The 229806-nt window shown below is 70.5% G+C and carries 224 protein-coding genes, 1 tRNA gene and 1 riboswitch (2 of these 226 cut by a window edge); of the genes, 75 read left to right on the top strand and 150 right to left on the bottom strand.

The window, feature by feature from the left end; translation table 11 throughout:
- On the bottom strand, positions 1–1010 hold the 5' end (the start) of the coding sequence (locus EDF47_RS06680) for a DUF6531 domain-containing protein (RefSeq protein WP_133937244.1). Its footprint begins 4384 nt before the window's first position; 1010 of the gene's 5394 nt are visible here — the first part of the coding sequence; the start codon lies at positions 1008–1010; its stop codon lies off the left edge, out of view.
- 106 nt (positions 1011–1116) lie between these two features.
- On the bottom strand, positions 1117–1398 hold the full coding sequence (locus tag EDF47_RS06675) for a hypothetical protein (protein ID WP_027466625.1): 282 nt from the start codon (positions 1396–1398) through the stop codon (positions 1117–1119).
- 207 nt (positions 1399–1605) lie between these two features.
- Between EDF47_RS06675 and EDF47_RS06670 the strand changes: the two genes are divergently transcribed.
- The 6 genes from EDF47_RS06670 to pstB all read left to right on the top strand — a co-directional run bounded on the left by EDF47_RS06670 (position 1606) and on the right by pstB (position 9065).
- On the top strand, positions 1606–3771 hold the full coding sequence (locus tag EDF47_RS06670; RefSeq protein WP_123293277.1) for an RNA degradosome polyphosphate kinase: 2166 nt from the start codon (positions 1606–1608) through the stop codon (positions 3769–3771).
- A complete protein-coding gene (locus EDF47_RS06665) occupies positions 3768–4715 on the top strand; it encodes an NUDIX domain-containing protein (protein WP_131877511.1) in 948 nt (315 codons plus the stop codon). Before EDF47_RS06670 ends, EDF47_RS06665 begins: the two co-directional genes overlap by 4 nt.
- 210 nt (positions 4716–4925) lie before the next feature.
- The gene (gene pstS, locus EDF47_RS06660; RefSeq protein WP_123293275.1) at positions 4926–6029 is read left to right on the top strand and encodes a phosphate ABC transporter substrate-binding protein PstS; all 1104 of its coding nucleotides are present in this window, start codon (positions 4926–4928) and stop codon (positions 6027–6029) included.
- A gap of 172 nt (positions 6030–6201) precedes the next feature.
- Positions 6202–7152 (top strand): phosphate ABC transporter permease subunit PstC, encoded by a 951-nt coding sequence (gene pstC / locus EDF47_RS06655; protein WP_111085280.1) that lies wholly within the window; start codon positions 6202–6204, stop codon positions 7150–7152.
- Between the two features lie 13 nt (positions 7153–7165).
- On the top strand, positions 7166–8251 hold the full coding sequence (gene pstA, locus EDF47_RS06650) for a phosphate ABC transporter permease PstA (protein WP_131877513.1): 1086 nt from the start codon (positions 7166–7168) through the stop codon (positions 8249–8251).
- Positions 8252–8285: 34 nt separating this feature from the next.
- Positions 8286–9065, top strand: coding sequence for a phosphate ABC transporter ATP-binding protein PstB (pstB, locus tag EDF47_RS06645; RefSeq protein WP_111085283.1), 780 nt, complete (start codon positions 8286–8288; stop codon positions 9063–9065).
- Between the two features lie 278 nt (positions 9066–9343).
- Here the strand turns inward: pstB and EDF47_RS06640 are convergent, their stop codons facing one another.
- The 3 genes from EDF47_RS06640 to EDF47_RS06630 form a co-directional block, all read right to left on the bottom strand.
- Positions 9344–10213: an anti-sigma factor gene (locus EDF47_RS06640; RefSeq protein ID WP_133937246.1), complete on the bottom strand. Its 870-nt coding sequence runs from the start codon at positions 10211–10213 to the stop codon at positions 9344–9346.
- Entirely contained in the window at positions 10210–10809 is a 600-nt protein-coding gene (gene sigK, locus EDF47_RS06635) for an ECF RNA polymerase sigma factor SigK (protein WP_123293272.1), read from the bottom strand. Before sigK ends, EDF47_RS06640 begins: the two co-directional genes overlap by 4 nt.
- Before the next feature lie 603 nt (positions 10810–11412).
- Positions 11413–12042, bottom strand: a complete 630-nt coding sequence (locus tag EDF47_RS06630; RefSeq protein WP_131921932.1) for a DNA-directed RNA polymerase subunit beta — start codon at positions 12040–12042, stop codon at positions 11413–11415.
- A gap of 126 nt (positions 12043–12168) precedes the next feature.
- Between EDF47_RS06630 and EDF47_RS19750 the strand changes: the two genes are divergently transcribed.
- From EDF47_RS19750 to EDF47_RS06615, 4 genes are all read left to right on the top strand, one after another.
- Positions 12169–12330, top strand: coding sequence for a DUF2207 domain-containing protein (locus tag EDF47_RS19750; RefSeq protein WP_146249745.1), 162 nt, complete (start codon positions 12169–12171; stop codon positions 12328–12330).
- A gap of 53 nt (positions 12331–12383) precedes the next feature.
- Positions 12384–12456 (top strand) — tRNA-Lys (locus EDF47_RS06625).
- Between the two features lie 29 nt (positions 12457–12485).
- Positions 12486–13235, top strand: a complete 750-nt coding sequence (locus tag EDF47_RS06620) for an SGNH/GDSL hydrolase family protein (RefSeq protein WP_166673195.1) — start codon at positions 12486–12488, stop codon at positions 13233–13235.
- A gap of 170 nt (positions 13236–13405) precedes the next feature.
- Positions 13406–13726 carry a hypothetical protein gene (locus tag EDF47_RS06615; RefSeq protein WP_111085292.1) on the top strand — a complete coding sequence of 107 codons (321 nt, stop codon included), beginning with the start codon at positions 13406–13408 and terminating at the stop codon, positions 13724–13726.
- 189 nt (positions 13727–13915) lie between these two features.
- On the opposite strand, the gene EDF47_RS06610 is transcribed toward EDF47_RS06615, so the two are convergent.
- Positions 13916–14848 carry an aldose 1-epimerase family protein gene (locus EDF47_RS06610; protein WP_133937250.1) on the bottom strand — a complete coding sequence of 311 codons (933 nt, stop codon included), beginning with the start codon at positions 14846–14848 and terminating at the stop codon, positions 13916–13918.
- A complete protein-coding gene (locus EDF47_RS06605; RefSeq protein ID WP_173168871.1) occupies positions 14845–15690 on the bottom strand; it encodes a DeoR/GlpR family DNA-binding transcription regulator in 846 nt (281 codons plus the stop codon). The genes EDF47_RS06610 and EDF47_RS06605 overlap by 4 nt, the downstream gene beginning before the upstream one ends.
- Before the next feature lie 64 nt (positions 15691–15754).
- Here EDF47_RS06605 and galT point away from each other — a divergent pair, with 64 nt between their 5' ends.
- Together galT and galK are read left to right on the top strand one after the other, a co-directional pair.
- Positions 15755–16852: a galactose-1-phosphate uridylyltransferase gene (gene galT / locus EDF47_RS06600; RefSeq protein ID WP_123293267.1), complete on the top strand. Its 1098-nt coding sequence runs from the start codon at positions 15755–15757 to the stop codon at positions 16850–16852.
- On the top strand, positions 16849–17985 hold the full coding sequence (galK, locus tag EDF47_RS06595; protein ID WP_133937252.1) for a galactokinase: 1137 nt from the start codon (positions 16849–16851) through the stop codon (positions 17983–17985). Before galT ends, galK begins: the two co-directional genes overlap by 4 nt.
- Positions 17986–18091: 106 nt before the next feature.
- Here galK and EDF47_RS06590 read toward each other — a convergent pair whose 3' ends face one another.
- The 3 genes from EDF47_RS06590 to glyA all read right to left on the bottom strand — a co-directional run bounded on the left by EDF47_RS06590 (position 18092) and on the right by glyA (position 21043).
- Positions 18092–18595, bottom strand: a complete 504-nt coding sequence (locus EDF47_RS06590; RefSeq protein WP_133937254.1) for a hypothetical protein — start codon at positions 18593–18595, stop codon at positions 18092–18094.
- 229 nt (positions 18596–18824) lie between these two features.
- On the bottom strand, positions 18825–19757 hold the full coding sequence (locus EDF47_RS06585) for a tetrahydrofolate dehydrogenase/cyclohydrolase catalytic domain-containing protein (protein WP_243834019.1): 933 nt from the start codon (positions 19755–19757) through the stop codon (positions 18825–18827).
- Entirely contained in the window at positions 19754–21043 is a 1290-nt protein-coding gene (gene glyA, locus EDF47_RS06580; RefSeq protein ID WP_123937599.1) for a serine hydroxymethyltransferase, read from the bottom strand. Before glyA ends, EDF47_RS06585 begins: the two co-directional genes overlap by 4 nt.
- A gap of 68 nt (positions 21044–21111) precedes the next feature.
- Positions 21112–21197: riboswitch (ZMP/ZTP riboswitch) on the bottom strand.
- A 37-nt stretch (positions 21198–21234) separates the two neighbouring features.
- Here glyA and clpS point away from each other — a divergent pair.
- The 8 genes from clpS (at position 21235) to nagA (ending at position 27403) form a co-directional block, all read left to right on the top strand.
- Complete coding sequence (clpS, locus tag EDF47_RS06575; RefSeq protein ID WP_185003162.1) at positions 21235–21540, top strand: ATP-dependent Clp protease adapter ClpS; 306 nt, start codon at positions 21235–21237, stop codon at positions 21538–21540.
- Positions 21537–22013, top strand: a complete 477-nt coding sequence (locus EDF47_RS06570; protein ID WP_133937256.1) for a DUF2017 family protein — start codon at positions 21537–21539, stop codon at positions 22011–22013. Before clpS ends, EDF47_RS06570 begins: the two co-directional genes overlap by 4 nt.
- Positions 22010–22936, top strand: a complete 927-nt coding sequence (locus EDF47_RS06565) for a GNAT family N-acetyltransferase (RefSeq protein ID WP_133937258.1) — start codon at positions 22010–22012, stop codon at positions 22934–22936. The genes EDF47_RS06570 and EDF47_RS06565 overlap by 4 nt, the downstream gene beginning before the upstream one ends.
- Positions 22937–23012: 76 nt before the next feature.
- A complete protein-coding gene (locus EDF47_RS06560; RefSeq protein WP_133937260.1) occupies positions 23013–23438 on the top strand; it encodes a MarR family transcriptional regulator in 426 nt (141 codons plus the stop codon).
- Positions 23439–23538: 100 nt separating this feature from the next.
- A complete protein-coding gene (locus EDF47_RS06555; RefSeq protein WP_133937262.1) occupies positions 23539–24879 on the top strand; it encodes an MFS transporter in 1341 nt (446 codons plus the stop codon).
- An 84-nt stretch (positions 24880–24963) separates the two neighbouring features.
- The gene (purU, locus tag EDF47_RS06550) at positions 24964–25824 is read left to right on the top strand and encodes a formyltetrahydrofolate deformylase (protein WP_123293261.1); all 861 of its coding nucleotides are present in this window, start codon (positions 24964–24966) and stop codon (positions 25822–25824) included.
- An 8-nt stretch (positions 25825–25832) separates the two neighbouring features.
- Positions 25833–26240 (top strand): YrdB family protein, encoded by a 408-nt coding sequence (locus EDF47_RS06545; RefSeq protein ID WP_123671482.1) that lies wholly within the window; start codon positions 25833–25835, stop codon positions 26238–26240.
- Positions 26237–27403 carry an N-acetylglucosamine-6-phosphate deacetylase gene (nagA, locus tag EDF47_RS06540; RefSeq protein ID WP_133937264.1) on the top strand — a complete coding sequence of 389 codons (1167 nt, stop codon included), beginning with the start codon at positions 26237–26239 and terminating at the stop codon, positions 27401–27403. The genes EDF47_RS06545 and nagA overlap by 4 nt, the downstream gene beginning before the upstream one ends.
- Here nagA and EDF47_RS19745 read toward each other — a convergent pair whose 3' ends face one another.
- From EDF47_RS19745 to EDF47_RS06520, 5 genes are all read right to left on the bottom strand, one after another.
- Positions 27404–27706 carry a hypothetical protein gene (locus tag EDF47_RS19745; RefSeq protein ID WP_165932297.1) on the bottom strand — a complete coding sequence of 101 codons (303 nt, stop codon included), beginning with the start codon at positions 27704–27706 and terminating at the stop codon, positions 27404–27406.
- A 47-nt stretch (positions 27707–27753) separates the two neighbouring features.
- The gene (locus tag EDF47_RS19740; protein ID WP_132099083.1) at positions 27754–28317 is read right to left on the bottom strand and encodes a hypothetical protein; all 564 of its coding nucleotides are present in this window, start codon (positions 28315–28317) and stop codon (positions 27754–27756) included.
- A complete protein-coding gene (locus tag EDF47_RS06530; protein ID WP_131877541.1) occupies positions 28301–30172 on the bottom strand; it encodes an alpha/beta hydrolase in 1872 nt (623 codons plus the stop codon). The genes EDF47_RS19740 and EDF47_RS06530 overlap by 17 nt, the downstream gene beginning before the upstream one ends.
- Positions 30169–30447, bottom strand: coding sequence for a hypothetical protein (locus tag EDF47_RS06525; protein WP_133937266.1), 279 nt, complete (start codon positions 30445–30447; stop codon positions 30169–30171). Before EDF47_RS06525 ends, EDF47_RS06530 begins: the two co-directional genes overlap by 4 nt.
- Positions 30448–30514: 67 nt before the next feature.
- Positions 30515–32971, bottom strand: coding sequence for a GH92 family glycosyl hydrolase (locus tag EDF47_RS06520; protein ID WP_243698003.1), 2457 nt, complete (start codon positions 32969–32971; stop codon positions 30515–30517).
- Between the two features lie 126 nt (positions 32972–33097).
- Here EDF47_RS06520 and EDF47_RS06515 point away from each other — a divergent pair, with 126 nt between their 5' ends.
- The gene (locus EDF47_RS06515; RefSeq protein ID WP_131877545.1) at positions 33098–33988 is read left to right on the top strand and encodes a hypothetical protein; all 891 of its coding nucleotides are present in this window, start codon (positions 33098–33100) and stop codon (positions 33986–33988) included.
- Between the two features lie 8 nt (positions 33989–33996).
- Here the strand turns inward: EDF47_RS06515 and EDF47_RS06510 are convergent, their stop codons facing one another.
- Entirely contained in the window at positions 33997–34524 is a 528-nt protein-coding gene (locus EDF47_RS06510) for a hypothetical protein (RefSeq protein WP_133937269.1), read from the bottom strand.
- Positions 34525–34548: 24 nt separating this feature from the next.
- A complete protein-coding gene (locus EDF47_RS06505; RefSeq protein ID WP_133937271.1) occupies positions 34549–34893 on the bottom strand; it encodes an SDR family NAD(P)-dependent oxidoreductase in 345 nt (114 codons plus the stop codon).
- A 77-nt stretch (positions 34894–34970) separates the two neighbouring features.
- Between EDF47_RS06505 and EDF47_RS06500 the strand changes: the two genes are divergently transcribed.
- Complete coding sequence (locus tag EDF47_RS06500) at positions 34971–35546, top strand: TetR/AcrR family transcriptional regulator (RefSeq protein ID WP_131877549.1); 576 nt, start codon at positions 34971–34973, stop codon at positions 35544–35546.
- Here EDF47_RS06500 and EDF47_RS06495 read toward each other — a convergent pair.
- Positions 35488–35775, bottom strand: a complete 288-nt coding sequence (locus EDF47_RS06495; protein WP_123293251.1) for a hypothetical protein — start codon at positions 35773–35775, stop codon at positions 35488–35490. The genes EDF47_RS06500 and EDF47_RS06495 overlap by 59 nt on opposite strands.
- A gap of 45 nt (positions 35776–35820) precedes the next feature.
- Between EDF47_RS06495 and EDF47_RS06490 the strand changes: the two genes are divergently transcribed.
- Positions 35821–37008 carry an aminotransferase class I/II-fold pyridoxal phosphate-dependent enzyme gene (locus tag EDF47_RS06490; protein WP_131877551.1) on the top strand — a complete coding sequence of 396 codons (1188 nt, stop codon included), beginning with the start codon at positions 35821–35823 and terminating at the stop codon, positions 37006–37008.
- A 9-nt stretch (positions 37009–37017) separates the two neighbouring features.
- On the opposite strand, the gene nagB is transcribed toward EDF47_RS06490, so the two are convergent.
- Positions 37018–37803, bottom strand: coding sequence for a glucosamine-6-phosphate deaminase (gene nagB / locus EDF47_RS06485; RefSeq protein WP_133937273.1), 786 nt, complete (start codon positions 37801–37803; stop codon positions 37018–37020).
- A gap of 59 nt (positions 37804–37862) precedes the next feature.
- Here nagB and EDF47_RS06480 point away from each other — a divergent pair, with 59 nt between their 5' ends.
- Positions 37863–38342: an NUDIX domain-containing protein gene (locus EDF47_RS06480; RefSeq protein ID WP_123293248.1), complete on the top strand. Its 480-nt coding sequence runs from the start codon at positions 37863–37865 to the stop codon at positions 38340–38342.
- Between the two features lie 174 nt (positions 38343–38516).
- Here the strand turns inward: EDF47_RS06480 and EDF47_RS06475 are convergent, their stop codons facing one another.
- From EDF47_RS06475 to EDF47_RS06460, 4 genes are read right to left on the bottom strand one after another with little or no spacing between them, the layout of a single operon-like run.
- Positions 38517–39587 carry an ABC transporter ATP-binding protein gene (locus tag EDF47_RS06475; RefSeq protein WP_131877553.1) on the bottom strand — a complete coding sequence of 357 codons (1071 nt, stop codon included), beginning with the start codon at positions 39585–39587 and terminating at the stop codon, positions 38517–38519.
- The gene (locus EDF47_RS06470) at positions 39584–40474 is read right to left on the bottom strand and encodes an ABC transporter permease subunit (RefSeq protein ID WP_131877555.1); all 891 of its coding nucleotides are present in this window, start codon (positions 40472–40474) and stop codon (positions 39584–39586) included. Before EDF47_RS06470 ends, EDF47_RS06475 begins: the two co-directional genes overlap by 4 nt.
- Positions 40471–41445, bottom strand: coding sequence for an ABC transporter permease subunit (locus EDF47_RS06465; RefSeq protein ID WP_133937275.1), 975 nt, complete (start codon positions 41443–41445; stop codon positions 40471–40473). The genes EDF47_RS06470 and EDF47_RS06465 overlap by 4 nt, the downstream gene beginning before the upstream one ends.
- A gap of 5 nt (positions 41446–41450) precedes the next feature.
- Complete coding sequence (locus EDF47_RS06460; protein WP_133937277.1) at positions 41451–42593, bottom strand: ABC transporter substrate-binding protein; 1143 nt, start codon at positions 42591–42593, stop codon at positions 41451–41453.
- A 221-nt stretch (positions 42594–42814) separates the two neighbouring features.
- Here EDF47_RS06460 and EDF47_RS06455 point away from each other — a divergent pair, with 221 nt between their 5' ends.
- Positions 42815–43252, top strand: coding sequence for a YdeI/OmpD-associated family protein (locus EDF47_RS06455; RefSeq protein WP_123936903.1), 438 nt, complete (start codon positions 42815–42817; stop codon positions 43250–43252).
- 117 nt (positions 43253–43369) lie between these two features.
- Here EDF47_RS06455 and EDF47_RS06450 read toward each other — a convergent pair whose 3' ends face one another.
- The 11 genes from EDF47_RS06450 to EDF47_RS06400 all read right to left on the bottom strand — a co-directional run bounded on the left by EDF47_RS06450 (position 43370) and on the right by EDF47_RS06400 (position 58777).
- Positions 43370–44233 carry an NAD(P)H-hydrate dehydratase gene (locus tag EDF47_RS06450; protein ID WP_133937279.1) on the bottom strand — a complete coding sequence of 288 codons (864 nt, stop codon included), beginning with the start codon at positions 44231–44233 and terminating at the stop codon, positions 43370–43372.
- On the bottom strand, positions 44223–44963 hold the full coding sequence (locus tag EDF47_RS06445; protein WP_133937281.1) for a histidine phosphatase family protein: 741 nt from the start codon (positions 44961–44963) through the stop codon (positions 44223–44225). Before EDF47_RS06445 ends, EDF47_RS06450 begins: the two co-directional genes overlap by 11 nt.
- Before the next feature lie 33 nt (positions 44964–44996).
- On the bottom strand, positions 44997–45968 hold the full coding sequence (locus tag EDF47_RS06440) for a hypothetical protein (protein WP_133937283.1): 972 nt from the start codon (positions 45966–45968) through the stop codon (positions 44997–44999).
- Between the two features lie 286 nt (positions 45969–46254).
- Complete coding sequence (locus tag EDF47_RS06435; protein ID WP_133937285.1) at positions 46255–49368, bottom strand: glycoside hydrolase family 38 C-terminal domain-containing protein; 3114 nt, start codon at positions 49366–49368, stop codon at positions 46255–46257.
- Positions 49369–49405: 37 nt separating this feature from the next.
- The gene (locus EDF47_RS06430) at positions 49406–50236 is read right to left on the bottom strand and encodes a carbohydrate ABC transporter permease (RefSeq protein WP_173169120.1); all 831 of its coding nucleotides are present in this window, start codon (positions 50234–50236) and stop codon (positions 49406–49408) included.
- A 68-nt stretch (positions 50237–50304) separates the two neighbouring features.
- On the bottom strand, positions 50305–51189 hold the full coding sequence (locus EDF47_RS06425) for a sugar ABC transporter permease (protein WP_235035790.1): 885 nt from the start codon (positions 51187–51189) through the stop codon (positions 50305–50307).
- Positions 51190–51363: 174 nt separating this feature from the next.
- Positions 51364–52722: an extracellular solute-binding protein gene (locus EDF47_RS06420; RefSeq protein WP_123293238.1), complete on the bottom strand. Its 1359-nt coding sequence runs from the start codon at positions 52720–52722 to the stop codon at positions 51364–51366.
- 224 nt (positions 52723–52946) lie between these two features.
- Positions 52947–53789 carry a PhzF family phenazine biosynthesis protein gene (locus EDF47_RS06415; protein WP_133937287.1) on the bottom strand — a complete coding sequence of 281 codons (843 nt, stop codon included), beginning with the start codon at positions 53787–53789 and terminating at the stop codon, positions 52947–52949.
- 122 nt (positions 53790–53911) lie between these two features.
- Positions 53912–56341 carry a lamin tail domain-containing protein gene (locus EDF47_RS06410; RefSeq protein ID WP_133985697.1) on the bottom strand — a complete coding sequence of 810 codons (2430 nt, stop codon included), beginning with the start codon at positions 56339–56341 and terminating at the stop codon, positions 53912–53914.
- A 116-nt stretch (positions 56342–56457) separates the two neighbouring features.
- Positions 56458–57387, bottom strand: a complete 930-nt coding sequence (locus EDF47_RS06405; RefSeq protein WP_133937289.1) for a hypothetical protein — start codon at positions 57385–57387, stop codon at positions 56458–56460.
- 82 nt (positions 57388–57469) lie between these two features.
- Complete coding sequence (locus EDF47_RS06400; protein WP_133937291.1) at positions 57470–58777, bottom strand: ROK family transcriptional regulator; 1308 nt, start codon at positions 58775–58777, stop codon at positions 57470–57472.
- Positions 58778–58862: 85 nt separating this feature from the next.
- Here EDF47_RS06400 and EDF47_RS06395 point away from each other — a divergent pair, with 85 nt between their 5' ends.
- Both EDF47_RS06395 and EDF47_RS06390 read left to right on the top strand, forming a co-directional pair.
- Positions 58863–59318 (top strand): GNAT family N-acetyltransferase, encoded by a 456-nt coding sequence (locus tag EDF47_RS06395; protein ID WP_111085338.1) that lies wholly within the window; start codon positions 58863–58865, stop codon positions 59316–59318.
- Positions 59319–59348: 30 nt separating this feature from the next.
- Positions 59349–59696, top strand: coding sequence for an MGMT family protein (locus EDF47_RS06390; protein ID WP_243834018.1), 348 nt, complete (start codon positions 59349–59351; stop codon positions 59694–59696).
- A 39-nt stretch (positions 59697–59735) separates the two neighbouring features.
- Here the strand turns inward: EDF47_RS06390 and EDF47_RS06385 are convergent, their stop codons facing one another.
- The 8 genes from EDF47_RS06385 to sucC form a co-directional block, all read right to left on the bottom strand.
- A complete protein-coding gene (locus EDF47_RS06385) occupies positions 59736–60161 on the bottom strand; it encodes a DUF805 domain-containing protein (RefSeq protein ID WP_123293233.1) in 426 nt (141 codons plus the stop codon).
- A 37-nt stretch (positions 60162–60198) separates the two neighbouring features.
- Positions 60199–62121 carry an ABC transporter ATP-binding protein gene (locus EDF47_RS06380; RefSeq protein ID WP_243648924.1) on the bottom strand — a complete coding sequence of 641 codons (1923 nt, stop codon included), beginning with the start codon at positions 62119–62121 and terminating at the stop codon, positions 60199–60201.
- Positions 62118–63926, bottom strand: coding sequence for an ABC transporter ATP-binding protein (locus EDF47_RS06375; RefSeq protein WP_133937292.1), 1809 nt, complete (start codon positions 63924–63926; stop codon positions 62118–62120). The genes EDF47_RS06380 and EDF47_RS06375 overlap by 4 nt, the downstream gene beginning before the upstream one ends.
- Positions 63927–64508: 582 nt before the next feature.
- Positions 64509–66143: a bifunctional phosphoribosylaminoimidazolecarboxamide formyltransferase/IMP cyclohydrolase gene (gene purH / locus EDF47_RS06370; RefSeq protein WP_133937294.1), complete on the bottom strand. Its 1635-nt coding sequence runs from the start codon at positions 66141–66143 to the stop codon at positions 64509–64511.
- Entirely contained in the window at positions 66140–66733 is a 594-nt protein-coding gene (gene purN, locus EDF47_RS06365; RefSeq protein ID WP_123936914.1) for a phosphoribosylglycinamide formyltransferase, read from the bottom strand. Before purN ends, purH begins: the two co-directional genes overlap by 4 nt.
- A 41-nt stretch (positions 66734–66774) precedes the next feature.
- Positions 66775–68772, bottom strand: coding sequence for a DUF6350 family protein (locus tag EDF47_RS06360; protein WP_133937296.1), 1998 nt, complete (start codon positions 68770–68772; stop codon positions 66775–66777).
- A 104-nt stretch (positions 68773–68876) separates the two neighbouring features.
- Positions 68877–69764, bottom strand: coding sequence for a succinate--CoA ligase subunit alpha (gene sucD, locus EDF47_RS06355; protein ID WP_123340958.1), 888 nt, complete (start codon positions 69762–69764; stop codon positions 68877–68879).
- Positions 69765–69775: 11 nt separating this feature from the next.
- Positions 69776–70945 (bottom strand): ADP-forming succinate--CoA ligase subunit beta, encoded by a 1170-nt coding sequence (gene sucC / locus EDF47_RS06350; protein ID WP_123671459.1) that lies wholly within the window; start codon positions 70943–70945, stop codon positions 69776–69778.
- Positions 70946–71285: 340 nt separating this feature from the next.
- On the opposite strand from sucC, the gene EDF47_RS06345 reads away from it, so the two are divergent.
- The 6 genes from EDF47_RS06345 (at position 71286) to EDF47_RS06320 (ending at position 74603) form a co-directional block, all read left to right on the top strand.
- Positions 71286–71720 (top strand): ester cyclase, encoded by a 435-nt coding sequence (locus EDF47_RS06345; RefSeq protein WP_123293224.1) that lies wholly within the window; start codon positions 71286–71288, stop codon positions 71718–71720.
- 43 nt (positions 71721–71763) lie between these two features.
- Positions 71764–72057 carry a hypothetical protein gene (locus EDF47_RS06340; protein WP_131877586.1) on the top strand — a complete coding sequence of 98 codons (294 nt, stop codon included), beginning with the start codon at positions 71764–71766 and terminating at the stop codon, positions 72055–72057.
- A gap of 62 nt (positions 72058–72119) precedes the next feature.
- The gene (locus EDF47_RS06335) at positions 72120–72485 is read left to right on the top strand and encodes a hypothetical protein (protein WP_131877588.1); all 366 of its coding nucleotides are present in this window, start codon (positions 72120–72122) and stop codon (positions 72483–72485) included.
- Between the two features lie 92 nt (positions 72486–72577).
- A complete protein-coding gene (locus EDF47_RS06330) occupies positions 72578–73381 on the top strand; it encodes an oxygenase MpaB family protein (RefSeq protein ID WP_165901384.1) in 804 nt (267 codons plus the stop codon).
- Positions 73382–73386: 5 nt separating this feature from the next.
- On the top strand, positions 73387–73995 hold the full coding sequence (locus EDF47_RS06325; protein WP_111085350.1) for a hypothetical protein: 609 nt from the start codon (positions 73387–73389) through the stop codon (positions 73993–73995).
- A complete protein-coding gene (locus tag EDF47_RS06320; RefSeq protein ID WP_123293218.1) occupies positions 73995–74603 on the top strand; it encodes an FHA domain-containing protein in 609 nt (202 codons plus the stop codon). Before EDF47_RS06325 ends, EDF47_RS06320 begins: the two co-directional genes overlap by 1 nt.
- A 52-nt stretch (positions 74604–74655) precedes the next feature.
- Here the strand turns inward: EDF47_RS06320 and EDF47_RS06315 are convergent, their stop codons facing one another.
- Positions 74656–79077: an FtsK/SpoIIIE domain-containing protein gene (locus EDF47_RS06315; protein ID WP_133937298.1), complete on the bottom strand. Its 4422-nt coding sequence runs from the start codon at positions 79075–79077 to the stop codon at positions 74656–74658.
- Positions 79078–79184: 107 nt separating this feature from the next.
- On the opposite strand from EDF47_RS06315, the gene EDF47_RS06310 reads away from it, so the two are divergent.
- From EDF47_RS06310 to EDF47_RS06265, 10 genes are all read left to right on the top strand, one after another.
- A complete protein-coding gene (locus EDF47_RS06310; protein WP_071404660.1) occupies positions 79185–79481 on the top strand; it encodes a WXG100 family type VII secretion target in 297 nt (98 codons plus the stop codon).
- A 100-nt stretch (positions 79482–79581) separates the two neighbouring features.
- Positions 79582–79911 carry a hypothetical protein gene (locus EDF47_RS06305; protein ID WP_123936922.1) on the top strand — a complete coding sequence of 110 codons (330 nt, stop codon included), beginning with the start codon at positions 79582–79584 and terminating at the stop codon, positions 79909–79911.
- Positions 79912–79913: 2 nt separating this feature from the next.
- Positions 79914–81800, top strand: coding sequence for a putative T7SS-secreted protein (locus tag EDF47_RS06300; protein WP_166673403.1), 1887 nt, complete (start codon positions 79914–79916; stop codon positions 81798–81800).
- Positions 81797–82660 carry a hypothetical protein gene (locus tag EDF47_RS06295; RefSeq protein WP_133937300.1) on the top strand — a complete coding sequence of 288 codons (864 nt, stop codon included), beginning with the start codon at positions 81797–81799 and terminating at the stop codon, positions 82658–82660. The genes EDF47_RS06300 and EDF47_RS06295 overlap by 4 nt, the downstream gene beginning before the upstream one ends.
- Positions 82660–83340: a hypothetical protein gene (locus EDF47_RS06290; protein ID WP_133937302.1), complete on the top strand. Its 681-nt coding sequence runs from the start codon at positions 82660–82662 to the stop codon at positions 83338–83340. Before EDF47_RS06295 ends, EDF47_RS06290 begins: the two co-directional genes overlap by 1 nt.
- Positions 83337–83936 carry a hypothetical protein gene (locus EDF47_RS06285; RefSeq protein ID WP_133937304.1) on the top strand — a complete coding sequence of 200 codons (600 nt, stop codon included), beginning with the start codon at positions 83337–83339 and terminating at the stop codon, positions 83934–83936. Before EDF47_RS06290 ends, EDF47_RS06285 begins: the two co-directional genes overlap by 4 nt.
- Positions 83937–83960: 24 nt before the next feature.
- Positions 83961–84812, top strand: a complete 852-nt coding sequence (locus EDF47_RS06280) for a phosphoribosyltransferase family protein (protein WP_133937306.1) — start codon at positions 83961–83963, stop codon at positions 84810–84812.
- On the top strand, positions 84809–86401 hold the full coding sequence (locus tag EDF47_RS06275; RefSeq protein ID WP_133937308.1) for a nicotinate phosphoribosyltransferase: 1593 nt from the start codon (positions 84809–84811) through the stop codon (positions 86399–86401). The genes EDF47_RS06280 and EDF47_RS06275 overlap by 4 nt, the downstream gene beginning before the upstream one ends.
- Positions 86398–87048 carry an NUDIX hydrolase gene (locus EDF47_RS06270; RefSeq protein ID WP_131845983.1) on the top strand — a complete coding sequence of 217 codons (651 nt, stop codon included), beginning with the start codon at positions 86398–86400 and terminating at the stop codon, positions 87046–87048. The genes EDF47_RS06275 and EDF47_RS06270 overlap by 4 nt, the downstream gene beginning before the upstream one ends.
- A gap of 18 nt (positions 87049–87066) precedes the next feature.
- The gene (locus EDF47_RS06265) at positions 87067–87702 is read left to right on the top strand and encodes a pyridoxal 5'-phosphate synthase (protein WP_131922731.1); all 636 of its coding nucleotides are present in this window, start codon (positions 87067–87069) and stop codon (positions 87700–87702) included.
- 16 nt (positions 87703–87718) lie between these two features.
- Here EDF47_RS06265 and EDF47_RS06260 read toward each other — a convergent pair whose 3' ends face one another.
- The 6 genes from EDF47_RS06260 to EDF47_RS06235 form a co-directional block, all read right to left on the bottom strand.
- On the bottom strand, positions 87719–88291 hold the full coding sequence (locus EDF47_RS06260) for a hypothetical protein (RefSeq protein WP_133937310.1): 573 nt from the start codon (positions 88289–88291) through the stop codon (positions 87719–87721).
- A 132-nt stretch (positions 88292–88423) separates the two neighbouring features.
- Positions 88424–90820, bottom strand: a complete 2397-nt coding sequence (locus EDF47_RS06255) for a GNAT family N-acetyltransferase (RefSeq protein ID WP_133937312.1) — start codon at positions 90818–90820, stop codon at positions 88424–88426.
- The gene (locus EDF47_RS06250; RefSeq protein ID WP_133937314.1) at positions 90817–92193 is read right to left on the bottom strand and encodes a SidA/IucD/PvdA family monooxygenase; all 1377 of its coding nucleotides are present in this window, start codon (positions 92191–92193) and stop codon (positions 90817–90819) included. Before EDF47_RS06250 ends, EDF47_RS06255 begins: the two co-directional genes overlap by 4 nt.
- Positions 92190–93611: a pyridoxal-dependent decarboxylase gene (locus EDF47_RS06245; RefSeq protein ID WP_133937316.1), complete on the bottom strand. Its 1422-nt coding sequence runs from the start codon at positions 93609–93611 to the stop codon at positions 92190–92192. Before EDF47_RS06245 ends, EDF47_RS06250 begins: the two co-directional genes overlap by 4 nt.
- Positions 93612–93761: 150 nt before the next feature.
- Positions 93762–96206: a UvrD-helicase domain-containing protein gene (locus tag EDF47_RS06240; RefSeq protein ID WP_133937318.1), complete on the bottom strand. Its 2445-nt coding sequence runs from the start codon at positions 96204–96206 to the stop codon at positions 93762–93764.
- A gap of 12 nt (positions 96207–96218) precedes the next feature.
- Complete coding sequence (locus tag EDF47_RS06235) at positions 96219–97229, bottom strand: glycerophosphodiester phosphodiesterase family protein (protein ID WP_131877618.1); 1011 nt, start codon at positions 97227–97229, stop codon at positions 96219–96221.
- Positions 97230–97335: 106 nt separating this feature from the next.
- On the opposite strand from EDF47_RS06235, the gene EDF47_RS06230 reads away from it, so the two are divergent.
- Positions 97336–98343, top strand: coding sequence for a DUF817 domain-containing protein (locus tag EDF47_RS06230; protein WP_133937320.1), 1008 nt, complete (start codon positions 97336–97338; stop codon positions 98341–98343).
- A gap of 36 nt (positions 98344–98379) precedes the next feature.
- A complete protein-coding gene (locus tag EDF47_RS06225) occupies positions 98380–99252 on the top strand; it encodes a Bax inhibitor-1/YccA family protein (protein WP_123936937.1) in 873 nt (290 codons plus the stop codon).
- Between the two features lie 306 nt (positions 99253–99558).
- Here EDF47_RS06225 and guaA read toward each other — a convergent pair whose 3' ends face one another.
- Genes guaA through EDF47_RS06200 form a run of 5 tightly spaced genes read right to left on the bottom strand, consistent with a single transcriptional unit; the run spans position 99559 to position 104363 of the window.
- Positions 99559–101139 carry a glutamine-hydrolyzing GMP synthase gene (gene guaA, locus EDF47_RS06220; protein WP_111083415.1) on the bottom strand — a complete coding sequence of 527 codons (1581 nt, stop codon included), beginning with the start codon at positions 101137–101139 and terminating at the stop codon, positions 99559–99561.
- A complete protein-coding gene (locus EDF47_RS06215; protein WP_111083416.1) occupies positions 101136–101582 on the bottom strand; it encodes a DUF3817 domain-containing protein in 447 nt (148 codons plus the stop codon). Before EDF47_RS06215 ends, guaA begins: the two co-directional genes overlap by 4 nt.
- Before the next feature lie 10 nt (positions 101583–101592).
- A complete protein-coding gene (locus EDF47_RS06210) occupies positions 101593–102372 on the bottom strand; it encodes an SURF1 family cytochrome oxidase biogenesis protein (RefSeq protein ID WP_123293184.1) in 780 nt (259 codons plus the stop codon).
- A gap of 5 nt (positions 102373–102377) precedes the next feature.
- Positions 102378–103829 (bottom strand): cation:proton antiporter, encoded by a 1452-nt coding sequence (locus tag EDF47_RS06205; RefSeq protein ID WP_111083418.1) that lies wholly within the window; start codon positions 103827–103829, stop codon positions 102378–102380.
- A gap of 3 nt (positions 103830–103832) precedes the next feature.
- Positions 103833–104363 carry a TrkA C-terminal domain-containing protein gene (locus EDF47_RS06200; protein WP_071260110.1) on the bottom strand — a complete coding sequence of 177 codons (531 nt, stop codon included), beginning with the start codon at positions 104361–104363 and terminating at the stop codon, positions 103833–103835.
- Positions 104364–104438: 75 nt separating this feature from the next.
- Between EDF47_RS06200 and EDF47_RS06195 the strand changes: the two genes are divergently transcribed.
- Positions 104439–104939: a hypothetical protein gene (locus EDF47_RS06195; protein ID WP_132099124.1), complete on the top strand. Its 501-nt coding sequence runs from the start codon at positions 104439–104441 to the stop codon at positions 104937–104939.
- Between the two features lie 133 nt (positions 104940–105072).
- Here EDF47_RS06195 and EDF47_RS06190 read toward each other — a convergent pair whose 3' ends face one another.
- The 7 genes from EDF47_RS06190 to EDF47_RS06160 all read right to left on the bottom strand — a co-directional run bounded on the left by EDF47_RS06190 (position 105073) and on the right by EDF47_RS06160 (position 112726).
- Entirely contained in the window at positions 105073–106959 is a 1887-nt protein-coding gene (locus EDF47_RS06190) for a glycerol-3-phosphate dehydrogenase/oxidase (protein WP_123936941.1), read from the bottom strand.
- A 65-nt stretch (positions 106960–107024) separates the two neighbouring features.
- The gene (locus tag EDF47_RS06185; RefSeq protein WP_123293181.1) at positions 107025–108143 is read right to left on the bottom strand and encodes a GuaB3 family IMP dehydrogenase-related protein; all 1119 of its coding nucleotides are present in this window, start codon (positions 108141–108143) and stop codon (positions 107025–107027) included.
- 71 nt (positions 108144–108214) lie between these two features.
- Complete coding sequence (locus tag EDF47_RS06180) at positions 108215–108406, bottom strand: hypothetical protein (protein WP_123936942.1); 192 nt, start codon at positions 108404–108406, stop codon at positions 108215–108217.
- A gap of 216 nt (positions 108407–108622) precedes the next feature.
- Positions 108623–109441: an ABC transporter ATP-binding protein gene (locus tag EDF47_RS06175; RefSeq protein ID WP_123293180.1), complete on the bottom strand. Its 819-nt coding sequence runs from the start codon at positions 109439–109441 to the stop codon at positions 108623–108625.
- On the bottom strand, positions 109438–110340 hold the full coding sequence (locus EDF47_RS06170) for an ABC transporter ATP-binding protein (protein WP_123293178.1): 903 nt from the start codon (positions 110338–110340) through the stop codon (positions 109438–109440). The genes EDF47_RS06175 and EDF47_RS06170 overlap by 4 nt, the downstream gene beginning before the upstream one ends.
- Positions 110333–111319, bottom strand: coding sequence for a branched-chain amino acid ABC transporter permease (locus EDF47_RS06165; protein WP_123293176.1), 987 nt, complete (start codon positions 111317–111319; stop codon positions 110333–110335). Before EDF47_RS06165 ends, EDF47_RS06170 begins: the two co-directional genes overlap by 8 nt.
- A 12-nt stretch (positions 111320–111331) precedes the next feature.
- A complete protein-coding gene (locus EDF47_RS06160) occupies positions 111332–112726 on the bottom strand; it encodes a branched-chain amino acid ABC transporter permease (protein WP_243834017.1) in 1395 nt (464 codons plus the stop codon).
- A gap of 242 nt (positions 112727–112968) precedes the next feature.
- On the opposite strand from EDF47_RS06160, the gene guaB reads away from it, so the two are divergent.
- The 3 genes from guaB to EDF47_RS06145 all read left to right on the top strand — a co-directional run bounded on the left by guaB (position 112969) and on the right by EDF47_RS06145 (position 116452).
- On the top strand, positions 112969–114471 hold the full coding sequence (gene guaB, locus EDF47_RS06155) for an IMP dehydrogenase (RefSeq protein WP_123293173.1): 1503 nt from the start codon (positions 112969–112971) through the stop codon (positions 114469–114471).
- Between the two features lie 74 nt (positions 114472–114545).
- Positions 114546–114929 (top strand): VOC family protein, encoded by a 384-nt coding sequence (locus EDF47_RS06150; protein WP_131877630.1) that lies wholly within the window; start codon positions 114546–114548, stop codon positions 114927–114929.
- A gap of 191 nt (positions 114930–115120) precedes the next feature.
- Positions 115121–116452, top strand: coding sequence for an ABC transporter substrate-binding protein (locus EDF47_RS06145; protein WP_123936943.1), 1332 nt, complete (start codon positions 115121–115123; stop codon positions 116450–116452).
- Positions 116453–116554: 102 nt separating this feature from the next.
- Here EDF47_RS06145 and rarD read toward each other — a convergent pair whose 3' ends face one another.
- The gene (rarD, locus tag EDF47_RS06140; RefSeq protein WP_185094108.1) at positions 116555–117517 is read right to left on the bottom strand and encodes an EamA family transporter RarD; all 963 of its coding nucleotides are present in this window, start codon (positions 117515–117517) and stop codon (positions 116555–116557) included.
- Between the two features lie 154 nt (positions 117518–117671).
- A complete protein-coding gene (gene groES, locus EDF47_RS06135; protein ID WP_110893972.1) occupies positions 117672–117968 on the bottom strand; it encodes a co-chaperone GroES in 297 nt (98 codons plus the stop codon).
- Between the two features lie 160 nt (positions 117969–118128).
- Here groES and EDF47_RS06130 point away from each other — a divergent pair, with 160 nt between their 5' ends.
- Positions 118129–119319: a class I SAM-dependent methyltransferase gene (locus EDF47_RS06130; protein ID WP_133937322.1), complete on the top strand. Its 1191-nt coding sequence runs from the start codon at positions 118129–118131 to the stop codon at positions 119317–119319.
- On the opposite strand, the gene EDF47_RS06125 is transcribed toward EDF47_RS06130, so the two are convergent.
- From EDF47_RS06125 to EDF47_RS06100, 6 genes are all read right to left on the bottom strand, one after another.
- On the bottom strand, positions 119312–120103 hold the full coding sequence (locus EDF47_RS06125; RefSeq protein WP_133937324.1) for a DUF4190 domain-containing protein: 792 nt from the start codon (positions 120101–120103) through the stop codon (positions 119312–119314). The two genes, EDF47_RS06130 and EDF47_RS06125, sit on opposite strands and share 8 nt — an antisense overlap.
- A gap of 89 nt (positions 120104–120192) precedes the next feature.
- On the bottom strand, positions 120193–121248 hold the full coding sequence (gene tsaD, locus EDF47_RS06120) for a tRNA (adenosine(37)-N6)-threonylcarbamoyltransferase complex transferase subunit TsaD (protein ID WP_131877636.1): 1056 nt from the start codon (positions 121246–121248) through the stop codon (positions 120193–120195).
- Entirely contained in the window at positions 121235–121795 is a 561-nt protein-coding gene (rimI, locus tag EDF47_RS06115) for a ribosomal protein S18-alanine N-acetyltransferase (RefSeq protein WP_243698005.1), read from the bottom strand. Before rimI ends, tsaD begins: the two co-directional genes overlap by 14 nt.
- Positions 121792–122427, bottom strand: coding sequence for a tRNA (adenosine(37)-N6)-threonylcarbamoyltransferase complex dimerization subunit type 1 TsaB (tsaB, locus tag EDF47_RS06110; RefSeq protein WP_131877638.1), 636 nt, complete (start codon positions 122425–122427; stop codon positions 121792–121794). Before tsaB ends, rimI begins: the two co-directional genes overlap by 4 nt.
- Positions 122428–122447: 20 nt before the next feature.
- Entirely contained in the window at positions 122448–125060 is a 2613-nt protein-coding gene (locus EDF47_RS06105) for a polynucleotide kinase-phosphatase (RefSeq protein WP_131877640.1), read from the bottom strand.
- On the bottom strand, positions 125057–126496 hold the full coding sequence (locus tag EDF47_RS06100) for a 3' terminal RNA ribose 2'-O-methyltransferase Hen1 (RefSeq protein WP_131877642.1): 1440 nt from the start codon (positions 126494–126496) through the stop codon (positions 125057–125059). The genes EDF47_RS06105 and EDF47_RS06100 overlap by 4 nt, the downstream gene beginning before the upstream one ends.
- A 165-nt stretch (positions 126497–126661) precedes the next feature.
- On the opposite strand from EDF47_RS06100, the gene EDF47_RS06095 reads away from it, so the two are divergent.
- Positions 126662–126889, top strand: a complete 228-nt coding sequence (locus EDF47_RS06095; RefSeq protein WP_123936950.1) for a type II toxin-antitoxin system VapB family antitoxin — start codon at positions 126662–126664, stop codon at positions 126887–126889.
- A complete protein-coding gene (locus EDF47_RS06090) occupies positions 126886–127290 on the top strand; it encodes a DUF5615 family PIN-like protein (RefSeq protein ID WP_131877644.1) in 405 nt (134 codons plus the stop codon). The genes EDF47_RS06095 and EDF47_RS06090 overlap by 4 nt, the downstream gene beginning before the upstream one ends.
- A 51-nt stretch (positions 127291–127341) precedes the next feature.
- Here EDF47_RS06090 and tsaE read toward each other — a convergent pair whose 3' ends face one another.
- From tsaE to glmS, 5 genes are read right to left on the bottom strand one after another with little or no spacing between them, the layout of a single operon-like run.
- Positions 127342–127854 (bottom strand): tRNA (adenosine(37)-N6)-threonylcarbamoyltransferase complex ATPase subunit type 1 TsaE, encoded by a 513-nt coding sequence (gene tsaE, locus EDF47_RS06085; protein ID WP_243834016.1) that lies wholly within the window; start codon positions 127852–127854, stop codon positions 127342–127344.
- Positions 127851–129017 (bottom strand): alanine racemase, encoded by a 1167-nt coding sequence (alr, locus tag EDF47_RS06080; RefSeq protein WP_166673194.1) that lies wholly within the window; start codon positions 129015–129017, stop codon positions 127851–127853. The genes tsaE and alr (EDF47_RS06080) overlap by 4 nt, the downstream gene beginning before the upstream one ends.
- Positions 129014–130117, bottom strand: a complete 1104-nt coding sequence (alr, locus tag EDF47_RS06075; protein ID WP_131877648.1) for an alanine racemase — start codon at positions 130115–130117, stop codon at positions 129014–129016. Before alr (EDF47_RS06075) ends, alr (EDF47_RS06080) begins: the two co-directional genes overlap by 4 nt.
- Entirely contained in the window at positions 130114–130488 is a 375-nt protein-coding gene (locus EDF47_RS06070; protein ID WP_123293157.1) for a holo-ACP synthase, read from the bottom strand. Before EDF47_RS06070 ends, alr (EDF47_RS06075) begins: the two co-directional genes overlap by 4 nt.
- A 7-nt stretch (positions 130489–130495) precedes the next feature.
- Positions 130496–132343, bottom strand: coding sequence for a glutamine--fructose-6-phosphate transaminase (isomerizing) (glmS, locus tag EDF47_RS06065; protein WP_123936953.1), 1848 nt, complete (start codon positions 132341–132343; stop codon positions 130496–130498).
- 70 nt (positions 132344–132413) lie between these two features.
- On the opposite strand from glmS, the gene EDF47_RS06060 reads away from it, so the two are divergent.
- Positions 132414–132899 (top strand): glutathione peroxidase, encoded by a 486-nt coding sequence (locus tag EDF47_RS06060; RefSeq protein ID WP_111083439.1) that lies wholly within the window; start codon positions 132414–132416, stop codon positions 132897–132899.
- A gap of 27 nt (positions 132900–132926) precedes the next feature.
- Complete coding sequence (gene coaA, locus EDF47_RS06055) at positions 132927–133871, top strand: type I pantothenate kinase (RefSeq protein ID WP_123293155.1); 945 nt, start codon at positions 132927–132929, stop codon at positions 133869–133871.
- Positions 133872–134100: 229 nt separating this feature from the next.
- Here the strand turns inward: coaA and glmM are convergent, their stop codons facing one another.
- The 5 genes from glmM to truA form a co-directional block, all read right to left on the bottom strand.
- Positions 134101–135474 carry a phosphoglucosamine mutase gene (glmM, locus tag EDF47_RS06050; RefSeq protein ID WP_123936954.1) on the bottom strand — a complete coding sequence of 458 codons (1374 nt, stop codon included), beginning with the start codon at positions 135472–135474 and terminating at the stop codon, positions 134101–134103.
- Between the two features lie 22 nt (positions 135475–135496).
- Complete coding sequence (rpsI, locus tag EDF47_RS06045; RefSeq protein ID WP_111083442.1) at positions 135497–135982, bottom strand: 30S ribosomal protein S9; 486 nt, start codon at positions 135980–135982, stop codon at positions 135497–135499.
- 37 nt (positions 135983–136019) lie between these two features.
- Entirely contained in the window at positions 136020–136466 is a 447-nt protein-coding gene (gene rplM / locus EDF47_RS06040; RefSeq protein ID WP_071259898.1) for a 50S ribosomal protein L13, read from the bottom strand.
- A gap of 331 nt (positions 136467–136797) precedes the next feature.
- Positions 136798–139920: an ExeM/NucH family extracellular endonuclease gene (locus EDF47_RS06035; protein WP_208320954.1), complete on the bottom strand. Its 3123-nt coding sequence runs from the start codon at positions 139918–139920 to the stop codon at positions 136798–136800.
- An 81-nt stretch (positions 139921–140001) separates the two neighbouring features.
- Positions 140002–140889: a tRNA pseudouridine(38-40) synthase TruA gene (truA, locus tag EDF47_RS06030; RefSeq protein WP_243692326.1), complete on the bottom strand. Its 888-nt coding sequence runs from the start codon at positions 140887–140889 to the stop codon at positions 140002–140004.
- A gap of 175 nt (positions 140890–141064) precedes the next feature.
- Here truA and EDF47_RS06025 point away from each other — a divergent pair, with 175 nt between their 5' ends.
- Positions 141065–142093 carry an ATP-binding cassette domain-containing protein gene (locus EDF47_RS06025; protein ID WP_133937328.1) on the top strand — a complete coding sequence of 343 codons (1029 nt, stop codon included), beginning with the start codon at positions 141065–141067 and terminating at the stop codon, positions 142091–142093.
- On the top strand, positions 142090–142923 hold the full coding sequence (locus EDF47_RS06020; RefSeq protein WP_133937330.1) for an ABC transporter permease: 834 nt from the start codon (positions 142090–142092) through the stop codon (positions 142921–142923). Before EDF47_RS06025 ends, EDF47_RS06020 begins: the two co-directional genes overlap by 4 nt.
- A gap of 10 nt (positions 142924–142933) precedes the next feature.
- Here EDF47_RS06020 and EDF47_RS06015 read toward each other — a convergent pair whose 3' ends face one another.
- From EDF47_RS06015 to infA, 8 genes are all read right to left on the bottom strand, one after another.
- On the bottom strand, positions 142934–146140 hold the full coding sequence (locus EDF47_RS06015; protein ID WP_133937332.1) for a BTAD domain-containing putative transcriptional regulator: 3207 nt from the start codon (positions 146138–146140) through the stop codon (positions 142934–142936).
- Between the two features lie 41 nt (positions 146141–146181).
- Positions 146182–147300 carry an FUSC family protein gene (locus EDF47_RS06010; protein WP_133937334.1) on the bottom strand — a complete coding sequence of 373 codons (1119 nt, stop codon included), beginning with the start codon at positions 147298–147300 and terminating at the stop codon, positions 146182–146184.
- Between the two features lie 157 nt (positions 147301–147457).
- Positions 147458–148027, bottom strand: coding sequence for a 50S ribosomal protein L17 (gene rplQ, locus EDF47_RS06005; protein WP_131845954.1), 570 nt, complete (start codon positions 148025–148027; stop codon positions 147458–147460).
- 63 nt (positions 148028–148090) lie between these two features.
- Positions 148091–149086, bottom strand: coding sequence for a DNA-directed RNA polymerase subunit alpha (locus tag EDF47_RS06000; protein ID WP_071259847.1), 996 nt, complete (start codon positions 149084–149086; stop codon positions 148091–148093).
- 190 nt (positions 149087–149276) lie between these two features.
- Complete coding sequence (gene rpsK, locus EDF47_RS05995) at positions 149277–149675, bottom strand: 30S ribosomal protein S11 (protein ID WP_017885507.1); 399 nt, start codon at positions 149673–149675, stop codon at positions 149277–149279.
- Between the two features lie 9 nt (positions 149676–149684).
- Positions 149685–150059 (bottom strand): 30S ribosomal protein S13, encoded by a 375-nt coding sequence (gene rpsM, locus EDF47_RS05990; protein WP_058728274.1) that lies wholly within the window; start codon positions 150057–150059, stop codon positions 149685–149687.
- A gap of 186 nt (positions 150060–150245) precedes the next feature.
- Complete coding sequence (rpmJ, locus tag EDF47_RS05985; protein WP_071276701.1) at positions 150246–150362, bottom strand: 50S ribosomal protein L36; 117 nt, start codon at positions 150360–150362, stop codon at positions 150246–150248.
- Between the two features lie 70 nt (positions 150363–150432).
- Positions 150433–150654, bottom strand: a complete 222-nt coding sequence (gene infA / locus EDF47_RS05980) for a translation initiation factor IF-1 (protein ID WP_017885509.1) — start codon at positions 150652–150654, stop codon at positions 150433–150435.
- A 294-nt stretch (positions 150655–150948) separates the two neighbouring features.
- Here infA and EDF47_RS05975 point away from each other — a divergent pair, with 294 nt between their 5' ends.
- Positions 150949–152235, top strand: coding sequence for an LCP family protein (locus tag EDF47_RS05975; protein WP_165901022.1), 1287 nt, complete (start codon positions 150949–150951; stop codon positions 152233–152235).
- A gap of 221 nt (positions 152236–152456) precedes the next feature.
- Here EDF47_RS05975 and map read toward each other — a convergent pair whose 3' ends face one another.
- From map to EDF47_RS05755, 44 genes are all read right to left on the bottom strand, one after another.
- Positions 152457–153290: a type I methionyl aminopeptidase gene (map, locus tag EDF47_RS05970; protein WP_133937336.1), complete on the bottom strand. Its 834-nt coding sequence runs from the start codon at positions 153288–153290 to the stop codon at positions 152457–152459.
- 6 nt (positions 153291–153296) lie between these two features.
- Positions 153297–153887 (bottom strand): adenylate kinase, encoded by a 591-nt coding sequence (locus EDF47_RS05965; protein ID WP_123293144.1) that lies wholly within the window; start codon positions 153885–153887, stop codon positions 153297–153299.
- A complete protein-coding gene (gene secY, locus EDF47_RS05960) occupies positions 153884–155206 on the bottom strand; it encodes a preprotein translocase subunit SecY (protein ID WP_111083457.1) in 1323 nt (440 codons plus the stop codon). The genes EDF47_RS05965 and secY overlap by 4 nt, the downstream gene beginning before the upstream one ends.
- 147 nt (positions 155207–155353) lie before the next feature.
- Positions 155354–155818 (bottom strand): 50S ribosomal protein L15, encoded by a 465-nt coding sequence (gene rplO / locus EDF47_RS05955; RefSeq protein ID WP_027466723.1) that lies wholly within the window; start codon positions 155816–155818, stop codon positions 155354–155356.
- Positions 155815–156000, bottom strand: a complete 186-nt coding sequence (gene rpmD, locus EDF47_RS05950) for a 50S ribosomal protein L30 (protein WP_173168934.1) — start codon at positions 155998–156000, stop codon at positions 155815–155817. The genes rplO and rpmD overlap by 4 nt, the downstream gene beginning before the upstream one ends.
- Positions 156000–156845, bottom strand: coding sequence for a 30S ribosomal protein S5 (rpsE, locus tag EDF47_RS05945; protein WP_131877654.1), 846 nt, complete (start codon positions 156843–156845; stop codon positions 156000–156002). Before rpsE ends, rpmD begins: the two co-directional genes overlap by 1 nt.
- The gene (gene rplR, locus EDF47_RS05940) at positions 156842–157216 is read right to left on the bottom strand and encodes a 50S ribosomal protein L18 (RefSeq protein WP_031259041.1); all 375 of its coding nucleotides are present in this window, start codon (positions 157214–157216) and stop codon (positions 156842–156844) included. The genes rpsE and rplR overlap by 4 nt, the downstream gene beginning before the upstream one ends.
- 2 nt (positions 157217–157218) lie before the next feature.
- Positions 157219–157755 (bottom strand): 50S ribosomal protein L6, encoded by a 537-nt coding sequence (rplF, locus tag EDF47_RS05935; RefSeq protein WP_111083459.1) that lies wholly within the window; start codon positions 157753–157755, stop codon positions 157219–157221.
- Between the two features lie 6 nt (positions 157756–157761).
- Positions 157762–158160 (bottom strand): 30S ribosomal protein S8, encoded by a 399-nt coding sequence (gene rpsH / locus EDF47_RS05930; RefSeq protein WP_017885519.1) that lies wholly within the window; start codon positions 158158–158160, stop codon positions 157762–157764.
- Positions 158161–158313: 153 nt separating this feature from the next.
- The gene (rplE, locus tag EDF47_RS05925) at positions 158314–158907 is read right to left on the bottom strand and encodes a 50S ribosomal protein L5 (protein WP_111083460.1); all 594 of its coding nucleotides are present in this window, start codon (positions 158905–158907) and stop codon (positions 158314–158316) included.
- Positions 158907–159266 carry a 50S ribosomal protein L24 gene (gene rplX, locus EDF47_RS05920; RefSeq protein WP_111083461.1) on the bottom strand — a complete coding sequence of 120 codons (360 nt, stop codon included), beginning with the start codon at positions 159264–159266 and terminating at the stop codon, positions 158907–158909. Before rplX ends, rplE begins: the two co-directional genes overlap by 1 nt.
- Positions 159267–159269: 3 nt before the next feature.
- Positions 159270–159638, bottom strand: coding sequence for a 50S ribosomal protein L14 (rplN, locus tag EDF47_RS05915; protein ID WP_111083462.1), 369 nt, complete (start codon positions 159636–159638; stop codon positions 159270–159272).
- 31 nt (positions 159639–159669) lie between these two features.
- On the bottom strand, positions 159670–159954 hold the full coding sequence (gene rpsQ / locus EDF47_RS05910) for a 30S ribosomal protein S17 (RefSeq protein WP_111083463.1): 285 nt from the start codon (positions 159952–159954) through the stop codon (positions 159670–159672).
- Entirely contained in the window at positions 159954–160274 is a 321-nt protein-coding gene (gene rpmC / locus EDF47_RS20315; RefSeq protein ID WP_111083464.1) for a 50S ribosomal protein L29, read from the bottom strand. The genes rpsQ and rpmC overlap by 1 nt, the downstream gene beginning before the upstream one ends.
- On the bottom strand, positions 160274–160693 hold the full coding sequence (gene rplP / locus EDF47_RS05900) for a 50S ribosomal protein L16 (protein WP_111083465.1): 420 nt from the start codon (positions 160691–160693) through the stop codon (positions 160274–160276). Before rplP ends, rpmC begins: the two co-directional genes overlap by 1 nt.
- A gap of 2 nt (positions 160694–160695) precedes the next feature.
- Positions 160696–161508 carry a 30S ribosomal protein S3 gene (gene rpsC, locus EDF47_RS05895; RefSeq protein WP_017885527.1) on the bottom strand — a complete coding sequence of 271 codons (813 nt, stop codon included), beginning with the start codon at positions 161506–161508 and terminating at the stop codon, positions 160696–160698.
- Complete coding sequence (gene rplV, locus EDF47_RS05890) at positions 161508–161900, bottom strand: 50S ribosomal protein L22 (RefSeq protein ID WP_111083466.1); 393 nt, start codon at positions 161898–161900, stop codon at positions 161508–161510. Before rplV ends, rpsC begins: the two co-directional genes overlap by 1 nt.
- Before the next feature lie 25 nt (positions 161901–161925).
- Entirely contained in the window at positions 161926–162207 is a 282-nt protein-coding gene (gene rpsS / locus EDF47_RS05885; protein ID WP_017885529.1) for a 30S ribosomal protein S19, read from the bottom strand.
- A gap of 11 nt (positions 162208–162218) precedes the next feature.
- Positions 162219–163058 carry a 50S ribosomal protein L2 gene (gene rplB, locus EDF47_RS05880; protein ID WP_111083467.1) on the bottom strand — a complete coding sequence of 280 codons (840 nt, stop codon included), beginning with the start codon at positions 163056–163058 and terminating at the stop codon, positions 162219–162221.
- Positions 163059–163076: 18 nt separating this feature from the next.
- The gene (rplW, locus tag EDF47_RS05875) at positions 163077–163376 is read right to left on the bottom strand and encodes a 50S ribosomal protein L23 (RefSeq protein ID WP_111083468.1); all 300 of its coding nucleotides are present in this window, start codon (positions 163374–163376) and stop codon (positions 163077–163079) included.
- Complete coding sequence (gene rplD / locus EDF47_RS05870; protein ID WP_111083469.1) at positions 163373–164032, bottom strand: 50S ribosomal protein L4; 660 nt, start codon at positions 164030–164032, stop codon at positions 163373–163375. The genes rplW and rplD overlap by 4 nt, the downstream gene beginning before the upstream one ends.
- 2 nt (positions 164033–164034) lie before the next feature.
- A complete protein-coding gene (gene rplC / locus EDF47_RS05865) occupies positions 164035–164691 on the bottom strand; it encodes a 50S ribosomal protein L3 (RefSeq protein WP_027466731.1) in 657 nt (218 codons plus the stop codon).
- Positions 164692–164703: 12 nt separating this feature from the next.
- The gene (rpsJ, locus tag EDF47_RS05860; RefSeq protein WP_017885534.1) at positions 164704–165012 is read right to left on the bottom strand and encodes a 30S ribosomal protein S10; all 309 of its coding nucleotides are present in this window, start codon (positions 165010–165012) and stop codon (positions 164704–164706) included.
- 510 nt (positions 165013–165522) lie between these two features.
- Complete coding sequence (locus tag EDF47_RS05855) at positions 165523–166350, bottom strand: DarT ssDNA thymidine ADP-ribosyltransferase family protein (protein ID WP_123293140.1); 828 nt, start codon at positions 166348–166350, stop codon at positions 165523–165525.
- Positions 166351–166429: 79 nt separating this feature from the next.
- Positions 166430–167407 carry a DNA topoisomerase IB gene (locus EDF47_RS05850; RefSeq protein WP_133937338.1) on the bottom strand — a complete coding sequence of 326 codons (978 nt, stop codon included), beginning with the start codon at positions 167405–167407 and terminating at the stop codon, positions 166430–166432.
- Between the two features lie 205 nt (positions 167408–167612).
- The gene (gene tuf, locus EDF47_RS05845; RefSeq protein WP_123293136.1) at positions 167613–168800 is read right to left on the bottom strand and encodes an elongation factor Tu; all 1188 of its coding nucleotides are present in this window, start codon (positions 168798–168800) and stop codon (positions 167613–167615) included.
- Positions 168801–168947: 147 nt separating this feature from the next.
- Positions 168948–171065 carry an elongation factor G gene (fusA, locus tag EDF47_RS05840; RefSeq protein WP_111083473.1) on the bottom strand — a complete coding sequence of 706 codons (2118 nt, stop codon included), beginning with the start codon at positions 171063–171065 and terminating at the stop codon, positions 168948–168950.
- An 87-nt stretch (positions 171066–171152) separates the two neighbouring features.
- Positions 171153–171623: a 30S ribosomal protein S7 gene (gene rpsG, locus EDF47_RS05835; protein ID WP_055950927.1), complete on the bottom strand. Its 471-nt coding sequence runs from the start codon at positions 171621–171623 to the stop codon at positions 171153–171155.
- Positions 171624–171628: 5 nt separating this feature from the next.
- Entirely contained in the window at positions 171629–171997 is a 369-nt protein-coding gene (rpsL, locus tag EDF47_RS05830; protein WP_017885540.1) for a 30S ribosomal protein S12, read from the bottom strand.
- Positions 171998–172226: 229 nt separating this feature from the next.
- Entirely contained in the window at positions 172227–173438 is a 1212-nt protein-coding gene (locus EDF47_RS05825; RefSeq protein WP_133937340.1) for a hypothetical protein, read from the bottom strand.
- 36 nt (positions 173439–173474) lie between these two features.
- On the bottom strand, positions 173475–173960 hold the full coding sequence (locus tag EDF47_RS05820; protein WP_133937342.1) for a DUF6121 family protein: 486 nt from the start codon (positions 173958–173960) through the stop codon (positions 173475–173477).
- Positions 173961–173987: 27 nt separating this feature from the next.
- On the bottom strand, positions 173988–174521 hold the full coding sequence (locus tag EDF47_RS05815; protein ID WP_166673193.1) for a hypothetical protein: 534 nt from the start codon (positions 174519–174521) through the stop codon (positions 173988–173990).
- Between the two features lie 209 nt (positions 174522–174730).
- Positions 174731–175444 carry a hypothetical protein gene (locus tag EDF47_RS05810; RefSeq protein ID WP_133937346.1) on the bottom strand — a complete coding sequence of 238 codons (714 nt, stop codon included), beginning with the start codon at positions 175442–175444 and terminating at the stop codon, positions 174731–174733.
- A gap of 1 nt (position 175445) precedes the next feature.
- Positions 175446–176216 carry a hypothetical protein gene (locus EDF47_RS05805; protein ID WP_132099133.1) on the bottom strand — a complete coding sequence of 257 codons (771 nt, stop codon included), beginning with the start codon at positions 176214–176216 and terminating at the stop codon, positions 175446–175448.
- Positions 176213–177265, bottom strand: coding sequence for a type IV pilus assembly protein PilM (gene pilM, locus EDF47_RS05800; protein WP_132099134.1), 1053 nt, complete (start codon positions 177263–177265; stop codon positions 176213–176215). Before pilM ends, EDF47_RS05805 begins: the two co-directional genes overlap by 4 nt.
- A gap of 66 nt (positions 177266–177331) precedes the next feature.
- Complete coding sequence (locus tag EDF47_RS05795; RefSeq protein ID WP_166673192.1) at positions 177332–178189, bottom strand: A24 family peptidase; 858 nt, start codon at positions 178187–178189, stop codon at positions 177332–177334.
- A gap of 2 nt (positions 178190–178191) precedes the next feature.
- Complete coding sequence (locus EDF47_RS05790; RefSeq protein ID WP_133937350.1) at positions 178192–180084, bottom strand: hypothetical protein; 1893 nt, start codon at positions 180082–180084, stop codon at positions 178192–178194.
- The gene (locus EDF47_RS05785) at positions 180081–180743 is read right to left on the bottom strand and encodes a prepilin-type N-terminal cleavage/methylation domain-containing protein (protein ID WP_132099137.1); all 663 of its coding nucleotides are present in this window, start codon (positions 180741–180743) and stop codon (positions 180081–180083) included. The genes EDF47_RS05790 and EDF47_RS05785 overlap by 4 nt, the downstream gene beginning before the upstream one ends.
- On the bottom strand, positions 180743–182086 hold the full coding sequence (locus tag EDF47_RS05780) for a prepilin-type N-terminal cleavage/methylation domain-containing protein (RefSeq protein WP_132099138.1): 1344 nt from the start codon (positions 182084–182086) through the stop codon (positions 180743–180745). The genes EDF47_RS05785 and EDF47_RS05780 overlap by 1 nt, the downstream gene beginning before the upstream one ends.
- Positions 182087–182164: 78 nt before the next feature.
- A complete protein-coding gene (locus tag EDF47_RS20310; protein ID WP_279388033.1) occupies positions 182165–182635 on the bottom strand; it encodes a prepilin-type N-terminal cleavage/methylation domain-containing protein in 471 nt (156 codons plus the stop codon).
- 185 nt (positions 182636–182820) lie between these two features.
- Positions 182821–184053 carry a type II secretion system F family protein gene (locus EDF47_RS05770; protein WP_132099139.1) on the bottom strand — a complete coding sequence of 411 codons (1233 nt, stop codon included), beginning with the start codon at positions 184051–184053 and terminating at the stop codon, positions 182821–182823.
- On the bottom strand, positions 184053–185579 hold the full coding sequence (locus EDF47_RS05765) for a type IV pilus twitching motility protein PilT (protein WP_133937352.1): 1527 nt from the start codon (positions 185577–185579) through the stop codon (positions 184053–184055). The genes EDF47_RS05770 and EDF47_RS05765 overlap by 1 nt, the downstream gene beginning before the upstream one ends.
- Before the next feature lie 19 nt (positions 185580–185598).
- Positions 185599–187266 (bottom strand): ATPase, T2SS/T4P/T4SS family, encoded by a 1668-nt coding sequence (locus EDF47_RS05760; RefSeq protein ID WP_111083486.1) that lies wholly within the window; start codon positions 187264–187266, stop codon positions 185599–185601.
- A gap of 178 nt (positions 187267–187444) precedes the next feature.
- Positions 187445–188473, bottom strand: coding sequence for a GNAT family N-acetyltransferase (locus tag EDF47_RS05755; RefSeq protein WP_133937353.1), 1029 nt, complete (start codon positions 188471–188473; stop codon positions 187445–187447).
- A gap of 268 nt (positions 188474–188741) precedes the next feature.
- Here EDF47_RS05755 and EDF47_RS05750 point away from each other — a divergent pair, with 268 nt between their 5' ends.
- Complete coding sequence (locus tag EDF47_RS05750; RefSeq protein WP_123311701.1) at positions 188742–188954, top strand: hypothetical protein; 213 nt, start codon at positions 188742–188744, stop codon at positions 188952–188954.
- 129 nt (positions 188955–189083) lie between these two features.
- Here the strand turns inward: EDF47_RS05750 and rpoC are convergent, their stop codons facing one another.
- The 6 genes from rpoC to EDF47_RS05720 form a co-directional block, all read right to left on the bottom strand.
- Positions 189084–192965 carry a DNA-directed RNA polymerase subunit beta' gene (gene rpoC / locus EDF47_RS05745; protein ID WP_111083489.1) on the bottom strand — a complete coding sequence of 1294 codons (3882 nt, stop codon included), beginning with the start codon at positions 192963–192965 and terminating at the stop codon, positions 189084–189086.
- A gap of 45 nt (positions 192966–193010) precedes the next feature.
- A complete protein-coding gene (rpoB, locus tag EDF47_RS05740; protein ID WP_111083490.1) occupies positions 193011–196499 on the bottom strand; it encodes a DNA-directed RNA polymerase subunit beta in 3489 nt (1162 codons plus the stop codon).
- Positions 196500–196969: 470 nt separating this feature from the next.
- Positions 196970–197581 carry a hypothetical protein gene (locus tag EDF47_RS05735; RefSeq protein ID WP_132099141.1) on the bottom strand — a complete coding sequence of 204 codons (612 nt, stop codon included), beginning with the start codon at positions 197579–197581 and terminating at the stop codon, positions 196970–196972.
- Between the two features lie 306 nt (positions 197582–197887).
- The gene (locus EDF47_RS05730; protein ID WP_132099142.1) at positions 197888–198538 is read right to left on the bottom strand and encodes a response regulator transcription factor; all 651 of its coding nucleotides are present in this window, start codon (positions 198536–198538) and stop codon (positions 197888–197890) included.
- Positions 198535–199902, bottom strand: coding sequence for a histidine kinase (locus EDF47_RS05725; RefSeq protein WP_132099143.1), 1368 nt, complete (start codon positions 199900–199902; stop codon positions 198535–198537). The genes EDF47_RS05730 and EDF47_RS05725 overlap by 4 nt, the downstream gene beginning before the upstream one ends.
- Positions 199899–200432 (bottom strand): hypothetical protein, encoded by a 534-nt coding sequence (locus EDF47_RS05720; RefSeq protein WP_132099144.1) that lies wholly within the window; start codon positions 200430–200432, stop codon positions 199899–199901. The genes EDF47_RS05725 and EDF47_RS05720 overlap by 4 nt, the downstream gene beginning before the upstream one ends.
- Before the next feature lie 142 nt (positions 200433–200574).
- On the opposite strand from EDF47_RS05720, the gene EDF47_RS05715 reads away from it, so the two are divergent.
- The 6 genes from EDF47_RS05715 (at position 200575) to EDF47_RS05690 (ending at position 205746) form a co-directional block, all read left to right on the top strand.
- Positions 200575–201417 (top strand): fused MFS/spermidine synthase, encoded by an 843-nt coding sequence (locus EDF47_RS05715; protein WP_123339452.1) that lies wholly within the window; start codon positions 200575–200577, stop codon positions 201415–201417.
- A 115-nt stretch (positions 201418–201532) separates the two neighbouring features.
- A complete protein-coding gene (locus EDF47_RS05710) occupies positions 201533–202222 on the top strand; it encodes a DUF4064 domain-containing protein (protein WP_131877683.1) in 690 nt (229 codons plus the stop codon).
- Between the two features lie 125 nt (positions 202223–202347).
- Positions 202348–203178 (top strand): hypothetical protein, encoded by an 831-nt coding sequence (locus EDF47_RS05705; protein ID WP_133937355.1) that lies wholly within the window; start codon positions 202348–202350, stop codon positions 203176–203178.
- Entirely contained in the window at positions 203175–203666 is a 492-nt protein-coding gene (locus tag EDF47_RS05700; protein ID WP_123293099.1) for a SprT-like domain-containing protein, read from the top strand. The genes EDF47_RS05705 and EDF47_RS05700 overlap by 4 nt, the downstream gene beginning before the upstream one ends.
- A gap of 47 nt (positions 203667–203713) precedes the next feature.
- Entirely contained in the window at positions 203714–204409 is a 696-nt protein-coding gene (locus tag EDF47_RS05695) for a CGNR zinc finger domain-containing protein (RefSeq protein WP_111083499.1), read from the top strand.
- Between the two features lie 77 nt (positions 204410–204486).
- Positions 204487–205746, top strand: coding sequence for an Nramp family divalent metal transporter (locus EDF47_RS05690; protein ID WP_208320955.1), 1260 nt, complete (start codon positions 204487–204489; stop codon positions 205744–205746).
- A 33-nt stretch (positions 205747–205779) separates the two neighbouring features.
- On the opposite strand, the gene EDF47_RS05685 is transcribed toward EDF47_RS05690, so the two are convergent.
- Together EDF47_RS05685 and EDF47_RS05680 are read right to left on the bottom strand one after the other, a co-directional pair.
- A complete protein-coding gene (locus EDF47_RS05685) occupies positions 205780–206082 on the bottom strand; it encodes a DUF427 domain-containing protein (RefSeq protein ID WP_111083501.1) in 303 nt (100 codons plus the stop codon).
- A 67-nt stretch (positions 206083–206149) separates the two neighbouring features.
- A complete protein-coding gene (locus EDF47_RS05680) occupies positions 206150–206755 on the bottom strand; it encodes a hypothetical protein (RefSeq protein ID WP_243834015.1) in 606 nt (201 codons plus the stop codon).
- A gap of 97 nt (positions 206756–206852) precedes the next feature.
- Here EDF47_RS05680 and EDF47_RS05675 point away from each other — a divergent pair, with 97 nt between their 5' ends.
- A complete protein-coding gene (locus EDF47_RS05675; protein WP_123671409.1) occupies positions 206853–207485 on the top strand; it encodes a GNAT family protein in 633 nt (210 codons plus the stop codon).
- Positions 207486–207488: 3 nt separating this feature from the next.
- On the opposite strand, the gene EDF47_RS05670 is transcribed toward EDF47_RS05675, so the two are convergent.
- The gene (locus EDF47_RS05670; RefSeq protein WP_133937359.1) at positions 207489–208256 is read right to left on the bottom strand and encodes a carbonic anhydrase family protein; all 768 of its coding nucleotides are present in this window, start codon (positions 208254–208256) and stop codon (positions 207489–207491) included.
- Between the two features lie 75 nt (positions 208257–208331).
- Here EDF47_RS05670 and EDF47_RS05665 point away from each other — a divergent pair, with 75 nt between their 5' ends.
- From EDF47_RS05665 to EDF47_RS05655, 3 genes are all read left to right on the top strand, one after another.
- Complete coding sequence (locus EDF47_RS05665) at positions 208332–208814, top strand: hypothetical protein (protein ID WP_133937361.1); 483 nt, start codon at positions 208332–208334, stop codon at positions 208812–208814.
- 131 nt (positions 208815–208945) lie between these two features.
- Positions 208946–209518, top strand: a complete 573-nt coding sequence (locus EDF47_RS05660) for a DUF1684 domain-containing protein (RefSeq protein WP_123293403.1) — start codon at positions 208946–208948, stop codon at positions 209516–209518.
- 10 nt (positions 209519–209528) lie between these two features.
- Positions 209529–209888, top strand: coding sequence for a GntR family transcriptional regulator (locus EDF47_RS05655; RefSeq protein ID WP_166673191.1), 360 nt, complete (start codon positions 209529–209531; stop codon positions 209886–209888).
- A 113-nt stretch (positions 209889–210001) separates the two neighbouring features.
- Here the strand turns inward: EDF47_RS05655 and EDF47_RS05650 are convergent, their stop codons facing one another.
- On the bottom strand, positions 210002–210835 hold the full coding sequence (locus EDF47_RS05650; RefSeq protein ID WP_133937365.1) for an endo alpha-1,4 polygalactosaminidase: 834 nt from the start codon (positions 210833–210835) through the stop codon (positions 210002–210004).
- A 288-nt stretch (positions 210836–211123) separates the two neighbouring features.
- On the opposite strand from EDF47_RS05650, the gene EDF47_RS05645 reads away from it, so the two are divergent.
- Together EDF47_RS05645 and EDF47_RS05640 are read left to right on the top strand one after the other, a co-directional pair.
- Positions 211124–212731: a DEAD/DEAH box helicase gene (locus tag EDF47_RS05645; protein ID WP_133937367.1), complete on the top strand. Its 1608-nt coding sequence runs from the start codon at positions 211124–211126 to the stop codon at positions 212729–212731.
- 143 nt (positions 212732–212874) lie between these two features.
- Positions 212875–213084, top strand: a complete 210-nt coding sequence (locus EDF47_RS05640; RefSeq protein ID WP_111083508.1) for a CsbD family protein — start codon at positions 212875–212877, stop codon at positions 213082–213084.
- A gap of 105 nt (positions 213085–213189) precedes the next feature.
- Here EDF47_RS05640 and EDF47_RS05635 read toward each other — a convergent pair whose 3' ends face one another.
- A complete protein-coding gene (locus tag EDF47_RS05635) occupies positions 213190–213732 on the bottom strand; it encodes an NUDIX hydrolase family protein (protein WP_111083509.1) in 543 nt (180 codons plus the stop codon).
- A gap of 73 nt (positions 213733–213805) precedes the next feature.
- Here EDF47_RS05635 and EDF47_RS05630 point away from each other — a divergent pair, with 73 nt between their 5' ends.
- Complete coding sequence (locus EDF47_RS05630) at positions 213806–214423, top strand: alpha/beta hydrolase-fold protein (protein ID WP_166673190.1); 618 nt, start codon at positions 213806–213808, stop codon at positions 214421–214423.
- 152 nt (positions 214424–214575) lie between these two features.
- On the opposite strand, the gene EDF47_RS05625 is transcribed toward EDF47_RS05630, so the two are convergent.
- Complete coding sequence (locus EDF47_RS05625; RefSeq protein WP_235035855.1) at positions 214576–215223, bottom strand: PadR family transcriptional regulator; 648 nt, start codon at positions 215221–215223, stop codon at positions 214576–214578.
- 170 nt (positions 215224–215393) lie between these two features.
- On the opposite strand from EDF47_RS05625, the gene EDF47_RS05620 reads away from it, so the two are divergent.
- Positions 215394–220184 (top strand): DEAD/DEAH box helicase, encoded by a 4791-nt coding sequence (locus tag EDF47_RS05620; RefSeq protein WP_133937371.1) that lies wholly within the window; start codon positions 215394–215396, stop codon positions 220182–220184.
- Positions 220177–220956, top strand: a complete 780-nt coding sequence (locus tag EDF47_RS05615) for a DNA-formamidopyrimidine glycosylase family protein (RefSeq protein WP_123936990.1) — start codon at positions 220177–220179, stop codon at positions 220954–220956. The genes EDF47_RS05620 and EDF47_RS05615 overlap by 8 nt, the downstream gene beginning before the upstream one ends.
- A 37-nt stretch (positions 220957–220993) precedes the next feature.
- Here EDF47_RS05615 and EDF47_RS05610 read toward each other — a convergent pair whose 3' ends face one another.
- Entirely contained in the window at positions 220994–221920 is a 927-nt protein-coding gene (locus EDF47_RS05610) for a LysR family transcriptional regulator ArgP (RefSeq protein WP_133937373.1), read from the bottom strand.
- Between the two features lie 70 nt (positions 221921–221990).
- On the opposite strand from EDF47_RS05610, the gene EDF47_RS05605 reads away from it, so the two are divergent.
- Positions 221991–222752 (top strand): LysE family transporter, encoded by a 762-nt coding sequence (locus EDF47_RS05605; protein ID WP_208320956.1) that lies wholly within the window; start codon positions 221991–221993, stop codon positions 222750–222752.
- 14 nt (positions 222753–222766) lie between these two features.
- Here the strand turns inward: EDF47_RS05605 and EDF47_RS05600 are convergent, their stop codons facing one another.
- The 6 genes from EDF47_RS05600 to EDF47_RS05575 all read right to left on the bottom strand — a co-directional run bounded on the left by EDF47_RS05600 (position 222767) and on the right by EDF47_RS05575 (position 228965).
- Entirely contained in the window at positions 222767–224242 is a 1476-nt protein-coding gene (locus EDF47_RS05600) for an amino acid permease (RefSeq protein WP_123293079.1), read from the bottom strand.
- A 191-nt stretch (positions 224243–224433) separates the two neighbouring features.
- Entirely contained in the window at positions 224434–225306 is an 873-nt protein-coding gene (locus EDF47_RS05595; RefSeq protein WP_208320957.1) for a hypothetical protein, read from the bottom strand.
- Positions 225307–225324: 18 nt separating this feature from the next.
- Complete coding sequence (locus tag EDF47_RS05590; protein ID WP_133937379.1) at positions 225325–226572, bottom strand: alpha/beta fold hydrolase; 1248 nt, start codon at positions 226570–226572, stop codon at positions 225325–225327.
- A complete protein-coding gene (locus EDF47_RS05585; RefSeq protein ID WP_133937381.1) occupies positions 226569–226829 on the bottom strand; it encodes a type II toxin-antitoxin system Phd/YefM family antitoxin in 261 nt (86 codons plus the stop codon). The genes EDF47_RS05590 and EDF47_RS05585 overlap by 4 nt, the downstream gene beginning before the upstream one ends.
- 28 nt (positions 226830–226857) lie before the next feature.
- A complete protein-coding gene (locus tag EDF47_RS05580) occupies positions 226858–227370 on the bottom strand; it encodes an MGMT family protein (RefSeq protein ID WP_111083519.1) in 513 nt (170 codons plus the stop codon).
- A complete protein-coding gene (locus tag EDF47_RS05575) occupies positions 227367–228965 on the bottom strand; it encodes an AlkA N-terminal domain-containing protein (protein WP_243834014.1) in 1599 nt (532 codons plus the stop codon). The genes EDF47_RS05580 and EDF47_RS05575 overlap by 4 nt, the downstream gene beginning before the upstream one ends.
- 319 nt (positions 228966–229284) lie before the next feature.
- Here EDF47_RS05575 and EDF47_RS05570 point away from each other — a divergent pair, with 319 nt between their 5' ends.
- A protein-coding gene (locus EDF47_RS05570) for a molybdenum cofactor biosysynthesis protein (RefSeq protein WP_131846116.1) crosses the window boundary here: on the top strand, positions 229285–229806 show its 5' portion. The gene runs 15 nt beyond the window's last position; only the first 522 of its 537 coding nucleotides appear in the window; the start codon lies at positions 229285–229287; the stop codon falls past the right edge of the window.

The following is a 229806-nucleotide window of genomic DNA, read 5'->3' as shown; positions in this document are numbered from 1 at the left end:
AGGATCGACGCCCACCCCGGACCGAAGAGCCCGACGTGCTGGTCGAGGGAGTTGTACATGCGGGTGACCTGCAGCGCTGCAGATGAACCGGTGAACCCGAGGTCGAGCTCGGGTTCGAGGAAGTTGCCCGTTGTGGTGTTGACCGGGTCCATCGAGTAGCCGGTCGTCGGCTGGGCCCCGTAGGCCGACGGCGGATCGAACTGCAGGTCGGTGCGGGACTGCGAGACCCCCGCGGCAGCCAGGGCTGCGGCGAGCGCGGCATCCGAGACCGTGGAGACGGCGCCTTCACCGCCGGCAGCAGCGAACGCGTCGGCGATGGTGTTCGCCCAGGTGACGTCCTGGCCGTTGGCGGTGATCCACTGTTCGAAGGCGTTCACCAGGCTCGTCGCGTCGATGTGCCCCCAGGAGCACTTCGACGCGAAGTCGGTGAGCTTGCCGCGCAGACCGGCCGGCTTGCCGTCGAGGGACTGGTTCAGCGTCGACGACCCGGTGGCGAACGAGCGGAGGTCGGCGGGCTTGGCGGACGACGTCCCACCGCCGCCCCCGCCACCGGAGCCGGGGTTCGGCGTCTGGCGCGGAGTGCTCGGTCCGGTCGCCTGGTCGAAGGTCGGTGCGTCCTCGTGGTGGACGGTGGGCGGCACGGGAGCCCCGGCGACCTTGTCGTGCACCCACTCGAAGAAGTTCCGGTCGCCGTACTCCGCTTCCCAGTCGCGGGCTTCCTTGCGACGAGCGTTCTCCCGCTCAGCAGCGGCCTTCATCTTGTCGACCCACCCCGCGACGGTGCGGAGGTTCGCGGCGATCGTCGAACCGTCGGACGCTGCCGTCGACGCGTTCTGCGCGAAGAGCTCGGAGAAGTGCCCGCGGAACTCCTGCGATGCGGTGGTGACGTACGACTGCCGTGAGCCGGCCTGCCCCTCGATCGACTCGGCCGCGCCGTTCAGCGCCGTGCTGAGTGCGTCGGCCGTGCCGTTGTCGAACTTGACCGGATCGTTGCCGTGCAGGTCAGCCATGGTTCATCCCCCGAAGTCGTACTGGTCGTGCTGGTCACGCGGCCCCACCGACCGCGAACGCCCGGACCGCCGCGAGCGCGGCGGTCCGGGCGGAACGAGTGGCTGCTTACGCGCCGCCACCCGCGGTGAAGATGTCCTGCGAGATCTTGTCGAGCTGCGTGCGGAGCTGCTCGAGTTCGGTCTTCGCCTTGTCGAGGGCGGCCTTGGTCTCCGGCCAGGTCGACCCACGGAAGGTCGCCGCAAGCGGGCCGTCCCAGACGTTGGAGTCGGACAGGATCCGGCCCTGGGCGTCGAGCTGTGAGATCTGGTCGGTGAACCCACCGTTGATGATCGACTGGACCTGACGGATGGCGGTCTTGGCCTGCTCGGTCGAAAGGACACGCGACATGATGAACCTCTTTCATTCGTAGCTGCACCCCCGCGCAGTGGAATCCCCCCGGAGGCTCTGACGGGACCCACCATACCCACAATCCGGCGCAGATGTCACCGTTCGTATATCGTGATCGTTCCTCCACAAACAGTCCGTTCACCGCGGGTTTCCACAGCGTCCACCGGAGCCCCTCCGGCCTTGGTGCCCGGGTGGCAGGATGTTGACATGGACACCGAACCGCAGCTCGACGGCGAATCCGTCGCACCCGACCTCGACGACTTCGACGAGGTCGTCGAGATCGAGCACGAGTCGCTGCCGTCGGACCGCTACTTCGACCGCGAGCTGAGCTGGCTCCGCTTCAACCAGCGCGTGCTCGAGCTGGGCGAGGACCGAACGCAGCCCCTGCTCGAGCGGGCGAACTTCCTGGCGATCTTCGCGTCCAACCTCGACGAGTTCTTCATGGTCCGGGTCGCGGGCCTGAAGCGCCGCATCGACACCGGCATCGCCGTCCCGACCAACGTCGGCCGCGCCCCGAGCGACGTCCTGCGCGACATCGCGAAGAAGGCGCACGAGCTGCAGGACCGGCACGCCCAGGCGTTCATCGGGTCGCTCAAGCCCGACCTCGACGCCGCCGGCATTCACGTCGAGCACTGGTCCGACCTGGACGAGGCCGACCGGCTCCGGATGCGCGAGTACTTCAACGAGCAGATCTTCCCGGTGCTCATGCCCCTGGCGGTCGACCCGGCGCACCCGTTCCCCTACATCTCGGGGCTCTCGCTCAACCTGGCCGTCCGGGTCCGCAACCCGAAGTCGCAGCGCCAGGAGTTCGCGCGCCTCAAGGTGCCGCAGAACTTCTCCCGCTTCATCAAGCTGCCGGACGACAACTCCGGCCGGATGCGCTTCATCCCCCTCGAAGACCTCATCGCGAACCACCTCGACGATCTGTTCCCGGGGATGGAGGTGCTCGAGCACCACGTGTTCCGGGTCACCCGCAACGAGGACGTCGAGATCGAGGAGGACGAGGCCGAGAACCTCATCCAGGCCCTCGAGCGCGAGCTGCTGCGTCGCCGGTTCGGTCCGCCCATCCGTCTCGAGATCACCGAGGACATGGACCCGGTGACCCTCGACCTGCTCGTGCGCGAACTCGACATCACCGAGCAGGAGGTCTTCCGACTGCCGTCGCCGCTCGACCTCGGTGGCCTGTTCGAGCTCTCGAAGATCAACCGCCCGGACCTGCACTACCCGAAGCACGTGCCGACGACCCCGGTGCAGTTCCAGCCCGGTGAGCCGAACACGAAGCCCGACCTGTTCCGTGCGATCAAGGCGAACGACGTCCTCGTGCACCACCCGTACGAGTCCTTCGCGACGAGCGTGCAGGCGTTCCTCGAGCAGGCCGCGGCCGACCCGCACGTGCTCGCGATCAAGCAGACGCTGTACCGCACCTCGGGTGACAGCCCCATCGTCGAGGCCCTGATCGACGCGGCCGCCGCGGGCAAGCAGGTCCTGGCGCTCGTCGAGATCAAGGCACGCTTCGACGAGCAGAACAACATCACGTGGGCCCGCAAGCTCGAGAAGGCCGGCGTGCACGTCGTCTACGGCCTGGTCGGGCTGAAGACGCACTCGAAGCTCGTGCTCGTCATCCGGCAAGAGGGCGGCACGCTCAAGCACTACAGCCACATCGGCACGGGCAACTACAACCCGAAGACCTCGCGCATCTACGAGGACATGGGCCTCTTCACCGCGGACGACACCGTGGGCAAGGACCTGACGCGCCTGTTCAACGAGCTGTCCGGCTACGCGATCGAGAAGAAGTTCAAGCGGCTGCTGGTCGCGCCGTTGCACCTGCGCAAGGGGCTGCTCAAGCGGATCCAGACCGAGTCCGACAACGCCCGCGCCGGCAAGCCGTCCGGCATCCGGATCAAGGTCAACTCGATGGTCGACGAGCAGATCATCGACGCCCTGTACCTGGCCAGCCAGGCGGGCGTGCCGGTGGACGTCTGGGTGCGCGGCATCTGCTCGCTCAAGCCGGGGATGGAGGGCGTGAGCGACACCATCCGGGTGCGGAGCATCGTCGGGCGGTACCTCGAGCACTCCCGCGCGTTCGCGTTCCACAACGACGGCGACCCGGCGGTCTTCATCGGCAGCGCCGACATGATGCACCGCAACCTCGACCGCCGCGTCGAGGCCCTCGTCCGGCTGACGGCACCGGACCACATCGACGAGGTGCTCGCGATGTTCGACCTGGCGATGGCCGACACCGCGAGCTCGTGGCACCTCGAGTCCGACGGTGAGTGGACCCGCCACTCGACCGACGATGACGGTCGCCCGCTCGAAGACGTGCAGAATGTGACGATGCGGAAGATCTCGGCTCGGAAGCGCTCCACTCGGTGAGCGGCGGTCCCTCGGGCCCCGTCCTCGCCGCCGGCGCAGTCGTCTGGCGCGATCAGGACGGCACGCCCCTCGTGCTGCTCATCCACCGCGACCACCACAAGGACGTCTCCCTGCCCAAGGGCAAGGTCGACCCGGGCGAGGCCGTCCCGACGACCGCCGTACGCGAGATCGACGAGGAGACCGGGTACCGCGTGCACCTCGGCGCCCCGCTCGGCACCGCGGAGTACGTGCTGCCGAACGGCCGCGACAAGGTCGTGCACTACTGGGCCGCCCGCGTCTCGTCGAAGGAGTACGCCCGCGCGGGTGACTTCACCCCGAACCACGAGGTCGCCGCGCTCGAGTGGGTCACGATCGACGACGCCCGCAACCGTCTGACGTACGAGCGCGACGTGGCGATCCTCGACCGGTTCGCCGAGCGCGCCGCCGCGGGCCACCACCGCACGTTCGCCCTGATCGCGCTGCGACACGCGAAGACCGTGCCCGGCTCCGACTGGAACGGCCCGGACGCCACCCGTCCGCTCCTGCCCGTCGGTCGTTCCCAGGCCAAGGCCGCTGCGTCGCCCGTCGCCGCGTTCGGCCCGAAGAAGATCGTGAGCAGCACGGCGGCCCGGTGCCTCGCCACCGTCGAACCGCTGTCCGCCACCACGAAGCTCGGCGTCTCGAGCACCCCCGACATCAGCCAGGACGCCCACGACCGCGGCGCCGCCGACGTCAAGGGCATCGTCCGCCGCCGGCTCGACAAGGGCAAGACCGCGGTGCTGTGCTCGCACGGGCCGGTGCTGCCGGACATCATCGCCCGGATCGCCACCGCGACCGCCGACGACTCCGGCCGGTTCGACCTCCGCCGCGCCGCGATGCTCTCGGTCGGCGACTTCTCGGTGATGCACATCGCCGGCGAGACCCTCGTCGCCGTCGAGACGCACCGCAACACGATCCCGGCGTAGCGACCGCACGCCCTGCACCCGGCCACGTGCCGGGCGTCCGCCGCGCCCGGAACGCGATCCGCGCCTCCCGGTCGGCACAACCCCTCGTTCACCTTCCGTTCACCAACGCGCGTGATCCCCGTCACCTCGCGTCCCTACAGTCGCTCCCGGGTCGGCACCGGCCCAGGGACCGCAGTGGTCCCACTGCACCCCATCCCCGAAGGGACCCCTGTGAACATCAAGCGAATCGGTTCGATCGCAGCAATCGCGATCGCCGGCGCAGTCGTGCTCTCCTCGTGCGCGGCGAACGAGGACGCGGGCAGCACCGAGTCCTCCTCGAGCAACACCGGCTCCTCGAGCCTCACCGGCACCCTGACCGGCTCCGGCTCGTCCGCCCAGCAGACCGCCCAGGCCACCTGGGCCGCCGGTTTCCAGGACGTCGCCAAGGGCGTCACGGTGAACTACTCGCCCGACGGCTCGGGCGCCGGCCGCAAGAACTTCATCTCGGGCGCCGCGGACTTCGCCGGCTCCGATGCAGCGCTGAACGACGAGGAGCTCTCGGGCTCCTTCGACCTGTGCAAGGCCGACACCAAGGCCATCGACATCCCGGTCTACATCTCCCCGATCGCGATCGCCTACAAGGTCGACGGCGTCAGCGACCTGACCCTCGACGCGAAGACCATCGCGGGCATCTTCTCGGGCAAGATCACCAAGTGGAACGACTCGCAGATCGCCGACCTGAACGACGGCGTCGACCTGCCGGACGCGAACATCACGGTCGTGCACCGCTCCGACGACTCGGGCACCACGCAGAACTTCTCGGAGTACGTCTCCGCGAACGCCGGCGACGTCTGGACCGAAGAGCCGAGCCAGACCTTCCCGTACTCGGTCGGTGACAGCGCGAAGGGCACCTCCGGTGTCGCCTCCGCCATGGGCAGCGCCTCCAACGCGATCACCTACATCGACGACTCCGGCGCGGGTGACCTCGACAAGGCGAAGCTGATGGTCGGCGACAAGGCCACCGAGATCTCGGCCGACGGCGCCGCGCAGGTCGTCGCCGACTCGAAGGTCGCCACCGGCCGCGAGGACAACGACCTCGCGATCGACATCGACCGCAAGGACACCGCTGACGGCGCCTGGCCGCTCGTCCTCGTCTCCTACGCCATCGCGTGCCAGGAGTACAAGGACTCGGACAAGGCCGACCTGGTCAAGGGCTTCCTGAACTACGTCGTCTCCGGCGACGCCCAGGACGCTGCGGCGAAGGAGGCCAAGTCGGCCGCCCTGTCGTCCGACCTGGCCGACAAGGCCGCTGCCGCGGTCGACTCCATCAAGTAAGACCCCCAAGCGCCCGGACGCCGGTCCCACCCACCTGACCGGCGTCCGGGCCCTTGCTCGTCGCGACGCGAGCAGCCCGGCTCCACCGCCAGCGCCCGTCCGACCAGCGCCACGCACCACGCACCATCCCCGAACCCGTCGCCTCCCCCGGCGTTCCTCCGACAGGAGTCCCATGACGACCGCACCGGCCCAGCCAGGGGCCACCGTCACCCCGACCAAGCCGAAGGCCGTCGTCCGCGTCGGTGACCGGGTGTTCTCCGCTGCCTCGGTGATCGCCGGCGGCCTCATCCTCTTCGTGCTCGTGCTCGTCGCGGCGTTCCTCGTCTGGCAGAGCATCCCGGCGTTCGCCGCCAAGGTCGGCGACCTGCCGAACAACGCCACGAACTTCTGGGACTACGTCGGCCCCTTGGTCTTCGGCACCGTCTGGTCCGCGCTCATCGCGCTCGTGATCGCGGTCCCGCTCGCACTCGGCATCGCCCTGTTCATCTCGCACTACGCACCGCGACGCCTCGCGCCGGTGCTCGGCTACGTCATCGACCTGCTCGCCGCGGTCCCGTCGGTCGTCTACGGCCTCTGGGGCATCGTGGTGCTGGCGCCGTTCGTGAAGCCGTTCTACGGCTTCCTGAACGAGTACCTCGGCTGGTTCCCGCTCTTCTCCGGCCAGGTGTCCGGCACCGGCCGTACCATCCTGACCGCGTCGATCGTCCTCGCCGTGATGGCGATCCCGATCATGACGGCCGTCATGCGCGAGATCTTCCTGCAGGCGCCCACGCTCAACGAGGAAGCCGCCCTGGCCCTCGGTGCGACGCGCTGGGAGATGATCCGCCTGTCCGTGCTGCCGTTCGCGAAGTCCGGCATCGTCTCCGCGATCATGCTCGGGCTCGGACGTGCCCTGGGCGAGACGATGGCGATCGCCCTGGTGCTGTCGGTCTCGACGAACGTCACCTTCCAGATGCTGACCTCGCAGAACCCCTCGACGATCGCCGCGAACATCGCGCTGCAGTTCGCCGAGGCATCGGGGACCGCCCTGAACGCCCTGATCGCGACGGGCCTGATCCTGTTCGTCATCACCCTGGTCATCAACATGCTCGCGCGGTACATCGTCCGCACGCGGGTCAGCTGAGAGGTCGCACCCGATGTCCCTCGCGCTCCGTCACACCGGCACCGCCGGCAACGTCTACGCCAACGGCAAGCTGCACCGCTCGGTGCCGTGGCTGCTGCTGGTCGGCAGCTGGGTCGCCCTGGTGGCCGTGTTCGCCCTGCTCAACGCCGGCGGTGCGGTCAAGGACTTCAACGTCGTCGCCGCCCTGTTCCTCGGCACCGTCCTGTTCGACGTCCTGATCGTGGTCGTCTCGCGCATCGTCGAGGGCGGTCGTCAGGCCGTCAACCGACTGGTCACGTCGCTCGTCATCACCGCCTTCGTCATCGCGGTCCTGCCGCTGGTGTCGCTGCTCTGGACCGTGATCGCCGACGGCCTGGCCCGCTTCGACGCGAACTTCTTCTCGTACTCGATGCGCGGCGTGATCTCCGAGGGCGGCGGCGCGATCCACGCGTTGGTCGGCACGCTCGAGATCACCCTGTTCGCGGCGCTCATCTCGGTGCCGATCGGGCTGCTCACCTCGATCTACCTGGTCGAGTACGGCCGCGGTGCACTGGCGAAGGGCATCACGTTCTTCGTCGACGTCATGACGGGCATCCCCTCGATCGTCGCCGGTCTGTTCGCGTACTCGCTGTTCGCGCTGTTCCTCGGCCCTGGTGCCCGCTTCGGCTTGGTCGGCTCCGTCGCCCTGTCGGTGCTGATGATCCCGATCGTCGTGCGCTCCACCGAAGAGGTGCTGAAGATCGTGCCGATGGAGCTCCGCGAAGCGTCCTACGCCCTCGGGGTGCCGAAGTACCTCACGATCCTCAAGGTCGTCCTCCCCACGTCGCTCGCCGGCATCACCACCGGCGTCATGCTCTCCATCGCCCGCGTCATCGGCGAGACGGCTCCGCTGCTCGTCACCGCCGGCTTCACCGCGAGCATGAACTACGACCTGTTCAAGGACCCGATGATGACCCTGCCGGTGTACGCGTACACGCAGTACTCGCAGCAGGGCGCCAACCCGCAGCCGTTCATCGACCGTGCCTGGACCGCCGCGCTGGTGCTCATCCTCATCGTGATGGCGCTCAACCTGCTCGCCCGGTTCGTCACCCGACTCTTCGCCCCCAAGCTCTCGCGCTAGCGAACCCACTTCCCCACCCACCAGAAGGATCAACGTGTCCAAGCGCATCGAGGTCGACGGCCTCAACGTCTACTACTCGAAGTTCAAGGCGGTCGAGGGTGTCGACATCACCATCGAGCCCCGCACCGTCACCGCCTTCATCGGCCCGTCCGGCTGCGGCAAGTCCACCTTCCTCCGCACCCTGAACCGCATGCACGAGGTCATCCCCGGCGCATGGGTCGAGGGCTCGGTCAAGATCGACGGCGACGACCTTTACGGCCCCGGGGTCGACCCGGTGCTCGTCCGTCGCCAGGTCGGCATGGTCTTCCAGCGTCCGAACCCGTTCCCGACGATGTCCATCAAGGACAACGTGCTCGCGGGCGTGAAGCTCAACAACAAGCGCGTCTCGAAGTCCGAGGCCGACGACATCGTCGAGCGCTCCCTGCAGGGCGCGAACCTGTGGAACGAGGTCAAGGACCGCCTCGACAAGCCCGGTATGGGCCTGTCCGGTGGGCAGCAGCAGCGTCTCTGCATCGCCCGCGCCATCGCGGTGCAGCCCGACGTCCTGCTGATGGACGAGCCCTGCTCGGCGCTCGACCCGATCTCCACCCTGGCCATCGAGGACCTGATCGAGGAGCTCAAGAAGGAGTTCACGATCGTCATCGTCACGCACAACATGCAGCAGGCCTCGCGCGTCAGCGACAAGACGGCGTTCTTCAACATCGCCGGCACCGGTGCGCCGGGCAAGCTCATCGAGTTCGACGACACCGCCACGATGTTCTCGAACCCGTCCGTCCAGGCCACCGAGGACTACGTCTCGGGTCGCTTCGGTTGATCGCTGTCCGTCCGTCGTGCTGACGGACGACCGGGAGGCCCGATGCACGTCCGCAACGGACGCGCACCGGGCCTTCGTGGTTGCGCTGGGTGCGGGGGCCGTGCGGGGTGCGTGCGTGCGCATGTTCCGACGATGCACGCGTCGATCGTCTCGTGGTTCGTCGCTCGATGCGCACGCAGACGGTGCGTGCGCATGTTCCGACGTTCCACGCGTCGATCGCCTCGTGGAACGACGAAAGGTGCCCACGCATCGATCGCGTGAGCACCTTCCGGGGAGGGTCAGGCCGAGGTGGTCGGGACCGCCATGATCGGCGTCGTGGTCGGCTGCTCCGAACCACCGGCCGGCTCGACCGTCATGCCGATCGTCGCACCGTCGGACATCGAGCCCTTCAGCACGGCCGAGTGCACGCCGTCGGCGACACCGTCGACCAGGCCAGCCGACTTGATCGTGCCGCCCTCGTTCTCGGAGCCGATGTACCAGAGCTCGTACGTCTTGCCCTTCGGTGCCTGGGCGACACCGTCGAGGATGACCGCGGACTTGCCGAGGTCGCCCGACCACACGACCGTGGCCGTGCCGCCGCCCTCGACCTTGGTGGTGCTGCGCTGGAAGTCCGACGCGGCGTAGATGCGGTCGAGACCACTCGAGGCCTGCGTGGTGCCGGTGCCCGGTCCGTCGGCCGGACCGTTCGCGACGCCGACCCCCAGGCCGACACCGAGGAAGACCACGGCGACCGCAGCAGCACTGGTGAGCATGGCTGCCGGACGCTGGAACCAGCGGCGGCGAGCCTCGGAGGTCGCCCGGCCACCGGTGGTGGAGCCGTCGGCGATCGAGGCGACGTGCCTGGCGGGCTCGGGACGGGCCTCCTGGACGGAGGTCGTGTCGACGGCAGGAGCCGTCTCGGCCAGTGGTGCAGCCTGCGGGGTCGTCGCGATCTGGGCCAGCAGCGACGCGCGGAGCGACGTCGGCGGCTCGATCGGAGCGGCGGCGAAGGCCAGCTGCAGCGCGGTCTCGCGCAGCGAGTCGGCCTCGGCCTGGAGTTCGGGCGACGTCGTGAGGACCTCCTCGAGGAGCATGCGCTCATCGTCGGACAGCGCGTCGAGTGCGTAGGAACCCGTCAGCAGGGCGGGGTCGTCGTGTCGTTCGGTCATGAGGTCACCCCCATTTCGTCTCGGAGTCGGATCATCCCGTCACGGAGACGGGTCTTGACGGTGCCGATGGGGACACCGAGTTGTTCGGCCATCTCGCTGTGCGAGAAGCCTCCGTAGTACGCCAGCTGCACGGCCTGCCGCTGGAACTCGGTCAACTTGGCCAGGGCCCTGCCGACACGTTCGTGTTCGATGCGGATCTCGACCGACTCGGAGACCTGGTCGAAACCGGACTCGAGGTCGCGGATACCGATCTTCGTGTCCCGGTCGTGCGAGGCCTGCGACGCCCGGACCCGGTCCACCGCTCGGCGGTGCGCCATGGTCAGGACCCAGCTGGAGGCGGTCCCGCGCTTCCGGTCGAACCGGGTGGCCTGTTGCCAGACTTCGAGGAAGACCTCTTGCGTGACCTCTTCGGACTGGGCGCGGTCCCGGAGGAGCCGCGTCACGAGTCCGAGGACCCGGCCGGAGAGGACGTCGTAGAGGTCCGCGAAGGCGGCTTGGTCACCGGAGGCAACCCGCGCCAAGAGGTCGTCCGGCGATGCCTGGGCTGGCTCTGACGAGCTCCAGCGTTCGGTGTCGCTATCCACGAGGGCAAGCATTGCAGGTTTCCCTCCTCTCGGGTGCGTCGGCGACCGGTTGTGGCCGTTCTGTCAGGGGTGCTGCGTGATGCGGTGGTGCTGGTGGTGCTGGTGGTGCTGTGCTGCGGTCGCGCCCCGGGTAGGACGAAGCCGCCGCGTCGTGCGGTCGAGACGAGAGGCCAGCGTGACCCACAGGGAATTGACCGGCGGATACCGGTCCGGGTCACGCCGGGCCTCTCGCGTTCGTGACGGTCATCAAGTCCGTCACGCTGATGATTCGGCGCGGTGCCCGTGGTGGATTGGATCGGATGCCGAGAAGTTGTCGGGACGCCGCGTCCGGGCCGTCTGCCGGGCACGCCCGGGTCCGGATCTGTCCACCGAGAGTGAACAGGGCAGCGGACTCAGCCGACGCGTCGTAGAGTTGGTCTCGCTGGGCCGCAGCAAGCCCCGGGCTCCAAAATTCGCCGCTTCGAGCGGCCTCGCGCCGAGAGGCGCTTCTGCGGCCCGGTTTTTCTCTGCCCGGTTCTTCTCTGCGCGGTTCTTCTCTGCCTGGTTCTTCTCTGCCTGGTCGCGGCTGTCGCCGTTCGGCCGGGAGGCCCGGTGCGGGTCCGGCGCGTTCGCTCGCTAGTCCAGGCTCTCGCGACGCCAGAGCGCCGCCGCCTCGGTCAGGTCGGCCGCCAGCTCCGTGAGACGGAGCGCCCGCCGCGTCAGTTCGCTCGCACGATCGGTCGCCGTCAGGTCGGAGTCGTCCGCCACCGCCGTCGCACCGGCCGCGGTCAGCCGGCAGAACGCCGCCCCTCGGTCGAGCGCCACCGCGAAGTCACCCGTGTACAGCCCGTGCAGGATGCGGTCCGCCAGGGTGAGGATCTCGGCCGGACCCGTCGGCTGCTCAGCGCCCGCGACCGCCTGGTCGATCGTGCCGATGCGCTCGGTGCCCCGCTGGAAGAAGTACGCGATCTCCTCCGGGTTCTGCCGGATCACCGTGCGGACGAGGTACACCCGCCACAGGGCTCCCGGCAGCGTGTGGGCACCCACCCGCGCCCAGAGTTCGGCGATCGCGTCGATGCCGTGCACGTCGGTGTAGGTGACGAGCCGCTCGACGACCGCGGGGTCCGGGTCCTGACGCACCCGGTGCAGCAGTGCGTTCGCGGTCTCGTGCGCGACACGGTTCACGACGGCCGGGTCCTCGCCGCCCTGGATCGCGGCGAACTCGGCATCGGTGAAGTGGACAGGACGGTGGTGATCGCGAGGCACCGCGTCAGTGTAGGCACGGCCGGTGACACGCCCGCCCTCCGTTCGCCCAGAACGCAACGGCAGCGCCGCGGGTACGGTGTCTCGTCGGGAGGCGCTCCTCCCGACCGTGAAGGAGAGGACTCCCCCATGAACCCGTTGCTCATCATCCTGGCCGTCATCGCGGTCATCCTGCTGTTCGTCGGTGGCTTCACCGCGAGCCTCAAGTTCCTGCTGTGGGTCGGCATCGTGCTGCTCATCGTGGCCGTCGTCCTGTGGCTGCTGCGGACGCTCACCGGGCGTCGCGGCTGACCCTCGACACCAGGTTCTTCCCAGAGGCCCTCACCCGCTAGCCTTGCGGGTGAGGGCCTCTAGCTCAGTTGGTAGAGCACCGGACTTTTAATCCGAGGGTCGTGGGTTCGAGCCCCACGGGGCCCACACCAAGTGCGTTGTCTAAGATGTGGCGGATGGCACGACGACTCCTCCCCGGCATCGCGCTCGGAGCTATGGCTCTCGGCGTGAGCGGGCTGCTCGTCATCCTGCCGACCGTGTCGAGTGCTTGCCAGCCCGTCACGACGTCGTCGAGCGTCTCCTCCGCCGAGGTCTCCGATGCGATCGCCCCCGGCTCGCACGTGTTGATCGTCGGCGACTCGTACACCTCCGGCCGCGGCTCGACCAGCGGCATCGACGGGTGGGCGCAGGACCTCGCGGCCGACCGGGACTGGAAGGCCACGATCGACGGCTACCCGGGGACGGGCTACGTCGACACCGGCCGCACCGGGTCCTCGCACTACACGTTCGGCCCCCGCCTCGAACGGCACGCCGCGACCGTCGATCCCGAGCTCGTCATCGTGCAGGGCAGCCAGAACGACTGGCTCGTCGACTCGTCGGTCCTTCAGGCCCGCGTCGAGAAGACCCTCCGCGACGCCGAGCAGACCTGGCCGGACGCCGTCGTCGTCGCGCTCGGGCCGTCAGCGCCGTTGCCGTGGGCGAAGTCGACGGTCGGGGTCGCCTCCTCGGTCTCCGCGGGGGCGGCAGCAGCGGGCGTGCCGTACATCGACGCGCTCGCCGGGCAGTGGTTCACCGCGGCGAACAGCCCGGGCTACGCGGCGATCGACGGCGGACACCTCAACGACGCTGGCTACCAGTACCTGGCGGACCGGGTCTCGGACTCCCTCGACGCCCTCGCTGCGTCCGACGACGAACGCTGCGCCTGACCTCGGGTTCGTGTTCGGGGTACAAGTCGTCCCCAGCTGGCTCATGGCAGATCCCCTGCACACATCAGCCCGCGCACAGCCGACTGTTGGGCTGCCGCCGATAGTGTCGTTCCCGGATCCGATCACCGGATCCTGCAGCACCGCACCAACACGAACGAACGGGGTACACCGTGATCGAGCCCATCGAAGCCACGCAGACCAGCAGCACCGGGGACGCGCGCCGCATCGTCGAGCTCGCCGCAGCGACCAACACGACGATGAGCAACGAGCTCCTGCTCGACACGCTCCGTCGCAACGCGCAGGTCACGACCCGGCACATCCGCAAGGACTTCATCGAGGTCGCGACGGCCACCGCGGTGCTCGGCTACGTGTGCCGACAGCGCAAGGACTTCATCGCCCTGCGCGGGGACGACCCGGCCTGGGCGCACGAGGTCGGGCGCTACGCCAGCGAATCACTCGCGGTCGAGGCACTCCGCATGCGCCGCGGCTGACCAGCAGCTCCCCGCCACGAACGCCGTCCCCACACCGGGGCGGCGTTCGTGTGTCCAGTGGAGCAGTGAATCCCCGGCCGAAGCGACAGATCCACGGTCGCACCCGCGACAACCCCGCGAAAGCGACTCTGTGCCGCGAACCTTCGGCGGGACGGAGTCGCTTTGGCGGAGCCGGCAGCGTGGGGGCGATCAGGACCAGACGCGGCGGATGCCCCAGGTGCCCGTCCAGGTCTCGTCGGGCTCGAGCCACCGCAGGCCCTCGCCGGAGTTCAGGGCGTTGGCCGGAGCGGTCATCGGCTCGACCGCCACGGCCAGACCCTTCCCGTCGCCGCGGGGGTACTCCCGAGAGGTGAACACCTGCACGTACGGGAACGACGCGTCCTGCCAGAGCTGCACGCCGTCACCCTCGGGGCCGTGCAGCGTCGTGTGACGGACCCCGTCGGCGTCCGGGGTGATGTCGGAGTACGCGGTGTCGAGATCCGCGTCACCGGCACGCAGTCCCCGTCGCAGGTCGAACGAAGTGCCCTCCACCGACACGGACCCGTTCGGCACCTTCTGCTCGTCGACGGTGAAGGCGGTGGCGGCGTCGAGCGTGACGACGAGGTCGTCGGCCGGGGTGTCGCCGGCGCGCAGGTACGGGTGTGCCCCCACGGCGAAGGGCGCGCTGACACCGGATCGGTTCGTGATCTCGTGCGTCACCCGGATGCCGTCGTCGACGAGCTCGTGGTGCACGCGGGTCTCGAGGGTGAACGGCCAGCCGTGCTGCGGGTGGATCGTGGCTTCCTGCACGATGCCCGTCTCGGTCTGCGACACCACGCGGTACGGCGCGAAGCGGAGCAGGCCGTGCGACGCGTTGCCGTACTTCGGCTCCGAGACGTCCAGCTGCTGCCGCTTGCCGTCGAGTCCCCAGACCCCGCCGGCGACGCGGTTCGGCCACGGTACGAGCACGATGCCGTTGGCACCGGGCGGCTGCTCGGTGACGGGGAACGGCTCGGTCAGGTCGAAGCCGGCGACACGGAGTTCTCGGATGCCGGCGGCGACCTCGGTCACGACGGCCTCGACGACGCCGTCCGGTCCGGCGTGGTGCAGGCGGTACTGGCCACCGGTGGGTGCTGCGGTCATGGGGTGTGGTTCCTTCCGGCTGTGTCCTCGCCGTCCGCGACGACGACCTCGACGCCGGCCGCCCGGATCGTGGCGACCGCGTCGGCTTCGGCCTCGGCGGTGACGACGACGTCGATGTCCTCGAGCGCGCGGACGACCCCGATGTGGGCCCGGCCGAACTTCGACCCGTCCGCGACGACGACGGTACGCCGAGCCGTGGCCGCGAGCACCCGCTTCGCCTCGGTCTCGGGCAGGTTGACGTTGGTCAGACCGTGCGCGACGTCGACACCGGTGCCACCGAGGAACACGACGTCAGCGGCGATCACCGGCAACAGGGTGTTGTTGAACGGTGCGACGAGCGAGTGTTGGAGCGGTCGGAGGGTGCCGCCCGTGACGATCACCGTGAACCGCGGCACGGCGCGCTCGAGGGCCAGCGCGGTCGTCAGCGAGTTCGTGACGACGGTGAGGTCGGACAGCTCCGTGCGGGCGACGAGCGCCTCGGCGACCGCTGCCGGGGTGGTGCCGACGTCGAGCACGACGCACTCGCCGGACCGCACGAGCGCTGCGGCCGCGCGGCCGATGGCGGCCTTGGCCACCTGGTGCTCGACGGCGGTCTCCTCGAAGGGGCGCTCGGTGGACCCGGCCCCGAGGCGGACCGCTCCGCCGTGCACCCGGCGGATCCGGGCCTCCTGGTCGAGGACCGCGAGGTCCTGCCGGACCGTCACCTCACTCGTGCCGAGCGACGCGGCCAGCGCGGCGGTCCGGACCATGCCGGGCGCGCCCTCGACGATGGAGACGATGCGGTCCTGCCGCAGCGGCGCGGGCAGCGATCCGGCCAGGAAGGAGAGGTCGTCGTCGGTCACGGCTCTAGTTTCGCTTGCTTCCGAAGTCTTTCGCAACGCTTCGGATCGGCGCTAGGCTGTTCCGGTGATCACCAAGCGCGTGACGAAGCTCGCGGACGGCCGCGACCTGTTCTACTTCGACGATGCGGACAGCACCCTGCCCGCTGAGCGTGCCATCGACGAGCGTGCGCTCGACCCTCGGCCCGAGACCGCGCGGATGCGCCAGGACGTCCTGACCGGCGAGTGGGTCTCCATCGCCGCGAGCCGGCAGAACCGTGCGTTCCTGCCGCCGGCCGACCAGGACCCGCTCGCGCCGCAGACACCGCAGAACCCGTCCGAGATCCCGAGCACCTACGACGTCGCCGTGTTCGAGAACCGGTCACCGTCGTTCGGTCCGCTGCTCGAGGCCGATGACGCTCCGTCCTCGCTCCAGTCCTTGTCCGACGTCGGCCTGAACCGGCAGCTCCGCAGCGTCGGCCGGTGCGAGGTCGTGTGCTTCTCGCCCGCGACCGAGGGGTCCTTCGCGTCGATCTCCGAGTCGCGTGCCCGCACCGTGGTCGAGGCCTGGGCGGACCGCACCGCCGCGCTCTCCGCCATGCCCGGCATCCAGCAGGTGTTCCCGTTCGAGAACCGCGGCGAAGCGATCGGCGTCACGCTGCACCACCCGCACGGGCAGATCTACTCGTACCCGTACGTCACGCCCCGCACACTGCGCCTGCTCGACTCCATCGAGCGCTTCGGACCGGACCTGTTCGAACAGCACCTGGCGAACGAGCGGGCCTCGGACCGGGTCGTGCTGCAGGGCGAGCACTTCACGGCGTTCGTGCCGTTCGCCGCACGCTGGCCCATCGAGATCCACATGCTGCCGCACCGCCACGTCCCCGACTTCGCCGGTCTGACCGAGGCCGAGAAGGACGAACTGGCCCACATGCACCTGCGCCTGACGCGGGGCATCGACGAGCTCTACGGCGACCCGACCCCGTACATCGCCGCGTGGCACCAGGCACCGGTGCACGTCGGGCGGGACACCGTGCGGCTCATGCTGCAGATCACGTCGCCGCGTCGGGCGGCGGACAAGTTGAAGTTCCTGGCCGGCAGTGAAGCCGCCATGGGTGCCTGGATCGGGGACCTCGTGCCCGAGAAGGCAGCCGAGTTCATCCGACAGGGAATCGAGCGAGCATGACGTTCCAGCAGGTCTACGGGTACGAGCCGGCGGTGCGGTACTCCGCCCCCGGCCGGGTCAACCTGATCGGTGAGCACACCGACTACAACGACGGGTACGTCCTGCCGTTCGCGATCGACCGGCGCACCACCGCGTCGATCGCCCCGCGGCCGGACCGTGTGCTGCGCGTCTCGTCCGCGTTCGACGCCGGCACCGTGCTCGAGCTGTCGCTCGACGACCTCGACCCGTCGAACATGACCGGATGGTCGGCGTACGTCTTCGGCATCGCTTGGGCACTCCGCGAGCAGGCCGGCGCGGACCTGTCGGACAAGACCGGGTTCGACGTCTTCATCGAGTCCGACGTCCCTGTCGGGGCCGGCCTGTCGTCCAGCGCCGCGATCGAGTGCGGCGTCGCGCTCGCCTTCAACGACCTGTGGGAGCTCGGCCTCGACCGCAAGACCCTGGCGCGCGTCGGCCAGTACTCCGAGAACCACGCCGTCGGTGCCCCCACGGGGATCATGGACCAGTCCGCTTCACTGCTCGGCGAGCAGGACGCCGTCGTGTTCCTGGACTGCCGCACGCTCGACTCCGCCGTGGTCGGCCTGGCGCTCGAGGCCAACGGGCTCGAGGTCCTGGTCATCGACACCCGGGTCGAGCACGCCCACGCCACCGGTGGGTACGCGGCTCGTCGGGCCTCGTGCGAGAAGGGTGCGCAGGTGCTCGGTGTCGAGGCCCTGCGTGACCTGAGCGTCGAGGACCTGCCCCGTGCGCAGGAGCTGCTCGACGACGAGACCTTCCGCCGCGTGCGCCACGTCGTGACCGAAGACCAGCGCGTCCTCGACACCGTCCGGACGCTGCGCGAACAGGGCCCGCGGGCGATCGGTTCGCTGCTCGTCGCGTCGCACGAGTCGATGCGCGACGACTTCGAGATCTCCGTGCCGGAGCTCGACCTGGCCGTCGCGACCGCGGTCGAGCACGGTGCGGTCGGTGCGCGGATGACCGGCGGTGGGTTCGGTGGTGCGGCGATCGCGCTGGTCGACCGGGAGGCCCGTGGTGCGATCACCGAGGCCGTCACCTCCGCGTTCGCAGCCGCCGGGTACCGCGAGCCGAACGTCTTCACGGTGCACGCCGCGCAGGGCGCCCGCCGCGACTGAGCCTGACCGGCGGAGTTTCGCGCTCACCGACACGTCACGCGGCGCACGGCCCGTGAGGTGTCGCTGACCACGAAACTTCGGCGCAATCCAGCGCGAGACTCGGACGTCAGTGGGTCATGTGACCCGTGGTGACGGTGACGCCGCCCCACGGGAACCCGTGCGGGTGCAGCACCTCGTGCTGGAGCTGGTCCATCACGACGTGGCCCTGCCACACCGTGTAGACCAGCACGCCGACGACGATGCACACCGGGACCGCCAGGTACGCGGAGTACCGCACGATGTCGCCGAGGGTGCGGTGCCCGTAGCGCGCGAGCGTCGGCGGCAGGACGATCCCGACGACGACCACGAGCAGCAACAGTGCGAGTGCGGCCGGTGCGACGTGCGCTTCGACCTGCACCGTGATGGGCGCGGCCTCCAGGACCTTGCCGCCGTTGTCGATCCAGTTGTCGTCGGCGTCGACCCCGCCGTAGCCCGTCGACGTGCTCCAGAGCACCAGGTTCGGGGACAGCACCAGTGCGACGGTCCCGACGAGTACGAGTCCCCACGCACGCGGACGCAGCTTCCTGCCGGTGGCCGCCATCACGGGCGCGGTCTGGACGTTCTCCCCCATGCGGTGACCGTAGCACTGGGGGCGGCTCCGCACCCGTCCCCCGAACGCGCGGGGCGGGGGCGAGCCGTGCCTCCTGGCCGCCCGTGGACGCGACCATCCCGCCAAAGCGACAGATTCCAGCGAACTGTTCGCGGGAATCTGTCGCTTTCGCGGCACGGACCGCGGCACGGACAGCGGCACGGACCGCGGCACGAACGGACGCGCGCCAGCGGCACCGACCGCCGCGCACCTACTTCAGGTGGCGCTCCGCAGCCTCGACCACGTTCTTCATGAGCATCGCGCGCGTCATCGGGCCGACGCCGCCGGGCACGGGCGACATGAAGCCGGCGACCGACGCGACCGCGGGGTCGACGTCGCCGTGCAGCTTCGCCTTGCCGGTCTCCGGAGAGACCACGCGGGTGATGCCCACGTCGATCACGGCCGCACCGGGCTGCACCCAGTCCGGCTTGACGAGCCCGGCGACCCCGGCGGCCGCGATGACGATGTCGGCGCGACGGCACTCCGCGGCGACGTCCGCCGTCAGGGAGTGGGTCAGGGTGGCGGTGGCCTCGAGGCGGGTGAGCAGCAGACCGAGCGGCCGGCCGACCGTCAGGCCCTGCCCGATGATCGTGACGTGCGCGCCCCGGATCGGGATGTCGTACGCCTCGAGCATCGCGACGATGCCCCGCGGGGTGCAGGGCAGGGGCGCGTCGATGGTGCCGGCACCACCGGGCACGGCGAGCACGAGCTCACCGAGGTTCGTCGGGTGCAGGCCGTCGGCGTCCTTCGACGGGTCCATCAGCTCGAGCATCGGCGTCGGGTCGATGCCCTCCGGCAGCGGCAGCTGCACGATGAACGCGGTGACCCGGGGGTCGTCGTTCATCTGCAGGATCGCGGCTCGGATGTCCGCGGCGGATGCCGTCGCAGGCAGGTCGATGCGGTGCGAGTCGAGCCCGATCTGCGCCGAGTCGCGGTGCTTGCCCGCGACGTAGGACAGGGAACCGGGGTTCTCCCCGACCAGGATCGTGCCGAGCCCCGGACGGATGCCGTGCTCGTGCAACCGATCGATGCGGACCCGCAGTTCGTCGAGCGTCCGGGCAGCGAGGGCGGTGCCGTCGATGCGGACCGCCGACCCCTCCCCCGCCCATCGCTCGACGGGCAGGGGGGTCAGAGCGTCGCTCACGCGTAGAGGGGGAACGCGTCGGTCAGGGTCTTCACCCGGGCCGAGAGCGCTGCGATGTCCGGGTTCGGCATGAGGGTCAGCGCGATGATGTCCGCGACCTCGGTGAACTCGGCGTCGCCGAAGCCACGCGTGGCGAGCGCCGACGTGCCGATGCGGACACCCGAGGTGACCATCGGCGGACGCGGGTCGAACGGCACGGAGTTGCGGTTCACGGTGATGCCGACCTCGTGCAGCAGGTCTTCGGCCTGCTTGCCGTCGACCTCGGAGGTGCGCAGGTCGACGAGCACCAGGTGCACGTCGGTACCACCGGTGAGGACGTCGACGCCGGCCGCGCGGGCGTCCGGCTGCGTGAGCCGATCCGCGAGCAAGCGGGCACCGCGGATGGTGCGCTCCTGGCGGGCCTTGAACTCGGGGGTGCCGGCGAGCAGGAACGCGGTGGCCTTGGCGGCGATGACGTGCATGAGCGGGCCGCCCTGCTGGCCCGGGAAGACCGCGGAGTTCAGCTTCTTGAACAGGGTCTCGTCGTTGGACAGGATGATGCCCGAGCGGGGGCCGCCGAGGGTCTTGTGCACGGTCGACGAGACGACGTGGGCGTGCGGGACCGGGGACGGGTGCAGACCGGCGGCGACGAGGCCGGCGAAGTGCGCCATGTCGACCCAGAGCTTCGCGCCGACCTCGTCCGCGATCTCACGGAACTTCGCGAAGTCGAGCTGGCGCGGGTAGGCGGACCAGCCGGCGATGAGGACCTTCGGCTGGTGCTCGATGGCCTTGGCGCGGATGTCGTCGTAGTCGACCTCGAACGTCTCGGGGTCGACGCCGTACGCGACGGCGTTGTAGATGCGGCCGGAGAAGTTGAGCTTCATGCCGTGGGTCAGGTGACCGCCGTGCGCGAGCTCGAGGCCGAGGATGGTGTCACCGGCGCTTGCGATGGCGTGCAGGACGGCGGCGTTGGCCGTGGCGCCCGAGTGCGGCTGGACGTTGGCGTAGGCAGCACCGAAGAGCGCCTTGGCACGGTCGATGGCGAGCTGCTCGGCGACGTCGACGTACTCGCAGCCGCCGTAGTAGCGCTTGCCGGGGTAGCCCTCGGCGTACTTGTTGGTGAGGACGGAGCCCTGGGACTCGAGAACGGCGCGCGGCACGAAGTTCTCGGACGCGATCATCTCGAGGGTGTCGCGCTGACGGCCGAGCTCCTGCTGCAGGACGGCGGCGATCTCGGGGTCGACCTCGGTGAGCGGGGCGTTGAAGGCTGCGCGGTCGGTGTCGACGGAGCCGTCGACGGCGGGCAGATCGGTGATGGACACGGTTCTCCTACGTGGGTTGGCGACGACCGGTGGGTCGCGCACGGACGATCGGTCGGTGCAGCCCAGGCGTACGGCCGCGCACCGTGTCAGGTGTCGCTCCCCGATGGTGACCCATCCAACGCCAGTCGCGACGTGACGATCGTACCGAGCCGCCCGCCCTGTGTCACCCTGGATGCATGACGCTGACCTCGCCCGACGTGGATGAACGGACCACCCCGGACGAACGGACCAGTGCGCGCGCGGACACCCCGTGGGTCACCGTCGTGTGGGACGACCCGGTGAACCTGATGTCGTACGTCACCTACGTCTTCCAGCGGCACTTCGGCTTCGGGCGCGCGCAGGCGGAACGGCTCATGCACCAGGTGGACACGGAGGGTCGGGCCATCGTGGCGACGGGCCCGCGCGAGGCGATGGAGGCCCACGTCCAGTCGATGCACGGCTACGGCCTGCAGGCGACCGTCGACAAGGCCCCCGAAGCGTGATCCCCTTCGTCCGCCGGGCCGACGGCGTCCACCTCGACATGTCCTCCGGCGAGCGTGGGCTGCTCACGTCCCTGACGGAGCAGCTGCGCCAGGTGCTCGACGGCGACCTGACGGCGGACCCGGTGGCGACTCGGATGTTCCCGGACGCCTACCCGGACGACGACGACGCCAGCGCGGAGTTCCGGAAGTACACGCAGTCCGACCTGCTGGCGCAGAAGACCTCGAACGCGACGACCGTGCACGAGTGGCTGACGGGGACCCGCGACGGCGCCCTCGACCCCGAGGACGAGCAGGCCTGGCTCCGCACGCTGACCGACCTGCGGCTGACGATCGCCGACCGCCTCGGGATCGTCGACGCCGACGACGAGGAGCGTTCGGTCGAGGCCGACGCGGGCGTCGGCCTGCGCGACGTCTACGACTGGCTCGGCTACGTGCAGGAGCACCTGATCACGACGATGACCGACCCGCGGTGACGGTCACCTTCCGCGCGACCACCGAGGACGACCGGGAGGCCCTGCTCGCGTTCTCGACGTCGGAACCGGTCGCGTGGATCGGTCCGGACCGGTACCGCGCCGAGTCCGGCACGGACAACTACCGCCCGGGGTGGTCGTGGCTGGCCGAGCGCGACGGCCGTCCGGTGGCACGGGCGCTCTGGTGGGGTGGCGCGGACGCCGAGGTGCCGTCGACCCTCGACGACCTGCTGGTGGCTCCGGACGTGCCCGAGGACGAGCAGGTGGCGATCGCCGCCGGGTTGATCACGGCGGGGACCGCTGCGTTCGGGGCGCGACCGGAGTGGATCGTCGACGTCGCGGTGGACTGGCACGACGACCCCGAGGCCGTCGCCGCGGTGTCGTGGCGCACGGCGGCCGCCCGGGCTGCGGGGCTCGGACGTTCGACGGAGCGGGTGAGTGTGGCGTGGACGCCGGACCACGGAGTGCCGATGCCGTCCTCGCTGCGCTTCCGGTCCGGTGACGACGACGAGTTCGTGGACCTGTTCGCCCGCGTCGCGGTGGGGAGCCTCGACGCCCACACCGTGGCGTCGGTGGACGAACTCGGCCCGCGGGGCGCCGCCGCCGACGACCTCGAGTTCTACCGCTCGCTGCCGGGGTCGCGTGACGGCTGGCGGGTCGCGCTCGACCCCGACGGCCTGGTGGTCGGGTTCGTCCTGGCGACGCGGACGGCGTACGACGCGGCGATCAGCTTCATCGGCGTGCTCCCGCAGCACCGTGGGCGTGGCGTGGTCGACGAGCTGCTCGCCGAGGGGCTGCGCGTGCACGGAGAAGCCGGGGAGTCGAAGGTGGTCGGCACCACGGACGCGGCGAACACCCCGATGCGCCGGGCGTTCGAACGGGCCGGCTTCGTGGTGACGAGGCGCCGCATCGTGTTCGAGCGCTGAGCCGACCCGGAGCGGCGAGCCGGGAACTCGCAAGGCAGCCTTGCAAGTTGTGCTGTCGAAGTAGTACCGTGCCGGTATGGAATCACCCGATCCGACCGCGCTCGCCGGTGACCTGCTGACGCTGTACGGCCGGATCCGTCGAACGCTGCTGACCGGCAAGGCCGACGCGGTCACGGCGTCCCAGACCGCCGCGCTCGGCCGCCTGCTGCGGTACGGCGAGAGCACGGTCGCCGAGCTCGCCCGCGCCGAGGGCGTCCGGCCGCAGTCGATGGGCGCGACCGTCCAGGCGCTCGAGGACCTCGGCCTCGTCGAACGACGTCCAGACCCCGCCGACGGCCGCCGTGCGCTCATCCGGGCGACCGACCAGGGCGCCCGTGCCCGCGAGGACGCCTGGACCAACCGCACCCGCGTCCTGACCGACCGGCTCGCCGCGTTGCCCGACGCCGACCGCGACACCGTCGCCCGAGCGATCGCGATCCTCGCCCCGCTCACCGAACGCTGACCCCGGAAGAAGCACTCCCACGTCCACCTCGACCACTCCCACCCCCGTCGTCGCCCCGGGCAGCACCGGCAGTGGCTTCGGCCCGAAGCTCCTCATCCCGGTGCTCGTCGGGCCGCTGCTCAACCCGATCAACACCACGATGGTGTCCGTCGCGCTCACGCCGATCTCCCGCGACCTGGGGATCGGTGCGGCGCAGGCGATCTGGCTCGTCGCCGCCCTGTACCTGGCGAGTGCGATCGCGCAGCCGACGATGGGCAAGCTCGCCGACCGCTTCGGCCCGAAGAAGGTGTTCCTGACCGGGCTCGTGATCGTCGGTGTCGCCGGGGTCGTGCCCGAGTTCCTGACCGGCTTCGGCGGTGCGGTGTTCGCCCGTGTCCTCATCGGCATCGGCACCTCGTCGGCGTACCCGGCGGCCCTCACCACCCTCCGACAGCACTCGGCACGGATCGGGAAGCCGACCCCGCCGCTCGTGCTCGGAGCGCTGTCCATCACCTCGCTCGTGTCGGCGGCGGCCGGGCCTCCGCTGGGCGGCGCACTGATCGCCGCGTTCGGCTGGCACGCGATCTTCCTGGTGAACGTGCCCCTGGCGGCGTTCGGCATCGTCGTGGCGGCGATGTGGCTGCCGTCGGACCGTCTCCGTCCACGTGACGACGAGGCCCTGCCCGTCCTGCAGGCGCTCGACCCGTTCGGCATGCTGCTCATGACGGGCACCGTCTCGGCGCTGCTCGTGTTCCTGCTCGACCTGTCCGCCGGCCTGTGGTGGCTGCTCGCGGTGGCGATCGTGCTGCTCGTCACCCTCGTCCTGTGGGAGCTGCGCGCGGTCCGGCCGTTCGTGGACGTCCGGATGCTCGCTCGGAACGGCGCGTTGTCCCGCACCTACGTGCGACTGTTCCTGACCTACCTGCTCGCGTACACGATGACCTACGGGTTCTCGCAGTGGGTGCAGGACGTCGCCGGGTACTCGAGCGACGTCGCCGGGTACATCCAGCTGCCGGCCGCGATCGTGGCCGGGATCGCGTCGTTCGTCGTCGCCCGGAAGACCGCCGTGCGCGGACCCCTGATCGTCGCGGCCGTCGTGCCGATCGTCGGCGGGGCGCTCCTGCTCTTCCTGCACACCGGGTCGCCGGTCGTGCTGCTCGCGCTGGCGCCGGCGCTGTTCGGCGTCCCGCAGGCCCTGGCGTCGGTGTCGAACCAGGCGGCGCTGTACCGGCTCGTGCCCGCGTCGTACATCGGCACCGCGGCCGGGTTGTCCCGCACGGCGGTGTACATCGGGGCGATCGGGGCCTCGTCGCTCATCGGTGGTGTGTTCGGCCAGGCCCCGACCACACCGGACCTGCACGTGCTGGCGTGGGTGATCCTCGGCGTCGCGGTGCTCCTGACGGTCCTGACCCTGGCCGACCGCCGCCTCCGCACGGCCGCCGCCGCCACGCCCGCTTCGTGAGCAGAAATGGTCGGGTCGCGTCACGGCACTCGACCATTTCTGCTCACGAAGCACCGCGCTCGCCGCGCCCGGTACCCTGATCCGGTGACCGACCCGACCCCCACGCACTGGACCCTGACGCTCGTCTGCGACGACCAGCCCGGGATCGTGCACGCCGTCTCCGGAGCGGTCGTCGCCGCCAACGGCAACATCACCGAGTCGCAGCAGTTCTCGAGCGTCGACACGAACACGTTCTTCATGCGCCTGCAGGTCATGGCGCCGGTGGACCGCGCGACCTTCGAGGCAGCCCTCGCCCCCGTCGCCGCCCGGTACGACGCCCGCGTCCAGCTCGACGTCGTCGGTCGCCCGCTGCGCAGCCTCGTCCTCGTGTCGAAGGCCGGCCACTGCCTCAACGACCTGCTCTACCGCCAGCGCGGTGGGCAGCTGCCGATCGAGGTCCCGCTCGTGCTGTCCAACCACCCGGACCTGTCCGAGCTCGCGTCGTTCTACTCGGTGCCGTTCGAGCACCGTCCGGTCACCGACGCGGACAGCAAGGCGGCCATGGAGCGCCGTGTCCTCGAAGCGGTCGAGGAGCACGACATCGAACTCGTCGTGCTCGCCCGCTACATGCAGATCCTGTCGCCGGAGCTCTGCGCGGCGCTCGAGGGCCGTGCGGTCAACATCCACCACTCGTTCCTGCCCGGCTTCAAGGGCGCGAACCCCTACCGCCAGGCGCACGCACGCGGCGTGAAGCTCATCGGTGCGACGGCCCACTTCGTCACGAGCGACCTCGACGAGGGCCCGATCATCGAGCAGAACGTCGTGCGCGTGGACCACACGAAGGACCCCGCCGAGCTGGTCTCCATCGGCCAGGACGAAGAGTCCCGCACCCTCACCCAGGCAGTGCGCTGGATCGCCGAGGACCGCGTCCTGCTCGACGGCGCCCGCACCATCATCTTCAAGTAGGCAGCACCATGACGAACGCCCCGCAGTCTCCCGTCGACTGGGAAGCAGTCCCCGGCCCGGCACCCGCCGGCAGGCAGCGACGGCCGTTCGACGTCTGGCGCGTGCTCCGCGTCCTGGTCTGCACGTTCGGCCTGCTCTCCCTGGCGTTCTGGGGCTACTGGTCGTGGCAGCTCCCCCTGCCCGGTTACCTGTTCATGGTCGGCGCCCCGCTGTTCGCGGCCGTCGTCTGGTACTTCTTCCGCTCGCCGGCGTCGCCGATCGAGACCGACATCGTCGGCAAGACGATCGTCGAGGTCGCGTTGGTCATCGCCGCGGGCGCGACCTGGATCTCCATCGGCCACCCGGTCGTGGGCTTCGTCTTCATCGTGATCGCCGCCCTGAGCGGCGTGATCGCGTTCCGCAGGGAGACCGCATGACCGCCACGGGCCTCCAGGCCGGCCGGGAGGCCCAGCGCACCCTGGTGCGCGCATCCCGCGTCGTCGACGCGGCCGGGTCCACGGCGGACGGCTGGGTCCTGCTCGCCGGTGACGTGGTGCACGCGGTCGGCTCCGGCCCCGAAGCCCCCGCGGCGGACCAGGTCGTCGACCTGGGCGACGCGGTCCTGACGCCCGGGTTCATCGACCTGCACGGGCACGGCGGTGCGACCGAGTCGTACGAGGACGACTCCTTCGCCGAGTCGCTGGCCGTCCACCGGGCCCACGGCACGACCCGGTCGGTCCTGTCGCTCGTCGCGAACCCGGTCCCCGCCCTCGCGGACTCGCTCGCACGGATCCGTGCCGTGATGGCGACCGACCCACTCGTGCTCGGCGTGCACCTGGAGGGGCCGTTCCTGTCCCCGCACAACAAGGGCGCCCACAACGAGTCGTTCCTCATCGACCCGTCCCCCGCAGCGGTCGACGCACTGCTCGAGGCCGGCGAGGGCGTCATCCGCCAGGTCACCATCGCGCCGGAACTGCCGGGCGCGCTCGACGCCGTCCGCCGGTTCGTCGCCGCCGGGGTCACCGTCGCCGTCGGCCACACCGTCGGCACCTACGACCAGGCCCGTGCCGCGTTCGACGCCGGTGCGACGCTGCTGACCCACGCGTTCAACGCGATGCCGGGGCTGCACCACCGCGCCCCGGGGCCGATCGGTGCCGCGGTGGCCGACGACCGGGTGACACTCGAGCTCATCCTGGACGCCGTGCACGTGCACCCGGTCGTCGCGGACACCCTGTTCCGCGCTGCTCCGGGCCGGGTGGCGCTCATCACCGACGCCATGGGTGCTGCGGGCGCAGCCGACGGCTCGTACCGGCTGGGGTCGCTCGACGTCACCGTGACGGACGGCGTCGCGCACGTCGCCGGGACCGAGACCATCGCGGGGTCGACGTTGACGCAGGACGTGGCGTTGCGGAACGCGGTCTCGCTCGCCGGACGGACGCTGCCCGAGGCCGTCGCGGCCCTGACGAGCGTGCCGGCCGCGGCGCTGGGGCTCGGCGACCGACTGGGGCGGCTCGCGCCGGGGTACGCAGCCGACTTGGTGGCGCTGTCCCCGGCGCTCGAGGTGCAGCGGGTGTGGGGCGGCGGGCGCGAGCTGCGCTGATCAGCGCCGGACGAGTGCCCCTGCGACGAGCCGGAGCAGCAGGGCGACCGCACCGACCACGGCGGCGGCGACCCCGATGACGACGACGATCACGAGTCGGGCGAGAGCGTGCGCCTCGGTCTCGTCCTCGCGCACGCCGAGGGACGACGCACCCACGAACACGAACACCGCCGCGATGAGCAGCAGCCCCCCGATCCAGGTCGTGGCGCGCAGGGCGGCCGGTGCTGGTGGCCGGTTGCGATCGTCCGGGGTCGTCGGTCGGGCCTTGGCGCCCTCGGTCTCCCAGTCGGCGAGTTCGGTCATGGTGGTCCCCTCTGTCGGGTCGATCGTAGGGCCTGCCGGCCCGTCGGTCAGGGCAGGTCCGTGGGCCGGGGGTTCAGTGGTTCGCCGAACTTCGGTGCCTTCCCCGGCACGCAGTGCCCGTCGATGGACACGTCGGCGTAGGAGTCGAACGCCTGGAAGAAGATCGCGAACCCGTCCGGAGCGGTGCCGCGGAGGTATCCCTGTGGGTAGCTGATGACGGTTCGCCGCGGCGTGAGCTCCTCGTCGTGCTCCACCACCGCACCGTCGTACCCGATCCCGGCGAGCGCCGTCACGACCCGCTCGGCGACCTCGTCGGGCGTCCCGGGGAGCGGGAGTCTCCGGGTGCTGGCGTACGTGTACTGGGCTGCGTCTTCGCCGTCGCTGCCACAGATGAGCCATGCGGGATCGTCATCGCCCCAGCCGTCCTCGCCGACGACCGACCGGACGGCAGCGAAGACGTCCAAGACGTCCTGGTGGGATTCTTCGACGTTCATCGACGTGTCCTTCCGCATCGGGGAGTACGGGGCAACGTCGGCGCACCCGGCCAACAGCATCGTGACGGCGATCGATGCCACGACGGCTCCGCCCCACCGTTCAGAGCCTCGGGTCACCGGTGAGTCCTGTCTGCCAGCCGTACATGAGCCAATCGTCCTTCGTCTGCTGCCGCATCCGGTCGAAGGGACCGCCCTGTTCGGGGATCTCGTCGCCACGCCCCATGGCGGCCAGCGCGCTGTTGTGCTGCGCCGTGGTGCCGTCGTCGAAGTACGAGTACCGGCCGTCGCCGTTCCCACCGACGTAGGGGCCGTGCTGCGTGACGCCGTGCAGCGTGCCGTCACTGCCCCGCTGGGTCTCCGAGCTGAACTCGTGCGCGTCCCACGAGGACTCGGTCGGATCCCGCCGACCCGACAGGTTCTGGCCGGTGACGGCCCAGCCGTCCTTGGCGCCCTGGCTGGCGAAGACCTCGCCCGCCGGCACGTGCAGCGCCGAAGCCTTCGGTGCGACGTCCGTGACCCCGGCCGAGCCGAGCAGCACCACGTGGTCGGCGTGGGTCCTCGTCAACGCGATCGTCGCCACGTTCGTGCCGTAGGAGTGCCCCATCACGGTCAGGTCCGCGTCGTGCCCGGCAGCCGCTCGGACTGCGTGGAATCCGTCGAGGTCGGCCACGAGCCGGTCAGCGCCCTCGTGCGCCCGGCCGTTCGCGACCACGGCCGCGAACGACGGGTCGTCGGCCATCGGCGGGTGGTAGCCGATCCAGGACACCACGGCGATGTCACTGCGTCGGACACCACCCACGCGAGCTTGCTCGCGGCGCATGCCCCGTGCGATCGCGCTGTAGTTCTGCACCGTTCCGCGCTGGTCCGTCGCGGTGTTCATGCCCGGCACGATGACGCTGACGTGCGCGGCGCGGTCGAGGTCACCAGCGACGATCTGCGCGAGTGGTGGACGGTCGTCGACGAGTGACACGAGCGACACCGGGGTCGTGTCGAGGGTGTCCTGGATGTTCCGGTAGGCATCGCGCTGCCGCGACCACGTGGACAGCTCCGCTCGGGCGGCGGCAGCTCCGGCCGGGGTCTTCGCGGCGTCGAGCTGCTCCCGCCAGTGCGCGACCTGCCGTTCCGCGTGGGCGAGCCGGTCGACCAGCACCGTCGTGTTCGCCCGAACCCGTGCCCAGTACGCGACGCCGTTCAGGTTCCCGATCACCGTGGGCAACGCCACGACGAACGCCCGCTGGGCTGCCGACGGCGCTCCGTCCGGGCCGGACATCGCCTGCCACCACCCGGCGACGTCGGTGGCGTCGAGCCCTGCGAGACGCCGGGCGATGCGCGGGTCGTCCCGCAGCGCCGCGATGCTCTCGTGGTCGAGGGTGCCGAGCCAGGTCGTGAACTGCCCGTCGCTCATCGCCCGGGCGGCCGCAGTCGAGACCAGGCCGCCGAGCACCGCTCGGTCGTCGAGCGCAGACGCAGCCGCACGGTCCGCGGCAGCGCGTCGGGCGACGAGCTCGTCCCACTGCGCCGACAACCGCGCCTCGAGCCCCGCGAGCCAGACGCCGCTGTTCTGCACCTGCTGCAGGAGGACCTCGTCCGCCTCGACCGCATCGGGCCCGGCCGCCGTCCGGGTCGCGGCGCGGACCGCCCGCGCGTTCACCGCGATGTCGTCGGCCGTGTTCCGGAGCGCCGTCTGCAGGCGAGCGGCATCGTCCTGGATCTGCTGGACCTCGCGCGCGTAGTCGGCGAGCGCCGTCGCCGCGGCGTCCAACCGTGCGGCGACGCGGTGCGCACTCGCCGGCACCGTCGCTGCGACCGTGAGGAACTGCTGCTGCGCTGCACCCTGCCACCCGGCCGCCGCGGACTCCGCCGCGACGAGCACCTGACGGGCTCCGTCGCGGACGGCATCCGCGTGGTCGTCGTGCAGGCGCGCGACGCGTTGGATGCCGTCCGGGTCTCCGGCGGTGGGGTCGGCACTCACCGGACCCGCCGGGCGAGGTCGGCGTCGGCGCGCAGGACCGCTTCGGCAGCGGTGGTCACGTACGCGCGCAGGGTGTCCGCGTCGTCGCCGAGCGAACGGATCATCGCGTCGAGGGCCCGGGCCGACTGGACGAACGCCGACTCGACCGTCGCCGACCCGAACGTGCCGCTGTCCGCCCCGGACAGCGCACGCTCGGACCGGAAGTCACCAGCCGCCTGCAGGACCCCTCGTGACACCGCCTGCATCGTCGACAGGTCGACCACCAGATCCCCCATGCTGCCCCTTCCGCCCTCCGGACGGGGTCAACATATCAGTACTGGAGTACGACGTGTCAAGCGGTGTTCAGCGGTCGACCGGGCGCCCCCGAGCACCGCTCGCCCACGTCGTGTCCGCCGCGTCTGCGACCCGGAGCGACAGCGCGCCACCCCGGGTGACGAAGGACGCCGGCACCCACGACTTCTCGAGGGTGCGCCCGTCCAACCGAGCACCGTGCACGTACGGCGCGGTGCCGGAGGACCGAACGACGATCCGCTCCCCGCTCGACCGCCGGATGTCGACCGTGCTGAACGTCGGGCTGCCGATGAGCATCTCCGCCCGCCCCGGCGTCTGCGGGAACAACCCGATCGACGCGAAGACGTACCAGGCACTCATCGTGCCCAGGTCGTCGTTGCCCGGCAGCCCGCTCGGCCCGGTCGTGTAGGCGTCGTCGACGACCCGGCGCACGGTCTCCTGCGTCTTCCACGGCTTCCCGAGCGCGTTGTACATCCACGGCGTGTGGATGTCCGGCTCGTTGGTCGGGTCGAACTTCGTGGCGTCGCCGCCGGTCACCGCGAACGCACCAGTGTTGTCGTGGAAGAACGCATCGAGTCGCGCGACCGCCGCGTCGTCGCCACCCAAGGCCGTCGACAGCCCCTGCACGTCCTGCGGCACGAGCCACGTGTACTGCGCGCTCGTCCCCTGTGCGAACCCGGTGCCGGTCGAGGGCGACCAGTCGGGCGTCCACGATCCGTCGGCCTGCCGCGCGGCCTGGTACCCGACGGCGGCGTTGAAGGTGTTCTTCCAGTACTCGCCACGAACGCTGAACATCCGGGCATCGGAGCGCAGCCCGAGGGAACCCGCCCAGTACCCGAGCGCACTGTCGGAGATCGAGTCCTCGAGCGTCTCGGCAGCGCCGCCCCAGCACGAGCAGTCGTCGTTCGCGGCGTACTGGCGCTGCAGGTACTCGTCGAGCGCCGGGCGTTGCGCCAGGCACTGGCCCGGGCACCCGATGTCGCTCTCGGCGTCGGCGTTCTCGACGGTCGCCTGGTGCTTCAGCGAGGCGTAGGCGGCCCGCACGTCGAAGTTCCGGACCCCCATCGCGTACCAGGTGGCGAGGGTCGCGGCCGAGGGGTCACCCGTCATCACGTGCGTCGGCGCCCCGAGGTGGAGCCAGCGGTCCCACACCCCACCGTTCTGCTGCGCGAACCGCAGCATCGACTGCGCCATGTCCCCGGCGACGTCCGGCCGCAGCAGTGCGAGCAGTTGGATCTGCGCCCGGTACTGGTCCCACCCGGAGTACGTGCCGTAGACGGCGCGGTGCCCTCGGTCCATGCGGTGCACCCGCTGGTCCGGCCCCAGGTAGCGGCCGTCGCGGTCGTTCAGCGTGTTCGGCTGCATGAGCGCGTGGTACACGGACGTGTACAGCTGGGTGGTGCGGTCCGCGGTGCCGCCTCCGACGCGCAGACGCGACAGTTCGCGGTTCCAGGAGGCCCGTGTGCCGTCCGCCACGCTGGCGACGGTCGAGCGCTGGGTCACCTCGCCGTCGCGGTTCGCGATCGCTCCTGCGGCGCTCACGTACGAGATGCCGATCTTCGCGTGCACCGTCGCACCGCGACGCGCGTCGAACCCGACCCACGCGCCGGAGCCGCGTCCGGCACGGTCGGCGCCGGTCAGGTAGCCCTCTCCACCGGAGGAGGACGTGCCTCCCGGTCGGACCGTACCGTCCTGCCAGGCGCCGGTGCTCGTGAACGCCTTGTCGAAGGTGGCCGTGAAGAACAGCCGGTAGTAGCTGCGCCGGTCGGGGTTGGTGGCCCCGCCGCCGTTCGCCCGGCGGCTGCAGAAGCCGCCGGTGAGGACGCTGCCGCTCACAGTGCGGGTGCGGGCATCGACGCGGGTGGTCGCGGCCTCGCTGCCGTTGATCGAGTTCGAGGTGCGGAAGAGCAGGTTCGCGGCCTTCCCGGCGGGGAACGCGAACTCGCCGACGCCGGCCCGGGTGGTGACGGCGAGGTCGGTGCGGACGCCGTTGTCGAGTGCGACGCCGTAGCGCCCGGGGCTCGCGGACTCGTCGTCGTGCGAGTAGCCGGCGGCGTAGACCGCGTCGGTGCTGTCGGCCGACGGCGACGTCGTGATCGGGGTCGTGACCGGCATGATCGGCACGTCACCGGCGGCCCCCGGCGCGCAGCCGGCACCGTTCAGGTGCGTCAGGCTGAACCCGCGCAGCCGGTTCACGTCGTACGAGTAGCCGTTCGCGACCGGCGTCGAGGTCTGGTCACCCGCGGTGCCGGTGGGACTCCACTGGAGCATGCCGAACGGTGCGGTCGCGCCGGGCCAGGTGTTGCCGTCGCCGCTCGTGCCGATGAACGGGTCGACGTACCGAGCCGGGTCGGAGACGGTCCTCCCCGCCTGCGCTGCCTGTTCCGAAGGCGATGCGACGGCCGGTGCCGCGACGACCCCCGTCCCGAGCAGCGCGGCGATCGTGGCCACCGCGGCGAGCGGGAGCGGGCGGACGAGCGGGCGACGGTGCACGCGAGAACGGTTCACGTCGGCGACGCTAGCCCCCTCGGACGGGGGACGCGCGATCCGTCACCGAGCCCTCTCCTGCTGTTCACCACGGTCGGCGTGTTCGGGACCCACAGGCGGGTTCGCCGCCGCTGGTAGCGTCCGGGCATGGTGTCGACGACCGACGAACCGGCCCGAGGACGCGTCCGCGACCTGCTCGGGCTGCCGTCCCCTGACGAGCTCCGTCCGGTGGCGGTCCGCCTGGAGCCGCTCGGACGCGACGGGTCGGTGCGGTGGGCACGCGTCGAGCTGGACACGGCCGACGGCGACACCATCCCGTGCTTCCTCCTGACCCCGGACCACGGCACGGGAACGGACGTCATCGCCGTCCACCAGCACGCGGGCGACTTCACCTCCGGGAAGAGCGAGGCCGCCGGGCGGGCGGGGGATCCGACTCTCGCCTACGGCGTGGTGCTCGCTCGCGGTGGGGCCCGCGTGGTCATCCCCGATCTGATCGGTTTCGAGGAACGCCGACGCGACTGGACTGACGACCCGGCGGCCGACGAACGCCTCGACGCGCTCTTCCGTGTGGCGGACGGCAGCAGCCTGCAGGCGAAGCACTCGCGTGACATCGCCACGGTGACGTCCTGGATGATCGAGACGAGTACTGCCGACACCGAACTCGGCATCGTCGGACACTCCCTCGGCGGACAGGTGGCGCTGTTCGCACTCGCCGTGGACGCCCGACTCACGCGGGGCGTGGTCAGCTGCGGACTCGGGACGCTGGCCTCGTTCGAGGACGCTCGGATCCGCCACAACCCGGCCTGGTTCGTCCCGGGACTCACCGCCGCTGGCGACGTCCCCCTGGTCGCGTCGGCCGTTGATCAACCGGTCCTCGTCGCGGCGGGACGGGACGACGGACTGTTCCCCCTCGCCGGCGTCCGGCGCGTCCTCGACGCGTTCCCTCCGGGTGTCGCGACGACCGAGGTGTTCGACGGCGGCCACACGATGCCGGCGCGCATCACGGAAGCGGCACTCCGGCACCTGCTGTCCACGTGAACGGATGATCAGGACCCGTCGCGCACCGCGACCTGGTCCACGAAGGCCCGGACTCGAGCGCGGAACGCCGGGTCCGCCGCCGGGCCCTGCACCGGCACGACGTGCAGCCGCCGGTCACCACGGCGGAGGGCAGGTCCGACGAACACCCCCTCGGTGACGTCCGGGGCGGTGGCTGCCCAGAGGGTCGAACGAGCGCCGTCCGCAGCGGTCCGGGCCAAGCTGCGTGCGACCATGCCGCTGAGGCGCTGTGTCAGGGTCTCCGCCTGGTCGTTCATCCCCGTCGCCGCGATGCCGGGGTGCGCGATCACCGACCGGATGTCCGAACCGGCAGCACGGAGTCGTTCACCGAGGTCGACGCTCAGCGCTGCGGCCGCGGTCTTGGCGTCGGTGTACACACCGAACTGCGAGTAGCCGTCCGGACCGTCGACCCCGCCCGGACCAGGCACGCGGCGGGTGCGCTGCGACAGGTTCGAGCCGACGAGCACGATGCGGGGCGACGGCCCGCCGAGCAGCGGGAGCACCGCCTCGGCGAGCACGGCGGGCCCGACGACGTTCGTCGCTCAGGTGCGCTCGATTCCTTCGTCGGTGCGCCCGAACGTGCCGATCGTCGCACCGGCGTTGTTGACGAGGGCATCCACGACGATGCCGTCCTCGGCGAGCTGCCGGGCGAACGCCGTGACGGACGCGACGGACGCGGTGTCGACGAGCCGCGCCTCCAGGTCGAGACCCACGGGGAGGACGCGAGCCGCCTTGTCGAGGTCGCGCACCCCGGCGACGACGCGGGCGCCGGCCGAGGCGAGGGTCGTGGCGACGACGAGGCCGAGCCCACCGGTCGCGCCGGTGACCACCACGGTCCTGCCGTGCTGGTCGGGCATCGCTGCCGGTTCCCACTCGAAGCTGTCCATCGTCGTCTCCTGCTCGTTCGGCGCACCCAATCGGATGATTCATCCGGAACGCTAGCACAACCGGATAGAGTGTCCACATGACGATCGCGATGGCCCGACCCGAGGCGCTGCGCTCCGATGCCCAGCGCAACCGGACGGCACTGCTCGACGTCGCCCGCACCTTCGTCGACCGGGGCGAACCGGCCCTGCTCAACGCCGTCGCGCACGAGGCCGGAGTGGGGGTCGGGACGGCCTACCGGCACTTCCCGAGCCAGCAGCACCTGCTCGAAGCGCTCGCGATCGACGCGCTCGAGGACATGCTCGACCAGGTCCGCGACGCCGTCGTGCTGCCGGACGCAGCCGATGCGCTCCGCGGGGTCGTCACGGCCGCGTTCCGGAGCATGGTGGACGACGCAGCCCTCGGTGACCTGCTGACCAACGGCGGGTTCTCCTGTGCGGACACCGCTGCCCTCGCCGGCGACCTGGTGGTGTCCGTCGACGCGCTGCTCGCGAGGGGACGCACCGAGGGGATCGTCCGGACCGACGTCGACGCCGACGACCTCCGCCGTCTGCTGTGCGGGCTGCGCGAAGCGGCCGTCGCCGGCGGCACCCCGGTCAGCGATCCGGAGCGCTACGTCGAGATCCTGCTCGCCGGGCTCCGTCCGACGAGCTGACCGACGCCCTGATCGCGGCGAGACCGACGAGCGCCCCGAACCCGCAGACGGCCACCGCCGCCACCGCGACCGCGATGTAGGCCGCTTCGGTCGAGGACCCCCGGTAGGGCATGTCGTCGAGCCATCCCAGTCCGGCGATCACGATCACCAGGCCGATCGCGACGCTGCCGGCCACCACCAGCACCGCATCACGGGCGGCCCGGAGCACGGTGCGCGAGCGGTGTTCCACGGGTTCATCCTGCCGGGCGGCGGCGGGCACTGTCAGGATGGGCGCATGAGCGTCATGGTCTCCGTGTTCGATGCGCACCGCAGCCGTACGAGCGAGAAGTACACCGCGTACCCGCCGGACGTCCTGCCGATGTTCGTCGCCGAGATGGACTCGATGCTCGCGGAGCCGGTGCGCGACGCCCTCGTCGCCGCGGTCACCAACGGTGACACCGGGTACGTCGGCCACGGTCGTGCGCTGCCCGAGGCGTTCGCGGACTTCGCCGAGAGCCGGTGGGCCTGGCGCGTCGACCCCGACCTCGTCCGCACCACCACCGACGTGTCGGTCGCTGCGGTGGAGATGCTCCGCCGGATCATCGAGCCAGGCGACCAGGTCGTCATCATGCCGCCCGTGTACCCGCCGTTCTGGGAGTACGTGTCCGAGGCCGGGGGCACCGTGACCGAGGTCCCGTTGCTCGCGCCCGACGGCCGTGCTGACCCGTTCGACACCACGGCCGGTTGGCGGATGGACCTGGACGGCCTCGCGCAGGCGTTCGCCGACGGCGCCCGCACGGTGCTGCTCTGCAACCCGCACAACCCCCTCGGCCTGGTGCACGAACGCTCGGCGCTCGTCGCACTCGCGAAGCTCGCCGCCGAGTGGGACGCCGTGGTCGTCTCGGACGAGATCCACGCGCCGCTCGTGCACGCCGACGCGGTCTTCACGCCGTTCCTGGAGTCCTGCCCCGAGGCAGCCGCGATCGGGGTCTCGTTGACGAGCGCGAGCAAGGCCTGGAACCTCGCGGGCACGAAGTGCGCGTTGATCGTCGGCGCCTCGGAGCGGGCCCGTGCCTGGTTCGACGCCCTGCCGACCGAGATCGTCGAGCGCACCGGGATCCTCGGGTACACCGCGAGCGTCGCCGCGTTCAGCGAAGGCGGACCGTGGCTCGCGTCCCTGCTCACCGAACTCGCCGCGAACCGCCGCACCCTGGCCGAGCGGATCGGTGACGTCCTGCCCGGGGCGGAGTACCGGCAGCCGCAGGCGTCCTACCTGGCGTGGCTGGACCTGCGCGCCCTGCCGTGGGGCGACGACCCCGCGGCACTGCTGGTCGACGAGGCGAAGGTGGCGCTCGCCTCCGGCCCGGCGTTCGGACGCCAGGGTCAGGGCTTCGCGCGGCTGAACTTCGGGTGCTCGGCCGAGACCCTCGATGACGGCCTCAGCCGCCTGCACACCGCGTTCCGGCAGCGTGCAGACGGCTGATCGTCGGTCCTACTCGAACACCTGCCACGCCGGCTTGTTCGCGTACGTGTAGCGGTAGTAGTCGGCGAGCTGCAGGCCGGCCGCGGCTTCCTCGTCGACGACGACCGTCGCGTGCTCGTGCAGCTGCAGCGCAGAACCGGGGACGAACGAGCTGAGCGGCCCCTCGACCGCGGCGGCGACCGCGTCGGCCTTGGCGGAGCCCTGCGCGACGAGGACGAGCTGCTGGGCGTCGAGGATGGTGCCGAGCCCCTGCGTCATGCAGTGCGTCGGGACCTGCTCGGGCGAGTCGAAGAACCGCGCGTTGGCGTCACGGGTCGACGGCGCCAGGGTCTTGATCCGGGTGCGCGAGGCGAACGAGGACGTCGGCTCGTTGAACCCGATGTGCCCGTTCGCGCCGATCCCCAGGATCTGCACGTCGATCCCGCCGGCGGCACGGATCGCGGCGTCGTACTCCTTCGCCGCGAACTCGAGGTCGTCGGCACGACCGTCGGGCACCCGCACCCGCGAGGGGTCGAACCCGAGCGGCGCCACGACGTCGCGCGCGATGACGCTGGCGTACGACTCCGGGTGCTCGAGCGGGATGCCGACGTACTCGTCGAGGGCGAACCCGCGAGCCTCGGCGAACGAGATCTCGCCCGCACCGACCCGACGCTGCAGGTCGGTGTAGATGTCCTGCGGGCTGGATCCGGTGGCGAGACCGATGACGGCGGACGGCTTCTTGGCGACGACGGACGCGATCTTGGCCGCGGCGACGCGACCGACCTCAGCCGGCGTGGGCAGGATGATGATCTCCACATGCCCATGCTACTGGTCATGACCAGTCTCCGACAGGGCGGGATCGGTAGCGTGGGGACATGCCCACCCCCGACTTCGTCCTGTCCCTCCGCTCGAGGATCGGCACCGATCCGCTGTGGCTGACGGGCGTCACCGCCGTGGTCACGCGGGGTTCCGGTGCCGACCAGGAGCTCCTCGTGGTCCGTCGTGCGGACAACGGCGCCTTCACCCCGGTGACCGGCATCGTCGACCCGGGCGAGGAACCCGCCGTCGCCGCCGAGCGCGAGGTCCTGGAAGAGGCCGACGTCGTCGCCGTCGCCGAACGGCTGGCGTGGGTGCAGGTGCTGCCGGAGATGACGTACCCGAACGGCGACCGGGCGCAGTACCTCGACCTGGTGTTCGCCTGCCGGTACGTCTCGGGTACGCCGAACCCGGCGGACGGCGAGAACACCGAGGCGTTCTGGGCCCGGCTCGACGACCTGCCCGACATGCCCGCGAACATGCGTGCCCGTGTCGCGGCGGCGTTGGCCGACGAGCGCGAGGCGCGCTTCCAGCGCTGACCCCACCGGACGGGAGGCCCGGTGCCAGGCCGTCACGCGCCTCCCGTCCGCCCGTGGTCGCGTCCACCCCGCGAAAGCGACAGTGTGCCGCCGACGTTCCGCGGGGAACCGTCGCTTTCGCGGAGCGGACGGGCCCGGCCCGGCCCGGTCCGGCGAGGACTGTCGCTTCGCCGGTCAGGTGAGCGGGGCGACCGCGACGGGGGCGCCGAGCAGGCGGACGGCGACGGACTCGCCGGCGGCGCGACGGTCGCCGACCTCGTGCTGCACGATCACGACGGTGTCGTCGTCGAGCCGGACCGTGGTGCGGCGGATCGAGCCGAGGAAGCTCGACGACACGACGGTGCCGCTGATGCCCTCCGGGGCGAAGGCGACGTCCTCCGGTCGGACGTAGGCGAGCACCGGCCCGTCGGCGACCGAGGCGTCGAGCGCGGGCACGCGGAACCCGTACACGAACACGTCGCCGCCGCGCAGGTCGCCCTGCAGCCGGTTGGACTGGCCGACGAAGTCCGCCGTGAACGCCGACGACGGGGAGCGGTAGAGCTCCTCCGGCGTGCCGATCTGCTCGATGTCGCCGGCGCTCATCACGGCGATGCGGTCGGAGACGGCGAGCGCCTCTTCCTGGTCGTGGGTGACGAACACCGTGGTGATGCCGAGGTCGCTCTGGATGCGGCGGATCTCCTCACGGAGCGAGACGCGCACCTTGGCGTCGAGGGCGGACAGCGGCTCGTCGAGCAGGAGGACGCGGGGCCGCGTGACCAGGGCTCGGGCGAGGGCGACGCGCTGCTGCTGGCCACCCGACAGCTGGTGCGGGTAGCGCTCGGCGAACTCGCCCAGGTGCACCATGTCGAGTGCCTCGACGACGCGGCTCCTGCGCTCGGCGGCGGGGACACGGCGCATCTCGAGGCCGAACGCGACGTTCTGCCGCACCGTCATGTGCGGGAACAACGAGTACTGCTGGAACACCATCCCGATGTCGCGCTTGTTCACCGGGGTGGCGGCGACGTCCTGGCCGTCGATGCGGATGGCTCCGGCGTCGATGGCCTCGAGGCCGGCGAGCGCTCGGAGCGCCGTCGTCTTGCCGCAGCCCGACGGGCCGAGCAGGGACACGAACTCGCCCGGTTCGACGCGGAGCGAGAGTCCGGCCAGGGCCCGGTGCGTGCCGTAGTGCTTCTCGACGGCTTCGAGCTCGACGACGGCGCCGGCGGAGGCGAGGGACGCCGGGGCTGCCGGTGCGGTGACGGTCATGCGGACTCCTTGACGCGGGTGGTGCGGACGGTGCGGGTACGGCCGGCACGACGGCCCGTCCCGATGCGGCCGATGACGACGAGCAGGACGAAGCCGAACACGAGGGCCGCGACCGAGAAGATCGCGGCGACGTACGGGTCGGTCTGCTGCACGAGCACGAGGGCGGTCTGGAAGGTGGTGCGGGACAGGAACGCGGCGAGCGTGTACTCGCCGAGGACCACCGTGATGGTGAGGAAGCACGCGGCGGTGATGCCCCGGCGGAGGTTCGGCAGGAGCACCCGCCAGGTGACCGTCCACCACGAGGCGCCGAGCGACCGGGCGGCCTCGGACAGCACCGTCAGGTCCGTCGCGGTGATGGCGGCGGCGATCGGGCGGAACGCGAACGGCAGCGTGACGATGCCGATCGCGAAGGCCAGCGTCCACGCCCCGGACCCGAAGACCCGCGAGACCACCTGGTACACGGGGATGAAGCCGACGACGAGCACCACGACGGGGACGGTGATCGGCACGATGCAGACGAACTCGAGGACGCGGCGGAGCCTCGGGTAGCGCAACGCCGTGATGATCTGGGTGGGCAGCAGGACGAACAGCACGATGCCGACGGTGATGACCGCGATGAGCAGCGATGCCCCGAGGCCGTCGAACACCGGCTGGTAGGTGAACGCGTTGACCGGGTCGACGATGGCCGCCCAGTGCGCGAAGGTCAGACCGTCGTCGGTGCCCTGGCGGAAGGTGAACTGCACCAGCGCGGCCAGCGGGACGGCGAAGACGATCCCGACGACCGTGAGCACGGCCGTGGCGGTGCCCCGTGACGGGGCCGTGCCGAAGCGGCCGACGCGGGACGGGCCTCCCGGCCTCACCGGACGCACCGGGGCCGCCCCGCTCATCGCTGCCACCTGGCTGCCCGGCGCTGCAGCAGTGCGTACGCACCCATCACGACCGCCATCACGACGACCATCCCGAACGCGAGCACCCCGGCGACGTTCTGCAGGCCGATGAGCGTCTCGCTGGTGAGCTGCGTGCGGATCGTGAGCGGCACGATGCCGCCCTGGGAGATGAGTGCGGCGGCGGTCGCGAAGGACGAGAACCCGTTCGCGAAGAGCAGGAGCAACGAGCCCCAGAACGCCGGCGCGAGCACGGGCAGGGCGATCCGGCGCCAGTACGTGGCGCGGGAGGCGCCGAGCGTGGCGGCGGCCTCGCCCCACTGCGTCTTCACGCCCTCGAGCGCGGGCATGAACGTGAGGACCATCAGCGGCACCTGGAAGTAGACGTACGGGATCACGAGACCGGGCACCGTGTAGAGGAAGGCGCCCGTCGCGTTGCGGTCGACGTCGACGAGCGACACCAGCCACGTCGTGACGAGACCCTGCACGCCGATCGTGGCGATGAACGCGAACGCGAGCATGACGCCGCCGAACTGGGCGAGGACGCTCGCGGCCGAGTCGATCATCGACCGGACGAGCCCGTCGGGCCGCAGTGCCGACAGTGCCCAGCAGACGAGCGCTCCGATGACGGCCCCGATCACCGCGGACACGGCGGACAGACCGAACGAGCCGCCGAACGCCCGCAGGACCGAGGGTTCGGCGAACGCGGCGAGGTTCGCGAGGGTGAACGCGCCGTCGTCGGTGAAGAACCCGCTGCCGACCGCGATCACCGCGGGGACGGCGAGGAAGAGCAGGACGTACGCGGCGAACGGGGTGAGGCCGAGCCAGGCCAGGCCGACACGGCGCCGGACACGGGGTCCGACGCCGTGACGGACGGCATCGGCGGACGCTCGTGCGGACGGCGGGAGCACGGGGCTCGTCACGCTCGTCGCCGGTGCGCTCGCCGCGGGCGCGCCCGCCGATGCGGTGGTCATGCTGGTCAGGACCCCATGGTCGAGGACCACTTGGCCGACAGCACCTTCGCGGCGTCTGCCACCTGTGCGTCGGTCAGCTCGACGTAGTCCTTCGGCGCACCACCGGCGGCGTCGAGGGCGTCCTGGTCGACCTTGCCGGACTTCTCCAGGGCGGCGAGGGTCGACGGGAACGCACCGGCCTGCAGGTACAGGTTCTGCGCCTCGGGGCTGGCGATGTACTCCTGCCACAGGCGAGCGGCGGCGGGGTGCGGGGCGTCCTTGTTGATCGCCTGCGAGTAGTACGAGCCGAGCGCCTGACCCTCCGGCACGACGGTTTTCCAGTCCTTGTTGCCACTCGCACCGGCGGCGGGGCCCCACGCGAGGTTGTTGTACGACCACTGGATGACGACGGGGGTCTCACCCGAGGCGACCGTGGCCTGCGTGGGCAGCACGTTCTGGAAGTTGCCGGCCTGCTTGAGCTTGCCGAAGTAGTCGACGCCCTTGGTGATGTCGTCGGCCGAGCCGCCGTTCTCGAGCGCTGCCAGGTACACGGCTGATGCGGCCTGGTTCGCCTGCGTCGGGTCGCCCGCGATGGAGACCTTGCCCTTGTACTCGGAGCCGAGCAGGTCCGTCAGGTCCTTCGGTGCGTCCGTGATCTTCGACGAGTCGTAGCCGATGGACATCAGGCCCGTGTAGTCGCGGGTCCAGGCGCCGTTCTTCTCCTTGAGCGTGTCCGGGATGTCGCTCCAGTTTGCGACCTTGTAGTCCGTCAGCAGGTCGAGGTTCTCCTGCAGCACGGCGTTGCCGAGGTCGAGCACGTCGGGAGCGGTGGACTGCCCCTTCTGCGACTTCACCGCGGCGACCTCGTCGGCGCTGGAGCCGTTCGGGTTCGCGGAGTTGACCGTGATGTCGTACTTCTTCGTGAAGCCGTCGATGATCTTGCCGTAGTTGGCCCACGACGGCGGCAGCGCGATGACGTTGAGCTGTCCCTCGGCCTTCGCGGCCTTCACGAGGGCGTCCATGCCACCGGAGGCCTCGGCGCTCGTGGCGGTCTTCCAGTTCGTGTCGTCCTTCGTCGTGCTGGCCGAGCTCGTGGCCGAGCATCCGGCGAGGGTGACGATCGCTGCGGCGGTGAGGGCGATGCCGGCGATGGTGCGCTTGTGCTGCACGGGAGGTGCCTTTCGGGTGGGTGCTGCGGGTGCTTCGGGTGCTTCGGGTGCTTCGGGTGCTGCGTGTGGGGCCGCGGTTCTCGGCCCGGGACGATCGTGGACGCGGCCGGTTTCCGGCCCGTGCTGCGCCGGTGAACGGCTGCGGAACAGCGGGTGCGGCTGTACGATCTCGCCTGGCGGCACGCTCGGTGCGTGCTCCGGTTCACGGCCTGGAGGCACGGATGCAGTTCACGACGACGGTCCTGCTGGCGAGGAAGACGGCGACAGGGCTCCCGGTCCCGTCGTCCGTGATCGATGCGTTGGGTGCGGGGAAGCGCCCGCCGGTGGTGGTCACGATCAACGGCGGCTACACCTACCGGTCCACCGTCGGGGTCATGGACGAGCAGTTCCTGGTGCCGCTGTCCGCGTCGCACCGCGAGGCCGCGGGCATCGCTGCCGGGGACACCGTCGAGGTCACGCTCGTCGTCGACACGCAGCCCCGGGTCATCGATCTGCCCGACGACCTGGCGGCGGCACTGCAGGACGCTGGGGTGCGTGCAGCGTTCGACACCCTGTCGAACTCGCGGCAGCGAGCGCTCGCCGACCCGGTGTCGCAGGCGAAGGCGCCGGAGACCCGAGCGCGGCGCATCGCGAAGGCCGTGGAGGCGCTGCAGGGCTGAGCGGGGCGCGGGGCGGCGGCGTACCTGGTCGATTCGGGCGTACCTGGTCAGAAGTTCCTGGCAGGTATGCCCGAAAGCATGAGGTATCGCGCGCGCTCTGGGAAAGAACGGGCGAGCTCAGGCGCCGAGTTCGACGAGCACCCGCGGGATCTCGGTCACGAGTTCGCTTGCCAGGTACCCGAGGGGCCCGACCTGCACCGCGAGCCGATCACCGGCAGCCGCGTGCACGTAGGACGCCCACGCCACCGCCTGTGCCGGTTCCGCGCCACGAGCGAGCAGGCCGGCGACCGCACCCGACAGGACGTCGCCACTGCCGCTGGTGCCGAGTCCTCCGGAGCCGGTGCCCTTGATCCAGCTCCGCCCCTGGGGAGTCGCGATGGCGTCCCCCAGGGCCACGACCGCACCGAACCGCTGCGCGATCGCCATCGCGTCGGCCACGTCGTCGCCGCTGCCCTCCCGACCGAGGAGCCGTTCGGCTTCGCCGGAGTTGGGCGTCATCACCAGCCGACCCCGGAGCGGTTCCAGACGGTCCCGCACGTCGGCCGCCACCCCGAGGGCGAACGCATCGAGCACGACGGTGGTCTGCGGTCCGACGACGTCGGCGAGTCCGGCGACCAGGTCACGGGTGCCGTTCGGCTCGTCGAGTCCTGGGCCGACCAGCAGCGCGTCCGCGCTCGCAGCCGAGTCCGCGATCCCCTCGATCGCGCCCACGGCGACGTGACCGTCCGCGTCCTCGTCGAGCGGTTCGACACCGGACTCGGGCACGGCGACCGCGACCTCGTTCGCGATGCTCCGCCCCACCGCGAGGGTGAGCCGCCCCGCTCCCACCCGGAGTGCAGCGAGCGCCGAGAGCATCGCGGCGCCGGGCGTCCGCGCTGCGCCGCCGACCACGAGCACCTGCCCGCGACCGTACTTGCCGGCGCCGGGCTCGGGGAGCGGCCAGTCCCGCAGGAAGTTCGGGGTGACGGTCTCAGCGGACATGCTCGTCGTCCTTCCGGCCGGTGTGCGCCGTGACCTCGTCGTCGTCGAGGTGCCCGACGGAGGAGAACTCCTCGAGCACCCACGGTGCGCCCGCCCGCTCGCGGCGGAGTCGGGTGAGGGAGGCGTTCGCGACCGCGTGCGTCCGAGCGAACTCCATGAGCGCCGGCTCGTCGAGGTCGAGGCACACCGCCACGACCAGCATCACGACGGCATCGTGCGCCGCGACGACGAGCCGCTCGGTGCCCTCGATCCGTTCGACGTCGACGAGTGCCGATCGGAGCCGGAGCATCACGTCGGCCCAGGACTCGCCGCCCGCTGGCCGGTGGTAGTACTTGCCGAGCCACTGCCGGCGACGTTCCTCGTCGGGGTACCGGTTCCGGACACCCTGCAGGGTGAGCAGGTCGAGCACACCGAGCTCGCGGTCGCGGAGCCGCTCGTCCACCCGTTTCTCGGGCTCGGCCAGTCCGCCGGCCCCGAGCGCGATCTCGATGGTCTGCTGCGCACGCAGGTACGGCGAGACCCACAGCGCCACGGGGACGTCGTCGATGCCACGATCGGCGAGTTCCTGTCCGAGCGACCGCGACTGCGACTCGCCGAGCGGGCTCAGCGGGACGTCGGCGTCCCGGTACTCGACGTCGATGACGTCGTCGCCCGCGCCCTCTGCTCGGGCGGCGGCGACGTTCGCGAGCGATTCACCGTGGCGGACGAGCCAGATCTCCTGCACTGCCATGCCGCCACGCTAACCACGCCGCGCTGAGCCGGCTCACCGACGCCCACCGACTGCGGTGCGGCGGGCGCTCCGGACCGGGCGGATCGCACACGGCAACCCCGCGGCGCGGAACCGGAGCGCCAGCGCATCGAGGTCGAACAGGTCCCGCCACTCGAGCCGGATGATCGTCCGCACACCCGGCACCGTGAGCAGTCTGGCGTGGCGACGTTTCTCGTCCAGGAACACCTCGGTCTGGCTGCGACCGCCGAGGTACCGGTCCTGCGTGTACTTCGCGCGTCCGTCGATCTCGACGACGACGCCTTCTGCGGGGAACCAGAAGTCGACGGCGGACCGGCGGCCATCGACGACGAACTCCTGCTGCAGCACGGGGGCGGGCAACCCGAGCTCGCGGAAGACCACGCGCGCGAGTGACTCCGCCGGCGACCCCGAACGCCCGTCGGCCAGGTCGAGGACCTGTGCGGCCCGGGCCCGCCCGCGAGCACTCGGGTGCACCGCTCGCCACAGCTCGTCGCGCTCGGTCCCGTTGCGCAGCGCAGCGTCTGCCACGACGACCCCCGTGCGCAGGTCCCCGCTCATGGCGATGTCGATCACCGTCCGCGGGACCGCGGTCACGGCGAGGTCGCCGACCCGGACCCGTTCGGCGCCGGACACCGGTCTCGTGTGCAGGACCAGCTCGGGGGTCCTGCCCCGGTACATCGACTCCGGCACGGTGGCGTGCACCGGGACGCTCCACCCGCCGAGCGCGGGCAGCCCGTGCACCGCGGCCGCCGAGTCGTGCGATGCCGTCGCCCGCGAGCCGAGCCGGCCGAGCCGCGCGTACACGCGGGTGACGTACCGCTGCCGTGGCCCGGCCGCGTCCCACGCTGCGCCGTCGACGAACGCGTTCGGCCCTGCCCGGACGAGTCGGCCCGGACCCTGGAGTCGGGTCCGGCGGCGCAGGGTGGTGGCGTCGAGTCCGGCCTCACGCGTGGGCGAGGCTCGGAGGATGGGCAGCGGTTCGTTCATGGAGGAGACGTTGCCCGACCCGCCATGCGCCCAGCGGGCTGACGTCGAGGTCTGTGGACGGGCCTCCAGGACTGCCCGCCTGGGGAGGGAGGACGTTCCTTCCCAGAACGGCCGCGATGCCAAGCGGAATCGGGCGTACCTGGTCGGTACTTTCGACCAGGTACGCCCGAATCGACCAGGTACCCACCCACCCCACGCACCACACGCAGAGCGGCGCCGGACGGAACGCACCCGTGTCCCGTCCGGCGCCGCGGTCTCTCCCCCGAGGGGGACCGGCCCCGCTGCCTCAGGCCCGGCGTACCCGCAGGGTCACGATCTCGAAGGGCCGGAGCGTGAGCACGACCGGCTCCCCCGAGTCCCACGAGTCCCCCAGCGGGCGTTCCAGCAGGTCCACCGTCGCCACGGAAGCGACGTCGAACCCGAACGACACCCCGACGTCGGTCGCCCGACCGCCGGAGGCCTCGTACAGTCGCACGACCACGTCACCGGAGCGGTCCTCGGCGAGCTTCACGGCCTCGACCAAGACCTGCGGCGACGACACCGAGACCAGCGGCGAAACCGCGGTCGAACCGGCGACGGTCCGCACCGGCAGGTTCAGCCGGTAGCCGGAGTCGGCGGCGTCGAGCACCGACGCCCCCACCCGCAGCACGGTCCGGAACACGTGGTGCCCCTGGTCGGCGTTCGGGTCCGGGAACGTCGGCCCGCGCAGCAGCGACTCGCGCACGAGCGTCGTGGTCCCGCCGTCGGGCCGCGTCGAGCGTGTGATGTCGTGTCCGTAGGTGGAGTCGTTCGCCACCGCGACGCCGAACCCGGGCTCGGCGACGTGCACCCAGCGGTGCGCCGACGTCTCGAAGCGGGCGTGGTCCCACGAGGTGTTCTGGTGGGTCGGCCGGTCGATGTGGCCGAACTGGATCTCGCTCGAGGCGGACGACGCTCGGACGTCCACCGGGAATGCGAGCTTCAGCAGCTTCTGGTGCTCGTGCCAGTCGACCTCGGTCTCGATCACCAGCTCTGCGAGCCCGGCGACCGCCGAGTACCGGGTCGTGAGCGTCGACGCCCCGAAGGACCGTTCCACCACGAGCGAGGAGCCGTCGATCGCGACCGACGACGCTGACAGGACGGTGCCGTTGCGCTGGTACGCACGGTCGATGTCCCACGCCTCCCACTGGTTCGGGGTGTCGCGGAAGACGGTGTACTCGGCAGCTGCCGCACCCGGTGCGATCGCGTCGCGCCCGCTGGCGCGGTCGACGAGCGACACGACGTGGCCGGCGCCGTCGATGGTCGCCGTGACGACGCCCGTGTCGAACACGAAGTGGTCGCCAGAGCGGACGGGAGGCACGGGTCGCGGTTCCGAGCCGAGCGAACCACCCAGGGCGGCCGCGTCTCCCGCCGCGACCGGCGAGGCGTTGAAGCGCACGACGTTCCCGGACGAGCCGCTCCCGCCGACGGCGTCGGCGCCGGACGGCGCGTCGAGCAGCGCGCTGCTGCCGCCGGCGGCGGCCGACGACGAGGCCCCGACCCCGGCGAGCGCCGCAGCGCCCCCGTTCGCGAGCGCGGTCGTCGCGTTGCCGATCAGCCCCTCGAGCACCTGGGCGATCTGCGCGTAGTTCTCCTCGGCGTTCTCGTAGACCCAGGCGATCGAGGACCCCGGCAGGATGTCGTGGAACTGCTGCAGCAGGACGGTGTGCCAGGCGCGCTCGAGCTCTTCGTAGGGGTAGTCGAGCCCGAGGCGCACAGCCGCGGTCGACGCCCAGAGCTCGGCTTCGCGGAGCAGGTGCTCGGAGCGACGGTTGCCCTGCTTCGTGCGGATCTGCGACGTGTAGGTGCCGCGGTGGAACTCGAGGTACATCTCGCCGGACCACACACCGGGGGTCGGCAGCACCCGTTCGAGCTCCTCGAAGACCTGGGCGGGGGTGCCGAGCTGCACGCGCGGCGAGCCGTCCAGGTCGTGCTGGCGTCGGGCGGCCGCGACCATCTCGCGGGTGGGTCCGCCGCCGCCGTCACCGAAGCCGTAGAGCAGCATCGAGGTGTTCGCGACGCCGCGCTCCTTGTTGTTCCGTTCGCCGCGGTGCAGGTCGGCGGCGGAGACGTCGGAGTTGTAGGTGTCGGCCGGCGGCAGGTGCGTCAGGACGCGCGAGCCGTCGATGCCCTCCCAGTGGAAGGACGTGTGCGGGATGACGTTCGTCTCGTTCCACGACGGCTTCTGGGTGACGAACCACTTCGAGCCGGCGGCCCGGACGATCTGGGGCAGCGCGCCGGAGTAGCCGAACGAGTCGGGCAGCCAGGCCTCGGGGGTGTCGATGCCGAACTCCTCGAGGAAGAAGCGCTTGCCGGCGACGAACTGTCGGGCGAGGGCTTCACCACCGGGCAGGTTCGTGTCCGACTCGACCCACATGCCACCGACCGGGATCCACCGGCCCTCGGCGACGCGCTGCTTGATGCGGGCCCAGATCGACGGGTAGCCGTCGCGGATCCACGCGTACTGCTGCGCGGACGAGCAGGCGAAGGTGAAGTCCGGGTCGCGGTCCATCAGGTCGAGGACGTTCGAGAAGGTGCGGGCGCACTTGCGGATCGTCTCACGCGCCGGCCAGAGCCAGGCGGAGTCGATGTGCGCGTGGCCGACGGCGATCGCCCGGTGTGCGGCGGCACTGGCGGGGACGGCCAGTACGGGTGCGAGCACCTGACGGGCGTCCGCTGCGGTGCCGGCGACGTCGTCGGGGTCGAGGGCGTCGGCGGCGAGCTCGAGGGCGTGCAGGATGTCGGCGCCCCGTGTGCCGTCCGTGGGGAGTTCCGCCATCAGGCCGCGCAGGACCCAGAAGTCCTGCTGCAGCTCCCACACGGTGTCGTCGCGCTCGACGAGTTCGAGGGCACGCACGCGGTAGATCGGCTTGTCACCCGCGGTGGAGCGCGACCCGAGGGGCGTCGCGCCCTGGAACGAGTCGCCGCCGATGTCCGGGTTCGCGCCGGCCTCGACGTACAGCTCGAACGACTCCCCTGCACCGACCTCGACGGGCACGGTGTCGTTCCGCGGCTCGACGCCCTTGATCGTGGAGCCGTCGGGCCGGTACGCCAGTCCCTCGGCCTGGAACCCCGGGTGCCGCTTGGTGAACCCGAGGTCGACGAGCAGTTCCGCAGTGGTCCCCGGTGCGGTGCCGAAGTCGGCGGGGACGGTGCCGGTGATCCGGAACCAGGTGGTCCCCCACGGCCGGCCACCCCAGGCGCTGCCCACGGTGAACGGTGTGTACGCCTGCTGGACGGCGGAGTCGAACGGCACCGGCTCGTCCGGCACCTCCCACGCCTCGATCGTCACCGGCGCCGAGCGGCGGTGGACGGCGGGGTCGACACGGTCGCGGACGAGGCGGGCGATCCGGGCCTCGACGAGCGGTTCGTCCTGGTGCATGTGGTTCCTTTCGAGAGAGCCGGCCGGGGCCAGCGGATCAGCCCTTGATGCCGCCGGCGAGGGCGTTGCCGCCGCCGAGGCCTCGGGACACGATCACGTAGAGGGCGATGACGGGCACGGAGTAGACGATGGAGAACGCGGCGAGCTGTCCGTACGCGACCGCCCCGTTCTGCCCGAAGAAGTTGAAGATGCTCACCGCGGCGGGCACCTTGTCGGGCGAGAGCAGCAGGACGAACGGGACGAAGAAGTTCCCCCACGCCTGGATGAACACGAAGATGAACACGACGGCGATGCCCGGACGCATGAGCGGGACGACGATGCGCGTCAGGGTGGTCATCATCGACGCCCCGTCGGTCCACGCTGCTTCTTCGAGCGAGATCGGCACGGAGTCCATGAAGTTCTTCGCCATCCAGATCGCCATCGGCAGCGACGTCGCGGCGAGGAAGAAGATGCAGCCCCACACGTTGTCGATCAGGTTGAGCGACACGAACAGCGCGTAGACGGGCACCATCATGGCGGTGATCGGCAGGCCGGTCCCGAACAGGATGCTGTACAGGAACGGCTTGTTGACGCGCATCTTGTAGCGGGACAGCGGGTACGCGGCGAGCAGTGCGAAGACCACCGTGACGACTGCCGTGCCGCCGGAGAGCAGCAGGCTGTTCGCGAGCGGGATGAACGACAGCTCGGGCGTGAGCACCTTGGTGAAGTTGTCGAGCGTGAACTGCGTCGGCAGCTTCACGGACAGCGACGCCTGGGTGTCGACCGAGGCGAGGACGAGCCAGAGCAGCGGGACCGCGAAGCACACCGCGATGACGAGCAGCACGGTGTTCGCCACCCACCGCATGGTGCGGCCGCGGGGCGACGTCATGTGCAGCGAACCGGGAGCGGTCACCGAGCGGGTGGTGGTCGGGTCGAGGGACGGGGCAGTGATGGCCATCAGTCCACCTCCGGCTTGAGGGCTCGGATGTAGATGATCGAGAAGACCGCCCCCACCACGAGCAGGATGGTCGCGATCGCGGTCCCGAAGCCGAGCTGCGAGAACTTGAACGCCTCTTGGTAGGCGAGGATCGGCAGGGTCGACGAGTTCGTGCCCGGCCCACCCCCGGTCATCACGAAGATGAGGGTGAAGACCGACAGCGTCTGCAGCGTCGTCAGCATCAGGTTGGTGGAGATGCTCCGTCGGATCACCGGCAGGGTGATGTAGACGAGGCGCTGCCACCCGGTGGCACCGTCGACCTCGGCGGACTCGGTGATCTCCTCGGGGACCTCCTGCACGGCGGCGGAGTAGACGAGCATCGAGAAGGCCGTACCGCGCCAGATGTTGGCCAGGATCACGGCGAACATCGGGAACGTGTAGAGCCAGTTCGGTCCGCTGATGCCGATGGACTTCAGGAACTCGTTGAGCGTGCCCTCGTCGTTGAAGAACGCGTACGCGGCGAACGAGGCGACGATCTCCGGCAGGACCCAGGCGGCGACGACGAAGGTGCCGACGATCGCGCGGACGGCCTTGTTGGCCGAGCGCATCAGGAGTGCGAGGCCCAGCCCCAGCACGTTCTGTCCCACGACCGCCGAGGCGAGCAGGAACACGACCGTCAGGATGACGGACTTCGGGAAGTCCGGGTCCTGGAACAGTTCGACGTAGTTCTGGAAGCCGACGAACTGCTGGTCGGCAGCGCCGGCGCCGGTGAGCGCGGAGTTCGTGAACGACCCGTAGAACGACGAGATGACGGGGCCGAGCAGGAAGATGACGAGCAGGACGAGGGCGGGCAGGAGCGGGACCGCTCGGCCGACGTTCCGCAGTGGTCGCCGCTTGCGCGGCACGGGTGGATCGGTGCGCTTCGGCGCACCGGGCGCCGACAGCGTCGGCGCGAGGGGGGTGCTGGACACGATGGGTGCCTTCCGGGTGCGGAGGGGTTCCGAAGGTGGGGAAGGACGGACCGGGAGGCGCGGTGCGGGGCCGCCCCGCGCCTCCCGTCCGTCAGTGGGTGACGTCCGTCAACCAGCCGAGACGGTGTTCTCCTTGCCGACCACCTGCGTGACGGCCTTGTCGTACACGGCAGCCGCCTGCTTCGGCGTCTGCTGTCCGGTCATGACCGACTCCATCGCGACCTGGATCGCGTTGGACACCTGCGAGTAGTCGCTCGTCGCCGGGCGGAAGTTCGTGTTCTCCACCAGTCCGGAGAAGAACTTGAACGTCGGGTTGGCGTCGGTGTAGGCGGTGTCGTCCGCGACGTCCTTGCGGACGGCGATCTGGCTGTTCTCGGTGTCGTACTTCAGCGAGCCGTCCTTGTCGAGGAAGCTCGTGATGAAGTCGAACGCCGCCTGCGGGTTCTTCGACTTCGCGCCGACCGCCAGGGTCCAGCCGCCGGACATCGAGTTGTAGCCCGGGTCCTGACCGTTCTGCGTCGGCATCGGCGCCTGACCCATCACGTCGTTCCACTCGGCCCACGGCGCGGTGCCGGACTTGAGCCACGTGCCGGACTGCCACGAACCGTCGAGGTCGATCGCGAGCTTGCCCTTCGGCAGCCACGTCTGCGCGATGGTCGTGCCGACGTTCGTGTCGAGCGCCTGCTGCGGTGTCGGGCCGAGGCCGCCCTGGTAGACGTCCTTCACGAACTGCAGCGAGTCCTCGAACTGCTTCGAGCCCGTGACCCACTTCTTGTCCTTGTAGAGCGTGTTGCCGGAGCCGTCCGCCCCGTACAGGAGCATCTCGAAGCCCTGCATGGTCGACGCCTCGCCCTGCGCCTTGCCCGAGTAGATGTTGAACGGGATGAGGTCGGGCTTCTTGTCCTTGATCGTCTTCGCTGCGGCGAGCACGTCGTCCCAGGTCTTCGGCTGCCACGGCACGGGCAGGCCGACGGACTTGAAGATGTCCTTGTTGTACCAGAGCGCGCGGGTGTCGGTGCCCATCGGGACGCCGTAGATCTTGCCGTCGTCACCCTGGCCGGCCTGCTTGGCGTTGTCGAAGAACTGGTCCCAGTCCTTCCACTTCGCCGTGTACTTGTCGAGCGGCAGGAGGTAGCCGGCCTCGGCGTCGGCCTTGACGAGGAACGTGTCCTCGTACATGACGTCGGGAGCCGTCGCGGGCGCCTTGTTCATGAGCGCGAGCTTCGTGTAGTAGTCGTTGCCCTGGGCCTGAATCGGGACGAGCGTGACCTTCTTGCCCGGGTTGTCCTTCTCGTACTCCTTCTTGACGACCTTCATCTGGGCGTCGAGCTGCTGGAAGGCTCCGAACTTCTGGTACGCGATCTTGATCGTGTCGCTCGAGGCGGACCCCGAGGCTGAGCAGCCTGCCAGGCCGACCGCGGCGACGGCCACGGCTGCGAGTCCGGCGATGATGCGGGTGCGTTTCATCGGTGCTCCTTTGCACGGGTGACATCCGCGGGCTCCATCGCCCGCGCGCAGGATTAGTCCAGCGTATGGACTTATCCGTGTCAAGGAGTTTTTCGCGCCGCGCGCGTCGGGGCGGGTGGTCGAATCGGGCGTGCCGTGCCGAATCGGGCGTACCTGGTCGGAACTTTCGACCAGGTACGCCCGATTCCGCTTCCCATCGCACGCGCTCTGGGAAAGAACTTGCGTCAGTCGATCGGTGTCGCGCTCCCCGTCACGGTGATCCCGCCGGACTCCGGCACGTCGACGAGCAGCAGGCTCGGACGACCGACGTGCCGCCCCTGCCGGATGACGACGCGGTCCCCCGGCTCGACGGCACCCACCTCGCGCAGGTACGCCCCGGTCGACGCCGCAGCCGAACCCGTCGCCGGGTCCTCGGTGATGCGGCCGGCGGGGAACAGGTTCCGCGCCTCGTACTCGCGCTCCCCGGTCCGGAGCAGCACCGTGACCGTCCCCTGCCAGTCGGCCTCGCGCTTGAGGTCGGCGAGCGGTCCGGGTGCGAACCGGAACTGGTGGAAGAGCTCCCGGTCGTGCAGCACGAGCACCGGGTGCCAGTTGCCGGCGAACGACTCGAGCACCGGGAAGCCCGGCGCGATGTCGGCGGCCGTGAGTCCGAGCAGGTCGGACAACCGCCCGAGGAGCGCCGGGTCGATGTCCCGCGTCGCCGGTTCGACACTCGTCATCGCGACCTGGACCACTCCGTCCGGGCCGGTGGTGGCGTCGAGGGCGACCTCGCCGGCGGCCGTCGTGAACACTCGGCGGCCGAGCCCCTGCCGTTCGGCGAGCGCCACCGCGAGCGCGACCGTCGCGTGCCCGCAGAACGGCACCTCGGCGGCGGGCGAGAAGTAGCGGACGTGCGGGCCCGTCGCCGTGGCGCCGACGACGAACGCGGTCTCGGGGTAGCCGACCTCGCGGGCGACGGCGAGCATCTCGTCGTCGGTCAGTGCCGCTGCGTCGAGGACCAGTCCGGCGGGGTTGCCACCCCCGGGCTCGGCGGCGAAGGCGGTGTACCGGAGGACGTCGATGCTCATGGTGCGACGCTACTGCGGGGGCGGCGAGGACTGCTGATCACGCATGGTGAGCAGGAATGGTCGGGTCCGCTGAGCGAACCCGACCATTCCTGCTCACGAATTGCCCCCGTGGGGCGTGGGGACTAGTCCGCGGCGGCCCGGCGACGACGTCGGGCGATCAGCACACCCGCGCCCGCGGCGAGCAGCAGGAACGCGACGAGTGCTCCGGCACCGAGGCCCTCGGCGCCCGTGAACGCGAGCTGCCCGTCAGCGGTGATCGTGATCGGGGTCCAGCCCAGCTCCGTGCCGTCCTCCGCGGTCACGACGATGCGGTGCTCGCCAGCCGGAGCATCGGCCGGGATCGTGACGCGCACCGTGCCGTCAGCGCCGACCGTCACGGTGCCGAGCAGCGTCGGCGTCGAGTACAGCCACACGTTCACCCGGTCGCCGGCGTACTGCGTGCCCACCGTGACCGCGATGGTCTCTCCCGCGCGGGCGGACGCCGGGGCCGAGACGCCCCCACGGTTCGTGTCGGTCAGGCCGGTCTCCGAGGGAGCCACCGGGGCGATCGGAGCGGTCGGCGACGGGGTCGGCGTCGGCGTCGGCGTCGGTCCACCGGTCCCGGGGGTCGGCGCAGGCGTCGATCCACCGTCACCCGGAGCAGGCGTGGGCGTCGGCGTCGGCGTCGGCGTCGGGTCGGTGCCCGGGTCCGTGCCCGGATCGGTGCCGCCGCCCTCGCACGGGTACGTCCCGGTGCGGAGCGAGAACCCGTCCGTGTCGTTGTCGTCGGCGTAGAACGTTGCACGCTGCCCGTCGGTGCAGACGACGGAGATCGCGAAGCCCTCGTTGGCGAGCGTCCGGTCCGCGTTCGACGGAGCCTCGAAGACCTTCGCTGCGGTGAAGGCACCGTCGGTCAGCTCGTACAGCGCGGTGCGTCCGGCGCAGGCGTCGTCGCACACCACCCAGAGCGCGTCGAGGGTCGGATCGAACTGCACGTCGGCGACGACCGCGAACGGCGAACCGATGGTGGCAACGCGCTGGAACGAACCGTCCGCCATCAGGGCGTAGGCGGAGACGCTCGCGGTGCCCTCGACGCCGACGAAGAAGAGCCCCTCGCCGTGTCCGGCGTACGTCGACGGTGTGTAGGCCGCGCCGGTGTGCTCGTCGGCGAAGCCGTGCTCGGTGAGCCACGAGTCCGGGATCCAGGTGACGCCCTCGAGACCGGCGTTCGCACCGAGCCCCGGGAAGTCGGCTGCGAGGTCCCACTCATCGGTGGCGCGCAGGGTCGACTCGGACCCGTCGGTGGTGGCGTACCGCAGGACCGACGGACGGCTGGTCTTCGACACGTCGTTGTCCCGCTCGGTCGACACGTACACGGCGCCCGGGTCGTCGCTCGTGACGGTGACGCCCTCGGCGTCCGGGGTCCCCGTGCCGTCGGGGTACCGCAGGTCCGTGCCCGCGGCGTTCGACGGCGCCCAGCCACCCCGCCCGTCCGAGGTCAGGTGGTAGAGCAGGCCGTCGCCGTTCTGCACGGCCCAGAGCTGGCCGTCCTCGGACGTGCTGGACGTGGTCCAGTCGATGCCGCTCAGGTCACCGGTGAAGGTGTCCTCGTCGTCGAGCACGGTCTCGTCCGGGCCGCCGGGCCACGGCTCGGCGGTGACGACTCCGGCGAACCGGTTCGCGGTGCCCTTCGTCGACTCGGCGGTCTCGGCGAAGTCGCCGGTGCCGTCCGGGTTGCGGCCGTACGTGGCGGCAGCGTGGGCCGTCCACGAGTACGAGTCGACCAGCGCACCCCGCGGATCGAAGACCCGGGCGGAGTCGGCCTTGCCGAGTCCGAAGCCGAAGTCCGCCTCGTCGAGGACGGTGAAGCCCCCGGCCGCGATCGTCGTGCCGGCGGGGATCGTGTACGCGTGGTCGTCCTCGCTGTCCTTGAGGACGTACCCGCCCAGGTCGACCGTGGTGCTGCCGACGTTGGTCAGCTCCACCCAGTCGCCGGGGGTGCCGTCCTGCGACTCGACCTCGTTGATGCGCACGGGCGAGGAGCAGTCGTTGGCGGCCCCCTTCGTCGACGCGGTGGTGTCGACCAGCGCACCGGTCCCGTCGGCGCACCGGCCGTACGTGACGACCGCGTGGCTCGTCCACGAGTACCGGAGCACCAGGTCGCCGGCGGGGTCGTACACCCGCGCGGTGTCGGCGCCGCCGAGTCCGAAGTCGAACCCGGGCGCGGTCGCCGAGAGCTGGTCGATGACGAAGTACCCGCCGGGGGCGATCGTCGAGCCGGCGGGCAGGACGTAGGCGTCGTGGGTGCTGTCGTCGTCGAGGAACGCGTACCCGGTCAGGTCGATCGACGCCGACGACGTGTTCGCGAGCTCGACCCAGTCGGTGTCGTCGCCGTTCGACTCGACCTCGTTGACGACGAGGCCGTTCGGGGCGGCGGCGCCGACGCTCGGGTCGTCGTCACCGACGGCGGCGAGTGCCGGGCTGGCCGTGACGACACCGGCGCCGAGGGCCAGCGCGGAGACGATGGCAGCACCGATCCGCACGGAGCGGGGGCGCAGGGCAGGAGTGCGCATGCAGGTCCTTCTCGGGAGGGGAGGGGAGACCTGCACGACTGTTCAGCACCCGGGCATCCGACCGGTGGCCGCCCGGTGAACGACAGGTGTCGCGCGGCGCCCGAGCGCGGGATCCCTCAGCCCTGCGCGACCCCGGAGAAGTCGGGCGACCCGTCGGGCAGCGCCGGCAGTGGCGTGCCGTCGACGTACCGCGGCCACGCCAGGGCACGCGACGACGTGGGACGCGGCTCGTACCGGTACCGGTCCGCGCCGACCGGGCCGGCGGCCGTGGCAGCCGTGGCAGCCGTCGGGGCATCGGGCACCGGAGTGGCGGCCCACGTCGCGATCGGTGTCGCGGGCGCCGTCGGGGGTGCTGCCGGCGGCGCTTCCGGCGTCGGCCACGCTCCGACCGCCCCCGCCGGGACGGCGCCCCGCGGGCGGAAGAGCGCGTTGCTGAGCGGGACGACGACCGTTCCGAGCAGGTCGAGGATGACCACCACCCAGACGAGTCGCCAGTAGCCGCGGGCGTAGTCCACGTCGGGTGCGAGCAGCGGGATCGAGAGCAGCAGTGCGAGCAGGGCGATGACCCCGACGGTGGCCTTCGCGACGACCTGGAGCGCCGGTGTCGGGTACCGGCGGTGGATGACGAGCAGCAGGTGCACGTGCAGGAGCGCCACGCGGGCGACGCCGACGAGCCAGATCCAGTGCCAGAACCGCTCGCCGACGAGCCAGAGGCCGTCCTCGCCGGAGGAGTCCGTCGGGGCGAGCCACACCTTGTACAGCCCCGCGACGAGCAGGTACATCGACGTGGCGATGCTGACGAACGCGAACGTGCCCGATCGGCGTGACGAGACGTCGGCGTCGTACCAGGACAGCAGGGCGAAGACGACCACCACGACGATCGTCAGGAGCAGCTGCACCGCGACCCGTCCGAAGTCGCCGACCAGCACCGCCACGATGCCGACGAGCCCGGCTGCGACGACCGCGCCGATGATCGTCCGGAACACCAACGGCCGGACCTTCGCCCAGCGTCGGTCGATCGTGCCCGCGGCGCCGTTGTCCGTCATGTGTCCCCCGTCGTTCGCCGCCCACCTGGCGGATCCGTCGGTTCGCAGCGTAGCGGGCGGTGCGAGCCGCCCCTGACCGCCGTCAGCGGCGGATGAGCAGCCCGCTCGCCCGCGGGGACAACGCGGCGTCGAGCACCAGGCACGCTGCTCCCACCGCGGCGACGTCGGCACCGCGGTCGCTCTCGACCACGTCGACCGCGTGCTTCGGCACGAGCAACGGCGACCCGACGATCGCCGCGCGGGCGGCCGGCAGTGCGGCACTCGCGATGCGGGACCAGAACGGTCCGCCGAACACGACCCGGTCGATGTCGAGCAGGTTCACGATGACGACGGCGGCGTCGCCCATGACGGTGCCGGCCTCGGCGGCGAGCGTGATCGCGGCCTCGTCGCCGGCGGCGATGGCCTCGGCGAGTTCGTCCCAGGCACGGTTCACCGCGTCGACCGACCCGTCGGACGAGACCGGGCCATCGGACGAGACCGGGCCGTCGGACGAGACCGCACCGGCAGCGTCGCCGCCGCCGGACAACGCCACCCCCCGCTCCCGCGCGATCCGCACGAGTCGGTCCGGTGCCACGGCCGCGCCGACCTCGCCGCGGGTGCCGGACCCGTCGGGGGTGCCGGCGAGCGATCGCTGGTCGACCATGATGTGCCCGGCGTCCCCGGCGTTCGACCCGACCCCGCGCACGGGTTCGTGGTCCACGACGAGCCCGACGCCGAAGCCGGTGCCGAAGTACACGAACGCAAAGTTCCGCGCCGACGACTCCCCCGCCAGGAACATCTCGCCGACCGCGGCGGCCGTGACGTCCTTCTCGAGCAGGACGGGGTAGCCCGTGGCCTCGGCGAGCGCGTCGCGCAGGGGCACGTCACGCCACCGGGGCAGGAACGGCGGGTCGACGACGATGCCGGCGTCGACGTCGATGGGGCCGGGGCTGGCGATCCCGACGCCGAGCACCCCGTCGACGTCCACGCCGGCGTCGGCGATCAGGCCGTCGACGGCGGAGCCGATGGTGCGGACGACCTCGGACGGGTCGTCAGCGGTCGGGGTCGAGGTGGTGGACGAGGCGACGACGGTACCGGCCAGGTCGAGCAGCACGTAGGTGACGACGGCCGGGTCGACGTGCACGCCGACGGCGTAGCGGCTGCCGGGTTCGAGCCGCAGGATGGTGCGCGGCTTGCCCCGACCGGCGACGACGGTGCCGGACTCGACGATCATGCCGGCCTCGATCAGGAACCGGGTGACGTTCGACACGGTCTGCGCGCTGAGGCCCGTTCGCGAGGCGAGTTCGACGCGGCTCAGGCCGTCCGGCGAGCGTCGGACGGCATCGAGCACGACCGTGCGGTTGAACCCGCCGATCGACGGGAGGTTCGCTCCACGCCGATGTTCTGCCATTCCGCGACCATACCGCGGCAACGGTGCGGTCTCGGTCTGCCGTCCGCGCTGGCCCCCACACGGGTCGCACCGTTACCCTGGCCGCATGGCCGACCTGCGTCTCGAAGAACTCTCCGCGAAGACCGCTGCCGCGGCGAACTCCCTGACGCTCAAGCCGGGTCAGGAACAGTTCGTGCAGCCGACCACCTACGGGGTCGCCGAGTCCGACGTCAAGCCGAGCTCCGCGTGGACCCGGGTGGTCCTGGACGGCGACGAGGTCCTGGGCCTCATCATCGGTTCGTTCGACGCGGACAACGCGCAGGAAGAGCTGCGCAGCGCCATCTGGCGGGTCAACGTCGCCGGCACGGCGCAGGGTCGCGGCGTCGGCCGCTTCGCCGTGCACGGCCTGGCGGACGAGGCCCGCAGCCGCGGGCAGGAACGCCTGACGGTCGTGTACGAGCCCGGTGGCGACGACAGCCCCGAGGCGTTCTTCCGCGCCGTGGGCTTCGAGGTCGTCCGTGAGACCCAGTACGGCGACCACTTCGCGGTCCTGACGCTCTAGTACGTCTCCGACGACGTACTCATCAACGACGTGCCCGAGGACGACGCCCCCGCGCCGGAGCAGGACTTCGGGGCGGCGGTGGCCGAGGTGGTCCGGATGATCCCGCCGGGTCACGTCATGACGTACGGCGACGTCGCCGCGGCGCTCGGCTCACGCGCGTCGCGTGCGGTCGGCAAGGTGATGGCGCACGAGGGCGCCGACCTGCCCTGGTGGCGCGTGGTGCGCGCGGGTGGGCACCCGCCGCTGCACCACGAGGCCCGTGCGCTCCAGCACTACCGCGCGGAGGGCACGCCGCTCGTGCAGGGGACGGCGGCCTGGAGGCTCGACATGCGTCGTGCCCGCTGGTCGCCGTCCACGGATGCGAACGACCCGTTCTGACGTCGGGCCCGCGCACGTCGGCCGTCCGTCCGCCGACGGTCAGCGGTCGAAGCGCTCGCCCTTCGGGCTCGTCGGGATCAGGCACAGCACGTACACGACGAGCGAGCCGATGCCGGGCACGACGTGCAGGAACTGCCAGAAGCCGGACAGGCCGGCGTCGTGCAGCCGTCGGGCGCCGAGGGCGAGCGACCCGATCAGGGTCGCGAGGCCCCAGAGGACGAACAGGTAGGACCCGACTGGGTTCTCGAACAGCGCGGTGTCCGGCGTGAACGCCTGCGGGACGAGCTGCAGCACGAGTCCGATCGCGAGCGACGTGATCCACCACCACCAGAACTCGGCACGCGAGGCCCGTCCGGTGAACACGGTGTACTTCCGCCAGAACCGCCGGACGGCCTCGGTGAAGGGTGCGCCGTAGAAGGGGTCGCGCAGGGCGACGCCGCCGGGCTGCACGCTGTCGTTGCTCATGGAGCAAGCCAACCACGTGGTGCAGCCCGGCTGCGTCCTACACGAGCGAGTCGCGCCAGGCCGCGTGCAGCTGGGCGAACCGTCCGGTACCCGAGATGAGGTCGGCGGGGGTACCGTCCTCGACGATCTTCCCGTGTTCCATCACGAGCACGCGGTGGGCGATCGCGACCGTGGACAGGCGGTGCGCGATGATCACCGCCGTGCGGTCGGCGAGCAGGGTCTCGAGCCCTTCCTGCACCAGCCGCTCCGAGGGGATGTCGAGCGACGCCGTGGCCTCGTCGAGGATGAGCACCTTCGGGTCCGCGATGAACGCCCGCGCGAACGAGAGCAGCTGCCGCTGTCCCGCCGAGACACGACCACCACGCTTGTTCACGTCGGTGTCGTACCCGTCGGGGAGCGCCATGATGAACTCGTGCGCGCCGACCGCCTTGGCGGACGCCTCGATCTCGGCGCGGGAGGCCCCCGGCTTGCCGAGCGCGATGTTGTCCGCGACCGTGCCGGAGAACAAGTAGGCCTCTTGCGTGACCATGACGATCGCGCGGCGCATGTCCTTCGTGTCGAGGTCGCGCAGGTCCACGCCGTCGAGCCGCACGGAACCGTGCGACGGGTCGTAGAAGCGCGCCATGAGCTTGGCGAGCGTCGACTTGCCCGCGCCGGTGGACCCGACGAGCGCGATGGTCTGCCCGGACGGGATGTGCAGGTCGAACTCCGGCAGGACGACCTTGCCCGCGTTGTACGCGAACACGACCTCGTCGAAGTCCATCTTGCCCGTGGCGTCGGCCAGCTTGGTCGGCTTCACGGGGTCCGGCACGCTCGGCCGCTCCTCGAGGACGCCGGAGATCTTCTCCATCGCCGCCGAGGCCGACTGGTACCCGTTGTAGAACATCGCGAGCTCCTGCGCCGGGTCGAAGAAGCGCTTGGCGTACAGCGCGACCGCGAGCAGCGCACCGACCTCGAGCGTCCCGCCGACGATCCGGAAGCCGCCGACGACGACCACCGCAGCGAGCGTGGCGTTGCCGATGAGCACGAGCACCGGGTCGAACGTCCCGAACAGGTTGAACACCTTCGTGTTCGCCAGCCGGTAGTCCTCGACGAAGCCGCCGTACTCGTCCTTGTTGCGGGACTCCTTGCGGAACGCCTGCACGGCACGGATGCCCGTCATCGTCTCGACGAAGTGCACGATCACGCGCGCCGAGGTGACGCGGGTGGCGCGGAACAGCGTCTGCGAGTTCTTCTGGAACCAGCGGATCAGGAACCAGAGCGGCACGAGCGACACCGCGAGCACGAGCCCGGACGTCGGGTCGAGCAGCACCAGGGCCACGGCGGTGAACACCATGTAGAGCACACCCTGGATGAGCTGGTTCAGGCCGGAGTCGAGCAGCTCACGGATCGAGTCGAGGTCACTCGTCTGGCGGGAGATGATCCGGCCGGACGTGTAGGTCTCGTGGAACTCGAGCGACAGCCGCTGCGTGTGCAGGAACACCCGCTTGCGCAGGTCGAACAGGATCGCCTGGCTGATCCGTGCGGCGAGCACGGTGTACCAGGCGGTGAGCACCGCGCCGAGGACGGCCACCACGATGTACGTCGCGACGACGCCGAACGCCGGCACCCAGTCGTTCTGGTCCATCACCGCGGGCAGGGCGTTGTCGATGCCCCACGCGATGAGCGCCGGGCCCGCGACGGTGCCCGCCGTGGAGACCACGACGACGATCCCGAGCAGCACCAGGCGGAGCTTCAGCGGGGCCGCGAGGGAACCGAGCAGGGCGAGGGAGCGACGCCGCAGGCGCTTGCTCTCCGCCTTCGTGAAGTCCTCACGCTCCTCGCCGCGCACGCCCAGGGTGGTGATCGAGGCGGTGACGGGCGCGGCAGACTGCGCGTCGGCGATGTCGTCGACGACGGGATCCGCGCCTCCCGGCCCGGCCGCCGTGTCCAGCGGCAGGTTCTTCTCTTGCTGGCTCATGCCATCGCCTCCTGTCGTGCGGTCGCGTCGTCGTCGTCGAGCGACGAGATGACGTAGCGGTAGTGCTCGTTGGTGGCCATCAGGTCGTGATGGGTCCCGACGGCGGTGACGACGCCGTTCTCCATCAGGGCGACCCGGTCGGCCAGCGTCACCGTCGACGGACGGTGCGCCACGATGAGCGACGTGGTGTCGGCGAGCACGCGCCGCAGGCCCGCCTCGACCCGTGCCTCGGTGTCGACGTCGAGCGCCGACAGCGGGTCGTCGAGCACGAGCACCGACGGTCGCGCGGCGATCGCGCGAGCGAGCGCCAGGCGCTGGCGCTGTCCACCGGACAGCGACAGCCCCTCTTCGCCCACCCGGGTGTCCACGCCGTCGGGCAGGTCGTCCACGAAGGACGCCTGCGCGATGTCGAGGGCCTCGCGCATGAGCGCCTCGGCCTCGGCACCCTGCACGTCCGGGCGACCGAGCAGCACGTTCTCACGCACGGTCGACGAGAACAGGGTGGCGTCCTCGAAGGCGACGCCGACGTGCCGGCGCAGCTCTTCGCGGGTGAGGTCGCGGATGTCGACCCCGTCGATCGTCACCGATCCGCCGGTCACGTCGTACAGGCGCGGCACCAGCGAGAGCAGCGTCGTCTTGCCGCAGCCCGTGAGCCCGACGAGCGCCATGGTCTCGCCCGGCTCCAGCTGCAGCTCGACGCCGTTGATCAGGTCCGGGTACTGCGGCGCGGAGTCCTGGTACCGGAAGTGCACGCCGTTGAACGACAGCGCACCGTGCGGCTCCGCGATCGTCTTCGGGTCCTTCGGGTCCGTGATCGTGTTCTCGGAGTCCATGACCTCGAAGAAGCGGTCGACCGCCGTGCGGGTGTCGAACGTCATCGAGAGCAGGAAGCCGATCGACTCGATCGGGAACCGCAGCACCGTCGCCGTCGCGAAGAACGCGAACAGCTGGCCGACGGTCATCTCGCCCTGCGACGCCAGCCAGATGCCGGCGAGCAGGCACAGCGCGAACGCGACGTCCGGCACGAGCAGCAGCCACAGCCAGATGCTCGCGATGGCCTTCGCCTTCTTGATCTCCGTGCCACGCAGGGCTTCGGCCTGCTCGCTGAACTCCTCGAGCTTCGACCCGCCGCGACCGAACGCCTTGAGCACGCGGATGCCGTGCACCGACTGCTCGACACTCGTCGCGAGGTCACCGACCTGGTCCTGGCTGCGGCGCGCGACGACGGAGTACCGACGCTCGAACAGCAGCCCGTTGATCCACAGCGGGATCGACGCGATCAGGAAGATCAGCCCGAGCAGCCACCCGAAGGTGAACAGCACGACGAAGCCGACGACGATCGTCACGACGTTCACGACGAGCAGGACGACACCGAAGGCCAGCCAGCGGCGGATCAACGACAGGTCCGACACGGAACGGGACAGCAGCTGCCCCGACTCCCACCGGTCGTGGAACGCGACGGGCAGGTCCTGCAGCTTCGCGTACAGCGAGTTCCGCATGCTGGCCTCGATCCGCGTCGAGGGGCGCATCACCATCCGGCGGCGCGAGGCGATGAAGAATGCCTCGAGCACACCGAGGGCGAGCACGCCGAGGCCGGCGGGCCAGATCTGTGCGCCGTCCTTCGATGACAGCGGGCCGTCGACGAGCCACTGCAGGACGTAGGGGATTGCGAGCGCCACCAAGGAGGCTCCCATCGCTGCGGCCATGCCGCCGATGAGGCGCCCCTGGTAGGGCTTCACGTAGGGGTAGATCCGCGCGATCGCGCGGAAGGTGGACGGGCGCGCCGTGGTGGGCGACTTGGACATGCGTTGCGTCCTCATGCATCTGCCGGGTCCCCGGGTCGCGCTGCGCCCTGGCCGCCTGCTGCTTGCTTGCTGCTGGCGTGCGGTGCGTGCGCGGCCTCGACCTGGAGGCTCGGTGTGGCGTTGCGTGGTGATCATCGGCCGGGCGCGTGGTCGCGCCTCCGCCGTCACTCGCGTGACGTCGGTCGGGCCGGAGGGCACCGGGAGACACTCGTCCCCCGGGTTCAGGCGGGTGGTTCGCGGACGCTGGTCGTGCGGCGCCGCGAGGCCGTGGGAACGGCCTGGCTAGACGGCGGCCGCGACGCGCGGTCGCGGTGCGATCAGGGATCGCCGTGCGGGAGTGGTCCCCACGACGGACACGAGACCTGCACGGGCGGCCGTCGCCACGGTTCCGGTCATGTTGTCCATCGTCACTCCAGTCGTCGTCTTCGTCACCGTTGTGTCCGCGGTGCCACCGGTCCCGAGGGACCGTCGGCTGCCTGTCGCGGAGCCTTACAGACTATTCACAGTGACTCTCAGCGCGCAATAGGGTGCCGCGATTTGTTCACTTCAGTGGACGAAGTGGTGCTCGCCTCAGTGCTCGCCTCAGTGGAAGAAGTGGCGCTCGCCCGTGAAGTACATCGTGACGCCCGCGGCCGTCGCCGCGGCGATGACCTCGTCGTCGCGGACGCTGCCACCGGGCTGGGCCACCGCGCGCACACCGGCGTCGAGCAGCACCTGCAGGCCGTCGGCGAACGGGAAGAACGCATCGGACGCCGCGACGCTGCCGGTCGCGCGGTCACCGGCACGGTTCACCGCGAGGTGGCACGAGTCCACCCGGTTGACCTGGCCCATGCCGACCCCGACGCTCGCGCCCTGGTTCGCCAGCAGGATGGCGTTCGACTTGACCGAACGGCTCGCCTTCCACGCGAAGGACAGGTCGGCGAGGGTCTGGTCGTCGGCGGGCGCGCCGGCGACCAGGGTCCACGTGGACTGGTCGAACGCCGTGAAGCGGTCGGCGTCCTGCACCAGGAAGCCGCCGGAGATCTGCTTGACCTCGCGCGGCGCCAGGGCGAAGTCGGCCGGCAGCGTGAGCAGGCGGATGTTCTTCTTGCGCGACAGGATCTCGAGCGCCTCGGGCTCGAAGCCCGGGGCGACGACGACCTCGGTGAAGATGTCCTTCACGGTCTCCGCCATCGCCACGGTGACCGGACGGTTCGCGGCGATGACCCCACCGAACGCCGACAGCGGGTCGCAGGCGTGCGCGGCGGCGTGGGCCGAGGCGATCGGGTCGGCGGCGTCCGCCGGGGCGATCGCGATGCCGCACGGGTTGGCGTGCTTGATGATCGCGACCGCGGGGGTGTCGAAGTCGAACGCCGCACGGACGGCCGCGTCGGCGTCGACGTAGTTGTTGTACGACATCTCCTTGCCGTGCAGCTGCGTCGCCTGCGCGATGCCGGCGCCGTCGGTGCTCGTGTACAGCGCGGCTGCCTGGTGCGCGTTCTCGCCGTAGCGGAGCGTGGCCGACAGGTCGGCGGTGAAGCCGAGGTGCTCGTCGAACGCGCCGGGCGTCTGGATGTCGCCGCTGGTCGTCGGCGCCGCAGCGGCCGCGACGACGTCGCTGGCGAAGTAGGACGCCACCGCGGTGTCGTACGCCGCGGTGTGCGCGAAGGCCTGGGCCGCCAGACGCTTGCGGAGCTCGAGCGAGGTGCCGCCGGCGCGGACGGCCTCGACGACCTCGGCGTAGGACGACGGCGAGACGACGATCGCGACGTTCGGGTGGTTCTTCGCCGACGCACGGACCATCGCGGGGCCGCCGATGTCGACGTTCTCGACCACGGTCGCGGTGTCGGCACCAGAGGCCACCGTCTCGACGAACGGGTACAGGTTCACGACGACGAGCTCGAACGCCGCGATCCCGAGGTCGGCGAGCTGCTGCTCGTGCGACTCGAGGCGCAGGTCGGCGAGCAGGCCCGCGTGCACCGAGGGGTGCAGCGTCTTGACCCGGCCGTCGAGCGACTCCGGGAACCCGGTGACGCTCGCGACGTCGGTGACGGCGTACCCGGCGTCACGGATCGTTTGGGCGGTGGACCCCGTCGACACGATCTCGACACCCGACTCGGCGAGGGCACCGGCGAGCTCGAGCAGGCCGGACTTGTCGCTCACCGAGATGAGTGCGCGGCGGACCGGCACCACGTCACGGTCGCGGTAGAGGCTGGGGTCGGCTGCGTGCACGCTCATGCGCTCGGGGTGCCCTTCAGGTCGGTGGTGCCGTTGGCGATGTCGAGGATGGTCTGGATGAGCAGGCGGCGCTCGACCGGCTTGATGCGGTCGTGCAGCGTCGACTCGGAGTCACCCGGGAGCACGGGGACGCGCTCCTGGGCCAGGATCGGGCCGGTGTCCACGCCGTCGTCGACCGCGATGACGCTCGCGCCGGTCTCGGTGACGCCGGCTGCCAGGGCGTCCCGCACGCCGTGGGCGCCGGGGAACTCGGGCAGGTACGCCGGGTGGGTGTTGATGATGCCCGGGGCGAACTCGGACACCACGGCCGGGGGCAGCAGGCGCATCAGGCCGGAGAGCACCAGCAGGTCGGGCGACCACGGGCGGATCTGCTCGGCGAGCTCGTCGCCCCAGGCCGCGCGCGAGTCGAAGCGCGAGAACGGCACCGTGAAGGTGGGGATCGAGAACTCCTCGCCCAGACCGAGACCCTCGGCATCGCGGTCGGCACCGATGGCGACGACACGGGCGGGGTACTCGGCGTCGAAGGTCGCTTCGAGCAGGGCTCGGAGGTTCGACCCGGTACCGGAGATCAGGACGACCAGTTCGAGCACGGCACCAACCCTACCGGGACCCGCGCGGCATGACGTCGGCGCTAGCGATCGTCCTTCGGACGGCGCCACCAGGGCAGCTCCTCGTCGGGGATCTGGTCGGTGACGTCCCAGTTCGTCGGACGGGCCGCCTGGGTGGGAACGGCTGCGGGTGCCTCGGGTGCGGCCGGTTCGTCGTCGACGTCGTCCCGTCCGGCGACGAACTCCTCGGTGCTCCACGGGAACGCCGGCTGCGCGTCGGTGTGGTCGGGCGTGGACGTCGACGTGGCGGGCCGTTCCGGAGCGGGCGCGGGGCGCTGAGGCTCGGCGTCGGCACCGGTCACGCGGTCGCGGAGTCCGCCGGCGCGGTCGCGGAGTCCACCAGCTCGCTCGCGGAGTCCACCGGCACGCTCCCGCACACCGTCGGCGGCACCGTGCAGTCGATCGCGCAGTGCACCCATCGCGGCACGTCCCGACGAGCGGGGCTCGGTCGGGCTCTCATCCGCCAGACGCTCCGAGGCGACGGCGTCGGTCTTGGCCCAGGCCGGCAGTTCCACGTCGTGGTCCGGGTCGCGCGGGGGCGTCCGAGGCGTTGCGACGGGCGCCGGCGCGACTGGTTCGTCGGCGATCGGTTCCGTCGGGCTGGTCACAGCGGCGCGCGGGCGGGCAGCGGTCGACCCGTCGTGGGGCTCCTCGACCACGAACCGGTGCACGTCGGTGGTCCGTCCCGCGCCGGCCTGGTCGAGCGCGGCGAGGAGCGATCCCGTCCCGGCCCCGGCTCCGCTGCGGTCCGCGTCGTCGTCGTCCGCCTCGGTCCAGCGCTCCCGTGTCCAGCCCCGGTCCGGCAGGCGGACGAGGTCGCTGCCCGCGGCGAGGGCGATGACCGCCGGCAGGCCGATCTCGAGCGCGGCGAACCCACCCACCACCAGGGCGTGCGGGCCGACGTCGGCCAGTCGTCCGGGGCCGAACGATCCGGACGACACCCAGGCGATCAGCCCGGTCAGGACACCGGCGACGATGCCCGTCGCGACACCGGCGAGCGCCCGGTGGAGTGCGGAGTCGGCGCTCCCCAGCGCACGGACGAGTCGCGGGCGCATCGAGCCGCCGATCGCGAAGCCGGCGATCACCGGCACCAGGATCCAGACCAGGCCGAAGGTGTGGCCCGAGGTCGGCAGTGCGCCGAACACCGGCAGTCCGGGGATCGGTCCGAGGGTCGTGGCGATCGGGGACACGCTCGAACCGGTGCCGATGGCGAACCCGGGGCCGATCAGCCACGACGTCGCCCACCCGACGAAGTCCGGCAGGAACGCGAGCTGTCCGACGGTGAGGGCGATGCCGCCGATCACACCGGCGTGGGACTGCTCGTACAGGGTGATGACCTCGGCGAACGAGGTGAAGAGCAGCAACGCGACGACGACCCCGGCGAACGCGACGACGACTCCGGTGGCGGCGGTCCCGGCACGGAGACCGAACCCGGCGATCGCACGCCAGAGCACGGGCACGCGGTCGAGCAGGTCGAGCACACGCTGAGTGGCGGGGTCCGCCGGCAGGTCGCGCCGTCGTCGGCAGACCTCCGAGCTGATGAGCGCCGGGATCCCGAACCACAGCGCGGGCAGGACCACGGCCTGCCAGATCGTCGGCTGTGTGGCAGCGGAGGTCGACGACAGCGCGACGCCCAGGCCGAGCGCCGCGACGACCGCCGTTCCGACCAGCAGGCCGGTGGTGCGGTGCTCGGTCTCCGCGAAACGTCGACCCGCACGGGCGCCGAGCCAGGCGGTCACGACCGCGAAGCCGAGCGCCGCGAGCGTCACGTGGATGGGATCGGCGGCACCGCTGACCCCGGAGCTCTTCGCCAGCGCGGACCCGAGCAGGAACGAGACATCGACGCCGTGGCCGACGAGCCAGACGCTGCCGGTGGCCTTCCAGAACACGTCCCAGTCGATCTGCAGGCCGTACTCGAAGCCCCACAGCAGGGTGAGCGGCACCAGTGCGATCCCGATGCCGACGCCGACCGTCACGACCGCCTCGATCGCGGCGAGCAGAGCGGTTCCCAGGCGGTTCATCGCAGCGAGGATACGTGAGCCGACCCCCGAACGACGGGAGGCTCGGCGCGGAACCCGCACCGAGCCTCCCGGCTTCGTCCCGACCGTGTGCCGGGCGATGGCCGCTAGCGGGCGGCGACGACCTCACGCAGCAGCGCAGCGGTCTCGGACGGCGTCTTGCCGACCTTCACGCCTGCGGCCTCGAGCGCCTGCTTCTTCGCCTCGGCGGTGCCGGCGGAACCGGACACGATCGCTCCGGCATGGCCCATCGTCTTGCCCTCGGGGGCAGTGAAGCCCGCGACGTACCCGACGACCGGCTTCGTGACGTGCGCCTTGATGAACTCGGCTGCGCGTTCCTCGGCGTCGCCACCGATCTCACCGATCATCACGATGGCCTCGGTCTCGGGGTCGGCCTCGAACGCGGCGAGCGCGTCGATGTGCGTCGTCCCGATGACCGGGTCGCCGCCGATGCCGATGGCGGTCGAGAAGCCCAGGTCCCGCAGCTCGTACATCATCTGGTAGGTCAGGGTGCCCGACTTCGAGACGAGGCCGATCGGGCCCTTGCCGGTGATCGTCGCCGGGGTGATGCCGACGAGCGACTCCCCCGGGGTGATGATGCCGGGGCAGTTCGGGCCGATGATGCGGGTCGTCCCGCCGAGCGCCTTGGCGTGCGCCCAGAACTCGGCGGCGTCCTGCACCGGGATGCCCTCGGTGATGACGACGACGAGCGGGATCGCGGCGTCGATGGCCTCGAGCACGGCGTCCTTGGCGAAGGCCGGCGGCACGAAGACGATGGAGACGTCGGCACCGGTGGTGTCGATGGCCTCGCGCACGGTGCCGAAGACGGGCAGCGACACGTCACCGTGGGTGACGGTGGTGCCGGCCTTGCGGGCGTTGACGCCACCGACGACCTGGGTGCCGGCCTTGAGCATGAGGGCGGTGTGCTTGGTGCCCTCGCCGCCGGTGATGCCCTGGACGATGACCTTGGAGTCCTTGTTGAGGAAGATCGACATGGTCAGTCCCTTCAGGCCGCGGCAGCGGCGAGTTCGGCGGCCTGCTCGGCCGCGTCGTCCATGGTCGCGGCGACGGTGACGAGCGGGTGCGCTGCCTCCGCCAGGATCCGTCGGCCCTCTTCCACGTTGTTGCCGTCCAGGCGCACGACGAGCGGCTTGGTGGCCGCGTCGCCGAGGATCCCGAGGGCGGCGACGATGCCGTTCGCGACGGCGTCGCAGGCGGTGATGCCGCCGAAGACGTTCACGAAGACGCTCTTCACCTGCGGGTCGCCGAGGATGACGTCGAGGCCGTTGGCCATGACCTCGGCCGAGGCGCCGCCGCCGATGTCGAGGAAGTTCGCGGGCTTCACGCCGCCGTGGCGCTCACCGGCGTAGGCGACGACGTCGAGCGTCGACATGACGAGGCCCGCACCGTTGCCGATGACGCCGACCTGACCGTCGAGCTTGACGTAGTTCAGGCCGTGGGCCTTCGCCTTGGCCTCGAGCGGGTCCTCGCTGGCGGAGTCCTCGAGGTCCTTGTGCGCGGGGTGGCGGAAGTCGGCATTCTCGTCGAGCGAGACCTTGCCGTCGAGCGCCAGGATCTGGCCGTCGCCGGTGCGGACGAGGGGGTTCACCTCGACGAGCGTGGCGTCCTCGCCCTTGTAGACGTCGTAGAGCTTCGAGAAGACGTCGGCCACCTGGTCGACGAGCTCCGCCGGGAACCCGGCCTGCTCGGCGATCGCGCGACCGGCGGCCGCGTCGATCCCGGTGAGCGGGTCGACCTCGACGCGGGCGAGCGCCTCGGGCTTCTCGACTGCGAGCTGCTCGATCTCCATGCCGCCCTCGACGCTGGTGAGCGAGAGGTAGGAGCGGTTGGCCCGGTCGAGCAGCACGGAGAAGTAGAACTCCTCGGCGATGTCGGCGCCCTGGGCGATCATGACGCGCTGTACGGTGTGGCCCTTGATGTCGAGCCCGAGGATCGCCTGGGCGTGCTCGAACGCTTCGTCGGGGGTCTTCGCGACCTTGACGCCGCCGGCCTTGCCGCGCCCACCGACCTTCACCTGGGCCTTGACGACCACGACGCCACCGATCTTCTCGGCCGCCGCTCTCGCCTCTTCCGGGGTGTCGGCGATGATCCCCTGGAGGACGGGGACGCCGTAGGACTCGAAGAGGTCCCTGGCCTGATACTCGAAAAGATCCACGCTGTTCTTCTTCCCGCACGGTTCGTGCGATCGGCATCGGTTTCCCGGTCGCGCACTCCACATCGAGGGTCGCTCGATGTCGAGACAACGGCCGTCACGCAGCCTAGCGCGGCGACATGGACGTCGAGACAACGGGCGGCGCGGGACGCAGGGGAAGGCGCGGTCGCTCGACCACCCGTCGGCGACCGCGCTCCACTCCCCCGAGCACCGGCAGTGTGCACGGCCGTCGTGACGGGGAGGTGTCCCGGAGGTGAACTCGCGCACCCTGGACGCCGCTCTCACCGACCCGGCGTACACCGGAAGGCCCGAACCACCGGATGGCCCGAACGAAGGAGCGCGCATGACCGCGGAACAGAACCAGCAGGCACAGGAACGACTCGGCGAGATCCTGGAGGCGCGGGCCTTCGACCGATTCCCCGAGGTGTGGGCCGAGGACGTCGTGGACCACGACCCCGCGCCCGACCAGCAGCCCGGTCTCGCGGGGATCGTCGACTTCTGGACCGAGTTCACCACCGCGTTCCCGGACCTCACGCTCGAACCCGACCCGCTCGTCGTCACGGACGACTACATCACCGCGGTGTTCACGATCCGCGGCACCCACACCGGTCCGTTCCAGGGCCACGCGCCGACGGGTCGCACCTTCGAGGTCCGCGGCATCCAGGTCTCGAAGTTCCGTGACGGCAAGATCGCCGAACGCTGGGGCGCGACCGACGAGAAGGGTCTGGCGGAGCAACTCGCGCTCGGCTCCGGCGACGTCCACTTCGTCAGCGCCTGAACACCACACGACACCCGGCACCACCCACACCCAGGAGGACACCATGAGCGATCCCGGCATCAGCCCCGTCGACGACTTCGAGGCCCAGCAGCGCCGCGACGACGACATCGACCGCGAGCACGTCGGCCCGTACGAGGTGGACGAGTCCGAGGAGTCCCTCGAGACCGTGACGAACGACGCCGTCGCCGGCGAGACCGTCGAGCCGCAGCGCGGTGACGGTACCGACGACGGCCCGACCGGCGGCTCCCCGCGCGAGGGGTCGCCCGACCTGTGGGAGCACGACGCCGACGAGGACCGGCCGGACCTGGGGGGCGACCTCGGCACCAAGCCGCTCTGATCCGCACCGCCTGATCAGCGCCTCCCCAGGGATCCGCGGAACACGGCCCGTAGCATCGGGCCGTGTTCCGTCGTGTCCGAGCCAGCGTCCGCAGCATGCCGTCGGCCGCCCGGCTGGTGGCGATCGCGGCGATGCTGCTCGTCGCGGCCTCCGCACACCTCGCCGCGCAGTCGGAGCCGGCAGGTCGATGGGTGCCGCTCCTCGCGGTCGCGGTGGTCGGAGCCGTCGTCACCGGAGCACCGAGCCGCCTCTGGCCGCTCCCCGCGATCTGGCTCGTCGCGACCCTGCTCGCCCTGACGGGCGACGTCCGGGTCGACGGCACGTACCTGGTGGCCGCCCTCGTGACCGGCGCGGTCGCGCTCGTCGCGGCGATCGTCGCTGATCTCGTCCCCGTCCTGCGGGCGCGACGCCGACGGGGTGGACCGTGACCACCCCACGGCCTGGAGGCCCGGTGCCGGGCCCGCCACGTCCCTCCAGTCACGGCCGTCACCCCGCTGGCGCGGTGCGCCGGAACCGGCTGGTGGGGCCCACCTCCCGTCCGTCGTCCGGTCGCGTCCACGACCGCAGCCTGCGTCGGTTCCTCGGTGACAGCACACCCGTGGCCGCGGGCGGCCGCGCCATCCTGCTGCAGATCGCCGACCCGGTCGTCGCGGCGGGGGTCCGCCGGCACTCGGACTTCGCCCGTCGACCGCAGCAGCGGCTGGCCCACACCCTGATGTTCGTGTACGCCGTCGTCTCCGGCACGGAGCAGGACGCCGCGATCGCCGCGGGTTTCGTGAACCGTGCCCACGCGCCCGTGACCGGCGCGGACGACGTCGACCGGCAGCTGTGGGTGGCCGCGACCCTGTTCGACTCGGCTCGTCGGGCGCACGACCTGTTCGGCGCTCCCGTCACGGCGGAACGCGCCGAGGCCGTGCTCGCCGCGTACGCCCCGATCGCGACGACGCTGCGGGTGCCCGCCGAGCGCTGGCCGACCTCGGTCGCGGCCTTCGACGAGTACTGGGCCGACGCCCTCGAGCGGCTCGAGGTCACCGACGACGCCCGCGGGGTGGTGCGTGACCTGCTCCACCCGCGGTTCGCGCCGCTCTGGGTGCGTGCCGCGATGCCGCTCGTCCGGATCGTCACGGTCGGGATGCTGCCGGAACGGCTGCGGACCGCGTACGGGTTCGCGTGGGGGCCGCGCGAGCACCGTCGGTTCCAGCGGACGGTCGCCGTGGTCAGCGGCGTGCGGTCGGTCCTGCCCGGGGCCCTGCTGCGGCTGCCGGGTCCGCTGCTGCTGCGGGCGATGCGCCGGACGGCCGGGCGACACGCCACGGTACGGTAGCGGGCATGTCGGTCGACCACTTCGCCATCACGGTCCCGCGCTCCTGGTTCGAGCTGCCCGTCGAGCCGGAGCGCCGCGACGACCGGATCAGCGCCCTGGTGCAGGAGCGCATCGAGGACCAGCGCGAGCTCTGGGACCACCGGACCGAGATCGTCCGGGCCCTCCGTCGGTTCGCGCGGTCGGCGTGGGACAGCGGTGCGCGGTACTGCGCGGCCTTCGCCGAGCCGAGCGAGGACGGCATCGTCTCCGGCGCCCTGACCGTCACGGTCCTGCCGGCGCCCGAGGCCGGGGGCGACCCGCTCGCCGCCCTGACCGACCACGTCGCCGCGCTCGGCGGTGACGACGACGGCATGCACGTCGACGTGCACGAGGTCCCGCGCGTCGGTCGGGTGCCGCGCGTCTGGGGCGTCTCGACCGTGCAGGCGCCGGACGGCCGCGGCTCGTTCGACGTCGTGCTGATGCAGACGTTCGTGCCGGCCGGTGACCAGGTCGCGCTGGTGAGCGTGTCCTCGCCCGCGACCGACCTGGCCGAGCCGCTGTACGAACTGTTCGAGACCGTGACCGACACCTTCGAGCTCATCGACTCGGCCACCGTCGGCGGCGGGGTCGACTGATGCGGATCTGGCCGTTCCGGAAGCGTCGGAAGCCCGTCGAGCCCGTCGTCGAGCGGGTCACCGTCGACGACCTCGCGCGGATGGCGCAGCGCGGCGAACTCGCCCGCGCGGTCGTCACGCCGCCGCCGGCTCCCCGCGCCAGCGCCGACCGGGTGCGGGCGACCGTCGCGCAGCTGCCCGGGCGTCCCCTGGGCTCCGCCGGTGGCACGGCTCGCCGTGACGCGGCTCCGGCCCGGCAGACCGCGGCGGCCGTCCTGGTGCTCGACGACCACCAGCGGGTGACCGTGTCCGGTGGCGGGCTGATCGGCCGTGACCCGGCGAGCGCCCACCCGGACGGCGGCTACGCGCACATGATCGCGCTCGAGGACCCGGACAAGCTGCTCAGCCGCACGCACCTGGAGTTCGGCTTCGGTGCCGAGGGGTCGCTCTGGGTGCTCGACACGGCGTCGGCGAACGGGGTCGAGCTGCAGCGGCCGGGGTTCCCGGCGACGATGGTGCCGCCGGCGCAGCGCACCGTGGTGCAGCCGGGCGACGTGGTCGTGTTCGGCGGCCACACGCTGCGCGCCGAGCCGCAGACCGCGCTGGTCGGCGAAGCCCCACTCGGCTGACGCCGAGCGGCGCGGCGGCGCGACGCTGGCGCGCGACGTCGCGCTGTCCCCGTCAGTCGGCGGGCACCTGCACCAGCCGCAGCGCCTGGTCGGCGTCGTTGAGCAGCGCCCGACCCGGCACGCGGTCCTGCGTCACCAGGCTCTTCGACAGCTTCGTCCCGATCAGGTCGCCGTCGACGGTGCTGAGCGGCGCGAGCAGCATTCCGCGACGGGCCTTCTTCGCGTCGACCTGCCAGCCACGGAACCCGCTCGCGACGCCCTCGACGTCGCCGGCGATGACCAGCCCGACCGAACGACCCCGGTCGGAGTCCATGACCGCCCGGAACACCGGTTCGGCCGGGGTCTCCTTGAGCGCCTCGGCGTCGTCGACGAGCACGAGCGTGAAGCCGTCCGAGCCGGTGTCGATCGCGGCGGAGAGGCCCTCGGCCCCGATCCCGCCGTCGGTGACCACGGTCGCGCGCGGTGCACCCTCGAGTGCGCGGAGCGGGGAGTCCCGCGGCGTGACCGCGACGACCGACCCACCTGCGGACAGGACGTGCCGGGCCATCGCGACGAGCGCGGTGCTCTTGCCGGAGCGCGGGCTGCCGGCGACGATGAACACCGGGGTGTCGTGCACGAAGTCGTGGGTGAAGAGCCGGAGCTCGTCGCCGCCGACGCCGAGCGCGACCCGGCCGACCGAGGCGTCCGCCGAGGGCAGGTACCGCACGGCCTCCTCGAACGTGATGGACCGCGGCAGCACGTCGATCCGGAACGGCTTCGGCACGGTTGCTGGGACGTGGGCGCGGACCTCGTCGCCGATGCCGCGGATCGCCGCTGCCTGGTCGCGTCCGCCGAGGCCACCGGGGAGCACGGCGACCTGGGTCTCCGTCGCGGTGGCGTTCCGGAAGCCGCGGCCGGGCGGGATCGACTCCGGCAGTTTCTTGCCGTTGATGCCCTCGTAGTTGTAGTCGCCGCGGTCGGCCAGGGCGAGCAGCAGCTTCCGCTCCACCTGACTCGACATCCGGCCGGAGGTCAGCGTGCGGTCCCCGGAGACGATCAGGTGCACGCCGACGCCGACGCCCTCGCGCAGCAGCGTCTGGACGGCGTCGTGCAGCGCACCGTTCTCGGCGTCGGCCAGGGTCGCCATGAAGCTCTCCCACTGGTCCAGGAACACGACGACGTGCGGCAGCGGGGTGGTGTGCTCGTCGGACCGCTGCTCGGCGATGGACGAGTACCCGCCGCTCGCGAAGGCCGCCTGGCGCTCCTGCACGGTGCGGAGCAGGATGCCGAGCAACCGCGAGACCCGGTCAGGCTCGTGCCGCTGCACCACGGCACCGCAGTGCGGCAGGGCCCCGAGCGCGAGCAGGGCGCCGTTGCCGCAGTCGATCCCGTACATGTGCACGTCACCGACGCCGAGGCGCAGGGCCATCGCACCGGCCAGGGTGCGGAGCGTCTGGCTGCGGCCGGAGCGCGGCGACCCGATGACGAACAGGTGGCCGTCGGCGTCGAGGTCGAACACGGCGGGGCGCTGCTGTTGGTCGGCGGGGTGGTCCTCGATGCCCCAGGCCACGGCGAGCGGCGGCAGCTCGGTGGCACCGGCAGCACCGGCGGCTTCGACGTCGTCGAGTCCGACGACCGCACCGAGGGGCGGCAGCCACGGCTTCCGCTGCTCGGGGGTGCCGAGGGCGCGGGTGGCGTCGCCGATCGACGCGACGAGGACGCTCAGGTCGGTGACCTCCACGTCGCTGGCGGCGGCCTCGACGGCTGCCGGGCGGGGGGCTGGTTCGCTGTACGAGGCGAAGGTGAGTTCGCGGACCAGGGCGGGCCGGGCCTCCTGGTCGTCCGTGCCGGGCCGACGCCCGCCCACCCGACCGGACTGGAAGGGCAGCAACGAGGCCGCGCCGAGCCGCACGTACGCGCGACCGGGCGTCGTCTTCGCGATCCGCGCGGCGTCGTTCGCGCCGATGACGTCCTGGCTCTCCGACTGGTCGGTGACGCGCAACGCGATCCGCAGGTTCGTGTTGGCGCGGATCTCGGGCGACACGACACCGCCGGGGCGCTGTGTGGCGAGCACGAGGTGGATGCCGAGCGAGCGCCCGCGCTGGGCGATGTTCACCAGGCCCTTGACGAAGTCCGGGAGCTCGCGGGCGAGCGAGGCGAACTCGTCGATGACGATGAGCAGCCGCGGCAGGCTCGGGATCGCGTCGCCCGACGCCGCGCGCTTCGCCTGCAGGTCCTGGTAGTCCTCCAGGTCCTTCGCGCCGACCTCCGCCAGGGCGTGCTCGCGGGTGCGCAGTTCTGCGCCGAGCGACTCCAGCGCCCGCTCCACCTGGTGGGTGTCGAGGTCGGTGACCATGCCGACCGTGTGCGGCAGGTCGACGCAGTCCTTGAACGCCGCACCGCCCTTGTAGTCGACGAGCACGAAGTTCATCTCGTCCGGCCGGTTCGCGACGGCGAGCGACGCGACGATCGTCTGCAGCAACTCGGACTTGCCGGAACCGGTCGTGCCGGCGACGAGTCCGTGCGGACCGTCGTTCCGCAGGTCGATCGCGAACGGCCCGTCGATCGAGGCGCCGATGACGGCGGTCGTGCTGCGTCCACCGAGCAGCCAGCGGGCCTGCACGGCCTCGGACGTCGGCGGTTCGAGCTGGAGGACCTCGAGCAGCCGCGCCGACGACGGGATGGCGCCGTCCTGCACGTCCGGGCTGGCGTCGACGATCGGCGACAGCGACCGGGCGACCCACTCGAGCCAGTCCTGGTCGACCAGGTCGGGTCGCGCGTCGTCGATCCGCTCGCTGCGCTGCTGCGTGACCCGGATCCGGTCGTCGCGGACGACGACCACGGCGTCGCACTCCTCGGGCAGGAGCCGCTCGTCCAGGTCGAGGCAGATGCTGAACACCCCGACCGCCGGACCCTCCTTCAGCACCTGCACGAGCGAGGGCATCGCTCGCAGGCGTCGGGCGCCGTCCATCACGACGACGATCTCGTCGGCCGGCGGGGTCTTCTTGCCGATGCCGGCTTCCTTCCGGGCGTCGATGACCGCCGCGAGCTCGGCGATGGCCCGCGCGGTCGTCGCGGCGTTCGAGGCGATGCTCGTCATCGGCTGGTCGGCGCCGTCGCGGCGGACGTGCGGCAACCAGGACATCCACTCCCACAGCGCGGTCCGGGTGGTGTCGGTGAGCAGCGTGAAGGTGACGTCCTTCGGGCTCTGCAGGGTCGCGAGCTGCGCGACCACCCAGTTCGCCAGCCGTCGGGCGTCGTCGTCCGGACCGGCGATGCCGATCACGCCACGCTCCGCCAGGCGGATCCGGACCGGCACGTCGGTCGCGTCCCACGCGACGGTCCGCTTGTGCGACAGCTGTTCCGGGTCCTCGATGGTCACCTCGGACCGTTGCGTCGCCGTGCCGACACGGACGAGCAGGTGGTCGGGGTCGGTCCGACGCCGCTCCCACAGGCGCGGCAGCGGCGTGACCGCCGTCTCGTAGACGGCAGCCGGGTCGGGGGCGCTCGCGATCCAGCGTGCCCGTTCGGACTGGAGGCTCTCGGTCGCGTCCGCCTCGATGCGCGCCTTGGTGTCCTCGTACTCCACGATCCGCTGGCGGTACGTCTTCTTGCCCTGACGGCGACCCTGGAGGCCCGTGATGATCATCAGGATCGGCGACAGCAGGGCGATGAGCAGGTAGATCCAGCGACCGGTGGTCGACACGAACATCACGGCCATGCCCATCGGCGCCAGCGCCATCAGGATGGGCAGCGCCCGCGCCGGGGGTTCGGTCGGCGGGGCTGGCAGCTGGTAGCGGGTGTGCTCGTCGGGAGGCAGGATGCGCGGCGGGCGGTTGTACTCGAGCGACATGCCGTCGTCGGCCAGGGACAGGTGCGCCCCACGGTCCGGCGCCCGACCGAAGCCGAGCAGGACCCCGCCGATCGCCAGCTGCGCGGTCTCCGGCCAGTCGGTCTCCTCGGTGACGGCAGCACCGTCGAGCACTGCCCCGGCGAAGCCGTTCGCCGGGCGGACCTTCGCGCCGTCGGCCGTGACCGACACGAGCAGGGCGACCTCCGGTACGGTCTCGGCCCCGGTGGCCTCGGCCTCGACCTCGGCGGTGGTGCTCACCGGGATGCGCACCGTGGCGTTCGTCGCCGTGCCGATCGTCACCGTGCCGGTGCCCACCCGCACGATGGTGCCGGCGTGCAGGCCCGAGACGATCCGGATCTCGGCGTCGGTCAGCGGACGGAGCGGCTGCGGCGGCACCTGCTCGAGGCTGCGGGCCACGACCACGCCCTCGCGCACACCGGACTCGGCGACCGTCGCCGCCAGGTCGAGCGGCTGCTCGCCGACGAAGTACGCCGGGGTCCGTCCGGAGGCCACGACGTCCGTCGCGATGAGGCGTTCGGCCTCGGCGACGAGCTCGCCGACCGCACGGGTGTCGTCCCCGTCGACGTAGACGTTGGCGGTCTGACCGCTCTCGCGGTCGACCATCGTGAACGTGAAGGTCATGGCATCCCCCGTAGCATTGACTACATGTCGCAGGACGATGGTAGTGTCCCCTGCAACACGCCCCGTTGGGGGGACATGACGAAACTCCGGGGAAAGGGAGTCACACCGTGGCGAACATCAACGTCTCGTACGCAGACCTCGAGGCAGCAGCCTCCGACCTCAAGGCGGGTCAGGCGGACATCGAAGACCGTCTCTCCGCCCTGCAGCGCAAGATCCAGCAGCTCATCTCCGACGGCTACGTCACCGACAAGTCGTCCGTCGCGTTCGGCGAGTCCTACGACGAGTTCAACCGTGGCGTGACCCAGACCGTCCAGGGGCTCGAGGGCCTCTCGACGTTCCTGTCGAAGGCGTCGCAGACCCTGTCCGAGACGGACGAGTCGCTCGCTTCCGGCCTCAAGGGCTGACACCGCTGACGACCCCGTGTCCCGCGATCGCGTGGGGCACGGGGTCGACGCGGTTCCGGTGGCGGTGGCTTCCGGTTCGTGATCGGGGAGGGATTGTTCCGTGGCTTCGAGACTGCTCGTTGACCTGATGGGGCTCGGGGAGCTCCAGACCGACCTGTCGACCGTGCACAGCACGCTCGAACAGGCGCACAAGCGCGTCGATGCGTCCGACGACGAGATCGGCTCGGGCACCGTGCAGGACGCCCTGCACGACTTCGACCACCGTTGGGGTGACAAGCGCGACAAGATCAGCGACTCGACGAAGGCGCTGGCGGACATGCTCAGCGCGTCCGTCGAGACCTACACCGAGACCGACGAGCAGCTCGCACAGGCACTGCAGGTCAACGACGAGAACGGCGGCGGCGGACCCGCTGCCTCGAGGGCGGAGTAGTCATGGGGCGGCCGTCGGGGTGGGATGTCGTCGAGCAGGGTGATGATCCGGTCAAGGGGGATCCGTCGACGTTGCGGATGATGTCGCGGGAGTACCAGCGCATCTCCGACGCGGCCGATGACGCCTCGACCCGGCTGAAGTCGGTGAAGGGGTCCGGGTGGCTGACCGACTGGGAGGGTGAAGCCGCCGACGTGTTCGTCGACGCGATCGAGGACACCCCGTCGGACCTGACCAAGCTCGTCGACTCGTACGAACTCGCCGCGACGGCGTTGTCGGGGTGGGCGGACACGGTCGATGACACCCAGTACCGGGCTGATGGTGCGCTCGCGGACGCGAAGGACGCCTCCGGGGACCTCGCCGCGGCGCAGGACCGGCTCTCCGATGCGCAGTCGAACCTGTCGCACTACCAGTCGGCGTCGTCCGACCTGTCGAAGGTCGCGGAGAAGTACCCGGCTGGGTCCGAGGTGCCCGACGGGGTGGACGTGCCGTCGCCGGCGCAGTTGCGGGCGGCGTCCGACAACGCTTCCGTCGCGCAGGGGTCCGTGTCGTCCGCGCAGGGCGACATCGCGGCGGCGCAGTCCCGGATCGACGCAGCGAAGCGGCTCGTGGCGGATGCGAAGGGTGACTGGCAGGACGCGGAGCAGCGGACCGCGACGAAGATCGGTGAAGCGGCTGACGCGGGGCTCGGGAAGCAGTCCACGTGGGACAAGATCTTCGGGTCCGAAGCGTGGGAGACCATCGTCTCCATCGCGAAGGTCGTCGTCGCCGTGGGCGGGATCATCGTCATGATCATCGGCGGGCCACTCGCCTGGATCGTGCTCGGCGCAGCCCTGCTCGTCCTCGCCGACACCCTGTACAAGATGTCGAAGGGCACCGCTGACGGGTGGGACCTCGCCTTCGCGTTGCTCGACTGCATCCCGGGGATGAAGGGGATCACCACCGCGGCGAAGATCGGCGAGGAGTTCGCGAAGGGCGCCTCACTCGCTGCCAAGTTCAGCTCGGCCGGTCGACACGTCGCCTCGGAGAGCCGACAGCTGTTCGCGCCGGGTCTGCACCTCGTCAACAACCTGCGCCACGGTGCAGCCCTCCGCTCGGTCGAGTCGCTCCGCGCCCTCGCCGTGCACGGCGGTTCCGCGGCGGTCGGTGCACTCCGACGTCCGGGCGACGGCTTCATCGCCTCGGTCCGGTCGATGCCGGAGATCGCGAACAAGGCCACGCAGGCGTACTGGGACAACGGCGGGTCCTCCCTCGCCGAGCTCGCGCGGCACTGGCAGGGTGGCAAGGGCGGCTTCCAGAGTGGCTACCTCGGTGTCGACCGCTGGGCGAACGGCGACGCCGACTCGCTCGTCGGGCAGACGCTCCAGATCAGCGGACCGGGCCACGGCAACTTCTACGTCCCCGACGGCACCATGCACGCCGGCGGCAGCGCCTCGAACTACAGCGAGTCCGTGCAGGTGGGCGTCCAGTCCCACGCCGGTCACGACGGCGTCCCGGCAGGAGCTTCGACGCACCCCGACTACCGCAACACCGGCGACAGCTACCTGGTGAACCAACCGCTGCCGCACGCCGAGGGCACCGCGCAGGCGAACACCCAGTTCGGCGGTGGCGGGCAGCACCAGCTCTTCACGGACAAGTCGACGAGCGACCTGGTGAACACCGGCGTGCTCAGCCCGGTCGACCAAGCGGGGAACGTCGTCCCCGACGGGATGAACCAGGTGCTGATGGACCCGGCCACGCGGAGCCCACAGCCGGGGGTCCTCACGACGAACCAGTACGCGAACGCGCTGCACGACCTCGGCTCGCGCGGGCCGGCCGTCGCGGCGGGCATCGTCACGGCGCCGTGGGACATCAGCGAGGCGACGCAGTCCGTCCAGGACCGACTGCGGTGACCCGCAGCGGCGTCACCCGGGCGGGTCACGAGCTCCTGGACCGTTCACCGTCCTGGAACGCCCTGCCGGAGCGCGCCGCGGACGGCCGGTGGACCATCACCGACACCGTCGACCCACTGTGGCCGGAGTACGGCGCGAGCCTGCGACTGCTCAACGCCCTGTCGGACGATGGCCACGAGGTCGAGGACCTCGACGGCACGCTGTTCGAACGCGGGCGACAGGTCGTCGTCCCGCGCGCGGCGCTCGTCCACACGACTTCCGCACCCGCGGTCCTCGAGTCGGTGGCCCTGCCGGACTCGTTCCACGTCGCATCGTTCGCCGTCGACGGCCGGACCGACGCGAACATCGAGGACGGCTGGCGGAACGAGTACGAACCGCGCCGCTTCCGCACGACGTTGAGCCCGGACCGAGCAGCGATCGACCGCCACGAACCCGGGGTGGTGCCGACGACGGTGTCCCGCATCGAGAAGACCGTGGAACCCCTGCCGGCCGATGCCCGCGGAACGTACACCGTGCCGTCGACCGGCCCGTACGAACAGGGTTGGGGCAGACTCGCTCCGATCGTCCGCACGATCGGCGACCTCGGGTACGACGTGCGTCCCGGCCTCGGCGCGTACGCGACGCTGTCCGGTGTCGTCCGCCCGACGTGGGGCACCGAGATCCGCGGAGCCGACGACTGGGCCGAACTGCTCGCCCGGTTCGTGTTCCCGCAGGGCGTCCAGTCAGAGGTACTCTCCGACGGGTACGCGATCATCCGCGACATCCCCCACCCCGGCGACCCGCTGCACCCGACGTTCGCGCTCGTGTTCACACCCCCGTCGGCGGCACGACCGAGCCTGTTCGCGAGGATCTTCTCCTGATGAGCACCACCACGAACCTCACCTCCGCACAGCGACGCGCCCTGATGGTGCGCTCGCGGTTCGCGTTCGCAGCTGCCGAGGTCGTCGCGCTCCGACACGACGAGCAGGGAATCCCACTCGGCGTCGTCAGCCCCGAGGGCACCCCCCTCGCGCTGGCCTTCACCGATCCCGCAGCGGCCGTCGCCCGCATCCCGGCCGGGGTCGCGGCGACGCCGCTGTCACTGCCGATGTCACGTCTGGTCGCCGGCCTGCCTGCTGACTGGGGTCTCGTGCTCGACATCGACCAGCCCTACCCGCAGGTCGTGCAGCCCGACGAGAGGCAGACGGTCATCGCCGCGGGTGGTCCGTTCCCCGACGGAGCCGAGGTCACGCTCCGCCCGGCACCGTCCGCGTCCCAGGGGTTCTCCGACGCGCTCGCGGAACGAGCTCCGCTCACACCGGGCGTGGTCCGGGTGTGGCTGTTCCGCCACGGTGTCGACATCGTGCCCGAGGACCTCATGGTCGTGGTGGCGACGGCGGACCGTGACGCCGCGTTCGCCTTCTCCGAGATCGTGTTCGAGGTCGCACGCGCGCACGACGTGCCGGTGCCGGTCCTCACCGCCTGGATCGACGAGCTCCCCGTCGAGCACGCCACGTGGGTCCGTCAGCAGCAGCCGCTCGCGCACGTCGAACGGCAGTGAGACCGATACGCCGTGGACGCCCGGCGGTCCTGGTCCAGCGGGTCGGCGTCCCGGTCGAACTGCACGTGGTCGTCGACTCGCGCGGCCGACCGGAACGGGAGCAGCTCGACCACGGTGCCGCGGTGCAGTGGGCCTACAGCGATCCGACCGACCGTCCGACCGACTTCGGTGCCGGGACGCAGCGCATCTCCAGCGACACGCTCCGCCAGCGCGAGGCCACGGGGTCGGTACGGTTCGTCATCGACCCGGCGGGCCCGTCCCGCGCCGGTACGGAGTTCCTCCCACCTCCTCGGCCGCCGGTGCTCGCCACGCTCCGGTCCGTGACATCGACGCCGCTCGGGACGGCCGCCGGCCTCTGGGCCGCGATCATCGCCGACACCGTCTCGCCCGGGCGGTCGCTCATGCTCCGTTCGGGTCGGTGGTCGCTCCCCGTGGTGCTGGCCCGAGACCCCCGGGCGACGGCTGCGGCGATCAGACCCGCCCTCGGCGACCGCCCGCACCCGGCGATCTTCGTGGTGGAACGTTCCGGAGGGCTGCCGCGGCCGTGGCGGGCTGGAGCGCAGGCAGCGATCGAGGCTGCGTTCTTGTCCTCCTGACAAATACCGTGGTACGGTCGAGCCATGGCAGTCGAACTCAGCACCTGGGACGCCCAGGGCAACCAGACGACAGCGACGTTCTCCACCATGCGGTTCCCCGCCGGTGAAGCCCACGTCAAGGTCGCGAACGACACCGCCGAGCCGGGGGGACTCACCGAGATCGCGACCCTGCGCGGCACGAGCGGCGACGACCTGATCATGCTCGGCATGTGGGCGGACGCCGTGCGGCAGCGCGGATCGAGGTCCGTCGCGCTCGTCCCCTACCTGCCCGGAGCCCGGCAAGACCGCGGCTTGCCGTTCGGCGCGAAGGTCTACGCGGATGTCCTCAACGGCTTCCACCTCGACCAGGTCATCGCGTTCGACCCGCACTCGCCGGTCATCGTCGGCCTGGTCGACAACCTGACCGTCATCACGAGCGAGCAGGTCGTCCGTGACGCCGTGGTCGGCGCACCCGAGCACGACGGCGGCGCCCCGTACACCGGCATCATCGCTCCGGACAAGGGCGCGGTCCCCCGTGCAACCGCGGTCGCCGAGGCGTGCGGGCTGCCGCTCTACCGGGCCGAGAAGCACCGCAACCCCGACACCGGCAAGCTCGACGGCTTCACCTGCGAACCCCTGCCCGACACCGGCCGGTTCCTGGTGGTCGACGACATCTGCGACGGCGGCGGCACGTTCATGGGGCTCGCGGGCTCGACGGGCCTGCCCAAGGAACGCCTCGGCCTCTGGGTCTCGCACGGCGTCTTCTCCGGGCGGGCAGCACAGCTCGCCGACCACTTCGGCGAGATCGTCACCACCGACTCGTACCCCGCGCAGAACGCCATCGACGGCCTGCGCACGATCGCACTCACCCCCTACCTGACGGAGCAGATCCGATGACGCAGACCACGAGCACCACGACCACCGCGAACGCCGGAACGACCACGGGGATCGAGCCGCGCATCACCACGGCGAGCCCGATCGCGCCGCTGCTGGCCGTCGACGGCTACAAGCACTCGCACCGGCAGGTCTACCCGGCCGGCACCACCCGCATCCTGATCAACTGGACGAACCGGTCGAACGCGCACATGCCCGAGTCGACGCACGCCGTGGTCTTCGGGCTGCAGGCGTTCATTCAGCGCTCGCTCGTCGAGGCCTGGGCACCGTTCTTCGCGGCGGACGAAGACGAGGTCGTCCGGCTCTTCGACGACGCACTGCAGAGCTACTTCGGCCCGAACCACATCGGCACCGACCACGTCCGGGCCCTGCACCGCCTCGGCTACCTGCCCCTCGAGATCCGTGCGCTGCCCGAGGGCACCCTCGCCCCGATCGGTGTCGCGACCCTCACCGTCGAGAACACGATCGACGAGTTCTACTGGCTGCCCAACTACATCGAGACTGCCCTGTCGGCGTCGATCTGGCACCCGTCGACGGTCGCGACGAAGGCGCTCGAGTACCGCGACCTGATGGAGGACTGGGCCGCCCGCACCGGCGCGGTCCCGGCCGGCATCGACTTCGCCGCGCACGACTTCTCGTTCCGTGGGCAGTCGAGCATCGAGTCGGCCGCAGCGGGTGGCGCGGGCCACCTGCTCTCGTTCCTCGGCACTGACTCGATGCCGTCGCTCGACTTCATCGACCGCTACTACCCGGGCGACAACGGTTGGGTGGCCGCGAGCGTGCCCGCCACCGAGCACAGCGTGATGTGCGTCCGCGGCGCCGACGGCGAGCTGGCGACCTTCGAGCAGATCCTCGACGTGTACCCGACGGGCATCGTCTCGGCGGTCAGCGACGGCTTCGACCTGTTCAAGGTCATCACCGAGACCCTGCCGCAGCTCAAGGACCGCATCACCGGTCGTGACGGCAAGCTCGTCATCCGACCCGACTCGGGCGACCCGGTCGACATCGTCACCGGCACCGTGCACGGTGTCGACCAGGCCGAACTGTTCGCCGCCGACCGCAGCCACGAGCAGAAGGGCGTCGTCGAACTGCTCGACGAGATCTTCGGGCACACCGTGAACGAGCAGGGCTTCAAGGTCCTCGACCAGCACATCGGCGTCATCTACGGCGACAGCATCACGCTCGACCGTGCCCGTCGCATCTACGAGCGCCTGGCCGCCAAGGGGTACTCGAGCGACAACATCGTGCTCGGCATCGGGTCGTACACGTACCAGTACATGACCCGCGACAACCTCGGCAGCGCGGTCAAGGCCACGTGGGCACTCGTCGACGGCGAGCCCGTCGACATCCAGAAGGACCCGAAGACCGGCAGCGGCAAGAAGAGCGCGAAGGGCCGCATCGCCCTGCACCGCGACGAGACCGGCGAGATCCGGCAGACCGACCAGGCCACGGCCGACGACGAGGCGACCAGCCTGCTCCAGCCGGTGTGGGTCGACGGCCGCTTCACGCGCCTCCAGTCCTTCGCCGACGTCCGCCAGACGCTCCGCGACGAGCGTTCGGCTCGTGCCACCCGCCGGGCGGCCACCGCGTGACCGATGCCGCAGCGGCGATCCGCGACCAACCGCTCATCGCGATCGACGTCGTCCCGGTGTCCTTCGTGACGACGGACGGTTTGCGGGTCGCCACCGCGCGTCGGGCGTACGCACCGTACGCCGGACAGGAAGCGCTCCCCGGCGTGCTCCTCGACGGCACCGAGATCCTCGCCGACGGTGCGCGGCGCGCCCTGCGGACCAAGACCGGCGTCGGCCCGGCAGCGGTGCGCCACCTCGCGCAGGTCGGCGCGTTCGACGGACCCGACCGCGATCCACGGAGCTCCGCGATCAGCATCGCGTTCCTCGCGGTCATCGACCCGGCAGCGCACGCCGACGCAACGTGGCACGACGTCGGCGCGCTGCCGCTCGGACTGCCGTTCGACCACGACCGGATCGTCGACTCGGCGCTCGAGCGCGCACGGGTCCTCCTCTGGTCAGACCTGCCGTTCACACGAGCGCTGCTCGGCGATCCGTTCACCACGGCGGACGCCGCTCGGCTGCGGATCGCCCTGACGGGGACCACACCGGATCCGGGCAACCTCAACCGGACGCTCCGTACGAACACCGCGCTTGCCCGGGTCGAGCTCCCAGCGAGTGCGGGACCCCGGGGCGGGCGTCCCCCGGCAGCCTGGACGTGGCAGAACTGAGCACGGTTGGGTGGACCCATGTCCTCTTCCTTGTCCGGTGACGACTCCCTGCACCTGCCCGAGTTCGACGCACCCCCGGCGTCGCCGCTCGACCTCGCGCAGCAGTGGCTGGATGCCGCGGACGAACGCGACGTCTCCGAGCCGAAGTCGATGACCCTCGCCACGGCAGGTGTGGACGGCCGAGTGTCCGCCCGCACGGTCGACGTGAAGCGACTCGACGACCGCGGGCTCGTGTTCGGCACCTCGACGCTGAGCCCGAAGGGTCGTCAGCTCGCCGACAACCCGCACGCGGCACTCCAGGTCTACTGGCGCGAGACCATGCAGCAGCTCCGGTTCGAGGGCCGGGCGGTGCAGCTGTCCGACGACGAATCCGACGCGCTGTTCGCCGACCGGTCGCCGAAGTCCCGCGCCGCCACGGCCATCGCGGACCAGTCCGCCGTGCTCGAACCGCGGACGCTGCAGGACTTGATCGACGACGCCAACGTGCTGCTCGACGAGTCCGACGACGCCGTCCCACGGCCGGCCGGGTGGGTCGCGTGGCGGCTCGAGCCCGACGTGGTGGAGTTCTGGCACGGCAGCCGCGACCGGATGCACCGCCGCTTGCAGTACGTGCTCGCCGACGGCGCCTGGTCGGCCACCCGCCTGCAGCCGTAGTCGAGTCCGCTCCCGGTCAGTCCCGCTGCCACCACGACGGCTTCGCGGACTCGACGGTGATCGTCAGCGACCGGGCGTCGTCGGACTTCCTGGCCACCACGAACACCGTCGCCGTGGGGTCGGTGGTCCGCACGCGCCACACCGGCCATGTGTGCGGACCGAGCTTCGGGTCGTACCAGGGCCCCGGTCCGTTGTCGGTCTCGACCAACACACGTCGAACGCTGGCAGGGTCGAGGTCGGGGACGCCAGCAGCCCGCGCCTGCGTGAGGACACGAGCGACACCGGCATCGACGGCCGTCGTCCGCGCAGCCCGGGCCAGCCGGAGCCGGCGTCGCGTGACCAGGTACCCGAGGGCGATGAGCCCCGCGGCAACCAGCACCGTGCCGACCAGGACCACTGCGGTACCGCGGTCTCTCGGCCGGTCCGCGACGACGACTCCCCCGACGAGGACCGCCCCGCCGAGCAACAGTCCGGCGCCTCGGATGCGCCTGACTAGCCGGAATGCACGGCGCCAGGTCTGATCCGCGTCGACAACGTGCCCGATGTCGACCGTGACCTCGTCCATCGCGCCGCCCCCGCCCGTCTGCACCAGGCCAGTCTCCCGCACCCCGCACCGGCGCCGCTCCGGCTGGTGCGAGGTTGACCACTCCGTGCGCGCTTCTTGCGCTGCACGGAGTGGTCAACCTCGCACCGAGTAGGTCCGCCGTCCGCCGCGCAGCCCCTACCGCCCGATCGGGTTCGCCATCGCCCCCGCCCGGATGAGCGACGACGACTGGTCCGCCAGGTCGACCATCGACAGGGTGTTCCGCAGCTGCAGCCGGTTCAGGCAGGAGTGCTCGAACGTCGGCACCCGCAGGTCCAACGGACGGCGGCGGTCCGGGTGCGCGGCGGCGTGCGCGTCGATGCACTCCCCCACGACCTCCCAGAACCGGCCTTCCGGCAGCACCCCGTCGTCGTCGAGGATCGCCGCGACGAACCGCAGCACCCCGTCGAACACGTCGGTGAACACCGCGAGGGCCGCTTCGTCGTCGGACACCGGGTGCACGATCCGGTCGATGTCGGCGGGCACGGGACGATCGTCGTGGCGCCCGAGCACCGCTGCCTCTTCCCCGATGTCCTTCATGACGGCACGGACAACGGCGCCGTCGCGGACGACGAGCACGAGGTTCTCGCCGTGCGGCATGAACACCAGGTCGTGCACGGTCAGGCAGTGCACGACGGGCAACAGGTACGCGTCGAGCCAGCGCCGCACCCACTCGTCGGCAGGCAGCCCCGACGCCTCGATCAGCGCTGAGACGACGGCATTCCCCGAGGCGTCCCGGTGCAGCAGCGCCGCCATGGTGAGCAGCCGTTCGCCCTCCGCCAGCCGCGGGATCGGGCTCTCCCGCCACAGTGCCGCGAGCATCTTGCGCTGCGGCGACGACACGTCGACCCGGTGGTACGCGTCGCCGGTGTAGCCGATGGCCGCGTGCTCGCGGAGCACCGAGAAGCCGGCGGCAGCCAGCGTCGGGTCCGCGCTGACGAGCGAGTCCACCCAGTCGTTCACGGCCGGAGTGTTCCGCATGTACGCGGGCGACATCCCCCGCAGGAACCCCATGTTCTGCACGGCGAGCGCCGTCTTGACGTACGAGCGGGTCGGGTCCGAGTGGTCGAACGCGGTGCGGATGGACTGCTGGGGCTGGTACTCGTCCGGCCCCTCGCCGAGGTCGACGAGGTCCTGCCGCCCCAGGTCGGGTGCGAACGTCACGGCGATCCGGTGCTGCCACTGCCAGGGGTGCACCGGGATCCACACGTAGTCGTCGGGGTCGAGGCCGCGGGACACGAGCACGGCCCGGAACCCAGCGATGGTCTGCGGGTCGAGCTCGGCCGACCAGTGGTCGCGCTCGGTCCGGTCCGCGGCGAGCGCCAGGTGCGTGTGCTCCCGTCGGGCGGCGAGCCACCGGTACCGGAACCGGCCGCCGACCTCGGGTGCGAAGGCCCGGTACTCATCGAGTCCGAACCCGATCCGCCCGTTCGCGGCGACGAAGGCCGGGTGACCCTCGGTCATCGCTGCCTCGACGTCCTGGAACGAGGCAACGACGGCCTCGACGGACGAGCCCGCAGCGGACCGACCACGCGCGAGCTGCGCGGCGGACGGCCCACCCCTCCGGTGCTTCGCAGCGGCGCTCGCCAGCGTCGACGCGATCTCCTCCAGGTACGTCCCGAGCAGCTCGTCCGGGATCCCGAGCACCTCGTGCAGTTCGAGCACGAAGTCCTGCGCGCTGAGCGACGCCGGCATCCCAGCGCGAGTGCGCGTCAGCGAGGCTTCGTCGATCGACCAGTGTTCGAGCACGTGCTGCCGTGCCCGAAACCGGTAGGTCGAGTCCCCCGCGTCGAGCCGCCACCCCTCCCCGTCCGGCACGGGTGCGATCAGCCGCTCGTGGGTGAACTCGGCGATGGCCTTCGCCACCAGGTGCCGTTCGGCGGGTTCCAGGTGCTCGGGTCGCAGGTGCGCGGCCGGACCGTCGTCGTCGGGCACGCCGATCCGGTCGGTGTCGAGCACCGACAACAGTGCCCGCTTGCCGTCGACGTCGACCTGGCGCAGCGCGCGGAAGCCCACCTCGGCGTTCTTCGCCTGCACCGCGGTGTTCCGCACGTCCGGCTCGACGACGACCCGCCGCGCGCCGAGGACGTCGCGGCAGTGCTCGACGACGGCGCGCATCACGGCGCTCGTCAGTCCGTGCACGCGGCCGCCGGCCGGCACCGGTGCGACGAGCAGGTGCAGGCCGACGTCGCCGGGCTCCGCCGCCCACACGTCGGTGAGCAGGACGGCGGCGGGGTCGTAGGTCTCGACCAGGAAGCACGGCTCACCGTCGCGTCGGCCGAGCCACGCAGCCTGCGCCGGGTCCGCCTGCACGCCGGTCAGGTAGTCCCGGACGCCGTCCACGTCGAGGTCGCCCATCTCCCACCACGACGACGCCGGGTGGGCGAGCCACGACTGGACGACGGCGGCGTCGCGTTCCGGGACCACGGGTTCGACGGCCAGGAGGCCCGGAGCAGCTCCGGCAGACACCGTCGCCTCGGGCGCACCGGCCAGTGCAGTGCCCGTCAGATCGGCGCCCGTCACGTGCGCGCTCATGCGGGCACCTCCGTGCGCTCGGTCGCCTGCCGGGCCGGCGCGCGGTGCGCGCCGTCGGGTGGGGTCGTGGACTGACCCGTGGCGGGCAGGCCGAACTCCTGGAAGGCGATCCGGGCCTCCAGGCCGTACACGGGGCGACCCGTGACGGACCGGATGATCGACGCGTTCCGCCACGCACCCATGCCGAGGTCGGGCGCGGTCAGGCCGTGCGTGTGCTCCTCGGCGTTCTGCATCCAGATGCGTCCGCCGAGGGTGTCGACGTGGTGATCGCGCGCGACGGCCAGGCGACCACGGGAGTCACGGGCGACGAGGTGCTCGACGGGGTCGAGGAACCGTGGCGTGCGCGGCGTGTACCCGGTCGCCAGGACCAGCCGCTCGACCTCGTGCTCGTAGGTCTCGTCGAGCTGCTCGTGGCGGAGCGTCAGCCGGTACGTCCCCCGGTCCGCGAGCCACTCGGCGTCGACGACACTCGTCTCGGTGCGCAGGGTCGTCGGGATCGGGCCTCGAGCGCTGATCCGGTACAGCTGGTCGTAGAGCTCGTCGACCAGGTCCGCACTGATGCCCTTGTACAGCCCGCGCTGCTCGCGCCCGAGACGGTCGCGAGCATCCTCGGGCAGGCCGTGGAAGTGGTCCGTGTACTCCGGACTCGTCATCTCGAGTGTGAGCTTCGTGTCCTCCATCGGGAAGAACCGCGGCGACCGGGTGATCCAGTCGAGTCGGTAGCCGTCCTGGCGCAGGTCCTCGAGCAGCTCGCGGTAGACCTCGGCAGCGGACTGCCCGCTGCCGACCACCGCGATCGAGGCGGCACCGCGGAGCGCGTCGCGGTTCGGCAGGAACTCGGCGGAGTGGATCACCGGTCCGGCGATCCCCCGCAGCGGGGCGGGGACCGACGGCTCCGTCCCGATGCCGACCACGACGTGGCGTGCGCGGTACGTCTCGGGACCCTGATCGGTCTCGGCGTGCACCGTGAACACGTCCGTCGCCGGGTCGTGCTCGACCGCCGTGACGGACCGGCCCCACCGGAGCGTGTCGAGCCGGTCGGCGGCCCACCGGCAGTAGGCGTCGTACTCGCTGCGCAGGGGGTGGAAGTCCTCGCGGATGTAGAACGGGTACAGGCGGCCGGTCTCCTTGAGCCACGCGAGGAACGAGAACGGCGAGGTCGGGTCGGCCATCGTCACCAGGTCCGCCATGAAGGGCACCTGGATCGTGGCGTCGTCGAGCATCATGCCGTGGTGCCAGGCGAAGCCGTCGGCGGCGTCGAGGAACACGGCGTCGAGGTCGTCGAGCGGGTCGGTGAGGCAGGCGAGGCCGAGGTTGAACGGGCCGATGCCGATGCCGATCAGGTCGTGGACGGGCTGCTCAACGTGGCTCATCGGATCGCTCCTTCCGGGGTGGTGGTGGTCGCGCGGACCCGTGCTGCCGTCGCGGCGACGTGCTCGAGCGAGGCGCGCATCTGCGCCGGGGTGGTCTCGGGGTTGAGCAGCGTCAGCTTGTTGCAGGGTCGGCCGTCGATCACGGTCTTCGCGATGAGGACCCGGCCCTCGGCGAGCAGCGCCGCACGGATCGGGGCGACGAGCGCGTCGGCCTGCTCGTCGGTCACCCCGGCCGGCTGCCAGCGGAAGAGCACGGTGCTGAGCTGCGTCGGGGCGACGAGCACCAGGTCGGGGTGCTCCTCGACGATCCGGTGGGTGGCGGCGGCGAGGTCGATGACGGCGTCGAACGCGGTGCCGATCGCGTCGGCCCCGGTCGCGCGCAGGGTGGCCCAGAGCTTCAGGGCGTCGAAGCGGCGGGTGGTCTGCAGCGACTTGTCGACCTGGTTCGGCTCGGCAGCGTCCTCGGGGTTGAGGTAGTCGGCGTACCAGGCCGTCCGGCGCAGGTCGGCCGGGTCACGGACGAGCAGTGCGCTCGAGGACACCGGCTGGAAGAAGGACTTGTGCAGATCGGTCGTCACGCTGCGCGCCCGCTCGATGCCGGCGAGCAGGTGCCGACGCGTCGGGGAGACGAGCAGTCCGCAGCCGTACGCGGCGTCGACGTGCAGCCAGACGTCCTCGAGATCACACACGTCGGCGATCGGCTCGATCGGGTCGATGACCCCGCGGTCGGTGGTGCCGGCGGTCGCGACGACCGCGATCGGGGTACGGCCCGCTGCCCGGGTCGCGGCGATCGCCTCCGCGAGGGCTGCCGGCCGCATCCGACCGGCGTGGTCGGTGGCGACGTCGACCACGGCCTCGAGACCGAGGAGTCGTGCCGACTTCGCGATGCTGAAGTGGGTCTCCGCCGTCGTGAACACGGTTCCGGCAACGCCGACCGCTTCGCGCGCCAGCAGCAGCGCCTGCAGGTTGGACTGCGAACCGCCCGAGGTGAACACCCCGTCGCCGGCAGTGAACCCGGCACGACGGGCCAGCCAGTCGACGACGTGGCGTTCGATGTCCGTGCCGATGCGGGACTGGTCCCAGGTGTCGACCGACGGGTTCACCGCGGCGAGGACGGACTCGGCGGCGACCGCGGGCAGTGCGACCGGGCAGTTCAGGTGCGCGAGGTAGCCGGGGTCGTGGAACCACACGGCCTCGCGGACGAACAGGTCGTCGAGTTCGGCGAGCGCCCGTTCCGTCCCGACGGGAGCGGCGTCCAGGTCGACCGCGCGCACCCGGTCGTGGAGCGCTTCCGGGGCGGTCGCGGTCGTCGGGCGGTCGACGGTGGCGAGTCGGTCGGCGAGCTGGTCCACCGTCGACCCGACGGTCGACCGGTAGCGCTCGGCGTTGGCAGTGGTCAGCAGTTCGATGGGTGTCACGTTAGGTAAGGCTAACCTCACCTCGATTTCGGTGTCACCCGAACAGGGGTGGACTCCCAGGTCTCGGGCGTGGCGCGACGTCCTCGTACCCACGACGAACGCACCCCGCCGGGGAACCGGCGGGGTGTACGGACGTTCAGCCAGCTCTGGCTAGAGCTTCTCGATCGGCGCGATCTTGATGAGCAGCTTCTTGCGGCCCGCGGAGTCGAACGCGATCTCGGCGATGCGCTTCGCGCCCTGACCGGTCACCGCCGAGACGGTGCCCTCGCCGAAGTCGACGTGCTTGATCCGGTCGCCAGCGACGAGTTCCATGTCGCCGTTGTCGCGGACCTGGCCGGACACCCGGTTCGCCCACTCGGTCTTCGGGCGGGTCTTCGACGCAGCGGCCGCGCGGTCGTACGAGCCACCGCCCCAGCCGCCACCGCCGCGGTAACCACCGCCACCGCCGCCGCCGATGCCGCCCTCGCGCTTCGCGTTGAGCGCGCGGGGCTGCGTGCCACCACGGCTGTTCGCCATGCCCGGCGACTGCTTCCACTCGATGAGCCCCTCGGGGATCTCCTGCAGGAAGCGCGACGGCATGGCGACGTTGACGTCACCGAACTGGGCGCGGGTCATCGCCAGCGACAGGAACAGGACCTTCTTCGCGCGGGTGATGCCGACGTAGAACAGCCGGCGTTCCTCCGACGGACCACCCGGTTCGTTCGCGGACATCCGGTGCGGCAGCAGGTCTTCCTCGACGCCGGTCAGGAACACGGCCTCGTACTCCAGTCCCTTGGCCGTGTGCAGGGTCATGAGCGACACCGTGCCGGACGAGTCGTCGAGCTCGTCCGCCGCGGCCACCAACGAGACCTCGGTCAGGAAGTCCGTCAGCGTGCCCTCGGGGTTGTTCTTCTGGAACTCGCGCGTCACCGCCACGAGCTCGTCGATGTTGTCGGCCCGGGCGGCGTCCTGCGCGTCGGGCGACTTCCGCAGGTTCTCGAGCAGGTGGGAGCCGTCGAGCAGCTGGGTCAGGGTGTCGACGACCGGCTGCGTCGGGGCCTTCTCGGACACGGAGTCCAGCAGCGCCGCGAACTCGGTGATGGCGTTCCGCACCTTCGGCCCGAAGCCGAGCTCACCCGCGTGCCGCAGGGCATCGCGCATCGTGGTCTCGTGCTCGTCGGCGTAGCGCTGCAGGGTCGTCTCGGTGACGGAGCCGATGCCGCGCTTCGGCACGTTGAGCACACGACGGAGCGCCATCGGGTCGGCGGGGTTCGCCACGGTGATCAGGTACGCCATGGCGTCCTTGATCTCGGCGCGCTCGTAGAACTTCGTGCCGCCGAGCACCCGGTACGGGATCGCGGCGCGGATGAAGATCTCCTCGAGCGCACGGGTCTGCGAGTTCGTCCGGTAGAACACCGCCATGTCGCGGTAGTCCATGCCGTCCTCGCGCAGGCGCTGGATCTCGTCGGCGACGAACTGGGCCTCGTCGTGGCCGGTGTACCCGGTGAAGCCGACGATCTTCTCGCCCGCGCCGACGTCGGTGAACAGGTTCTTCGCCTGACGGTCGAAGTTGTTCGCGATGACGGCGTTCGCGGCGTCGAGGATGGTCTGCGTCGAGCGGTAGTTCTGCTCGAGCAGGACCACCTTGGAGTTCGGGAAGTCGCGCTCGAACTCGACGATGTTGCGGATGTCGGCCCCGCGGAACGCGTAGATCGACTGGTCCGAGTCGCCCACGACGGTCAGGGACGCTCCGGCGATCGACCCGTCGCGCTCGCGCATGCGGGCGACGTGCTGGCCGGAGTCCTCGAGCTTGTCGACCTGCTCGACCGGCACCGGACGCGTGAGCTCGCGGATCAGGGAGTACTGCGCGTGGTTGGTGTCCTGGTACTCGTCGACCAGGATGAAGCGGAAGCGCCGCTGGTAGAGCGCAGCGACCTCGGGGAACGCCCGGAACAGGAAGACGGTCTGGCCGATGAGGTCGTCGAAGTCGAAGGCGTTCGCCCGGCGCAGGTCGTTCGTGTACCGACGGAAGACCTCGGTGAACATGACTTCCTGCGGGTCGTTCACGTTGATGTTGCGCGCGTACGAGTCGATGTCCTGCAGCTCGTTCTTGAGCTTCGAGATCTTCGACGCCGCGGCGCCCACCGTGAGCCCGAGCGTGTCCGCCTCGAGGTCCTTGATGATCCGCTTCAGCAGGGCCTTGGAGTCGGCGGAGTCGTAGATCGTGAACGACTGCGCGAACCCGAACCGCTCCGCCTCGCGCCGGAGGATGCGCACGCACGCCGAGTGGAACGTCGAGATCCACATGCCGTCGGACTCGCCACCCACCAGGGCCCGGACGCGCTCACGCATCTCGGCCGCGGCCTTGTTCGTGAAGGTGATCGCGAGGATCTGCGACGGCCAGGCTTCACGGTTGGCGAGCAGCAGCGCGATGCGGCGCGTGAGGACGCTCGTCTTGCCGGATCCGGCACCGGCCACGATCAGCAGGGACTCGCCGCGGTACTCGACGGCTTCCTTCTGCTGGGGGTTCAGACCCGCGGTGAACGGGTCTTCGTACGCACGGGCACCGGCGCCCGGCTCGGGCGTCGATTCGAAGGGGTCGAGCACGATCGTCATGTTCTGGACAGTCTAAGCGGGACCCCCGACAGCCGACCGGGCGAGGACCGCCAGGTCGGTGTGGTCCGCGAACACCCCGTCGAGGCCGGTCCGAATCACCGAGGTGTACCAGCGCTCCCAGTCGCCGAAGGCCGCGACGTCCCCACCGCGGCGCAGCGGCCCGGGCAGGAACCGGTTCTCCGGTCGGAGCGTCCACGTGTACACCGCGAGGCCCACGGCGTGCGCACGGTCGACGATCGCGCTCCGGACCGGCGTCGGGTCCTCGAGCGCGACGCTGTCCACCCCGGCCATCAGCGTGCCGAGGTCGACGCTGATGCCGTGGAACTCGGTCGCGAACGACGCGAGCGCGTCCTCGGAACGCTCCGCGGCGTAGGTGGGGGCGAGCGATCCGTGGGACGCGACCTCGTCGGCGGCGCTGCCACGGGCCTCCTGGAGGTACACCAGCCGACCACCCGTGTGCCGCTCGCGCAGGTCGCGGAGCACGCCCTTCTCGAAGCTCTCGACCGTGAGCCGCTCGTCACGGCGCCACCCGGCGTCACCGAGCGCGCGGTCGACGAGTTCGCCCATCGGGAAGCCCGCGCGGTCGAAGAACGCCGCGTGCTTGACCTCGGCGACCAGCCCGACCGGACGAGGCGCGGCGTCGAGGATCGCGAGCAGGTCCTCGAGGCGCAGGATCGGCTCCTCGCCGTCGTGCTCGGCCGACCCGGGCCGCAGCGCGGGAAGACGTTCCCGGGTGCGGAGCGTCTGCAGCTCGGCCCAGGTGAAGTCCTCGGTGAACCAGCCGGTCAGGCTCTGGCCGTCGACGGTCTTCGTCGTGCGCAGGTGCCGGAACTCCGGGTGGTCCGCGACGTCGGTGGTGCCGGACACCTCGTTCTCGTGGCGGAGCACGAGCACGCCGTCCTTCGTGGGCACCAGGTCCGGCTCGATCGCGTCGGCACCGAGCTCGATGGCGAGTTCGTACGCGCTCCGCGAGTGCTCGGGGCGGTAGCCGGACGCACCGCGGTGGGCGATCACGAGGGTCATGGCGCGACCCTACTGGGCCAGGGTGACGGCGGACCGTCCTGTGTCGCGGGACACACGCGCCCGGCCGGAGCCCGTGCATCTCAGCATCGGCGCTGACCATCGCTGCATGACCGTCCGATCGCTCTCCACCGCCGTCGAGGCCAGGATCGACCGTGCCGCCCGCCGACTGCTCGACGCCGGGCACCAGCCGCACCGGCCCGTCCGGCTGTTCGTCACCGAGTTCCTGGTGTTCGGCGCGAAGCAGGCGTGGGCGTGCGCGTTCGGGGCGCTGCTGCTCGGTTCGATGGCCGTGGCCTCGCTGACCGTGCCGGGGGCGTTCCGGAACGACGCGCTGACCGTCGTGGCGGTGCTGCTGCAGCTCGGCATGCTCGTGTTCGGGCTCGAGACTGTGCGGGAACTCCGGGTCGTCCTGCTCTTCCACGTCGTCGGCACCGCCATGGAGGTCTTCAAGACGCACATGGGCTCGTGGTCGTACGAACCCGGCGGGCTGTTCGTGATCGCCGGGGTCCCGCTGTTCTCCGGGTTCATGTACGGCGCGGTCGGGTCGTACATGGTCCGTGTGCACCGCCTGTTCGACCTGCGGTTCGACCGGTACCCGCGGCAGTGGTTGCTCGCGGTCGTCGCTGCCGGCGTGTACCTGAACTTCTTCGGGCACCACTTCCTGCCCGACGCCCGCTGGGTCCTGCTCGCACTCGTCGTCCTGCTCTTCGCCCGCACGACCATGCACGTCCGGATCCACCGATCGACGATGCGCATGCCGGTACTCGTCGCCATGGGACTCGTCGCCGTGTTCATCTGGTTCGCCGAGAACGTCGCGACCTGGGCCGGAGCGTGGAGCTACCCCGCGCAGCTCGCCGTCTGGCACCCGGTGGCCCCGACGAAGATCGTGGCCTGGTTCCTGCTCATGACGATCTCGGTCGCGCTCGTCACCTGGCTCTACCCGGCGGTGCCGTCGGGCTCGGCGCTGCCGTCCGGCTCGGCGCGTTGGACGGCGGACTCTCGACGACTTCGAGGCGCGCGCGCAGCGGGTGCCCATAGGCTGCCGTCGTCAGGGCCTCCGGGCCCGCGTCCGCTCGCCGCGAATCCTCAGCCTTCCGCGACCGAGCGCACCTAGGCTGAGAGGACTCATATCTCCTAGGAAGAGGACACCATGGCCTTCAAGCCCGGTTTCGACCAGTCCCCCGCCTTCAACGCCCAGGGACCCAACACCTGGGGCGGGCGTGGCGCTGGTCAGCAGCAGGCCGGCTGGGGACAGACCCCGCAGCAGGCACAGGGCGGGATGACCCCCGAGCAGCTGCAGTACATGTACGACCGCCCGGCGGCATCGACGGTCGACACCGACCGCATGTCGTACGAGGACACCATCGTCAAGACGCTGCTCGCCTTCGGCGTGCTGCTCGTCGGTGCGGTGGCCGGTTGGAACCTGCCCCCGATCGTCTGGATCGTCGGCGCCGTCGTCGGGTTCGTCCTGGCGCTCGTGAACACCTTCAAGAAGAAGCCGTCGCCGGGTCTGGTGCTGACGTACGCGTTCTTCGAAGGCCTGTTCGTCGGCGGGATCTCGAACTATTTCCAGACCGCGTTCCCGCAAGCGGACGGCATCGTCGCGCAGGCGGTCTTCGGCACGCTCGGGGTGTTCGGCGTCACGCTGCTCCTGTTCCTGTCGGGCAAGGTCCGTGCGACCCCGAAGGCCACCCGCTTCTTCCTGATCGCAATGGTCGGGTACATGGCGTTCTCGCTGGTGAACCTCGTCCTGATGTGGACCGGCGTCACCAGCACGGCCTTCGGGCTCATGGGGACGACGATCTTCGGTATCCCGCTCGGCGTCCTCATCGGCATCTTCGTCGTGGTCATGGCGGCGTACTCGCTGATCCTCGACTTCGACCAGATCAAGACGGGCGTCCAGCGCGGCGCTCCGAAGATCTACGCGTGGACCGCGGCGTTCGGCCTCATCGTGACGCTCGTCTGGCTGTACCTCGAGATCCTGCGCATCCTCGCCATCGTCGCGAGCAGCGCGCGCAACTAGCACCACCGCGTCCACGAAGGGCCCCGGCGCTGTGCCGGGGCCCTTCGTCGTTTCCGGGGTGCTGTGGGCGGGAGCGGCGGCAGCGCCAGTGGTCGCAACACCCCGCCGGTCGCCCGGCGAGTGGTCACGAAGTGTCGCCCGGGCCGGGGCCAATCGACAGTTCGTGACCGCTCGGCACCGGGCCCGCGGGGTGTTGTCGCCACTCGACCACCCCCAGCAGCACCCATTCCCCCGGCAGCGCCGCCCCCGGACGCGCGGAGGCCCGGCACGCAGGGCGTGCCGGGCCTCCGGTCGTTCAGGGGAGCGTCACTCCCACTCGATCGTCCCCGGCGGCTTCGACGTGACGTCGAGCACGACCCGGTTGACGTCGGGCACCTCGTTCGTGATGCGGTTCGAGATCTTCGCGAGCACGTCGTACGGCAGGCGCGTCCAGTCCGCGGTCATGGCGTCCTCGGACGAGACCGGACGGAGCACGATCGGGTGCCCGTACGTGCGGCCGTCACCCTGGACACCCACGGAGCGGACGTCGGCGAGCAGGACGACCGGGCACTGCCAGATCTCCCCGTCGAGGCCCGCTGCGGAGAGTTCCTCGCGCGCGATCTTGTCGGCGGCGCGGAGCAGCTCGAGCCGCTGCTTGTCGACCGAACCCACGATGCGGATGCCGAGCCCCGGTCCGGGGAACGGCTGGCGGCCGACGATGACCTCGGGAAGGCCGAGCTCGCGACCGACGGCACGGACCTCGTCCTTGAAGAGCGCACGGAGCGGCTCGACGAGCTCGAAGGTCATGTCCTCGGGCAGGCCGCCCACGTTGTGGTGCGACTTGATGTTCGCGGTGCCCGCTCCGCCGCCGGACTCGACGACGTCGGGGTAGAGGGTGCCCTGCACGAGGAACTTGACCTCGCCGTCGTCACCGTCCCCACGCGCCTCCAGCACGAGTGCCTCGGCCGCGGCCTCGAACGTGCGGATGAACTCGCGCCCGATGATCTTGCGCTTCTGCTCGGGGTCGCTCACACCGGCGAGGGCGTCGAGGAACTGCTGCTCGGCGTCGATCGTGATGAGCCGGACACCGGTGGAGGCGACGTAGTCCTCTTCCACCTGCTTGCGCTCGTCGGCGCGGAGGAGCCCGTGGTCGACGAAGACGCAGGTGAGCTGGTCACCGACGGCCTTGTGCACGATGGCTGCGGCGACGGCGGAGTCGACACCGCCGGACAGGCCGGCGATCACGCGGTTCGACCCGACCTGGGCCTGGATCCGGGCGACCTGCTCGTCGATGACGTTGCTCGAGTTCCAGTCGCCGGGCAGACCGGCGGCGCGGTGCAGGAAGTTCTCGAGTACGGCCTGGCCGTGCTCGGAGTGCTTCACCTCGGGGTGCCACTGCACGCCGTAGAGCTTGCGCTCGTCGGACGCGAAGGCCGCGACGGGGGTCGACGCGCTCGACGCGAGGACCTCGAAGCCCTCGGGGGCCTTCGCCACGGAGTCGCCGTGCGACATCCACGTGACCTGGGACCCGGGCTGCCCGCCGAGCAGGACGCTGTCGGTGCCGCTGACGTCGACGGACGTCGCGCCGTACTCACGCAGGCCGGTGTTCGCGACCTCGCCACCGAGGGCGGTCGCCATGGCCTGGAAGCCGTAGCAGATGCCGAGCACGGGGACGCCGAGGTCGAGGATGTCGCCGTCGAGGGACGGTGCACCTTCTTCGTACACGGACGACGGACCGCCGGACAGCACGATGGCTGCGGGGTCCTTCGCGCGGATCTCCTCCGCCGTGATGGAGTGCGGGACGATCTCGCTGTAGACGTTCGCTTCACGGACCCGACGCGCGATGAGCTGCGCGTACTGGGCCCCGAAGTCGACGACGAGGACGGGACGCTGTTCGGTCTCGCTCACCGAGCGGCCTCCTTCTCACGCTGCTGGGCAGCGATCAGCTCGTGGTAGGTGTCCATGGCCTTCTGCTGCATGCGGTGTTCGACCACGAAGGACATGAACGGGATGATGCCACCGAGGGCGATGAGCAGGAAGCGGGAGGGCTTCCAGCGCATGATGCTCCACAGACGGAAGTCCGTGAAGAGGTAGAGGACGTACAGCCAGCCGTGCGCGATGAGGATCGCGATCGACAGGTTGAACGTGCCGGGTGCTTCGCCGGCCGTGCCGTTCGGCACGAAGAACGGGCCGTTGCCGAGCTGCATCTCGAGCTGGAGCGGCGTGTACTTGATGATGACCTCGATCACGAGGGCCAGCAGCAGCACACCGGTGATGTACGCGGAGACGCGGTACCACTTCACCGCACCCGGGATCTTCGGGATGTCGCGGGTTCGGACGGTCAAGGCCATGACGACCAGCCTACCGTCGGTCCGCGAGGGCCCCGTCGACGCTGAGGGCAGCCTCACGCCGCTCCTCTTCTTCGCGCTCCCAGGCGTCCTTCACGAACCGGTACCAGAGGAACACCGCGAAGCCGGCGAAGACGACCCACTCGATCGCGTAGAACAGGTTCAGCCAGTCGAACTGGACCTCGCGCGACGGCGCCCGGTCGGCGATGGTGCCGAGGTCGGCGGCCTGCGCGGTGGCACCGTCGGCGACGACGTACCCGAGGTACATCCGGTCGTCGAACGCCTTCCACGTGTTCACGAAGCGCGCGGGTGCCACGGCGGAGTACTCAGCCTGCTTGTAGGTGTCCTGGTCGGGCGACTCGGCGGGGTAGTACCGGCCCTGCACCGTGAGCGTCTGCCCGTCCGTCAGGCGGTCACCACCGGCGACGGCGGCGGACCGTTGGTCGGACCACCCGATGACGACCGGGAGGCTCGCCCCACCATCCGAGTCCACCAAGTGACCCACGGTCTGGTACGTCCCACCCCCGGTGCGGCCGGTCAGGATCGTGGTGTCGCCGGCGACGAACGTGCCGGTGACGGTGACCTTCTGGCCGGCGATGGTCTCGCTCGCGGGCTCTTCCGGGGCGGTGACCGCATCGAGCGTCTTGCGGGTCTCGGTGGTCTCCGGCAGCGGCTTGCCGTTGGCGATGCTCCGCTCGAGCTGCCACTTGCCCAGCCCGGCGAACACCGCCGCGAGCACGAGCGCCAGCAACAGCAGCGCGATCCACCTCGGTCGTCGGGCAACGGCCCACATCTGTATCAGTACTCCGGATCGCGCTGTCGGACCGGACGCTCGGGGCGCTCGGTGGGGATCTCGACGGGCGACGTGACGGGTTCGTCGGTCGCCTCCGGTGACCCATTCTCCTGCTCGTCCCTGCCAGCGGCCTCCACGAGCGCGAACTCCTCTGCGAACTGGCGGTCCCGCTCGGCACGGCGGACCGCGGCGGCGGACGCTGCTTCGGCTTCCTCGGCCTCCGCTGCCTCGGCGGCGGCAGCCGCTGCGACCGCTCGGCGGCCACCGAGTCGTCCGCGCAGGCGGGCGAGGCGGGCGGGGCGCACCACGAGGCGGCCGATCCGCTCCGAGTTCACCGCGAGCAGCGGCCCGAGGATCGCCATGACGAGGACGTAGAGGCCCGCGAACGCGGTGATCCGCGCCTCCAGTCCGGCGGCAGCCGAGAGCGTCGCGAGGATCAGCGCGAACTCGCCACGGTTCACCAGGATCACGGCGGTGTTGATCCCCTGTTGGACGTTGAAGCCGTTCATGCGCGCGACGATCTGCCCGGCGACCGCGTTGAGCACGACCGTCATGCCGATCGCACCGAGGACCGGCCAGAGCACCTCGCCGAAGGTCGACAGGTCGAGGCCGAGGCCGAAGTTCACGAAGAAGAACGCGGCGAAGACGTCGCGCATCGGCAGGGCGAGCTGTTCGATGCGGTCGCGGTACCGGGTCGCTCCGCAGAGCAGGCCGATGACGAACGCGCCGATGGCGTCGGTCACGCCGAGCAGGTCGCCGATGCCACCGAACATCACGGCGAGCCCGAAGAACAGCACCGTGAAGAGTTCGTCGTCACGCGTCGCGAAGATCTTCGACACCCACTTGCCGGCGAACCGGGCGAGCGTGAACATCACGATGAGGAAGCCGAACGCGAGCGCGAGCTTGCCGACGACGGCCCAGGCGTTCGTGTCGCCGGACAGCACGACGGACACGATCGCCAGGTAGATGGCGATGAAGACGTCCTCGATGACCGTGACGCCCAGGATCATCGGGGTCTCGTCGTTCGCGAGTCGTCGCAACTCGATGAGGAGCTTCGTCACGATCGCGCTCGACGAGGTGGCCGTCATGCCAGCGATGATCAGGGCTTCACGGGTGCCCCAGCCGAGCGAGAACCCGAACGCGAACCCGACGCCCATGTTGATGACGACGTAGGTGCCGCCCGACACCAGGAGCTTGCCGGCGTTGCCGTAGAACTCCTCTTGGTCGAACTCCAACCCGAGGTTGAACAGCAGCAGGATGAGCCCGAACGTCGCGATGAGCTCGATCGTGTGCGACTCGACGTTCAGGCCGATCCACGGCGTGTGCGGGCTCGCGATGAGCCCGACGATCATGTAGATCGGGATCGCCGGCAGACCGATGGTCTTGCCGAGCCGCCCGAGCACGTAGGCGATGACGAACAGCACACCGATGGTGAGCAGTTCACCGCCCAGGTGCATGCGCTAGCTCTTCCGCGGGGCCTCGGCCGATGCGGCCGCAAGCTCTCCGCTGCGGTAGAAGGAGAAGGCCTTGGCGACCTTCTCGGGGGAACCGGCGACGACGATGGTGTCACCGGGGAAGACGACGAAGTCCGGCGAGGGTGCCGGGTTGGCGCTGTCGCCACGGACCACGGCCACGACGGTCAGGCCGATGAAGCCGGAGTCGTGCAGGTCGCCGAGCGGCTTGCCGGCGATCGCGTCGTCGTAGTCGACCGAGAACCAGTCGATGGACAGCCCGGGGATCTCGTCGAGCTTGTCGAGGCCCTCGGTGATCCGGGTGCCACCCAGGAGTTCGGCGAGGGTGTGCGCCTCGTCCTCGCTGAGGCGCAGCGAGACCTTCTCGGACTTGTCGGCGCCGTCGGAGACGTCGGCGAACGAGATGAGGTCGGAGTGACCCGACCGGTGCGTGATGACACCGCACTTGCCACCGTCGTCGGTGTAGAAGCTGTGCAGCACGCCGACTCCGGGGAGTTTGACGCGATGGACGTCGACCATGATGGCTCCCTTTTCGAGTACGCCCATGCTAACCACCGCACGGCCCCGCGCATTCCGGTCGCTACTCTTCTGTGGATGGGGAGAACTCGGATCGTCGTCGGGGTCGTCGGGACGCTGGTCGTCACGCTGTACGCGGGGTTGCTGGCGCTCAACGCGCTCGTACTCGATCCGCTCGGCGCGGTGCCGGGGCAGTCGCTCGGTGCGATCTACGGCCACCTCGACGCGCAGGGGTACCGGGTGCGGACCGACGTCGTGGCCGTGCTCGTGATCGCGGCGGTCGGCATCGCGTTGGCGGTCACGGTCCTGATCGTGACGCTGGTCCGGCGGACGATGGCGCACTTCGCTGCCGCCTGGCTGCTGGCGATCGTGGCCGCCGGCGCCGTCCAGGTGTTCGGTTCCGGTTTCCAGCTCGGGATGGACGTGGCCGACGGCTACGGCATCGGCGGCGAGGACCACACCATCTGGGCCGGTGTCCTCTACGTCACCAGCCTCGTCGCGCTGCTCGCGATCCCGGTCGTGCTCGTGGTCGGCGAGCGACGCCGTGGCCGCGCCGTGTCGGGGACGCTGACCGCCTGACGGACACACCACGGGCCTCCCGTCCGGTGTTCCCGGTCGGGGCCCACGCCGCCGGTTCCGGGGCGACGCGCCAGCGGCGTCACGGCCGCGCCGGTGGGGAGAGGCCCGTGGCCGCGTCCGCAACGCGCGGTCGCTACTCCGGCTCGCTCGTCTTCTCCCCCACCACCTGCTCGTCGGACGCCTTCGCGCCCTCCGCGCCGCTGCTGCGGCCGCCGCCCACGACGACGTCGTCCTCGTCGAAGCCGAACGCGATGTCCGGTGCCTCGAGCCGCACCCGGTCCGCGCTCTCGTCGTCGGGCTGCAGCTGCGACTCGCGTTCCGCGGCCACACGCTTCAGGTAGTTCGACACCTCGTGTTCGGTGGTCTCCTGGTCCCAGCCGAGCACGTCGGCCATGAGCTTCGCGGCGACCGGGGCCGCCGACTCACCACGGTCCCAGGCCTCGATCGAGATGCGGGTGCGGCGGGCGAGGACGTCCTCCAGGTGCAGGGCCCCCTCGTGCGAGGCGGCGTACACGACCTCGGCACCGATGTAGTCGTCGGCTCCCGGCAGCGGCTCGGCCAGGGTCGGGTCCTGCTCGACGAGCTGCAGCACCTCGGTGGCCAGGGTGCCGTAGCGGTTCAGCAGGTGCTCGATGCGGACCTTGTGCACGTTGAAGCTGCGGGCGGTCCGTGCGCGGCGGTTCCACGCGGCCGGGTAGCCCTCGGCGCCGAGCAGTGGGATGTCCTCGGTCGTCGACGCCGGGATCTTGCCGTCCATCGCGGCGACGGCCTCGTCGATGGCGTCCTTGCCCATCACCCGGTAGGTCGTCCACTTGCCGCCGGCGACCACGACGAGTCCGGGCACCGTGTGCGCCACCACGTGCTCGCGGCTGAGCTTCGAGGTCTGGTCGGACTCCCCCGCCAGCAGGGGACGGAGCCCGGCGTAGACGCCCTCGACGTCCTCGCGGGTGAGCGGGACGCGCAGCACCTTATTGACGTGCTCGAGGATGTAGTCGATGTCGGCCGCGGTCGCCGCCGGGTGCGCCTTGTCGAGGTACCAGTCGGTGTCGGTCGTGCCGACCAGCCAGTGCCGGCCCCACGGGATCACGAACAGCACGCTCTTCTCGGTGCGCAGGATCATGCCCATGTTCGACTGGAACCGGTCGCGCGGGATGACCAGGTGCACGCCCTTCGACGCCCGCACCTTGAACTGCCCGCGGGTGCCGATCATCGCCTGGGTGTCGTCCGTCCAGACGCCCGTGGCGTTCACGACCTGCTTCGCGCGGATCTCGAACCGCTCGCCGGTCTGGATGTCGTGGGCCTGGGCGCCGACCACGCGCTCCCCCACCTTGATGAAGCCCTCGATCCGGATGCGGCTCGCGGCGTGCGCGCCGTAGGACGCCGCCGTGCGGACGAGCGAGGCCACGTAGCGGGCGTCGTCGACCTGGGCGTCGTAGTAGGTCATGCCGCCGACGAAGGCGTCCTTCTTGAGCGACGGCATCGAGCGGAGCACCTGCGTGCGGCTGAGGTGCCGGTGGTGCGGGACCCCGGGCGGACGACCACCGGACCAGCTGAAGGCGTCGTACATCGCCATGCCGATGCCGATGTAGAACCGCTCCCACACGCGGTGGTTGAGCGGGTACAGGAAGCGCACCGGCTTCACCAGGTGCGGGGCGATCCGCTGCAGCAGCAGACCGCGTTCGATGAGGGCCTCGCGCACGAGCCCGAAGTTCAACTGCTCCAGGTAGCGGATGCCGCCGTGCACGAGCTTCGACGAACGGCTCGACGTGCCGGACCCCCAGTCACGGGCCTCGACGATGCCGACGGTCAGGCCGCGCGTGACGGCGTCGAGCGCACTGCCCGCACCGACGATGCCGCCGCCAACGACCAGGACGTCGAGCTCCTTCGTCTTGAGGGTCTCGATCGCCGCCGCGCGTTCGTCGGGGCCGAGCTTGGCCGCGGGGTCGAACCCCGCCCCCGGCACGACGTCGCCAGGACGTCCGGCCGAACTGGTCTGCTTCGTGGTGCTGGACTTCGCCATCGTCGCCTCCGGGTCACGGTCGGCGCCGAAGCGTCACCCGCGTCGGTGCGCGGGTGCCACCAGGATCACTGGTGGTACGGCGCCACGACCACTTCTACTCGCTGGAACTCCTTGACGTCGGAGTACCCGGTCGTCGCCATCGAGCGGCGCAGCGCACCGACGAGGTTGGCGCGGCCGTCGAACGTCGGGGTCGGGCCGTTCAGCACGTTCTCGAGCGGGGCGATCGTGCCCACCTCGACCCGTCGGCCGCGGGGCAGCTCCGGGTGGTGTGCCTCGGCACCCCAGTGGAAGCCGCCACCCGGTGCCTCGGTGGCACGGGCGAGCGCGGTACCGAGCATGACGGCGTCCGCACCGACCGCGATCGCCTTGACGACGTCGCCGGCGGTGTCGAGACCGCCGTCGGCGATGACGTGCACGTAGCGTCCACCCGACTCGTCGAGGTAGTCACGACGCGCACCCGCGACGTCGGCGACCGCGGTGGCCATCGGCGCGTGGATGCCCAGCGCGGCACGCGTGGTGGACGCAGCACCGCCGCCGAAGCCGACGAGGACACCGGCGGCACCGGTGCGCATGAGGTGCAGCGCCGACGTGTACGTCGAGGCACCGCCCACGATCACCGGGACGTCGAGCTCGTAGATGAACTTCTTGAGGTTGAGGGGCTCTTCGTTCTGCGACACGTGCTCGGCCGAGACCGTCGTGCCGCGGATGACGAACAGGTCGACACCGGCGTCGACGACCGTCTTCGAGAACTCCTGCGTGCGCTGCGGGCTGAGCGAGCCGGCGACCGGCACCCCGGCGGCACGGATCTCGGCCAGGCGCGCAGTGATCAGCTCCGGCTTGATCGGCTCGGAGTAGATCTCCTGCATGCGCTTCGTGACGTTGCCGTCGGTGAGCGACTTGATCTCGTCGTAGTAGGGCGTCGGGTCCTCGTAGCGGGTCCACAGCCCCTCGAGGTCGAGGACGCCCAGGATGCCGAGCTTGCCCATCTGGATGACCGTGGCCGGCGAGGACACGGAGTCCATCGGCGCGGAGAGGATCGGCGACGCGAAGGTGAACGCGTCGATCGACCACTGCACGCTGACGTCGCGCGGGTCACGCGTGCGCCTGGAGGGGACCACCGCGATGTCGTCGAACGCGTACGCCCGACGTCCGCGCTTGCCTGCACCGATCTCGACTTCGCTCACCCGGCAAGCCTACCGGGCAGGTCCGGGGGCGTGCACGGACCGGACGGTGCGGACCGGACGGCGGGGCGCGGTCAGCGGGGGCGGCGCGGGGTCCGGCGTCGCTTGCGGAGCACCCGCAGCACGAAGCCGAGCAGGAGCGCGAGCACCACGAGCACGACCAGGAGCGCAGCCGCCACCTTCACGAGCAGCGCCGCACCGACGAACAGCGCGATGAAGACCACCCACACCAGGGCGTCCATCGCGCCCGCCGACAGTCTCTGCACCTGCGGAACGATACCGACCCGGCGGACGCGGGGCGGGCCTCCCGGCAGAACCGGAGCCGGCCACGCACCGGGGTGGGCCGACGGGGCACCACGCACCGTCGCGAGCCGACGGGGCCCACGTGCAGGAGCGGGGCCGTGCGGCGCGAAGCGACCACGCACGGCCCCACCCGTCGCGGATACCACCCCCACAGCGGTACCCGCAGTCGACACAGTGCGCTAGCGCCCCGCGTCGACGTCCTTGGCGAGCGTCCCGAGGTACAGCTCGATGACCTTCGGGTCGTCCGCGAGTTCCTTCCCCGTGCCCGAGTACGCGTTCCTCCCCTGGTCGAGCACGTACCCACGATCGCAGATCTGCAGACAGCGTCGCGCGTTCTGCTCCACCATGACGATCGACACACCGGCCTTGTTGATCCGGCGGGTCCGCAGGAACGTCTCGTCCTGCCGCACCGGGGACAGCCCGGCACTCGGCTCGTCGAGCAGCAGCACCTTCGGGTCCATCATCAGCGCACGTGCCATGGCGACCGACTGCCGCTCGCCGCCGGACAGGGACCCCGCCCGCTGGCCGCGGCGCTGCGCGAGCACCGGGAACAGGTCGTAGATGACCTCGAGGCGCTCCGCGAACTTGCGGGGCCGCAGGTACAGCCCCATCTGCAGGTTCTCCTCGATGGACAGCGACGGGAACACGTTGTTCGTCTGCGGGACGAAGCCGACGCCGGCCTGCACGAGCTTGTTCGCCTTGAGGTTCGTGATGTCCTCACCCTGCAACGTGACCGACCCCTCGCGGATCGACACGAGACCGAACAGGGCCTTGAGCAGCGTGGACTTGCCCGCGCCGTTCGGCCCGATGATCCCGATCAGCTCACCGGGGTAGCAGTCCAGGTCGCAGCCGTTCAGGATGTTCACCCCCGGCAGGTAGCCGGCGACGAGGTTCTTCGCGCTCAGCACCGGCTCGCGTTCCAGCGTGGCGGTGCTCGCCTTCGGCGCTTCCGGACTGGAGGCGCTGCTCGCGTTCGTGGGGTCGACTGCGTCCGTCATCGGGTCTTCTCCTCTGCTGCTGCGTCCGCCGCGTCTTCTTCCGCGACTTCCTCCGCCAGTTCCTCGAAGGTCTCCTCGGTGAGGAGCGAGTCGTCACCCAGGTCGGTGTCGTGGTGCGCGCCCAGGTACGCGTCGATGACCGCCTGGTCGTCCATCACGGTGTCCGCCGGCCCCTCGGCGACGACCTTGCCCTCGGCCATCACGACCACCCAGTCCGAGATGTGCCGGACCATGTGCATGTCGTGCTCGACGAACAGCACGGTCATGCCGTCGTCGCGCAGGGACTGGATGTGCCCGAGCAGCGACTGCGTCAGCGCGGGGTTCACGCCCGCCATCGGCTCGTCGAGCATGATCATCGTCGGGTCGGACATCAGCGCCCTGGCCATCTCGAGGAGCTTCCGCTGACCGCCGGACAGCGACCCGGCGTAGTCGTCCGCCTTGTCGTCGAGCTTGAAGCGGGCGAGCAGGTCCTCGGCCTTCGCGGTGATCTCCCGCTCGCGCTTCGCCCACACCGGCTTGATCAGCGCGGCGAAGAAGTTCTCGCCGGGCTGGTCGCGGGCACCGAGCAGCATGTTCTGCATCACGGTGAGCCGCGACAACGCCTTCGTCAGCTGGAAGGTGCGGACCATGCCGCGGTTGGCGATGTGGGTCGCGCTGGTCTTCTGCAGCGTGGCGCCGTTGAACTGCGTCCTGGCACCGGGGCTGGGCTTGTCGAAGCCGGTCAGCAGGTTGAAGAAGGTCGTCTTGCCGGCGCCGTTCGGGCCGATCAGGGCCGTGATGGAGCCGCGCTGGACCTCGAGGTGGTCGACGTCCACGGCGGTCATGCCGCCGAAGTGCCGGGTGACGCCGTCGACCGTCAGGATCGGGTCGGCCTTCGTGTAGCCGTAGGTCTCAGACACTGAACGTCAGCTCCTTCTTGTTGCCGAGCAGGCCCTGTGGTCGGAACACGATCAGGAGCATGAGCGCGACGCCGACGAGCACGTACGAGAACTGCTCGGCCTGCTGGGCGTTCATGATCGAGTCGGGGATGAAGTCGCCGGCCAGGGTGCGGATGAAGAGCCGGACGACGAAGAACAGCACTGCGCCGAGCACCGGACCGAACACCGTCGCGGCACCGCCGAGGATGAGCGCCGTCCAGATGAAGAACGTCATCGAGCGGCCCATGGCGTCCGGTTGCACCGAACTCGGCAGGACGTAGATGATCCCCGCCAGCGCTCCGAGCGCACCACCGAAGACGAGCGCCTGCATCTTGTACGAGTAGACGTTCTTGCCGAGGGAGCGGACGGCGTCCTCGTCCTCGCGGATCGCCTTCAGGACACGGCCCCAGGGGCTGCGCATGAGCAGGAAGAGCACGAAGGTGAACAGCGCGACGAGGGCCCAGGCGGCGATGCGGATCCACCAGCCGTTGACGCCGTTGTTCGCGTAGGTGAACCAGAGGATGGTCGTGGTGCCGTCCGGCAGCGGGCTCAGGGCGGTGAACGGGTCGCGGTAGCTCGATCCGGTGATGCCGTTGGAGCCACCCGTCGTCGTGGTCAGCAGGCTGGAGCGGCCGACCATGCGGATGATCTCGGCGCCGGAGATCGTCACGATCGCCAGGTAGTCGCCGCGGAGCCGCAACGTCGGGACGCCGAGGATGATCGCGAACACGATGGCGACGAGCAGGGCGATGAGCACGGCCATCACGAACGGCAGCCCGTTCGTGATCGAGATCGCGAAGCCGTAGGCGCCGAGCAGCAGGAACGCCGCCTGCCCCATGTTCACGAGCCCGGTCAGGCCGAAGTGCACGTTCAGTCCGATGGCTGCCAGGGCGAACGCCGCCGTGGTCGGGGCGAGGGCCTCCTGGGTGAGCGAGGACAGCAGGTTGAGGATGTAGTCCATGCGCGTGCTCCCTTAGCCGACCCGCTCGGCGCGGCCGAAGATGCCCTGCGGCCGGAACAGCAGGATGAGGATGAGGATGACGAGGGCGGTGGCGTACTTGAAGTCACCGGGGAGCACGAGGTTCGTGAGCTCGACGACGACGCCGATGATCATCGACCCCACCAGCGCGCCGTAGGCCGTCCCGAGACCACCCAGGGTCACCGAGGCGAACATGAGCAGGAGCAGCTGCAGGCCGGTCTGCCAGTTCACGCCGTTCAGCACCAGGCCGAGCATCACGCCGGACAGGCCGGCGAGACCGGCGGCGAGCGTCCACACGAACCGGATGACCCGGTCGACGTCGATGCCGGACGCGGCGGCGAGCGCCGGGTTGTCCGACACCGCGCGGGTGGCCCGGCCGAAGCGGGTCTTCGCCAGGAACAGGCCGGTGGCGATCAGGACGACCAGCGCGATGCCCATCGCCACGTAGGACTGCACCGTGAGCGTGACCCCGGCGAACCGGACGGTCTCGGGGTTGCCCTGCTGGATCCGGACGGTCGCGGCGCCGAAGAAGTACTGGAACGCGTACTGGGCGGCGATCGACAGACCGATCGTCACGATCATGAGCTGCGTGAGGCTGATCCGCTTGCGCCGCAGTGGCCGCCAGATCCCGGCGTCCTGCAGGTACCCGGTCGCCGCGCACAGCAGCGTGACGACGATGCCGGTCACCCAGATGTTCCAGCCGAGCTGGTTCGCGAACACGTAGGCCAGCAGCCCGCCGAGGGTGACCTGCTCGCCGTGCGAGAAGCTCGACAGCCCCGTCGTGCCGTAGATGAGCGAGAGGCCGATCGACGCCAGCGCGATGAGCAGGCCGAGGCGGATCCCCGAGGCGAACTGCTGCCAGGCCCGCTGCGGGCTGACGCTCGACGAGTCCGTCGTGGTGGTGGCGCCCTTCTGGTCGGACAGCTGGAAGATCTGCCCGACGTTGGCGTTCAGGGTCGCCTGGACCTTGCGTTCCGCGTCCGCCGCGTTCGTCAGGTACTGGCCCTTCGGCAGGGTGTCCTGGTCGACGCTCACGGTGTACTCGCCGGCCTCGTCGACGCTGACCGACCAGCGGCCGTCGGCGTTCGTGGTGGCGGTCTCGGCGAAGCCGCCGGGCCCGGCGACGTCGACGTCGACGTCGACGGCCGGTTCCCGCTCGGAGTCGGTGATCGTGCCCTGGATGCACCCGTTCGTCGGGCTGACGGTGCAGGCCTGACTGGTCGCCGGTGCCGACGTGGCACTGAAGGCCGGCAGTGTGACCGCCCAGTCGATCAGGAAGGTCGCCAGGAACGCGGCGACGAGCACGGCCGCCAGGACCGGTCGTCGCCGGGCCTGGCGGAGGCGGAACAGGCGCGGCTGCGCCCGTCCCGGAGGAGTGATGGATCCCACGGAAGAGCCTCTCGTTCGGATGTCGAGTGACGCTATGGGGATTGTGTGACACCCGTGTTTCCAACTCGTTCCCGCTGTGAGTCGTCGCGCAACCGTGACCTGTGTGGAGGAGAGCCGCGATCCGTTCTCCCAGGCGGAACGCGGAATAGCGGGACGGCCCACGCGCGTTACCATGTCCTATCCGGAACCCGCCGTTGCGTTCTCGGTGTCTCGACCACTTCACTCGCCCACGAAGGGGACCCATGGACCAGCCGGATCCGTTCGGATTCATCGGACTCACGTACGACGACGTCATGCTCCTGCCGGGGCACACCGACGTCATCCCGAGCGAGGCGTCCACCGCGTCCCGGCTCACCAGGCGGATCTCCGTCAACGTCCCGCTGCTCTCCGCAGCGATGGACACCGTCACCGAAGCCCGCATGGCCATCGCCATGGCGCGGCAGGGTGGCATCGGGATCCTCCACCGCAACCTCTCCATCGAGGACCAGGCGGCCTACGTCGACAAGGTCAAGCGCTCCGAGTCGGGCATGATCACCAACCCGGTGACCACAACCCCGGACGCCACCGTGGCCGAGGTCGACGCGATCTGCGGACAGTTCCGGGTCTCCGGCCTGCCCGTGGTCGAAGCGGACGGCACCCTCGTCGGCATCATCACCAACCGCGACATGCGGTTCGTGGCGACGTTCGAGCAGTCGACCACCTTCGTGCGCGACGTCATGACCAAGGCGCCGCTGATCACCGCGATGGAGGGCATCGACCCCGAAGAAGCCATCGCGATCTTCGCGCAGCACAAGATCGAGAAGCTCCCGCTGGTGGACGCCGAGGGCAAGCTCCGCGGCCTCATCACCGTCAAGGACTTCGACAAGAGCGAGCAGTACCCGGACGCCACCAAGGACGACGAGGGCCGACTGCGCGTCGGTGCCGCGATCGGCTTCTTCGGCGACGCCTGGCAGCGTGCCGAGGCCCTGCGTGACGCTGGCGTCGACGTGCTCGTGGTCGACACCGCCAACGGCGAGAGCGAAGGCGTGCTCGACATGGTGCGCCGCCTCAAGGCCGACCCGTCCTTCGCGGACATCGACGTCATCGGCGGCAACGTCGCGACGCGTGCCGGTGCGCAGGCGCTCATCGACGCCGGTGTCGACGCCGTCAAGGTGGGCGTCGGACCCGGCTCGATCTGCACCACCCGCGTCGTCGCCGGCGTCGGCGTCCCGCAGGTCACCGCCGTGTACGAGGCGTCCCTGGCTGCGCGCGAGGCCGGCGTGCCGATCATCGCCGACGGTGGCCTGCAGTACTCGGGCGACATCGCCAAGGCCCTGGTGGCCGGTGCCGACACCGTCATGCTCGGTTCGCTGCTGGCCGGCACGGACGAGTCCCCCGGCGACCTGGTCTTCGTGGGCGGCAAGCAGTTCAAGGCGTACCGCGGGATGGGCTCCCTGGGCGCACTGCAGACCCGCGGCAAGAAGACCTCGTACTCGAAGGACCGCTACTTCCAGGCGGACGTCCCCAACGACGACAAGCTGATCCCCGAGGGCATCGAGGGCCAGGTGCCCTACCGCGGCTCGGTCGGCAACGTCGTGTACCAGCTCACCGGTGGACTCCGGCAGTCGATGTTCTACGTCGGCGGCCGCACGATCCCGGAGCTCAAGGCCCGCGGCAAGTTCGTCCGCATCACGGCTGCCGGGCTCAAGGAGTCGCACCCGCACGACGTCCAGATGGTCGTCGAGGCACCGAACTACCGCAGCTGAGCCGACTGCACCCCGAACGCCCCGCTCCCCACCGGAGCGGGGCGTTCGTCGTCTGCCGGCAGTAGTGTCACGGCATGGTCAGCGCCGTCTCCCACACCACGATCGACTGCCGTGACGCCTTCGCTCTGTCGGAGTGGTGGAAGCAGGTCCTCGGCTACGTCGACATCGCCGACGACCCGAACGGCCCCGGGCACGAGGAGTGCATGATCACCGCTCCCGACGGCTCGCACCAGGTGCTGTTCATCCAGGTGCCCGAGGCGAAGTCCGTGAAGAACCGGATCCACTTCGACCTGCGTCCCACCGACCGCACGCGCGATGCCGAGGTGGAGCGGCTGCGGGGGCTCGGTGCGACCGAACTCGCGGACCTCCGACACGACGACGGTGGGTGGGTGGTGTTCGCCGATCCGGAGGGCAACGAGTTCTGCGTGCTGCGTTCCGTGGCTGAACTCGACGGCTGACGCGCGGGCTGCGCGGCTCGCCGATCCCTGATCCTCCGCACAGAAACGATCACGGCTCGGTAACGAAACACTTTTCGTACCGCCCCGTCACACGGGCGAAACACCGGGACCCTACGTTTCTCGACATCCAGTGGAGGCGCCGCGTTCGACCCGAAGCGGCACGGCCTCCGCGCAGAGAAAGGGCTCCACGGATGATCAGAACCACCCGTGCCACCACGGCACTGGCGTTGGCAGGCGCAGCAGCCGTCCTGCTCGCCGCGTGTTCCACCACCAGCAGCGGCGACTCCCCTTCCAGCTCGGCGTCGAGCGATGCGAAGAAGGACCCCGCCGCCAGTTGCAAGGCCCCCGACACCCCCAGCACCGACGCACTGAAGATCGGCACGATCCTGCCGCTCACCGGTTCGCTGGCGTACCTGAACCCGCCCGCCGAGTCCGGTGTCGGCCTCGCGGTCAAGGACATCAACGCCGCGGGCGGCGTCCTCGACAAGGACGTCACCATCGACCCGGCGACGGACTCGGGCGACAGCAACGACATGACCGTGTCGAGCTCGGCTGCGACGAAGCTCGTGAACGCGAAGGTCCCGGTCGCGATCGGCGCCGAGTCGTCGTCGGTCACGCTCAACGTCATCGACCAGCTCACCAGCAACTGCATCGTCGAGATCTCGCCCGCGAACACCGCGAGCGACCTGTCCGGCTACTCGTCGTACTACTACCGGACCGCTCCGCCGGACTCGGTGCAGGGTTCGGCGCTCGGTCAGCTCGTGACCGGTGACGGCAACGCCAAGGTCGCGTTCCTCGTCTTCAACGACACCTACGGCACGGGCCTCCGCAACTCGGTGCAGTCCGCGGTCGAGGCCTCGGGTGGCCAGGTCGTCTACGGCGGCAAGGGCGAGGGCCAGGAGTTCCCGCCCGGTCAGACCACGTTCTCGTCCGAGGTGACGGCCGCACTCGCAGCCAAGCCGGACGCGATCGTCGTCCTGGCCTTCGACGAGACGAAGTCGATCATCCCGGAGCTCGTCTCGCAGGGGAACACGGCGAAGATCTACATGTCCGACGGCAACACGGCCGACTACTCGAAGGACTTCGACAAGGGCACCCTGACCGGCGCCCAGGGCACCATCCCCGGTGCCTCGCCGAAGGACGACTTCAAGAAGCAGCTGTCCGCCTTCTACAAGGACTCGTCGAACAAGACGCTCGCCGACTACTCGTACGCGGCGGAGTCCTACGACGCCACCGTCCTCGCCGCGCTCGCTGCGGTGAAGGGCAAGGGCACCGACTCGGGCACGATCCAGGCCAACATGGCCGCGGTCTCCGGAGCGGACGGCGGCACCGAGTGCGCCACGTTCAAGGAATGCGTCGCGCTCCTCGACGACGGCAAGGACATCCACTACACCGGCCCGTCCGGCATCGGTCCGTTCGACGACAACAACGACCCGTCGAGCGCCTACATCGGCATCTACAAGTTCGACGGCGACAACAAGCCCGTCTACCAGAGCGCCATCCAGGGCGCGGTCAAGAAGTAACCAGCACCACCTCACGAAAGCGACAGTTCCCTGCGGATCATCCGCAGGGAACTGTCGCTTTCGCGTGTGGGACGGGCGGACGGGAGGCCCGGGGTGCGTCCGTCAGGCGGGCTCGGCCGGAGCAGGTGCGAGCGCTCGGCGACGGGACGCCCGCGCGGCGACGAACGAGTCCGCCGTCAGCACCACGAGCGCCAACCACACGATGCCGAAGCCGAACCAGCGCGCGGGCGGCATCGCTTCATGCTGCACCACGACACCGACGAGCAACTGCATCACGGGCGCGAGGTACTGCGTCAGCCCGAGGGTCGACAGGCTCACCCGCCGCGCCGACGAGGCGAACAGCAGGAGCGGGACCGCCGTCGCCGGACCCGTGAGCACCGTCACGAGGACGTGCACCCAGCCCTCGCTCGTGAACGTCACGCCGCCGCCGAGCCCCGTCGCGCCGAGCACGACCAGCGCCACGACCGCGATCGGCAGCAGCCACACGGTCTCGATCGTCAGACCACTCAGCGCGTCGACCGTGCCGCCGACCCGCTTCTTCACCAGGCCGTACAGGCCGAACGAGCACGCCAGCACGAGCGAGATCCACGGCACCTGCCCGTAGCCGACGGCGATCACGACGACCGCCACGACGCTGATGCCGACCGCGGCCCACTGCGCCGGCCGCAGGCGTTCGCGGAGCACGACGACGCCGAGCGCGATCGTCACGAGCGGGTTGATGAAGTACCCGAGGGCGGCCTCGACCGTGTGGCCGGTCGTGGTCGCCAGGACGTACACGGTCCAGTTCACCAGGATGAGGACCGCGGCGAGCCCCATCACGGCCATCACCCGGCGCTGCGCCATCAGGGTGCGGGTCCGGAGCCACGAGCGGGTGACGGCGATCGCGACCGCGCAGAACACCAGCCCGAAGACGATCCGCCAGGCGACGATCTCGAACGCGCCGGCCGGGGCCATCGCCGCGAAGAGCAGGGGCATGAGGCCCCAGAGCCCGTACGCGATGATCGCCTGCACCACGCCGACGGATGCCTCGCTGCGGACGGGTCGCGCGGGACTCGGTTCACTCACGGAACCATCCTAGGAACGGCCACCGACGGGCCGGGCGTGCCACGGGCCTCCCGGTCGGAGCACGTGCACGCGACGGACCCGCCGGAAGCCCGCAGACGCACGAACGCCCCGCCGGCCGACAGGCCGAACGGGGCGTTCGCGTGGAGTACTGGACTCAGTTGACGACGACCGCGAGGACGTCGCGGGCCGACAGGACCAGCAGGTCCTCGCCCGAGTACTTGACCTCGGTTCCGCCGTACTTGGAGTAGATGACCTTGTCACCCACGGCGACGTCCAGCGGGACGCGGTTGCCGTTGTCGTCGATGCGACCGGGGCCCACGGCGACGACCTCGCCCTCCTGGGGCTTCTCCTTCGCGGTGTCGGGGATGACCAGACCGGATGCAGTGGTCTGCTCCGCCTCGACCTGGCGGATGACGATGCGATCCTCGAGCGGCTTGATGCTGACGGCCACGGTGACCTCTTCTTTCTCGGTACGGACTCGGTACAGATGAAAACCGGGTTGGCACTACGCACAGGAGAGTGCCAACGCCAACTCTAGGGGGACACTGGCACTCGGTCAATCCGAGTGCCAGCACATCAGGGGAACATCCAGCACCTGGGAGGATCGGGACATGGAAGCCGCCGAACTCGCCGCACTGCTGACCCCCGACGGGATGGCCCTGCTCGACCGTACCCCCGGCGTCTCGGACGGCGGCGAGATCGTCCGGGTGGTGTCGCGGCTCCGTGCCGAGGGGCACGACCCGCAGCTCGTCGCGGCGGTCCTGACCCAGGCAAAGCTCCGGCAGAAGGCCCGTGGCAAGTTCGGCGACTTCGCCGGACGCATGCTCTTCACCGAGGCCGGACTCGAGCAGGCCACCCGCCTGCAGGTCGCCGCGCAGCACGCCGGGCGCTTCGCCGCAGCCGGGCTGACCCGGGTCGCCGACCTCGGGTGCGGGATCGGCGGCGACGCGATGGCGATGGCGGCCCTCGACCTCGACGTCACGGCGGTCGACCGTGACGAGGTCACCGCGGCGGTCGCCACGCACAACCTCGCGGTGTGGCCGAACGCCCGGGTCGAACTCGGCGACGCGGCCTCGTTCGACGCCTCCCGCGTCGACGGCATCTGGATGGACCCCGCACGTCGGACCTCCGGCCACTCGGACACCCGTCGCCTGGCCGCCCCGGACGACTGGTCACCCTCGTTGGACACCGTGTTCGCCACCGCGACGACGACGCCGACCGGCGTGAAGCTCGGGCCGGGCATCGACCGCGACCTGATCCCGGACACCGCCGAGGCGCAGTGGACGTCCGTCGACCGCGAGGTCGTCGAGCTCGCGCTGTGGTTCGGGCCCCTCGCCCGACCGGGCATCCGCCGAGCGGCGACCGTCATCGGTGCACACGGCATCGCCGAGATGACCGGCCCGGCAGACTCCGAGGACGCCGAGGTGGGGCCGCTCGGGGCCTACCTGTACGAGCCGGACGGCGCCGTCATCCGCGCACGGCTCATCGGCGACCTCGCCCGCACCCTGGACGGCCACATGCTCTCCGACGGGATCGCGTACGTCACCTCGGACCGTGCCGCGTCGACGGCCTTCGCCCAGGGCTTCCGGGTGCTCGACACCATGCCGCTCGACGTCAAGCGACTGGCAGCGCGGCTCGCCGCCGACGGCATCGGCACCGTCGAGATCAAGAAGCGCGGCGTCGACGTCGACCCGGCGCAGTTCCGCAAGCGCCTGCGGCTACGCGGGACCGGTCGTGTGACCCTCGTGCTCACCCGGCTGGAGGGCCGGCACACCGCGATCCTGTGCGAGCGGCTCAGCTGAGGAACGCGCCGGTTCCCGAGTCGTAGCCGTAGTCGGAGTACGAGCTCTGGCCGATCACGCCGAGGAAGATGATGAAGGCGATCCAGATCAGCCAGATGCCGGTCATCACCCAGCCGGCGATGATGCCGGTCAGGGCGAGCGCTCGGCCGGCCTCACCGTTCTGCTTGATCTTGCCGAGCGCGACGTGGCCGAGGATCGCGCCGGCGGGGCCGAGCAGGATCGCGATGAACCACATCGGGACGGCGGCGAGACCGAACACGATCGACAGGATCGCCAGGGTGTTCGTCTTCGGGCGCTGCGCGTAGGGCTGGTAGCCCGTCGCACCGTAGGCACCCGCGGGCGCGTACGGCTGCTGCTGCGGCTGCTGCTGCTGCGGCTGCGCGTAGGGGTTCTGACCGCCCTGCTGCTGCGCGTACGGGTTCTGCTGGCCGTACGGGTTCTGGGCGGCGCCGTACGGGTCCTGCGGCGCCTGCGGTGCCGAGTACGGGTTCTGCTGCTGCGGCTGCTGCGGAGCCGCGTACGGGTTCGCCGGCTGCGGCTGGCCGTACGGGTTGGACTGCTGCGGCTGACCGTACGGGTTCGGCTGCTGCGGTGCCGCGTACGGGCTCGACGGCTGCTGCTGCCCGTACGGGTTGGACTGCTGCGGCTGCTCGGGAGCCGACGGGGCCTGGGGTGCGTCGGGGGCCTGCGGTGCATCCGGAGCGGGCGTCCCCTCGGGCTGCCCGCCGGTCGTGCCGCCCGGCGTCGTCTCGCCCGGCTTCGGCCACTCGTTCTGATCGGACACCGTCAACCCCTCTCGGCGCCCGGTCTCTCCGACGCCACGTGAATCCTCCCACAGGCACCCGAGGGCCGACCGGTCGGAGCCCGGACGGTTCAGACCTGGACGGTCGTCACCGGCAACGTCGAGTCGGCCGCGATCCCGAGGTCGCTCGGCGCGTGCCCCTCGGCGACCAGGCGTGCGCCGACGGCAGCGATCATGGCGCCGTTGTCCGTGCACAGGTCGAACGGCGGGATCCGCAGCTGCACCCCCGCAGCGGCGCACCGCTCCTCGGCGACCTGCCGTAGCCGAGCGTTCGCGACCACACCGCCACCGAGCAGGAGCCGGTCCACGCCGGTGTCGCGGCACGCGTTCAAGGCCTTGGTCAGCAGGACGTCGACGACGGCTTCTCGGAAGCTCGCCGCGACGTCGGCCACGGGCACCTCGCGCCCTTCGTCGCGGCAGCGCTCGACCCAGCGGGCGACGGCGGTCTTCAGCCCGGAGAACGAGAAGTCGTACCGGTGCGCGGCCAGGTCCTTCGGCAGCGTCAGGCCGCGGGGGAACCGGATGGCCTTCGGGTCGCCGTCCGCTGCAGCGCGGTCGATCTGCGGCCCGCCGGGGTACGGCAGGCCGAGCAGCCGTGCAACCTTGTCGAACGCTTCACCCGCGGCGTCGTCGATGGTCTCGCCGAGCAGTTCGACGTCGCCGACCAGGTCCTTCACGAGCAGCAGCGAGGTGTGCCCGCCGGACACCAGCAGGGCGATCGTCGGCAGCTCGATGTCACTGCCGTCCGTGCGCAGGACGTCGGCACCGACATGCCCGACCAGGTGGTTCACGCCGTACAGGGGCTTGCCGGTGGCGACGGCGAGCGCCTTCGCGGCACCGACCCCGACCATGAGCGCGCCCGCCAGCCCCGGCCCGGCGGTGACCGCGAAGGCGTCGAGTTCGTCGAGGGTGACCCCGGCCCGCTCGAGGGCCTCGTGCAGCGTCGGGGTCATCGCCTCGAGGTGGGCCCGCGCGGCGACCTCGGGCACGACGCCGCCGTACCGGGCGTGCTCGTCCATGCTCGACGCGATGACGTTCGCGAGCAGGGTGCTCCCCCGCACGATGCCCACGCCCGTCTCGTCGCAGCTCGTCTCGATGCCGAGCACCAGTGGTTCAGCCACGCTCATCGAGCGCCTCCTGTCCGATCGGGCCGACGGTCGACGTCGTCGTCGGCGTCGTCGCCGCGTCTGCTGCGACCGGCAGCTCCGCCCGCATCACCCACGCGTCGACGCCGTCCGGCTGGTAGTACCGCGGCCGGGTCGCGATGTGCTCGAACCCGAACGCCGTGTACATCGACTGCGCGACGGGGTTGTCGGCGCGGACCTCGAGGAACACCTCGCGCACACCGCGGCGACGGGCCTCGTCGAGGAGGTCCGTGAAGAGCACCCGCCCGAGTCCCTTGCCGCGCTGCTCGGCTGCGACCGCGATGGTCTGCACGTCGGCGACCGGGTTGCCCGCCAACGAGGACAGTCCGGCGTACCCGACGACCGACGGCGCGGCCGAGTCGTCGACGGTCTCGATCACGACGTAGTACCCGTGCGGCGAGTACAGCTCGCCCGACATCTGCGACGCCGACCAGGCGTCCGTCGGGAACGAGACGTGCTCGAGCCACATGATGTCGTCGAGGTCCTGCGGGTGCGCCCGCCGCAGGCGGAGCCCGTCCGGCACCGTCACTGCTTCACCCGCTTCGGCGCACCCGGCACCGTGACGTCGGGTTCCCGCAGGTAGAGGGGGGTGTCCTGGTCGAACCCCGCGCCGGACCGCAGGCGGTCCGCGGCGAGTGATCCGAGCCTCCAGGCAGGGATGGACAGGGCAGTCACGCGGTCCCAGCCCACCGCTTCGGGCCGGGAGGCACGGATCGCCTCGTCGAGATCGGCGGGCCTGGCGAGACCCGGACCCGCAACGCGCGTGCCGGTCTGGTCGTACGCGCTCCAGTAGACCTCGCGCCGGCGGGCGTCCGTCAGGACGACGAACGGTCCGTCTCGTCGCCCGTCGCGCTCGTCGGCCGCGACCGCGTCGTGGCTGACGAGTGGCAGGACGGGGACGCCGACCGCGGCGGCGAAGGTGCGTGCGGCGACGATGCCGACGCGCAGACCGGTGAACGGGCCGGGGCCCATGCCGGCGACCACGCCCGTGACGTCCGCGCCGGTGATGCCGGCCTCGGCGAGCACCTCGGCCAGGAACGGGCCGATCACCTCGGCGTGCCGGCGGCTGTCCTCGGTGTCGCGGGTGGCGAGGGGCGTGCCGGTGGCCGGGTCGACGACGGCCACGGACGTTCCGGCGGAGGTGTCGATGGCGAGGAGCACCCGTCCATCGTAGGCGCGCGTCACAGGCGCGGGTCGACGGCCTCGGACTCCATCGCCAGGACCCCGAACACCGACTGGTGCACCCGCCACAGCGGCTCGCCGGCCACGAAGCGTTCCAGGGACTCCAGCCCCAGGGCGTACTCGCGCAGCGCCATCGACCGCTTGTGCCGCAGGTCGCGGTCGCGCAGCCGAGCGAGGTTCTCGGCTTCGCTGTACTCCGGCCCGTAGATGATCCGCAGGTACTCGCGGCCGCGGACCTTCACCCCGGGTTGGACGAGTCCCTTCGGCCCGCGGACCAGGTTCGCCTCGGGCTTGACGACCGCGCCCTCGCCGCCGGCCTCCGTGATCGCCTGCCACCAGTCAGTCGCGGCGGCGCGGCTGGCATCGTCGGTGACGTCGACGAGGGCCGAGCGGGTGGCCCGGACCACGTCGGGAGCCGCCGCCGCCAACCGCTCGGACACGTCGAGGTGCCAGCCGTGCGGTCGGTCGGCGAACGTCCGCCCCTCGGCGGCGAGGACTTGGAACGGCGCGAACCGGACTTCGTCGATGCCGGTCGACGGCGTCGCGTACCGCCGGTAGGACGCCGTGTAGGCGTCCGCAGCGGCCGCACGTCGGCGGGTCCGGTCGAGCAGGTCGGCGACGTCGACACCGGCGTCCCGTGCGGACTCGAGCGCGGCGACGGCGGTCGGGAACGCGCCAGCGGCTGCGGCACCGACCTCGGCGTACCAATCGCGGATCATCCCCTCGGCCTTCACCGCCCACGGCAGCACCTCGCCGTCGAGCAGCACCCAGTCCGAGTCGAGTTCCGCCCACAGTCCGGCCCGCTCGAACGCCTCGGACAACCGTCCGGCGAACGTCGTGGTCGTCGCCGCGTCGAAGAACGACCGGCCGGTGCGGGTGTACGCGACACCGTTCCAGCCGACGGGAGCGTCGAAGCGCGACGGGTCTCTGGCGAGCAGCACGGTGGCCCGTGAGCCCATGTGCTTCTCCTCCATCCGCACCGACTGCACGCCCTGGTCGCGGAAGTACGTGAACGCCTCGGCGGGGTGCTCCAGGTGGTCAGGGAGCGCGGACGTCGCAACGGGACTCATCGTCGGCGGCAGGTACGGCAGCCAGCGTGGGTCGATGGCGAACCGGCTCATCACCTCGAGGGCGCCGGCGGCGTGCTCCGCACGGATGCCGACCCGCCCGTGGTGCCGGGTCTCGACGATCTGCCGGCCGGTCACGTCCTCGATCGGGAGCACGCCGGGGACGCGACGTGGTGACGGGGCCGCACCGGGCCTCCCGTCCGTCGCGCTCGTCGTCGGACCGGACTCGGTCGGGCCACGCAACGGCTCGAGCGGCTTGGCCGCCTCGTAGTGGACGCGTTCCGCGTCCACCTGCACGAGCTCGCGCTCCGGGTACCGGAGCGCCGAGAGCTTCCCGCCGAACACGCAGCCGGTGTCGAGGCACATCGTGCCGTTGATCCACTCGGCGTCCACCGTCGGGGTGTGCCCGTAGAGCACCATCGCCGAACCCCGGTACGAATCCGCCCACGGCAGCCGCACGGGCAACCCGTACTCGTCGCTCTCACCGGTCGTGTCGCCGTACAGCGCGAACGAGCGCACCCGACCGGACGCCCGGCCCTGGTACTGCTCCAGCATGCCGGCGTGCGCGACCACGAGCGCGCCGTCGTCGAGCACGAGGTGCCCGACGAGTCCGCGGCAGAACTCCCGGACCTCGGCGCGGAAGTCCTCGGACTCGGCCGCGAGCTGCGCGAGCGTCTCGGCGAGACCGTGCGAGGTCTGGACCTTGCGGCCGTCGAGCGCGCGGACGAGCTTGTCCTCGTGGTTGCCCGGCACCGCGAGCGCGTGCCCGTTCCGCACCATGCCCATCACCAGCCGGAGGGCGCCGGGGCTGTCCGGTCCACGGTCGACGAGGTCGCCGAGGAACAGCGCCCGTCGGCCATCCGGGTGCACGGCGTCGACGGGGCGGCCCGCCTCGTCACGGAGCAGCGTCCAGCCGAGCCGACCGAGCAACGCCTCGAGCTCCGACCGGCAGCCGTGCACGTCGCCGATGACGTCGAAGGGGCCGTGCTCGTCGCGCCGGTCGTTGAGCAGCGGCTGCCGGACGATCGTCGCCGCCGCGATCGCGTCCTCGCCACGGAGCACGTGCACCCGGCGGAACCCCTCCTTGTTCAGGCCCTTCAGCCCGCGTCGGAGCTGCCCCTGCTGGCGGCGCACCACATCGGCGCCGAAGTCACGATCGGTCCTGGCGGCGTTCCGCGCGACGCACACCGACTCCGGGACGTCGAGGACGATCGCGACCGGCAGGACGTCGTGGTCGCGGGCGAGCCGGACGAAGTCGCGGCGGGCCTCCGGTTGGACGTTCGTCGCGTCGACCACGGTGAGCAGGCCGTCGCGGAGACGCTGCGCGGCGACGTGCTTGAGGGCCGCGAACGCCGCCGGGGTCGCCGCCTGGTCGTTCTCGTCGTTCGAGACGAGGCCGCGGAACACGTCGCTCGACAGGGTCTCGTACCGGCCGAAGTGCTGCGCGGCGAACGTGGACTTGCCGGAACCGCTCGTGCCGACGAGGAGCACCAGGGACATCTCCGGGATCGTCAGGGCGCGTTCGCGGTCGTCGTGGGCGTTCATGCGCGGGTCTCCGAGCCGTCGAGGCGGCGGAACAGGGCGAGCTGGGTGGGTGGGCCGACCTCGAGGTCGTCGTCGCCGATCGGGCGGAACTCGACCGTGTAGCCGTGCCGGTCGCCGACCGCCGTGGCCCACGACCGGAACTCCGCACGCGTCCACTCGAACCGGTGGTCGGGGTGCCGGAAGCGTCCGGCGGCGAGGCGTTCGAACCGGACGTTGTGTTCAGCGTTCGGCGTCGTGATGACTGCGGCGCGGGGTCGGGCGGCTGCGAAGACCGAGGTCTCGAGCGCCGGCAGCCGTTCGGGATCGACGTGCTCGACGACCTCCATCAGGACGATCGCGTCCAACCCCGCCAGGCGGTCGTCCGAGTAGGTCACCGACGACTGCAGCAGGCGGACCCTGGCACGCTGCGCGTCACCGGCCTCGTCGAGGTGCAGCCGTCGCTCGGCGCGTTCGAGCTCGCGCGGGGCGACGTCGGTGCCGATGATCGTGGTGAACGTGCGGTCGGCAACGAGGTGCCGGAGCAACGCACCTTCGCCGCAGCCGACGTCCGCGACCGTCCGGGCACCGGTGTCGGCGAGGGCCGTGAGCACGGCTTCGGCGCGGCGGCGGTACAGCGGGGTCTCGGTCTCGGTCTCGGTCTTCGTCGCGGTCGTCGTCTCGGTCTCGGCGACCGGCCCGGTCGTCGCGTCCTCCTCGGACCCGGTCAACCGGGTGGTCGCATCGGCCACCAGGGAACGCTGGTGCGCGAGGCACCGGGTGGTGATGAGGTCCCGCAGCGGGTGCTCGGCGAGCCAGCCCTCGCCGCGGCGCAGGAGCTTGCCAACCTCGTCGTCACCCACCCAGTAGTGCTTCGCGTCATCGAGGACCGGCAGCAGGACGGTGAGCTGCCGGAGGGCGTCGGACAGGCGGACGCTCCCCCGCAACCGCAGCCCCACGGTCGCCGCGTCACCCCACTCCGGACGGGTCTCGTCGAGCGGACGCCGGACCTCGTCGACGTCCCATCCCAGGGGCGCGAAGAGCCGGGTCGCGAGCCCGACACCATGCTCGTCGACCTCGCTCGGCACGCTCGTCAGCGTGATGTCGAGCTCCATCGATGCAGCGGCCCGCTCCGGGCGGGACTCGCTCGAGCCGGCCATCGCGCTGCGGAACACCTGCCCGATCGCCAGGGCCAGCATGGACGTCGACACGTACGGTCGGTCGTTGACGTAGCGGGACAGCGCCTGGGTGTCGGCACCGTAGCGCTTGCTCCGGGCAAGGGCGATCGAGTCGACCTCGAGCAGCAGCGCCACGGTGCACACCGCAGGCTTGTCCGCGGGGTAGAACACGTGCGCCGTCCCGACGCTCAAGTCGAAGGCCTGCGCTCGGCCGGGGTGCTTGTGCAGCAGGTGGGAGAAGTCCGGGGCAGCCTCGCCCCGGGTCGAGAGCGTCACGAGCACGCGGTCCTCCGTCGGTCGTCCTCCGGCGATCTCGCCAGCCGGTGGTGGACCGGAGGACGAGCTTACGAGGCTTCCGGCGGTCGGTGGAACCAGCGGGCCGTCCCATCACTCGCGTTTCTATATAGAGCGATGTATATTCGGACGCAGCCGCGAAGGAGGTCCGCCATGACCGTCACCACCATCGATCTCGATCCCGACGTGCTCAGCCTCGCCAAGGAACTCACCGGCGCGCGCAGCAACCGCGACGTCGTCACCCGAGCACTGCAGACCCTCATCGCGATCCGACGTCAGCCCGCCGCGGTGGAACGGGTCATCGAGCGGCAGTTCACCGACGAGCAGATCGCTGCCAGCACGGTGCACTACACAGCTCCGCACACCCCCGCCGGGCTGTGAGCGCGTACATCGTCGACAACTCGGTGTGGTGGAAGGCCGGGCGGTCCCCCGGGATCGCGGGCCGTCTCCGAGCAATCTCGACGCGCGACCTCATCCTGACCTGCCCACCGCAGGTCCTCGAGTACTGCTTCTCAGCTCGGACTGCGGCCGAGCACGTCGAGTTCCAGGCCGACATGGCGTTGTACCTGTCTGCCGAGGAGCACCCGACCACCGATGACGTGCTCGCGGTGCAAGCGGCGCTCTGGGCGGGCGGGTACGTCCGCGGCGCTGGAGTCACGGACACCCAGATCGCCGCGTACGCGATCGCCAACGACGCCACCGTGCTCGCTGCTGACAAGGACTTCGAGCACATCGCTGCGGTCGTCCCCCGCTTCCGCCACGAGTACGTCCCCGAGGGCTGAACACGCCGCCGCCGTTGCGGTTCGACGTCGTGAGGCCGATGGGCCGCAGGGTCAGAGCGAAACGCCCGCCCAGCGTGGGCCGGTCGCGCTGACGACGACGCGGCGGGGTTCGTCGGGGACGTCGTCGGGGTCGTCGGCCTCGTTGGCGCCCGAGGCGTCGGCACCGGTGGCACGGGTGATCTCGACGTCGAGCACGCTGTCGCTGATGCCGTCGACCATGCCGCGGCCCCACTCGACCACGACGATCGACGCCTCCCAGTCGAGGTCGAGGTCGTCGAACTCGACGGGGTCGGACAGCCGGTACGCGTCGACGTGCACCAGGTCCGGGCCGGCGGTGGTGGGGTGCGTCCGGGCGAGGACGAAGGTCGGGCTCGACACCTGGCCACGCGCGCCGAGGGCGGCACCGAGGCCACGGGTCAGCGTCGTCTTGCCGGCGCCGAGCGGCCCGGTCAGCACGACCAGGTCCCCGGCACGCAGGACCGCGGCCAACCGCGCCCCGAGCTCGCCCATCGCATCGGTGCCGTCGACGGCGGTGTCCAGCAGGACCCGAGCGGCGCCGGTCACGACTGGTCGCCCCGCAGGTACTCCCCGACGCGTCCCTCGATGTCGTGGCCCTCGTAGAACCGTGGCACGCGGGGCCCGATGCGGCAGACGATCTCCTCGCCGATGGTGCCGAGCGCACGGCCCCAGTCGAGGACGGTCATCTCGTCGTGCTCGCCGGTGCCGAACAGGGTCACGGTGTCGCCGGTGCGGACGTCGTCGTCGCCGACGTCGACCAGGAACTGGTCCATGGCCACACGGCCGGCGACCGGGTAGCGCTTGCCGCCGATCGCGACCTCGATGCGGCCCTGCGCCAGACGGGGGACGCCGTCCGCGTACCCGACGGGCACGAGCGCGAGGGTGGTCTCCGAGGCGGTGCGGTACGTGTAGTCGTACGAGACGCCGGTGTCGACGGGCACCCGCTTGGTCTTCGCGACCGACGCCGTCAGGGTCATCACGGGTTCGAGCCCGAGGTCGGCCGCCGAGACACCGTCCGCGCCGGGGATGCCGAACAGGTTGGCGCCCATCCGGACCATGTCCTTGCGGAACTCCTTGCGCTCCAACCCGGCGAGCGAGGCGGCGACGTGCTCCATCGGGAGGTCGAGCCCGAGGTCGTCGGCCTGCTCCACGGCGGCGTCGAAGAGCGCCACGGCGTCGGCGTCGTCCTGGTCCGAGGACTCCGCCAGGTGCGTGTACGCCGCGACGACCTCGATGCGGCCGGCGCGCTGGGCGTCCAGCGCGAGCGACACGAGCGCTGGCCAGGCCGCCGGGGTCGCTCCGTCGCGGTGCAGCCCGGAGTCGAAGCCGAGGTGCACGCGCGCGGGTCGCTGGTCGACGGCGTCGATGACGCGCCGCAGCTCCGGCACGTTCGAGACACCGAGGTCGACGGCGGAGTCGATGGCGTCGCGGAAGTCCAGGGCGGGGTCGTGCTGCCAGGTGAAGAGGTGGACGTCCTCACCGACGCCGATCGACCGCAGACGCAGGGCCGCGGGGACCGTGAGCACCCCGATCCACCGGATGCCGGCGTCCACCGCGGCGAGCGCGATCGGCTCCAGACCGTGGCCGTAGGCGTCGGCCTTCATGATCGCCATGACCGCGACGGGGTCCATCCACTCGCGGACCAGGTCGAGGTTCGCGCGGTAGGCGTCCAGGTCGATCCGTGCCTGGCGCAGGGGTGCGGAGCTCACGTCGTCCTCCGGTGCACGCTGTGGCCGACCCGGGCGACCACCTCGTAGTTGATGGTGCCGATCGCGGCGGCCCAGTCCTCGACCGCGGGGTCGCCGTTCGCCGGGTCACCCCAGAGCACGGCTTCGTCGCCGATGCTGACGTCGGCGTCGCCGATGTCCACGTGCATGGCGTTCATCGCGACCCGGCCGACCACCGGGAACGTGCGGTCGCCGATGCGGACCGAGACCCGGTTGCCGAAGTCGCGGTCGAAGCCGTCGGCGTACCCGAGGCCGATGACAGCGAGGCGGGTGTCGGTCGACGCCCGCCAGGTGTATCCGTAGGACACACCCTCGCCGGCGCGGACGTCGACGGTGCGGAGCACGGCAGCGGTCACACGCATAGCGGGGCGGAGGCCGAGGTCGGCCGACGTGCGGTCGGTGAACGGGCTCAGGCCGTACAGGGCGAGCCCGACGCGGGACAGGTCGCGGCGCGTCTCCGGCACGGCGATGCTCGCGGCGCTCGCGGCGAGGTGCACCAGGTCGGGCACGATGCCGTTGGCGGCGAGGCCGTCGAGTGCGCGCTGCAGTGCGGCGTCCTGGTCGAGGTCGTCCGTGCGCGACGCGTTCGACAGGTGGGACATCAGCCCCTCGACACGGGTGCGGTTGCCACCACGGGCGAGGGCCCCGGCGGTCGCGAAGAGTTCGGTCCACTCGGACTCGACCGCACCGTTGCGGCTCAGGCCGGTGTCGACGCAGATGTGCACGGCGCCGACCTCGGAGTCGGCAGCGGCGGACAACTGCTCGACGCTCGACACCGCCGGGGTGATGCCGTACTGCGCTGCCCGGCGGAAGTCCTCGTCGGGGGCGTGCAACCACGCGAGGATCCGGACGTCCTCGTCGATGCCGCCCTGACGGAGCGCGACGGCCTCGTCGATGTCCGCGACGCCGATCCACTCGGCACCGGCGTCGACGAAGGCCCGTGCGGCGTCGAGCGCGCCGTGGCCGTAGGCGTTGGCCTTGACGACCGCGATGACGCCGGCCGGTGCGACCTGCTCGGCGATCGTCGCGTAGTTCTCGATCAGCGCTTCACGATCGACCGTGATGCCGGTGAACGCACTCACTTCGTTGTTCCCTCCAGGACCACGAACGCGGTCGCGATGCCTCCATCATGCGAGAGCGACAGGTGCACGCTCGTCACGCCACGCGCATCCGCCACCTGTCGCGCCTGTTGGTGCAGCGTCAGCGACGGGTTGCGCTGGTCGTCCGACACGACCTCGAGGTCCTGCCAGCTGAGCCCGGCACTGGAGCCGAACGCCTTGATCAGGGCTTCCTTGGCCGCGAACCGCGCAGCGAGCGACGCGATCGGCCGTTGTTCGCCGTCGCGGACCTGCTCGGCCGGGGTGAACAACCGCGCACGCATCGCCGGCGTGCGCGACAGCACCCGTTCGAACCGCTCCAGGTCCACCACGTCGACCCCGATGCCGATGATCATCGTGCGACTACTCGACGGTGACCGACTTCGCGAGGTTGCGCGGCTGGTCGACGTCGAGGCCCTTGGCCGCGGCGAGCTCCATGCCGAACATGTGCAACGGCGCCACGGCGAGCAGCGGCTCGAACAGCGGGGTCGCGAGCGGGATGCGCAGGACCTCGTCGGCGAAGGGCAGCACGGCGGCGTCGCCCTCTTCCGCGATGGCGATCACGCGAGCGCCACGGGCGCGGATCTCCTGGATGTTCGACACGACCTTCGGGTGCAGCGACCGCGGGTCACGCGGCGACGGCACGATGACGAAGACGATCTGCCCGGGCTCGATGAGCGCGATCGGGCCGTGCTTGAGCTCACCGGCGGCGAAGCCCTCGGCGTGGATGTACGCGAGCTCCTTGAGCTTGAGCGCGCCCTCGAGCGCGATCGGGTAGCCGACGTGGCGACCGAGGAACAGCACGCTGCGGGTGTCCGCCATCCAGCGCGCCAGGTCCTTGATGCCAGCGGCGTCCTCGATGGTCTGCTGCAGCTTCGGGGCCAGGCCCTCGAGCTCGGCGACCTGCTCGGCGATCTGCTCCGCCGTCATGGTGCCGCGAAGGGTGGCCAGGTGCAGCCCCAGGAGGTACAGCGCAACGCCCTGGGCGATGAAGGCCTTCGTCGACGCGACGGCGACCTCGGGCCCGGCGTGCGTGTAGATCACGGCGTCGGACTCGCGCGGGATCGTCGCGCCCTGGGTGTTGCAGATCGACAGCACCTGCGCGCCCTGCTCGCGGGCGTACTTGACGGCCATGAGCGTGTCCATCGTCTCGCCCGACTGGCTGATCGAGACGACGAGCGTGCGGTCGTTCAGCACCGGGTCGCGGTAGCGGAACTCGTGGGCGAGCTCGACCTCGACCGGGATCCGGGCCCACTGCTCGATGGCGTACTTGCCGAGGATGCCGGCGTACGCAGCGGTGCCGCAGGCGATCACGATGACGCGGTCGACCGTGGCCAGACGCTCGGCGATCGGGTCGAGGTCGGTCAGGGTGACGGCACCGTCGTGCACGCGGCCGAGGATCGTCTTGGCGACGGCCTCGGGCTCCTCGCTGATCTCCTTCGCCATGAACGAGGACCAGCCGCCCTTGTCGGCGGCGGAGGCGTCCCAGTTCACCTCGAACTCGCTCGGGGTGGCCGGGGTGCCGTCGAAGTGGATGACGTCGACGCGGTCGGGGCGGATCGTGGCGATCTCGTCCTGACCGATCGCGAGCGCGCGCTGTGTGTAGGCGACGAACGCGGCGACGTCCGAGCCCATGAAGTTCTCGCCGTCGCCCAGGCCCACCACGAGCGGGGAGTTGCGACGGGCGCCGACGACGACGCCGGGCTGGTCGGCGTGCACGACGAGGAGCGTGAACGCCCCGTCCAGTCGCTGCACGGCCTGCTGCATGGCGGCGGTCAGGTCACCGGTCTCGCGGAACGCCCGACCGACCAGGTGCGCGGCGACCTCGGAGTCGGTCTCGCTGCGGAACTCGATGCCCTCGGCCTGCAGCTCGGCGCGCAGCTCGGAGAAGTTCTCGATGATGCCGTTGTGGATGAGGGCGAGCTTGTCGCCGTCGGCCAGGTGCGGGTGGGCGTTGCCGTCCGTCGGGCCGCCGTGGGTCGCCCAGCGGGTGTGCCCGATGCCCGTGGTGCCGTCCGGGATCGGCGACGACTCGAGCTCGTCGACGAGGGCCTGGAGCTTGCCCGCCTTCTTGGCGGAGACGAGGTCCCCCGCAGGGTCGACCACGGCGATGCCCGCCGAGTCGTAGCCGCGGTACTCGAGGCGACGGAGGCCACCGAGGAGGACGTCCTGGCTGCTGTTGCTGCCGACGTAGCCGACGATTCCACACATGGAAGCGATCCTACGGTCTGCCTGAGCGCGGACCCTGCGAAGCAGCAGGGCTGGGGATAACGTTTCGGCCATGGGACGCTTCGACGACATCGCCATCACCACGCTGCACGGCGAGGACACCACGTTCGGCTCGTTCGCGGACAAGGCGGTGCTGGTCGTGAACGTGGCGTCGCGGTGCGGTCTCGCTCCGCAGTACGAGCAGCTCGAGGCCCTCCAGAAGCAGTACGGCCCGCGCGGCTTCACGGTCCTCGGGTTCCCGAGCAACCAGTTCCTGCAGGAGCTCGGCTCGTCCGAGGCCATCGACGAGTACTGCTCCACCACGTGGGGCGTCACCTTCCCGATGTCCGAGAAGGTCAAGGTGAACGGCAAGAGCGCGCACCCGCTCTACCAGGCGCTCAAGGAGACCCCGGACGCCGACGGCAAGGCCGGACGGGTCAGCTGGAACTTCGAGAAGTTCCTCGTCGCCCCCGACGGCACCGTCTCGCGCTTCCGTCCGACCACGAAGCCGGACGCCCCCGAGGTGATCGCGGCCATCGAGGCCGCCCTGCCCGCCTGACGGTCACCCGTCTGTACGCTCGTCCCCATGCCGATCCCGGAGACCGCCGTCGCGCACCCGACCCCGTTCGTGGAGATCCCGCGGCACGAGTGGTCGCAGCTCGCACCCAAGGAGCACCTGTCGCTCACCGAGACCGAGATCGTGCAGCTGCGCGGGCTCGGCGACCGGTTGGACATGCAGGAGGTGCAGGAGGTCTACCTCCCACTGTCACGGCTGCTGACGCTCTACGCCGCCGGTGCACGGAACCTGCACGCCGAGACGAGCCGGTTCCTCGGTGACCGCGCCGGACGCACGCCGTTCGTCATCGGCGTCGCGGGCTCCGTCGCCGTCGGCAAGTCGACCGTCGCCCGACTGCTCCGCGAGCTGACGAAGCGCTGGCCGGACACCCCACGCGTCGAGCTGGTGACCACCGACGGCTTCCTGTACCCGAACGCCGAGCTCGAGCGTCGCGGGATCATGGACCGGAAGGGCTTCCCGGAGTCCTACGACCGCCGCTCCCTGCTGCGATTCGTCAGCCAGGTGAAGAGCGGCGCGACCGAGGTCCGGGCGCCGTACTACTCGCACCTGGTCTACGACATCGTGCCGGACGCCGAGATCGTCGTCCGCCAGCCGGACATCCTCATCGTCGAGGGCCTGAACGTGCTCGCCCCGCCGGTGCACGGGCGGCTCGCGCTGTCCGACCTGTTCGACTTCACGATCTACGTCGACGCCAAGACCAAGGACATCGAGGCCTGGTACGTCGACCGGTTCCTGGCCCTGCAGGAAGAGGCGTTCTCGAGCCCGGACTCCTTCTTCCACCGGTTCGCCTCGCTGTCGCGCGACGACGCGGTCCGGACGGCGACCGAGGTCTGGCGGGCGATCAACGAGCCGAACCTGCTCGAGAACGTCCTGCCGACCCGGTCCCGCGCGACCCTGGTGCTGAAGAAGGCTGCCGACCACAAGGTGAACTCGGTCCTGCTCCGCAAGATCTAGCGCGGGCGCGCGCGGGTGCGCGCGGGCTTGCACCCCGGTATGGGCGTCGCGCCCCCAAGAGTCGGGGCGCAACGACCGCAGCGGGGCGCGCGACGCAAGCGGGGCGCGACGCGGCCGCGTGCTCGCCCGATTGCGCCCCCGTACGGTCGTCGCGCCCCGAAGAGTCGGGGCGCAACGACCGCAGCGGGGCGCGAACGCGGCGCCCGCGCAGCGCGAAGTCGCGCCCGCCCTACGCGGCGTCGAGCGCCAGGCGCTCCTGCACGACGGCGGCGAGCTCCTCGGCGATGCGCTGGGCATCGTCCTGCGAGGCGGCCTCGACCATCACGCGCACGACCGGCTCGGTGCCCGACGGACGGAGCAGGACGCGACCGGTGTCACCGAGCGCTGCTGAAGCCGCGGCGACCGCGTCCTGCACGCCCTGGTCGGCGAGACCGTGCCGGTCGACGCCGCGGACGTTGAGCAGCACCTGCGGGAACACCGTCATGCACGAGGCGAGCTCCTGCAGCGACTTCCCGGTGCGCGCCATCTCGGCGACCAGGTGCAGCCCGGTCAGGATGCCGTCACCCGTGGTGGCGTACTCGTTGAAGATGATGTGGCCGGACTGCTCGCCACCGATGGAGTAGTCGCCCTCGTTCATCTTCTCGAGCACGTAGCGGTCGCCGACGCCGGCCTCGATCACGGTGATGCCCGCGTCGGCCATGGCGCGCTTGAGCCCGAGGTTGGACATGACCGTCGCGACGAGGGTGTCGTCCTTCAGCCGGCCGCGCTCCTGCAACGACAGCGCCAGGATCGCCATGATCTGGTCACCGTCGATGGCGTTGCCCGCGGCGTCCACCGCCAGGCAGCGGTCGGCGTCGCCGTCGTGCGCGATGCCGATGTCCGCGCCGGCAGCCAGGACGGCGCGGGACAGGTTGTCGATGTGGGTCGAGCCGACGCCGTCGTTGATGTTCCAGCCGTCGGGCTCGGCGCCGATGAGCGTCACGCGGGCCCCGGCGTTCACGAACACCTCGGGCGAGACGCCGGCGGCAGCACCGTTGGCGCAGTCGAGCACGACGTGGATGCCGTCGAGCCGGTGCGGCAGCGTGCCGAGCAGGTGGACGACGTAGCGGTCCTCGGCGTCGGCGAACCGGGTGATCCGACCGACGTCGATGCCGGTGGGGGTCGGCGCGGAGTGGTCGTGCATGGCCGCTTCGATGCGGTCCTCGACCTCGTCCGGCAGCTTGCGACCACCCGTGGCGAAGAACTTGATCCCGTTGTCCGGGGCAGGGTTGTGCGACGCGGAGATCATCACGCCGAAGTCGGCGTCGATGTCCGCGACGAGGAACGCCGCAGCGGGAGTGGGGATGACTCCGGCGTCGAGCACGTCGACGCCGGCGGAAGCGAGCCCGGCCGCGACGGCGGCACCGAGGAACTCGCCGGAGACGCGCGGGTCACGCGCGAGGACCGCGCGCGGGCGCGGGCGACCTGACGCCCGGCGGGCGTCGGCATGGTGTCCGTGTGTGAGAACGGCCGCGCTCGCCTGGGCAAGACCCAGTGCGAGCGCGGCCGTCAGCTCGCCGTTGGCGAGACCACGAACCCCGTCGGTACCGAACAGACGCGGCATTGCGATCTTCAGCCGGTGACGACTAGCGCTTCGAGAACTGCGAAGCCTTGCGGGCCTTCTTGAGACCGGCCTTCTTGCGCTCGATGACGCGGGCGTCACGGGTGAGGAAGCCGGCCTTCTTGAGGGTCGCGCGGTTGTTCTCGCGGTCGATCTCGTTCAGCGTGCGGGCGATGGCGAGGCGGAGTGCGCCGGCCTGACCCGAGGGGCCGCCACCGGTGATGCGGGCGACGACGTCGTACGAGCCGAGGAGCTCGAGGACCTTGAACGGGTCGTTGATGAGCTGCTGGTGCAGCTTGTTCGGGAAGTAGTCCTCGAGCGAGCGACCGTTCACGACGAACGTGCCGGAGCCCGGAACGAGGCGAACGCGCGCGATGGCCTCCTTGCGGCGCCCGACGGCACCGCCGGAGACGTTGAGGATCTGACGGGGAGCAGCCTCGGCAGCGGCGGGTGCGCTCTCCGTGGTGAAGCTCTCCGGGGTCTGGTCGAGGGAATCAGCGATCTGAGCCATGAGTTTCTCTATGTCCTTGAAGTCGTCGTGGCCGGAACTACTGTGCGACCTGGTCGAAGATGTACGCCTTGGGCTGCTGCGCGGAGTGCGGGTGCTCCGCGCCGGCGTAGACCTTCAGCTTCTTGAGCTGCTCGCGACCGAGGGTGTTCTTCGGCAGCATGCCGCGGATCGCCTTCTCGACGGCGCGGGTGGGGTGCTTCTCGAGCATCTCCGGGTAGGAGGTCGCCGTCAGGCCGCCCGGGTACCCGGAGTGGCGGTAGTAGACCTTCTTCGCGAGCTTCGAACCGGTCAGGGCGACCTTGTCGGCGTTCACGATGATGACGTAGTCACCCATGTCCATGTGCTGGGCGAAGGTGGCCTTGTGCTTGCCGCGCAGGAGCGCCGCGGCGTGGGTGGCGAGACGGCCGAGGACGACGTCGGTCGCGTCGATGACGATCCAGTCGTGCTGGACGTCTGCCGGCTTCGGTGAGAACGTGCGAGTCACAGGAGTGCTGCTTTCGTGTCGAGGTGAGGAGTCCGTGAATCCCACTCCGGTCGGGGTTCCCCACGGCAGAAGCCGGCGGAACGCCCGGATGGAGGGCTCATCTGACTGTCCGGCGCGCGTGGCGCACAGACCAAGGTGAGAGCTTAGCCGACGCGGGTCGCGTCGGTCAAACGCAGCCACTGCCGGACGGGAGGCCCGTGGCGGCCTGGCCACGGGCCTCCCGTCCGTCCGTGGGTCGCGCCCACCCCCGCATGGTGAGCAGCAATGGTCGGGTCGCGCACGGCGAACCCGACCATTCCTGCTCACGAAGTGCTCAGGTGGGGCGTGGGGACTACTCCGCGGCGGCCGCGGTCCTCCGGCGGCGGACGATCAGGACGCCCGCACCCGCGGCGAGCAGCAGGAACGCGATGAGCGCACCGACACCGAGGCCCTCGGCACCCGTGAACGCGAGCTGCCCGTCAGCGGTGATCGTGATCGGGGTCCAGCCGATCAGGCTCCCGTCCGCGGCCGTCACCGCGAGGCGGTGTGCACCAGCGGGGGTGTCCGACGGGATCGTGACGCGCACCGTGCCGTCAGCGCCGACCGTCACGGTGCCGAGCAGCGTCGGGGTCGAGTACAGCCACACGTTCACGACGTCACCCGCATACTGCGTACCGACGGTCACCGTGATGGTCTCCCCCGCACGAGCCGACGACGGCGCCGAGACGCTCCCGCGGTTCGCGTCGGTCAGACCGGTCTCCGACGGGGCCACCGGCGGCACCGCTCCCGGAGCCGGCGGGGTCGGAGCAGGGGTCGGCTTCGACGTGGGCGTCGGGGTCGGGGTCGGGGTCGAGCCGCCGTCACCCGGCGTCGGGGTCGGGGTCGGCACCGGGGTCGGGTCGGTCCCGGGGTCCGTGCCCGGGTCGGTGCCTGCAGCATCGAGGTCGAAGCCGACCAGGATCGGGTCGTGGTCGCTCGCGCGGAACACGTCGTCGGTGTACAGGTCCGACGCGTTGTAGTTGTAGCGGCTGTACTCCAGACCCACCGACTCGACCGAGTTGATGTTCCAGATGTCCACGCCCGTGACCGTCTCGGTGGCGGCCGGGGATGCGAACACGTGGTCGAGCGACCCACTCAGGCCGGAGAACACGTACGAGTACTCGGTGGCGTCGAGCGCCGGGCCGAGGTCGGTGTAGCCGGCGTCGTCGAGGACGACCACCGGGTCCTCCTTGCTGTAGGCGTTGAAGTCGCCGAGCATGAACACCTTGTCGGTGCCGTACTGCGCCTGCATGTCGGTGGAGAAGGTCACGAGGGCCTTGGCCTGCCGCACCCGGTCGGCGTTCGAGGCGCCCTGGCCGTCACCCTGGTCGGCGTTCTCGCCGGTGCCGGAGCCCTTCGACTTGAAGTGGTTCGCGATCACCAGGAAGTCGTCGTCCGCGGTGCCGCCGACGGGGCGGAACGCGTCCGCGACGGGCTGCCGGGCGTTCGTGAAGGCGTCGTCGAGCAGGATCGTCGACGCACCGACGGGTTCGACGCGGTCCTGCTTGTAGATGAGCGCGAGGCGGATGACGTCCTCGCTCGCCGGGACGGTCGCGGGCGACTTCGCGTAGGCCCAGGTGTCCTCGCCGGTGGCGGCGTTCAGGGCGTCGACGAGCGTGGCGACCGCGGCGTCGCGGTCCTGGCCGAAGCGCGCCGAGTTCTCGATCTCCTCGAGCGAGACGACGTCGGCACCGAGGCCGTTGATCGCCTTGACGATCTTGACCTGCTGGCGCAGGAAGTCCTCTTCCTCAGCAGCACCGCGGGCGTCACAGCCGGAGTTCACCGTGACGGGGTCGCCCGCGCGGTCGGTGTAGTACGAGCACCCGGTGAGCTGGTCGCCCGTGGTCGGGAAGTAGTTCAGCACGTTGAACCCGGCGAGCTTGAGGTCGCCGCCGACGTCCTGCGGCTTCGCCTGCCGCACGTTCGAGAACGACGCGGGCAGGTCCGCCGCCGGGGTCGCACCGGTGATCGGCGCGGTCGGCTGGAACTTCCACCCGCTGTTGCGGTAGTCGAGGACGACCGGACCCTCGAACGTGGCGGTCGCACCGACGGTGACCGGGCCCTGGGTGAGCCAGGACACCGGGATGCCCTGGTTGGCCTTCGTCAGGAAGTTGGTGCTGGCACCGTCGTCGAGCGTGACCTTGCGCGCGGCGTTGGACGCCGCGGCAGCCGTCGCCTCGGCGCTGCCGGGGCGACCGACCTCGGTCGGCTGGACGAGCCGGCCGGCGCCGCTGGCGAGCACGACCTCGCCGTACTGGTTCGTCGTGTAGTTGTCGGCGACGGTGTAGGAGCCCTGCGGGGCGATGAGCATGCTCTCGAGCGACTCGCGCTGCGCGTCCGACGACGGGAACGCGACCGCGGCGGGCTGCGGGGCGGCGACGGCGTCGCTGAGCTTTTCGAGCGAGGATGCCCCCGACACCGTCAGCTCGGTCAGGCCGAAGTACTCGGAGACCGCACCGGTGACCCGCACGTGGTCGCCCTCGGCCACCAACCCGGCGGTCGCGGACGAGAAGACGAAGACGGCGTCGGACGCGGTGTGGGTGCCGAAGTCGATCGCGCCGCCGGTCCCCGGGGTCTGGATCGTGTAGCCGTTGAAGCCGCCGGACGCGTAGACCGCGGTCACGACGCCGTCGGTGGTGACGGTCTTGCCGGCGTAGGGCGAGGTGTCCGTGGTGCCCTGCAGCTGCGCGATGGTCACGGCCTCGGCAGGGGCGCCGGGGTCCGTCGGCTCCGTCGGGTCCGTCGGGTCGGTGGGCTCCGTCGGGTCGGTCGGCGCAGCCGTCTCACCCGCGGCGTTCCGCGGGGTCAGGGTCGTCGTCACCGAGAAGTCCGCGCCGTTGTCGTCGGTGTCCGCGGTGCCCTGGCGGACCAGGCCGTTCGGCACGGCGTTCGCACCCTCGACGGTGCGCACGGTGCCCTCGTACGTGTTCGAGGCGCCGTAGCCGAGCAGGTCGACGACGCCCGCGGTGCCGGTCGCCACGGGACCCGCGGCGAGGGCCACCGGTGTGGCGGCGTTCGACAGCACGATCGTGCCCGTGGTGCCGGAGGGGTTCAGCGACGCGGTGTCGTCCGCCGTCGGCAGGTCCGCACCGACCGCGGTGGCCCCACCGTTGCCGGCCATCGACACCAGGAACGTGCCCTCGGCCGGCACCGTCCCCTCGAGCGCGCTCGTCGAGAAGGCGCCGGTGCTCGTCGCCGAGCGGTACTGCAGCGACCAGCCGTCGAGCGACACCGGGGCGTCGGTCGGGTTGCCGATCTCGATGAACTTCTGGTTGTAGAAGGCGCCGTTGCTGCCGGCCTTCAGGTAGGCCTCCTCGATGACGAGGCCACTCCCCTCGGGGTTCGCGGTCGCTGCGGTGACGGTGACGAGCGGGGCCGCGAGGAGTGTCGCGGCAGCCGTGGCGCACAGCAGAGTGCGCCCGAGGGAGTTGGGCATGCCCGCACGCTACCGACCTGCGGAGTCCCTCAGGTTGCGTCGAGGTAAATGATTGCGTTCGGCAACATCAGGGCCGGGCGTTCACTCCCGTCGCGCCCGCGTCTGCTCCGCCCGCCCCGCGAGCTCCGCGTCGGCCGGGTACCCCACCTCGGTCAGCGTCAGCCCCTTCGCCGGAGCGGTCTTGAACGCGCTCGTCCGCGTCTCGGCGACGCGGAGCTCCTCGAGTCGTTCCGGCCCGAACCGTCCCTCGCCGACGGCGATGGTCGCCCCCACCATCGCGCGCACCATGGAGTGGCAGAACGCATCGGCCTGGAGGCGCGCCACCAGCACGCCGTCCGGCTCGCGGTCCCAGCGGAACTCCTGCAACGTCCGGATGGTCGTCGCGCCCTCGCGCGGCTTGCAGAACGTCGCGAAGTCGTGCAGCCCCAACAGCGTCAGCGCACCGCGCTCCATCGCTGCCGGGTCGAGGCTCGCACCGTGCCAGACCGTGTGCCCGCGCCGACGTGGATCGCGCGGGGCGTCGGCGTCCGCGATCCGGTACTCGTACCGTCGCCAGAGCGGCGAGAACCGTGCGTCGAACCCGTCGGGTGCGACCGACGCCCGGGTGACGACGACGTCGCCCTCTGGTGCCGCGATGCCGTTCACGCGTTTGACGAGCCCGTCCAGCGGCGAGCGCCCCGTGCCGCGCTTGGCGCTGAGCGCGTCCCACTGCTCGGCGGAGAGGTCGAGGTGGGCGACCTGGCCGGTGGCGTGCACGCCGGCGTCGGTGCGTCCGGCGACGGTGAGCAGTGGCGGCTCGCCCCACCGGGTGAAGACGGTGGCGAGGGCGGCCTCGAGCGCGCCCTGCACCGTCCGCAGCCCGGGCTGCCGGGCCCACCCGGAGAACGCGGCCCCGTCGTACGCGATGTCCAGCCGCAGCCGGATCCCGGCAGCCTCGCCGCCGCCCTGCGGGCCCGCCGTCTCGTCCACGCGACCACCGTACCGGGGCTGCACCGCGCCTCCCGGCAGTCGGCGGACACCCGTCTGCACAACCGAAGGCCGCTGCGCCGCTGACGCGCGCTGTCCACCGGTGTCAGCGTCACGTCAGTGCCGCGTGAGCGCCCCGCGGCACCATCGTCCTCGACATCGACGAAAGGACATTTCGATGACCACGACACCGCTCGCGGTGGAGGCCTCCGGCCTCGTGAAGACCTTCGGGACGAACCGCGCAGTGGACGGTGTCGACCTCCGTGTGGAGGCCGGCACGGTCTACGGCGTGCTCGGTCCCAACGGCGCCGGCAAGACCACCACCATCTCCATGCTCGCGACCCTGCTCAAGGCGGACGGCGGCGAGGCCCGGATCTTCGGGCACGACGTCCGGCGCGAGGCGCAGACGGTCCGCACCCTGATCGGGGTGACGGGGCAGTACGCCAGTGTCGACGAGACGCTCAGCGCGACCGAGAACCTGGTGATCTTCGCGCGCCTGCTCGGGCTGTCCCGCGCCGACGCGAAGCGGAAAGCCGTCGAGCTGCTCGAACGCTTCGGGCTGACCGAGGCCGCGTCACGCCCGCTCAAGGGCTTCTCCGGTGGCATGCGTCGCCGGCTCGACCTGGCTGCGAGCCTCATCGCGCAGCCGCCGCTGATCTTCCTCGACGAGCCGACGACGGGGCTCGACCCCCGCACCCGTGCGCAGATGTGGGACACCAACCGCGAGCTCGTGGCGACGGGTTCGACGGTGCTGCTGACGACGCAGTACCTGGACGAGGCGGACCAGCTCGCCGACCGCATCGCGGTCATCGACCACGGCAAGGTCGTCGCCGAGGGCACGAGCGACGAGCTGAAGGCCTCGATCGGCAGTTCGTCGCTGCAGCTCCGCCTGACCGATGCGCTCCGGCTCGACGCCGCGCGCACGATTGTCCGGAACACCCTCGGTGTCGACGCGGTGGCCAGCCCCGAGGGCTCGCGTCTCACCGCACCGATGTCGGACCCCGACCGCGTGACGGACCTGCTGGTGTCGTTCCGCGAGGCCGGCATCACCCTCGCCGAGATGAGCGTGCAGAAGCCCACCCTCGACGAGGTCTTCCTGACGATCACCGGCGCACCGGCGACCACCGAAGACGACGGCACCGACGACGACGGCACCGACGACGACAACGACAGCACCGACCGCGAACTCGCAGGGAGCATCGCATGACCACCATCACCAGCACCACGGGCACCGCTGCGCCCCGGATCACCCCGCGCCCCGGCGTCGGTGCGACCGGCCTCGGCGCCACCGTCCGGCAGTCGCTCACGATGGCGTACCGCGGCCTGATCAAGGTCCGGCGCACCCCGGAGCAGCTGTTCGACGTCACCCTGATGCCGATCATCTTCACCGTGATGTTCACGTACATCTTCGGTGGTGCGATCGCGGGTGACGTCGCGAGCTACCTGCCGATCATCATCCCCGGCATCCTGGTCCAGACGAACATCACGTCGTCGATCGTCACGGGCGTGCAACTGCGCGAGGACATGGACAAGGGCGTCTTCGACCGCTTCAAGTCCCTGCCCATCGCCCGGATCGCCCCGCTCGCGGGTGCGCTGCTCGCCGACACCGTCCGGTACGCGATCGCCACGACGATCACCTTCACGGTCGGCATCATCATGGGTCTGCGTCCCGCCGGCGGGTTCGGTGCGGTCGTCCTGGCCGGGTTGCTGGTCATCGTCGTCGCGTGGGCGATCAGCTGGATCTTCGCCTACTTCGGCGTCGTCGCGCGGACGGCGTCGAGCGTCTCCGGCATCTCCAACATGGTGCTGTTCCCGCTGACGTTCCTGTCGAACGCGTTCGTGCCGGCGGACACCCTGCCGGACTGGCTGCGCTGGTTCTCCGAGGTGAACCCGATCTCGCACCTCATCACGGCGGTCCGTGAGCTCGTGAACCACGGCACGGTGGGCGTCGACCTCTGGATCAGCCTGCTCGGCGCAGCGGTCGTGGTCGCGGTGTTCGCGCCGCTGACGGTCCGCGCGTACATGCGGAAGGCCTGACGGGCGCCGGTCAGCGCACGCGGAACCGCAGCTCCTCGAGCAGGAGCCGCGCCTGCGAGACGGCCTCGGTCCGGTTCGATCCGGCCGAGGCCGTCTCGGCGTCCGCCAGCACCGCGTCGCCGAGGGCGTCGGCCAGCACCGACCGTATCCGTGGGTGCGCGAGCACGCCGAAGTCCTGCCGCGAACCGAGTCGGGTCGCCAGCCCCCAGCAGCGAGCGGCGTGCTCCGGCTGTCCGTCACGGGCGGCGGCGAGCGCCAGGCCGAGCAGGGCGGTCCCGATCACGGGCAGGTCAAGCCACCACGGGTGGACGCGCAGCATCACGAGCGCACCGACGCGCAGGCGTCTCGCGACCGCCAGGTCGTCGACCGGGAGGCCCGGCGCGGCTCCGCCGGACCGGTGCACCGCCGCCTCGTCCCGCGCCGCGATCCGCGCCGAGCCCGCCATGAGCGTCCAGTGCGGCGTCTGCTTCCGCAGGGGCAGCACGGAGTCCCAGGCGCGGGCGTACTCCGCCGCGGCGTCGTCGAGGGCTCCTTCCCAGCGCGAGCACTCCGCACCGATGGCCATCGCGAGCACGCCGATCTGCACGCGGTCCTCGTCGAACCCGCCGCGGGCCTCGACCGGACGGTGCTGCAGGTCGTCGGCGACCTGCCGGGCACGGACGACGTCGCCGGTGCTCGCGGCGCAGAGGCCGACGGTCCAGCCGATCTCGTACAGGTCGTCGTCGGCCCCGAACCGTTCGAGTTGCTCGCGGGCGACCTCGGCGGACCGCAGTGCGTCGGCGTGCCGGCCGGTCTGCGCCAGGAGCTGGGTCATGGTGACGGCGATCGACCCGGTGGTCCAGGCGTCGTCGCTCGACCGCGAGAGCGTCTCAGCGCGGGTCGCGTACCGCAGGGCGACGGCGGACTCCCCGTCGTTCTCGGCGAGCGGCGCGCTGAGCATGTTCGCCAGGCAGGCGACCCCGGGCTCCGGGTCGTCGCGGTAGCGGGCGAGCAGGGCGTACCCGTCGGCCGGTCGCCCCAGGGTGAGGAGCAGCGCTGCCTGGGCGTCGAGCACCGCGAACCCGGTGGTGCCGTCGCGCATCACGCGGCGCAGGGTCGACACGGCCAGGGCTGCGGTGCGCTTGTCGCTGAACGCGGAGGACCCGCCGGTGACGACGAGTCCGAGCACGGTCGCGGCACGGTCCTCGGTCGCCGGTCCGGTACGGCGCAGGACCGGGACGACCTCGGGGCCGAGTGCGACGACCTCACCGTGGGCACCGCGCAGCGACCAGTAGCCGCCGAGGGCCGCGAACAGGTGCGCGACCGCCGCGGTGTCGTCGGCCGCCAGGCTCCAGCGGAGCAGCGTGACGAGGTTGTCGGATTCGCGGGCGACCTCGCGGAACCGCTCGAGCTGGGCGGAACCCGTGATGGTGAGGAGGTTGCGCTCGGCCGCGAACCCACGGCCCCAGCCGATCATGGCCGCTCGGACGGCCTCGGTGGCGCCGCGGTCCCCCAGCCGGGCGGCACCGAACTCCCGCACGGTCTCGAGCAGCCGGTACCGCACGGGCTCGCCCTCGTGCTCGACGAGCTGCACGAGCGACTGCTCCACGAGCTCGGCGAGGTCGTCGAGCGCGTCGGCCCGGCGGTCCGGGGCGGCGACGGCCTCGACGGCGTCGACCGCGAGTCCGTCCGGGAAGAGCGCCAGCCGGGTCAACAGGTCCTGGGCCCCGTCGTCGAGCAGGCGCCAGCTCCACTCGATCACGGCGAGCAGGGTGCGGTGCCGCTCCGGGGCGCTCCGGTCGCCGCCGCGCAGCAGCGCGAACCGGTCGTCCAGCCGGCGCTCGATCTCGTCGGCGCTCATCCCCCGGATGCGTGCGGCCGCGAGCTCGATGGCCAGCGGTGACCCGTCGAGCCGCGTGCAGATCCGGCGCACCGCGTCCACCGGCAGCACGGCTCCGGGTCGTGCGGCCCGCGCCCGCTCGGTGAACAGCCGGACGGCTGCCCCGTCGGCCTCGACGGGCAGGGGCGCGAGGGGAGCCACGACCTCGCCGGCGATGGCGAGCGGCGCGCGTGACGTCGTCAGGATCCGCAGCTCGGGCACGGTCGCGAGCAGGTCCGCGGCGAAGGCGGCGACCTCGGCAACCAGGTGTTCGCAGTTGTCCAGGACGAGCACGGTCTGCCCGTCGGCGAGCGCCCGCACGACCCGGGTGCGCAGGTCGGCCGCGACGGCGTCCCGGAGCGACCTGGTGGAACGGAACTCGGCGATCCCGAGCAGCGCGCCGAGGGCCGGCACGATGTCGTCAGCCGTGGCGAGCGGCGCGAGCTCGAACACGACGACGCCCTGTGTCGGCGGCAGGCCGGCGGCGACCGCCTGCGCGAGGCGGGTCTTCCCCAGCCCACCCGCACCGAGGATCGTGACGAGCCGTCCGGCGGACAGCAGGTCCGAGACGGCGGCGAGGTCGGCCTCCCTCCCGACCAAGGTGTTCGGCGCAGCACGCAGGCCGACGCGGCGGACGCTGCCCGTGGCGGGGCCGGACCGACGCAGCAACTCGGCGTTGAGGCGGACCAGATCGGCCGAGGGGTCGGCGCCGAGTTCGTCGGCGAGCCGGTCACGGTGCGCCGCGAAGGCGGCGATGGCCTCGCTCGTGCGGCCGGCCGCGGCGAGGGCACGCATCGAACCGGCGACCGCGACCTCGTCGTAGGGGTTGGCGACGGCCTCTGCCGCCCAGAGTGCGGCTGCCTCGTCGGCGTCGCCCTCGTCGAGCAGTGCACCGCCGAGCGCACGCCGGAGTGTCCGCCGGAGCACTGCCGCACGGTCCGCGAGCGCCGCGCCCAGGTCCCCGTCGACGTCCGCGCCCGGGTCACCACGCCAGAGGTCGAGGGCCGCACGGACCGCTGCCGGCTCCGCCTCGCCCACCGCACGCTCGGCACGGGCGAGGTCGACGTCCTCGGGGTCGCCGCCCAACGCGTACCCGGTGCTCGTCGACACCACGAGGCCGTCCGCCACGCTCCGGCGCAGTCGGGACACGAGCGTCTGCAGCGCTGCACGGGCACCCCGCGGCTGCACGTCCGGCCAGAGGTCGTCGATCAGGGACTCGGTGGTCAGGGCGTGGCCGCGCGCGAGCACCAGCGCCGTCACGAACGACCGAGCGAGCGCACCGGGCACCGGCGACTGCCGGCCGTCCGCACCCGTCACCGTGACCGGTCCGAGGACGGCGATGCGGGGCGGGACGGTCACGGTGCGAGTCTACGGAGCGCCGGTGTCACGGGGTCCTCGCGTCAGCCGCGCGGACGGTGGAACGCTGACGGCCCCGTGCGGGTGTCGAGGTTGTCCGTCGCACGGCGCTCGGACTCCACGATGCCGCGGAGCGCCACGAGCGCGGACGCCGTCACCGCGACGTGCGAGGGGTTCTCGCGTGAGGCGTCGAGCGCCTGCTCGAGTCGCTCGATCGCCTTGTCGCCTTCGTCCTCGGGGCACTCCCCGCGGATCATGCACGCGAGCTGGCGGAGCGCCTCCGTGAGGGGCTCGGTGAACGCGGGGTCGGGACGCCCGATGTTCGCGGACACCGGACCCGACCGGGCGACGAGCTCGGTGAGGTCCGTCGTGTACCAGGCGACCCGTTCGAGCGCGCGGAAGCGTGCTCCGTCCTGCTGGAGCCGAGCCCGTGACCCGCGGAGCGCCCCGCGGGGGTTGATCTTCCGGCTCTCGTGCGCAACGGACACCCGCGCGCGCACGTCGGCGATCGCACGGTCGAGCTTGTCCTGCTGCCGGTTCCAGGCGTCCTCGTCGCGTTTGCCGGTCTCCAGCACGCGCGCGAGCCCCTCGAGGTGCTCGGCCAACACGGCGTTCACCTCGTCGATCCGACGTTCGGCGTCCCAGAAGTGCAGCGGTGGGAACACCAGGAAGTTCACGAGCAGGCCGACGACGACGCCGACGCCCATCTGCACCAGGTACCCGAACGAGTAGCCTTCGGCGTTCGCCCCGCCGACGAGCAGCACGAACAACGCCGCCGTCGAGACCCAGGTGCTGCCCTCGCCGAGCACCCGGAACCCGCCGACGAGCACGCCGATGCCGACCGCCAGGGCCACGGCGAGGATCCCCGGGTCGCCCACGATCATCGTGAAGCCCGCGACGGCGATGCCGAGCAGGATGCCGACGAGCGTCTGGATGCCGTTGCGCAGCCCCGCGTAGACCGTCGTCTGCATCGCGACGATCGCCCCGAGCGGTGCGTAGTACGGGTAGTCGGACGCGACCCCGGGCACGTGCCTGGCGATGAGCCAGGCCAGTGCCGCGGCGCCGGCGGCCTTGGCTGCGTGCAGCAGTCGCGGCTGTGTGCCGGACGTGCGGCTCCACCGCCACGCGCGGCGACCGACGCCCGCGATGTGTTGGAACTCCATGTGGTGACTCTCCCTGTCGGGCGGACACGCTACGGGGCGCCCACTGGGAAGGCGACGGTCCTGCGTTCTCCGGACGTCGGGGAGCAGGGGTAGCGCTCCCGAACGCGACGAAGCCCCCGCGACCTGGGTCGCGGGGGCTTCGTGGTGACGCGGGGTCCTACTTGGTGTCGTCGCTCTTCTCGGCGGCGTCGGCCTCGACCTCGGCGGCAGCCTCGGTCTCGGTCTCCGACTCGACCGGCGCGGACTCCTCGGTGGTCTCGGTCTCCTCGACCGGGGCCTCCTCGGTGGTCTCGTCGGCAGCCGGCTCCTCGACCGGAGCGGCGGCGGCCGGAGCCGCGGTGCGCTTCACCGGGGCGGGCGTGCCCGACACCGGCTCGAGGACGAGCTCGATCGACGCCAGCGGGGCGTTGTCGCCCTTGCGGAAGCCGAGCTTCGTGATGCGGGTGTAACCGCCCTGACGGTCCTCGACCTGCGGGGCGATCTCCGTGAACAGCGTGTGCACGACGGACTTGTCGCGCAGGGTCGCGATGACCCGACGACGAGCGTGCAGGTCGCCGCGCTTCGCGAACGTGATGAGCCGCTCGGCGACCGGACGGAGGCGCTTGGCCTTCGTCTCGGTGGTCGTGATGCGGCCGTGCGTGAAGAGGGCGTTGGCGAGGTTGCTCAGGAGCAGGCGCTCGTGAGCGGGACCGCCACCGAGGCGGGGGCCCTTGGTGGGCTTCGGCATGTCAGTTCTCCAGTGGTGAAAGTGGTGCGCGCGGTGTCAGCGCGCTTGCGCGTGAGCGCGAGATCAGTTGTTGGACTCGTCCTCGTCGTACCCGCTGTAGAAGTGGGCGCCGTCGAATCCGGGGACGGTGTCCTTGAGGGACAGGCCGAGCTCGGTGAGCTTGTCCTTGACCTCGTCCACCGACTTCTGACCGAAGTTGCGGATGTTCATGAGCTGCGTCTCCGACAGGGCGACGAGCTCGGACACCGTGTTGATGCCCTCGCGCTTCAGGCAGTTGTAGCTGCGGACCGACAGGTCGAGGTCCTCGATCGGGGTCTGCAGCTCGTTCGACAGGACAGCGTCGACCGGCGCGGGGCCGATCTCGATGCCCTCTGCGGCCGTGTTGAGCTCGCGAGCGAGCCCGAACAGCTCGACCAGCGTGCGACCGGCCGACGCGATGGCGTCGCGCGGCGTGATCGCCGGCTTCGACTCGACGTCGACGACCAGGCGGTCGAAGTCCGTGCGCTCACCGGCACGCGTCGCCTCGACGCGGTAGGTGACCTTGAGGACCGGCGAGTAGATCGAGTCGATCGGGATCTGACCGGCCTCGGAGAACTCGGAACGGTTCTGCGTGGCCGAGACGTAGCCGCGGCCGCGCTCGATGGTGAGCTCGAGCTCGAACCGCGCGGTGTCGTTCAGGGTCGCGATGACGAGTTCCGGGTTGTGGATCTCGACGCCGGCCGGAGCGGAGATGTCCGCTGCGGTGACCTGACCGGCACCCTGCTTGCGCAGGTACGCGGTGATCGGCTCGTCGTGCTCGCTGGAGACGACGAGGCTCTTGATGTTGAGGATGATCTCGGTGACGTCTTCCTTCACACCGGGAACGGTGCTGAATTCGTGGAGGACACCGTCGATGCGGATGCTGGTGACAGCCGCGCCGGGGATCGAGGAGAGGAGCGTGCGGCGCAGCGAGTTGCCGAGGGTGTAACCGAAGCCCGGCTCGAGCGGCTCGATGACGAAGCGCGAGCGGTGCTCGGAGATCGACTCCTCGGTCAGGGTGGGGCGCTGTGCAATGAGCACTGTGGGATTCCTTTCGGCGAAGTGTCCGCTATATGACACTTGGCGGTACGACGGGGCCGCGTGGGCCCCGACGGGTCTGTTGAGTTGTGATCACGCGCACCGATGTGCGCGATCGAACGACCAGGAATGGCCGCGGGCCCTGCCCGACCCCGTCAGGGGACGAGCAGGGCGCGGCCGGTTGCTCCTCGCGTCAGACGCGACGACGCTTCGGCGGGCGGCAACCGTTGTGCGCCTGCGGAGTGACGTCGTTGATCGAACCGACCTCGAGGCCAGCGGCCTGGAGCGAACGGATCGCGGTCTCGCGGCCCGAACCCGGACCCTTCACGAAGACGTCGACCTTCTTGACGCCGTGCTCCTGCGCCTGACGCGCAGCGGACTCGGCGGCGAGCTGCGCCGCGAACGGCGTCGACTTGCGCGAACCCTTGAAGCCCACGGCACCCGAGGACGCCCAGCTGAGGACGGCACCCGACGGGTCGGTGATGCTGACGATCGTGTTGTTGAACGTGCTCTTGATGTGGGCCTGGCCCACTGCGACGTTCTTCTTCTCCTTGCGGCGCGGCTTGCGCGCGGCAGTCTTGGGGGTAGCCATCGGGGTCTCCTATCGAGCCTTCTTCTTGCCTGCCACGGTGCGCTTCGGTCCCTTGCGGGTACGCGCGTTGGTCTTGGTGCGCTGACCGCGCACCGGGAGACCACGACGGTGGCGAAGACCCTCGTAGCTACCGATCTCGACCTTGCGACGGATGTCGGCTGCCACCTCGCGGCGGAGGTCACCCTCCACCTTGAAGTTGCCCTCGATGAAGTCACGGAGGGCGACGAGCTGGTCGTCGGTCAGGTCCTTGACGCGGATGTCACCGGAGATACCGGTCTCGGCGAGTGCCTGGACCGCGCGGGTACGGCCGACGCCGTAGATGTACGTGAGTGCGATCTCCACGCGCTTCTCGCGCGGGATGTCGACGCCTGCTAGACGTGCCATGTGATGGCTGCTCCTGTTGTCGATGGAGGTGTGGAGCAGTACCGGTGCCCGGGCCTCCGACCCGAGGTGTCCCCCGGTCGTCGTGCGACCGGGTTCTGGTACTGCGTTGTCGATCTTCAGTTGTGGGTCGTGCTCGAGCAGCCTGCTGTCCGAGGGACAGCGTCGGCGCCGGTCACGCGCCGGGGACTAGCCCTGGCGCTGCTTGTGACGCGGGTTGCTCTTGCAGATCACCATGACGCGGCCCTTGCGGCGAATCACTCGGCAGTGCTCGCACATGGGCTTGACGCTGGGGTTGACCTTCATTGTTCTTTCCTCGTGCTCGCTGGCTTCGTGCGCGGCAGGATTGCCGAGCCGTTCCTTTCCAGCTCGCGGATCACTTGTAGCGGTAGACGATCCGGCCGCGGGTCAGGTCGTACGGGCTCAGCTCCACGATCACGCGGTCCTCGGGGAGGATGCGGATGTAGTGCTGGCGCATCTTCCCGGAGATGTGCGCGAGGACCTTGTGTCCGTTCGTCAGCTCAACGCGGAACATCGCGTTGGGCAGAGCTTCGAGCACCGAGCCTTCGATCTCGATGACGCCGTCTTTCTTGGCCATAGCCTCACTGTCGCTTGGTTGTGGAACAGGTGTGATCCCCGAACCGGTCTGCGGGTCGGTCGCCACACCCGAGAGGGCATGACACACCAAAGATCGATCTTATGTGGTAAACCCGCAATTGCCAAGTGCAGGCGCGGCACGCCCCCTCACCTGGGGCTTCCGCTGGCACACCTGAGTGTTCCACAGTGGTTTGACGGCGTGCTCCGGGCCGGAGCTTGTGCCCGGACCGTAGCGTTGCTCCGCAGCCACGTCCGCCGCCCACGTACCCTGCGCGGACCACCGAACGGAGACCACGTGCCCGACGCCACACGACGCCCCTTCGCCGCACACGGCAAGCAGGCCCGCCGTCGCGGCTGGACCACGCTCGTGACCGTCGTGGCCTCGGCGCTGGCCGTCGTGCTCGTGAGCGGGACGAGCGTCGCCGCCATCGCCGGCGCCCAGCTGGCGACCGCACCGCAGACCGTGCAGCTCAGCACCGACGACCAGAGCACCGCGAAGACCGCCGACATCACGGCGATCAAGGGCGGGGCGAACATCCTGCTCATCGGCAGCGACACCCGCGTCGGACAGTTCGACTCCGACGAGGACGTCGAGGGCGCCCGCAACGACGTCACCATGCTCATCCACATCTCCGAGGACCACCAGCAGCTCACCGCGGTCAGCTTCCCCCGCGATCTGATGGTCCCGATCCCGGCCTGCACCAACCCCGCGAGCGGGACGACCTACCCGGCCTCGACCTCCGCCATGTTCAACACGGCGCTCGGCAACGGTGGCGTCTCGTGCGTCGTCGACACCGTCGAGAACCTCACCGGCCTGAGCATCCCCTACGCCGGGCTCATCACCTTCGACGGCGTGATCGAGATGTCGAACGCCCTGGGCGGCGTCGACGTCTGCGTCGCGGAGCCCATCGACGACACCTTCACCGGTCTGCACCTCACCGCCGGCTCGCACAACCTCGAGGGCTCCGACGCCCTCGCGTTCCTGCGCACCCGCCACGGCGTCGGCGACGGCAGCGACCTGGCCCGGATCAGCTCGCAGCAGGTGTTCCTGTCGGCGCTGCTCCGCAAGGTCACCTCCGACGGCACCCTGTCGAACCCCATCACGCTCTACAAGCTCGCCGGCGCGGCCCTGTCGAACATGACGCTGTCCGACGGCCTGGCCCAGACCCGCACCCTCGTCGGCCTTGCCTCCGCACTGCGCGGCATGAGCACCGCCAACATGCTCTTCGTGCAGTACCCCGTCGCCGACGACCCCGACGACAGCGCGCGGGTGATCGTCGACCAGGAGACCGCCCACACGCTCAACGTGGCGCTGCAGAACGACGTGAAGTCCTCGCTGAGCGACTCGAGCACCGGGCGCGCGTCCGAGGAGTCGCCGACAGCCGGGGGCACCGCGACGACCGCGCCGTCGACCGGCACCACGCCGTCCGACACGGCGTCGGCGCCCGCGTCGAGCGGCGCATCGTCGGGAACGTCGTCCGCACCGAGCTCGTCGGCCACGAGCACGGCGACGTCGACCCCGCTGCCCTCGTCGATCACCGGACAGAGCGCCTCCGAGCAGACCTGCTCCGTCGGCAACTGACCGCACCCCAGACGCCGTCGTCCTGGCACGACACCCCCGAACGCACCAGACGCCGCCGAATCCGACGGCACCCTGGCGTCTTGCCGGCGTCTCCGCACGACGACGGCGTCTCGCGCGGCCGTGGACGTGGGACCGCCAGGCGCGCGCTGCGGGACGGAGCTGCGCCGAGCCTCCCGGTCGGGGGTGCGGCCGGCAGTGGCGTGTCGGACTGGAGGCCCGTCCTACGGGATCGGGACGGGCGTCACTCCCAGCGTGGCCAGGCCCGCAGCGCCGCCGTCGGCGGCCGTCAGGACCCACACGCCGTCGGCGTGCACAGCGACACTGTGTTCCCAGTGCGCGGCGTCCTTGCCGTCCATCGTGCGGACGGTCCAGTCGTCGTCGTCCGTCGAGCTGTCGATCGTGCCCGCGGTGACCATCGGCTCGATGGCCACCACCAGGCCGGGCTTCACCGCCGGACCGGCACCGCGGACGCGGTAGTTGAAGACCGGCGGGTCCTCGTGCATGGAGCGACCGATGCCGTGCCCCGTGTAGTCCTCGACGATGCCCCAGGCGCCGGTCTCGTCGATCGCGTCCTCGACCGCGGAACCGACCTCGTGCAGGTTCTTCGCGTGGGCGAGCGCCGCGATGCCGTGCCAGAGCGAGCGCTCCGTGGTGTCGCAGAGCGTCTGGCGTGCTGCGGACACCTCGGCGTCACCACCGGGGACGACCGTGGTGAACGCGCTGTCGCCGTTCCAGCCGTCGACCTCGGCACCGGCGTCCACCGACACGATGTCACCGGGAGCGAGCACGCGGTCACCGGGGATGCCGTGCACGATCTCGTCGTTCACGGACACGCACAGCGTGTGCCGGTAGCCCGGCACGAGCTGGAAGTTCGGGATCCCGCCGCCGTCGCGGATCGTCCGCTCGGCGATCGCGTCGAGCTCACCCGTCGTGATGCCGGGACGGATCGCCGCACGCACGGCGTCGAGCGCCTCGGCGGTCAGCAGCCCGGGGCGCACCATGGCGCGGAGCTCGTCCGGCGTCTTGTAGATCGAGGGCTTGCGGAAGCGGACCACGCCGGGTCAGACGCCCGCGGTCAGCCCGCGAGCCGACAGCGCGGCCTGGATGCGGTCGCCGACCTCGTCGATCGCGCCGAGGCCGTCGACGTCGAGGACGAGACCACGGTCGCCGTAGGCACCGACGATCGGGGCGGTCTGCTCGGTGTAGACCTGCTGGCGACGACGGATCGTCTCCTCGTTGTCGTCACTGCGGCCCTGCTGCTCGGCACGCTTGAGCAACCGGCCGACGAGCTCGTCCTGGTCGGCGACGAGCTGCACGACCGCGTCGATCCCGGTGCCCTGCTCGGCGAGCAGCGCGTCGAGGTACTCGACCTGCCCGACCGTGCGGGGGTACCCGTCGAGCAGGAACCCCTCGGCTGCGTCGGCCTCGTTCAGGCGCGACTTCACGAGCTCGTTCGTCAAGGAGTCCGGCACGTAGTCGCCGGCGTCCATGATCGCCTTGGCCTGCACACCGAGCGGCGTGCCCTCTGCGACGTTCTTGCGGAAGATGTCGCCCGTCGAGACCGCCGGGATCCCGAAGGACTCGGCGATCCGTCCGGCCTGGGTGCCCTTCCCCGCTCCGGGGGGTCCGACGATGATGAGACGTGCGCTCAACGGAGAAGCCCTTCGTAGTGACGCTGCTGCAGCTGCGAGTCGATCTGCTTCACGGTCTCGAGACCGACACCCACGATGATCAGGATGCTCGCGCCACCGAACGGGAAGTTCTGGTTCGCGCCGAACAGCGCCAGTGCTGCCAGCGGGATGAGCGCGATGAAACCGAGGTAGAGCGAGCCGGGCAGCGTCACCCGGGTGAGGACGTAGTCGAGGTACTCGGCGGTCGGACGACCGGCACGGATGCCGGGGATGAACCCGCCGTACTTCTTCATGTTGTCGGCGACCTCTTCGGGGTTGAAGGTGATCGCCACGTAGAAGTACGTGAACCCGACGATGAGCAGGAAGTACAGCACCATGTAGAACAGGTTGTCGCCGGAGACGAGGTTGTTCTCGATCCAGGTGACCCACGCCGCGGGCTCGGAGCCGTCCGAGGGCTTGTTGAACTGCGCGACCAGGGCCGGCAGGTACAGCAGCGACGACGCGAAGATGACGGGCACGACGCCGGCCATGTTCACCTTGATCGGGATGTACGTGTTGTTACCGCCGTACGTGCGTCGGCCGACCATGCGCTTGGCGTACTGGACCGGGATCCGCCGCTGCGACTGCTCGACGAACACGACGGCCATCATGATGACCAGTCCGACCAGGATGACGAACAGGAAGAGCTCGAACGACTGCGACTGCTCGATGGCCCACAGCGCCGACGGGAACTGCGCCGCGATCGACGTGAAGATGAGGAGCGACATGCCGTTGCCGATGCCGCGCTCGGTGACGAGCTCGCCCATCCACATGATGAGGCCGGTACCGGCGGTCAGCGTGACGACCATGAGCATGATCGCGTACCAGCTGTCGTTCGAGATGATCGACGAGCAGGAGGACGACGCGTTCGTGCCGAAGAGGGCACCCGAGCGGGCGACCGTGATCAGGGTGGTGGACTGCAGCACGCCCAGCGCGATCGTGAGGTAGCGCGTGTACTGCGTCAGCTTCGCCTGACCGGACTGGCCCTCCTTGTAGAGGGAGTCGAAGTGCGGGATGACCACGCGCAGGAGCTGCACGATGATCGACGACGTGATGTACGGCATGATGCCGAGCGCGAAGACCGAGAGCTTCAGCAGCGCGCCGCCGGAGAACAGGTTGATCAGGTCGTAGAGACCGCCGGACGACGAGGCGCTGGCGAGACAGCTCTGCACGGCCGCGTAGTCGACGAACGGTGCCGGGATGTACGACCCGAGGCGGAACAGCGCGATGATCGCGAGGGTGAAGCCGATCTTCTTGCGAAGATCAGGGGTGCGCATGATGCGCGCGACCGCTCTGAACACGAGGACTCCGAACTTCTGGGACCGGGGCCGTCGATCGCGGCCGTTCCGGTGTCGGTCGGCAGGGCCGACCAGGCTGGCGGATGCCGGCCACTGTCAAGGAAACCGTAACGGCGGCCCGTGCGCAAACGCACGGGCCGCCGACGGGGGTTACTGGGAGACGGTGCCGCCAGCAGCCACGATCTTCTCGGCGGCGGACGCCGAGACCTTGTCGACCGTGACCGTGATCTTCACGGTGATGTCACCCTGACCGAGAACCTTGACCTTCTCGTTCTTGCGGACGGCGCCCTTGGCGACCAGGCCCGCAACGGTGACGTCGCCACCATCGGGGTAGAGCTCCGAGATCTTGTCCAGGTTCACGACCTGGTACTCGACCCGGAACGGGTTCTTGAACCCGCGGAGCTTCGGGGTGCGCATGTGCAGCGGCATCTGCCCACCCTCGAAGCCGACCCGGACCTGGTAGCGGGCCTTCGTGCCCTTGGTACCACGCCCAGCGGTCTTGCCCTTCGAGCCCTCACCGCGACCCACACGGGTGCGGTCCTTCTTGGCGCCCTCTGCGGGGCGGAGGTGGTGCAGCTTCAGCACCTGCACGCGCTCGTTCTTCTCGTCGCTCATGCGTCGACCTCCTCGACCTTCACGAGGTGCGCCACCGTTGCGATGTACCCGCGGTTCTGGGCGTTGTCCTCACGCTCGACCGTACGGCCGATGCGCTTGAGACCCAGGCTGCGGAGCGTGTCGCGCTGGTACTGCTTCTCGCTGATAACGGACTTGATCTGCGTGATCTTCAGCGTCGCCATCACGCACCTGCCTTCTCGGTCGCGGCACGCAGTGCTGCGGCCTCGGCCTGGAGCAGACGAGCCGGGACGACCCGCTCGACGTCGAGGCCACGACGGCTCGCGACGGCGCGGGGCTCCTCGAGCTGCTTCAGAGCCTCGACGGTCGCGTGCACGATGTTGATGGTGTTCGACGAACCGAGCGACTTGCTCAGGACGTCGTGGATGCCGGCGCACTCGAGCACGGCGCGGACGGGACCACCGGCGATGACACCGGTACCCGGGCCAGCCGGACGCAGGAGGACGACGCCAGCAGCGGCTTCACCCTGCACGGGGTGCGGGATGGTGTTGCCGACGCGGGGGACGCGGAAGAAGTTCTTCTTCGCCTCTTCGACACCCTTGGAGATCGCCGTGGGGACCTCCTTGGCCTTGCCGTAGCCGACGCCCACGAGGCCGTTGCCGTCACCCACGACGACGAGCGCCGTGAAGCTGAAGCGACGACCACCCTTGACGACCTTCGACACGCGGTTGATGGTCACCACGCGCTCGAGGAACTGGCTGTCGCCACCGCGGTTGTTGCGGTCGCGGCCCTGCTGACGGTCACGACCGCCACCACGACGGCCGCGGTTGTCAGCCGAGTCGCGGTTGTTCGATGCGGAACCGGCAGCGGTCTCGACGGGACGCTCGGCGACGGCAGGTGCCTCCGCCTCCTTGCCCTTCGCGGCGGTGTCGGTGCCCTCAGCGGCTGCCTCGGTGCCCTCAGCAGTTGCCTCGGTGCCCTCAGCGGTCGCCTCGGTGGTCTCGACGGCGTCCGTGGCCTCGACGGCCTCGGTCTTGGCGTCTTCGTTGGTGTTCGCGTTGTCGCTCACAGGTTCAGCCCTCCTTCACGGGCACCATCGGCGATCGCGGCGACGCGACCGGCGTACTTGCTGCCACCGCGGTCGAAGACCACGGCCTCGACGCCAGCCGACTTCGCGCGCTCGGCGAGGAGCTCACCGACGCGACGGGCCTTGGCGGTCTTGTCGCCGTCGAACGAGCGGAGGTCTGCCTCCATCGTCGAGGCGCTTGCGAGGGTGTGACCCTTCGCGTCGTCGATGACCTGCACGAACACGTGACGCGACGAGCGGGTGACGGCGAGACGGGGACGAGCCTCGGTGCCGGTGATCTTCTTGCGGAGACGGTTGTGACGACGCGCCTTGGCGGCCGCCTTGCTCTTGCCTCGTGTCTTGAGGAGTCCCATGATCACTTACCTGACTTTCCGGCCTTGCGGCGCACGTTCTCGCCGGCGTAACGGACACCCTTGCCCTTGTACGGCTCGGGCTTCCGGAGCTTCCGGATGTTCGCCGCCACTTCGCCGACTGCCTGCTTGTCGATGCCGGCGACCGTGACCTTGTTGTTGCCCTCGACCGCGAAGCTGATGCCCGCGGGCGGCTCGACCGTGATCGAGTGGGAGTACCCGAGCGCGAACTCGAGGTTCGAGCCCTTCGCCTGCACGCGGTAACCGGTGCCGACGACCTCGAGGCCCTTGGTGTAGCCCTGGGTCACGCCGATGATGTTGTTGGCGATGAGGGTACGGGTCAGGCCGTGGAGCGAACGCGACTCGCGCTCGTCGTCCGGACGGGTGACGAGAACCTGGTTCTCCTCGACCTTGGCCTGGATGGGCTCCGCGATGACGAGCGCGAGCTCGCCCTTCGGGCCCTTGACCGCCACGCTCTGACCGTCAACGGAGACGGTCACGCCGGCGGGGATGTCGATGGGAAGACGTCCGATTCGTGACATTGTCGATCACCACACGTAGGCGAGGACTTCCCCACCCACGCCCTTCTGCTCGGCTTCGCGGTCGGTCAGCAGGCCGGACGAGGTCGAGAGGATCGCCACGCCGAGGCCACCGAGGACCTGGGGGATCTCCGTCGACTTCGCGTAGACCCGGAGGCCCGGCTTCGACACGCGCTTGATGCCGGCGATCGAACGCTCGCGCTCGGGGCCGTACTTCAGGTCGATGGTGAGGGTCTGCCCGACTCGGGCGTCCTCCACCTTCCACTCGCTGATGTAGCCCTCACGCTTGAGGATGTCGGCGATGTTCTTCTTGAGCTTGGAGCTCGGGAGCGCGACGGCGTCGTGGTGCGCGGAGTTCGCGTTCCGCAATCTGGTCAGCATGTCTGCGACCGGATCGGTCATCGTCATGATGTTCGTCCATTTCTCGCCTGGTTTCGACACCCGTTCCACGAATGCCGACCTGAGCGATCGAGTGATCCCGGGGCGGTTCCCCAGGATCGGTGTGTTCGTGCGTGCGGGCCGGAGGACGTGAATCCTCCGGCCCGCACCGCCCGAAGTAGTTTAGACCGTCTGCTCGTTGGAGCGGAACGGGAAGCCGAGCTGACGGAGCAGCGCGCGTCCCTCGTCGTCCGTCTTCGCGGTGGTGACGACAGTGATGTCGAAGCCGCGGACACGGTCGATGCGGTCCTGGTCGATCTCGTGGAACACGGACTGCTCCGAGAGACCGAACGTGTAGTTGCCGTTCCCGTCGAACTGCTTGTCGCTGAGACCGCGGAAGTCGCGGATGCGGGGCAGTGCGAGGGAGATCAGGCGGTCGAGGAACTCCCAGGCGCGGTCACCACGGAGGGTGACGTGCGCACCGATCGCCTGACCCTCGCGCAGCTTGAACTGCGCGATGGACTTGCGAGCGATGTTGACCTGGGGCTTCTGACCCGTGATCGCCGTGAGGTCCTTGATGGCCCCCTCGATGATCTTCGAGTCGCGAGCGGCCTCGCCGACACCGGTGTTCACGACGACCTTGACCAGGCCGGGGACCTGGTTGACGTTCGCGTAGCCGAACTGCTCGGTGAGCGTGGCCTTGATCTCGTCCTTGTACTTCTGCTTGAGGCGCGGCTGGGCCTTGGGGGCCTCAGTCGTTGCAGTCGTGTCAGTCATCAGAGCGTTTCACCTGACTTCTTGGCGTAGCGGACACGGACGGTCTTCTTGACCCCGCCCTTCTCCACCTCTTCGGTACGGAAGCCGACGCGGGTCGGCTTCTTCGTCTTCGGGTCGACGAGAGCGACGTTGGACACGTGGATCGAGGCTTCGTGCTTCTCGATGCCACCCGTCTTCGAGCCGCGCTGCGTCTGGCCGACGCGGACGTGCTTCGTGACGAAGTTCACGCCCTCGACGACGACGCGCTGCTTGTCCTTGAGGACCTCGATGACCTTGCCCTGCTTGCCACGGTCGCCGCCACGCTCCTGCGTCGCGCCCGTGATGACCTGGACGAGGTCACCCTTCTTGATGTTCGCCATGGCTTACAGCACCTCCGGCGCGAGCGAGATGATCTTCATGAACTTCTTGTCACGGAGCTCGCGACCGACCGGACCGAAGATGCGCGTGCCGCGCGGGTCGCCGTCGGCCTTGAGGATCACTGCCGCGTTCTCGTCGAACTTGATGTAGGAGCCGTCCTGACGACGAGTCTCCTTCTTGGTGCGAACGATGACCGCCTTGACGACGTCACCCTTCTTCACGTTGCCGCCGGGGATGGCGTCCTTCACCGTGGCGACGATGACGTCACCGAGACCGGCGTAGCGACGACCCGAACCACCGAGCACGCGGATGGTCAAGATCTCCTTGGCACCCGTGTTGTCGGCGATCTTCAGGCGGGATTCCTGCTGAATCACTGCTGTCTCCTATTCCGAAGCAGGCCGAGGCCTACTTGGCCTTCTCGAGGATCTCGACCAGGCGCCAGCGCTTGGAAGCGCTGAGGGGACGGGTCTCGCTGATCACGACGAGGTCGCCGACACCAGCGGTGCCGAGCTCGTCGTGGGCCTTCACCTTGGACGTGCGACGGATGATCTTGCCGTAGAGCGCGTGCTTCACGCGGTCCTCGACCTCGACCACGATGGTCTTGTCCATCTTGTCGCTGGTCACGTAGCCGCGACGCGTCTTGCGGTAGCCGCGAGTGAGGGCGGCGGAGGTCTTCTCTTCGTTCGCCATTACTTCTCCTCGGCGGTCTCGGCCTCGGTCGACTCAGCCGGCTTGTCAGCCTTCTTCGTCGTCTTCTTGGCCTTGGTGGCGGTCTCGACGGGCGCGGGAGTGGCACGGATGCCGAGCTCGCGCTCGCGGAGGACGGTGTAGATGCGAGCGATGTCGCGCTTGACGGCACGGAGACGACCGTGGCTCTCCAGCTGGCCGGTGGCCGACTGGAAGCGGAGGTTGAAGAGTTCCTCCTTGGCCTTCTTCAGCTCGTCAGCGAGACGCTCGTTCTCGAACGTGTCGAGCTCCGTCGGACGGAGCTCCTTGGAACCGATCGCCATTATGCGTCGCCCTCCTCGCGCTTGATGATGCGTGCCTTGAGGGGCAGCTTGTGGATTGCACGGGTCAGCGCCTCACGGGCGATGTCCTCGGTGACGCCGGAGAGCTCGAAGAGCACACGACCCGGCTTGACGTTGGCGACCCACCACTCGGGCGAGCCCTTACCGGAACCCATGCGGGTCTCAGCCGGCTTCTTCGTGAGCGGACGGTCCGGGTAGATGTTGATCCAGACCTTGCCGCCACGCTTGATGTGACGCGTCATGGCGATACGAGCGGACTCGATCTGACGGTTGGTCACGTACGCCGGGGTGAGGGCCTGGATGCCGTAGTCGCCGAAGCTGACCTTGGTACCACCGGTTGCCTGACCCGAACGCTTCGGGTGGTGCTGCTTACGGTGCTTGACTCGACGGGGAATAAGCATGGTTACGCCTCAACTCCTGCGCCGGCCGGCGCGTCCTGCGGGGCCTGCTGCGGGCGGCGGTCACCGCGGTCGCCGCCACGACGGTCGCCGCCACGGTCGCCACGCTCACCGCGCGGGCCGCCACGACGCTCGGGGCGCGACGAACGCTGGTTCGCCTGCTCGCGAGCGAGCTCCTTGTTCGTGATGTCGCCCTTGTAGATCCAGACCTTCACGCCGATGCGGCCGAACGTGGTCCGGGCCTCGTAGAAGCCGTAGTCGATGTTCGCGCGGAGGGTGTGCAGCGGCACACGGCCTTCGCGGTAGAACTCCGAACGGGACATCTCGGCGCCGCCGAGACGGCCCGACACCTGGATGCGGACACCCTTGGCGCCGGCGCGCTGTGCACCCTGCAGGCCCTTGCGCATGGCGCGACGGAACGCGACACGAGCGGAGAGCTGCTCGGCGATGCCCTGCGCGACGAGCTGGGCCTCGGTCTCGGGGTTCTTGACCTCGAGGATGTTCAGCTGGATCTGCTTCTTGGTGAGCTTCTCGAGCTCACCGCGAACGCGCTCCGCCTCGGCGCCGCGGCGGCCGATGACGATGCCCGGACGCGCCGTGTGGATGTCCACGCGGACACGGTCACGGGTGCGCTCGAGCTCGATGCGAGCGACACCGGCGCGGTCGAGGGTCTTCTTCAGGTACTCGCGCACCTTGATGTCCTCGGCCACGTAGTCGGCGTAGCGCTGACCGGCCTTCTTGCTGTCGGTGAACCAGTGCGAGACGTGGTCCGTCGTGATCCCGAGACGGAAGCCGTACGGGTTGACCTTCTGGCCCATTAGTTGCTCGCCTTCTTGCTCGTCGCGGCAGCCTCGGCCTCTTCCGGCGTCGCGAGGACGACCGTGATGTGGCTGGTGCGCTTGTTGATGCGGAAGGCCCGGCCCTGGGCGCGCGGCTGGAACCGCTTCAGGGTCGTTCCCTCGTCGACGAAGACGCGGCTCACGTAGAGGTCGCGCTCGTCGAGGAAGCTGTTCGTCGAGTCAGCCTTCACCCGGGCGTTCGCGATCGCCGAGGCGACCAGCTTGTACACGGGCTCCGAAGCGCCCTGGGGGGCGAACTTCAGGATGGCGAGCGCCTCGTGGGCCTGCTTGCCGCGGATCAGCTCGATGACGCGACGGGCCTTCTGAGGCGTGACGCGGATGTGTCGCACGCGTGCGATCGACTCCACCATTTCGTTCCTCCTCTGCGTCCCCGCGTTAGCGGCGACGGCCCTTCTTGTCGTCCTTCACGTGACCACGGAAGGTGCGGGTCGGCGCGAACTCGCCGAGCTTGTGACCGACCATCGACTCGGTGACGAACACCGGGATGTGCTTGCGGCCGTCGTGCACCGCGATGGTGTGACCGAGCATGTTCGGGACGATCATCGACCGTCGCGACCAGGTACGGATCACGTTCTTGGTGTTGGCCTCGTTCTGCGTGACGACCTTGCGGAGCAGGTGCTCGTCGACGAAGGGGCCCTTCTTCAGACTGCGTGGCATCTTCTGAACTCCTACTTGCGCTTCTTGCCGGCGTTACGGCGACGGACGATGAGCTTGTCGCTCGGCTTGTTCGGCTTGCGCGTGCGACCCTCGGCCTGGCCCCAGGGGCTGACCGGGTGACGACCACCGGAGGTCTTGCCCTCGCCACCACCGTGGGGGTGGTCGACCGGGTTCATCGCGACACCACGCACGGTCGGGCGGACGCCCTTCCAGCGCATGCGGCCGGCCTTGCCCCAGTTGATGTTCGACTGCTCGGCGTTGCCGACCTCGCCGATCGTGGCGCGGCAGCGTGCGTCGACGTTGCGGACCTCGCCCGACGGCAGACGGAGCTGCGCGTAGGGGCCGTCCTTGGCGACGAGACGCACCGAGGCGCCGGCCGAGCGGGCCATCTTCGCGCCGCCACCGGGGCGGAGCTCGATGGCGTGCACGACGGTACCCACGGGGATGTTGCGCAGCGGCAGGTTGTTGCCGGGCTTGATGTCGGCGCCGGGGCCCTGCTCGATGACGTCGCCCTGCTTGAGCTTGTTCGGCGCGATGATGTACCGCTTCGTGCCGTCCACGTAGTGCAGGAGCGCGATGCGCGCAGTGCGGTTGGGGTCGTACTCGATGTGAGCGACCTTGGCGTCCACGCCGTCCTTGTCGGAGCGACGGAAGTCGATCACGCGGTACTGGCGCTTGTGGCCACCACCGATGTGACGCGTGGTGATGCGGCCGGAGCTGTTGCGACCACCGGTCTTCGGCAGCGGACGAAGCAGGGACTTCTCCGGAGTCGAACGGGTGATCTCAGCGAAGTCGGCGACCGACGAGCCGCGACGACCGGGGGTCGTCGGCTTGTAGTTACGAATAGCCATGATTTATCCCTCTGGTCCTCAGCCGACAGCCGTGAAGATGTCGATCGAACCGGACTTGAGCGTCACGATGGCGCGCTTGGTGTCCTTGCGCTTGCCGAGACCGAACTTGGTGCGACGGGTCTTGCCCGGGCGGTTCAGCGTGTTGATGCTCGCGACCTTGACCTCGAAGATCTTCTCGATGGCGAGCTTGATCTCGGTCTTGTTCGAACGGGGGTCCACGATGAACGTGTACTTGCCCTGGTCGATGAGCGCGTAGCTCTTCTCCGAGACGACCGGCGAGATGATGACGTCGCGCGGGTCCTTGTTGAAGCCGCTCATGCGGTGATCTCCTTCGCGGTCTTCGACGCGATGAAGGCGTCGAGGGCGCTCTTGCTGAAGACGACGGCGTCCGACTTGAGGACGTCGTAGGCGTTCAGCTGGCCGTACGAGAGCGCGTGGACGTTCGGCAGGTTGCGGATCGACTTGAGCGTCAGCTCGTCGTTCGACTCGAGCACGATCAGCACGTGCTTGACGGGCGCGACCTTCTCGAGGAGCGTGCGAGCGACCTTGGTCGACGGCACGTCGGCCTCGACGAAGCCGTCGACAGCCGAGATGCGGCCACCGCGGGCGCGGTCCGAGAGCGAGCCGAGCAGCGCTGCGGCGATCATCTTCTTGGGGGTGCGCTGCGAGTAGTCGCGGGGGGTCGGCCCGTGGACGACGCCACCACCGGTGTGCTCGGGAGCACGGACGGAACCCTGACGGGCGCGGCCGGTGCCCTTCTGCTTGAACGGCTTGCGACCGGCACCGCGGACTTCGCCGCGGTTCTTGGTCTTGTGGGTGCCCTGACGCGCGGCTGCGAGCTGCGCGGTGACGACCTGGTGGATCAGCGGGACGTTGGTCTCGACGTCGAAGAGAGCTGCGGGCAGCTCGACGGTGCCGGACTTGACACCCGATGCGTCGAGGACGTCGATCGTGGTTGCGGTCGTGGTGGCCATGATCACTTACCCTTCACGGCGGTGCGGACGAAGACGGAGCGGCCACGAGCACCGGGGACGGCGCCCTTGACGAGCAGCAGACCCTTCTCGGCGTCGACGGCGTGCACCGTGAGGTTGAGGACGGTCACGCGGTCGCCACCCATACGACCGGCCATGCGCATGCCCTTGAAGACACGCGACGGGGTCGAGGAAGCACCGATCGAGCCGGGCTTGCGGTGGTTGCGGTGTGCACCGTGCGAGGCGCCGACGCCGTGGAAGCCGTGGCGCTTCATGACACCGGCGAAGCCCTTGCCCTTGGAGGTACCGACGACGTCGACCTTCTGGCCCGCCGTGAACGTGCCGTCCACGGTGAGCTCCTGGCCGAGCGTGTACTCAGCGGAGTCGTTGGTCCGGATCTCGGTGAGGGTGCGACGCGGGGTCACGCCAGCGGCCTCGAAGTGGCCAGCGGCCGGCTTGTTGACCTTGCGCGGGTCGATGGCACCGGCGGCGATCTGGATCGCCTCGTAGCCGTCGCGCTCAGCGTTGCGGATCTGGGTGACCACGTTCGGGCCGACCTCGATCACGGTGACGGGGATGAACTTGTTGTTCTCGTCCCACACCTGGGTCATCCCGAGCTTCTTGCCGAGGAGGCCCTTGACGGTCTTGGTTGAGTTCGCCATTGGTCAGCCCCCTTACAGCTTGATCTCGATGTTGACGTCTGCCGGCAGGTCGAGTCGCATGAGCGAGTCAACGGCCTTCGGCGTCGGGTCGACGATGTCGATGACCCGCTTGTGCGTGCGCTTCTCGAAGTGCTCGCGCGAGTCCTTGTACTTGTGAGGGGAACGGATCACTGCGATCACGTTCTTCTCGGTGGGGAGTGGCACCGGGCCGACCACGGTTGCACCGGCACGGGTCACCGTGTCGACGATCTTCCGGGCCGACGTGTCGATGACCTCGTGGTCATACGACTTGAGCCGGATGCGGATCTTCTGTCCCGCCATGTGTCTCTTGTCCTCTCTCTGCGCCGCGCACCCGCAGGCCGCCTGACGCCGCTCGGCTCCGCATTGCTGCAGACCGTGCTGTTTTCCTGAACCAACCGGCCGCATCCGCTGGGGATGACCGCTGTTCACCTGTCAACCGCGCGGGCGACCTTGGCCGTCCAGCGTGGGCAATCGACTTCCTCGCACTCCGGGCGCAACAGTGTCGCGTCCGTCATGACCTCGGGGAGTCGTGTTCTGCTGCCTGCGGCCCAACCCAGCCCTGCTGAACAGGGGGGTTGTGCACTGCCAGAGCAGTGATCCTGCGGACTCGCACCCGCGGGGAATTCGGAACCGGACAAGTCTCGCATGTCCCGAGCCCACGTGCAACCCGGGCGTGTCGCGATGTGCCGGGCGTGTCGACACCGGCTCGCTTCCCCGGATCCACGCGGATCGGACGGCCTGGAGGCACGGGTCGCCGCCGCAACGCGGAGCGCCCTCCGGACATGGTCCGGAGGGCGCTCGTGGAGACGGTTACTCGGCCGTCACCGGAGGGACGAACCACGGCGGGAAGACCGCCACGCGCGGCGCGTGGCCGCCGTGGTCGGCGAGCACCGCACGGACCGTCTGACGGGCCTTGTCGTTCGGGACACCGATCACCGCGACGGACGAGAACGGCACGCTCGGCCCCGCGAGGAGCTCGAGTCCGAGCATCTCGGGGTCGGAGAAGTCGGTGCGGCGGATCAGGTTCGTCCCGGCGTCGGGGCCGACGGCGAACCGGACGTCGTCGGCGTCGGCGTCCTGGTCGGCGACGACCACCGAGTCACCGAACGCCGAGACCGGGACGACGAGCACGACGTAGTCCACCGCGCGCGTGCGTCGGGCGGCGTCGGACCACCGCTCCCCGACGGCGCCGGTGCGGAGTTCGTCCCACCGGACGGCATCCGGCGACAGGGTGAACGGCACGTGGCTCGCGATGGTGCTGCCGTCGGGCGCTTCGGCCTCGGCGCGTGCGGCCCGGGTCTCGGGGCTGCTGACGTCGACGGCGGGCTCCGCCTGGTCGGCCGCCAGGATGGCGCCGGACCCGACGATGCCGTCGAGGTTGTCGATGTGGGTCACGTGGTGCGCACGCAGCGACGCGAACACCCGAGCCTCGGGCAGGTCGGCCGACGACGACCGGAGCGACGTCGGTGAGCGCAGCGACGTCCCGGGGCCGGAGGCCGGCGGGTCGACGCGCAGGTTGGTGGTGATGCGGGTCCGCCGTGGCGCCGGAGCGGCTGGGATCGCCGACTCCTCACGCTGCCGGGGCGCGCAGATGTCGCAGAGCTCGGTGGGGAAACCGTGGATGCACTCGTCAGTCACGACTGTTGTGGGTCCTTCCGTGCCGTGTGGGGTGGTCCGGCACGTCGACCAACGCTACGTCATCCGGACGCTCCCGGGGTCATTGTCGGTAGAGCAGTGCCCGGACCTCGGACTCGGCGGCGTGGATCCGGGCCGGATCGATGGTCTCGCCGTGCTCGTAGGCGTCGAGCAGCCGCGGGTCGATGTAGCTCTGCCGGCACACCGTCGGGGTGTTGCCGAGCTCGTCGCTCGCGGCCTTCACGGCATGGGACACCGCAGGCTTCCGCTTCGCCTGCGACGACAGCGGACCGGTCTGGGCAAGGTCGACGGCCGCGGCCACCGTGCCGTGCAGGGTGCGGAAGTCCTTCGCCGTGAAGTCGTCACCAGCACGCTCCTTGACGTAGGCGTTGATGTCCTCGGCGGACAACGGCTCCCACTCGTCACCGCGGCGTTCGCGGAACGACAGCAGTCGGGCGTTCGGCCCACGGCGCTTCATGCCGGCGATCACCGTCGCGAGGTCGGCGTCGTGGATCGACGACGACCACTCCTGCCCGCTCTTGCCGGGGAAGTCGAGCTCGATGTCGTCACCGGAGACGTGGGCGTGCGCGCACAGCAGGGTCGACAGTCCGCGGCTGCCGTGCTCGCTGGCGTACCGCTCCGATCCGACCCGCAGCGAGCCCTGGTCGAGCATCCGGAACGCTGCGGCCAGCGCTCGGCGGCGATCGGGTTCCGGTCGTCGGAGGTCCTGCGTGACCCCGCGCCGTGCGACCGGCAGCGACTCCGCGAGGGCGAGCGCCCGGTCGTACTTGATCCGGTCCATCCGTTCGCGCCACGACGGGTGGTACATGTACTGGCGGCGTCCGGCTCCGTCGATGCCGGTCGCGAGGACGTGCCCGTTCTCGTACGGCGAGATCCAGACGTCGTCCCAGGCCGGCGGGATGACGAGGTCCTCGAGCCGCTGACGCACCGCGGCATCGGTGACGGTCGCACCGTCGGGGTCACGGTACGAGAAGCCGCGGCCGCTCCGGACACGGTGGTAGCCACGACCGGAGGTCGTGGAACGGCGCAGACGAGTCACCCGGCCGAGCCAACTCCCCGCTGCCTGGGACGCCGTACGGGGCGGACGGACGCCGTCGTGGCGGGCGTACCCCGGGCCTCCCGTCCGCCGCCCGCCAGGGCCGTGAGCGGCCGACAGTGGCTCCGAGCGCTGCCACGTCGACCGGGGCAACGACACAGCGGGGCCGAGCCCGAAGGCTCGACCCCGCTGCGGCAGGTAACCGGAGTTACTTGAGGATCTTCTCGACCGTACCGGCGCCGACCGTACGACCACCCTCACGGATGGCGAAACGGAGGCCCTCTTCCATGGCGATCGGCTGGATCAGCTCGACGGTCATGGCGACGGTGTCACCGGGCATGACCATCTCGGTGCCCTCGGGCAGCGTGATGACGCCGGTGACGTCCGTGGTGCGGAAGTAGAACTGCGGACGGTAGTTCGCGTAGAACGGGTTGTGACGCCCGCCCTCTTCCTTGGTCAGGATGTAGGAGTTCGCCTGGAACTCGGTGTGCGGCGTGACCGAACCCGGCTTCACGACGACCTGGCCGCGCTCCACGTCCTCGCGCTTGAGGCCACGGATGAGCAGACCGGTGTTGTCACCGGCGACCGCCTGGTCGAGCAGCTTGCGGAACATCTCGATGCCCGTGACCGTGGTCTTCTGCGTCGCGCGGATGCCGACGATCTCGACCTCGGCGTTCAGGTTGAGCGTTCCACGCTCGACACGACCGGTGACGACCGTTCCACGACCGGTGATCGTGAAGACGTCCTCGATCGGCATCAGGAAGGGCTGGTCGGTGGCGCGCACCGGGTCCGGCACGTGCTCGTCGACCTGGGCCATGAGCTCCTGGACCGACTTGACCCACTTCTCGTCGCCCTCGAGCGCCTTGAGCGCCGAGACCTGCACGACGGGGGCGTCCTCGTCGAACTGCTGCGAGCCGAGGAGCTCGCGGACCTCGAGCTCGACGAGCTCCAGGATCTCCTCGTCGTCCACCATGTCGGACTTGTTCAGCGCGACGACGATGTAGGGGACGCCGACCTGGCGGGCGAGCAGCACGTGCTCACGCGTCTGGGGCATCGGGCCGTCGGTGGCGGCGACCACGAGGATCGCGCCGTCCATCTGCGCCGCACCCGTGATCATGTTCTTCACGTAGTCGGCGTGACCGGGGGCGTCGACGTGCGCGTAGTGACGCTTCTCGGTCTGGTACTCGACGTGCGAGATGTTGATCGTGATGCCGCGCTGGCGCTCCTCGGGAGCGTTGTCGATCTGCGCGAAGTCACGGGCCTCGTTGAGGTCCGGGTACTGGTCGTGCAGAACCTTGGTGATCGCCGCCGTGAGCGTGGTCTTGCCGTGGTCGACGTGACCGATGGTTCCGATGTTGACGTGCGGCTTGGTGCGCTCGAACTTGGCCTTGGCCACTGTGGGTCCTCCTCAGGACTCGGAAGCGTCATCCCCGGCCGGCCCTGGATGGGCTCGCGACCGTTGATGCGCGGTGTGTGTCTGTACTTTACTTGGTGGCGAGGGGCCCGTCGCCGGGCACCCCCGCCTGTGGAGAAGCGCTGAGCGCTACTCCCCCGCGTTCTTCGCGATGATCTCCTCGGCGACCTTGGCCGGGACCTGGCTGTAGGTCTCGAAGGTCATCGAGTAGACCGCACGACCAGAGGTCTTCGACCGCAGGTCGCCGACGTAGCCGAACATCTCGGACAGCGGCACGCTCGCGCGGACCACCTTGACGCCCGAGGCGTCCTCCATCGAGGCGATCTGGCCACGACGGGAGTTCAGGTCACCGATGACGTCGCCCATGTACTCCTCAGGAGTACGGACCTCGACGGCCATGATCGGCTCGAGGATCGCGGGACCGGCCTTGCGGGCCGCTTCCTTGTAGGCGATGGAACCGGCGATCTTGAACGCCATCTCGGACGAGTCGACGTCGTGCGCCGCGCCGTCCTTGAGGATGGCCTTCACGCCGACGGTCGGGTAGCCCGCGAGGATGCCGACCTGCATGGCGTCCTGGATACCGGCGTCGACCGAGGGGATGTACTCGCGCGGGACACGGCCACCGGAGGTCGCGTTGACGAACTCGTAGACCTTCTCGCTCGTGACCTCCATCGGCTCGAGCGCGATCTGCACCTTCGCGAACTGACCGGAACCACCGGTCTGCTTCTTGTGGGTGTAGTCGTAGCGCTCGACGATCTTGGTGAGCGTCTCGCGGTAGGCCACCTGGGGCTTGCCGACGCTCGCCTCGACGTGGAACTCGCGCTTCATGCGGTCGACGAGGATGTCGAGGTGGAGCTCGCCCATGCCCTTGATCGTCGTCTGACCGGTCTCGGCGTTGAGCTCGACGCGGAACGTCGGGTCCTCTTCGGCGAGCTTCTGGATGGCCGTGGAGAGCTTCTCCTGGTCAGCCTTCGTGTTCGGCTCGATCGCGACCTCGATGACCGGCTCCGGGAACGTCATCGACTCGAGGACGACCTGGTTGGTCGGGTCGCACAGGGTGTCACCGGTGGTGGTGTCCTTGAGGCCGATGACCGCGTAGATGTGGCCAGCGGTCACGTTGGCGACCGGGTTCTCCTTGTTGGAGTGCATCTGGAAGATCTTCCCGATGCGCTCCTTCTTGCCCTTGGTCGAGTTGATGACCTGTGCGCCGGACTCGATCGAGCCGGAGTACACGCGGACGTAGGTGAGGCGACCGAAGAAGGGGTGCACCGCGACCTTGAACGCGAGAGCCGAGAACGGCTCCGACGCGTCGGGCTTGCGGATGATCTCCTTCTCCTCGTCCTTGACGTCGTGGCCGATCATCGGCGGCACGTCGAGCGGGGACGGGAGGTAGTCGATGACGGCGTCGAGCATCGGCTGGACACCGCGGTTCTTGAACGCGGAACCGCACAGCACCGGGTAGAGCGTGCTGCTCACGGTGAGGGCGCGGATCGCGGCCTTGATCTCGTCGACCGAGAAGTCGGTGTCGCCCTCGAGGTAACGCTCCATGAGGACGTCGTCCGCCTCGGCCACGCGCTCGATGAGCTTCTCGCGGTACTCGGCGGCGCGGTCCTGCAGGTCGGCCGGGATCTCTTCGATCTCGTACTTCGCACCCATCGCGACGTCACCCTTGGCGTCGCCGCGCCAGGTGAGTGCACGCATCTGGACGAGGTCGACGACGCCTTCGAACGAGCTCTCCGAACCGATCGGCAGCTGGAGCACGAGGGGCTCCGCACCGAGGCGGTTGATGATCGTGTCGACGGTGTAGTAGAAGTCCGCGCCGAGCTTGTCCATCTTGTTGACGAAGCAGATGCGCGGGACGTTGTACTTGTCAGCCTGACGCCACACGGTCTCGGACTGGGGCTCGACGCCCTCCTTGCCGTCGAAGACGGCGACCGCACCGTCGAGGACGCGGAGCGAACGCTCCACCTCGACCGTGAAGTCCACGTGACCGGGGGTGTCGATGATGTTGATCTGGTTGTTGTCCCAGAAGCAGGTCGTCGCGGCCGACGTGATCGTGATGCCGCGCTCCTGCTCCTGCGCCATCCAGTCCATCGTGGCAGCGCCGTCGTGGACCTCACCGATCTTGTGCGTGATGCCCGTGTAGAACAGGATGCGCTCGGTCGTCGTGGTCTTGCCGGCATCGATGTGCGCCATGATGCCGATGTTGCGGACCTTGTTCAGGTCGGTGAGCACGTCCTGTGCCACAGGGTTCCTCCGGAAGAGTTGTAGGAGAGGTTGGCGGCCGTCCGGGCGCCGGGGTTCTTGACCACCGGTGCCCGGACGGTGCCGGGACTACCAGCGGTAGTGGGCGAAGGCCTTGTTCGACTCGGCCATCTTGTGCGTGTCCTCGCGGCGCTTGACCGCGGCACCGAGACCGTTCGACGCGTCGAGGATCTCGTTCATGAGACGCTCGGTCATCGTCTTCTCGCGACGGGCCTTGGCGTACGAGGTCAGCCAGCGGAGCGCGAGGGTGTTCGCGCGGTGCGGCTTGACCTCGACCGGGACCTGGTAGGTCGAGCCACCGACGCGGCGGCTGCGGACCTCGAGGGTCGGACGGACGTTGTCGAGCGCCTTCTTGAGCGTGACGACAGCATCCTGCTGGTTCTTGGCAGTGACGCCCTCGAGTGCACCGTAGACGATGCGCTCGGCGAGGCCCTTCTTGCCGTCGAGCAGGATCTTGTTGACGAGCTGGCTGACGATCGGCGCACCGTAGACCGGGTCGGCGACGACGGGACGCTTGGGGGCGGGACCCTTACGAGGCATCTAACTCAACCCTTCTTCGCGCCGTAGCGGCTACGAGCCTGCTTACGGTTCTTCACGGCCTGGGTGTCCAGGGCGCCACGGATGATCTTGTACCGCACACCGGGGAGGTCCTTCACACGACCGCCACGGACGAGCACCATCGAGTGCTCCTGGAGGTTGTGGCCCTCACCGGGGATGTACGCCGTGACCTCGGTGCCGTTCGAGAGCTTCACACGAGCGACCTTGCGCAGTGCGGAGTTCGGCTTCTTCGGGGTGGTGGTGTAGACGCGGGTGCACACACCACGCTGCTGGGGGTTCGCCTTCAGGGCGGGCGCCTTGGTCTTGGTGACCTTCGGCGTACGACCCTTGCGAACCAGCTGCTGAATAGTAGGCAACTGTTCTCCTGGTTCTTCGCTCGTGCTCTCTGGCCGGCGCGATCCGCCGGCTTCCTCGTCCCACGCTGATGACCGCCTGACGGCGGAGGAACCTGCGGGGGGACGGAGTGGTCCGACTGGGCGATCTCGCTCGCCGGACTTTTCGGGCGCGCCCGAGGGCGCACACCCAGAAGAGACTACCCGCGTAACGGGACGAAATCAATCCGGGCCGGCACCACGCCGGACACCGTCATGAGCCGGTGTCCGAGGACCCGTTGCCGACCGCCGACCGGAACGTCGCGCCCGAGCTCGAGAACCCCGTGATGTACCCGCTCGCGTTGACGTTGAGCGGTCCGGCCGTGGCCGTCCCGGTACCGCCCGCGCCGGCGATGTCCGCCGTGAAGGTGGCCCGGCCGAAGGTGGTGGTGGAGACGAGCCAGCCGTTCGTGGTCCAGCTGCCGACGGCGACGGTCGGCCGCGACTCGAGCGTCCACTTCTCGTTCGTGTAGGTGTACGCGGGGTTCTCGCCGTACGCGTAGAAGCTGCACCCGGCCGGTGCGGCGTCGTTCGAGGCGATGCAGCCGTCCACCCAGGCGTCCACGGCCCGCTTCGCCGCCTGGTCGCCCGCGTTCGTGAGCGTCGCGGTCATCTGCACGGGCGTCGAGGTGCTGCCACCGAACCCGCCCACGACGGCGCTGCCACCCGTGGCCTTCGTCCACTTGCCGCCGTCGTACGTGACCGCGTAGGTGCCGGGGAGGGCGCGGAGACCGACGGTGCCGTCCTTCGGGGTCTTCGTCGACGTGCCCGCGACCTGCACCGAGGCGCCGGCCGGACCCCGGACGCTGACGTCGACGCTGCCGAGCTCCGGCGCCTGCAGCTCCCACACCGGGAACACGCCCCAGTCGGTGCCGGTCTTGTCGAGCGTGAAGGTCGCCGCGACGTCACGGCCGGCCTGGCGCAGGTAGGCGCGGACGGTGGCGGTGTCGCCGTCCGTGCGCGTCGCGGCCACCCGGTAACCGGTGACCTTCGCGGTCGCCTTCGCGTACGCGGCGTCGGTGAGGAGCACGTCCGACTTCGTCCGGTCGATGCCCGCTGCGTCGAGGGCGTCGGTGACCTTCCCCGCGGTCAGGTCGTCGAGGAACGCCCGCACGGGGCGGTCGGCCGAGTGGGTGGCCGATCCGATCAGCGACCCGGCGATGCCGCCGACCAGGAGCAGCGACAACGCCGCGATGCCCGCGATGATCCCGACGACCTGGCCGCGGCGGAGCTTCCGGCGCGGAGCGCGCGACGCGGTCGGAGCGTACTGCGCGCCGTGCGCGGTCGTCCCGACCTGCGCCGTCGACCCGGCCTGCGCGTTCTGCGCGGTCGCTGGCGTCTCTTGCGTCCCGCGGATCGACGCCAACGACGGCACGGCTCCCCAACCGTCCTGCTGGTCCGGATCCGGCGTGTGCTGGTCGCTCATCGTTCCCCCGTTGCGTGTGCGTCGTGCCCGGGCAGACTACCGCCCGACGGTGTCGTCACCCGCGACGGTCGGCTCCTGCCGCTGCCCTGCCGTGGGTGTCGAGCCCGTCGTCCGGGCCTGGTGCCGGGCCATGGAGATCCCGCCGATCACCGACAGGAGCGCCACCACGACGGACCCGACCACGAACGGCCCGAGTGCGTAGCCGGCCGGGAAGACGAGGAGCTCGGTCACGTCGCGGCGGATCGCCGCGTACCCGACGGCGCCGACGCCGAGCATCACCAGGTAGGCGGTCGCGGCGGCGACCAGGCCGGTGACACCGGGGTTGCCCTCTCGCGCGCCGACCGCGGTCGCGAGGAACACCACCACTGCGGCGCCGATCACCATGGCCGGGCCGAGGTACGGGGTCGCGTCCGGCTGCGCGATCGCCTCGACGTCAGCGAGGAGCGCTTCGAACCCCGCGACGGCGACGACGAGCGCGATGAAGAGGACGGACGTCATCGTCGCGATCAACCACCGGGACATGAGGTGATCGTATCGCCGACGGGACCGTCAGCGGGTGGCTTCGGTCCGCTCCGCGTGGTCGGCGCCTTCAGGGGAGCCTGCGCTCTCCGCGCTGTCTGCACGCTCCACGTGCCCCTGCGCTGCGGCGACCAGGGCCAGTGCGATCGTCGCGGTGATGATCGGGACGGTCTCGGTCATCGGAGCGACCTGCGTCGTGCTCGTGGTCGGCGCTGCCTGGAGGCCCGGGGCTGCGTCCGCCTCGGAGGGCTCCTCCGGTTCGTGGTCGCGCAGGGCCGGGCCGATGATCGGCAGGACGCCGGTGGTCGACGCCGGCTCGGCGTGCAGCACGGTCGCCTCGGAGGCCGCCGGCTCGCCGCGCTTCGCCGCGCGACGGGCGCGTCCCATCTTCACCAGGACGACCACGGCGACGATCGCCCAGATGCCGTTGACGATGGTGGACGGCACCGCGTGGTGCGCGGCCACGTTGACGGCGACGGCCAGCCCGCCGACGAGGTTGAAGAACTGGTAGACCGGCCCGTTCGGGAGCTTCCCCGTGGAGAAGAGAATGTAACCAGCCAGCACGGTTACAGCGCCGAACCAACCAAGGAATTCCACGATTCCGACCAACACGCGCGACTCCGGGCACGACGGGAACGGCCGGTTCGAGCCGACCGTTCGAGAGGGGGATGAGCAGCCGCGATCACGGCGTCGTGAGCATCGTACGCACACCGACGGGTGTCGCGGAAGAGGGGTCGGCGTGGCGCGTCACACCCCAGTGGGAGGGGGTCGGATCAGCCCTTGGCCGAGGCGCTCGCCTCGGTCGTCAGGACGTACACGTACCCGCCGAAGGTCCACGTCGTCGAGGCGGCTGCGGCCTGGTCGGTGGAGTCCTGCGTGGCCGACGACGAGACGGTGTTGACGAGGAAGAGACGGGCTCCGTCCTGGAGTCCACCGACGAACGCGAGGGCTTGGTCGAAGGACCCGTCGACCGACACGGAGACCGGGATGGCGGAGAAGTTCTCGCCCGAGATCGCCGGGTCGGTGAGCGGCGTGGTGGCCGCGGCGGTGGGTTCAGCCGTCGCCGAGGCCGTCGCCCCTTCCGTCGCCTCGTCGGTCGGGGCTGCGTCAGCGTCCGTGGCGGTACCGGCCGAGACGGGTGCGGTGTAGGCGACCGCGTCCGACGTCGTGATCGCGGAGACCTTGACGCCGGAGGTGGCGGCGACCCCGTCGACCGCTCCGTAGAAGGACGACATGTTCGCCCCCGACGGCACCGAGGCCGTGAGCTTCGCGAGCTCGGCCTTGAGCGCGGGCAGGGACTTTGCGCGGTCCTTGAGCCGGGCCAACTCCGCCGCCGTCGTGCGGTTCGTCGCGTCCACCGAGGTCTGCTCGACCCGGTCGTTCGCGGCCTGGGCGAGTTGCGGCTGCACACCGAGGAAGAACCCGGCGAGCGCCACGACGACCATCGCCATCACGGCGATCAGCATGTTGAGTCGGTTGCGGGTCATCTCACTCGCCCTTGTCCTGGTACTTGCCGTCGTAGGCGGCATCGTCGACGTGGATCGTCATGTTCACCGTGTAGGTGCCGGTCGTCTCGTCGAGGGTGACCGAGTTCGCGGTCGCGTCGACGAAGCCGGTCAGCCCCTTGACGGCGTCGAGCCACTCCGGCACCGACGGCAGGGTCGGGCTCTGGGCGTCGATCGTCAGGGTCGCGACGCGCTGCCCCTGCAAGGGAGTGTCCGCCTGGGCGTACGCCTCGAGCGGGGTCGCCGAGTCGATGGCCACGCCGGTGATCGCGACGCCGGCGGGCAGCGAGGACTTCAGCGACGTCAGGTAGGGCTGCCAGGCGATCTCGGTGGAACCGCCGACGGACCGTGCGGCCTCGCGCAGCACCGTCCCGGTCTCGGTCTCGCGGACCTCCTTGAACTGCGCCTGCTGTCGCAGGAGGGAGAGCGTCTGGTTCTGCGCGTCCACGAGGTCGTCGTGCGACTGCGTGCTGAGGAGATCGGCGCCGCCGATCGCGATGCCGACGAGGACGGCGACCAGGACGACACCGGCCCACATGCGGCGGACCACCCTGCGCGCTCGGCGATCGGCGAGCACCTCGGTGGGCAGCAGGTCCGCACTGGGACGTCTGCCGATCACGATCTCGTTCGCGTTGCCCCGACTCTGCCGCCTGACACGCTCGGCACTGTCCACCGCCACCCGGGCGGCGGCGCTGTCCGCGTTGCCGCGTCGACGAGCAACCGTGGGCAGCATCGACTTGGTCGTCTGGCTCATGCTGCCTTCCCTCCGGCCGCGAGTCCCCAGGCGACCGCGATGGACGCGCCGTGCGCGTGCAGGTCCTCAGTCCGGACCGACTTCGCGACGGCCGCGTTGGCGAAGGGGGCACCGAACCGGACCGGCGTCCGGGTGAACTCCGACAACGCGACCGCGAATCCGGGAAGGGCCGCTCCCGCACCGCTGAGCAGGATCTCCGCGACGGGCTCCTCCGGGTGGGTGTTCGCGAAGTAGTTGATCGTGTTCCGCAGACTCGCGAGCATCTCGCCCACCGTCTCGCGGACTGCAGCGACGGCGAGCGCGTCGTCGCCCGTCTGCGCGGTGAGCGGGTCCATGCCGAGGTGTCGTTTCACGGCCTCGGCAGCGTTCTCGTTGATGGACATCCGTCCAGCGAGCATCCGCGTGATGTCGTCGCCACCCGTCGGGATGATGCGGACGAACTTCGGAACCCCGTCGGTGACGACCACCACGGTCGTCGTGTTGCCACCGCACTCGACGATGGCCACCGTTCCCCGCCTGCTCGTCGGAGCGAGCACCCGCGCGAGCGCGAACGGGATGAGGTCCACGCCGACCGGGTTGAGGCCAGCGTTCTGGACGGCGCGCACGTTCGCGAGGACCGCGTCCTTCACGGCGGCGACGAGCAGGCCGGTGACGGTGGGGCCGTTCTCCCCGAAGCCCTCACCCGTCGGGTAGAAGTCGAGGATGGCGTCGCCGACCGGCACCGGGAGCATGTCCTGCACCTGGAACGGCAGGGACTCACGGATCTGCGCGATCGGGGCACGTGGCACGGTCAGGTCCCGCGACAGCACACGCTGGTTGCCCATGCCGAGCACGACGTCCTTGGACCGGAAGCGTCCGATCGACCAGAGCTGGCGGAGTGCACCGGCGACGGTGTTGGGCTCGACCACCTCACCCTGACGCGTGGCGCCCTCGGGGACCGGGACCTCGGCGAACCGCACGATGGTCGGCTTCGGCCGATCGGCGTCCTGCACCTCGACCGCGCGGATCGCTGCGGCGCCGATGTCGACTCCGACGATGCTCTTCGGCATTGCTGGTCCTTCCGTGACCGTCTTCGGGTCGGTCTGATGGTGCGGTGCGGCGTCGTGGGTCCGACGTCAGGCGAGCCCGAGCACACCCAGGTACAGGTCCCAGACCGGCGCACCGACGGCGATGCCGAGCCAGGCGCCCGCGAGCATCCAGGGGCCGAACGGGATCCCGCTCCGGCGGCCCGCCCGGCGTACGACCAGGAGGACGATTGCGAAGGTACCGCCGAGCAGGAACGCCCCGAAAGAACCCACTGCGAGGGGTCCCCATCCGAGGTACGCGAGCACGAAGCCGAGGACGCCGGCGAGCTTCACGTCGCCGAGCCCCATCCCGCCGGGCACCGCGACCGCGAGCGCGAGGTAGGCGAACCCGAGGACGACGAGACCGATGAGGCCCCGGAGCGCAGCAGCCCAGTCACCGGAGACCGCCGACGCAGCGAGCAGGAGCAGCGGCAGCACGATGTAGGCCGGCAGCACGATGCGGTTCGGCAGCGTGTGCGTGTCGAGGTCGATCAGTGCCAGCGAGACGCTGGTCGCCATCAGGTAGAGGAACGCTGCGAGCAGCAACACGCCGTGGACGACACCCCGGGTGCCGTCGAGGTCGGCAAGCGGCGACCACGGCGCGAGCGCCGAGAAGATCGTCACCGCGACGAACAGGAGGCCCGTGGCGGTTTCCACGAGCGGGTACCGGGCCGAGATCGGCACACCGCAGTCTCGGCACCGAGCGCGCAGGAGGAGCCACGACAGCACCGGCACGTTGTCGCGTGATCGGATCTCGTGTCCGCAGCCCGGGCACGCGCTCGCCGGCGCAACGACGGACATGCCCGCAGGGACGCGGTACACGACCACGTTCAGGAAGGAGCCGATCGCCAGTCCGAGCAGCCCGACGAGGACGGTGACGAACGGTGCGACGGACGACAGCGCGGTCATGGTCACTTGCCCGTCGGGGTGCCGTCGGCGCGGTATGCCGTGGCGGACTCGGTCTCCGTGGTCACGCCGTAGGTGGTCGAGACGGGCTGCAGGAACTTGGGCGGGGCGGAGGTCTTCAGTCGTCGGTCGTAGGAGTAGGCCTTCGCGTAGCCCGTGGACCAGCTACTGCCGCCCGAGTACGAGGTACGCACCGATCCGCGGAACTGCTGCGCGATGGAACCGTAGATCGTGAGGGTGCCGAGGTTCGCGCCGAACGCGCCGTTCTGGACGTTGAAGGTCCCGAGGTTGCTCGCGATCGCGGCGTCGACCTCGATGTTGGTGGTCGCCGCCAGGTTCGCGGACGATCCGTTCGACGTGGAGCAGGCGCTGCTGGTTCCCGAGGAGCACGAGATGGGGTTGTAGATCGAGACGGCCTTCTGCCCGACGATGCCGAGCATGTCGTCCGAGCTCCGGCCGTTCTGGTAGACGATGCTGCCGGTCACGTACACGAAGTTCTCGGCCGCGAGGGTCATCTGCCCGCCGAACGAACCGGACACGAAGACGTCGCCGTTTCGGCACCCGTAGTACCCGGAGTCACCGAGACTCCCGGTGAACTCGTTGTTCTTCGGGTACCCGAGTCCGTTGCCGTAGTCGGAGGTCGTCGTCGCGTTGCTCCCGCTTCCGCTCTTGACGTTCTGCTGGCAGTACACCGGTGCCCCCGCGGTCACGGTTCCGTTGACCGTCCCGCTCGGCGTCGTGTTGGCGGCCCAGTAGTTCGGATCGCCGCTGACGCTCGGAACCGTCTGCACGTAGACGAGGTTCGCCGGCAGGGTCGGGATCACCGCACCCGAACCCCCGAGCGCCGACACGGATCCGCACAGCGCGTCATTGGTGCTGCCCCCGGTGATCGTGCCGTTCGTCGCCCCGGTCAGCTGGGTCTTCTTCGTCCACGGCGAGACGACTCGCATCTTGCCCCCGGCCAGGAAGGTGATCGAGGTCGGTCCGGTGTAGACGCACCCGGGCTTCGCGACCTTGTCCGGGATGTCGGTCCGGGCCTCTTGCTTCATGTTCGCGTTCGTGCTCGGCATCGGCAGCGTGCCCGCGGTCGTGATCGGGCCGCCGTTGAACTTCGTCGAGGTCTTGCAGGCCGAGCTGATCGCCGTTTCCTTGCTGGTGTAGAAGAAGCCGGCGGCGCCCGTGTCCTGCACGGTCGAGTTGAAGGTCGCGCCGCAGGCGGTGATCACGTCGTTCGTCCGCACCGGGCCGTCGAGTGTGTCTCCGGAGGCGAACTGGACGGCGTTGCAGCTGGTGGTCTGGTTCCAGTTGCTGTCGTTGCGGTGCGCTGACGTGCACCGCGCCGATCCGCCGGTGACGGTCTCGCCCGTGAGGCTCGGGTCCTGCGACTCGTAGTTGGTGAAGTAGAGGTAGTTGACGAACCCGTCGCCGCGCAGGTCGACGACGAGCGTGCGGGTCGCGGTGTCCGCCTTGCCGGTGACCCGCAGTCGCACCTTGCCGGTGTTCGCGTAGTCGGAGTTGTCGACCTCGTACCGGAAGAACTGGTCGGTGCTGCCGACGACCGGGGCCCAGGTCCCGCCCAGTGCGGTCCCGAACGCCTTGTTGGTGCTGTCGAGAGAGTAGGTACTCGTACTCGAGAATGCGGTGCGAACGCCGTAGTTGACGTAGGAGTTGTCCGCGGCGAGGCGGCCCTGGTAGTCGGAGAGGCCTGCGTACGCCGCGGCCATGGCCTTGTTGTAGTCGTCGTCGTTCGACGCCTTCGTCGCACCGCTCGTCGCGGTGGCGACGACGAGCGACAGCACGATCATGAGTACCGCGCCGAGGCCGATGACCGCCGCCAGAGCGACACCGCGTTCGTCGTCGCGTTCGCGCAGGGCGCGGACCAGTCGGATGAGCATCATGACTCCGTCGCTGCGCCGTAGTCGAGGTTGCGCAGGTTGATGGTGGCTTGGAACGTGGTGTCGTTCGCCGTCGTGCCCGATGCGGATGCCACCTTGAGGTTGACGTCGACGGACCGGATGGAGTCGAGGGTGGCGGACGTCGGGCTGATCGTGTCCCCCGACGCGTTGACGTAGCCGAACAGGGCGCTGTTGGCGCCGCTCGTCCGGACGACGTCGGCCAGGACGACGGTCTTCGTCGTGCCGGTGAACGTGCAGTACCCGCTCGCAGGACAGTCTCCACGCTGCAGCTGCATGCGGAGCTTGGTGCCCTGCACGTCGATGGTGACCTTGGTGAGTCCGGCTCGAGACGTCGAGAGATCGACGCCGGAGTAGAACTGCATGCTCGTCGCCGAGGCGCTCTCGAACGCCGCTCGGTTCGTCGTCTTCGTGACCTGCCACCGCGATGCTTCGCGCAGGTAGCGACTCACCTGCGTCATCGAGGTCGTTCCTTGGCGAGTGCTCTCGTTCACGGAGGAGACGGTCCGCTGCGCCTTGAGCATCGACACGAAGAAGCTGCCGACCAGCGTGAGGAGCAGCGACGTGATGAGCATCGCAACGAGGAGTTCGACGAGGGTGATCCCGCGTTGGTCGCGGTGGAGACGGCGGAGCAGCGCGCGCATCAGCCGGCCGGCCGCGGGTCGACCATGACGGCGCCACCGGTGACGACCCCGTTGGTGACCATGGCGGCGTTCTCCGTCTTGAGCGTCAGGGCGTTGGTCGTGGAACCGGCCGACGACCCCGAGTAGAGCCTCCACGTGCCCCACGGCAGCGCAATCGTCGCGGTGTCCGCCTTCAGCACGGGGAACTGCAGGGTCATGCCCACGGCGCACCCCGGGTCACCGTTCACTGGCGTTGTGGTCTTCGCGGTCAGGTACTGGCCAGCGGTGAGCTTGGAGAGTTTGACCGCGCCCATCTGCACTGCGACGGTCGACGTGTTGTTCGCAGGTTCGGACGGCGTTCCGACCTTGCCCTTCGCGTTGGGGGTCGTCCAGGATCCCGGCTCGGGGGCGATGCATGTCGTCGAGGACGCGGAGCCCGACGCATCCACGACGTAGGTGCCGGCAACCGCCCGGTAGCCGACCCCGAAGGGGAACAATGATGCGGACCCAGCCGTGTTCGTCAGTTGTGTCGTCCCCGAGGCCGGGTTGATGAGCGTGGTCGGCATGTTCGTGGGGAGGACCGCACCGACCGATGGTGTGGTCGTGTACCCGAAGGTGTACTTCGCCGCCGCGTCGAAGCTGAACGCAGCCGCTCCGGATGCGCCAGCAGCGACGGTGACCGTCTGCGATGACGGGCTGGCCTGCTGGTTCGTGTCGACGTACCCGGTCCGGGCGACCTTCACCGTGTAGGTGCCGGGTGCGACACCGGAGACGTAGGTGCACCCTTCGGCGTCCGTCGCGGGGACGGTGACGCCGTCCGGACCGGTGATCGTCGGGACGATTCCCGAGACCCCGACGCCGTTCGCGTTCGCCACGCCGATGAGGATCGAGCCCGTGGTGTCCGAGTTGATGTTCGTGAGCGGGGCGATCGCGCTGGACATCGTCACCTGCTGCGAACCAGACGACGACGCGCTCGTCTTCCAACTGACCGTGACGGTGACGGCCTTGTACGACAGCGAGCCGTCACCGGTTCCGCATGCGGTCGCGCTGCCGGAGGAACGCGTCCAGGAGACCTCCCGCGTCAACGCGAACGTCTGGTTGCCGACCGTCGGCGTCGCGGTGCCGCTCTTGATGTCGAAGATGCTGGGGAGGTCGCGGAGGCTGTCGATGTCCTCCATCGCGACCGTCGACGCGACCTCGCGAGCGCGGGTGTCCTTCGAGAGGACGAGCGACGCAGTGATGCCGGCGGCGATCCCGGCGGCGATGACGGCGAAGATGGTCATCGCGACCATCACCTCGATGATCGTGAAGCCGTCCTCGTTGCCACGGGCGGAACGCAGTCGATCGGCGATGCGCGAGATCATGGCGTTCCTTTCCTCGTGTCGGTTGCCGAGACGCCCAGAAGGGCTGCGATCCGGGGACCACAGCCCATCCGGGACTGGTTACGAGGAGGCCTTCGTGAAGACGCCTGCGCTGCACGTACCCTCAGCAACGCCCGACGCGTCGGTGGCGCCGAAGGTCTTCCCGGTGGAAGTGCTCTTCCCCTGGATGCAGAACGCGCTCTTGTCGGTGGTCACCGTGTAGGTCAGGGTCGTGTCAACGCCAGAGGTGCTCCCCGCGGCCTTGTAGTCGCCCGACGTGAGTTGATCCGCGGTCAGAGATGCCGGGAGGGTGCTCGTCGCTCCGTTCGTCATCACAGTGACGACCGCGGTCTTCGCGTTGGAGATGTCGGACTTCACAGCGGAGTTCTTCGCGTTGTTCTGCACGCTGATGTAGACCGGGATGGCGATCGCGGCGAGGATGCCGATGATGATGACGACGACCAGGAGCTCGATGAGGGTGAAGCCCTTCTCGTCGTCCTTGAGGAGACCCTTGCGGCGAGCGTCGAGCTTGCCCATGAGAGCGAAGTACATGATTGTTCCATTCTGCGGGAATGAGGATGAATTGAATTTCGGGGCTTGCTCGGCCGCCGCACATCAGCGTATTGGCGGCGAATCCACCGGGTAATCCCGAGAACGGGGGGCAACCAGGGCGCAAAACACCCCCAGTGCGGGGGATGCGGCAATTGCGCACCTCCCCCGCACTGGGGGTGGAATGACTAGGAGGCGTTCTGGACGACGTTGGTGATCTGGAAGATCGGCATGTAGAGCGCGATGATCATGCCACCCACGACGACACCCAGGAACGCGATCAGCAGCGGCTCGATCAGCGATGTCAGGGCATCAGTGGTCGCCTCGACCTCGGCGTCGTAGAACACCGCGATCTTCTCGAGCATGATCTCGAGCGATCCGGCGTCTTCACCGACAGCGACCATCTGCGTCACCATCGCCGGGAAGACTGCTTCCTTGGACAATGGCTCAGCAATTGATTCGCCTTTTCGCACGGCTTCTGCGACATTGTCGAGCGCGCGTTTCACGACGAAGTTGTTCGAGACCTCGCCGACAATGCGCAATGCCTGCAGGATGGGCACGCCGGCGCCGATCATGTTCGAGAAGTTCCGGGAGAACCGTGCGATGACGATCTTCTTCTGCAGCGGTCCGAACACCGGCAGCCTCAGGGTGATGGGGTCAACGAAGGCGCGGACCCGGTCGGTGTTCTTGTTCGCACGCCACCAGAACCAGAAGGCCGCGATGGCGATCGCGAGCGGGATCGCGATGTACCGCATGGCGTGGGACAGGTACACGAGCATCATCGTCGGCAGTGGGAGCTTGCCGCCGAGCGACGAGAACATGTCCTGGAAGATCGGCACGATGAAGATGAGCATGATCGCGACGGCGAGGAGCGACATCACGAGCACGACCACCGGGTAAGTCATCGCCGACTTGATCGTCGTCCGGAGCTTGTGCTCCTTCTCGAAGTTCGTGGCGATGGAGTCCATGGCCTGGTCGAGGAACCCACCGGTCTCGCCCGCGCGGATCATGTTGATCATGATCGGCGGGAAGTCGACCGGGAACTTCGCCACCGCGTCGGAGAACGAGACGCCGCGCTCGACGTCGTCGCGGACCTTGCCGAGGATGTCCTTGAGCTTCTTGTTCTCGGTCTGGTCGGCGAGGATCGACAGCGCGCGCAGCAGCGAGAGGCCCGAGGTGAGCATCGTCGAGGCCTGCCGCGACATGATCGCGAGGTCCTTGAGCCCGACGCCCTTCTCGAACCCGGGGATCTTGATCTCGGTCTGCAGGCCGGTGCCGGCCTTGGACTCCGTGATCGCGATCGGCGAGACACCCATGCCCCGGAGCCGCTGGACGACCGCTCCTTCGGACGAGGCGTCGAGACGGCCCTTGACGAGCTTGCCGGCACCGTCGCGCCCGCGGTAGTCGAATGCGAGGGACATCAGTAGCCTCCGGAGAACTTGTCGCCGAAGTCGATCCCGCTGGCGGCGATCGCGGCTGCCGAGGAGTCGGATGGGGACTCGACGCGCTGCACCAGCCGGTCGAAGCCCTCTTCGTCGTGCACCTTGTCCATCGCGGCCTTGCGCGAGATCGTGCCGACGTTGACCAGTTCGGCGAGGTCCTGGTCCATGGTGTGCATGCCCAGGTCACGGCCGGCCTGCATGGCGGACGTGATCTGGTAGGTCTTGCCCTCGCGGATCAGGTTGCCGATGGCGGGGGTGATCGTCATGATCTCGGTGGCGACGACCCGGCCGACACCGTTGGCCTTCGGCACCAGGGTCTGGCAGACGACGCCCTGCAGGGTCGCCGCGAGCTGCGTGCGGATCTGGCCCTGCTGGTGTGGCGGGAAGACGTCGATGACACGGTCGATCGTGCCGGGGGCGCTCTGCGTGTGCAGGGTGGCGAACACCAGGTGACCGGTCTCGGCCGCGGTGAGCGCGACCGAGATGGTCTCGAGGTCGCGGAGCTCCCCGATCAGGATGACGTCGGGGTCCTGACGCAGCACGTGCTTCAGCGCGGCGGCGAAGGAGTGCGTGTCGGCACCGACCTCGCGCTGGTTGATGATCGCCTTCTTGTGCTCGTGCATGAACTCGATCGGGTCCTCGACCGTCACGATGTGGTCGGCCCGGCTCTCGTTCACCAGGTCGATCAGGGCGGCGAGGGTCGTGGACTTGCCGGAGCCGGTCGGGCCGGTGACCAGGACGAGTCCGCGAGGCAGGCCGGCGAAGTCGCCGACGTGCTCGGGGATGCCGAGCTGCTTGAGCGTCTTGATCTTGGTGGGGATGATGCGGAAGGCGGCACCCCAGTTGCCACGCTGCTGGTAGAAGTTCACGCGGAAGCGGTACTCCGGCGACAGCGAGTAGGCGAAGTCGAGTTCCTGCTCTTGGTCGAACTGACCGGCCTGTTCGGCCGACAGCATGGTCTTGAGTGCAGCGATCACCTTGCCGCGCGACCACGCGCCGCCGGGCACCGCGGGACGGAGCGAGCCGTCGACGCGGACGGTGGGCGGTGCGTCGGCGGTGACGTGCAGGTCGGACGCGCCCTGGTACACGACCTGGGCGAGCGCGGTGATCAGGTCGGGGTCGGCGACCTCGCGCGCGTGGCGGGAGAACTCGATGTCGCCGCCGATCGTGGCGGCCGGTGCCGGGGCCGCAGGCGCCGTGGGGAGCTGCTGCGTCGGCGCCTCGGCGTAGCCGTAGGTCGCGATCGACGACGGCACGCCGGCGGGCGGCGTCGCCGGAGCGGCGAGCGGCTGCGCGACGGGCACGGCGACGGGCGACCCTGACGGTGCCGGCCATCCGGCGGTGTCGTCGCCGAGGTCGTACACCTGCTCCGGAGGGGCCGACGCTGCGGCGGCAGCCAGACGCGCTGCACGGCGGGAGCCCACCTCGGTGCCGGGGTTGCCCGGGTGCCAGCCGGCGACGGGTTCGTCGCCGGGGATCGTGATGTCGTACACGGAGTCGGTCATCTGCTGCGCTCTCTCGTGACTACGCGACCACGCGCAGGATCTCGTCGACGCTCGTGAGACCGAGCTTGACCTTCTCGAAGCCGTCCTGGCGGAGCGTGAGCATCCCCTGCGCCTGGGCGACACGGCTGATCTCGGCGCTCGAGGCGCGCGAGACGGCGAGGCGCTCGATCTCCTCGGTGACGGTCATGACCTCGTGCAGGGCGATGCGGCCGCGGTACCCGGTGTTCGAGCAGACCGCGCAGCCGATGGGGGCGAAGAACGCCGGGACCTCGTCGCCGGGGCGCAGGAACCCGAGGGTGCGGAGCTGTTCGGCCTCGTACACGGCGGGGGCCTTGCACCGGTCGCACAGCCGTCGCGCCAGACGCTGGGCCACGACGGAGTCCAACGCGGAGCCGACCAGGAAGGGCTCGATGTCCATCTCGGTCAGGCGGGTCACGGCGGAGGGGGCGTCGTTCGTGTGCAGGGTGGAGAGCACGAGGTGTCCGGTGAGGGATGCCTCGATGGCGATCTGGGCGGTCTCGTGGTCGCGGATCTCGCCGAGCAGGACGACGTCGGGGTCCGATCGCAGGATCGAGCGCAGCGCCGAGGCGAAGGTCAGCCCGGCCTTCGGGTTGACCTGCACCTGGTTGATGCCGGCCATCCGGTACTCGACCGGGTCCTCGACCGTGATGACGTTGATCTCGGGCTTCGCGACCGCGTTCAGGGTCGTGTACAGCGTCGTGGACTTGCCGGAGCCGGTGGGCCCGGTGACCAGGATCATGCCGTACGGCTTCGAGTACGACCGCTGGTACGCCTGGAAGTTCTGCTCGAGGAGGTTGAGGTCCTTGAGGGTCAGCGACGTGTTCGTGTTGTCGAGGATCCGCATGACGACCTTCTCGCCCCACACGGTGGGCAGCGTCGCCACGCGGAGGTCGATCTGGCGGCCACCGTGGCGGACCGACATGCGGCCGTCCTGCGGCTTGCGACGCTCGGCGATGTCGATGTCGCTCATGATCTTCAGGCGGCTGATGACGCCGTTCTGGATGTTCTTCGGCGCCGGGGCCATCTCGTGCAGCACACCGTCGATGCGGTAGCGGATCCGGACCTCGTGCTCACCGGGCTCGATGTGGATGTCCGAGGCGTGGTCCTGGATCGCCTGCGACACGAGCAGGTTCACGAAGCGGACGATCGGGACGTCGTCGAGGGCACCGTCGGCCAGGTCCACCTGGGCCGAGGAGCTGACCGAGGCTTCTTCTTCCAGCGACGAGGTCAGGTCGTTGAGCTCGTCGTCGGCACGCAGGTAGCGGTCGAGCGCGGTGAGCAGGTCGCGCTCGTCCACCTGGAGCGGCTTGATCGGTCGGCCGGACGCAGCGCGGGCGTCGTCGATCGCGAGCACGTTGGTCGGGTTGACCATCGCGAGGATGAGCAGCTCGCCCTCGAACCCGACGCCGAGGACGCCGTGGCGCCGGCAGAGCGCAGCGGGAAGGATCGAGACCGCGGTGCCGTCGACTGGGTAGTCGGTCAACGGGACGGTGCGGGAGTTGTTCGACGCCGCGCGGGCGGTGATGAACTGCGCCTCGCTCACGACGCCCTGGTCGACCAGGCCGCGGATGGCGCGCTCGTCCAGGTCCTCGTCGCCCGTCATCGAGTCGAGGTGCTCGATCGGCAGGGCGCCGTTCAGGATGAGGATCTCGGACAGGGTCGCCATGAGTCCTGTGCCTCCTTGGACTCGCGCGCGGCGAGACGTGGTCGGGTTGCGCACCACCAGGGATGTGGCGCTCGACCACGCTACTTCTGCGACAGTCGTCGGCCGCAGTCCCAGAAGGAGGGGGCGGAGGGGGTCCGGATGCACCCAGAACTGGGGTCCAGGACCCCCGACGCGACGGTCAGAGCGACGTCGACGCGGTGACGTGGACCTCGCCGGCGACGAACCCGAGTCGCTCGTAGATGCGCCCGGCTCCGCTCGGGTTCTCGGCGTCGACGTGCAGCACCGCCGCGGACAACCCGTCGGCGCGGATCGCCTGCAGCGTGGCATCGAGGACGATCGGGGCGAGCCCCGTCCCCCGAGCTGCACGGACGACGCCGACCCAGTGCACGTACCCGTACGAACGGCCCCGGGCAGCGAACCCGTCGGGCTCCACCTCGACGATCGTGAACGCCACGACCGAGCCGTCGGCACCGACGACGACCCGCGACAGGTCCAGCCGGCTCTTGTCCGAGGTGAGGAACCCCCGCCAGTCCGACGCGACCATCGGCTGGGAACCCCAGTGGTCGCGGAAGGCGTCGTTCTTGGCCGTCCGGAGCGGTTCGATGTCGTCCGCCGTGACGGGCCGCAGGACGAGCCCGTCCCCCAGGACGGGCACTGCGTCGGTGTCCGACGCGCGGTCGTCGAACACGACCTGCATGTCGAGCCACGTGCGCACCGGCGCGAAGCCATGGTGCGCCGCCAGCCGCAGCGCCGAGGACCCCTGCCGCCCACCGACGTCGAGCGTCGCCGGCAGGTCGACGTCGAGCGTCGCCAGGCGCTGCCGGGCCCGGCCGACCTGCCAGGCCAGTACCCGCCGTCCGATCCCCTGCCCGCGCAGGTCGGGGTGGACCGCGCCGTCGAGCACGGCGCGCGCAGCAGTGACGCGGGAGGGGACGTCGATGACGATGCCGTAGGCCTGCACATGCCCTCCAGCATCGACGCCCACCACGGTGTCCCTGGTGACGTCCAGCCCCTCGGTGGACAACGACCGTTCGAGGTCGGCTGTGGAGGGACGAGCGTGCGGGTCGTCCACCGCGGCCGACGCGACCGCGACGGCGTGCATCGCGCCGACGTCGTCGAGCCCGCCCGCCCGGAACGTCAAGCCGCTGATCGGCGTGGGGAACGAGAGGGGTGCCGGGGCCGTGATCCGTTCGCGCAGGGTCGCCATCCCTCCAGCCTGCCAGTTCCGTCGCGCAGCGAGACGCCGCGGAAAGCCCCTCGACGAGCAGGCCCGACCGGGACCATGATGAGTCATGGACATCACGAGCGTGACCGTGGGGCTGCCCGTCACCGACATCGAGGCGTCCTGCCTCTGGTAAGGCGCCGTCTTCGAGCGCACCGAACCAGACCTCGAACCCGAGGACGGTGTCGCCGAGTACGAGGTCGGCGGGATCTGGATCCAGCTCTACGAGGACGACTCCGCTGAGGAGAACCCGGTGAGCGTCCGGTTCGGCGTCGACGACGTCGGGGCGCAGCACGCCCGCATCGGCGCACTCGGCATCGACATCGGACCGGTCGAGTGCGTCGACGGCGCCGTGAACTGGTTCGACGTCCGCGATCCCGACGGCAACGTCCTCAGCCTGTTCTCCCTCGTGGACGAGACCGGTCGCGGTTCGGGACGCGACAACGGCGCGGACCGCGCGCTCTAGACGCACCCGCCTGACGGACTGGAGGCCCGTGGCGGCCCCGCCCCGCGCCTCCCGTCCGTCACGTGGTGACGACACGACGAAGGCCCCGCCTCCTTGCGGAGACGGGGCCTTCGTGGGATCACATCAGACTCAGTTGTACGTGCCCGGCGTGAAGTCGTCCGACGAGAAGCTGTCGAAGTCGACGAAGCTCAGGTCGGCGTCCGAGAACGACGAGTCGTCCGCGAAGATGCGGTTGGGGTACCGCTCTGCCTTCGCTTCTTCCGTCGCGTTCACGTCCACGTCGCGGTACCGGCTGAGGCCCGTCCCGGCGGGGATGAGCTTACCGATGATGACGTTCTCCTTGAGGCCGACGAGGTGGTCCTGCTTGCCCTCCATGGCCGCCTGCGTGAGCACGCGGGTGGTCTCCTGGAAGGAAGCGGCGGACAGCCACGACTCGGTCGCGAGGGACGCCTTCGTGATGCCCATGACCTCCTGGCGAGCCGAGGCGGTCTTGCGACCCTCCTGCAGCGCCGCACGGTTCAGCATGTTGTAGCGCGACCGGTCGACGAGCTCGCCCGGCAGCAGGTCGGTGTCGCCGTGGTCGACGACGGTGACCTTGCGGAGCATCTGACGGACGATGACCTCGATGTGCTTGTCGTGGATCGGCACACCCTGCGAGCCGTAGACGTCCTGCACACCGTTGACCAGGTGCTTCTGGACCTCTCGGACACCCTTGACCCGGAGGACTTCCTTCGGGTCGACGGTGCCGGCGATGAACTGCTCGCCGAGCTCGACGTGCTGGTTGTCCTCGATGAGGAGCGTCGCACGCTTGAGCACCGGGTAGATGAACGGCTCGTCACCGTTGTCCGGCGTGAGGATGATCCGACGACCCTTGTCCGTGTCCTCTACGACGACGCGGCCGGGGGCCTCGGCGATCGGGGACGCGCCCTTGGGCGTACGGGCCTCGAAGAGCTCCGTGACACGCGGCAGACCCTGGGTGATGTCGTCGGCCGAGGCCGAACCACCCGTGTGGAAGGTACGCATCGTCAGCTGGGTACCGGGCTCACCGATGGACTGCGCGGCGATGATGCCGACTGCCTCACCGATGTCGACCAGGTTCCCGGTGGCGAGCGAACGGCCGTAGCACTTCGCGCAGACACCGACGGCCGACTCGCAGGTCAGGACCGAGCGCACCTTGATGCTCTCGACACCGGCTGCCAGCAGCTTCTCGAGGAGCACGTCACCGACGTCCTCACGAGCCTCGGCGACGACCGTGCCCTTGGCGTCCACGGCCTCGGTGGCCAGGGTGCGCGAGTACACGGTGTTCTCGACGCGCGGGTCGCGGACCAGCTTGCCGTCCGCGTCCACGGTCGCGATCGGCAGCTCGAGGCCACGCGTCGTACCGCAGTCGTCCTCGCGGATGATGACGTCCTGCGAGACGTCCACGAGACGACGGGTGAGGTACCCGGAGTCCGCGGTACGGAGCGCGGTGTCGGCAAGACCCTTGCGAGCACCGTGGGTGGCGATGAAGTACTCCGCCACGGTCAGGCCCTCGCGGTACGAGTTGATGATCGGGCGGGCGATGATCTCGCCCTTCGGGTTGTTCACCAGACCACGCATACCCGCGATGTTGCGGACCTGCAGCCAGTTACCACGAGCACCCGACGACACCATGCGGTTGATCGTGTTGTCGACGGGGAAGTTGTCCCGCATCTCCTGCGCGATCTCGTTGGTGGCCTCGGTCCAGATCTTGATCAGGTCGGCGCGACGCTCGGAGTCGGTGATCAGACCCTTGTCGAACTCGCCCTGCACCTTGGCGGCCTGGATCTCGTAGCCCGCGATGATCTCCTTCTTGCGAGGAGGCGTCACGACGTCCGACAGGGCGACGGTCACACCGGAGCGCGTGCCCCAGTAGAAGCCGGCGTCCTTGATCCGGTCCAGCGCAGCGGCCGTCTCGGTCTTGGAGTACCGCTCGGCGAGGTCGTTGACGATCGCGGACAGCACACCCTTGTCGGTGACCTTCTGGACGAACGGGTAGTTCGCCGGGAGGGTCTCGTTGAAGAGCGCACGGCCCAGGGTCGTCTCGAGGAGGACGGTGTCGCCCTGCTCGTAGCCCTCGGGAGCTTCACCCTCGGCGAAGTGGACACCCGTCATGCGGATCTTCGCCATGGCGTTGAGGTGCAGCGTGTGCTGGTCGTTGGCCAGGATCGCCTCGGCGACCGAGGAGAACGCACGGCCCTCACCGACGGCGCCCTCGCGGACGGTCGTCAGGTGGTGCAGACCGATGATCATGTCCTGTGCGGGCAGGGTCACCGGGCGGCCGTCGGACGGCTTCAGGATGTTGTTCGAGGCGAGCATCAGGATGCGGGCCTCGGCCTGGGCCTCCACCGACAGCGGCAGGTGCACGGCCATCTGGTCACCGTCGAAGTCCGCGTTGAACGCAGCACACACGAGCGGGTGGAGCTGGATGGCCTTGCCCTCGACGAGCTGCGGTTCGAACGCCTGGATGCCCAGACGGTGCAGCGTCGGCGCACGGTTCAGCAGCACGGGGCGCTCGCGGATGATCTCCTCGAGCACGTCCCACACCTGCGGACGCGAACGCTCGACCATGCGCTTGGCCGACTTGATGTTCTGCGCGTGCGACAGGTCGATCAGGCGCTTGATCACGAACGGCTTGAAGAGCTCGAGCGCCATCTGCTTGGGCAGACCACACTGGTGCAGCTTCAGCTGCGGGCCGACGATGATGACCGAACGGCCCGAGTAGTCGACGCGCTTGCCGAGCAGGTTCTGGCGGAAACGACCCTGCTTGCCCTTGAGCATGTCGCTCAGGGACTTCAGGGCGCGGTTACCGGTACCCGTGACCGGACGTCCACGACGACCGTTGTCGAACAGCGCGTCAACGGCTTCCTGCAGCATGCGCTTCTCGTTGTTCACGATGATCTCGGGGGCACCGAGGTCGAGCAGGCGGCGGAGACGGTTGTTGCGGTTGATCACACGACGGTAGAGGTCGTTGAGGTCCGACGTGGCGAAACGGCCACCGTCGAGCTGCACCATCGGGCGCAGTTCCGGCGGGATGACCGGCACGACGCCGAGCACCATCGCTGCCGGCGAGTTGCCGGTGGCGAGGAAGGAGCTGACGACGCGCAGACGCTTGATCGCACGGATCTTCTTCTGGCCCTTGCCCTCGGCGATCTGCAGACGCAGCGCCTCGGCCTCGGCAGCCAGGTCGAACGCCTCGAGCCGGAGCTTGATCGCCTCGGCGCCCATGTAGGCGTCGAAGTAGATCCCGAACCGGTCCTGGAGCTCGTGGAAGACGGCGTCCTCGGGCTTGAGGTCGCCCACCTTGAGGTTGCGGAAGTCCTCCCACACACGCTCGAGACGGGTGATGTCCTCGTCGAACGACTTGCGGACCTGGGACATCTCCTTCTCGGCGGTGTCCTTGGTGCGGCGCTTGACGTCGGCCTTCGCACCCTCTTCCTCAAGGGCTGCGAGGTCGTCCTCGAGCTTCTTGAGGCGGTCGGCGATGATCGAGTCGCGCTGGCCCTCGAGGGTCTTGATCTCGAGACGCATCTCGTTCTCGAGGCCCGGCATGTCCGCGTGACGGCCCTCTTCATCGATGTCGATGATCATGTACGCCGCGAAGTAGATGACCTTCTCGAGGTCCTTCGGCGCCATGTCGAGGAGGTACCCGAGGCGCGACGGGACGCCCTTGAAGTACCAGATGTGCGTGACGGGGGCAGCGAGCTCGATGTGGCCCATGCGCTCACGACGGACCGAGGACTTGGTGACCTCGACGCCGCAGCGCTCGCAGACGATGCCCTTGAACCGGACACGCTTGTACTTGCCGCAGGCGCACTCCCAGTCGCGGGAAGGACCGAAGATCTGTTCGCCGAACAGACCGTCCTTCTCGGGCTTCAGGGTGCGGTAGTTGATGGTCTCCGGCTTCTTGACCTCGCCGTACGACCACTGACGGATGTCCTCGGCGGTCGCGAGGCCGATCCGAATGGCGTCAAAGGAAGTTGCTTCGAGCAATGTTCTTCTCTCTTGCTTGATTCAGGCTTCGATGTACGGGCGGGATCAGATGTCGTCGACGGACGACGACTCGAACCGCGAGGAGATGTTGATGCCCAGCTCCTCCGCAGCGCGGAAGACCTCGTCATCGTTGTCGCGCAGGCTGACCGCCTGGCCGTCGGCCGAGAGGACCTCGACGTTCAGGCAGAGCGACTGCATCTCCTTCATGAGGACCTTGAAGGACTCGGGGATGCCGGGTTCCTGGATGTTCTCGCCCTTGACGATCGCCTCGTAGACCTTCACGCGGCCGAGGATGTCGTCGGACTTGATCGTCAGGAGCTCCTGGAGGGCGTAAGCGGCGCCGTACGCCTCGAGCGCCCACACCTCCATCTCACCGAATCGCTGGCCACCGAACTGCGCCTTACCACCCAGCGGCTGCTGCGTGATCATCGAGTACGGACCCGTCGAACGAGCGTGGATCTTGTCGTCGACCAGGTGGTGCAGCTTGAGGATGTACATGTAGCCGACCGAGACGGGCTCGGGGAACGGCTCGCCGGAGCGACCGTCGAAGAGCTGCGCCTTGCCGGACGAGCCGATCAGGCGCTCGCCGTCGCGGTTCGGGAGGGTCGAGTCGAGGAGGCCCTCGATCTCGCGCTCGTACGCACCGTCGAACACCGGGGTGGCGACCTTCGTGCCCGGAGCGGCGCTGTGCGCTGCCTCGGGGAGGGCCGATGCCCACTCCTGGATGCCCTCGACGTTCCAGCCCTGCTTGGCGAGCCAACCGAGGTGGATCTCGAGGACCTGGCCGAAGTTCATGCGGCCGGGGACGCCGAGCGGGTTCAGGACGATGTCGACCGGGGTGCCGTCGGCGAGGAAGGGCATGTCCTCGACCGGGAGGATGGTCGAGATGACGCCCTTGTTGCCGTGACGACCGGCGAGCTTGTCACCCGCGGTGATCTTGCGCTTCTGGGCGATGTAGACGACCACGCGCTGGTTGACACCAGAGCCGAGTTCGTCGTCGCCGTCCTGCGAGTCGAACACCTTGACGCCGATGATCGTGCCCTCTTCACCGTGGGGCACCTTCAGCGAGGTGTCGCGGACTTCGCGCGACTTCTCGTTGAAGATGGCGCGGAGGAGGCGCTCTTCAGCGGAGAGCTCGGTCTCGCCCTTCGGCGTGACCTTGCCGACCAGGATGTCGCCGGGGCGGACCTCGGCACCGATGCGGATGATGCCACGCTCGTCGAGGTCGGCCAGCAGGTCCGGGCTGACGTTGGGGAGGTCACGGGTGATCTCCTCCTTGCCGAGCTTCGTGTCGCGGGCGTCGACCTCGTACTCCTCGATGTGGATCGAGGAGAGCGTGTCGTCCTTGATGAGGTTCTGCGACAGGATCATCGCGTCCTCGTAGTTGTAGCCCTCCCACGGCATGAACGCGACGAGGAGGTTCTTGCCGAGCGCGAGCTCGCCGTTCTCCGTCGCGGGACCGTCGGCGATGACCTCGCCCTGCTCCACACGCTCGCCGGCCGAGACGACCACGCGGTGGTTGTAGCTCGTGCCCTGGTTGGAGCGGTCGAACTTGCGCAGGTAGAAGGTCTGCGTGCCACCCTCGTCGAGCTGCAGGGTCACGGCGTCTGCCGAGACCTCGGAGACGACACCGGCCTTGTCGGCGGTGACGACGTCACCGGCGTCGATCGCGGTGTAGCCCTCCATGCCGGTACCGACGAGCGGCGACTCGGAACGGAGCAGCGGGACGGCCTGACGCTGCATGTTCGCACCCATGAGGGCGCGGTTCGCGTCGTCGTGCTCGAGGAACGGGATGAGCGAGGTCGCGACCGACACCATCTGGCGCGGCGAGACGTCCATGTAGTCGACTTCGCCCTTGGCGACGAGTTCGACCTCGCCACCCTTCTTGCGGACGAGGACCTTGTCGTCGGCGAAGTGGAACGAGTCGGTCAGCGGCGCGTTGGCCTGCGCGACGACGAACTCGTCCTCTTCCGAGGCGGTCAGGTAGTCGATGGTCTTCGTGACCTCGCCGTTGACGACGCGACGGTACGGGGTCTCGATGAAGCCGAACGAGTTGATCCGACCGAACGACGCGAGCGAACCGATCAGGCCGATGTTCGGGCCTTCCGGGGTCTCGATCGGGCACATGCGGCCGTAGTGCGACGGGTGGACGTCACGGACCTCGACGCCGGCACGCTCACGGGACAGACCACCCGGGCCGAGGGCCGAGAGACGACGCTTGTGCGTCAGGCCCGCGAGCGGGTTGTTCTGGTCCATGAACTGCGACAGCTGGGACGTTCCGAAGAACTCCTTGATCGCGGCGACGACCGGACGCACGTTGATGAGCGTCTGGGGCGTGATCGCCTCGATGTCCTGCGTGGTCATGCGCTCGCGGACGACGCGCTCCATGCGGGACAGACCCGTGCGGACCTGGTTCTGGATGAGCTCGCCGACGGCGCGGATGCGACGGTTGCCGAAGTGGTCGATGTCGTCCACGTCGAGGCGCAGCTGCACCGGCTCGCCGTCACGCACGCCGTTCAGCGTGGTCTTCTCGGCGTGCAGGGACACGAGGTACTTGATCGTCGCGACGATGTCCTTGACGGTCAGCACCGAGTCGGACAGCGGGGCGTCGATCCCGAGCTTGCGGTTGACCTTGTAACGGCCCACCTTCGCCAGGTCGTAGCGCTTCGAGTTGAAGTAGAAGTTGTCGAGCAGCGCACGCGCGGCCTCGGCAGCGACCTGCTCGCCCGGGCGCAGCTTGCGGTAGATGTCCTTGAGCGCCTCTTCCTTCGTGAGGATGGCGTCCTTCTCGAGGGTCGACTCGATCGAGGCGAAGCCCTGGAACTCCTCCATGATCTCCTCGCTGGTCAGACCCAGCGCCTTGAGGAAGACCGTGACCGACTGCTTGCGCTTGCGGTCGATGCGCACGCCCACCTGGTCGCGCTTGTCGATCTCGAACTCGAGCCACGCACCACGCGAGGGGATGACGCGAGCGGAGTAGATGTCCTTGTCGGACGTCTTCTCCTGCTGGCGCTCGAAGTACACGCCGGGCGAACGGACGAGCTGCGACACGACGACGCGCTCGGTGCCGTTGATGATGAACGTGCCGCGTTCGGTCATGAGCGGGAAGTCGCCCATGAACACCGTCTGCGTCTTGATCTCACCCGTCATGTGGTTCATGAACTCGGCGTTGACGTACAGCGGAGCGGCGTAGGTCTTGCCGCGCTCCTTGCAGTCGTCGATCGAGTACTTGGGGTCCTCGAGCTCGGGCGCCGTGAACGAGAGCTGCATGGTCTCGCCGAGGTCCTCGATCGGGGAGATCTCCTCGAAGATCTCCTCCAACCCGGAGTGCAGGGCGAGGTCGGTGCGACCCTGCTCCTGTCCCTCTGCGAGACGGGCCTTCCAGACGTCGTTGCCGACGAGCCAGTCGAAGCTCTCCGTCTGGAGTGCGAGCAGATCAGGAACCGTGAGGGTGTCCGTGATCTTGGCGAACGAGAGTCGCGAGTGGTTGCGACCGTTCTTGGGGTTGGTGGATGCGTTGGGCGCAGCAGCCAAGGGTGTGACCTCCGTAGGCCCCGTCGGGCCGATACTGACGAGCAGCATGTAGGTGAGTAGATGATCGCTCGGCGATCCCCGCGAGTTCTTGCCCTGCGACCACGCCGACGCGTGCCTGACGCGGAACGTCGGTGCACGTGTGGGATGATCTCCGTGAGCGGGACCCGCCGCCATATACGGGTCCGGCTGCACCAGGGCGAGTTGAGCTTGTCCAACTCAGAACTCTGCGTCGACCGCAATATGACGACACGGATGCCAGGGAGCGCGAACTGCCATCATAGTTCGCGCCGAGTCGTGCTGTCCAGTCCTGGCTTGACCAGATTCGGCAGTGGCGTGTATAAGCCGCTCCGTGCCCGCGGAATTCCCGGCCCGCGCCCGGCCCGCAACGGCCCGCGCCCGGCCCGCGACGGCCCGCAACGGCCCGCAACGGGCCTGCGCACCCGGCCTGCGCAGTGGACCCGGCCGTGCGCTCAGCCGAGGCGCTCGCGCTCGACGTGCGCCGCGCCTCCCGGCTGGACCTGCCGCCCCGCCAGCGCACGGAAGGCGTCCTCGGGTCGACGGGTGCGCACGAAGGTGACGCGACCACGGTCGTCGGTGAGCTCGATCCCGAGTCCGGGGGTGAGGATCAGGGCGCGCACACCGCGACCGATCCGCAGGCCGACGCCGCCGTAGGTGCGGGCGTCCGCCTCCACGAGTCGGACGTCGGCGATGCGCCGACGTGCGATGCGCCGTGGCGGCAGCGGCCGGAAGTGCAGCGTGACGTGCGTGTCGGTGACAGCGAACCCGGCTCGTGCGAGCAGCAGCAGCACGCCCGCCACGACGGCGACCAACGCCGGAACGATGAGCGCGGTCTCCGGTGCGTCGCCGGGCCAGGCGGTCACCGCCGCGGTCAGGCCGAGGCCACCGAGGAGCAGGACCGCGCCGACGACACGCATCCAGGTGGGCGCCGCCTCGTGGTCGGCGTGGGCCGGACGGGAGGCGCGGGGCACCCGCGTCGTCCGGCTCGCGGTCGTGCGCGTGGTGTCGCGGGTCGTCGGTGCGGCCGGGCGTGCGGTGGGCACGCTCATCGTGTCAGCGGTCATGTCGGGTCTCCTGCGGCTCGGCGGAGTGTTGCATCCCGTATTTTACATGACGGGTGCGATGTGATCACGGCCAGCGCGCGCGGGTGACCGGAAGGGGCACGCGGACGCGTGCCGACGGCGCGCACGCTCGAGCGGTGGGGGCGCTCGACGGCACGTCGTGGTCACGTCGGGAGGGCGGACGCGCGAGGTGTGGGGCACTGCACGCATCGACGCGGTCCCGCGTGACGACCGGATGAACAGTACGGAACGAGTCTTGGCGTCCGCTGGCCGTCCATGTGTACGCATTCACGTACCGGCCAGGACCGGTCAGCGCAGGACGCGCGCGACCGCCTCGGCGCGGGTGGTGACCCCGAGCTTCGCGAACACCTGGTTCACGTACGACTTCACCGTCGGCACCGTCAGGAACAACTCCGCCGCGATCTGCGGGTTCGTCCGGCCGGCCGCGATGCGCTCGAGCACGTCGGCCTCGCGCGGGGTCAGGTCCGGGAACCGGTCACGCAGCGCCGGCACAGCGGGTGTGGGCCCCGTCGCCCCGCCGCCGGCGAGCTGCGCCACCAGCCGCGCCCCCACCGTCGCGTCGAACGTCGACTGCCCCGACGCGACCGCCCGGATCGCCGTCGCGATCTCGGTCCGTCCGGCGTCCTTCGTCAGGTACCCGCGCGCACCGGCCCGGAGCGCGGTCACGATCGACTCGTCGTCCGCGTAGGTCGTCAGCACGAGCACCGCCACCTGCGGGTGGTCGGCCACGATGCGCGCGGTCGCCGTCGGCCCGTCGGTGCCCGGCATGCGGAGGTCCATCAGCACGACGTCGGGAGCGTCACGGTCCACCGCTGCGATCGCCTCGGCACCGTCGGCGGCCTCACCCGTCACCTGCAGGTCCGGCACGAGCGACAGCACCGTCACCAGGCCGTCGCGGACGATCGCCTGGTCGTCGACGACGAGGACACGGATGGTCACGAGGCGTCCACCTCGTGCTCGGCCACCCGGTCCACCGGCAGGTGCAGCGCGACGACGAACTCGTCGTCGGACCGCTCCGCTTCGACCGTCGCACCGCTGCCGAGCTCCTCGACGCGCTCGCGCATCCCGAGCAGCCCCTGGCCGCCGCCGGTGAGCGGGTTGGCCACGACGACGTCCACGGCGTCGCCGTCGCGGACGACGGACAGTGACACGGGGCGGCCGGGGGCGTGCCTACGGGCGTTGCTGAGGGCCTCGCGGACGACCTGGACGACGGCGGCGCGGTGCGCCTCGTCGAGTGCGGCCAGGGTCGCGTCGCCCTGCACCACGATGGTGCCGCCGAACGAGCGGTGAGCGGCGACCAGGGCGGTCAGGTCGGTGCGGTCCGGCACGTGGTCGGTGCGGTCGGTCTGGTCGGTGTGGTCCGGCACCTGGTCGGTGGACGGCCGGGAGGCGCGGCTCGCGTCCGGCACGTCGGCTCCGGTGGTCCGCGTGGCCGTGTCCGGGGCCGTGGTCCGGCCCGGGGTGGTGGCGCGGTCCGCGGTCGTGGTCGGGTCGGGGGCGGCCCGGTCCGGGGTCGCGGCCCCGTCCGGGGTGGCACCGGGCTCGGCGTCCGCGTCGTCGCGGAGGGCGTGCACGGCTCGGCGGGCCTCGGCGAGGCCGTCCGCCGCCAGGGTCCTGGCCTCGCCGGCACGCTTCGTCGCGTCGTCGACCCGGCCGGCCTCGAGCAGGGCCTCGACCGCGTCGAGCTGCAGCACGAGACCGCCGAGCGAGTGCGCGAGGACGTCGTGGATGTCCCGCGAGGCCCGGGACCGATCGGCGAGGAGCTGTGCCCGCTGCTGGTCCTGCTCGGCCTGCCGCGCGCGCTGCGCCGCGACCCGGAACTGCCGGCGGCTGAACCCGATGAGCACGCCGAGCAGCAGCCCGCCGCTCGTGCCGAGGACGAACTGGACCGAGGCGTGCTCGATCGTCGCGCAGACGGCGATGACCACCATCGCCCCCACCGCCGCCACCGCCGCGAGCCAGACCGGCACCCGGAGGTTCGCGCCGAGCAGGACGATCCCGACGATCACGGGGACGATCATGAGCGAGTCCGTCGCCACCACGGTCAGGGAGCCGGCGACGATCATCACCACGCCCGCGACGACGAGCAGCTGCGGCGTCCGGCCGAACTCGCGGAGCGCCCACGCGGCGAGCGCCACCGCGCCGAGCACCCACACCCACGCGGGCGGCTGCAGCTCGAGTCCGTTCTTCACGAACCAGAACCCGACGATCACGATGCCGAGGGCGTTGAGTCCCCAGGCGGTTGCCGAACGGGACCGACCCCCGGGGAGGTCGGTCGGGTCCTGTCCGCTCAGCAGGGTCACCGGACCATCATGCCGCGGGTGGTGCGGCGGCTGGCGGTCCGGTCTCCGCGGTCTCCGCGCGGGATGCGCTGGTCGATGACGACGGCGCGGGCGGCGCGGTTCAGGGCGAGCACGAGCAGGATCGCGCCGGTCGAGGTGAGCAGGTGCGCACCGAGGTGGCCGCCGAGCACATCGAGGCCGACGCGCACGGCGATGAGCACGATCCAGAGCGACGCACCGAGCCACCCCGTGCGGGACTGGATCGTCCGACCCTTGCTGTCCGGGGTGGCGACCGTGCGGAACCGGGTGATGGTGCCCATCGTCAGGCCCACACCGATCGTGATCAGGGCCTCGATGCCGAGGAACACGACGTCGGTCGTGGTGATCGTCGCCCCCGACTGCGCCAGGACCACCACACCGACGATCGCCATGATCATCGGCGTACGCCAGATGCGCGCCGGGTCGAGGTACTGCCAGGTGGCCTGGCGGTACCCGAGGAAGCCGACGAGGGCGACGCCGATCAGGACGTTGACGAGGAGCTGGACCGACATGGTGTGCCTTTCGAGGTGACCCGGCGGGACGTCCCCGACCGATGGATCCAGCCTCGTTCCGGTGCGTCCGCGGGCACACCAACCAGGGGTGGGGGCCCGGGTGGTGATCGCGGTGCCGGTCGGGTGGTGTTCGATTGACCGCATGGCTGATGCGTTCGACGGGTTCCGGATCGGTGCGGGCTACTCGGTGGTCGAGCCGGACCGGCACCGCCCCGGGTCCTTCACGCTCGTGGTGGACGGCACGCCGCAGTCGCACGTCGACCTCGAGGACCCGACCCACCTGGCGTTCGAGTACATCCGGCGGATCGGGCACGCCATCGACCTGCTGCCGTCCGGCCCGGTCACGGCGCTGCACCTCGGCGCCGGTGCCCTGACGCTCCCCCGGTACGTCGCGGTGACCCGGCCGGGCTCGCGCCAGCAGGTCATCGAGCTCGAGCGCGACCTGGTGGACCACGTCCGCGAGGTCCTGCCGTTCCCCCGCGGTGCGTCGATCCGGGTGCGGTACGGCGACGCGCGCGAGGTGCTCGGCAAGCTCCCCTCCGGGCTGCGCGGCACGGTGGACCTGGCGGTGGTGGACGTCTTCGGCGGCTCGCAGATCCCGGCGCACGTGACGAGCATCGAGTTCTACCGCGAGGTCGCCGCGTTCCTGTCGCCGACCGGCATCGTCGCGGTGAACGTGGCCGACGGCGCTGGTCTCGCGTTCGCACGGGGGCAGGCGTCGACGCTGCAGGCCGTACTGCCGTCGGTCGCAGCGGTGGCGGACACCGGCATGCTCAAGGGGCGTCGGTTCGGGAACATCGTGCTGCTCGGCTCGCCGACCGACCTGCCGATCGCCGAGATGCCGCGGCGGTACTCGTCGGACCCGATGCCGGCGAAGGTCGTGCACGGGGCCGAGCTGCGGGCGTTCATCGCCGGGGCGCCGATCGTCACCGACGCGACGGCCGTGGCGTCACCGGAGCCGAACCGGAGCGTGTTCGGCGCCTGACCCCGCGGTGGCGACGGGGAGGCGCGCCAGGCCGTTCCCGGGCACTCGGCGGGTGCGGCTGTCAGGATGGTCTGAACGACCGCGCAGGTGCGCGACCGAGCGATGGGATCCCCTGATGACGAACGACGACCGGAGCAACCAGGACCGGACGGGCGACGGCCAGGCGCCGAGCTGGGGCGAAGCCCCGCAGCAGCAGCCCGCCGCCGACGCACCGCGGTACGGCGAGCGGAGCGACCCGACGCCGCAGTACGGGCAGTCCGCCCCGCAGTACGGCGAGCAGCAGAACCAGTACGGGCAGCAGCAGCAGTACGGGCAGCAGCAGGACCAGTACGGGCAGCAGCAGCAGCAGTACGGCCAGCAGCCGTACGCCGCGGCGCCCGCGAGCTCCGGTTCGCCCGCGTGGCAGAGCTACGAGGAACCGAAGGCCAAGAAGAAGACCGTCGGCGTGATCGCGTTCGTGGTCGGCCTCGCCGCCCTGGTCGTGGGAGCCATCGGCGGGTACCTGTTCGGGCAGTCGTTCGGCGCTTCCGACGCCTTCCGCGACTCGATGCAGAACAGCGGAGCGACGCCGAGCGACGCGCAGATCACCGAGCTGATGACCTCGTCGAACGTCATCACCGGGTCCCTCATGTTCTACCTGGGCACGGCCCTCGGCCTGTGGGCGATCGTGCAGGGCATCATCGCTGCCGTCACCAAGCGTGGCCGCGGTTGGGGCGTCTTCGCCATCGTCCTCGCCGTCGTCGCGCTCATCGTCTTCGTCGTGGCGGTCGGCGTCGCTGCGGTCGCGGCGAGCGGGATGTCCTGATCCGCCGAGCCGGTCCGGAACGGCCCGTCGTGCTCCGGCACGGCGGGCCGTTCTCCGTCCACCGGCGCGAAGCCTGAGCGCGTCGCACCGGCCGCTCCCGGCAGAGCGCGGCTACCCTCGAACCGATGTCCCTCCCGCCCGACGACCGTCAGCAGCCCGACCCGTCCGACCCGTCCCGTGAACCGCGCCACGCGGCTCCCGTGACGGCCGGGGTCAGCCCGGGCAGCACCTTCGCGCCCATCAGCCTGCGGCCGGCGGTCGACGTCGACGCCGTGCACCAGCGTCTGCGCGACCTCGGTCAGAGCCGCAGCACCGAGGCGCTCGCGGAACGCGCCGAACTCCTCCGCCTGCTCGGCCGTCTCGACGAGTCCCTCGTCGTCGCGGAGGAGGTCTTCCGCCTCGCGATGTTCACGGGCGAGCGCCAGGACAAGGTCGCCGCCCGGATCCGGCGCGCGCACATCCTGCACGACCTCGGTCGCCACGACCGTGCCGCGACCGAGGCCGCTCTGGCCCGCGACACCGCCGCGACCGAGGAGTGGCCGGAGCTCGAGGGTGCCGCCGCCGAGATCGAGGGGTGGTCACTGTTCGAGAACGACCGCTTCGAAGATGCCCGCGCCGCACTGTCCCGCGCCTACCAGGCGTTCCGCCAGGCCGGTGCCCCGTCCGAGCGCACCGACGCGCTGCGCACCGCGGTCGAGGCGGCGATGCGTGCCTCGATCACGCACCCCGCCGAACCCGCCGACAAGCCGCGGACGGCCCGCGAGGTCGCCGCCCGCCGTGCCGAGGACGACGAACCGACCATGCGCGTCGCCGAGCCGGTCAAGCAGGTCCCGCCGATCCGCCGCCGGGTGCTCGGGGCGCCGGACGCCGCGCGCACCGAGGCCGACGACATCTGGGGACGGATCGCCGCGCGGGCAGCCAAGAAGGGCCAGGCCGACCCCCGCGCCGACCAGTGACCGCACTCGAGACGGTCCGTTCCCGAGCCGAGGCACTCATCACCGAACACCTCGGCGCGGGCTCGTGGGCCTTCGGGTTCGACCACGCGAAGACCCGCGCAGGACAGTGCGACTTCGCCCGGAAGCGCATCACCGTCAGCCGGCACCTGGCGACACGGTTCTCGGACGACGACGTCGAGCAGGTCCTGCTGCACGAGGTCGCGCACGCCCTCGCCGGAGCACGTGCGGGCCACGGCCCGAAGTGGAAGCGGACCGCGTCCGCCATCGGGTACACGGGTTCGCGGCTGCACGACGGCCCGATCGCCAGCGAGCTCGCACCGTGGATCGGGACCTGCCCCGCCGGACACGAGCACTTCCGCTACCGGACGCCCACCCGCCAGCTCGCCTGTGCCCGGTGCTCCCGCCGGTTCGATCCCCGCAACGCCATCGTCTGGCGGCGCCGGAGCGACGCTGACACCCCGTCGACGGTGGCCTCGACTACCGCATGAGTCCGTCCGCGCGCGGAGGCGCGCCGGTAACCCGTTAGCCTGGACGGATGCACACGGGGCAGCACATCCGCACGGACGCCGGATCCACCTGGTTCTTCGACGCCGGTCGGATCGCCCTGGACTTCGCGCACACCGGTGGGTTCGCCGACGACCCGGACGGCCGGCGTCCCCGATCGCAGCTCGGTGAGCTGCTCGCGAGCCCGGCGGACCTGGACGAGTGGCTCAGCGACCACACCGAACCGATCGACGTCGGGGCGAGCGCGCGCGAGCTGCAGGACGCCCGCGCGCTCCGCGCGGCGATCGCCCGACTCGCCGTCGCCGCAGCCCCCGGCCCGGCGACCACCGCGGCCGAGCGCACCGCCGTCGCGGCGGGCCTGCGTGCCGGGACCGGCCGCACGCGCCCCGCGCCCGACGACATCGACACCGTCAACCTGTTCGCCGCCCTGCCGGACGTGCCCCCGAGCCTCCCGGGTGGCCGACGACGTGCCGGAGCGAACCGCGTCCGCCTGGCCCAGGCACTGTCCAGCGTCGCGCGCGACGCCGTCGCGCTGTTCACCGAGGTCGGCTTCGACGACGTCGAGGCCGACGGCCGTCCGACGCGTCTGAGCCGCTGCTCGGCGGACGACTGCGCGCTGGTCTTCTACGACTCCTCGCGGGGCGGGACACGCCGCTGGTGCTCGATGCAGCGCTGCGGGAACCGCGCCAAGGTCCGTGCGCACCGCGCTCGGCGCGCGGCGGTCTGAACCACCCTCCAGCCAGTCGAAAAGGCATCGCGAAGAAAAAGATTCGGTGTGCCGAATTCTCTGGCATGCTGGGTCCCGTGACCGACACCGCCGCAGCCAGGACCACCGAGGAACCCACGGGTACCCCGAGGCGCCGCGCCGCCGGCCTCACCCTGCTCGGCCCGGCGTTCGTCGCGGCCATCGCCTACGTCGACCCCGGCAACGTGGCGGCCAACCTCACCGCCGGGGCGAAGTACGGCTACCTGCTCCTCTGGGTCCTGGTCGCCGCGAACGCGAGCGCGGTCGTCGTGCAGTGCCTGTCCGCCAAGCTCGGCGTCGTCACGGGCAAGTCCCTGCCGGAGCACCTCGGCCTGCGGATGCGTCGCACCCCGAGGCTGCTGTTCTGGGGGCAGGCCGAGATCGTCGCGGCGGCGACCGACATCGCCGAGGTGATCGGCGGCGCACTCGCCCTGCACCTGCTCTTCGGCCTGCCGCTCGTCGCCGGTGGGCTCATCACGGGCGTGGTCTCGATGCTCCTGCTGACCCTGCACAGCCGCCGCGGGACCCGCACCTTCGAAGCCGTCGTCACGGCGATGCTCGCGATCCTGACCGTCGGCTTCTGCGCCGGGCTGCTCTTCGCGCAGGTCTCCCCCGCCGAGCTCGTCAGCGGCCTGGTGCCGCGGTTCGAGGGCTCCGAGTCGGTGATGCTCGCGGCGTCGATGCTCGGCGCGACGGTCATGCCGCACGCGGTCTACCTGCACTCCGCGCTGGCCCGCGACCGGCACGGCGACGTCCCCGCCGGCCCCGAGCGCCGCCGCGTGCTCGTCGCGACCCGGTGGGACGTCGGTCTCGCGCTGGTGGTCGCCGGCGGCGTGAACATCTGCATGCTCGTCCTGGCCGCGGCGACCCTGCCCGGCGTCGCCGACACCGACTCGATCCCCGGTGCCCAGCGGGCGATCGCCGACCACGTCGGGCCCGTCGTCGGGGTGCTGTTCGCGGTGGGGTTGCTGGCGTCGGGGCTGGCCTCGACCTCGGTCGGCTGCATGGCCGGCGCCGAGATCATGAAGGGGCTGCTGCACGTCCGGATCCCGCTCGTGGCACGGCGCGTGATCACCCTGGTGCCGGCGATCGTGCTGCTCGCGATCGGTGCCGACGCGACGATGCTGCTGGTGGTGAGCCAGGTGGTGCTGAGCTTCGGGATCGCCTTCGCGATCGTCCCGTTGGTCGTCTACACGTCGCGCCGCAGCATCATGGGCACGGACGTGAACGCCGCGACCACCCGCGTGGTGGCGTGGGTGATCGCGGCGGTCATCGTGGCGCTCAACGTCGCGCTGATCGTGCTCACGGTGACGCAGTGAGCGGCGACGCGGTGCGCGGCACGACGTCCGTCGTCACTCGACGACCGTGACGTCCTTCCAGAACGCGACGTAGCCCGAGTAGTCCTTGCCGACGCGGTCGAACGACGACGGGATCGGCGTCGGGTAGGACCACGCGCGGTCCTGCAGCGCCTGTCCGTCCACGTTCACCGTGAAGTACTGGGTGTCGCCCTTCCACGGGCAGTGGTACTGGGTGGGGCTCTCGGTGAACAGCTCGGACTTCACGCTCGACGGCGGGAAGTACCAGTTGCCCTCGATCTTGATGAGGTCCTCTTCCGGGGCCTCCGCGATCACCGTGTCGCCGACGACTGCCTTCATGCGTTGCTCCTTCGCTCGCTGGTGCCGGACGGCCTGGACGGCGCTCCGGTCCCTGTCCGCCCGAACGCTACGCCCGGCCCCGCGATTCCCGCAGGACGACCAGTTCCGGTCCGACGGCGAGCGCCGCGTGCACCGGCTCGCGACCGAGGACGGCCGCGCTCTCGGAGGCCGTGACCAGGTGCTTCACCGCGCGCCGGAGCCCGGTGTACGCCGCGCAGGCCGCGGCGGCCTCCGGTGAGGTGTGGTCGATCCCGACCGCGGCGAGCGCGTCGACGACGGCGCCGGCGGCGAGCAGGTCCTCGACGGCGAAGTCGGGTGCGTCGGGCACGTCGACGGTCTCGCCCGCGGCCTCGGCCGCGTCGTCCAGCGCTCCGGGATGGTGCAGCCCGGCGGCGACGACCGCGACGACGCACCGGTCGCCACGATCGGCCTGGAGGCCCGTCACCCGTTCCGCGATCGCACTCGCGTTGCCGAGGTGGCCGAGCACGACCTCCGGACCGTCCGGCAGCTGGGCGGTCGCGTTCCGCAGCGCGCGGCGCTGCGCCGCCGCGTCCGGCGAGGCCGGCAGGACGTCCACCCAGACGACGAGGTGTGCGCCGTGGACGATGCGTGCCGCACCACCGGTGCCCCACGCGAACCGGACCTGGTACTGCTCCTGGGTGCGTTCTGCCACGTCCGTCACGATAGCCGCCCGGACGATGCTGTCCCTCTCCACAGGGTGGCCGTCCCGACAGGCTCCACCATGGTCGACGACCGTAGGATGCACTTCCATGGAGATCGCCCCCGCGCCCACCCTGACCGGCGACCGTGTGACGCTCGAGCCCCTCGCGCAGGAGCACGCGGACGACCTGCGGGCAGCGGTGACGGACGGCGATCTGTGGCGCACCTGGTACACCTCGGTCCCCGCGCCGGCCCAGGTCGAGGACGAGATCGACCGACGCCTCGCCGAGCACGAGGCCGGCCGCATGGTGCCCTTCGCGGTGCGTGACCGTCCGACCGGCCGTGTGGTGGGCTCGACGACCTTCATGAACATCGACGCGGGCAACCGGCACGTCGAGATCGGCAGCACGTTCCTGGCGAAGTCGGCGCAGCGATCGGGCATCAACACCGAGGCGAAGCTGCTGATGCTGTCCCATGCGTTCGAGGCCTGGCAGTGCATCGCGGTGGAGTTCCGCACGCACTGGCACAACCACCAGTCCCGCGCCGCGATCGCCGGTCTGGGCGCGAAGCAGGACGGCGTGCTGCGGAACCACTCGATCGGTCGCGACGGCACGCTCCGCGACACCGTGGTGTTCTCGATCATCGCCTCGGAGTGGCCGGCGGTCCGGCTGTCCCTGGCCGAGCGGCTCCGGCGGCACGACCGCGCCGAGGGGTCCCGCCGCCGGTCCGCCCGACACGCCTGACCGTCAGAGCCGGTCGCGCACGATCCGGTCCCCGAGCGGCTGGACCGGCCGGGCGTTGTGGTCGTGTACGGCCTCGAGGGCGGCGAGCTGGTCGGCGCCGAGTTCGATCGGGTCCTCGAACACGATCCACCGCACTCCCTCGGTGCAGGGCGGCGTGGTGAGCGAACCGTCGTAGGTCACGAAGGAGCGATCGTCCGGCAGCATCGCCTCGACGTCGACGGTGCTCTCCCGACCGGTTCCGGCCGTGGCGCCGGCGACGTAGCTGTCGTACGCGGGGTTGTGCGCGCCCCGCTCGGCGAGGACCCCGACGACCGTCAGGGCTCCGCGGTCGTCCGCGTGCACGAAGTGGAACTCGGCGGCGAAGCGGTCGCCGTCGACGGTGTGCTCGGAGCCGGCGTGGAAGTGCATCTGCACCAGGTCCAGCGCGTCTCCGTCGATGGTGGTCGAGGCGCCGTCGTCGGCGGTGAACTGCACGGTGTGCCCGTTGTCCGCCGTCGCTCCCCGCACCGGGCCCGATCCGACGAGGTCGAGCTCCGGGCCGTCGTCCGCCTCGGGCAGGTCGATCGGGGACTGCCGGACACCCGTTCCGCACAGCGCGTCGTCGTCCGCCAGTTCCCCCCAGTGCGCCGGCCCGCTCGCGCCGTCGTAGGACCACACCGCGCCCTCGTCGTGTGCGGGGACGACCGACGCCGAGTCGGTGGCGCACCCGGCGAGGACGAGGAGGGCGGCAGGAGCGAGGAGCAGGGGCAGACGAGAGTGAACGGAACGCATGCCTCCCAGATTGACATACTCGTATTTCACATTCACCGGGTACTGGTCACGGCCGCCGCGCGTAGGGTCCTGGGCATGCACGTCGGTATCCGGATCGTCCTCGATGCGCCGGTCGACGCCGTGCGCGATGCCCTGCTGTCCCCGTCCGTGATGGTCGCGGTGACGAAGCCGTTCCTGGTGTACCGCTCGCGCAGCCCCGAGGGGTTCCCGGAGCGGTGGGAACCGGGGCACCCGCACCCGATCACCGCGAGTGCGTTCGGCCTCGTGCCGAGCGGCGACACGCACGTCGACCTCGACCTGTACGAGATCGACGGCGTCCCCGTGCAGCGTGACAACGGCGGCGGTACGAGCGGGCTGTTCGGCCGCATGACGATGCGCCACCGGATGGCGGTCGTGCCGGCTCCCGGCGACCGGACGCTGCTCATCGACCGCCTGACCTACCGGATGCGGCCGTGGCCCCTCGGCGCACTGCTGTGGCCGGGGATGTGGGTCATCTGGCAGTGGCGGGCGTACCGGATGCGTGCGCTCGCGCCCACCTGGCGGACGCATGCTGCCTGACCGAGGCGAGTCGGGCCTCCCGTCCACCGCGGAGCGGGCGTAGCCTCGACCACGTGAGCCAGACGCGCCCCCAGGAGCCGACGACCGACGACCGTGTGCGCAGCACGCTGGCGACCGTGGACTGGCGGCGCATGACGTTCGACCTGTACCGCCGTGTCCGTGCGACGCCGGATCCCCAGACGGCGCACGCGCTGTGGCGGGAGACCCGCGACGCGATGTTCGCGGAGCACCCCGCGTCGCCGCTCCTGGACGAGGACGCCCGCGACTTCGAGTCGCTGCCCGTGCCGGACTACGACCCCGCCTGGCGATTCCAGGTGCGCATCGAACCCGCCGAGCCCGCCGAGTTCGACTACGAGACCGGCACCGACGGCACCGTGCACTTCGACCGCCTCGGCGTCGTGACGGTCCCGGGCGTCGGCACGCTCGACGTCTGGTCGCACGGCGGCTACGCGGGCGGGCTGTTCGTCCCCGTGAAGGACTCCAGCGCCGGCAAGGCCCGCGGCACGTACGGCGGCGGACGCTACCTGCTCGACACCATCAAGGGCTCGGACCTGGGCGGCGACGACGCCGACTCGCTCGTGCTGGACTTCAACTTCGCGTACAACCCGTCGTGCGCGTACGACCCGGCGTGGGCGTGCCCGCTCGCGCCTCCCGGCAACACCGTGCCGGTGCCGATCCCGGTCGGCGAGCAGTACGACTTCTAGGGTGGAACGCATGGCAGGACTGGTCGCACTCGACGCCGGCGGACGCGTGCCGCCCTTCGAGCAGGTCCGCTCGCAGATCGCGGCACAGATCGGCGCGGGGTACCTCGTCGACGGCGAACGACTGCCGAGCGTGCGGGGGCTGGCCGACGAGCTCGGGCTGGCGGCCGGCACGGTCGCGAAGGCCTACCAGCTGCTCGAGGAGGCCGGGCTCGTGCACACCGCGCGTGGTGCCGGCACCCGGGTGGTGCGGCCGGCCGAGGTGCCGGACGCCGTGGCTGATGCGGCACGCGTGCTGGCAGCCGCTGCCCGCGCGGCTGGTCTGTCGGCGGACCAGGCGGCCACCGCGCTCAAGGACGCCTGGCCCGCGTAGGCACCGGGGCTCTGGGGCGTACCTGGTGCTTTCGGGCGTACCTGGTCGGAAGTTCCGGCCCGGTACGCCCGATTCGACTTCCCATCGCGGGCGTTCTGGGAAGGAACCCGCGCTCAGCAGTGCTCGAAGACGTAGGCGTCGTCGGTCGGCGTGACCAGGTCGCGGTCGCGCAGGATCGTCATCGCCGGGCGGCTCTTCAGCTTGCAGACCGAGCCCCACGAGCGCTCGAGGGTGTCCGCGTACTCGATGTCGATGACCCGCTTGCCGTAGGCCTTCGTGTACGCCGAGCACTCCCGGTACTGCACGCACTCCTCGGCGACGACGAAGTCGAACCCGGTCTGCTTCCGGCCGGAGGCCCCGAGCTGCGGCGTGTTCTTCTGCCCGACGGCCAGGCCGTGGCGGTGCCCGGTGTCGACGAGTGACTTCGCCAGCGCGAGGTTGCCGGCGCGCGTGAGCCGCTTCCCGCTCCGGGTCCACGAGTCGAGGTTGTCGAACTCGACCGCGTCGAGCCCGCGGTCGCCGCAGCGGGCGATGGACTTCGCGAGCACCTTCGTGATGAGCGCGCGCTTCGCGGCCGTCCGGGTGTCGAGGAGCATCTCGTCCGGCCAACCCGGGTCGGACACCGGCTTGCCGGCCCGGTCGCGCAGGATCGCCGACGGGTACGACCCCGTCCACGTGCGGGCGGACTCGGGCTGCGTCTGGAACCCGTTGACGTAGCAGATGTCGTACTTGCCCTTCGCGGGCTTCGCGGTGCTGTCCCGCTCGACGATCGTCACACCGGACGGCGGCGTGTAGGAGCCGCCGAGCTGGTAGTCGGGGCGCCCCGAGGTCGGCAGGTTGCGGTAGCTCGCCGCAGCGCTGGTCGGAGCAGCCTCGGCGCAACCGGCCGTGCCGAGGACGGCCACCAGGGCCATCGCGGTGGTGATCAGGACGGTTCGCGTGCGCACCTGGGAATCCTCGCATGCGCACGGCGAACGGACCGGTCCTGGGTTCTGCGGGGTGCACACGCTATGCTGGTGGTACTCGAGACGCCGATCGTCTCGTGCGTCGTACGGACGCCCCGAACTCCCGACCACGTTCCACTGATCCTCTGGTCGATGATCGAGCACCTCCCGAAGGTGCCCAGGCTTCTCTGCTGCGGCGACTGCGCCAGCCACCTCTGTTGGCGCGCATCCCGCCCGCGCGCTGCCTCAGAGCGCGCCCACAGCCGGTCTCATCCGGCTCGAAAGGTCACCATGACCACCAATGACCTCCGTTTCTCCGACCTGGGCGTCCCCGCGCCGATGGTCGCCGTCCTCGCCGACCAGGGCAAGGAGACCGCGTTCCCGATCCAGGAGGACACGCTCCCCGACTCCCTGCAGGGCAAGGACGTCCTCGGCCGTGGCCGCACCGGCTCCGGCAAGACGATCGCCTTCGCGATCCCGCTCGTCGCCCGCCTCGCCGCCAGTGGCCGCAAGCGCCGCGCCGGCCGCCCCCGCGCCCTGGTGCTCGCCCCGACCCGTGAGCTCGCGACCCAGATCGACGTCGCCCTCGCCCCGCTCGCCAAGGCCATGGGCCTCAACACCACGACCATCTTCGGTGGCGTCGGACAGGGCCGTCAGGTCGACGCCCTGCGCGGCGGCGTGGACGTCGTCGTGGCGTGCCCGGGTCGCCTCGCCGACCTCATGCAGCAGGGCCACGTCAACCTCGGTGACATCGAGGTGACCGTCCTCGACGAGGCCGACCACATGGCCGACATGGGCTTCCTGCCCGGCGTGACCAAGATCATGCAGGCGACGCCCGAGCAGGGGCAGCGTCTGCTGTTCTCCGCCACGCTCGACAACGGCGTGGACAAGCTCGTCAAGAAGTTCCTGCACAACCCGGTGATGCACTCCGTCGACGAGGCGAACAGCCCCGTCGAGGCGATGACCCACCACCTGTTCGAGGTCGCCGACGCCGACGCGAAGAAGCACCTCGTGAGCACCCTCGCCTCGGGCAACGGTCGCCGCATCCTCTTCATGCGCACCAAGCACCACGCCAAGCGCCTCGCCAAGCAGCTCAGCAGCCAGGGGATCCCGGCCGTCGACCTGCAGGGCAACCTGTCGCAGGGCGCCCGTGAGCGGAACCTGGCGAAGTTCTCGTCCGGCGAGGCCCTCGTCCTCGTCGCCACCGACGTCGCCGCCCGTGGTGTGCACGTCGACAACGTCGAGCTCGTCGTGCACGTCGACCCGCCCACCGAGCACAAGGCGTACCTGCACCGCTCGGGCCGCACCGCCCGTGCCGGTTCCTCCGGTGACGTCGTCACGGTGACGATGCCCGCCGAGCGTCGCGACGTCGCACAGATGATGCGTGCCGCCGCGATCAAGGTCACCCCGCAGCAGGTCACCGCGACCTCCCCGGCGGTCACCACGCTCGTCGGTGAGGTCGCCCCGATCCGCCACGTCACCGAGGACCAGCCCGCGCAGCAGCAGCGTCAGCCGAAGCAGCGCTCCGCCGATTCCGCCGGTGACCGTGGTCGTCGTGGTCGCGGCGGCCGTCCGGGAGGCTCGGGTCAGCCCGCGCGCTCCGGCTCGGCTTCCGAGTCCGCCGGTTCGGCCGGGGGCCGTCAGGGCCGTCCGGCTCGCGGCGCACGGTCCGAGGGCACCGGGCGCTCCGCCGCCGCGGGCGCGGGCTCGACGGGTGGTCGCCGCACCGGCGGCAGCCGCCGCGCCGGCAGCGACACCGTGCGCGGTGGGTCCTCTGCCGTCTGGTCCTCGGACGGTGGCTACGCCGCGGGTCGTGGAGCCGGCCAGGAGTCGGGCGGGGGCCGTCGTGGCTCGTCGCGCCGTGCCTCCCGTCCGGCCGGCGCTGCCGACCGCCACTGACCTGTCGACCCGGCCCGCGCTGACCAGCGGGGGACAACCTTGGGGGCGCCTGCGAAGCGGACGCCCCCAAGGCGTAGGTTCTCCTTCACCGGATGCCGCGCAAGCGGTTGACGGGGAAACGTCCGCTGTTGGAAGGAGTGCCTATGGCTGGGATCGAAGACATCAAGAACGCCGCTGAGAAGGCGGCAGGCAAGGTCAAGGAGGCCGTCGGGAACGCGACGGACAACGACCACCTCAAGGCTGAGGGCAAGACCGATCAGGTCAAGGCCGACACCAAGCAGGCGGGTACGAACGTCAAGGACGCCGCTTCGGGCGTCGCCGACAGCCTCAAGAGCGACCGCGACACGAAGTAACAAGCCGGTCAAGCACCGCGCTGCGAAGCCCCCGGATCCGATCGGATCCGGGGGCTTCGTCGTGTTCGGGGGGGGCTCCGTCGTGTTCGGGAACCGAGCCGGTCGCTACATGAGCGCGCCGACCGACGCGAGGCCCGCGCGCAGCAGGGCGCCGCGGCCACCCTCCATGTCGTCGGCGACGCCGTCGGACGCGGCTTCCATCGGGGTCATCCAGGTGAGCTCGAGGGCGTCCTGCCGGGGCTCGCACGTGCCGGTGACCGGGACGACGTAGGCCAGCGAGATCGCGTGCTGTCGCTCGTCGGTGTAGACCGAGGCGCCGGGCAGCGGGAAGTACTCGGCCACGGTGAACGGCGTCGGGCTCGACGGCAGCTGCGGGAACGCCATCGGGCCGAGGTCCTTCTCGAGGTGACGGAAGAGCGCCGTGCGGATGGACTCGCCGAACATCACGCGACCGGACACCAGGGTGCGGACGATCGAGCCGCTCGGGGCCACACGCAGCAGCACTCCGACCTCGGTCACGACGCCGAGCCCGTCGGTACGGACGGGGATCGCCTCGACGTAGCAGATGGGGAGTCGACGACGCGCGTTGGCGAGTTCCTCGTCGGACAGCCAGCCGGAGTCGGGGTCGGGGGTTTGCAACGAGGCCATGCACCGTGTCTACCAGGGACGGCGTCGAGTTCGGCGGAAGGCGCGGGACTTGGGGATGGTTAGCGTTGTCCACATGATCGATGCAGACCTGGTGCAGTGGACCCGTCCCGCGGAAGAACGCGCAGGGACACCGCTGCTCGTGACCATGCACGGGGTGGGGTCGAACGAACGCGACCTGCTCGGACTCGCCCCCGCGCTGCCGGCGGCCTGGACGATGGCGTCACTGCGGGCACCGATGCCGTGGGGCCAGGGGTTCAGCTGGTACCCGCTCGGGACGCCGGGCTCCCCCGCACTCGAGCCCGTCGACACCGCAGTCGCCGAGGTGCTCGCGTGGGTCGACTCCGTCGCCGCCGACCACCCGCGGATCGGGCTGCTCGGGTTCTCGCAGGGCGGGTCGATGGCGCTGCAGCTGCTGCGCGCACGGCCCGCGGCGTTCGCGTTCGCGGTGTCGCTGTCCGGGTTCGTCGTACCGGGGGTGACGGACTCTCGTGACGAGGCCGTCGCCGCCGTCCGGCCGCGGGTGTTCCTCGGGCACGGCGACCTCGACCCGGTGATCCCGGCGGAGGCCACCGCGCGGACGCAGGCGTGGGCGGCGGCGAACACCACCGTGACGGACCGGGCGTACGAGGGCCTGCCGCACGCGGTGTCGGCAGCGGAGCTGTCGGACGTCGCCGCGTTCATCGGGGCGTAGGCGCGGGGCGCGCTTGGTGAGCAGAAAAGGTCGAGTCCAGGCGTGCGGACTCGACCTTTTCTGCTCACGATGCGCGGGGGTCGGCCCCGGCGACGACGGACGGGAGGCACGGTGCGGGCTGGCACCGTGCCTCCCGTTCGTGGGTTCCGCCGTCAGTCGGCGAGGATCTGCAGGAGGTCCTTGCGGAGCTGGTCGACCTTGGCGGTGGCGGCCTTGGCCTGGTCCTCCGTCGCGGTCGTCCGGTACATCTGCAGGACGCCCATGGTCTTCCGGAGCGCTTCGAAGAACTCGCGCTGCGCGTCCGGGATCCCGGGGGCCGCGTCGAGTGCCGCTGCGATCTCGTCGGCCTTCGCCTCGGCCTCGGCCTTGCCGGCGTCGGTGAGCTCGAAGAGGGTCTTGCGGCCGTCGCCCGACGAGACCACGAGGTCTTCGTCGACGAGCTGCTGGAGCGTCGGGTAGACCGAGCCGGGGCTCGGCTTCCAGGCGCCGCCGGTGCGCTCGGCGATGGTCTTGATCACGGCGTAGCCGTTCTGCGGCCCCTCGGCCAGCAGGCCGAGGATCGCGAGGCGGACGTCACCGCGGCGGCGGCGTTCGCGCCCGAAGCCGGGTCCGCCGAAGCCACCGAAGCCGGGGCCGAAGCCCATGCCCGGCCCGAAGCCCGGGCCGAAGCCGCGGCCGCCTCGGCCGCCGTGCTCGTGGTCACCGCGGTCGCGGCCGGGGAAGCCGGCGCCGTGGTGCTGCCGCGCGCCGCCGAAACGGGGGCCGCGCGGGTGGTGGTTGCTGTCGTTGTCGTTGTGCATGGGGCGCATGGTGCGTCCTTCCTTGTTGCTGAGTCGGCTCGCGATCGGTCTGACTGGTTTTGTCTTCGTCGTATCGCGATGTGTTTACGATAGATCGCTAACTATCGTCTTGTCAAGGGGTACTCCCCGCTCGGCCTGCTGTCGGTGGTGGCGGGCAGGATGGGCGGACCATGACGGACGTCTTCGAGCGCTTCTCCCCCGCGACCGCGGAGTGGTTCCGAGGTGCGTTCGACGCCCCCACCCCGGCACAGGCGGGCGCGTGGGACGCAATCTCGACGGGGCAGCACGCTCTCGTCATCGCGCCGACCGGCTCCGGCAAGACCCTGGCATCGTTCCTGTGGTCGATCGACCGGCTCATCAGCGCGACCGACCGGCCCCCGGCCAAGCAGCGCACGCGGGTCCTGTACGTCTCGCCGCTCAAGGCCCTCGGCGTCGACGTCGAGCGGAACCTGCGCAGCCCGCTCGTCGGCATCACGCAGACGGCCAGGCGGCTCGGCACCGAACCACCCGAGGTCACCGTCGGGGTGCGCAGTGGCGACACCCCGTCGTCGGACCGGCAGAAGCTGCTCCGCCAGCCGCCGGACATCCTCATCACCACGCCCGAGTCCCTGTACCTCATGCTCACCTCGCAGGCGCGCGAGACCCTGGTGAACGTCGACACCGTCATCGTCGACGAGGTGCACGCCGTCGCGTCGACCAAGCGCGGGGCGCACCTGGCCGTCTCGCTCGAGCGGCTCGACGACCTGCTCGACAAGCCGGTGCAGCGCATCGGGCTGTCCGCGACGGTCCGGCCGCCGGAAGAGGTCGCCCGGTTCCTCGGCGGGCGTGCACCGGTGACGATCATCGCCCCGCCGGCGCAGAAGACCTTCGACCTGCGCGTGGTCGTGCCGGTCGACGACATGGCCGAGCTCGGTGCTCCGCCGGTCGGTGCGGACGCGTCCGACGCTCCCGCGAACGGCTCGATCTGGCCGCACGTCGAAGAGCGTGTGGTCGACCTCATCGAGGAGCACCGGTCGACGATCGTGTTCGCGAACTCGCGGCGACTGGCCGAGCGACTCACCGCGCGGCTGAACGAGATCCACGAAGAGCGCGTCCTCGCCGCGGCGGCTCCGGCTTCGGCCGCGGAGGGCGATGCGCTGGTGCCGGCGGGTGTCTCGCCGGCCGACGACGGACTGCCGGTGGCGCGGGGTCGCCCGCAGTCGCCCGCCCGGACCTCGGCGCACGCGGTCGCACCCCAGGGCACGAAGCGGCCGCCGGCGCAGATGATCGGCGCGTCCGGGCAGACCGGTGGCGGCGGCTCCGACACTGCAGTGCCCGTGCTCGCCCGCGCCCACCACGGCTCGGTGTCGAAGGACCAGCGCGCCATCATCGAGGACGACCTGAAGTCCGGTCGGCTGCGGTGCGTCGTCGCGACGAGTTCGCTCGAGCTCGGCATCGACATGGGCGAGGTCGACCTCGTCGTCCAGGTCGAGGCGCCGCCCTCGGTCGCGAGCGGTCTGCAGCGCGTCGGGCGTGCCGGGCACCAGGTGGGCGAGATCTCGCGCGGGGTGCTGTTCCCGAAGCACCGCGCCGACCTCGTCAACAGTGCGGTCACGGTCGAACGGATGGTCTCGGGGCAGATCGAGTCGATCTCGGTGCCGGCGAACCCCCTCGACGTGCTGGCGCAGCACACCGTCGCCGCGGGAGCGATCGACACCGTCGACGTCGAGCACTGGTTCGACCTGGTCCGGCGGAGCGCTCCGTTCAGCGGCCTGCCCCGTTCGGCGTTCGACGCCACGCTCGACCTGGTGACCGGGCGGTACCCGAGCGACGAGTTCGCCGAGCTCCGCCCGCGCCTCGTGTGGGACCGCGTGCACGGCACCCTGACCGGACGCCCGGGGGCCCAGCGGCTCGCGGTGACGAGCGGCGGCACGATCCCGGACCGCGGCATGTTCGGCGTGTTCATGGTCGGCGAGAAGGCCTCCCGGGTCGGCGAGCTCGACGAGGAGATGGTCTACGAGTCCCGCGTCGGCGACGTCTTCGCCCTCGGAGCCACGAGCTGGCGGATCGAGGAGATCACCCACGACCGGGTCATCGTGAGCCCGGCGTTCGGACAGCCCGGTCGGGTGCCGTTCTGGAAGGGCGACGGCATCGGCCGCCCCGCCGAACTCGGTCGCGCGACGGGGGCGTTCGTGCGCGAGGTCGAGGGCGCCTCGGACGACGACGCCCGCGCCCGGGTCGCCGCCGGCGGCCTCGACGAGCGTGCCGTCACGAACCTGCTGACCTTCCTGCGCGACCAGCGGGCGGCCACCGGCCACGTGCCGAACGACACGACGCTCGTGGTCGAGCGCTTCCGCGACGAACTCGGCGACTGGCGGCTCATCCTGCACTCGCCGTACGGCATGCAGGTGCACGCGCCGTGGGCCCTGGCGGTCGCGGCGCGGCTGCGTGAACGCCACGGCATCGACGGCGACGCGATGGCCGCCGACGACGGCATCGTGGTGCGCATCCCCGAGACCGACGCCGAACCGCCGGGCGCCGACCTGTTCGTGTTCGAGCGCGACGACCTCGAGGCGCTCGTCACGGACGAGGTCGGTGGCTCGGCGCTGTTCGCCGCGCGGTTCCGCGAGTGTGCGGCGCGCGCCCTGCTGCTGCCCCGTCGGAACCCCGGGCAGCGATCGCCCCTGTGGCAGCAGCGGCAGCGGGCCTCGCAGCTGCTCGAGGTGGCCCGGAAGTACCCGTCGTTCCCGATCGTGCTCGAGACCGTGCGCGAAGTGCTGCAGGACGTCTACGACGTGCCCGCCCTGCTCGGCATCGCCGACGAGATCGCCGGCCGCCGCATCCGCCTGGTCGAGACCGAGACCGAGACGCCGTCCCCGTTCGCCCGTTCGATCCTGTTCGGGTACGTCGCCGCGTTCATGTACGAGGGCGACTCCCCGCTCGCCGAGCGCCGGGCCGCGGCACTGTCGCTCGACTCGACGCTGCTCGGCGAACTGCTCGGCCGCGCCGAACTGCGGGAGCTGCTCGACCCGGCGGTCATCGCCTCGGTCGAACAGGACCTGCAGCGGCTGTCGCCGGACCGCCGGGCGCGCGACGCCGAGGGGCTGGTCGACGTGCTGCGGCTCGTCGGCGCGCTCGACCTCGACGAAGCCGTCGACCGGAGCTGGTTGGCGGCGTCGGACGACCGCTCCGCCGCTGCGACCGAGGTGCAGACCGTGCTCACCGCACTCGAGCGCGACCGCCGTGTCCTGTCGTTCTCACACGCCGGGTCCACCCGCTGGGCCGTCATCGAGGACGCCTCGCGCCTGCGCGACGCCCTCGGGGTCCCGCTGCCGATCGGCGTGCCGACCGCGTTCGTCGAACCCGTCGCCGACCCGCTCGGTGACCTGGTCGGCCGCTACGCCCGGTCGCACGGGCCGTTCTCGGCGCAGGAGGCCGCGGGTCGCCTCGGCCTCGGGGTCGCCGTCGTGCAGGACACCCTGCGCCGTCTGGTCGCCGACCGGCGTGTGGTCGAAGGCGAGTTCCGCCCGGATCGGCAGGGCGCCGAGTGGTGCGACGCCGAGGTCCTGCGCCGGATCCGCACGAAGTCCCTCGCCGCGCTCCGCCACGAGGTCGAGCCGGTGTCGCCGGACACGCTCGCGCGCTTCCTGCCCGCCTGGCAGCACGTGCAGACCCCCGGCACCCGCGGCGGCCTGCGCGGGGTCGACGGGGTCCTGCAGGTGATCGACCAGCTCGCCGGCGTCGCCCTGCCCGCCAGCGCCTGGGAGACCCTGGTGCTGCCCGCGCGGGTGACCGACTACTCCACGAACATGCTCGACGAGCTCACCGCCACCGGCGAGGTCCTGTGGTCCGGCGGCGGGACCCTGCCCGGCAACGACGGGTGGGTGCGCCTGCACCTCGCCGAGACGGCGTCGACGACGCTCGCCGAGCCCTCCGGCGACGAGACCACCGAGCTGCAGCGCGACGTGCTCGGTGCCCTGGCCGGCGGCGGCGCGTACTTCTTCCGCCAGCTCGGGCAGGCCGTCGGCAGCACCGACGACCCGGCCCTGACGACGGCGCTGTGGGACCTCGTCTGGGCCGGACAGATCACGAACGACACGTTCGCTCCGCTCCGCTCGATGCTCGGCGGCAAGGCGAAGAGCAGCAGCGCCCCGCGGGCTCGTGCGTACCGCGGGCGCCGCCGTCCGACGATGCCGACGCAGTCCGGCCCGCCGTCCGTCGGTGGCCGCTGGTCCCTGCTCCCCCTGGCCGAGTCCGACTCGACCGTGCGGGCCGCCGCGACCGCCGAGCAGCTGCTCGAGCGCTACGGGGTCGTCACCCGCGGGGCCGTCCAGGTCGAGGGGGTCCGAGGTGGGTTCGCGGGCGTGTACCGGGTGCTCTCGCGGTTCGAGGAGTCCGGGCGGGCGCGCCGCGGCTACTTCATCGAGGGCCTCGGGGCCGCACAGTTCGCCACGGGTCCGACCATCGACCGGCTGCGGACCTACGCCCGTGACCTCGACGACGACGAGCGCGTCGACCCGGACCGGAAGCGCGAGGCACTGACCCTGGCTGCGACCGACCCCGCGAACCCGTACGGCGCATCGCTGCCCTGGCCGTCCGACGACCGCGCGGCGGCCGACACGGACGTCACGGGCGCCGACGTCGCTGCTGTCGCTGCGGCTGCGCAGAAGGCCCCGGCACCGGCCACCACCGGCGCACGCGGCCACCGGCCCGGGCGCAAGGCCGGAGCACTCGTCACCACCGTCGACGGCCGGCTCGCGGTGTACGTCGAGCGCGGCGGCAAGTCGGTGCTGACCTTCACCGACGACCCCGCCGACCTGGCCGTCGCAGCGGCGTCGATCGCGGGCATCGTGCGCACCGGACTGCGGAAGCTCGCGGTCGAGCGCGTCGACGGCGAGTTCGTGCTCGGCACCCCGCTCGGCACCGCGCTGGGCGACGCCGGGTTCACCGCCACCCCGCAGGGACTCCGGCTCCGTGCCTGAGGGCGACACCGTCTACCGGGCAGCCCACCGGCTGCACACGGCGCTCGCGGGCAAGGTCCTGACCCGGAGCGACTTCCGGGTGCCCGCGTTCGCGACCGTCGACCTGGTCGGCCGCACCGTCGACGAGGTCGTGCCCCGTGGCAAGCACCTGCTGCACCGGATCGGGGACCTGACCGTGCACTCGCATCTGAAGATGGAGGGGCGGTGGGACGTCTACGCCCCCGGCGAGCGCTGGCGACGCCCGGCGCACCAGGCACGCGCGATCCTCGACACCGAGGACGTCTCGACCGTCGGGTTCACGCTCGGGGTGCTCGAGGTGGTCCCCCGCGACCAGGAGTCCGAGGTCGTCGGGCACCTCGGCCCGGACCTGCTCGGGCCCGACTGGGACGCCGACCTGGCGCTCGAGAACCTGACGCGGGATCCTGCACGCCCGGTCGGACTGGCGCTCCTCGACCAGCGGGTGCTCGCCGGCCTCGGCAACGTCTACCGCAACGAGCTCTGCTTCCTGCGCGGGGTCCTGCCGACCCGCCCGGTGGCCGAGGTGCACGACGCCGGCCGGACGATCTCCCTGGCGAGCCGGCTCATCCTGGCGAACCGGGACCGCAGCCACCGGGTGACGACGGGGATCGATCGCCCGGGGCGTCGGTTCTGGGTCTACGGACGCGCGGGCAAGCCGTGCCTGCGGTGCGGCACCCGGATCCGGCGAGGGGACCTCGGTGACTCGGAACTCACCCTGCGGGACACCTACTGGTGCCCGCGCTGCCAGACCTGAGCCGCGGGCGCAGCGACGAGCACCGGCACGTGCCTGCTCACCGGGTGACGGGGTGCAGGCGCTCGGCGGCGGTCGACCGCACCGCGTCCGTGATCCGCTCGAGCAAGGGTGACGCCAGGTTCCACCGCTGCCACCACAGGGCGACGTCGGCTCGGCGCGTCGGGGTGAGCTCGAGCAGCTCGCCCCGCGCCAGGGCATCGAGGCACTGCGCTTCGGGCAGCATCCCCCACCCGAAGCCGAGCGAGACCGCCCGTGCGAAGTCGGCCGAGGTCGGGACGAAGTGGCGTGGACCGGAGGGCGCGTGGCCGAGCACCCGGCGGAGGTAGCCCTGCTGCAGGTCGTCGTCACGGTCGTAGTCGACGAGGGGCACCAGGTCGAGGCGGCTCAGCATCCGCCGCTCGGTGTCGGCGTCGGCCAGGTAGCGGTCGACGAACGCCGGCGACGCCACCGCCCGGTACCGGTCGATGCCGAGCGGTACCGACGAGCAGCCCTGCACGGGATCCGCCTCGGCCGTCACGGCACCCATCACCGTGCCGGCGCGCAGCAGCTCGGCGGTGCGGTCCTGGTCCTCGCGGTGCAGGTCGAAGACCACCTCGGTGTCGACACGGACGAGTGCGAGCGCGTCGAGGAACCACGTGCCGAGGGAGTCGGCGTTGACGGCGAGCGGGATCGACGGCACCGCGGTCCCCGATCCGTCGGCATCGGTCTCGCCGAGTGCGCGGGCGGTCTCGTCGTCGAGGAGCCGCACCTGGCGTGCATGCCGGAGCACGACCGCACCGTCGGCCGTCGGGGTGACCGGGGTCGTCCGTTGCAGCAGGACACGGCCGACCTGCTGCTCCATCGACTTGATGCGCTGTGAGACCGCCGACGGGGTGATCGCCAGGGCCCGGGCAGCCGCGTCGAGGGTGCCGTGGTCGACGGCGGCCAACAGGGTCTCGAGGTGCTCGCGCTGGAACCGGACCATGCAGTGCAGCTTACGGCGCTGTAGGAAAGTGAGCTGGTCTACAGACGAGGGTGCCCCTAGCGTCGTGGACGTGACCGCACTCATCCCCCTGCTCGCCGGCCTCGGCACCGGACTCGCCCTGATCGTCGCGATCGGTGTGCAGAACACCTACCTGCTCCGGTTGGCGGTCAGCTCGGGCCTGCGGGTGGTGACGGCGGCGGTCGTCGTGTGCGCGGTGTCGGACGCCGTGCTCATCGTCGCCGGGGTGCTCGGCGTCGGGGCCGTGGTCGAGCGGTTCCCGGTGGCGCTCGTCGTCGTGCGGTTCGTCGGGGCCGCGTTCCTCGTGACCTACGGCGTGCTCGCCGCGCGACGGGCACTGCGGCCGTCGAGCGACGCCATACGCGTGGCCGACGAGGCGGCGGACGACGTGACCATCGCGACTCGCGTCGCCGACGAGGCGTCGGACGACGGCGTGCCGGAATCGGCCGCGGGCAGTGGACCCGACCGCACCGCGACGGTGGTGGCGGGGCGGACGCGCACCGTGCCTCCCGGCCAGGCGGTCACCATGCGCACGGCGGTGGTGACCATGCTCGTCTTCACGTGGGCGAACCCGCACGTGTACCTGGACACGCTGGTGTTCCTCGGGTCCGTCGCGAACCAGCAGGGCCCGGACGACCGCTGGCTGTGGACCGTCGGCGCCGTCGCGGCGAGCTGCCTGTGGTTCGGCGCGCTCGGGTTCGGCGGGCGACTGCTCCGGCCGCTGTTCGCGAAGCCCCTGACGTGGCGGGTGTTCGACGGCCTGGTCGCCGTCGTGATGCTGGGCTTCGGCGTCCTGCTGGTCGTCGGCGCGTAGGAGGCCGGAGCCCGCTACTGCTGCCCCTTGCCCACCCGGCTGTTGCGGCGGCTGTACCCGAAGTAGATGGCGAAGCCGATGACGAGCCAGACGACGAACCGCAGCCAGGTCTCGACCTCGAGGTTCAGCATCAGCCAGAAGCACAGCACGGCCGACAGGATCGGGATCACCGGCGACCACGGCACCCGGAACGAGCGCGGGGCGTCCGGACGCGACTTGCGGAGCACGATGATGCCGATCGACACCAGCACGAAGGCCGACAGCGTGCCGATGTTGATCATGCCCTCGAGCTTGTCGACCGCGGTGAACCCGGCGAGCAGCGCGACGACGACCCCCGCGACGACCTGCACGCGCACCGGCGTCTGCGTCTTCGGGTTCGTCTTCGAGAACCAGCGCGGCAGCAGACCGTCGCGGCTCATCGCGAAGACGATGCGGGACAGACCGAGCAGCAGCACCATGACGACGGTCGTCAGACCGATCAGGGAGCCGATGGCGATGATGCCGGCAGCCCACGGCAGCCCGACGATGTCGAAGGCCGAGGCCAGGGACGGTGCGTCCTCCTGCGCCAGGCGCTGGTAGGAGACCATGCCGGTGATGACGATGCTGACGCCGACGTAGAGCAGCGTCACGATGCCCAGGCCGATGAAGATGCCGCGGGGCAGCGTCTTCTGCGGGTTCTCGGTCTCCTCCGCGCTGGTCGCGACGACGTCGAAGCCGATGAACGCGAAGAACACGAGCGACGCCGCGGCGAGCAGCCCGAAGACGCCGTACTGCGCGGGCTCGGAACCGGTGAACCAGGACACGAGCGACTGGGTCCAGACGCTGCCCTCGGCGCCCTTGGCGGGCTCCGACGGCGGGATGAACGGGGTGAAGTTCGCGGCCTTGACGAAGAACGCGCCGGCGACGATGACGAACACCACGATGGCGACCTTGATGATCGTGATGACCGCCGAGACCCGCGACGACAGGCGGGTGCCGAAGGCGAGCAGCACCGTGAAGATGCCGACGATCAGGACCGGGCCCCAGGTGAACGGGATCGGGCCGAGCTGGATCGTGCTCGGCAGGGTCACACCGAACACGTCGAACGCGGTGCTGAGGTAGATGCCCCAGTACTTCGCGATGACGGCGCTGGCGGTGAGGGTCTCGAGGATGAGGTCCCAGCCGACGATCCAGGCGAGCAGCTCGCCCATCGTGGCGTACGTGAACGTGTACGCGGAGCCGGCGACGGGGATCGTCGAGGCGAACTCGGCGTAGCACATGATCGCCAGGCCACACGTGACGGCGGCGAGCAGGAACGAGATGATGACGCCGGGCCCGGCGAAGTTCGCGGCGGCGTTCGCGCCGACCGAGAAGATGCCGGCGCCGACGGCGACCGCGATGCCCATCGCGGCGATGTCGAACGTCTTCAGGGAGCGTTTCAGGGACCGGCCCTGCTCCTCGGAGTCGGCCAGTGAGGCCTCGATCGACTTGATGCGGAGCTTCGTTGCCATGGGGTGGATCCCGTCATCGACTGGGCGGCGGACCCCGTGACATTACTGGTGTACCACCCCGACACGCAAACAGCGGAGCCGCTGGGCGCATGGGAACCAGGTTCCGGACGCGGAACCAGGGAACGGCGCGGTGCAGTGTCCGGAACCAGGTTCCGTGGGCAGGGCGGGTCGACCGGGAGGCCCGGCTCGGCTCAGGCGGATCGGCGCCAGTCCGCCAGGAACCGCGCTCCGGCCTCGTCGTGGATCACCCCGTCGGGTGCGGTGAGCACCGGGTACGGCGTCGCCGGCACGCCGTCCGAGGGACGGACGTCGACGTGCGCGACCTCGTGGCCGTTCGCGTGCAGCCAGTCCGCCATCGCGTAGTCGCTGCGCGAGTCGCCCATCGTGCGCCAGGCCGTCGGCAGCTCGCCGTCCTGCGCCAGGAGTTCGAGCGACCGCTCGGCGCCCATGTCCTTGCCGCTGCGGTCGGACTCGACGTCGGTCGAGATGATCGTCGGGTCGATCCGCCACTGCACGGCACCGTCGGCGTCGGGTCGGACGTCGTCGAGACGGCGCACACCCAGGCCGCGACGCTCGAGGGCCGCCATCGCCTTCGCGTCGAACTCGGGCTGCCGAGCCAGGTACGTGGCGTTCGGCACCTCCACCCGCTGCTCGATCGACACCATGGCGCGCTTCGTCTCGTCGAAGAACACCAGGTCGGCGTACTCGGTGCGGACGAGCTCGCGCATCTCGTCGGCGTAGTCGCGCGGGAGCGCCAGGTCGTCGGCGACGGTGAGCTCGCTCATCCCGCCCTCGTACTGCGGGCCGATCGAGCACCAGACGGCGCCCTTCTCGCAGACGGCGTGCACGCGGCCACCCTCGGCGAGACCACCGGCGAGCAGCGGACCGACCACCTCGCTCCGGATGAAGGCGTCGCTCCGGCCGGTGTTGAAGACGACGGGGATGCCCTCGGCGGCGAGGGCGATGAGGTCCTCGATGATGCTCGGGATCGCGATGGTGCGGGAGACGGGGCTGGCGATGGGCCCGTCGACGTCGAGCAGGAGGCCGAGACGAGGTGCGTTCACCACGCCATCCTCTCGCAGTCAGCTGCTCGGTGAGACGACCCGGACCAGGAACCCGTCGAGCACGGCGCCGATCGCGGCCGGGTCGGGCACGTGACCCTGCCCGGGGACCTCGACGTAGCCCGAGCCCGGCACGGCCTCGACGACCGCTCGGGCCGCCTGCCGCATCCACTCGTGGCCGTCGCTGCCCGCGGCGACGAGCACCGGGACACCGACCGCTGCTGCCACCCGCTCCGGGATCGCCAGGCCGTTGAGCACCCGCACGTCGCGGCTGAGCACGTGGGCGTCGACGACGAGCGACCGCCAGAGCGCACCCTTCAGCCGCAGCGCCGAGATCTGCCCCATCGGCACCCCCAGGACGTGCGCGAGGAACGCCCGGACCGCTTGGGCGCGACGGCCGGCGGCGACGTGTTCGTCGAGCAGGTCGGCGAAGACGACGTCGTCGGCGTGCGGGTCGACCGTCGCCCGGTACGGCGGCTCCCACAGCACGGCGGCCCCGAGCGGGACACCGGCGGCGAGGCCCCGGAGGACCACCCCCGCGCCGACGCAGAGGCCAAGCGCGACGACGGGTCCGTCCACACTCGCGACGACGGCCGCGAGGTCCTCGACCTCGCGCTCGATCGTCCACGGGGTGGTGTCGCCGCTCGCACCGCGGCCCCGCCGGTCGTACGTGATGACCCGGTAGCGGTCCTGCAGGCCGCCGGTCAGGTGCTCGACGGTGGGGGTGCCGTGGTGGTCGAAGGCGCCACCGACCACGACGAGCGCCGGACCGGTCCCCGCGTCGGACACGGCGATCACCGTGCCGTCGGCGGAGACGACCGTGCGGTCGACGTGCTGGTCCATTGGGGGCCTTCCGAGGTTGGTTCGACGGCGCTGCGTCGGGTCCTCGGGAGGGACCGGGCGGGTCGGTCCTCGAAGCATGGCATCGGAGCGCTCCCACGTCACCACCCGCAACCAGGGGGAGACGACCGATCCGGGTCCGGGTCCGGCTCCGGCTCCGGCTCCGGCTCCGCGGTCGCGGTAGATCGCTCGGCGGTGGCCGGCATCGACGACGATCACGATGAGTCGGCCGTCGTCGATCTCGTAGATCAGACGGTAGTCACCTGATCGCACCCGCCAACCGGGTCGGTTCACGAGCTTCCGAGCTGCCGGGGGCCGCGGGTGGTCGGCGAGGATCGCGAGGAGTCCCTCGATCCGCCGACGACCGTCGGGCGGGAGCTTGCGGATGACACGTTGCGCGGACGGGATGACCTCGACCGACCAGGTCATCCGAGTCCGAGTTCGCGCTTGAGATCGTCCCACTGCACGTTGTCGCCGCCGATGCGCTTGTTCTCCGCGATGGCAGCGTCGTACGCGACCAGGTCGTCGAGGTCCTCGGCCGCCTCGAGCAGGCGGTCCAGGACATCCGCGTCCACCACCGCCGCGACGCGCTTGTTGCGCCGGGTCAGGTAGACGGGTTCGTGCCGGGCGTCGTCGATGATCGACGCCAGTCGGCCACGTGCTTCAGAGATCGACACTTCGCTCACCTGTACATTCTAGAGCATTTTGTACAACTCAGACGAGCGCCGTCGTGCCGACCGACTCCCGTTCGAGCAACGATCGCTTGACGTCGAGCCCCCATGCGAAGCCCCCGAGCGTGCCGTCCGACCGCAGCACCCGGTGGCACGGTACGAACAGTGCGGGAGCGTTCCGTGCGCACACGCTGGCGGCGGCCCGCACGGCGTCCGGGCGGCCCATCGCCCCCGCGAACTCGGTGTAGGTCAGGGTGCCGCCGGCGGGGATGCGGCGGAGCTGCCGCCACCCCTCGGTGAACAGGTCGGTGCCGAACTGCCGCACGGGCACCTGCATGGCGTGCTCGACCTCGCCCGAGTAGAAGGCGTCCACGGCATCAGCGGCGGCGACCGTGCCGTCGACGATGCGACTGGGCCGGTACCGGTCGGCGAGCCGCCCGAGGATCCGGTCGACGGAGTCGGTCCAGCCCGAGGCGAGGACACGGCCCTCGGCGTCCTCGAGCACGGTGAAGGCCCCGTCCGGGGTGTCCAGGGTCTGGATGGTTGCGTCGGTCATCGTTCGTCCTTCCGAGGGTCGTTGTCTGCGTGCCGCGCACGGCCGGTGCCGTGCACCCGCGCACCGGCGGCCGTCGCGATCGCGCGGTCGATGATCGGTCGCCAGCAGTGCATCGTCAGGTAGCTCCGCCAGGGCGCCACCTGCTCCGACCATAGGGAGAGCTCGCGCGCCGTACCGGGCAGTCCGAGTTCCTGTGCACCGTTGCGCACCGCGAGGTCGCTGTGGAGGAACACGTCGGGGTGGTGCCGGACCCGGAGCGCCACGTAGTCGGCGGTCCACGGCCCGATGCCCTTCACCGCCAGCAGCCGCTCGCGCAGCTCGTCGAGGGACTGTCCGCCGTCGACCACGAGCGACCCGTCGGCGAGCGCCGCGGCGACCCGCAGGATCGTGTCGACGCGGGCGGCCGGACCGCGCAGCACCTCGTGGCCGCGGGCAGCGATGACCTCGGCGGACGGGAACAGCAGGCCGTCGGGCAGGATCGCCGACGGCACGGCGGTACCGAGCGCCGCCACGAGCCGCGTCTGGGCCGTCCGGGCCGCGGCGACGGAGACCTGCTGCCCGATGAGGGTGCGGAACACGATCTCGTGCGCGTCGACGGCACCGGGCAGCCGCAGGCCGGGGACCCGCTGCACGGCCGCAGCGAGCTCGGGCACGGAGCCGAGTACCGCGTCGACGGCGACCGGGTCGGCATCGAGGTCGAAGTACGACCGGACGCGGGCGACGAGCGTCGGCAGGTCGGACAGGTCGGTGACGCGCACCCGCAGGTCGATCCCGGTGCCGCGACCGGCGGCCGTGGAACCGGCCGTCCCCGCGACCGCGGCCGACGCGCTGAACCAGCCCGGGCCTCCCGGCAGGTCGAGCAGCCGCCCGTACGAGGCGACCCGACCGGATTCGTCGGTGTCCACCTGCTCCAGGCCCGGCAGGGCGTGCAGTGCGTGCCAGTCGAGGAGCCCCTGCGCGTCGAACGGCGGCCGCGCGGGCAGGTGCACGTGCAGTGCGCCGTCGGACGCCGGCAGGAGCGTCCGACGGGCGCGCAGCGCGGACGGGGTGACGGCGAAGACCTCGCGGACGGTCTCGTTGAACTGGCGGACGCTCGCGAACCCGGCGGCGAAGGCGACGTCCGCGATGGGCAGGTCCGACGACGTCAGCAGCGTGCGTGCCGTCTGGGCGCGGTGTGCGCGGCTGAGCGCCTTCGGTCCGGCGCCGAGCTCGGCCGTCATGATGCGGTTGAGCTGGCGTTCGGAGTAGCCGACCCGTGCGGCGAGGCCCGGGACGCCGTCGCGCTCGACGACGCCGTCGAGGACGAGGCGCATGGCGCGGCCGGCGACGTCCTCGCGCAGGTCCCACTCGGGGCTGCCGGGGGTCGCTTCGGGCAGGCAGCGCTTGCAGGCACGGAAGCCGGCCACGTGCGCTGCTGCGCTCGTGCGGTAGAAGGTGACGCCGGTCTCGCGGGGCGTGCGTGCCGGGCAGCTCGGTCGGCAGTAGATGCCGGTGGAGTGCACGGCGGTGACGAACTGGCCGTCGAAGCGTGCGTCGCGCGAGGCGACGACGCGGTAGCGCTCGGCGTGCAGCTGGTCGGTTCCGGGGATGGTCACGCGCCCAGCCTGACACGCACCACCGACCGCGACTGGCGGAAATCGGACACCGCGGCACGTCGTGTGGTGCGGGTGGCGGGCGGCCCGAGGTTCCGAAATCTCGGCATGTCGGCGCTCGATGTGCCCGCCCGTGGAACCTCGGCGCCACACCGACGGCGTGTTGTGGAACCTCGGCGCAGTACCGACGACGGCACGGCGTCGACCGGGAGGCCCGGCTAGCGTTGGGCGGGTGACCTCCGGAGACGACGTGGCCGGGTCTGACCACCGGGTCGGCTCCGACGAACTCGCCGGGCTCGCCGAGGTCGCCGACTCCGTCGACCTGCCGTTCCGGACCGACGTCGAGGTCGCGCTGCTGCTCGTGTCGCGCCGCCACCGCTACGAGGGCAGGCCGGCCGACGGTGCCCTGCCGGTCCGGTCGGACGACCCGGACGAGCTGCGCGACCGCATCGAACTGCGCGCGGGACTCGGCATCGTCGGCGACCGCTACTTCGCGGCGCGGGCGCACGTGCACGCCTCGGTGACGGTCATCGGGCTCGAGGGCCTCGAGGAGGTCGGACGATCACTCGGCGTGCCGGTCGATCCCGTGGCGACCCGGCGGAACGTGTTCCTGCGGGGCGCCGACGTCGAGGCGCTCCGGGGGGAGCCGTTCTCGCTGCAGAGCCCCGGCAGCGGTGCCGTGCTGTTCCGCGGGTACCGGCCGGCGAACCCGTGCGCCTGGATGGACCACGAGGTGGCGCCGGGTGCGTTCCGGGCGATGCGTGGACGGGGCGGGGTGCGGTGCGACCCCGAGTCCGACGGCGTGCTCACCCTCGGACCCGCGGTGCTCCGGACGACCCGCCCC

This window comes from Curtobacterium sp. PhB190, from assembly GCF_004365385.1.
Classification (GTDB): domain Bacteria; phylum Actinomycetota; class Actinomycetes; order Actinomycetales; family Microbacteriaceae; genus Curtobacterium.
The sequence above is the reverse complement of the archived record's forward strand: the minus strand, read 5'-3'. Positions and strand labels throughout refer to the sequence as shown.

Excerpts from the sequence above, each read along its gene's own strand:
- EDF47_RS05820 (WP_133937342.1), bottom strand. The coding sequence starts at position 173,960 with ATGTCCCGGTGGTTGATCGCGACGATGACGTCCGTCCTCTTCATCGCG.
- EDF47_RS06640 (WP_133937246.1), bottom strand. The coding sequence starts at position 10,213 with ATGACCGAACGACACGACGACCCCGCCCTGCTGACGGGTTCCTACGCA.
- EDF47_RS06440 (WP_133937283.1), bottom strand. The coding sequence starts at position 45,968 with ATGAACGAACCGCTGCCCATCCTCCGAGCCTCGCCCACGCGTGAGGCC.
- EDF47_RS06320 (WP_123293218.1), top strand. The coding sequence starts at position 73,995 with ATGCGGATCTGGCCGTTCCGGAAGCGTCGGAAGCCCGTCGAGCCCGTC.
- EDF47_RS06400 (WP_133937291.1), bottom strand. The coding sequence starts at position 58,777 with ATGGCAGAACATCGGCGTGGAGCGAACCTCCCGTCGATCGGCGGGTTC.
- purH (WP_133937294.1), bottom strand. The coding sequence starts at position 66,143 with ATGAGCGTGCACGCAGCCGACCCCAGCCTCTACCGCGACCGTGACGTG.
- EDF47_RS06415 (WP_133937287.1), bottom strand. The coding sequence starts at position 53,789 with ATGAGCATCGACGTCCTCCGGTACACCGCCTTCGCCGCCGAGCCCGGG.
- EDF47_RS05795 (WP_166673192.1), bottom strand. The coding sequence starts at position 178,189 with ATGACCGCGCTGTCGTCCGTCGCACCGTTCGTCACCGTCCTCGTCGGG.
- tsaD (WP_131877636.1), bottom strand. The coding sequence starts at position 121,248 with ATGAGCGTGGCTGAACCACTGGTGCTCGGCATCGAGACGAGCTGCGAC.
- EDF47_RS19745 (WP_165932297.1), bottom strand. The coding sequence starts at position 27,706 with ATGACCGAACTCGCCGACTGGGAGACCGAGGGCGCCAAGGCCCGACCG.
- EDF47_RS05705 (WP_133937355.1), top strand. The coding sequence starts at position 202,348 with ATGTCCCTCCCGCCCGACGACCGTCAGCAGCCCGACCCGTCCGACCCG.
- rplB (WP_111083467.1), bottom strand. The coding sequence starts at position 163,058 with ATGGCTATTCGTAACTACAAGCCGACGACCCCCGGTCGTCGCGGCTCG.
- EDF47_RS05610 (WP_133937373.1), bottom strand. The coding sequence starts at position 221,920 with ATGGTCCGGTTCCAGCGCGAGCACCTCGAGACCCTGTTGGCCGCCGTC.
- EDF47_RS05655 (WP_166673191.1), top strand. The coding sequence starts at position 209,529 with ATGGCAGGACTGGTCGCACTCGACGCCGGCGGACGCGTGCCGCCCTTC.
- pstC (WP_111085280.1), top strand. The coding sequence starts at position 6,202 with ATGACGACCGCACCGGCCCAGCCAGGGGCCACCGTCACCCCGACCAAG.
- EDF47_RS06145 (WP_123936943.1), top strand. The coding sequence starts at position 115,121 with ATGATCAGAACCACCCGTGCCACCACGGCACTGGCGTTGGCAGGCGCA.
- rplE (WP_111083460.1), bottom strand. The coding sequence starts at position 158,907 with ATGACTGACACGACTGCAACGACTGAGGCCCCCAAGGCCCAGCCGCGC.
- EDF47_RS06410 (WP_133985697.1), bottom strand. The coding sequence starts at position 56,341 with ATGCGCACTCCTGCCCTGCGCCCCCGCTCCGTGCGGATCGGTGCTGCC.
- EDF47_RS06195 (WP_132099124.1), top strand. The coding sequence starts at position 104,439 with ATGGGGAGAACTCGGATCGTCGTCGGGGTCGTCGGGACGCTGGTCGTC.
- rpmJ (WP_071276701.1), bottom strand. The coding sequence starts at position 150,362 with ATGAAGGTCAACCCCAGCGTCAAGCCCATGTGCGAGCACTGCCGAGTG.
- EDF47_RS06095 (WP_123936950.1), top strand. The coding sequence starts at position 126,662 with ATGACCGTCACCACCATCGATCTCGATCCCGACGTGCTCAGCCTCGCC.
- EDF47_RS06300 (WP_166673403.1), top strand. The coding sequence starts at position 79,914 with ATGGGGCGGCCGTCGGGGTGGGATGTCGTCGAGCAGGGTGATGATCCG.
- EDF47_RS05755 (WP_133937353.1), bottom strand. The coding sequence starts at position 188,473 with ATGGCGACCCTGCGCGAACGGATCACGGCCCCGGCACCCCTCTCGTTC.
- EDF47_RS06315 (WP_133937298.1), bottom strand. The coding sequence starts at position 79,077 with ATGACCTTCACGTTCACGATGGTCGACCGCGAGAGCGGTCAGACCGCC.
- EDF47_RS06175 (WP_123293180.1), bottom strand. The coding sequence starts at position 109,441 with ATGACGGACGCAGTCGACCCCACGAACGCGAGCAGCGCCTCCAGTCCG.
- glmM (WP_123936954.1), bottom strand. The coding sequence starts at position 135,474 with ATGCCGCGTCTGTTCGGTACCGACGGGGTTCGTGGTCTCGCCAACGGC.
- EDF47_RS05670 (WP_133937359.1), bottom strand. The coding sequence starts at position 208,256 with ATGCGTTCCGTTCACTCTCGTCTGCCCCTGCTCCTCGCTCCTGCCGCC.
- EDF47_RS06190 (WP_123936941.1), bottom strand. The coding sequence starts at position 106,959 with ATGGCGAAGTCCAGCACCACGAAGCAGACCAGTTCGGCCGGACGTCCT.
- EDF47_RS06445 (WP_133937281.1), bottom strand. The coding sequence starts at position 44,963 with ATGGCAGTGCAGGAGATCTGGCTCGTCCGCCACGGTGAATCGCTCGCG.
- rplO (WP_027466723.1), bottom strand. The coding sequence starts at position 155,818 with ATGAGCGACGAGAAGAACGAGCGCGTGCAGGTGCTGAAGCTGCACCAC.
- EDF47_RS06150 (WP_131877630.1), top strand. The coding sequence starts at position 114,546 with ATGGTCAGCGCCGTCTCCCACACCACGATCGACTGCCGTGACGCCTTC.
- EDF47_RS05780 (WP_132099138.1), bottom strand. The coding sequence starts at position 182,086 with ATGATCTCGCGCATCGCCGATCGACTGCGTTCCGCCCGTGGCAACGAG.
- EDF47_RS05760 (WP_111083486.1), bottom strand. The coding sequence starts at position 187,266 with ATGGCGACCCTGTCCGAGATCCTCATCCTGAACGGCGCCCTGCCGATC.
- EDF47_RS05635 (WP_111083509.1), bottom strand. The coding sequence starts at position 213,732 with ATGGCCTCGTTGCAAACCCCCGACCCCGACTCCGGCTGGCTGTCCGAC.
- EDF47_RS06405 (WP_133937289.1), bottom strand. The coding sequence starts at position 57,387 with ATGACGGACAACGGCGCCGCGGGCACGATCGACCGACGCTGGGCGAAG.
- EDF47_RS06465 (WP_133937275.1), bottom strand. The coding sequence starts at position 41,445 with ATGACCACCGCATCGGCGGGCGCGCCCGCGGCGAGCGCACCGGCGACG.
- EDF47_RS06360 (WP_133937296.1), bottom strand. The coding sequence starts at position 68,772 with ATGAACCGCCTGGGAACCGCTCTGCTCGCCGCGATCGAGGCGGTCGTG.
- EDF47_RS06430 (WP_173169120.1), bottom strand. The coding sequence starts at position 50,236 with ATGACGTCGCCCCGCGGCCGCACCATGCGGTGGGTGGCGAACACCGTG.
- rpsI (WP_111083442.1), bottom strand. The coding sequence starts at position 135,982 with ATGGCTCAGATCGCTGATTCCCTCGACCAGACCCCGGAGAGCTTCACC.
- EDF47_RS06275 (WP_133937308.1), top strand. The coding sequence starts at position 84,809 with ATGACGCAGACCACGAGCACCACGACCACCGCGAACGCCGGAACGACC.
- sigK (WP_123293272.1), bottom strand. The coding sequence starts at position 10,809 with ATGCTTGCCCTCGTGGATAGCGACACCGAACGCTGGAGCTCGTCAGAG.
- EDF47_RS06675 (WP_027466625.1), bottom strand. The coding sequence starts at position 1,398 with ATGTCGCGTGTCCTTTCGACCGAGCAGGCCAAGACCGCCATCCGTCAG.
- EDF47_RS06380 (WP_243648924.1), bottom strand. The coding sequence starts at position 62,121 with ATGAGCCAGCAAGAGAAGAACCTGCCGCTGGACACGGCGGCCGGGCCG.
- nagA (WP_133937264.1), top strand. The coding sequence starts at position 26,237 with ATGACCGCCACGGGCCTCCAGGCCGGCCGGGAGGCCCAGCGCACCCTG.
- rpsC (WP_017885527.1), bottom strand. The coding sequence starts at position 161,508 with ATGGGCCAGAAGGTCAACCCGTACGGCTTCCGTCTCGGGATCACGACG.
- EDF47_RS05720 (WP_132099144.1), bottom strand. The coding sequence starts at position 200,432 with ATGTCGGTCCAGCTCCTCGTCAACGTCCTGATCGGCGTCGCCCTCGTC.
- EDF47_RS06010 (WP_133937334.1), bottom strand. The coding sequence starts at position 147,300 with ATGGAGTTCCAACACATCGCGGGCGTCGGTCGCCGCGCGTGGCGGTGG.
- EDF47_RS05695 (WP_111083499.1), top strand. The coding sequence starts at position 203,714 with ATGCACACGGGGCAGCACATCCGCACGGACGCCGGATCCACCTGGTTC.
- EDF47_RS05625 (WP_235035855.1), bottom strand. The coding sequence starts at position 215,223 with ATGCACAACGACAACGACAGCAACCACCACCCGCGCGGCCCCCGTTTC.
- rpsK (WP_017885507.1), bottom strand. The coding sequence starts at position 149,675 with ATGGCTACCCCCAAGACTGCCGCGCGCAAGCCGCGCCGCAAGGAGAAG.
- EDF47_RS06340 (WP_131877586.1), top strand. The coding sequence starts at position 71,764 with ATGAGCGATCCCGGCATCAGCCCCGTCGACGACTTCGAGGCCCAGCAG.
- EDF47_RS06035 (WP_208320954.1), bottom strand. The coding sequence starts at position 139,920 with ATGCCCAACTCCCTCGGGCGCACTCTGCTGTGCGCCACGGCTGCCGCG.
- galK (WP_133937252.1), top strand. The coding sequence starts at position 16,849 with ATGACGTTCCAGCAGGTCTACGGGTACGAGCCGGCGGTGCGGTACTCC.
- EDF47_RS06205 (WP_111083418.1), bottom strand. The coding sequence starts at position 103,829 with ATGCACCTGGGCGGTGAACTGCTCACCATCGGTGTGCTGTTCGTCATC.
- EDF47_RS05640 (WP_111083508.1), top strand. The coding sequence starts at position 212,875 with ATGGCTGGGATCGAAGACATCAAGAACGCCGCTGAGAAGGCGGCAGGC.
- rpsJ (WP_017885534.1), bottom strand. The coding sequence starts at position 165,012 with ATGGCGGGACAGAAGATCCGCATCCGGCTCAAGTCGTATGACCACGAG.
- EDF47_RS06250 (WP_133937314.1), bottom strand. The coding sequence starts at position 92,193 with ATGAGCCACGTTGAGCAGCCCGTCCACGACCTGATCGGCATCGGCATC.
- EDF47_RS05620 (WP_133937371.1), top strand. The coding sequence starts at position 215,394 with ATGACGGACGTCTTCGAGCGCTTCTCCCCCGCGACCGCGGAGTGGTTC.
- EDF47_RS05630 (WP_166673190.1), top strand. The coding sequence starts at position 213,806 with ATGATCGATGCAGACCTGGTGCAGTGGACCCGTCCCGCGGAAGAACGC.
- rplX (WP_111083461.1), bottom strand. The coding sequence starts at position 159,266 with ATGGCGAACATCAAGAAGGGTGACCTCGTCCAGGTCATCACGGGCGCG.
- EDF47_RS06165 (WP_123293176.1), bottom strand. The coding sequence starts at position 111,319 with ATGGACTACATCCTCAACCTGCTGTCCTCGCTCACCCAGGAGGCCCTC.
- rpsQ (WP_111083463.1), bottom strand. The coding sequence starts at position 159,954 with ATGGCGAACGAAGAGAAGACCTCCGCCGCCCTCACTCGCGGCTACCGC.
- EDF47_RS06060 (WP_111083439.1), top strand. The coding sequence starts at position 132,414 with ATGGGACGCTTCGACGACATCGCCATCACCACGCTGCACGGCGAGGAC.
- rpsS (WP_017885529.1), bottom strand. The coding sequence starts at position 162,207 with ATGCCACGCAGTCTGAAGAAGGGCCCCTTCGTCGACGAGCACCTGCTC.
- infA (WP_017885509.1), bottom strand. The coding sequence starts at position 150,654 with ATGGCCAAGAAAGACGGCGTCATCGAGATCGAAGGCTCGGTGCTCGAA.
- EDF47_RS06210 (WP_123293184.1), bottom strand. The coding sequence starts at position 102,372 with ATGTGGGCCGTTGCCCGACGACCGAGGTGGATCGCGCTGCTGTTGCTG.
- EDF47_RS05810 (WP_133937346.1), bottom strand. The coding sequence starts at position 175,444 with ATGACCCGCAACCGACTCAACATGCTGATCGCCGTGATGGCGATGGTC.
- clpS (WP_185003162.1), top strand. The coding sequence starts at position 21,235 with ATGACGCTGACCTCGCCCGACGTGGATGAACGGACCACCCCGGACGAA.
- EDF47_RS06420 (WP_123293238.1), bottom strand. The coding sequence starts at position 52,722 with ATGAAACGCACCCGCATCATCGCCGGACTCGCAGCCGTGGCCGTCGCC.
- EDF47_RS05580 (WP_111083519.1), bottom strand. The coding sequence starts at position 227,370 with ATGACCGACGCAACCATCCAGACCCTGGACACCCCGGACGGGGCCTTC.
- EDF47_RS06345 (WP_123293224.1), top strand. The coding sequence starts at position 71,286 with ATGACCGCGGAACAGAACCAGCAGGCACAGGAACGACTCGGCGAGATC.
- EDF47_RS06235 (WP_131877618.1), bottom strand. The coding sequence starts at position 97,229 with ATGACCCTCGTGATCGCCCACCGCGGTGCGTCCGGCTACCGCCCCGAG.
- EDF47_RS05590 (WP_133937379.1), bottom strand. The coding sequence starts at position 226,572 with ATGACCTGGTCGGTCGAGGTCATCCCGTCCGCGCAACGTGTCATCCGC.
- EDF47_RS19750 (WP_146249745.1), top strand. The coding sequence starts at position 12,169 with ATGAACCCGTTGCTCATCATCCTGGCCGTCATCGCGGTCATCCTGCTG.
- EDF47_RS06455 (WP_123936903.1), top strand. The coding sequence starts at position 42,815 with ATGCAGTTCACGACGACGGTCCTGCTGGCGAGGAAGACGGCGACAGGG.
- EDF47_RS06225 (WP_123936937.1), top strand. The coding sequence starts at position 98,380 with ATGGCCTTCAAGCCCGGTTTCGACCAGTCCCCCGCCTTCAACGCCCAG.
- EDF47_RS05785 (WP_132099137.1), bottom strand. The coding sequence starts at position 180,743 with ATGCGCGCGCTGCTCCGCCGTCTCCACCGCGACCAACGCGGGATCACC.
- EDF47_RS06480 (WP_123293248.1), top strand. The coding sequence starts at position 37,863 with ATGCCCACCCCCGACTTCGTCCTGTCCCTCCGCTCGAGGATCGGCACC.
- EDF47_RS06515 (WP_131877545.1), top strand. The coding sequence starts at position 33,098 with ATGGTGTCGACGACCGACGAACCGGCCCGAGGACGCGTCCGCGACCTG.
- EDF47_RS05805 (WP_132099133.1), bottom strand. The coding sequence starts at position 176,216 with ATGAGCCAGACGACCAAGTCGATGCTGCCCACGGTTGCTCGTCGACGC.
- EDF47_RS06105 (WP_131877640.1), bottom strand. The coding sequence starts at position 125,060 with ATGAACGCCCACGACGACCGCGAACGCGCCCTGACGATCCCGGAGATG.
- EDF47_RS05675 (WP_123671409.1), top strand. The coding sequence starts at position 206,853 with ATGGAGATCGCCCCCGCGCCCACCCTGACCGGCGACCGTGTGACGCTC.
- EDF47_RS05685 (WP_111083501.1), bottom strand. The coding sequence starts at position 206,082 with ATGAAGGCAGTCGTCGGCGACACGGTGATCGCGGAGGCCCCGGAAGAG.
- EDF47_RS05645 (WP_133937367.1), top strand. The coding sequence starts at position 211,124 with ATGACCACCAATGACCTCCGTTTCTCCGACCTGGGCGTCCCCGCGCCG.
- EDF47_RS05765 (WP_133937352.1), bottom strand. The coding sequence starts at position 185,579 with ATGACCGACTCCGTGTACGACATCACGATCCCCGGCGACGAACCCGTC.
- rplF (WP_111083459.1), bottom strand. The coding sequence starts at position 157,755 with ATGTCACGAATCGGACGTCTTCCCATCGACATCCCCGCCGGCGTGACC.
- pilM (WP_132099134.1), bottom strand. The coding sequence starts at position 177,265 with ATGCCGAAGAGCATCGTCGGAGTCGACATCGGCGCCGCAGCGATCCGC.
- EDF47_RS06490 (WP_131877551.1), top strand. The coding sequence starts at position 35,821 with ATGAGCGTCATGGTCTCCGTGTTCGATGCGCACCGCAGCCGTACGAGC.
- EDF47_RS06610 (WP_133937250.1), bottom strand. The coding sequence starts at position 14,848 with ATGACCGCAGCACCCACCGGTGGCCAGTACCGCCTGCACCACGCCGGA.
- EDF47_RS05600 (WP_123293079.1), bottom strand. The coding sequence starts at position 224,242 with ATGGCAACGAAGCTCCGCATCAAGTCGATCGAGGCCTCACTGGCCGAC.
- EDF47_RS06215 (WP_111083416.1), bottom strand. The coding sequence starts at position 101,582 with ATGGCCTTGACCGTCCGAACCCGCGACATCCCGAAGATCCCGGGTGCG.
- EDF47_RS06620 (WP_166673195.1), top strand. The coding sequence starts at position 12,486 with ATGGCACGACGACTCCTCCCCGGCATCGCGCTCGGAGCTATGGCTCTC.
- EDF47_RS06025 (WP_133937328.1), top strand. The coding sequence starts at position 141,065 with ATGACCACGACACCGCTCGCGGTGGAGGCCTCCGGCCTCGTGAAGACC.
- rplP (WP_111083465.1), bottom strand. The coding sequence starts at position 160,693 with ATGCTTATTCCCCGTCGAGTCAAGCACCGTAAGCAGCACCACCCGAAG.
- EDF47_RS05715 (WP_123339452.1), top strand. The coding sequence starts at position 200,575 with ATGGCTGATGCGTTCGACGGGTTCCGGATCGGTGCGGGCTACTCGGTG.
- sucD (WP_123340958.1), bottom strand. The coding sequence starts at position 69,764 with ATGTCGATCTTCCTCAACAAGGACTCCAAGGTCATCGTCCAGGGCATC.
- EDF47_RS06280 (WP_133937306.1), top strand. The coding sequence starts at position 83,961 with ATGGCAGTCGAACTCAGCACCTGGGACGCCCAGGGCAACCAGACGACA.
- EDF47_RS06590 (WP_133937254.1), bottom strand. The coding sequence starts at position 18,595 with ATGGGGGAGAACGTCCAGACCGCGCCCGTGATGGCGGCCACCGGCAGG.
- rpsH (WP_017885519.1), bottom strand. The coding sequence starts at position 158,160 with ATGACGATGACCGATCCGGTCGCAGACATGCTGACCAGATTGCGGAAC.
- rplC (WP_027466731.1), bottom strand. The coding sequence starts at position 164,691 with ATGGCGAACTCAACCAAGACCGTCAAGGGCCTCCTCGGCAAGAAGCTC.
- EDF47_RS06560 (WP_133937260.1), top strand. The coding sequence starts at position 23,013 with ATGGAATCACCCGATCCGACCGCGCTCGCCGGTGACCTGCTGACGCTG.
- EDF47_RS06130 (WP_133937322.1), top strand. The coding sequence starts at position 118,129 with ATGGAAGCCGCCGAACTCGCCGCACTGCTGACCCCCGACGGGATGGCC.
- EDF47_RS06375 (WP_133937292.1), bottom strand. The coding sequence starts at position 63,926 with ATGTCCAAGTCGCCCACCACGGCGCGCCCGTCCACCTTCCGCGCGATC.
- EDF47_RS05790 (WP_133937350.1), bottom strand. The coding sequence starts at position 180,084 with ATGATGCTCATCCGACTGGTCCGCGCCCTGCGCGAACGCGACGACGAA.
- EDF47_RS06545 (WP_123671482.1), top strand. The coding sequence starts at position 25,833 with ATGACGAACGCCCCGCAGTCTCCCGTCGACTGGGAAGCAGTCCCCGGC.
- guaB (WP_123293173.1), top strand. The coding sequence starts at position 112,969 with ATGGACCAGCCGGATCCGTTCGGATTCATCGGACTCACGTACGACGAC.
- EDF47_RS06020 (WP_133937330.1), top strand. The coding sequence starts at position 142,090 with ATGACCACCATCACCAGCACCACGGGCACCGCTGCGCCCCGGATCACC.
- EDF47_RS06290 (WP_133937302.1), top strand. The coding sequence starts at position 82,660 with ATGAGCACCACCACGAACCTCACCTCCGCACAGCGACGCGCCCTGATG.
- EDF47_RS05660 (WP_123293403.1), top strand. The coding sequence starts at position 208,946 with ATGACGTTCGACCTGTACCGCCGTGTCCGTGCGACGCCGGATCCCCAG.
- EDF47_RS05710 (WP_131877683.1), top strand. The coding sequence starts at position 201,533 with ATGACGAACGACGACCGGAGCAACCAGGACCGGACGGGCGACGGCCAG.
- glmS (WP_123936953.1), bottom strand. The coding sequence starts at position 132,343 with ATGTGTGGAATCGTCGGCTACGTCGGCAGCAACAGCAGCCAGGACGTC.
- EDF47_RS06505 (WP_133937271.1), bottom strand. The coding sequence starts at position 34,893 with ATGGACAGCTTCGAGTGGGAACCGGCAGCGATGCCCGACCAGCACGGC.
- EDF47_RS06395 (WP_111085338.1), top strand. The coding sequence starts at position 58,863 with ATGGCCGACCTGCGTCTCGAAGAACTCTCCGCGAAGACCGCTGCCGCG.
- EDF47_RS06500 (WP_131877549.1), top strand. The coding sequence starts at position 34,971 with ATGACGATCGCGATGGCCCGACCCGAGGCGCTGCGCTCCGATGCCCAG.
- EDF47_RS05825 (WP_133937340.1), bottom strand. The coding sequence starts at position 173,438 with ATGAGCGACCAGCACACGCCGGATCCGGACCAGCAGGACGGTTGGGGA.
- EDF47_RS06070 (WP_123293157.1), bottom strand. The coding sequence starts at position 130,488 with ATGATCATCGGCATCGGGGTCGACGTGGTGGACCTGGAGCGGTTCGAA.
- rplR (WP_031259041.1), bottom strand. The coding sequence starts at position 157,216 with ATGGGACTCCTCAAGACACGAGGCAAGAGCAAGGCGGCCGCCAAGGCG.
- EDF47_RS06385 (WP_123293233.1), bottom strand. The coding sequence starts at position 60,161 with ATGAGCAACGACAGCGTGCAGCCCGGCGGCGTCGCCCTGCGCGACCCC.
- EDF47_RS06470 (WP_131877555.1), bottom strand. The coding sequence starts at position 40,474 with ATGAGCGGGGCGGCCCCGGTGCGTCCGGTGAGGCCGGGAGGCCCGTCC.
- rpmC (WP_111083464.1), bottom strand. The coding sequence starts at position 160,274 with ATGGCGATCGGTTCCAAGGAGCTCCGTCCGACGGAGCTCGACACGTTC.
- EDF47_RS05665 (WP_133937361.1), top strand. The coding sequence starts at position 208,332 with ATGCACGTCGGTATCCGGATCGTCCTCGATGCGCCGGTCGACGCCGTG.
- rpsM (WP_058728274.1), bottom strand. The coding sequence starts at position 150,059 with ATGGCACGTCTAGCAGGCGTCGACATCCCGCGCGAGAAGCGCGTGGAG.
- coaA (WP_123293155.1), top strand. The coding sequence starts at position 132,927 with ATGCCGATCCCGGAGACCGCCGTCGCGCACCCGACCCCGTTCGTGGAG.
- EDF47_RS06255 (WP_133937312.1), bottom strand. The coding sequence starts at position 90,820 with ATGAGCGCGCACGTGACGGGCGCCGATCTGACGGGCACTGCACTGGCC.
- EDF47_RS05770 (WP_132099139.1), bottom strand. The coding sequence starts at position 184,053 with ATGTCCCTCGCATTCGACTACCGCGGGCGCGACGGTGCCGGCAAGCTC.
- EDF47_RS05735 (WP_132099141.1), bottom strand. The coding sequence starts at position 197,581 with ATGACCGCTGACACGATGAGCGTGCCCACCGCACGCCCGGCCGCACCG.
- EDF47_RS06200 (WP_071260110.1), bottom strand. The coding sequence starts at position 104,363 with ATGGTCGACGTCCATCGCGTCAAACTCCCCGGAGTCGGCGTGCTGCAC.
- EDF47_RS20310 (WP_279388033.1), bottom strand. The coding sequence starts at position 182,635 with ATGTACTTCGCTCTCATGGGCAAGCTCGACGCTCGCCGCAAGGGTCTC.
- EDF47_RS06670 (WP_123293277.1), top strand. The coding sequence starts at position 1,606 with ATGGACACCGAACCGCAGCTCGACGGCGAATCCGTCGCACCCGACCTC.
- EDF47_RS06475 (WP_131877553.1), bottom strand. The coding sequence starts at position 39,587 with ATGACCGTCACCGCACCGGCAGCCCCGGCGTCCCTCGCCTCCGCCGGC.
- rpsG (WP_055950927.1), bottom strand. The coding sequence starts at position 171,623 with ATGCCTCGTAAGGGTCCCGCCCCCAAGCGTCCCGTCGTCGCCGACCCG.
- rplD (WP_111083469.1), bottom strand. The coding sequence starts at position 164,032 with ATGGCCACCACGACCGCAACCACGATCGACGTCCTCGACGCATCGGGT.
- rplV (WP_111083466.1), bottom strand. The coding sequence starts at position 161,900 with ATGGTGGAGTCGATCGCACGCGTGCGACACATCCGCGTCACGCCTCAG.
- rplQ (WP_131845954.1), bottom strand. The coding sequence starts at position 148,027 with ATGCCGAAGCCCACCAAGGGCCCCCGCCTCGGTGGCGGTCCCGCTCAC.
- EDF47_RS06265 (WP_131922731.1), top strand. The coding sequence starts at position 87,067 with ATGTCCTCTTCCTTGTCCGGTGACGACTCCCTGCACCTGCCCGAGTTC.
- pstA (WP_131877513.1), top strand. The coding sequence starts at position 7,166 with ATGTCCCTCGCGCTCCGTCACACCGGCACCGCCGGCAACGTCTACGCC.
- EDF47_RS06230 (WP_133937320.1), top strand. The coding sequence starts at position 97,336 with ATGACCGTCCGATCGCTCTCCACCGCCGTCGAGGCCAGGATCGACCGT.
- rpmD (WP_173168934.1), bottom strand. The coding sequence starts at position 156,000 with ATGGCGACGCTGAAGATCACGCAGATCAAGTCCGTTATCAGCGAGAAG.
- EDF47_RS06240 (WP_133937318.1), bottom strand. The coding sequence starts at position 96,206 with ATGACGATCGTGCTCGACCCCTTCGAATCGACGCCCGAGCCGGGCGCC.
- EDF47_RS06325 (WP_111085350.1), top strand. The coding sequence starts at position 73,387 with ATGTCGGTCGACCACTTCGCCATCACGGTCCCGCGCTCCTGGTTCGAG.
- EDF47_RS06525 (WP_133937266.1), bottom strand. The coding sequence starts at position 30,447 with ATGGGGGATCTGGTGGTCGACCTGTCGACGATGCAGGCGGTGTCACGA.
- rplW (WP_111083468.1), bottom strand. The coding sequence starts at position 163,376 with ATGAGCGGCTTCAACAAGGACCCGCGCGACGTCATCATCTCGCCGGTC.
- EDF47_RS06450 (WP_133937279.1), bottom strand. The coding sequence starts at position 44,233 with ATGTCCGCTGAGACCGTCACCCCGAACTTCCTGCGGGACTGGCCGCTC.
- EDF47_RS06435 (WP_133937285.1), bottom strand. The coding sequence starts at position 49,368 with ATGCACCAGGACGAACCGCTCGTCGAGGCCCGGATCGCCCGCCTCGTC.